191 protein-coding genes (2 of these 191 only partly in view) are annotated in these 230,686 nt (G+C 48.5%); 154 read left to right on the forward strand and 37 right to left on the reverse strand.

What is annotated here, in order from left to right; all coding sequences use genetic code 11:
- The 8 genes from AC0YNX_RS04725 to AC0YNX_RS04760 form a co-directional block, all read left to right on the forward strand.
- Positions 1–1,318, forward strand: the 3' portion of a protein-coding gene (locus AC0YNX_RS04725) for a DUF5060 domain-containing protein (protein WP_475814474.1). The gene continues 413 nt to the left of window position 1, outside the view; the window shows 1,318 of its 1,731 coding nt (coding positions 414–1,731); the start codon falls outside the window, past its left edge; the stop codon is at positions 1,316–1,318.
- Between the two features lie 40 nt (positions 1,319–1,358).
- Positions 1,359–2,342, forward strand: a complete 984-nt coding sequence (locus tag AC0YNX_RS04730; RefSeq protein ID WP_475814475.1) for a glycoside hydrolase family 113 — start codon at positions 1,359–1,361, stop codon at positions 2,340–2,342.
- Between the two features lie 30 nt (positions 2,343–2,372).
- Complete coding sequence (locus tag AC0YNX_RS04735; RefSeq protein WP_475814476.1) at positions 2,373–3,287, forward strand: phytanoyl-CoA dioxygenase family protein; 915 nt, start codon at positions 2,373–2,375, stop codon at positions 3,285–3,287.
- 52 nt (positions 3,288–3,339) lie between these two features.
- Positions 3,340–3,876: a GNAT family N-acetyltransferase gene (locus AC0YNX_RS04740; protein WP_475814477.1), complete on the forward strand. Its 537-nt coding sequence runs from the start codon at positions 3,340–3,342 to the stop codon at positions 3,874–3,876.
- A 24-nt stretch (positions 3,877–3,900) separates the two neighbouring features.
- On the forward strand, positions 3,901–5,199 hold the full coding sequence (locus AC0YNX_RS04745) for a glycoside hydrolase family 5 protein (protein ID WP_475814478.1): 1,299 nt from the start codon (positions 3,901–3,903) through the stop codon (positions 5,197–5,199).
- Between the two features lie 36 nt (positions 5,200–5,235).
- The gene (locus AC0YNX_RS04750) at positions 5,236–5,796 is read left to right on the forward strand and encodes a hypothetical protein (protein WP_475814479.1); all 561 of its coding nucleotides are present in this window, start codon (positions 5,236–5,238) and stop codon (positions 5,794–5,796) included.
- Positions 5,797–6,547: 751 nt separating this feature from the next.
- The gene (locus tag AC0YNX_RS04755) at positions 6,548–6,859 is read left to right on the forward strand and encodes a DUF1806 family protein (RefSeq protein WP_475814480.1); all 312 of its coding nucleotides are present in this window, start codon (positions 6,548–6,550) and stop codon (positions 6,857–6,859) included.
- Positions 6,856–7,566 carry a PIG-L family deacetylase gene (locus AC0YNX_RS04760; RefSeq protein WP_475814481.1) on the forward strand — a complete coding sequence of 237 codons (711 nt, stop codon included), beginning with the start codon at positions 6,856–6,858 and terminating at the stop codon, positions 7,564–7,566. Before AC0YNX_RS04755 ends, AC0YNX_RS04760 begins: the two co-directional genes overlap by 4 nt.
- Here AC0YNX_RS04760 and AC0YNX_RS04765 read toward each other — a convergent pair.
- Positions 7,563–8,729 carry an acyl-CoA dehydrogenase family protein gene (locus AC0YNX_RS04765; protein ID WP_475814482.1) on the reverse strand — a complete coding sequence of 389 codons (1,167 nt, stop codon included), beginning with the start codon at positions 8,727–8,729 and terminating at the stop codon, positions 7,563–7,565. The genes AC0YNX_RS04760 and AC0YNX_RS04765 overlap by 4 nt on opposite strands.
- 624 nt (positions 8,730–9,353) lie before the next feature.
- Positions 9,354–10,334 (reverse strand): aldo/keto reductase, encoded by a 981-nt coding sequence (locus tag AC0YNX_RS04770; RefSeq protein WP_475814483.1) that lies wholly within the window; start codon positions 10,332–10,334, stop codon positions 9,354–9,356.
- A 261-nt stretch (positions 10,335–10,595) separates the two neighbouring features.
- On the opposite strand from AC0YNX_RS04770, the gene AC0YNX_RS04775 reads away from it, so the two are divergent.
- The 7 genes from AC0YNX_RS04775 (at position 10,596) to AC0YNX_RS04805 (ending at position 18,550) form a co-directional block, all read left to right on the forward strand.
- On the forward strand, positions 10,596–11,294 hold the full coding sequence (locus AC0YNX_RS04775) for a response regulator transcription factor (RefSeq protein WP_475814484.1): 699 nt from the start codon (positions 10,596–10,598) through the stop codon (positions 11,292–11,294).
- Positions 11,295–11,298: 4 nt separating this feature from the next.
- On the forward strand, positions 11,299–12,762 hold the full coding sequence (locus AC0YNX_RS04780) for an ATP-binding protein (protein ID WP_475814485.1): 1,464 nt from the start codon (positions 11,299–11,301) through the stop codon (positions 12,760–12,762).
- Positions 12,759–13,916 (forward strand): hypothetical protein, encoded by a 1,158-nt coding sequence (locus AC0YNX_RS04785; protein ID WP_475814486.1) that lies wholly within the window; start codon positions 12,759–12,761, stop codon positions 13,914–13,916. Before AC0YNX_RS04780 ends, AC0YNX_RS04785 begins: the two co-directional genes overlap by 4 nt.
- 214 nt (positions 13,917–14,130) lie before the next feature.
- Entirely contained in the window at positions 14,131–15,624 is a 1,494-nt protein-coding gene (locus AC0YNX_RS04790; RefSeq protein WP_475814487.1) for an ABC transporter substrate-binding protein, read from the forward strand.
- Entirely contained in the window at positions 15,617–16,498 is an 882-nt protein-coding gene (locus AC0YNX_RS04795) for a carbohydrate ABC transporter permease (protein ID WP_475814488.1), read from the forward strand. The genes AC0YNX_RS04790 and AC0YNX_RS04795 overlap by 8 nt, the downstream gene beginning before the upstream one ends.
- Before the next feature lie 14 nt (positions 16,499–16,512).
- Positions 16,513–17,391, forward strand: a complete 879-nt coding sequence (locus AC0YNX_RS04800) for a carbohydrate ABC transporter permease (RefSeq protein ID WP_475814489.1) — start codon at positions 16,513–16,515, stop codon at positions 17,389–17,391.
- Between the two features lie 16 nt (positions 17,392–17,407).
- The gene (locus tag AC0YNX_RS04805; RefSeq protein ID WP_475814490.1) at positions 17,408–18,550 is read left to right on the forward strand and encodes an efflux RND transporter periplasmic adaptor subunit; all 1,143 of its coding nucleotides are present in this window, start codon (positions 17,408–17,410) and stop codon (positions 18,548–18,550) included.
- Positions 18,551–18,594: 44 nt separating this feature from the next.
- On the opposite strand, the gene AC0YNX_RS04810 is transcribed toward AC0YNX_RS04805, so the two are convergent.
- A complete protein-coding gene (locus tag AC0YNX_RS04810) occupies positions 18,595–20,040 on the reverse strand; it encodes an aminotransferase-like domain-containing protein (protein ID WP_475814491.1) in 1,446 nt (481 codons plus the stop codon).
- Positions 20,041–20,139: 99 nt separating this feature from the next.
- Here AC0YNX_RS04810 and AC0YNX_RS04815 point away from each other — a divergent pair, with 99 nt between their 5' ends.
- Positions 20,140–20,742 carry a LysE/ArgO family amino acid transporter gene (locus AC0YNX_RS04815; protein ID WP_475814492.1) on the forward strand — a complete coding sequence of 201 codons (603 nt, stop codon included), beginning with the start codon at positions 20,140–20,142 and terminating at the stop codon, positions 20,740–20,742.
- A 73-nt stretch (positions 20,743–20,815) separates the two neighbouring features.
- Entirely contained in the window at positions 20,816–21,259 is a 444-nt protein-coding gene (locus tag AC0YNX_RS04820; protein WP_475814493.1) for a cell wall hydrolase, read from the forward strand.
- A 64-nt stretch (positions 21,260–21,323) separates the two neighbouring features.
- Here the strand turns inward: AC0YNX_RS04820 and AC0YNX_RS04825 are convergent, their stop codons facing one another.
- The gene (locus AC0YNX_RS04825) at positions 21,324–22,187 is read right to left on the reverse strand and encodes an NADPH-dependent F420 reductase (RefSeq protein ID WP_475814494.1); all 864 of its coding nucleotides are present in this window, start codon (positions 22,185–22,187) and stop codon (positions 21,324–21,326) included.
- Between the two features lie 174 nt (positions 22,188–22,361).
- On the opposite strand from AC0YNX_RS04825, the gene AC0YNX_RS04830 reads away from it, so the two are divergent.
- The 6 genes from AC0YNX_RS04830 (at position 22,362) to hxlB (ending at position 29,594) form a co-directional block, all read left to right on the forward strand.
- Positions 22,362–22,970, forward strand: a complete 609-nt coding sequence (locus AC0YNX_RS04830) for a TetR/AcrR family transcriptional regulator (protein ID WP_475814495.1) — start codon at positions 22,362–22,364, stop codon at positions 22,968–22,970.
- Between the two features lie 428 nt (positions 22,971–23,398).
- Positions 23,399–25,045 carry an ATP-binding protein gene (locus AC0YNX_RS04835; RefSeq protein ID WP_475815183.1) on the forward strand — a complete coding sequence of 549 codons (1,647 nt, stop codon included), beginning with the start codon at positions 23,399–23,401 and terminating at the stop codon, positions 25,043–25,045.
- Between the two features lie 134 nt (positions 25,046–25,179).
- Entirely contained in the window at positions 25,180–27,777 is a 2,598-nt protein-coding gene (gene ppsA / locus AC0YNX_RS04840; RefSeq protein ID WP_475814496.1) for a phosphoenolpyruvate synthase, read from the forward strand.
- A 59-nt stretch (positions 27,778–27,836) separates the two neighbouring features.
- On the forward strand, positions 27,837–28,214 hold the full coding sequence (locus tag AC0YNX_RS04845) for a winged helix-turn-helix transcriptional regulator (RefSeq protein ID WP_475814497.1): 378 nt from the start codon (positions 27,837–27,839) through the stop codon (positions 28,212–28,214).
- Positions 28,215–28,398: 184 nt separating this feature from the next.
- Positions 28,399–29,031, forward strand: a complete 633-nt coding sequence (hxlA, locus tag AC0YNX_RS04850) for a 3-hexulose-6-phosphate synthase (RefSeq protein WP_475814498.1) — start codon at positions 28,399–28,401, stop codon at positions 29,029–29,031.
- Positions 29,032–29,036: 5 nt separating this feature from the next.
- On the forward strand, positions 29,037–29,594 hold the full coding sequence (gene hxlB, locus AC0YNX_RS04855; RefSeq protein WP_475814499.1) for a 6-phospho-3-hexuloisomerase: 558 nt from the start codon (positions 29,037–29,039) through the stop codon (positions 29,592–29,594).
- An 80-nt stretch (positions 29,595–29,674) separates the two neighbouring features.
- Here the strand turns inward: hxlB and AC0YNX_RS04860 are convergent, their stop codons facing one another.
- The 6 genes from AC0YNX_RS04860 to AC0YNX_RS04885 all read right to left on the reverse strand — a co-directional run bounded on the left by AC0YNX_RS04860 (position 29,675) and on the right by AC0YNX_RS04885 (position 37,069).
- Entirely contained in the window at positions 29,675–30,784 is a 1,110-nt protein-coding gene (locus tag AC0YNX_RS04860; RefSeq protein WP_475814500.1) for a Ger(x)C family spore germination protein, read from the reverse strand.
- A complete protein-coding gene (locus AC0YNX_RS04865; protein WP_475814501.1) occupies positions 30,781–32,166 on the reverse strand; it encodes a spore germination protein in 1,386 nt (461 codons plus the stop codon). Before AC0YNX_RS04865 ends, AC0YNX_RS04860 begins: the two co-directional genes overlap by 4 nt.
- A complete protein-coding gene (locus AC0YNX_RS04870; protein WP_475814502.1) occupies positions 32,159–33,241 on the reverse strand; it encodes an endospore germination permease in 1,083 nt (360 codons plus the stop codon). The genes AC0YNX_RS04865 and AC0YNX_RS04870 overlap by 8 nt, the downstream gene beginning before the upstream one ends.
- A gap of 119 nt (positions 33,242–33,360) precedes the next feature.
- On the reverse strand, positions 33,361–34,428 hold the full coding sequence (locus AC0YNX_RS04875) for a GerAB/ArcD/ProY family transporter (protein WP_475814503.1): 1,068 nt from the start codon (positions 34,426–34,428) through the stop codon (positions 33,361–33,363).
- Positions 34,429–34,445: 17 nt separating this feature from the next.
- Positions 34,446–35,624, reverse strand: coding sequence for a Ger(x)C family spore germination protein (locus AC0YNX_RS04880; protein WP_475814504.1), 1,179 nt, complete (start codon positions 35,622–35,624; stop codon positions 34,446–34,448).
- Positions 35,621–37,069: a spore germination protein gene (locus AC0YNX_RS04885; RefSeq protein WP_475814505.1), complete on the reverse strand. Its 1,449-nt coding sequence runs from the start codon at positions 37,067–37,069 to the stop codon at positions 35,621–35,623. Before AC0YNX_RS04885 ends, AC0YNX_RS04880 begins: the two co-directional genes overlap by 4 nt.
- 238 nt (positions 37,070–37,307) lie before the next feature.
- Between AC0YNX_RS04885 and AC0YNX_RS04890 the strand changes: the two genes are divergently transcribed.
- The 3 genes from AC0YNX_RS04890 to AC0YNX_RS04900 all read left to right on the forward strand — a co-directional run bounded on the left by AC0YNX_RS04890 (position 37,308) and on the right by AC0YNX_RS04900 (position 39,694).
- Entirely contained in the window at positions 37,308–37,940 is a 633-nt protein-coding gene (locus tag AC0YNX_RS04890; RefSeq protein WP_475814506.1) for a succinate dehydrogenase cytochrome b558 subunit, read from the forward strand.
- A 38-nt stretch (positions 37,941–37,978) separates the two neighbouring features.
- Entirely contained in the window at positions 37,979–39,157 is a 1,179-nt protein-coding gene (locus AC0YNX_RS04895) for an NAD(P)/FAD-dependent oxidoreductase (RefSeq protein ID WP_475814507.1), read from the forward strand.
- A 78-nt stretch (positions 39,158–39,235) separates the two neighbouring features.
- Positions 39,236–39,694, forward strand: a complete 459-nt coding sequence (locus AC0YNX_RS04900; RefSeq protein ID WP_475814508.1) for a carboxymuconolactone decarboxylase family protein — start codon at positions 39,236–39,238, stop codon at positions 39,692–39,694.
- Between the two features lie 83 nt (positions 39,695–39,777).
- On the opposite strand, the gene AC0YNX_RS04905 is transcribed toward AC0YNX_RS04900, so the two are convergent.
- A complete protein-coding gene (locus tag AC0YNX_RS04905) occupies positions 39,778–40,158 on the reverse strand; it encodes a hypothetical protein (protein ID WP_475814509.1) in 381 nt (126 codons plus the stop codon).
- Positions 40,159–40,316: 158 nt separating this feature from the next.
- On the opposite strand from AC0YNX_RS04905, the gene AC0YNX_RS04910 reads away from it, so the two are divergent.
- The 4 genes from AC0YNX_RS04910 (at position 40,317) to AC0YNX_RS04925 (ending at position 42,924) form a co-directional block, all read left to right on the forward strand.
- The gene (locus AC0YNX_RS04910) at positions 40,317–41,312 is read left to right on the forward strand and encodes a cation diffusion facilitator family transporter (RefSeq protein WP_475814510.1); all 996 of its coding nucleotides are present in this window, start codon (positions 40,317–40,319) and stop codon (positions 41,310–41,312) included.
- A 116-nt stretch (positions 41,313–41,428) separates the two neighbouring features.
- A complete protein-coding gene (locus AC0YNX_RS04915) occupies positions 41,429–42,190 on the forward strand; it encodes a phytanoyl-CoA dioxygenase family protein (RefSeq protein WP_475814511.1) in 762 nt (253 codons plus the stop codon).
- A 104-nt stretch (positions 42,191–42,294) separates the two neighbouring features.
- Entirely contained in the window at positions 42,295–42,573 is a 279-nt protein-coding gene (locus AC0YNX_RS04920; protein WP_475814512.1) for a hypothetical protein, read from the forward strand.
- A 192-nt stretch (positions 42,574–42,765) separates the two neighbouring features.
- On the forward strand, positions 42,766–42,924 hold the full coding sequence (locus AC0YNX_RS04925; protein ID WP_475814513.1) for a hypothetical protein: 159 nt from the start codon (positions 42,766–42,768) through the stop codon (positions 42,922–42,924).
- Between the two features lie 42 nt (positions 42,925–42,966).
- On the opposite strand, the gene AC0YNX_RS04930 is transcribed toward AC0YNX_RS04925, so the two are convergent.
- The 3 genes from AC0YNX_RS04930 to AC0YNX_RS04940 are packed head-to-tail and all read right to left on the reverse strand — an operon-like array spanning position 42,967 to position 45,439.
- Positions 42,967–43,155 carry a twin-arginine translocase TatA/TatE family subunit gene (locus AC0YNX_RS04930; RefSeq protein ID WP_475814514.1) on the reverse strand — a complete coding sequence of 63 codons (189 nt, stop codon included), beginning with the start codon at positions 43,153–43,155 and terminating at the stop codon, positions 42,967–42,969.
- A gap of 21 nt (positions 43,156–43,176) precedes the next feature.
- On the reverse strand, positions 43,177–44,373 hold the full coding sequence (locus AC0YNX_RS04935; RefSeq protein ID WP_475814515.1) for a ZIP family metal transporter: 1,197 nt from the start codon (positions 44,371–44,373) through the stop codon (positions 43,177–43,179).
- A gap of 19 nt (positions 44,374–44,392) precedes the next feature.
- On the reverse strand, positions 44,393–45,439 hold the full coding sequence (locus AC0YNX_RS04940; protein ID WP_475814516.1) for a multicopper oxidase domain-containing protein: 1,047 nt from the start codon (positions 45,437–45,439) through the stop codon (positions 44,393–44,395).
- A gap of 318 nt (positions 45,440–45,757) precedes the next feature.
- Here AC0YNX_RS04940 and AC0YNX_RS04945 point away from each other — a divergent pair, with 318 nt between their 5' ends.
- A complete protein-coding gene (locus AC0YNX_RS04945) occupies positions 45,758–46,498 on the forward strand; it encodes a hypothetical protein (RefSeq protein ID WP_475814517.1) in 741 nt (246 codons plus the stop codon).
- Positions 46,499–46,578: 80 nt separating this feature from the next.
- Positions 46,579–47,712 (forward strand): serine hydrolase domain-containing protein, encoded by a 1,134-nt coding sequence (locus tag AC0YNX_RS04950; RefSeq protein WP_475814518.1) that lies wholly within the window; start codon positions 46,579–46,581, stop codon positions 47,710–47,712.
- A gap of 70 nt (positions 47,713–47,782) precedes the next feature.
- Here the strand turns inward: AC0YNX_RS04950 and AC0YNX_RS04955 are convergent, their stop codons facing one another.
- Both AC0YNX_RS04955 and AC0YNX_RS04960 read right to left on the reverse strand, forming a co-directional pair.
- Entirely contained in the window at positions 47,783–50,017 is a 2,235-nt protein-coding gene (locus tag AC0YNX_RS04955) for an MMPL family transporter (protein ID WP_475814519.1), read from the reverse strand.
- 74 nt (positions 50,018–50,091) lie between these two features.
- Complete coding sequence (locus AC0YNX_RS04960) at positions 50,092–50,748, reverse strand: TetR/AcrR family transcriptional regulator (protein ID WP_475814520.1); 657 nt, start codon at positions 50,746–50,748, stop codon at positions 50,092–50,094.
- A gap of 262 nt (positions 50,749–51,010) precedes the next feature.
- On the opposite strand from AC0YNX_RS04960, the gene AC0YNX_RS04965 reads away from it, so the two are divergent.
- Together AC0YNX_RS04965 and AC0YNX_RS04970 are read left to right on the forward strand one after the other, a co-directional pair.
- Positions 51,011–51,658, forward strand: coding sequence for a DsbA family oxidoreductase (locus tag AC0YNX_RS04965; RefSeq protein WP_475814521.1), 648 nt, complete (start codon positions 51,011–51,013; stop codon positions 51,656–51,658).
- A 173-nt stretch (positions 51,659–51,831) separates the two neighbouring features.
- The gene (locus tag AC0YNX_RS04970) at positions 51,832–52,875 is read left to right on the forward strand and encodes an LLM class flavin-dependent oxidoreductase (protein ID WP_475815184.1); all 1,044 of its coding nucleotides are present in this window, start codon (positions 51,832–51,834) and stop codon (positions 52,873–52,875) included.
- Here the strand turns inward: AC0YNX_RS04970 and AC0YNX_RS04975 are convergent.
- Together AC0YNX_RS04975 and AC0YNX_RS04980 are read right to left on the reverse strand one after the other, a co-directional pair.
- On the reverse strand, positions 52,872–53,351 hold the full coding sequence (locus tag AC0YNX_RS04975; protein ID WP_475814522.1) for a MarR family winged helix-turn-helix transcriptional regulator: 480 nt from the start codon (positions 53,349–53,351) through the stop codon (positions 52,872–52,874). The two genes, AC0YNX_RS04970 and AC0YNX_RS04975, sit on opposite strands and share 4 nt — an antisense overlap.
- Before the next feature lie 159 nt (positions 53,352–53,510).
- Positions 53,511–55,202: a methyl-accepting chemotaxis protein gene (locus tag AC0YNX_RS04980; protein WP_475814523.1), complete on the reverse strand. Its 1,692-nt coding sequence runs from the start codon at positions 55,200–55,202 to the stop codon at positions 53,511–53,513.
- Positions 55,203–55,706: 504 nt separating this feature from the next.
- On the opposite strand from AC0YNX_RS04980, the gene AC0YNX_RS04985 reads away from it, so the two are divergent.
- Positions 55,707–58,016, forward strand: coding sequence for a putative bifunctional diguanylate cyclase/phosphodiesterase (locus AC0YNX_RS04985; RefSeq protein WP_475814524.1), 2,310 nt, complete (start codon positions 55,707–55,709; stop codon positions 58,014–58,016).
- A gap of 54 nt (positions 58,017–58,070) precedes the next feature.
- Positions 58,071–58,472 (forward strand): iron chaperone, encoded by a 402-nt coding sequence (locus AC0YNX_RS04990; RefSeq protein WP_475814525.1) that lies wholly within the window; start codon positions 58,071–58,073, stop codon positions 58,470–58,472.
- 229 nt (positions 58,473–58,701) lie between these two features.
- Here the strand turns inward: AC0YNX_RS04990 and AC0YNX_RS04995 are convergent, their stop codons facing one another.
- Positions 58,702–60,063: a hypothetical protein gene (locus AC0YNX_RS04995; RefSeq protein WP_475814526.1), complete on the reverse strand. Its 1,362-nt coding sequence runs from the start codon at positions 60,061–60,063 to the stop codon at positions 58,702–58,704.
- A gap of 358 nt (positions 60,064–60,421) precedes the next feature.
- On the opposite strand from AC0YNX_RS04995, the gene AC0YNX_RS05000 reads away from it, so the two are divergent.
- From AC0YNX_RS05000 to AC0YNX_RS05090, 19 genes are all read left to right on the forward strand, one after another.
- Positions 60,422–60,793 (forward strand): GNAT family N-acetyltransferase, encoded by a 372-nt coding sequence (locus tag AC0YNX_RS05000; RefSeq protein ID WP_475815185.1) that lies wholly within the window; start codon positions 60,422–60,424, stop codon positions 60,791–60,793.
- A 282-nt stretch (positions 60,794–61,075) separates the two neighbouring features.
- On the forward strand, positions 61,076–61,624 hold the full coding sequence (locus AC0YNX_RS05005; RefSeq protein WP_475814527.1) for an RNA polymerase sigma factor: 549 nt from the start codon (positions 61,076–61,078) through the stop codon (positions 61,622–61,624).
- Positions 61,611–62,555: a DUF4179 domain-containing protein gene (locus AC0YNX_RS05010; RefSeq protein ID WP_475814528.1), complete on the forward strand. Its 945-nt coding sequence runs from the start codon at positions 61,611–61,613 to the stop codon at positions 62,553–62,555. Before AC0YNX_RS05005 ends, AC0YNX_RS05010 begins: the two co-directional genes overlap by 14 nt.
- Positions 62,556–62,678: 123 nt before the next feature.
- The gene (locus tag AC0YNX_RS05015; protein WP_475814529.1) at positions 62,679–64,436 is read left to right on the forward strand and encodes a sensor histidine kinase; all 1,758 of its coding nucleotides are present in this window, start codon (positions 62,679–62,681) and stop codon (positions 64,434–64,436) included.
- Positions 64,437–66,113 (forward strand): response regulator, encoded by a 1,677-nt coding sequence (locus tag AC0YNX_RS05020; protein WP_475814530.1) that lies wholly within the window; start codon positions 64,437–64,439, stop codon positions 66,111–66,113.
- Between the two features lie 194 nt (positions 66,114–66,307).
- A complete protein-coding gene (locus AC0YNX_RS05025; protein WP_475814531.1) occupies positions 66,308–68,029 on the forward strand; it encodes an extracellular solute-binding protein in 1,722 nt (573 codons plus the stop codon).
- Positions 68,030–68,104: 75 nt separating this feature from the next.
- Positions 68,105–69,004 (forward strand): ABC transporter permease, encoded by a 900-nt coding sequence (locus AC0YNX_RS05030; protein ID WP_475814532.1) that lies wholly within the window; start codon positions 68,105–68,107, stop codon positions 69,002–69,004.
- 27 nt (positions 69,005–69,031) lie between these two features.
- Positions 69,032–69,916, forward strand: a complete 885-nt coding sequence (locus AC0YNX_RS05035) for a carbohydrate ABC transporter permease (protein ID WP_475814533.1) — start codon at positions 69,032–69,034, stop codon at positions 69,914–69,916.
- A 35-nt stretch (positions 69,917–69,951) separates the two neighbouring features.
- Entirely contained in the window at positions 69,952–70,671 is a 720-nt protein-coding gene (locus AC0YNX_RS05040) for an SDR family oxidoreductase (protein WP_475814534.1), read from the forward strand.
- A 19-nt stretch (positions 70,672–70,690) separates the two neighbouring features.
- Positions 70,691–72,256, forward strand: a complete 1,566-nt coding sequence (locus tag AC0YNX_RS05045; RefSeq protein ID WP_475814535.1) for a GH39 family glycosyl hydrolase — start codon at positions 70,691–70,693, stop codon at positions 72,254–72,256.
- Positions 72,257–72,447: 191 nt separating this feature from the next.
- Positions 72,448–72,825, forward strand: a complete 378-nt coding sequence (locus AC0YNX_RS05050) for a GntR family transcriptional regulator (RefSeq protein WP_475814536.1) — start codon at positions 72,448–72,450, stop codon at positions 72,823–72,825.
- Between the two features lie 3 nt (positions 72,826–72,828).
- Positions 72,829–73,545 (forward strand): ABC transporter ATP-binding protein, encoded by a 717-nt coding sequence (locus AC0YNX_RS05055; protein WP_475814537.1) that lies wholly within the window; start codon positions 72,829–72,831, stop codon positions 73,543–73,545.
- Complete coding sequence (locus AC0YNX_RS05060) at positions 73,546–74,289, forward strand: hypothetical protein (protein ID WP_475814538.1); 744 nt, start codon at positions 73,546–73,548, stop codon at positions 74,287–74,289.
- Between the two features lie 5 nt (positions 74,290–74,294).
- The gene (locus tag AC0YNX_RS05065; protein WP_475814539.1) at positions 74,295–75,362 is read left to right on the forward strand and encodes a DUF4097 family beta strand repeat-containing protein; all 1,068 of its coding nucleotides are present in this window, start codon (positions 74,295–74,297) and stop codon (positions 75,360–75,362) included.
- Positions 75,363–75,377: 15 nt separating this feature from the next.
- Positions 75,378–76,307 carry an ABC transporter ATP-binding protein gene (locus AC0YNX_RS05070; protein ID WP_475814540.1) on the forward strand — a complete coding sequence of 310 codons (930 nt, stop codon included), beginning with the start codon at positions 75,378–75,380 and terminating at the stop codon, positions 76,305–76,307.
- The gene (locus AC0YNX_RS05075; protein WP_475814541.1) at positions 76,300–77,247 is read left to right on the forward strand and encodes an ABC transporter permease; all 948 of its coding nucleotides are present in this window, start codon (positions 76,300–76,302) and stop codon (positions 77,245–77,247) included. The genes AC0YNX_RS05070 and AC0YNX_RS05075 overlap by 8 nt, the downstream gene beginning before the upstream one ends.
- Positions 77,248–77,441: 194 nt before the next feature.
- Positions 77,442–80,108, forward strand: a complete 2,667-nt coding sequence (locus tag AC0YNX_RS05080) for an IPT/TIG domain-containing protein (protein ID WP_475814542.1) — start codon at positions 77,442–77,444, stop codon at positions 80,106–80,108.
- Between the two features lie 188 nt (positions 80,109–80,296).
- Positions 80,297–81,073 (forward strand): hypothetical protein, encoded by a 777-nt coding sequence (locus AC0YNX_RS05085; RefSeq protein ID WP_475814543.1) that lies wholly within the window; start codon positions 80,297–80,299, stop codon positions 81,071–81,073.
- Positions 81,074–81,155: 82 nt separating this feature from the next.
- Positions 81,156–81,962 carry a DUF3221 domain-containing protein gene (locus AC0YNX_RS05090; RefSeq protein WP_475814544.1) on the forward strand — a complete coding sequence of 269 codons (807 nt, stop codon included), beginning with the start codon at positions 81,156–81,158 and terminating at the stop codon, positions 81,960–81,962.
- A 60-nt stretch (positions 81,963–82,022) separates the two neighbouring features.
- Here AC0YNX_RS05090 and AC0YNX_RS05095 read toward each other — a convergent pair whose 3' ends face one another.
- Entirely contained in the window at positions 82,023–82,205 is a 183-nt protein-coding gene (locus AC0YNX_RS05095; protein WP_475814545.1) for a hypothetical protein, read from the reverse strand.
- A gap of 156 nt (positions 82,206–82,361) precedes the next feature.
- Here AC0YNX_RS05095 and AC0YNX_RS05100 point away from each other — a divergent pair, with 156 nt between their 5' ends.
- The 4 genes from AC0YNX_RS05100 to AC0YNX_RS05115 all read left to right on the forward strand — a co-directional run bounded on the left by AC0YNX_RS05100 (position 82,362) and on the right by AC0YNX_RS05115 (position 85,062).
- A complete protein-coding gene (locus AC0YNX_RS05100; protein WP_475814546.1) occupies positions 82,362–83,216 on the forward strand; it encodes a serine/threonine protein kinase in 855 nt (284 codons plus the stop codon).
- 189 nt (positions 83,217–83,405) lie between these two features.
- Positions 83,406–83,831: a MarR family winged helix-turn-helix transcriptional regulator gene (locus tag AC0YNX_RS05105; protein ID WP_475814547.1), complete on the forward strand. Its 426-nt coding sequence runs from the start codon at positions 83,406–83,408 to the stop codon at positions 83,829–83,831.
- 85 nt (positions 83,832–83,916) lie between these two features.
- On the forward strand, positions 83,917–84,252 hold the full coding sequence (locus tag AC0YNX_RS05110) for a DoxX family protein (RefSeq protein ID WP_475814548.1): 336 nt from the start codon (positions 83,917–83,919) through the stop codon (positions 84,250–84,252).
- Positions 84,253–84,438: 186 nt separating this feature from the next.
- Positions 84,439–85,062, forward strand: coding sequence for a thioredoxin family protein (locus AC0YNX_RS05115; protein ID WP_475814549.1), 624 nt, complete (start codon positions 84,439–84,441; stop codon positions 85,060–85,062).
- A 116-nt stretch (positions 85,063–85,178) separates the two neighbouring features.
- On the opposite strand, the gene AC0YNX_RS05120 is transcribed toward AC0YNX_RS05115, so the two are convergent.
- Both AC0YNX_RS05120 and AC0YNX_RS05125 read right to left on the reverse strand, forming a co-directional pair.
- Complete coding sequence (locus AC0YNX_RS05120; protein WP_475814550.1) at positions 85,179–86,360, reverse strand: DUF7507 domain-containing protein; 1,182 nt, start codon at positions 86,358–86,360, stop codon at positions 85,179–85,181.
- Positions 86,361–86,390: 30 nt separating this feature from the next.
- A complete protein-coding gene (locus AC0YNX_RS05125) occupies positions 86,391–90,911 on the reverse strand; it encodes a DUF7507 domain-containing protein (RefSeq protein WP_475814551.1) in 4,521 nt (1,506 codons plus the stop codon).
- Between the two features lie 150 nt (positions 90,912–91,061).
- Here AC0YNX_RS05125 and AC0YNX_RS05130 point away from each other — a divergent pair, with 150 nt between their 5' ends.
- The 3 genes from AC0YNX_RS05130 to AC0YNX_RS05140 all read left to right on the forward strand — a co-directional run bounded on the left by AC0YNX_RS05130 (position 91,062) and on the right by AC0YNX_RS05140 (position 92,963).
- The gene (locus tag AC0YNX_RS05130; RefSeq protein WP_475814552.1) at positions 91,062–91,583 is read left to right on the forward strand and encodes a GNAT family N-acetyltransferase; all 522 of its coding nucleotides are present in this window, start codon (positions 91,062–91,064) and stop codon (positions 91,581–91,583) included.
- A 15-nt stretch (positions 91,584–91,598) separates the two neighbouring features.
- A complete protein-coding gene (locus AC0YNX_RS05135; protein WP_475815186.1) occupies positions 91,599–92,654 on the forward strand; it encodes a phosphotransferase enzyme family protein in 1,056 nt (351 codons plus the stop codon).
- A 96-nt stretch (positions 92,655–92,750) separates the two neighbouring features.
- The gene (locus AC0YNX_RS05140) at positions 92,751–92,963 is read left to right on the forward strand and encodes a small, acid-soluble spore protein, alpha/beta type (RefSeq protein WP_475814553.1); all 213 of its coding nucleotides are present in this window, start codon (positions 92,751–92,753) and stop codon (positions 92,961–92,963) included.
- 46 nt (positions 92,964–93,009) lie between these two features.
- Here AC0YNX_RS05140 and AC0YNX_RS05145 read toward each other — a convergent pair whose 3' ends face one another.
- Positions 93,010–93,864, reverse strand: a complete 855-nt coding sequence (locus AC0YNX_RS05145; RefSeq protein WP_475814554.1) for a manganese catalase family protein — start codon at positions 93,862–93,864, stop codon at positions 93,010–93,012.
- A 200-nt stretch (positions 93,865–94,064) separates the two neighbouring features.
- Here AC0YNX_RS05145 and AC0YNX_RS05150 point away from each other — a divergent pair, with 200 nt between their 5' ends.
- The 5 genes from AC0YNX_RS05150 (at position 94,065) to AC0YNX_RS05170 (ending at position 99,632) form a co-directional block, all read left to right on the forward strand.
- Positions 94,065–95,339 (forward strand): MFS transporter, encoded by a 1,275-nt coding sequence (locus AC0YNX_RS05150; RefSeq protein ID WP_475814555.1) that lies wholly within the window; start codon positions 94,065–94,067, stop codon positions 95,337–95,339.
- Between the two features lie 208 nt (positions 95,340–95,547).
- Positions 95,548–97,107: a spore germination protein gene (locus AC0YNX_RS05155; protein WP_475814556.1), complete on the forward strand. Its 1,560-nt coding sequence runs from the start codon at positions 95,548–95,550 to the stop codon at positions 97,105–97,107.
- 22 nt (positions 97,108–97,129) lie between these two features.
- A complete protein-coding gene (locus AC0YNX_RS05160) occupies positions 97,130–98,230 on the forward strand; it encodes a GerAB/ArcD/ProY family transporter (protein WP_475814557.1) in 1,101 nt (366 codons plus the stop codon).
- 2 nt (positions 98,231–98,232) lie between these two features.
- Entirely contained in the window at positions 98,233–99,408 is a 1,176-nt protein-coding gene (locus AC0YNX_RS05165) for a Ger(x)C family spore germination protein (RefSeq protein WP_475814558.1), read from the forward strand.
- On the forward strand, positions 99,408–99,632 hold the full coding sequence (locus AC0YNX_RS05170; RefSeq protein ID WP_475814559.1) for a hypothetical protein: 225 nt from the start codon (positions 99,408–99,410) through the stop codon (positions 99,630–99,632). The genes AC0YNX_RS05165 and AC0YNX_RS05170 overlap by 1 nt, the downstream gene beginning before the upstream one ends.
- Before the next feature lie 50 nt (positions 99,633–99,682).
- Here AC0YNX_RS05170 and AC0YNX_RS05175 read toward each other — a convergent pair whose 3' ends face one another.
- Positions 99,683–101,485 (reverse strand): sensor histidine kinase, encoded by a 1,803-nt coding sequence (locus tag AC0YNX_RS05175; protein ID WP_475814560.1) that lies wholly within the window; start codon positions 101,483–101,485, stop codon positions 99,683–99,685.
- On the reverse strand, positions 101,482–102,180 hold the full coding sequence (locus tag AC0YNX_RS05180) for a response regulator transcription factor (RefSeq protein WP_475814561.1): 699 nt from the start codon (positions 102,178–102,180) through the stop codon (positions 101,482–101,484). Before AC0YNX_RS05180 ends, AC0YNX_RS05175 begins: the two co-directional genes overlap by 4 nt.
- 106 nt (positions 102,181–102,286) lie before the next feature.
- Between AC0YNX_RS05180 and AC0YNX_RS05185 the strand changes: the two genes are divergently transcribed.
- The 12 genes from AC0YNX_RS05185 (at position 102,287) to AC0YNX_RS05240 (ending at position 111,373) form a co-directional block, all read left to right on the forward strand.
- A complete protein-coding gene (locus AC0YNX_RS05185) occupies positions 102,287–103,159 on the forward strand; it encodes a carbohydrate ABC transporter permease (RefSeq protein ID WP_475814562.1) in 873 nt (290 codons plus the stop codon).
- Entirely contained in the window at positions 103,159–104,046 is an 888-nt protein-coding gene (locus AC0YNX_RS05190) for a carbohydrate ABC transporter permease (protein ID WP_475815187.1), read from the forward strand. The genes AC0YNX_RS05185 and AC0YNX_RS05190 overlap by 1 nt, the downstream gene beginning before the upstream one ends.
- A gap of 30 nt (positions 104,047–104,076) precedes the next feature.
- Positions 104,077–105,261, forward strand: coding sequence for an efflux RND transporter periplasmic adaptor subunit (locus AC0YNX_RS05195; RefSeq protein WP_475814563.1), 1,185 nt, complete (start codon positions 104,077–104,079; stop codon positions 105,259–105,261).
- A gap of 27 nt (positions 105,262–105,288) precedes the next feature.
- Complete coding sequence (locus AC0YNX_RS05200; protein WP_475814564.1) at positions 105,289–106,743, forward strand: ABC transporter substrate-binding protein; 1,455 nt, start codon at positions 105,289–105,291, stop codon at positions 106,741–106,743.
- A gap of 156 nt (positions 106,744–106,899) precedes the next feature.
- Entirely contained in the window at positions 106,900–107,346 is a 447-nt protein-coding gene (locus tag AC0YNX_RS05205; RefSeq protein WP_475814565.1) for a MarR family winged helix-turn-helix transcriptional regulator, read from the forward strand.
- Positions 107,347–107,427: 81 nt separating this feature from the next.
- A complete protein-coding gene (locus tag AC0YNX_RS05210) occupies positions 107,428–107,826 on the forward strand; it encodes a DoxX family protein (RefSeq protein WP_475814566.1) in 399 nt (132 codons plus the stop codon).
- Positions 107,827–107,923: 97 nt separating this feature from the next.
- On the forward strand, positions 107,924–108,874 hold the full coding sequence (locus AC0YNX_RS05215; protein ID WP_475814567.1) for a ring-cleaving dioxygenase: 951 nt from the start codon (positions 107,924–107,926) through the stop codon (positions 108,872–108,874).
- Positions 108,871–109,473, forward strand: coding sequence for an alpha/beta hydrolase (locus tag AC0YNX_RS05220; RefSeq protein WP_475814568.1), 603 nt, complete (start codon positions 108,871–108,873; stop codon positions 109,471–109,473). Before AC0YNX_RS05215 ends, AC0YNX_RS05220 begins: the two co-directional genes overlap by 4 nt.
- A complete protein-coding gene (locus tag AC0YNX_RS05225) occupies positions 109,470–110,081 on the forward strand; it encodes a flavin reductase family protein (protein WP_475814569.1) in 612 nt (203 codons plus the stop codon). Before AC0YNX_RS05220 ends, AC0YNX_RS05225 begins: the two co-directional genes overlap by 4 nt.
- Before the next feature lie 14 nt (positions 110,082–110,095).
- Positions 110,096–110,323, forward strand: coding sequence for a DUF896 domain-containing protein (locus AC0YNX_RS05230; protein WP_475814570.1), 228 nt, complete (start codon positions 110,096–110,098; stop codon positions 110,321–110,323).
- Between the two features lie 309 nt (positions 110,324–110,632).
- A complete protein-coding gene (locus AC0YNX_RS05235; RefSeq protein WP_475814571.1) occupies positions 110,633–110,893 on the forward strand; it encodes a hypothetical protein in 261 nt (86 codons plus the stop codon).
- A 222-nt stretch (positions 110,894–111,115) separates the two neighbouring features.
- On the forward strand, positions 111,116–111,373 hold the full coding sequence (locus tag AC0YNX_RS05240; protein ID WP_475814572.1) for a DUF4177 domain-containing protein: 258 nt from the start codon (positions 111,116–111,118) through the stop codon (positions 111,371–111,373).
- On the opposite strand, the gene AC0YNX_RS05245 is transcribed toward AC0YNX_RS05240, so the two are convergent.
- Positions 111,342–111,563: a hypothetical protein gene (locus AC0YNX_RS05245; protein ID WP_475815209.1), complete on the reverse strand. Its 222-nt coding sequence runs from the start codon at positions 111,561–111,563 to the stop codon at positions 111,342–111,344. The genes AC0YNX_RS05240 and AC0YNX_RS05245 overlap by 32 nt on opposite strands.
- 301 nt (positions 111,564–111,864) lie before the next feature.
- Between AC0YNX_RS05245 and AC0YNX_RS05250 the strand changes: the two genes are divergently transcribed.
- The 18 genes from AC0YNX_RS05250 to AC0YNX_RS05335 all read left to right on the forward strand — a co-directional run bounded on the left by AC0YNX_RS05250 (position 111,865) and on the right by AC0YNX_RS05335 (position 143,613).
- Positions 111,865–112,401: a nucleoside-triphosphatase gene (locus AC0YNX_RS05250; RefSeq protein WP_475814573.1), complete on the forward strand. Its 537-nt coding sequence runs from the start codon at positions 111,865–111,867 to the stop codon at positions 112,399–112,401.
- Between the two features lie 50 nt (positions 112,402–112,451).
- Positions 112,452–112,964 (forward strand): P-loop nucleotide/nucleoside kinase family protein, encoded by a 513-nt coding sequence (locus AC0YNX_RS05255; RefSeq protein WP_475814574.1) that lies wholly within the window; start codon positions 112,452–112,454, stop codon positions 112,962–112,964.
- Between the two features lie 29 nt (positions 112,965–112,993).
- Positions 112,994–114,343 carry an FAD-dependent oxidoreductase gene (locus AC0YNX_RS05260; protein ID WP_475814575.1) on the forward strand — a complete coding sequence of 450 codons (1,350 nt, stop codon included), beginning with the start codon at positions 112,994–112,996 and terminating at the stop codon, positions 114,341–114,343.
- A gap of 251 nt (positions 114,344–114,594) precedes the next feature.
- Positions 114,595–117,942, forward strand: coding sequence for an Ig-like domain-containing protein (locus AC0YNX_RS05265; RefSeq protein ID WP_475814576.1), 3,348 nt, complete (start codon positions 114,595–114,597; stop codon positions 117,940–117,942).
- Between the two features lie 196 nt (positions 117,943–118,138).
- The gene (locus AC0YNX_RS05270) at positions 118,139–118,882 is read left to right on the forward strand and encodes an SDR family oxidoreductase (protein ID WP_475815188.1); all 744 of its coding nucleotides are present in this window, start codon (positions 118,139–118,141) and stop codon (positions 118,880–118,882) included.
- A gap of 484 nt (positions 118,883–119,366) precedes the next feature.
- The gene (locus AC0YNX_RS05275) at positions 119,367–119,939 is read left to right on the forward strand and encodes an RNA polymerase sigma factor (RefSeq protein ID WP_475814577.1); all 573 of its coding nucleotides are present in this window, start codon (positions 119,367–119,369) and stop codon (positions 119,937–119,939) included.
- A 186-nt stretch (positions 119,940–120,125) separates the two neighbouring features.
- On the forward strand, positions 120,126–121,475 hold the full coding sequence (locus tag AC0YNX_RS05280; RefSeq protein WP_475814578.1) for a hypothetical protein: 1,350 nt from the start codon (positions 120,126–120,128) through the stop codon (positions 121,473–121,475).
- A 15-nt stretch (positions 121,476–121,490) separates the two neighbouring features.
- Positions 121,491–122,480, forward strand: coding sequence for a phosphotransferase enzyme family protein (locus AC0YNX_RS05285; RefSeq protein WP_475814579.1), 990 nt, complete (start codon positions 121,491–121,493; stop codon positions 122,478–122,480).
- A gap of 20 nt (positions 122,481–122,500) precedes the next feature.
- On the forward strand, positions 122,501–123,013 hold the full coding sequence (locus tag AC0YNX_RS05290) for a hypothetical protein (RefSeq protein ID WP_475814580.1): 513 nt from the start codon (positions 122,501–122,503) through the stop codon (positions 123,011–123,013).
- A 790-nt stretch (positions 123,014–123,803) separates the two neighbouring features.
- The gene (locus tag AC0YNX_RS05295) at positions 123,804–125,549 is read left to right on the forward strand and encodes an ABC transporter ATP-binding protein (protein WP_475814581.1); all 1,746 of its coding nucleotides are present in this window, start codon (positions 123,804–123,806) and stop codon (positions 125,547–125,549) included.
- Positions 125,546–127,330, forward strand: a complete 1,785-nt coding sequence (locus tag AC0YNX_RS05300; protein ID WP_475814582.1) for an ABC transporter ATP-binding protein — start codon at positions 125,546–125,548, stop codon at positions 127,328–127,330. Before AC0YNX_RS05295 ends, AC0YNX_RS05300 begins: the two co-directional genes overlap by 4 nt.
- Before the next feature lie 249 nt (positions 127,331–127,579).
- Positions 127,580–128,518: a hypothetical protein gene (locus tag AC0YNX_RS05305; protein WP_475814583.1), complete on the forward strand. Its 939-nt coding sequence runs from the start codon at positions 127,580–127,582 to the stop codon at positions 128,516–128,518.
- A gap of 184 nt (positions 128,519–128,702) precedes the next feature.
- Entirely contained in the window at positions 128,703–131,957 is a 3,255-nt protein-coding gene (locus AC0YNX_RS05310; RefSeq protein WP_475814584.1) for a DUF6603 domain-containing protein, read from the forward strand.
- Positions 131,957–134,614 (forward strand): hypothetical protein, encoded by a 2,658-nt coding sequence (locus AC0YNX_RS05315; protein ID WP_475814585.1) that lies wholly within the window; start codon positions 131,957–131,959, stop codon positions 134,612–134,614. Before AC0YNX_RS05310 ends, AC0YNX_RS05315 begins: the two co-directional genes overlap by 1 nt.
- A complete protein-coding gene (locus AC0YNX_RS05320; protein ID WP_475814586.1) occupies positions 134,611–139,251 on the forward strand; it encodes a hypothetical protein in 4,641 nt (1,546 codons plus the stop codon). Before AC0YNX_RS05315 ends, AC0YNX_RS05320 begins: the two co-directional genes overlap by 4 nt.
- Positions 139,252–139,261: 10 nt before the next feature.
- On the forward strand, positions 139,262–140,800 hold the full coding sequence (locus AC0YNX_RS05325) for a hypothetical protein (protein ID WP_475814587.1): 1,539 nt from the start codon (positions 139,262–139,264) through the stop codon (positions 140,798–140,800).
- Between the two features lie 48 nt (positions 140,801–140,848).
- Positions 140,849–142,375 (forward strand): hemopexin repeat-containing protein, encoded by a 1,527-nt coding sequence (locus AC0YNX_RS05330; RefSeq protein ID WP_475814588.1) that lies wholly within the window; start codon positions 140,849–140,851, stop codon positions 142,373–142,375.
- Between the two features lie 41 nt (positions 142,376–142,416).
- A complete protein-coding gene (locus tag AC0YNX_RS05335) occupies positions 142,417–143,613 on the forward strand; it encodes a hemopexin repeat-containing protein (RefSeq protein WP_475814589.1) in 1,197 nt (398 codons plus the stop codon).
- Between the two features lie 172 nt (positions 143,614–143,785).
- Here AC0YNX_RS05335 and AC0YNX_RS05340 read toward each other — a convergent pair whose 3' ends face one another.
- Complete coding sequence (locus AC0YNX_RS05340; protein WP_475814590.1) at positions 143,786–145,324, reverse strand: sulfatase family protein; 1,539 nt, start codon at positions 145,322–145,324, stop codon at positions 143,786–143,788.
- 109 nt (positions 145,325–145,433) lie between these two features.
- Between AC0YNX_RS05340 and AC0YNX_RS05345 the strand changes: the two genes are divergently transcribed.
- From AC0YNX_RS05345 to AC0YNX_RS05415, 15 genes are all read left to right on the forward strand, one after another.
- Positions 145,434–146,318, forward strand: coding sequence for an AraC family transcriptional regulator (locus tag AC0YNX_RS05345; RefSeq protein ID WP_475814591.1), 885 nt, complete (start codon positions 145,434–145,436; stop codon positions 146,316–146,318).
- A gap of 74 nt (positions 146,319–146,392) precedes the next feature.
- Positions 146,393–147,400 carry a LacI family DNA-binding transcriptional regulator gene (locus AC0YNX_RS05350; RefSeq protein WP_475814592.1) on the forward strand — a complete coding sequence of 336 codons (1,008 nt, stop codon included), beginning with the start codon at positions 146,393–146,395 and terminating at the stop codon, positions 147,398–147,400.
- Between the two features lie 1,020 nt (positions 147,401–148,420).
- A complete protein-coding gene (locus tag AC0YNX_RS05355) occupies positions 148,421–150,154 on the forward strand; it encodes an alpha-1,3-galactosidase-related protein (RefSeq protein ID WP_475814593.1) in 1,734 nt (577 codons plus the stop codon).
- Positions 150,155–150,208: 54 nt separating this feature from the next.
- Positions 150,209–151,216: a LacI family DNA-binding transcriptional regulator gene (locus AC0YNX_RS05360; protein WP_475814594.1), complete on the forward strand. Its 1,008-nt coding sequence runs from the start codon at positions 150,209–150,211 to the stop codon at positions 151,214–151,216.
- A 125-nt stretch (positions 151,217–151,341) separates the two neighbouring features.
- Entirely contained in the window at positions 151,342–152,475 is a 1,134-nt protein-coding gene (locus AC0YNX_RS05365; protein WP_475814595.1) for an ABC transporter ATP-binding protein, read from the forward strand.
- Positions 152,472–155,405, forward strand: a complete 2,934-nt coding sequence (locus AC0YNX_RS05370) for an extracellular solute-binding protein (RefSeq protein ID WP_475814596.1) — start codon at positions 152,472–152,474, stop codon at positions 155,403–155,405. Before AC0YNX_RS05365 ends, AC0YNX_RS05370 begins: the two co-directional genes overlap by 4 nt.
- Before the next feature lie 77 nt (positions 155,406–155,482).
- Positions 155,483–156,400 carry a carbohydrate ABC transporter permease gene (locus AC0YNX_RS05375; RefSeq protein ID WP_475814597.1) on the forward strand — a complete coding sequence of 306 codons (918 nt, stop codon included), beginning with the start codon at positions 155,483–155,485 and terminating at the stop codon, positions 156,398–156,400.
- Positions 156,401–156,402: 2 nt separating this feature from the next.
- A complete protein-coding gene (locus AC0YNX_RS05380; RefSeq protein ID WP_475814598.1) occupies positions 156,403–157,269 on the forward strand; it encodes a carbohydrate ABC transporter permease in 867 nt (288 codons plus the stop codon).
- 22 nt (positions 157,270–157,291) lie between these two features.
- Positions 157,292–159,352: a YIP1 family protein gene (locus tag AC0YNX_RS05385; protein ID WP_475814599.1), complete on the forward strand. Its 2,061-nt coding sequence runs from the start codon at positions 157,292–157,294 to the stop codon at positions 159,350–159,352.
- Positions 159,345–161,546: a DUF5696 domain-containing protein gene (locus AC0YNX_RS05390; RefSeq protein ID WP_475814600.1), complete on the forward strand. Its 2,202-nt coding sequence runs from the start codon at positions 159,345–159,347 to the stop codon at positions 161,544–161,546. Before AC0YNX_RS05385 ends, AC0YNX_RS05390 begins: the two co-directional genes overlap by 8 nt.
- Entirely contained in the window at positions 161,543–162,430 is an 888-nt protein-coding gene (locus AC0YNX_RS05395) for a carbohydrate ABC transporter permease (protein ID WP_475814601.1), read from the forward strand. Before AC0YNX_RS05390 ends, AC0YNX_RS05395 begins: the two co-directional genes overlap by 4 nt.
- Before the next feature lie 2 nt (positions 162,431–162,432).
- Complete coding sequence (locus AC0YNX_RS05400; RefSeq protein ID WP_475814602.1) at positions 162,433–163,410, forward strand: carbohydrate ABC transporter permease; 978 nt, start codon at positions 162,433–162,435, stop codon at positions 163,408–163,410.
- Positions 163,411–163,558: 148 nt separating this feature from the next.
- On the forward strand, positions 163,559–164,953 hold the full coding sequence (locus tag AC0YNX_RS05405) for an ABC transporter substrate-binding protein (protein ID WP_475814603.1): 1,395 nt from the start codon (positions 163,559–163,561) through the stop codon (positions 164,951–164,953).
- A gap of 23 nt (positions 164,954–164,976) precedes the next feature.
- Positions 164,977–167,571 carry a glycoside hydrolase family 2 protein gene (locus AC0YNX_RS05410; protein ID WP_475814604.1) on the forward strand — a complete coding sequence of 865 codons (2,595 nt, stop codon included), beginning with the start codon at positions 164,977–164,979 and terminating at the stop codon, positions 167,569–167,571.
- 208 nt (positions 167,572–167,779) lie between these two features.
- Positions 167,780–169,051, forward strand: a complete 1,272-nt coding sequence (locus AC0YNX_RS05415; RefSeq protein WP_475814605.1) for a nucleotide sugar dehydrogenase — start codon at positions 167,780–167,782, stop codon at positions 169,049–169,051.
- 36 nt (positions 169,052–169,087) lie between these two features.
- Here AC0YNX_RS05415 and AC0YNX_RS05420 read toward each other — a convergent pair whose 3' ends face one another.
- Both AC0YNX_RS05420 and AC0YNX_RS05425 read right to left on the reverse strand, forming a co-directional pair.
- Complete coding sequence (locus AC0YNX_RS05420; RefSeq protein ID WP_475814606.1) at positions 169,088–169,828, reverse strand: glycosyltransferase; 741 nt, start codon at positions 169,826–169,828, stop codon at positions 169,088–169,090.
- 15 nt (positions 169,829–169,843) lie between these two features.
- Entirely contained in the window at positions 169,844–170,833 is a 990-nt protein-coding gene (locus tag AC0YNX_RS05425) for a hypothetical protein (protein ID WP_475814607.1), read from the reverse strand.
- A 45-nt stretch (positions 170,834–170,878) separates the two neighbouring features.
- On the opposite strand from AC0YNX_RS05425, the gene AC0YNX_RS05430 reads away from it, so the two are divergent.
- From AC0YNX_RS05430 to AC0YNX_RS05450, 5 genes are all read left to right on the forward strand, one after another.
- Positions 170,879–171,808, forward strand: coding sequence for a glycosyltransferase family protein (locus AC0YNX_RS05430; RefSeq protein WP_475814608.1), 930 nt, complete (start codon positions 170,879–170,881; stop codon positions 171,806–171,808).
- 128 nt (positions 171,809–171,936) lie between these two features.
- Positions 171,937–174,597, forward strand: a complete 2,661-nt coding sequence (locus tag AC0YNX_RS05435) for a glycosyltransferase (protein ID WP_475814609.1) — start codon at positions 171,937–171,939, stop codon at positions 174,595–174,597.
- 34 nt (positions 174,598–174,631) lie between these two features.
- Positions 174,632–176,590 (forward strand): glycosyltransferase family 2 protein, encoded by a 1,959-nt coding sequence (locus AC0YNX_RS05440; RefSeq protein WP_475814610.1) that lies wholly within the window; start codon positions 174,632–174,634, stop codon positions 176,588–176,590.
- Positions 176,591–176,829: 239 nt separating this feature from the next.
- The gene (locus AC0YNX_RS05445; protein WP_475814611.1) at positions 176,830–177,963 is read left to right on the forward strand and encodes a copper amine oxidase N-terminal domain-containing protein; all 1,134 of its coding nucleotides are present in this window, start codon (positions 176,830–176,832) and stop codon (positions 177,961–177,963) included.
- Positions 177,964–178,057: 94 nt separating this feature from the next.
- Positions 178,058–178,618: an NADPH-dependent FMN reductase gene (locus tag AC0YNX_RS05450; RefSeq protein ID WP_475814612.1), complete on the forward strand. Its 561-nt coding sequence runs from the start codon at positions 178,058–178,060 to the stop codon at positions 178,616–178,618.
- An 84-nt stretch (positions 178,619–178,702) separates the two neighbouring features.
- On the opposite strand, the gene AC0YNX_RS05455 is transcribed toward AC0YNX_RS05450, so the two are convergent.
- From AC0YNX_RS05455 to AC0YNX_RS05465, 3 genes are all read right to left on the reverse strand, one after another.
- On the reverse strand, positions 178,703–181,708 hold the full coding sequence (locus AC0YNX_RS05455; protein ID WP_475814613.1) for a carbohydrate-binding protein: 3,006 nt from the start codon (positions 181,706–181,708) through the stop codon (positions 178,703–178,705).
- Positions 181,709–182,004: 296 nt separating this feature from the next.
- On the reverse strand, positions 182,005–182,898 hold the full coding sequence (locus tag AC0YNX_RS05460) for a carbohydrate ABC transporter permease (RefSeq protein WP_475814614.1): 894 nt from the start codon (positions 182,896–182,898) through the stop codon (positions 182,005–182,007).
- Positions 182,899–182,913: 15 nt separating this feature from the next.
- Positions 182,914–183,888, reverse strand: a complete 975-nt coding sequence (locus AC0YNX_RS05465) for an ABC transporter permease (RefSeq protein ID WP_475814615.1) — start codon at positions 183,886–183,888, stop codon at positions 182,914–182,916.
- A gap of 174 nt (positions 183,889–184,062) precedes the next feature.
- Here AC0YNX_RS05465 and AC0YNX_RS05470 point away from each other — a divergent pair, with 174 nt between their 5' ends.
- From AC0YNX_RS05470 to AC0YNX_RS05520, 11 genes are all read left to right on the forward strand, one after another.
- Positions 184,063–185,607 (forward strand): response regulator, encoded by a 1,545-nt coding sequence (locus AC0YNX_RS05470; RefSeq protein WP_475814616.1) that lies wholly within the window; start codon positions 184,063–184,065, stop codon positions 185,605–185,607.
- Positions 185,582–187,360 (forward strand): sensor histidine kinase, encoded by a 1,779-nt coding sequence (locus AC0YNX_RS05475; protein WP_475814617.1) that lies wholly within the window; start codon positions 185,582–185,584, stop codon positions 187,358–187,360. Before AC0YNX_RS05470 ends, AC0YNX_RS05475 begins: the two co-directional genes overlap by 26 nt.
- A 154-nt stretch (positions 187,361–187,514) precedes the next feature.
- Entirely contained in the window at positions 187,515–189,200 is a 1,686-nt protein-coding gene (locus AC0YNX_RS05480) for an extracellular solute-binding protein (RefSeq protein ID WP_475814618.1), read from the forward strand.
- Positions 189,201–189,333: 133 nt separating this feature from the next.
- Positions 189,334–189,690, forward strand: a complete 357-nt coding sequence (locus AC0YNX_RS05485; RefSeq protein ID WP_475814619.1) for a DUF1304 domain-containing protein — start codon at positions 189,334–189,336, stop codon at positions 189,688–189,690.
- Positions 189,691–189,826: 136 nt separating this feature from the next.
- The gene (locus AC0YNX_RS05490) at positions 189,827–190,849 is read left to right on the forward strand and encodes a zinc-dependent alcohol dehydrogenase (RefSeq protein WP_475814620.1); all 1,023 of its coding nucleotides are present in this window, start codon (positions 189,827–189,829) and stop codon (positions 190,847–190,849) included.
- A 189-nt stretch (positions 190,850–191,038) separates the two neighbouring features.
- Positions 191,039–191,980 (forward strand): hypothetical protein, encoded by a 942-nt coding sequence (locus AC0YNX_RS05495; protein WP_475814621.1) that lies wholly within the window; start codon positions 191,039–191,041, stop codon positions 191,978–191,980.
- Positions 191,981–192,077: 97 nt separating this feature from the next.
- Positions 192,078–192,962, forward strand: coding sequence for a LysR family transcriptional regulator (locus AC0YNX_RS05500; RefSeq protein ID WP_475814622.1), 885 nt, complete (start codon positions 192,078–192,080; stop codon positions 192,960–192,962).
- A 153-nt stretch (positions 192,963–193,115) separates the two neighbouring features.
- The gene (locus tag AC0YNX_RS05505) at positions 193,116–193,406 is read left to right on the forward strand and encodes an ArsR/SmtB family transcription factor (RefSeq protein WP_475814623.1); all 291 of its coding nucleotides are present in this window, start codon (positions 193,116–193,118) and stop codon (positions 193,404–193,406) included.
- 75 nt (positions 193,407–193,481) lie between these two features.
- Positions 193,482–194,132 (forward strand): FMN-dependent NADH-azoreductase, encoded by a 651-nt coding sequence (locus tag AC0YNX_RS05510; RefSeq protein ID WP_475814624.1) that lies wholly within the window; start codon positions 193,482–193,484, stop codon positions 194,130–194,132.
- 86 nt (positions 194,133–194,218) lie between these two features.
- Positions 194,219–195,400, forward strand: a complete 1,182-nt coding sequence (locus tag AC0YNX_RS05515; protein WP_475814625.1) for an MFS transporter — start codon at positions 194,219–194,221, stop codon at positions 195,398–195,400.
- Between the two features lie 14 nt (positions 195,401–195,414).
- On the forward strand, positions 195,415–196,116 hold the full coding sequence (locus AC0YNX_RS05520) for an alpha/beta fold hydrolase (protein WP_475814626.1): 702 nt from the start codon (positions 195,415–195,417) through the stop codon (positions 196,114–196,116).
- Between the two features lie 46 nt (positions 196,117–196,162).
- On the opposite strand, the gene AC0YNX_RS05525 is transcribed toward AC0YNX_RS05520, so the two are convergent.
- The 4 genes from AC0YNX_RS05525 to AC0YNX_RS05540 form a co-directional block, all read right to left on the reverse strand.
- Complete coding sequence (locus tag AC0YNX_RS05525) at positions 196,163–197,227, reverse strand: Ger(x)C family spore germination protein (RefSeq protein WP_475814627.1); 1,065 nt, start codon at positions 197,225–197,227, stop codon at positions 196,163–196,165.
- Positions 197,224–198,312, reverse strand: coding sequence for a GerAB/ArcD/ProY family transporter (locus tag AC0YNX_RS05530; protein WP_475814628.1), 1,089 nt, complete (start codon positions 198,310–198,312; stop codon positions 197,224–197,226). Before AC0YNX_RS05530 ends, AC0YNX_RS05525 begins: the two co-directional genes overlap by 4 nt.
- Before the next feature lie 28 nt (positions 198,313–198,340).
- Complete coding sequence (locus tag AC0YNX_RS05535; protein ID WP_475814629.1) at positions 198,341–199,777, reverse strand: spore germination protein; 1,437 nt, start codon at positions 199,775–199,777, stop codon at positions 198,341–198,343.
- Positions 199,778–199,968: 191 nt separating this feature from the next.
- Complete coding sequence (locus AC0YNX_RS05540; RefSeq protein ID WP_475814630.1) at positions 199,969–200,607, reverse strand: HD domain-containing protein; 639 nt, start codon at positions 200,605–200,607, stop codon at positions 199,969–199,971.
- A 241-nt stretch (positions 200,608–200,848) separates the two neighbouring features.
- Between AC0YNX_RS05540 and AC0YNX_RS05545 the strand changes: the two genes are divergently transcribed.
- The 7 genes from AC0YNX_RS05545 (at position 200,849) to AC0YNX_RS05575 (ending at position 205,250) form a co-directional block, all read left to right on the forward strand.
- Complete coding sequence (locus tag AC0YNX_RS05545; RefSeq protein WP_475814631.1) at positions 200,849–201,184, forward strand: thioredoxin family protein; 336 nt, start codon at positions 200,849–200,851, stop codon at positions 201,182–201,184.
- Between the two features lie 67 nt (positions 201,185–201,251).
- A complete protein-coding gene (locus AC0YNX_RS05550) occupies positions 201,252–201,629 on the forward strand; it encodes a hypothetical protein (protein WP_475814632.1) in 378 nt (125 codons plus the stop codon).
- Positions 201,630–201,785: 156 nt separating this feature from the next.
- Complete coding sequence (locus AC0YNX_RS05555; protein ID WP_475814633.1) at positions 201,786–202,244, forward strand: hypothetical protein; 459 nt, start codon at positions 201,786–201,788, stop codon at positions 202,242–202,244.
- Between the two features lie 92 nt (positions 202,245–202,336).
- Positions 202,337–203,092: an alpha/beta hydrolase family protein gene (locus tag AC0YNX_RS05560; RefSeq protein WP_475814634.1), complete on the forward strand. Its 756-nt coding sequence runs from the start codon at positions 202,337–202,339 to the stop codon at positions 203,090–203,092.
- A gap of 90 nt (positions 203,093–203,182) precedes the next feature.
- Positions 203,183–204,199 (forward strand): Gfo/Idh/MocA family protein, encoded by a 1,017-nt coding sequence (locus AC0YNX_RS05565; RefSeq protein WP_475814635.1) that lies wholly within the window; start codon positions 203,183–203,185, stop codon positions 204,197–204,199.
- A 423-nt stretch (positions 204,200–204,622) separates the two neighbouring features.
- Positions 204,623–204,853, forward strand: a complete 231-nt coding sequence (locus AC0YNX_RS05570; protein ID WP_475814636.1) for a DUF6199 family natural product biosynthesis protein — start codon at positions 204,623–204,625, stop codon at positions 204,851–204,853.
- The gene (locus AC0YNX_RS05575) at positions 204,750–205,250 is read left to right on the forward strand and encodes a hypothetical protein (protein WP_475815210.1); all 501 of its coding nucleotides are present in this window, start codon (positions 204,750–204,752) and stop codon (positions 205,248–205,250) included. The genes AC0YNX_RS05570 and AC0YNX_RS05575 overlap by 104 nt, the downstream gene beginning before the upstream one ends.
- 128 nt (positions 205,251–205,378) lie before the next feature.
- On the opposite strand, the gene AC0YNX_RS05580 is transcribed toward AC0YNX_RS05575, so the two are convergent.
- Positions 205,379–206,503 (reverse strand): GntR family transcriptional regulator, encoded by a 1,125-nt coding sequence (locus tag AC0YNX_RS05580; RefSeq protein WP_475814637.1) that lies wholly within the window; start codon positions 206,501–206,503, stop codon positions 205,379–205,381.
- Positions 206,504–206,986: 483 nt separating this feature from the next.
- Between AC0YNX_RS05580 and AC0YNX_RS05585 the strand changes: the two genes are divergently transcribed.
- The 19 genes from AC0YNX_RS05585 to AC0YNX_RS05675 form a co-directional block, all read left to right on the forward strand.
- Positions 206,987–208,615, forward strand: a complete 1,629-nt coding sequence (locus tag AC0YNX_RS05585) for an extracellular solute-binding protein (RefSeq protein WP_475814638.1) — start codon at positions 206,987–206,989, stop codon at positions 208,613–208,615.
- A gap of 82 nt (positions 208,616–208,697) precedes the next feature.
- A complete protein-coding gene (locus AC0YNX_RS05590) occupies positions 208,698–209,600 on the forward strand; it encodes an ABC transporter permease (protein WP_475814639.1) in 903 nt (300 codons plus the stop codon).
- Positions 209,594–210,541: a carbohydrate ABC transporter permease gene (locus AC0YNX_RS05595; protein WP_475814640.1), complete on the forward strand. Its 948-nt coding sequence runs from the start codon at positions 209,594–209,596 to the stop codon at positions 210,539–210,541. The genes AC0YNX_RS05590 and AC0YNX_RS05595 overlap by 7 nt, the downstream gene beginning before the upstream one ends.
- Positions 210,542–210,574: 33 nt before the next feature.
- On the forward strand, positions 210,575–211,420 hold the full coding sequence (locus AC0YNX_RS05600; RefSeq protein WP_475814641.1) for a phytanoyl-CoA dioxygenase family protein: 846 nt from the start codon (positions 210,575–210,577) through the stop codon (positions 211,418–211,420).
- An 82-nt stretch (positions 211,421–211,502) separates the two neighbouring features.
- Positions 211,503–212,726 (forward strand): enolase C-terminal domain-like protein, encoded by a 1,224-nt coding sequence (locus AC0YNX_RS05605; protein WP_475814642.1) that lies wholly within the window; start codon positions 211,503–211,505, stop codon positions 212,724–212,726.
- Positions 212,727–212,970: 244 nt separating this feature from the next.
- A complete protein-coding gene (locus AC0YNX_RS05610) occupies positions 212,971–213,795 on the forward strand; it encodes a hypothetical protein (protein ID WP_475814643.1) in 825 nt (274 codons plus the stop codon).
- Between the two features lie 78 nt (positions 213,796–213,873).
- Entirely contained in the window at positions 213,874–214,320 is a 447-nt protein-coding gene (locus tag AC0YNX_RS05615) for a hypothetical protein (protein WP_475814644.1), read from the forward strand.
- 184 nt (positions 214,321–214,504) lie between these two features.
- Complete coding sequence (locus AC0YNX_RS05620) at positions 214,505–215,062, forward strand: DEAD/DEAH box helicase family protein (RefSeq protein WP_475814645.1); 558 nt, start codon at positions 214,505–214,507, stop codon at positions 215,060–215,062.
- Between the two features lie 96 nt (positions 215,063–215,158).
- The gene (locus AC0YNX_RS05625) at positions 215,159–215,461 is read left to right on the forward strand and encodes an SMI1/KNR4 family protein (protein ID WP_475815189.1); all 303 of its coding nucleotides are present in this window, start codon (positions 215,159–215,161) and stop codon (positions 215,459–215,461) included.
- Positions 215,462–215,633: 172 nt separating this feature from the next.
- A complete protein-coding gene (locus AC0YNX_RS05630) occupies positions 215,634–215,870 on the forward strand; it encodes a hypothetical protein (protein ID WP_475814646.1) in 237 nt (78 codons plus the stop codon).
- 617 nt (positions 215,871–216,487) lie between these two features.
- Complete coding sequence (locus AC0YNX_RS05635) at positions 216,488–216,976, forward strand: DinB family protein (RefSeq protein WP_475814647.1); 489 nt, start codon at positions 216,488–216,490, stop codon at positions 216,974–216,976.
- Between the two features lie 579 nt (positions 216,977–217,555).
- A complete protein-coding gene (locus tag AC0YNX_RS05640; RefSeq protein ID WP_475814648.1) occupies positions 217,556–217,798 on the forward strand; it encodes a hypothetical protein in 243 nt (80 codons plus the stop codon).
- Positions 217,779–218,003 (forward strand): hypothetical protein, encoded by a 225-nt coding sequence (locus AC0YNX_RS05645; protein WP_475814649.1) that lies wholly within the window; start codon positions 217,779–217,781, stop codon positions 218,001–218,003. Before AC0YNX_RS05640 ends, AC0YNX_RS05645 begins: the two co-directional genes overlap by 20 nt.
- A 620-nt stretch (positions 218,004–218,623) precedes the next feature.
- Positions 218,624–219,016 carry a DUF3221 domain-containing protein gene (locus AC0YNX_RS05650; RefSeq protein WP_475814650.1) on the forward strand — a complete coding sequence of 131 codons (393 nt, stop codon included), beginning with the start codon at positions 218,624–218,626 and terminating at the stop codon, positions 219,014–219,016.
- A gap of 272 nt (positions 219,017–219,288) precedes the next feature.
- On the forward strand, positions 219,289–219,576 hold the full coding sequence (locus AC0YNX_RS05655) for a hypothetical protein (protein ID WP_475814651.1): 288 nt from the start codon (positions 219,289–219,291) through the stop codon (positions 219,574–219,576).
- 33 nt (positions 219,577–219,609) lie between these two features.
- Positions 219,610–220,806, forward strand: coding sequence for an MFS transporter (locus AC0YNX_RS05660; RefSeq protein WP_475814652.1), 1,197 nt, complete (start codon positions 219,610–219,612; stop codon positions 220,804–220,806).
- A 224-nt stretch (positions 220,807–221,030) separates the two neighbouring features.
- Positions 221,031–222,350 (forward strand): response regulator transcription factor, encoded by a 1,320-nt coding sequence (locus AC0YNX_RS05665; protein WP_475814653.1) that lies wholly within the window; start codon positions 221,031–221,033, stop codon positions 222,348–222,350.
- 314 nt (positions 222,351–222,664) lie between these two features.
- A complete protein-coding gene (locus tag AC0YNX_RS05670; RefSeq protein ID WP_475814654.1) occupies positions 222,665–227,431 on the forward strand; it encodes a sugar-binding protein in 4,767 nt (1,588 codons plus the stop codon).
- A 304-nt stretch (positions 227,432–227,735) separates the two neighbouring features.
- Positions 227,736–230,686, forward strand: partial view of a sugar-binding protein gene (locus tag AC0YNX_RS05675; protein ID WP_475814655.1) — the beginning only. It continues 4,285 nt past the right edge of the window; the window shows 2,951 of its 7,236 coding nt (coding positions 1–2,951); the start codon lies at positions 227,736–227,738; the stop codon falls past the right edge of the window.

The following is a 230,686-nucleotide window of genomic DNA, read 5'->3' on the forward strand; positions in this document are numbered from 1 at the left end:
CTTCCACGCCGCAAGTCATGGCGGGGCCGACCAAAGTAGCGGGATCGAGGGTGAATTCGAAGCAGTCGCATCTGACAGCAGGGGCTGGATTCAGCTGTCGCAGACGAACAAGCGGTACATGGAATACCGCGACGGCTCGACCTTCTACGGTATCAGCCTTGCGTATCCGTGGAATATCACGGATGCGAACCTGGACAAAATCGCGGCAAACGGCGGTAATCTGATCACTTACTGGAATGGCAATTACGATGGTGAAGGTGGCGGCGGCGGGAGGAATCAACTGCAATCCTATGAAGCCGGCGTAGATAAGATCGATCCGCTGAAAGCCCAGCGGGTGGATGATCTGCTAGTGGCGTTCGAGCAGCGCGGATTGCATATGAGCTTCGTCATCTGGCCGCACGACTCCCTGACCGAGCTATTGGAGGGCTGGCCTAATACATGGTCGCAGAATGGCTATTCGGCGCTTGGACCCGCGAAGGATTTCTATGTGAGCGACAAGATGTGGCACTACCAAGAACAGCTGTATCGGTACATCATCGCGCGCTGGGGATATAGCCATGCGCTCGGCATCTGGGACTTGGTCGACGAAATCAACGGCACGGACGGATGGGCGCAAAATCCGACCGACGTGACGGACGCCTGGGTAAAGAAGGTGCACGATTACTTCAAGGCGCATGATCCGTACGGTCATCCGACGATGGGCTCGATGGCTGGCAGCAGGCAAGACTACTGGGATTACGCCTATCGCACGCTCGATATTGCCGACCGGGAAAACTATTATAATTTCGGCTACGAAGCTTACGCTCGTGATATACGCAAACGTTGGGACAGCTACGAGAAGCCGCTGATGATCGGCGAAACCGGCAATATTACCGATACGGACAAATACCATCAGGCGATCTGGGTATCATTGACGAATGGTCTTGCGTCGATTCCAACCTGGTGGGATTTCGATCATGTCAGTGACGATATGTTTCTGCAGATGAAGCATTTGGCAGCATTCGCAGCGAAGATTGACTTCCGTGAGCCGCGTATTCCCGTGGGCGGCAGCGTTGATCAAGAATCGAAGGCGCAAGCTTGGGTCATGCAAGGTGACCGAATGTCATTTGGTTGGCTTTTGGCTGAGAAGGACGGGGCAGGCGGCAGGTCAGTGAAACTGACTAACTTTGCAAACGGTTCCTACGTCGTCTCTTGGTACGATCCGTGGACAGGTACGACAATCGGTGAAGGGAACGTTGAGGCGACGGGCGGTTTGCTCGTCGTGGTGGCGCCAGCATCGAAGCAGCTGGATCTATCATTTACAATTACGCGGAGATAACGATGGCGATAAGAATAAGAGAGCAAAGGAGAATCCGACCATGATGTTCGTTAAAGGCATGACGTACGGCTGGAACAGCAAGCGCGGCGCTTATAGGCAGCCGTATGCAACGGATTCACTCCAAAAGCTTAAGGCGACGGGCAGCGAATGGATTGCGTTATCCTTCTACACGCATCAAGCAAACGTGTATGCGACGGATATCCCTTTCGATTACGGGTACACGATGACGGACAGAGACATCGAGCACGCGGTGAAGGAAGCAAAAGCGCTCGGGCTGAAGGTCTGCCTGAAGCCCGTCGTTAATTCCGCGGACGGCATCTGGCGGGCGCATATCGGGTTTCCGGAAGAAGCGGGAGCCGAGCCCTATTGGGACGCGTGGTTCCGCTCCTATACGAATTTCCTCACGCATTACGCGGAGCTCGCTGATGAGCTTGCCTGCGAGATGTTCTGCATTGGCTGCGAAATGGTGAAGACCGAATCCAAGGCCGATCATTGGTCCGCCTTGATCACTCGCGTTCGCGAGATCTACAGCGGTCCGATCGTCTATAACGCTAATCATGGCTCGGAGGATCGGATCAAATGGTTTGACAGCGTCGACTATATCGGCACGAGCGCCTATTATCCCGTTGCGAAGCAGCCCGGCGACAGCGAGGAAGCGATGATCGCGAAGTGGCTGCCGGTCCGGGAGAAGATGGCCGCGCTGCATGCCAAGTTCAACAAGCCGATCATCTTCATGGAAATCGGCTGCCGCAGCGCTCTCGGCTGCGCGACGATGCCGTGGGATTTCACGCATACGGAGCTGCCCGTAAGTGAGGAGGAGCAGGCGAACTTCTACAGCTCGGTCATTAAGGTGTTCTGGGATGAGCCTTGGTTTGCCGGCTTCTTCTGGTGGGATTGGAGTGTTAAACTCTACGACCTTGAAACGGCTGGCTCGAATGTCGGCTTCGACATCTACGGGAAGAAGGCTGAGCAGATTGTGAAGGAATGGTATGCGAAGCCGAAGAAGACTTTAAGGGCGAATTGAGTCAATTCTAGCATAGGAGCTGATAGAAACATGAGTTTGCGAGTGCTGACGGAAGTACAAGTCGAACAGTTCATCGACAAAGGTTATGTGCAAATTAAAGGCGCCTTCTCGCGGGAAGCAGCTCTGGAGGCGCAGTCGTTCCTGTGGGGCAAGCTGGAAGAGAAGGCAGGCGTCGTTCGCGAGGATCTCTCGACGTGGAAGGAGCCGATGATCAGCATCCGCGAAAATTACCGCAACGCTGCTTTCGATCTATGTAATACAGCGCAGTTTGCCGATGCCATTGAGGATTTGACAGGCAGGGATCGCACGATCCGCCGCTTCGTCGCCGGTGAGACGGAGGGCGAGAAGCTGCCAGGCTGGGGCTGGTGGCCGGTCAACTTCTTCGTCGGCAAGGGCGAGCCATGGTTCGTGCCGACGAACGGGTGGCATTGGGACGGCATTCATTTCCGGCATTATGTCGATGCGCCGGAGCAAGGGCTGCTCTGCCTGTGTCTCTTCTCCGATATCGGGCCGCATGGAGGCGGCACGTTGGTTGTCGAAGGCTCGCATAAGACGGTCGCGCGTCACTTGACCAAGTATCCGGAAGGCGTCGAGCTGGGTGAAGGCATTCATGCTTTGCATGCCGAGCACCCTTATTTTGCTAAGTTGACTGGGCGGGACGGTGAGCAGATGAGCCCGGAGGAGCGGAACGCTTATTTCATGGATCAGGCCTATATCGAAGAAGACGGCACTCGGCTGCAGGTCATAGAGACGACGGGAGAGGCAGGGGATGTCATTCTATGCCATCCTTTCCTCGTACATGCCGCGTCGCCGAACCATAGCGGTAATGTCCGATTCATGTGCAACCGGACGTCGCCGCTGAAGGAGAGACTATCGCTGCAGCGAGAAGAGGCCGATGGCTACTCGCCGCTCGAGCGGAGCATCCGTACTTCCGTCTATCGTTAATACACGCCGAGATCACGATCTAAATCGAGGTGTCGATAAGGAGGCTTGCCAAATGGAGAAAGAGATACGGTTAATCCAGGAAAGAGATTATGAACAAGCGCATGCCTTTCAGTGTGAGTATCTAGACAGAGAATCCTTTGAGGATTTTGTGCAGCGGGTGAAGAGTGATTCTGACTTGTATTTCGTAATGGTGGATGGCAGCGATGTGGTTGGCGTTTGTTATGGAAGCCCGTCTAAGAAGAATGAGTCAGTCTATAATTTGAATGGGATCGCGGTTAATCTGGATCAAACCAAGAATTATGCTAGAGTCGGACTGGGAACAAACATGCTGCGAATCTTTGAAACAGCGGTGAAGAAAAAAAGCTATTCTACGATTGGCGTAGGTTCGGCGGACGATCCGAAAGTCGAAGGCTTTTATTTGAAGAATGGATTCGTGCCAACCGAATTGGTGGCGTTTGGTCCGAATATGGAGCAGCTTGAGAGAGTCCGGGAAGACGACTATGAGAGCGGGCTTATGCGCAGGGAAGATCTTAGACGTAAACACAATCCTAGAGAAGTGATCTTCATTTTCGAAAAAAATCTAGCATGAGTTTTCTTCGAGGGGGCCGAGACATTGAAAAGATGGTGTAATGCGTTCGTTGTCTCCATGCTCGCGTTTGTTTTGGCAACGGGATGTACGGATAACACGCAAAATCCAGATAACGAGCAATTAAACAAGGCAGTGAATGTCCCTTCGGCGGCTAGCAATTCGGAGAAGAACACCGAGAAGAATACCGAGAAGGATGCGCCATCTCAAGGCACGAATTCCTCTGCTTTGCCTGCGACCGCGCCGGACCCGAAGCTGCCGAAGCGCGACTCGCAGTCAGCGCCACTTGACGACTTCAAGCAGGCGAAACAGCTAGGGAGAGGCGTCAATCTTGGCAACGCGTTAGAGGCCCCGTCAGAAGGGGAATGGGGCGTTATTTTACAGGAAAGCTACTTCAAGACGATCAAGGATGCTGGCTTCGAATCTGTCCGCGTTCCGATCAAGTGGTCGGGGCATGCGGACACGAATGCACCTTATGCGATTGAGGCCAATTTCCTCAAACGGATTGATTGGGTCATCGACCAAGCGCTGAAGCAGGGGCTGAACGTCGTTCTTGATATGCACAATTACGAAGAGATCTATCAGAATCCTAATGACCAAGAGGCTCGTTTTCTCGCGCTATGGAAGCAGATCTCGGCACGGTACAAGGAGCTGCCCGGCAATGTGTATTATGAGCTGCTCAATGAACCGAACAGTTCTCTGACTTGGTCCAAATGGAATAAACTGCTGAAGAAAGCGCTTGATACGATCAGGAGCGAGGATCAGTGGCATTCGGTCATAATCGGGTCCGTCAACTGGAGCAATTACGCTGAACTTGTGTCGCTCGACATTCCGGATAACGAACGCAATGTCATCGTTACGTTCCATTACTACGATCCTTTTCCATTCACCCACCAAGGGGCAGAGTGGACGGGTCCCGAGATCGGAACGACAGGCGTCACTTGGCCAGGTCCGCCAGCGCAGAAGGTGGAGCCGATCGCTGCTGCCGAGCAGGTGCAGTGGGTGGCCGATTGGTTCCGCGATTACAATACGAATCCGGCTGAAACGAATCCGGCAGGTCCCCATGCGATAGCGGAAGCTTTTGATAAAGTGGCCAGTTGGTCAAAAGAGAATAATCGTCCGGTCTATCTTGGCGAATTCGGTGCGTACAGCAAAGCCGATATGCCTTCACGTGAGCGCTGGACGACCGTTGTTCGAGAGGAAGCGGAGAAGCGCGGCTTCAGCTGGGCTTATTGGGAGTTCTGCTCGGGCTTTGGCGTATATGACCCGGTAACCAATCAGTATCGGCAGGAATTGCTAGAAGCGCTTATTCCTCATAAGAAGTAGTAAGGAATAGATAAGATTCAATCGGGAGTTGATGCTTTGAACACGCAAGTTCCTGTGCTTAATATCATTGGACCAGTTGGCATCGGAAAGTCCAGCACCGCAGATGCTATATCAGAAGTTCTGGAATATGATTATGCTCTTCCGCATGCGGTAGTCGATCTTGATCATGTGAGGCGCGGGTTTCCTCCGCCCGAAGATGATCCTTTCAACATGGAGCTAGGATTTAGCAATCTAGCAGCTGTCTGGAACAACTATCGCTCGTTTGGTGCCAGGTGTCTGATTATTCCAAGTGTCATGGAAAGCAATGAGGATCTGGACAGAATTCGAGGTTCCGTACCTGGAGCCGATATATTCATCGTTCGCCTCGTTGCATCGCTTGATGTCAACCATGCTCGGATACGTGGCAGGGAAAAGGCTATCGATTCACTGAACTGGCATCTGAAGCGCTCAGCTCAGCTTGCTGAGGAACTCGCCGTGAAGAAATTGGAGAATATAGTTGTAGACACGGAAAATAAATCGCCATCCGAAATTGCCAGAGAGATTGTCAGCAAATGGGGAATCGTTGAATGGCATGGTTCGAACGGTTCGAAGGGTTGAATAAGGATTCTTACCGTAGGTAGTAAAATCCGCGAATGCGCGGATTATCAGCGTGTTGAGAAACCCAGGCATCGGCAGCGTGGTGAAGTTGAGCGTACAAATTCGAACTAAAGGCAAGGGAACCGGCGATTGCTGCTTTGAGAGTGCAAACAGTTGCTGAGAGAGGGAAAAACCTCTGTTGCGAGGCGAAAACAAGCAAACTGGAGCCTGAATGCGGAAAAAACCTCTCTCAGCAGGAGAAACCCGCTCCGCGCTCTGATTTTCTGTGCTGAGAGAGGAAATACCCGCTCTCGGTGAGCGGAAATAGCGAAAACAGGTGCTGAGAGAGAAAAATACCTCTCTCAGCAGAGAGTGAGCGCGAGCAGTGGGTTTTAAAAGGTGCTGTGAGATTGAGTATGATCAGTTGGCACCAGCGGGGTGAACCGCTCCGCAACACCTTGCGAAGAGAAACTGAGAGAACCTATATGTGCTCTCATCGCTGAAGTTGAACAAACTAACCGATATTCTGTGCCTGAGGGAACACAATTCGAACTCTCAGCAAGGAAACCGGCAGATTGCTGCTCTGATCGTAGACATCAGATTCAGCACTCTTCTCAGACTGTTGAATTTTCTCGACAGTCTTAATATCCGCGAAATTCGCGGATTTTTTTTATTCATACATTTTGGGAGAGAAGAGGCAATCGAACGAGGCATGCTTCTCATGCTACAATAAGCTAGAAATCAAATCCCCTATAGAAAAGAGATTCGCGCTATGATCCCTATCAACAGAATGGAAGCGGAGGCTGAGCTCCGGAAGTTCGTCGGGGCAGAGGCTTATATCCATAGCGAAGCGACATCGTTCGTATTCGTTCGCAATTTCAAGGCACATATCACTCATGCTTTTATAGCAGGGGAAAGTTCATATCGCGCTGCGCTCCGTTTCGATGGCCATGGATGGCTTCGGATGGAAGCACTCACGCATTTCGAGGTGGACGAGTATGGCCGTCTGCTGCTCGCAGGCTATGATGACAGAGGGCGTATGAACGTAGCGCTTCATCTAGGAAGGGAGCCGTTTCCGGAATGAACAAAGAACAAGCGCCGAAACGCAAGCTGCTGGCGGTATTCGCCCATCCCGATGACGAGTCGTTTATTTGCGGAGGCACGCTGGCCAAATACGCATCCGAAGGCGTCGAGATCACGCTAGTAAGCGCGACGAAGGGCGATATGGGCCGCCGAATGGGTAACCCGCCGTACCTCAATCGTGAATCAATGGCCACTGCCCGCGAGAAGGAACTGCAGGAAGCTTGCGACTGCTTAGGCATCAGCAGGCTGATCTTCTTCGGCATCCGCGACAAAACCGTTGAATTCGAAGACGAAGAATCATTGATCGGGCGAATTGAAGCGCTTATCCGCGAAGTGGAGCCGGACGTCGTTCTGACATTCCATGAACGGTATGGTGGACATCCGGACCATTGCGCGATCGGCAAAGCTGCGACCGCCGCTTTCCAACGCTCGGCGGACAAAGGTTCGCTGTACTTTATTACGTTCGGAGATGCGCTCGAGCGTCCGGAGCGTTACGGATATACCAAGAAGGACGTCATCCGTGTCGACGTCCAGGCGCACAACGCAGCCAAGCTCGCCGCGTTCCGCGCTCACCGCTGTCAGACCGAAATCGACGAGTGGGTATGGCAATCCGATAAAGCAGCACTGTCGCGGCTTGGAAAGTACGAATATTTCATGAAAGGGAACGTGGGCGCGCCGCAGCGGACGAATGACAATTTGTTCTCCTAAGCAGAAGGTGATCCCTCTCCAAGCGCAGTCGCGGCCAGCGTCTGGATGACCGAACTGTCCATCGGCGGGTTATGCAAGCCGGCGCGGACGTCACGGTAATAGCGCTCCAGCGGATTCGCGCGCGATAGGCTGGTGCCACCGACGATTCGCATCGCCAGATCAACGATGCGAATAGCATTGTTCGTGACCGTATATTTCGCCAAACCAAGCTCAGGCTTCATCGAGGTCCTTAACGCTGGTTCCTTGTCCCATCTGTCCGCAGCCGCATACAACAGCGTGCGGGCGGTGCGAAGCTCGATCTCCATCTCACCAATCGTCTGTTGAACGGCAGGGAGGGTAGCAATCGGCTTATCCAAGGAATTGGGCTTATACGAGCGAGCGAATGCTAGCGCATAGTCTCGCGCAGCGAAAGCGATGCCCATATAGCAGGCAGGAATATGCAGCAGCCAGCCACCTCCGTCATCGGTGCCTTTGCCGATCAGCCGATTGCCAGCGCTAGTGAAAGCGCCGCCCAGCACTACGTCATGGCTGCCCGTCGCGCGCATCCCGATCGTGTCCCATGTCTCCACGATCGACACCTGCTCCGATCGCTGAACGAGAAAATCAGCCGTACAGTCTTCGTCCGGGATGTAGGCGGACACGACGAACCGCTCGAGAATCGGAGACAGCGTGCTGAACGTCTTACGTCCCGTGATTCGCCAGCCACCGTCCACGGCAACCGCAGTCGTCTCTGGACGCCCGCCGCGACTCGGGCTGCCGGAGGCTGCTTCGCTGGCGAATGTGTTGATCATCGTGCCGTCCTTCACGACGGAGCGGCACAATGCTTCGAACATCTCCGCTGGCCACTTTCCGGTCGTACGCAAATGCATGATCTGACCGATATGCCAGCCGACGGCAAGCGCGGTCGATCCGTCCCCGTAAGCGAGCCGTTCCTGCAGCAGGACGAGCTCGTACAGCGAGATTTCGTCGCCGCCGAAAGCCCGGGGAACGGTCAGTTTGAGATATCCGGCCTCCCGCAGGTCGGCAAAATTATCGAACGGAAACGAGCCATCGCGATCGTGCTGAGGCGCTCGCTCCGCGAATCGTGCTGCCAGCCGCTCGACAAGCGCGGCTCGGTCTCGTTCTTCATCGCCCCGAATGGGGCTGTCAATGAATCGGTTCATCGTAGCTCACTCCTTCTTCTCGTATTATAGCAATTGGAAGGAGAATAGGGCGAGTGATAGGCGAGAATGATAGCGCAGCGCAAGGAGTGAGGATGGTTTTCTGCGAGATTCGGCCATGAAAAATGCGACCCCCGAAATATCGGAGGTCGCCTCGGATGTCGAGAAAGCCTAGTTATTCTGAGAATTCGATTTTCGAACTCTCAGAGCAGCAATCGCCCGATTTCCTTGCTGAGAGTTCGATTTTCGCACTCTCAGCTTCACCACACTGCCAATATCGGCAGTTTCCCAGTCTAAGAGTTCGAATTTTGCACTCTCAGAGCAGCAATTGACCGATTTCTTTGCTGAGAGTTCGATTTTCGCACTCTCAGCCGCGCTATACTGCTAATATCGGCAGTTTCCCAGTCTAAGAGTTCGAATTTTGCACTCTCAGAGCAGCAATTGACCGATTTCTTTGCTGAGAGTTCAATTTTCGCACTCTCAGCTTCGCCACGCTGCCGAAATCTGGACAGCATCCTTTCAAAAAGAGAAACCCACCGTTTTGAATAAAGTGGGTTTCTCTACTCCAAAAGGCGACCCCCGGAAATTCGGAGGTCGCCTCTTGGTATTGAACTAAGTGCTCCTGTGTTACTGGAAGCCCAGTACGGGATGGGGCTGGTACAATTCTTCCAGCTCTTGAATTTCGCCCGAAGTTAACGCAAGTGACAGCGCCGCGGTCGCATCGTCCAAATGGCCTGCCTTCGTCGCGCCGATGATTGGCGACGTGACAGCGGACTTTCTCAGCAGCCAGGCAAGCGCGACTTGAGCTTGCGGTACGCCGCGCTCGGATGCGATGCTCCCTACGCGTTCGACGATTGCGCGGTCCGACTCAATTGCGGACGTATACAGCGTCTTGCCGAATACGTCGGTTTCCGATCGTTCGCTGCTTTCATCCCAGCCACGCGTCAAGCGGCCGCGAGCAAGCGGGCTCCACGGGATGACGCCTACGCCGAGATCCTGGCAGAGCGGCAGCATTTCCCGCTCTTCCTCGCGGTACAGCAGATTCAAGTGATTCTGCATACTGACGAATTTGGTCCAGCCGTGCTTCTCCGCTGTGAACTGCGCTTTAAGAAACTGCCAGGCGTGCATGGAAGAAGCTCCGATATAGCGAGCTTTGCCGGACTTGACGACGTCGTGCAGCGCTTCCATCGTTTCTTCAATCGGCGTGTTTGGGTCCCAGCGGTGAATTTGATAGAGATCGATGTAGTCCGTGCCGAGTCTTCGCAGGCTGTCGTCGACTTCGCTCATGATGGCTTTGCGAGACAGGCCGGCACCGTTCGGTCCAGGTCGCATGCGACCATGAACCTTGGTCGCGATGACGACGTCCTCGCGCCGGGCAAAATCCTTCAGCGCGCGACCGACGATCTCCTCGCTCGTGCCGTCAGAGTAAACGTTAGCGGTATCGAAGAAATTGATGCCCAGATCAAGCGCCTTCCGGATAAAGGGACGGCTCCGCTCCTCGTCTAGCGTCCACGTATGCGATCCTCTTGACGGTAAGCCATAGCTCATGCAGCCCAGACATAGTCTGGATACCTCTAGGCCGGTTTGGCCAAGGCGTGTGTAATCCATTCTCGAATCCTCCTCAGTGTTATTCGACTTTCTGCTAATCTTGCTGCTAACTCTATCGTAACGCTTTTTCAATAGGATCACAATTTTGGAGACATTTTGTTGACATTTCGTTGACGTCGTCGTTACATTCAATCGTTATGATGGTGTAGGGATGTTCCTCGAATATGGCGAGAGCCAGACAGTTTCAGGATGCCTATTGATTTTATTCAGCCGGATAGCTGTGCTACTATGAGCCTTACAAGAGATTAGATTGGAGCCAACATGGACAAAACGAAAATACTCATAATCGAAGACGAGGAAGCGATCGCAGACTTGCTGGCGTACGGCCTGGAGCGGGAAGGCTTTCTCACGCGCATCGCTTCGAACGGGGCGGAGGGCCTCCGGGAACTGGAACGGTTTCGTCCGAATCTGCTGCTGCTCGATTGGATGCTGCCGGATCAGAGTGGACTGGAGATATGCAAGAAGGTGACTGCTAACTATAATTTGCCGATCCTCATGATTACGGCACGCTCCGATATTACGGATAAAATCCTCGGCCTCGAATTCGGCGCGGACGACTATATTACGAAACCGTTTGACCTCCGCGAAGTCATCGCCCGCATTCGTACGATTATACGGCGGATCGCGCAAGCCGGTCAGAACGAGACGGACTCTGCCAGCGATAAGGTCATGCATATGCGCCAAGTCACCGTCTCGCCGGATGAGCGACTGGTCACGAAGGACGGCGAGCCCGTCGATCTGACACCGAAGGAATTCGACCTGCTCTTAACGCTGCTCGGGAACAGGGGCAAAATCTATTCGCGTACGGAACTGCTGGATCTCATCTGGGGCTACGATTTCCCCGGCGACACGCGGACCGTCGATACGCATATCCAGCGTCTTCGCAAGAAGCTTGATGCGGGAGATTGGATTACGACCGTGTTCGGGATCGGCTACAAATGCGAGAAAAGGGCGGATTGACTCTATGTTCCGGACGATTCGGGCCAAATTCGTCATTGGCTTTTTTTTAATCTTCGCGCTTTCCTTCCTCGTGCTGAACCTGACCTTGAAGGAGGTCATTCGGACAAGCAACCAGAAGATCATCACCTCTGATCTGACTGGACTGAAGAACAACGGCAATGTCTATGTCCGCCAGGCTTTTCTCATTAACCATTTTACGAACAATAATCTGTACTTCGGGCAGATGGCCGAGGAGATGGTGGGCGATCTGCATCGGGCCACTTCGAGCGAAGTAGCTGCGTACACCGTTGACGGCATCCTGCTGTATGCGTCAGACGACGGTAAGTTCACCGGCAGCGACTCCGACGATCTGTTGCAGGCATTAAACGGCAAAACCGCGTACACAATCACATACAAAGGCAACGCTGGCTCTGTCTATTTCTCCTACCCGGTCGTCATCGACGGCGTGAAGGTGGGCATTCTGCGTTATGCCGAAGACTTCTCCCCGCTGTACGAGCAGAGCGGTCGCATTCTGAATGTCGTCTTCGAGGTTGCGTTGGCGATATTCGCGGCGGCGTTCCTGTTCTCCTACTTGCTGTCTCGGCATATTACAATTCCGCTCGTCAAGCTGACGCGGACGTCCACGGAAGTCATCGGCGGGAATCTAGGCGTTCGTAGCAGCATACGTCGTAAGGACGAGATCGGCAGGTTGGCAGCCAACTTCAATGAGATGATCGGCCGAATCGGTAGCCAAATCGAAACGATCGAGCATGACCGCGACCGGTTGAAGGAGCTGAACCAACAGGAGAAACGGTTCTTCGACAACGTGACGCACGAGCTGAAGACGCCGCTCACGTCCATCCTCGGCTACGCCGAAATGATTCGGGAGAACGGAGCGAACGATCCCGTATTCTTCGATAAAGGGATGAACCATATCGTGGATGAGAGCAGGCGGCTGCACGGCATGGTGTTGAATCTACTAGAAGTCTCGCGGCGCAGAGCCAATCTGGAAACTTTCGAAGTCGTTGATTCGGGCGCGATACTGCGCGATGTGTGCGAAGCGATGGACATTCGGGCGAAGCGCTATAATAAACGCATTATCATTGACGTGGAGGACCGGCTGGCCTTGCTTGGTCAAGGAGACAGGCTCCGGCAGCTCTTCATTAATCTGCTCGACAATGCGATCAAGTACAGTTCGCCGCGTTCGGATATCACTGTATTGGCAAAAGCGGACAATGCAGAGGGGTTCGTACGTTTCGAGTTCTCCAATCCAAGCGAAACGCTGCGTCCCGACCAATTGGAAGCCGCATTCGAGCCCTTCTATTCGGGGGATCGCGCGTTCAAGGAAGAAGGCAGCGTAGGCTTAGGTCTCGGTATTGTGAAAGCGATCGTGGATGATCATGGCGGGACGATTCGCATCGACTCCGCAGCGCAGCGCACGACCGTGAGCGTGGAGCTGCCTGCCGCTGGAAGGGAGGTAGTGCTATGACGAAGAAGCAATGGAGCTTTCCGCTCACCGCTTTGGCAGCGATCATCCTGCTCCTGTCTTCCGGTTGCATGAGCACTCCGCGATCAGAGACGATCATCATTCCTGGTACCGTAGAGGATCAAATGAACGCCGGGAATACCGGTCAGTCATTCCGGGTCAATGCGATCTACCGTTTACCGGCGTCAGCCGCGACTGATATGCAGCTGCTGGGCTGGTCGAACAATGCGGACCTTGTCGCCTTGGATGCAGTAAGTCGAGAATCGATAAACACCGGGCTTCTTCCTCTACAGCAGATTGCCCCGCCGTACCAACAATTCAAGGCAATGGGGAACGTTGTGCCGGCCGACACTTGGGTCGCACTATCACCTGACGGCAAACAGATGGCATACATCACGAAGGGGAAGACGGGTTTCGATTTGACGCTGTTGGCGCTAGCAGACGGGAAGAAGGAATCTATGGATTCGTTCCTGAACGAGCAATCGCAACTCCGTTCCAGAACCTTGAGCTGGTCGGGCAATAGCCGATTCGTCTCGTATATCGTTTCGGGGGAGGATCGGACGCAGCTGCGCCTCGTCGTTTGGGATGCAGAAGACCGAACAGTCAAACAGTATCCACTGACGGGGCTTCAAACACTCAGCGAAATCGTGAAGGTTACGCTATCAGATGACGGCAGCGGCGTGCTAGTCGATGCCGGGAATACGATCATGTTCGCCAAGCGGACCGGCGATGGGTATGCCGTTCAATACGATCATCTTGCGGGCAGCGCCGAGAGCGTTTGGGTCAATGAGAGCCAATTCGCGTTCCTAGGCTCGGACGGCACCTTGTTTCAGTACGACAGCCGGAGTGGAGAGCTGTCCGTGCTGCTTGAGAAGGTCGATAGTTTCCGGCTATCAGCTGACCGTAAGCTGATCGCCTATGCGCTGAACGAGAAGGATGCGATCTTCGCCGGGAAGCTGCAGGGCAACAACATCTTGTACCGGGAAGCGATATATCAGGGCGTCTATCCGGCTCGGATGGAATGGAGCCCGGACGGCAACGCGCTGCTGGTTGATGGAAGCAAAGCAGATTCTCGTGCAGCTGCGCAAGTCGCGCCAGCGACCGCGCCGAATCCGGCTGCGGTGCTCTCGCCGTTCATTATTCAGTTTTCCAAGTAAAGCGGGTCCAGATCTGACGGACTCCTTCAAGTGTTTGCTGCGGCAGGTTGGACGAGATTATCGTCCGGCCTGCCGTTTTTGTTTGAAATTCGGAGACATTTTGTTTACAAGTGATCGACGTTTCGGTGACATCTCTCCGTTATTCTGTGGATGAGCCCGCTATGCCGGGCGAAATCGCGTCGAACATGAACGCGAAGGAAAAGGAGACTAGATTATGAACAAAATCATGGCGAGTCTGATAACAAGCTGTTTGCTTGCTGTTTCTTTAACGGCCTGCAGCAACGGAGCTGCAACGAACGGAAGCCCCACTGCCGACAATGCTCCGAGCGGGGATGCGAACATAAACAGCGGGAAAGGCGGAAAGGGAGTAGCGAACGATGCGAACGGGAGTGACGCCGCTGCCGGTAATCCAATCGGATCTACCGCTGGTCCCATTGGATCGGGATCGGGCGGCGGCAAGAAAACGATCGTCTTCTCGACTTTCTGGCAAGACGACAAGTTTGAGGACGCGAAGAAGAAGTATGAAGCGCTGCACCCTAATGTTGAAATCAAGCTGAAACGCGTCGACTACTCTGATGCTACGCTGGAAGCCGATATTGAGAAATACGTGACGGCGACGAACACAGCGATGCTTGCGGGCAAAGGACCAGACTTGCTTGAGTTGGATTTGCTGCCTGTGGACAATTTCATTAACCATCATCTGCTGGCGGATCTGAATCCACTGATGACGCAGGATTCGGGCTTTCGCAAGGAGGATTACTTCAGCAATATTCTCGACAACGTCAAGGTGGGAGACTCACTGTACGAGATGCCGCTTACCTTCTTCCTGATGGGCTTTGCGGGAGACGCGGACGCTATAGCCAAGACCGGCGCGAAATTCGACGATCTAGCATGGTCATGGAGTGATTTCGCGAAGACTGCGAAGGAGATGTCGGCGAAGGGACCGCTGCCTTCCGCGTTGTCGTATTTCAGCCCCGAATACTTGCTGGGCGAGATGGTGAGTGATAATTACGGTTTGTTTATGAACACCGCAGAGCATAAGGCGCAGTTTGACTCGGCATCATTCACCGGACTGATGAAGCAGGTCAAGACATTGTTCGACGACGGCGTAGTTTCCAAAATGGGCCGAGGCGTGAATGCGTATTTCCAAAGCGTACAAATCAATTCGCCGAAGGATTACCTGGAATCGATGCAAGGCATCGCGCTCGGCGTGAAGCTGACCCACAAGGAGCTGGGTAATCAGATGAAGCTGTATGCGAAGCCCCATGCGCAGGACACTGAGGCGGGTGGCTACTTCAAGACGTACCGGAATATTGCCATCGGAGCAAATTCCAAGGTAAAGCCGGAGGCGTGGGACTTCGTCAAATTCCTAACATCGGAAGAAGTGCAATCCCCTTCGAACGCGACCGGGTTTCCGATCAACAAAGCTGCCTATGCCAAACAGATTCAAGCACTGAAAGCGGAGGGATCATTCAAGTCGTACCCCGAAGGTCCGCTTCAGGGGAAGGCTGTGCAGGTGGATACCGCTATGCTTGATGGACTTAACGGTTACGTTAACGGAGCCGTCCATTCGGTCAAGGATTCCAGCTCCGACAAGGTATGGGAGATCGTCATCGCGGAGGCCAAAGCTTACTACGCAGGTCAGAAGTCCGCGGAGGATGTCGCGAATCTCATTCAGAACAAAGTGACGACATATCTCAATGAGTAGGAACGCCGTGCTTGCTCGGCTGCGCAAGGATGGATTCCAGGCGCTCTGGTTTCTGCTGCCGAGCGCGGCCGGCTTCGGGCTGTTCTATGTCATCCCATTCCTGCTTGGGTTCTATGAATCGTTCACCGATGGCGCGCTAGGCGGACAATTCGTGGGTTTCCGCAATTACGCCGAACTGCTGGGAAGCGCGTCCTTCCGCAAGGCTGCAGAGAACACGATGCTCTTCACGGGCATCGGCGTTCCTCTGCTTATCGCGTTATCGCTGACGCTCGCACTTCTGCTCAATCGGCCGCTCTATGCGCGCGGATGGCTTCGGTCGTCGATTATGCTGCCTCTCGTCGTACCGGTCGCATCGGTTGTTATGGTGTGGCAAATTTTCTCCGACTGGAACGGGACGTTGAACGAGTGGCTGCATCGCTTTGGAATGGAGAGGGTCGATTGGCTGCAATCGAATGGGTCGATGAGCATCATCGTCGCCATGTTCGTCTGGAAGAATCTCGGCTACAACATGGTCTTGTTTCTCGCAGGCTTGCAGTCCATCCCGAAGGATTATTATGAGACCGCGTCTATCGAAGGCGCGGGACGATTAAGACAATTTCGATCGATTACAATCGTATATTTGACGCCGACAATGTTCTTCGTTCTGCTCCTCTCGATTGTCAACTCCTTCAAAGTGTTCCGGGAAACGTACTTGCTGGCGGGCGACTACCCGTACGACCGGCTGTACATGATGCAGCATTACATGAACAACATGTTCTTCGCGCTCGACGTGCAGAAGCTGACGGCTGCGGCGGCATTAATGGTCGGCAGCACCATCTTGCTGGCGATGGGCTTGCTCCGCATCGAGCGCCGGTTCAGAGACAATACGGAGTAGAGGAGGCATCGATTATGAATAGAAAGCTATCATTGCCTCGTCTCATACTTTCGCTGCTGATCAGCGTGGTCGCGGCTGTCATGTTGATTCCCGTCTTGCTGACATTCACGGATTCGTTCATGACGGAAGCGGAAATCGGTCGGAATTACGACCTGCTCGGACAGATGGTCGATACTGCTCAAGGAGGCAGGGAGGCATTCGTCAATCTGAAGCTACTCCCTGATTGGCTGACGTTCGAGCAGTATGCGCAGGTGCTCATCCTCAGCCCGAAATATCTGAGCATGTTCTGGCATTCGGTCATGCTGGTCGTGCCGATCGTTGCCGGTCAGACGGTCGTTGCTTCACTTGCGGCCTATGCGTTCGCCAAATTGCGCTTCTTCGGCAGGGACAAGCTGTTCGCGGTCTATCTGATGACGATGCTGATGCCGTTTCAAGTTACGCTCGTGCCGAATTATCTGGTCATCGACAAGCTCGGCATGATGAATACCTCGGCTGCGATCATTCTGCCGGGCATCTTCGGCGCCTTCGGCGTCTTCATGATGCGGCAGTTCATGTCGCATATCCCCATCGCTTTCGTCGAAGCGGCCAAGATGGACGGCGCCAGTCATGGAACAATCTTCGTACGTATCGTGCTTCCGCTTGCCAAGCCGGGATTGGCCGCACTTGCGGTGCTGCTGTTCATTGACTATTGGAACATGATCGAGCAGCCGCTCATTTTCCTTCAGGACAAAGCGAAGCAGCCATTATCGCTATACTTGGCGCAGATCACCGCGTCGGCACGGGGCATCGGATTTGCCGCATCGGTGCTGTATATGGCCCCGACGGTGCTGCTGTTCCTGTACGCGGAGTCGTATTTCGTGGATGGCATTCAGCAATCGGGCATCAGAGGTTAACTTGGGAGTGATTATCATGGAAGAAGTGGCTCTAGGAGTCAGGAAAAGGAGGCTTCGCCTTGTTGCCGGCTTATTCGTCGTTCTGCTGATCGCATTTACGCTGGCTGGCAATACACTTCGGTCATTATCATTGCCGAAAGTTTATCTGGCTTCAGCGATAGAGGGGCAAGTGACCCATACTTACGAAGGCACTGCGACGGTCCAGCCCTGGGAGACGAAGGCACTCGCGAACCCGGCTGGATGGAAGGTGGATAACGTGCTTGTCAAGCAAGGCGAACACGTACACGACGGTCAGACATTGGTCGAGTACAGCGATGAAGATGCGTTGCTGCAGCTCGCTGATCTGAAGGCGGGCTTGAAGAAGCTCGAATTGACGATGAATCAGCTGCATGCCGATTACATTGCAGCGGCAAACGGAGGCGAGCAGAACACCGTGATCGGCGCGGGCAACGCGATCGAAACGGCCAAGCTGGATATGGCGAATCAGCAGCAGCATATCGTCAACTTGCAGAAGAGCATCACAGAGAACAGCCGACTGACGGCTCCGTTCGACGGCGTAGTCACGCAAGTCAATGCGGCGTCTGGCCTCCTCTCGGAAGGAAAGCCGGATATCGTATTGTCCAACTCGGCGAAGGGTTACGCGTTTCAACTGTTGGTTCCTGCCGACACAGCCAACCTTCTGGCAGTTGGCGAGACGCTGGATGACATCTCCCTTGACGAACCGAATGGGCAGTCGATTTCCGGAACGGTCGCGGAGATCGATCAGACAGCCGTCTCCGGCGGAGCTGATCTTCCCGCAGACGGCGCAACAGGCACGAATGCAGGCACAACAGCTTCGAGCTTGGTTACCATTACGCTCAAGGACGACTCGCTGCGAGGCGGAGAACGAGTCACCGTAAGGCTGTCCAAGACTACCGGAAAACCCGTGATCACGGTACCTAATAAAGCGATACATCAGGATGAACGAGGCGATTACGTCTACACGCTCAGGGAGGAGAGCGGACCGCTCGGGAACGCCTATTACGTGATGGAAACGCCGGTTCATATCGTCGATGCCAACGCGTATGTTACCGCCGTGGACGGGAATTTGTTCGCGGAGCAGGAGGTCGTCGTCGACAGCTCCGGTTACCTGATGGACGGGGTTCGTGTCCGAAGATGACGCTGTCTTGCGGCTTTTGTATGGGAACAAGTTCATGTCCAATCCTAAGGACATGAACTTGTTCCCATTTCAATCTGGATGACTTCGTGCAGAATATGCAATCCTCTGTCCAGTTCTTCTAATGAAGCGTAGCAATAGGAAAGCCTTATATGGTGTAGATCACCTGAATCATAAATATAGCCTGGATTGATCAGAACATTATGCTGGAGTAATTTTAGGAATAACGCTTTATTCACAATAGGTTCATTGAACCTGAGCCAAATATAGAAACCGCCTTCGGACTTTCTCCAGGTGGCGATGTACTTAAATTGCTGCTCCAGTATTTCTTCTACAAATCTTGCTCTATTCCTCAGCTGTTCCCGAAGATGAATCAGGTGCTTCTCGTATAAACCAGAAGATATCCAGTACGCGACTATTTCTTGCGAGAAGGCGCTTGAACCATAATCCGTTTGCATCTTAATATCAGCTAATCGCTCAATAACCGTTGTCGGAGCAACAACCCAACCGATCCGCAAGCCTGGACTTAGCGTCTTAGACACGCTGCCGATATAGAGTACCTGCCCTAACGTATCCAACGACTTTAATGGGGGAGAGGTGGATTCGAATAATAGTTCGTGATACACATCATCTTCAATAATCGGGATTTGCAGCTCTTTGCACACATGGTATAGTTCTTGCTTTTCTTTCAATGACCAATTCAGCCCAGTAGGATTGTGCAAGGTTGGTACGCTGTAGAAGATGGATTGCCTCTTCCTCTTGTAACTCCTTAGATTGTTTATTAATTCTGCGTCCCTTGATACGGAAATCATCTGCATACCTGCTGATTGAAAGGGAAGCACGGAATTCAGATACGAAGGTTGTTCTTGAAAAACGATAGAGCCCTGTTCTAACAATCCAACTGCAATTAACTGCAGTGCTTGAAGCGCACCTGAAACAATGAGAATGTTCTCTGGTGCTGTCTGAATGCCTCGTTGCTTCAAATAATGAACGAGAATGTTCCGAAGCTTCTCACTTCCCTGTGGTGACGAATAGCCAATCGCCTTAGAGTCTAGGGAAATAGCTCTTAAAGATTGTTCAAGCTCTTTCGTTGGGAGCAAATCAGGGGATAATTCCCCCGTTCCCAGACGGACGATATGATCCAATTGCTCATACTCATTGATGAGCTGGATCGTGTGAAAGTTAGGCTTATGAATGCTTGATTCAATGTGCTTTTGCCAATTGGGCTGATTTCTCTTCAATAGAATATTCCACGTATTATTCGCTACGAATACCCCTGATCCCATCCTTGATTCAAGCAGTCCATCCGCTTTCAACTCATCTAGCGCAAGCTGTACGGTGCTTCGATTCACATCAAACTGCGTTGCTAATTGGCGCTGAGTTGGAATCTTGGTGCCAACGGACCAATCCCCTCGTTCAATACGGGATTTCATCCAATCTACAATTTGCTCATGTATCGATAAGTGAGAATGAAGATTAGGTCTCCACTTCATAATACTCCTCCGAAATTGGGTGGATAAGATACCATCCAATTGGTTGTTTTCTAATAGTTGTATCATAAGTACGATAGTGAAAGAAAGGAAGTTGAACGTATGGAAGCCATTCTTCATGGAATTATACTGGCATTCGGTCTCATATTGCCGCTAGGGGTACAGAATGTATTTGTTTTCTCACAAGGAGCCACGCAGCCCAAACTCAGATGGGCACTGCCAGCAGCCGTAACAGCTGCAATAAGCGATACCGTATTGATTCTGTTGGCTGTCTTCGGACTATCGGTTATCGTTCTGGAATTCGAGTGGCTGCGGCTCACCCTAATGATTGCTGGAATATTGTTTTTGCTGTATATGGGTTATGTGATTTGGCGCACCGAACAGGCAGCGAATGAAACGAAGAAGGCATTGCCTGTCCGTCAACAGATTGTCTTTGCGTTGTCCGTTTCTTTATTAAATCCCCATGCCATCTTGGATATAGTCGGAGTCATTGGAACAAGCGCGTTAAAATACGAGGGGACAGATCAATGGTTCTTTACAATCGCCTGTATCTCGGTATCGTGGATTTGGTTCTTCGGGTTAATACTGGCGGGAAGAGTTATGAAGAAGCTGGATCGCTCAGGGAGATTTATGAACATGTTCAACAAAATTTCTTCTCTCTTCGTCTGGGGAACTGCTATTTATCTGTTACTGGGTCTCATGTAAAGCTGTTCTGCCGGAGTCACACATCCGCCTCTCTTACAATATGATGAGTCTAGAAATCTAAAGAGGTGAGCCAATGGCAGTCGTAAAAGCCAGGAGTCAGGATATCGATATGCTGGCAAGGTTACTTCGAGCTGAAGCGGAAACCGAAGGCGAGAAGGGCATGCTCCTTGTTGGAAATGTTGGCATAAACCGTATAAGAGGGAATTGCTCCGATTTTAAAAATATCCGGACCATTCCGCAGATGATCAACCAACCGCATGCGTTTGAAGCCTTGCAGCATGGATTGTACTATCAAGGTGCAAGAGATAGAGAACGCCGTCTGGCGCAGCGGGCTGTGAATGGGGAGCGGAGTTGGCCAGCCAAATTCTCCTTATGGTATTTCCGCCCGGGTTCCTTCGATAATCCAGGTCCATGTCCGCCAACCTGGTATAATCAGCCGTTCGCAGGACGATGGAAGAAGCACTGCTTCTATGAACCGACTGGGGCAGAATGTGAAAATGTATATAATACTTTCTAAGCTTGTATAAATGAACAAAGGGAGCCGTGCTGATGCACGGCTCCTTTTTTGGTTATAATCACGATTAGTCCAGACGTTTATTCTCGAATACGTTTGTGAAAATTTCCCCCGGAGATTGCTTACCCATCATAAACTGGACAACCAGACGCTTCGTTGCGACTGCTTTGCTCCATTGGTTCGATTCCATCAGTACTTCAATGGCTTTGTCGAAGCTTTGATAGAAGGCCACTTGCATCTCCTTCGCCTGAGTTAATTCTTCTTCATTAGAACGGATGCCCGATGATTCCGGTTTGCGCTCTCTCGTCGCTTGGGATAGCGCAATACGCAAGTCCTCCGCGCCGAGATCCGTGCAATAGGCAGGGGATCCGGGTTGCAGACGCCAGGATTCGTCCAATCCGCCGGCATCAACCGGATCGAATCCTGCCTCGGTAACCAATCGGGATACGATCGCTTTCGATTCAGGGTCATCTCCGGACACAGGCAATGCCAGCTTGTGTGGAAGAGCGGACTGAATCTCCTCAGTCAAGTTATACCAGTTCGTGGCACTGAACGCTTTGACGACCGAATGGTTAATTTGTTGCTCGACCCAGCGACTTTCAGGCATACCTTCTTCAATCGCTTTGATGGCGCCGTCACGGTGCAAAGGATAATAATTCCCGGTGTCAATGACAACAGCACCAGGAGCGATATTGCTCAGGAATTCAGTTGGCAGACCGAGAATTCCCTTTGTTGGAATGGAGATAATAACGACGTCGGCGCCTTGCGCGACATCCTGAACCGCTGCTGGCGTTGCACCGATCTCTTTGGCTAATTCGTGCAAGGCTTGGGAATTTCTCGAATTGGCGATAGATACAGTATGCCCTGTCCGAACAAAAATTCGTGCAAGGCTGCTTCCGACATTACCCGTACCGATAATTGCAATTTTCATCTTTAAAACCCTCTTCCTTAAGATAATTTATGTTCATCACAAAAGTGACCGTAGTCATGTGACTGAAGTCAGTATACTGCGGTCATATTTATTTTGTCAATTCCCTTTCTTGGACCGAGCTTTGACGAAACAAAAACACATACGTTATAGTTGTAGGTGTGGAGGGGTTACGGAATGACAGAAAAAGAAACAAGCCGCTACTTGAAGGGGAAAGCCACGAAGAAAAAGATATTCGCCGTATCGAAGGAGCTCATTCTGGCCAAGGGTTACAACAACGTTACGGTTGATGAAATTTGCGAGAAATGCAGCCTTTCTAAAGGGGCATTCTACATTCACTACAAATCCAAAGAAGATATCGTCAAAAAATTGTATCGGGACGATTACTCGGAATACATGAGTGAGAATTTCGGTAAATATATGGCTGAACATAAAGAAGCAAATCCAGTGGATAAACTCAAAGCTTTTATTATCGTTGCACTGAGCTTTCCATTAGTCGTCGGCGAGGAGCTTACTAAACTTACGTTTGTTGTAAGCCTGTCGCAGAAATCAACAGAGCCTTCGTTTTTCTCAGACTGCATCAAGCAGGAGGGCTTGTATGAGGCGATTGAAGTGGGAATCAAGCAGTCGTTATTCAGGGATGATTTATCGGTGGGAGAGATCGTGACTTATGTATACTCTTTTATCACTGGAACCATCATGACCTGGTGTCTTTCGGACTCGTCTTACGACATGGAGAAATTGAGCGAGAAGTTCGTCGATGCGCTAATTCGAGGTCTTCAATGAGAAGCTAAATAATAGATCTGATGAACAGAAGCTTGAGCAATCAAGCTTTTTTTGGTGCTCCTATATTCTGACAATATTTGCATCGTGCTTGTTATATGATGGGCTTACGAATAAGTTGGACATGGGGGAGAGTTTATGGAGAATTATTCGCGGTATCGTGTATGGTACAAGATCAACGGAAGTTTTAACAACAAAATTATCTATGGACCAACCATTAAGACGCCAAGCGATGCGCTATCCTACTTTAAAAAACTCCATGGTATTCAACCAAGTCATGCTGAATTGATGTAACTAAACAGGCAGATACGCGCGAATCTATTGCAAAGGAGCCGTGTTAGCGCACGGCTCCTTTTTCGTGACAGTAGCAAGTGATGTAGTTTATGATAAATAGGAATATTTACTAGTTCAGCGAAGTGCAGGTGAAAGCGATGTTTTTATTTGACTATATTGTTAATTTGTCGATTTTTTCACTCTTGATCAGCACTCCCTTGGTCATTCGTTCTTTCATGGATCGAAAGCCGATAAGTCAGAAGCAATTGAACCTATGGATAGGTCTATATGGCGGCCTTGTTTCCGTTATCCTGGTTATGCTTTCAGTGAAGCAGCAAGGTTACTCTTACGATATTCGATATGCACCTGTCATTCTAATGTTTGCTTATCTGGGACCTCTAGCCGGATTCATCACCGGTCTCTTTGCTTTATTAACGAGGCTTCTAGCAAATGGAAATTGGATGCCAGCTATTATTGGGTGGGCACTTATCATGATTGTGTTCACCGTCTTGCATGTATGGTTATCCAATCGCATGTCGTCTCTGAAGAGAAGCGCTGCTTTTTATGGGATCTATGCCGTTCTTTATGTTATCATTCTCTTCTCGTTTCATATTCTAGTCGATAAACCATTCTTTCATATTCAATACATGGTATTCATTCTGTTAGGCGTAATCATAGGGGCCTTACTCATTGAATCCAATGAGCGGCTCCGGAGGATCACTAGAGAACGCAAGCATATGGAGAAGACGATCGAAGCAAGTGAATCCAAATATCGACTTATCGCGAATCATACATCAGACCTCATTCTGGTTATGGACCAGGATTACACGGGCAGCTATTTTTCCCCTTCCCATGAGCCCGTATTAGGGTATCGTACCAGTGAATTGGAAGGTTATAAACTATGCCATATTATATGTCCAGACGATGAAATCAAATTTAAGAGCATGATCAAGAAGATGTTTGAGAATAAAGAAATGAGCGCCTCCATTGAAATTCGCTTCAAACATAAAGAAGGCCACTGGATAACGTTCGAATCTCTATGCAGACCGGTGAAGACGCCAAGCAAAGGGATCGAACATATCGTCATGATTAGCCGTGATATCTCTGAGCGCAAGAAGGCGGAAGAAATCTTGTTGCAATCGGAGAAGCTATCCATTATTGGAGAGCTAGCAGCAGGCGTGGCTCATGAAATCAGAAATCCTCTTACAACGATAAAAGGCTTCTTGCAGATTTACAACAAAGAGAATCATGCAGTCAAGTATGGCGATCTGCTCCTAGATGAGCTGGAACGGATCGAGACGATTACTAGCGAACTCCTCTCTATGGCGAAGCCTCAAGCCATTCAGCTTACCCGTACGGATGTCAAAGAATTGCTTGCATACACGGTTGAGTTTCTGACTCCTCAGACGAATATGAACAATATTGCATTAAAACTTAGGTATGAAGAAGATGCTTTCCCGATTCTGTGCGAGAAGAACCAAATCAAACAGGTATTTCTCAATATATTGAAGAACGCCATCGAAGCGATGCCGGGCGGCGGCGAGATCTACATCAGCCTGCGAAGAGAAGCCGAAGGTGAATGTTTAATTACCATTCAAGATCAAGGATGCGGGATTCCGAATGAACTGATTCACCGTTTAGGCCAGCCATTCTACAGTTTGAAGGAGAAGGGAACAGGCCTAGGGCTGATGATATGTCATAAAATTATTAAGCAGCATAACGGCAGTATTATGTACTCGAGTAAACTAAACGAGGGTACACTTATTGAGATTAGATTGCTGCTCGAGAGCGCGGTAGAGGGATAATGCAGAAGAACAGAATAACGGGTGAACAGAAAAGAACCTGGACAGCTGTCCAGGTTCTTCTATAAATATTGCACGAAAACAGGAATGACAGTCCATTTCGTTTATCTCAAGTAGAAGACAAGGAGAAATGTTGAATGAGCAATTTGGTTCTCGACTTTCAGGAAGTGCAAGAAACGCAGCTTGGGCTCGTTGGCGGAAAAGGATTGAATCTAGGAGAATTAGCTAGCATTCAAGGGATCTATGTTCCGGAAGGATTCTGTGTTACAACAGTAGGCTTCCGACAAGCCATCGAATCAAACGAACACTATCATGGTTTGCTAGATCGATTATGTATGCTCAAAGTAGAGGAGCGGGAGCAAATTGGTGAAATCAGCAGGAAGATTCGACAACTCATTACGGAAACAGAAATGCCTTCCGAAGTGGAGAAAGCAGTTGCTCACTATCACTCCCGATTCGGTGAGGAACATGCCTATGCCGTGCGATCTAGCGCGACTGCTGAAGATTTGCCGCATGCTTCCTTTGCCGGTCAACAAGATAGCTACTTAAATATTATCGGCAAAGAAGCGATTCTAGAGCATATCAGCAAATGCTGGGCTTCTCTGTTCACGGATCGCGCTGTCATCTATCGCATACAGAATGGATTCGATCATAAGCAAGTTTATCTATCCGTTATCGTTCAGAAGTTGGTCTTTCCGTTGGCTTCGGGGATATTATTCACCGCTGATCCCATAACATCTAACCGTAAATTACTATCCATCGATGCCAGCTTCGGACTTGGAGAAGCTCTGGTCTCCGGCTTGGTATCTGCCGACTGTTACAAAGTGCGGGATGAGGAAATCGTGGAGAAGAGGATCGCCGCCAAGAAACTGGCTATCTATGGAAGGATTGAAGGTGGTACAGAGACGAAGCAGATCAATCCTGATCAGCAACTGACTCAAACCCTCACTGAGCAACAAATTCTACAGCTGGCTCAGATCGGAAGACAGATCGAAGTTTACTTCGGCTGTCCGCAAGATATCGAATGGTGTTTGGCTGAGGATACCTTCTATATTGTCCAGAGTCGGCCGATCACGACTTTATACCCGATTCCTGAAGCGAATGATCAGGAGAATCACGTGTATCTATCTGTTGGTCATCAACAAATGATGACAGATCCCATCAAGCCATTGGGATTGTCTTTCTACTTGTTAATTACTCCTGCGCCTATGCGCAAAGCTGGCGGGAGGTTGTTCGTTGATGTTGCGGCTAGGCTGGCTACAGCTGCCGGCCGAGAAGCTTTATTGAATACCGTGGGATCCGATCCTCTCACCAAAGGCGCACTCATGACCATTATTGAGCGAGAGTATATAAAGTTGTTGCCAGCTGATCAGACAGCACCTACTCCGAGCAGAACTAATACAGATATGCAGGCACAATTCGAGAACGATCCGGCAATCGTTACCGAACTAATTAAGCGCCGTGAAACCTCGTTAGAAGAGTTGAAGCAAACTATCCAGACGAGATCAGGAGCGGAACTGTTTGATTTTATTCTGGAAGATATCCAGCAGCAATTAAAGAAGCTCTTATTCGATCCGCAAAGCACGGCTGTTTTTATGGCTGCAATTAATGCTACAACATGGATTAATGAGAACCTGAACGAGTGGTTAGGAGAGAAGAACGCAGCAGATACTCTCTCTCAATCCGTGCCGCACAATATTACTTCGGAGATGGGTCTGGCGCTTATGGAAGTCGCGGATGTCATTCGCCCTTATCCAGAAGTGATTGATTATTTGCAGCATACTGGGGAAGATGACTTTCTTGATAAACTGGTGGAGTTAGATGGGGGCAGGGAAGCTCGGGACGCAATCTCTGATTATCTCAGCAAATACGGAATGCGATGCGCAGGAGAAATCGATATTACGCGAACTCGGTGGAGCGAGAAACCAATCACGCTTGTTCCGATGATTCTTGGCAACATCAAGAACTTCGAGCCTAATGCCGGCAAGCGCAAATTCGAGCAAGGCCGTCAGGAAGCTCTGGATAAAGAACAAGAGATACTAGATCGTTTGAAGCAACTACCGGATGGTGATCACAAAGCCATGGAAACCAAACGAAGAATCAACCTCATCCGGAATTTCATCGGTTACCGGGAATATCCCAAATACGGTATGGTAAGTCGCTATTACGTTTATAAGCAGGCGTTATTGAAAGAAGCCGAACAACTCGTGCAAGCCGGCGTTATTCAAGGCAAGGAAGATATTTATTATCTGACTTTCGAAGAGCTGCACGAAGTCGTACGCACTAACAAACTTGATGAACAGCTCGTCGACCAACGAAGAGAGGATTATAAGTTTTTCAGTAGACTAACTCCTCCGCGTGTCATCACTTCTGATGGTGAAATTATGACTGGTCAGTATAAACGAGAACATTTGCCGGCTAATGCGATCGCAGGTCTGCCTGTTTCATCAGGGGTCATTGAAGGAAGAGCGCGAGTGATCTTAAACATGGATCTTGCCGATCTGGAAGAAGGAGACATCTTAGTCACCTCCTTTACGGACCCCGGCTGGACCCCATTATTCGTATCCATTAAAGGTCTGGTCACCGAAGTTGGCGGACTGATGACCCACGGCGCCGTTATCGCGCGTGAATATGGCTTGCCGGCCGTTGTCGGGGTGGACAATGCGACCAAACTGATCAAAGACGGGCAACGAATTCGCGTGAATGGAACAGATGGGTACATTGAAATCTTGTAATGGTTGTGCCAATCCGTTAATCTAGTGGGACATGACTGCAACCGAGGAGGCGCTTGGCAATGGCGAAAGATATCCGATCCCGCATCGAGATCGACCAGATTAACTGCGAGAAGGAGTTGACGCTCGCTCTGATCGGCGGCAAGTGGAAGCTCATCATTCTCTGGCATCTTGGCATCGAGGGAACGAAGCGGTTCAGCGAGCTCCAGAAGCTCATACCGACGATTACACAGAAGATATTGACCAACCAGCTCCGCGAGCTTGAAGAAGACAAGCTGGTTGAACGAACGGTCTATCCCGTTGTTCCGCCAAAGGTCGAATACAAGCTGACCGCTTATGGCGAGAGCTTAGTCCCGATCTTGAAGCTGATGTACGACTGGGGCAAAGATTACGGCGAGCAGGTGCTCGGAAGAGAGACGCTGGCAGCTGAGAATCTGTAATAATTGCTTCGTTAGATAGTGTACACAAGATAGCAGATCCCGCAGGGGGTCTGCTTTTTTGTGCGACATAGTTTCCTCCAGGATACCGACTTACTTGAAAGTGCGTACTTCCTTAAAGTCCGGTAACGACTTACTATGAATTCAATCGCCCGGCAACATGAGGGATCAAAGGAGAGAGTTAGGAATGGAACTGCAATTAGCGTTAGATTTGGTGAACATCGAGGAAGCAAAGGAATTGGTGAAGGAGGTTGCTCCTTACATAGATATCGTAGAGATCGGCACGCCTGTCGTCATCAATGAAGGACTTCATGCCGTTAAAGCGATCAAGGACGAGTTCCCATCGCTGAAAGTACTCGCTGACCTGAAAATCATGGACGCAGGTGGCTACGAAGTCATGAAAGCTTCCGAGGCAGGCGCGGATATCATTACAGTGCTTGGCGTGTCGGACGACTCGACGATCAAGGGCGCTGTTGAAGAAGCACGCAAGCGGAACAAGAAGATCATGGTCGACATGATCAACGTGAAGGATATCGCTAGCCGCGCGCAAGAGATTGACAGCCTCGGCGTCGACTACATCTGTGTCCACTCCGGCTACGATCACCAAGCTGCGGGCAGAAATTCGTTCGAGGACTTGGCGACGATCAAGCGCGTCGTGAAGCAGGCGAAGACGGCAATCGCCGGCGGCATCAAGCTCCAGACGCTGCCTGAAGTGATCAGCGCGCAACCGGATCTTGTCATCGTCGGCGGCGGCATTACCGGTTCCGCGGACAAGCAGGTCGTCGCAGCACAGATGCAGCAGCTGATCAAGCAAGGGTAACGCGGATGAGGGCGCATATTGCGGCATTGTCCATTCTGCAGGAGCTGGAGCAGACGCTACGAATTGTCCGTCAGGACGAAATCGAAGCGCTGGCGGAGCGGATCATGAACGCCGGGACCATATTCGTCGCCGGGGCAGGCCGCTCCGGGCTCATGATGCGCGCGTTCGCGATGCGCTTGATGCATATGGGCTTCCGCGCCTATGTGGTAGGGGAGACCGTGACGCCGGGCATTGCCGCTGGCGATCTGCTCGTGATCGGCTCCGGTTCCGGAGAGACGAAGTCGCTTGTCGCCATGGCTGCCAAAGCCAATAGCATTGGTGCGGAGGTCGCCGGCCTGACCGTCGTGCCGGATTCTGCCTTGGGCCAGTTGGCGGCTGCCCGCGTCGTCATTCCGGCCGCAACCAAGGATGGCGCGGCAGGCAAGGCTGCTTCTGTACAGCCCATGGGCAGCTTGTTCGAGCAAGCGCTGCTGATCCTGCTCGATACGATCGTCCTGCACCTGATGGGGAGGAAGTCGCTTGAGGGTGCAGCCATGTTCAACAATCACGCGAATCTGGAATAGCTTCGCAGGTAACAAGTGATAGAGGGATGAAAAGCCGCATAGCTGCGGCTTTTTTTCGATCTAATTAGAATCTACCAGAACTACTCCCTAAGCTCGAGCATACTGGTCGACATCAGCTTCACTTTGACATGCACTTCAATTCCGGGAATATCGTCGCCTACGGCAAGACCTTTGCGATACCAAACTTCATTCAAGGAATAAATATCAATGGATCGTTTTTTGGCCACCTCATAGGTTTTCATAATCTCGTCATACAAGCTCTTCTCGAGCAGCTTGTTGATTTCGTTCAGTCCGTGCGGCTCACGCTGCTCCCGGAGACCGGCGTTCATGCTGATATGAAGAACAACCGTTCGTTTGCCGTCCTTATAAGCCGCCGTTTTCTTCACTTTATTATTCTTCAGAGCCGCAGTCCCAACGAGATGTCCTTGTTCATCCTTTATGGGGAGAAGGCCGCGCTGCGTTTGCTCCTTTAACCATTTCACTCCGCTTACTTCTTCACGATTGAATTTGGCTTTGCTCTTGCCGTCCTTCAATGCGACTAGACCATCCACGATTGGCAGCGTGAACGGTTTATGCCCTTTTTTCCAGTTCTTCGTTAGTTTGACATGGTCAAGTAACGTTATCTCATACGGTTCTCTTGAAGATCGAATGAAATGCTGATATCGAATCGGCTCAAAGGAAGATTGCATCTGCTTATATAAGAGGTCAGGCTGGTAATACAGCGTGGATACATAAGAGCTTCCTGTGATCGGCATTGTGGTCAGAATCTTGGCAAGATCTTCATTCGTTGCGAACACCCATGGCGTATAGCGTTGATCGCGTGTTCGCATTAACTCGTCATGGATCTCGAAGATGCCCTTGGCTAGCAAGCGATCACTGAGTATGAACGCTTTATTCTGCGTCCAATCCATACGCATCTGGCTTTCCTTCTGCAGATCGAACACCGCCATCCCAATGCTTTCGCCTTCTCCCATGCCAATAACGACCGGTCTAGGACTTTGTGCAGCGCCTTCTTGTTTGGCCATCGTTGTCAGATCGTTGATTTGCGCATAAATTTTATATTTCCCATCGACGTAATCAATCCCAATCACGTTGACGAAGTTGAAGTATTGGATGTTCTTGACGTCCCAGCAGCCGCAAAGGGATAAGACGATACAGCAGACCAACGCGATCTTCCAGACCCGCGTCATGGCTGTTCGTCCTTCATCTTCGTATCATCCTGCAAATGGAGATTCTGCGGTCGCTTCTTCATGGCATTCGCTGGCTTCTTCAGAATAGCTCCGGCGAGATCCTTCCAGGAAGGCGGTGCGATCGGCGAGAGGTACGGAATTCCGAACGATTTCAGATCCGATAGATAGGCGACGACGAAGAAGATGGACATGAAGAAACCGAACATCCCTAGAATCGAAGAAATGATCATGATACCGATACGGACGATGGACACGATGCCGCTTAGCGTTGGGTTCACCAGCGTATAGCCGGCGATTACGGTGGTTGCTGCTACGACGGTTACAGCAGGTGACGTGATGCCTGCTCGTATGGCAGCGTCGCCTACGATAATGCCGCCGACAACGGTCACGGTTGGCCCGACCGACTTTGGCAGCCGCTGCCCGGCTTCCTTGAACAGCTCGAACAAGACGAGGACGGTAATCGTCTCGAATGGAAGGGAGAGCGGAAGTCCGATGCGGTTGGATGCGATTGTGGCTAACAATGGCAATGGCACCTGCTCGAAATTGAATCCAATCAGCGCGATGTAGAAGCCAGGCAGGAACAAGGCCAAATACCAGCCGCCAAATCGGATCAACCGTTGAAAAGAGCTGAGCACTGAGCGGAAATAGCCGTCCTCCGGCGATTTGATGAGCGATGTAAGCGTAATCGGAGCAATAATGGCGAGCGGAGAGCCGTCAAGCAAAATCACGAAACGACCGCTGATGAGACATTCTGCGGCAAAATCGGGCCGTCCGGTATTGTCGATCAGAGGCAGCAACGTATAAGACCTGTCTGAGATAGCTTCCTCTAGTTGCGAGCTAGTAACGAGAGCGTCTATATGTATCTTGCGTAATCTTGCTCTAGCCTCGTCTATGGTTGCTTTATTGGCGATATCCTGGATGTAGAGCAATTTAATCGCGGTCTGGCTCCGGACGCCGATTGTAAAGGATTCCACTTTGAGCGTAGGAGTTCCTAGCCGCTTGCGGATCAACGCCAAATTGGTCATGATGCTTTCGGTAAATCCGTCGCGCGCTCCTTTCACGGATGTTTCCGTTACGGACTCTTCCGGGTCTCTTTGGGGAGGATCCGCAACATAATGCGTGTAGAAGCAAGCCGATTCTAGATCGTACAGAATCAGGTTGCCTTTAAATACAAAAGAAGCAAGCTCGTTCTTCCATTGCGAGGATAAGGTTACAGACTGCTGACGCCAAATGTCTGCGTCGCAGATGCTGAATTCATTGATTTGCTCACGGTTCGCCATACCTTCGCAGAAGAGGAATAGGAAGCTGCTGTGCGTCTCGAAAACCACATCGTTGCAGTCTTCGAATAACAGCCGGAGATCGCTTTCGCTAATACTAGCCATTTTGCTGCACCGCCTTCTTGTTCTTTCCTGCCCAAATACAAATTAAGAGTACGATGGTACTTACACCGCAAATGATGCCGGAGCTCGTATAGTAGAATTTCACATATTTGTGGAACTGCACATCCGATAGCTTAAGCAGATTGATGACAAGGAGGAGAAGCGAGGTCAGAATCAACAATAGCTCGGGATGCTTCCATTTCTTCACCCATAGGGTCTGGATGATGTAGATGGCTAATGAAATTCGGATAAACGCGCCTGCCAACCATTGATAAATGGACAAAAAGTCGGTTTGACCGAACATGCTTCCGATTGCCGCCATCCGCCACTGCTCGTAGGCTGGGTATCGCAGCAGCGTAGCTTCGAAGGGACCGAACATGGCAATTATGCCGGTTAATGGGCCTAATGTCAGCTCGATCAACATGAATACGATCAGCGTGATGTTGATTCGAGAGATCTTCCCCTGGACATCGTCCTTCAGGAAGAGCACGAGGAGGATCTCCGTGATGCCCGATGCCGTATACCATGAGCCTGTTGCAATGGATTGCGCCGAATGTTTGAATATGGGAAACAAGTAACTGTAATCCTTATATTGAAAGTTCACCGTCATCACGTATAAGCCGGCCATAATGATCCAGGGCAGAAGGATGCCATTGGTGATGGCGATTGCGGCCAGTCCCTTTCTTGCCGTGAAATAACAAATGCCGATGAGACACAGGCCGACTACCCATTGCGGCGTATAGGTCAAGTAAGATGAATTGGACCACACGATCGTATCCCGTATGCTGATGCTCGCCTGCGCTAAGAAGTACAAGGAAAATAGAAGCGTGCAGATCAACCAGACGATCGTATTGGTTTTCTCTATCATCCATGTGGAGAGCGAAGCGGGTATATGCTTGTAGATGTATACAATCAGCAAGCCAAGTAGGATGGAAGGGATGATAGCTCCTAGGACAGATATCCAAGCGTCGCGATTCGCGGTATCTAGCAGGATGGGAATCAGAATGACATGGTTGGAGATTCCGATGAACGTAATCAGCAGCATAGACAACTGGAAAGGGGTGATTTTGTCATTCAAATCAATCAGATCCTCCTCTCAATCATTGTTAGATAAAGTTTCCAATTTCGAGCTGAATTATTAATGAAATCTGTATAACGCAAAAAAAGCCGACCAGAAATGATCGACTGTGATTGACATCAATGGGAACGATTACCGCGAATGCGTCCCAGGAACCAAAGTAACAATGGAACGCCAAGATAGATAAAGGGATAATAATAATCGTTCAGATACGGATTTCTAAGCGTATTCGACATGCGCAGATGGTGCGAACCGATGAGTACGTAAGCCAGAGTAGCACAAGTCGTCAGAATGGATAGCAATTTCCAGTTACGGAAACCGCTCCACTCGGACAAGCCGTAGCTCAAGATGAACAATCCTATTGAAAGCCTGATGAATGCGCCTAATAACCACAGTGGGATGAAAATAGCATCAATGTTCTGTACGAAATTGAGAATCGATACGAATTTGGTTAGCGAATAAATAGGGACGATCATATCGGCAGTGAAGTTTGGACCTGTCACGAACAGCAGAATCAACGTGGCAAGGATGCCCCAAGTCATTGCAACTGCCGTACCCCATAGAACTGCACGCTTGGCAGTCCGCTTATTCTCCGCGAAGAAGAACAGCATGAGCACGATCGAAGGATCCACCAAGTAGTTGACCGATCGCCAAGTCCCCTTCAGTATGACATACCAGCCCGAATCCGTGTAGACCGGCAGAATTTGACCTAGATCTATATCTTGCGGGTTCAGAAATAACTGAAAAAATAACATGAACACGAAGATAGGACCAATGATCTCCGCGCAACGGCTGACAATCGTGATCCCGCCTTCCCATACCGCATACGTCACTAGAATCAGTAGAAAAAGCAGGATAATGATCATCGGCGTGTTGTGAAGCATAACAAGATTCTGGAAATCAACCGTTCCTTTAGCGATTAGGGACAGCTGCATGAACCAATTTATGAAATAAAAGATCACAACGAGCTTGCCTAGCGCCGTTCCCATCAAAACCCGGACAAAGCCCACCAGCGTCTTGTCCTGATGCCGTATGCAGATCCGGAGGATTAGCCATGTGATCGCCATCATAATAGCGCTTCCGAGCAGGAGAGATATCCAACAGTCTTGGCGCGATACCTCCGCCGCAAGCTGGATGGGAAGATAAGAATATACGATCATAGAGGAAATGCAAATCAGCCAAAACATCTGATATCCGCTTATTTTCAATCTTCATCGCCACGCTTTTCATCGATATCCTTTATCGGTAATCCAGTCGTGCCTATCGACCTGAGTTGAATGTTTGTCACGACCGATATATGAACCTTCTTGAAGTTCTTATCCCAATCGGCACTTTGAGTTCGCCACCAGTTCGGATACTTGTGATGCAGATACTTGCCGATGCCAAACACATCGCTGCCCCTTTGCTGGACATTGTCAAATGTACCTTGCAGCTGTTTGCGGGCTTCCGCGTTCAAGTATTGTTGTACTGCAATCATGTTACCTACTTCGACCATATTTAGCGGGGCTGAATTCTCGAGCAGATACGCTTGCGCCTTGACCGTAAGGATGACGGATTTAGGTTCACGGGATCCGTTCGCATGCAATTTCCGCTTGATATGGGTCAGCCTGAATGAGAGCATTCCTTTACCGTCTTTCCACGGAATTGTAATTCCATCGTATGTGCCTTGCCCGCGCATCCACACTGCTCGTGTACCATCCGCTTCATCGAGGAAGCATTTGATTTTCCTATCCTTGCCGAGAACAGCGAACCCTCTCAAGGCGGTAATGGGGGTCTTTTTGTTCGTGCTGAGCTCGACTTTTTCGATCTGAAGGAATGGCATAAGAGGCCGGATGCCTTCCGCAACGCTCTCGATAACTAGCTTTCTAGCGTTGAAACCTCGAAGCCCGTTTATCTGAAGCTCCTTTTCGGCGGAGATGCTGGGGAGGGACTCCATCGGATGCTTTTGCATCAGGAAATCCTTGGCGCTGCCACCTCGAATAAGCAGAATCGTGTCTCGCATGCTGTAAGACGGATCGCGACCGATTTTATCGAATAGTACGCCTATATCGTTCTGCCTGACAAATGCCTCACCGAATGCGATCAATATGCGATGTCTTATCATTAAACGGCGAGACAACTTGAGCTGAATTTTTTGGGAAGCCTCAAACACGTTTTTACCTTTAGCCGACATGACGATATATTGATCCGCTTTGCCCGAACTTCCCTTGAGCTGTGAAGGAATAACGATTTGATGGCTGACCTCCATTAAACCGTCCTCAGCATAGTCAATTCCACTTCCCATTACGAAGGCTAATTGATTAGGTTCGACGAAATCGGTGCACCCTGTGGCCGAGAACGCAAACAGGAGCACAACGCCCGCCAGGAGCGCGGACCTGATCATCGCTTGAGTCCCTTCTTGACTCGGCCATTCTTAATCCAGAAAGGATAACGGATGATAATATCTCTGATCCGCTTGCCGTCAAACGGCGCAACGGGGCTGAAGAACGGCGTGCCAAACGATTCCAGTTTGACCAGGTGAATCAGCAAGTAAATAATGCCAAACGCAAAACCGACGAATCCAAGCCAACCTGAGATGAACAACATGAGATATCTGATCAGCCGAAAGGGGAGAGTGGCGCTGTACCTCGGGATTGTATAGGCAGCGATGCCTGTTAACGAGATTACGATGATAATCGGCGTTGAGATAATGCCTGCCTCGACAGCGGCTTGTCCGATGACAAGCGCTCCGATAATACTTACGACAGGTCCTAGTTGATTCGGAAGATGGACGCCAGCTTCCTGCAGGCCATCGAATATAAACATCATCAGGAACACTTCAATTACCGTTGGGAACGGAGAATTCTCTCTAGCAGTCGCGATACCGATCATGAGATTGCTCGGAATCATTTCCGGATGGAAGGTAGAGAGCGCGACATAGAGCGCTGGCAGCGCGAACGAGACGAACATCAGAATATAGCGAACCATCCGGGTCAAGATTACGAATACGAAACGTTCGAAATAATCGTCGGCTGATTGAAGACCAGACCAGAACGTAATGGGCATTATAAGTGCGAAAGGCGTACCATTCGTCAGCAGAGCGACTTTCCCGTCCAACAAGCTTGCTGCGACGATATCGGGGCGTTCGGTGTTCTGAATTTGCGGGAATATAGAGAAGGAATTGTCTTCGAGCCACTCCTCGAGATACGCGGAATCAATGATACCGTCAGTTTCGATTTTGCCAAGACGCTCTCTTACTTCCGCCAATAATGTTTCTGCTGCTTTGCCCTTAATGTACACCAAGACAACTTCAGTCTGAGTATAAGTGCCGATCGAGAATGATTCCATCTTCAATCCATCATGCACGATTCTCCGCCTTATTAGCGTTGTATTCGTCCTGAGATGTTCGACGAAGCCTTCCTTCGATCCGCGCAAGGTCGATTCCTTGAGAGGCTCTTGTATGGAGCGCTTCTCGTAACCCTGAACTTGAGCGACGAGCGCGATGGATTCACCTTCGATCAGCACTGCCAAACAGCCTAACAAGATGTGGCGAACGAGTTCTTCATCAGACTCGATAGTCAGTACTTGCGTCAAAGGCAGCCATTCACGCCTAATCATCTCCGAGAGGGAAGTAATTCGGTCCAAACCTTGTGGCAATCCGTCGAAGATCAGCGATCTAAGCAGAGATTCCTCTATCGGCTGCAGCTTTGTCATCCCGTCAAAGAAGACAAGCAGCATGAGCATGCCATCCTTGGAGCGGAAGGAACGGAAAACGATATCCGAAGATTGCTCGAACCGAGTTTTCAAATATGCCTCATTCGCTTCAATGCTGCTTTGAATGTTCCCCATGGACGTCTCCTCGGTTCATTTCAGATTTTATGGTGGATATTATTGACGTGAAGCCATTCGGATATGCAAAATTTACAAGTTGGCGGTACCCTTTCATTGATTTGCTAGTTGACGATTGTGAATGATAGAGTTATATTCTAGACAAAGTTAATCGTCGATACAAGTTATCTTCGATTAAAGAGCGATCAACAAGTACTTATTCTTGCGAAAAGTTTTTGAAGCTAAAGGAGAGACAACAATGAAAAGAAATTCATTTTACTGGCGCAAGCTTCACTCGCTGCTCGGCGTAATTCCACTCGGGGGATTCATTCTTGTGCACGTATCCATCAACTTTCAAGCGTTTGAACGCGGACCGGATGGATTTGCTACCTATGTGCATTTTATTAATAGCCTGCCGCTTAAGCCGTTGCTTGAGATCGTCGGGATCTACCTGCCGATACTGTTTCATGGCATTTATGGTCTTTACATGGCTTACCGCTCCAATATGAACGCCGGGCAATACTCGTACAGCCGAAATTGGGCGTTCATTCTGCAGCGGATCACCGGCGTTCTTACGTTTATCTTTGTTTTCTGGCATTTTTTCAATACGCGTCTTCAAATTTACTTGGGTCATATTACGCATGAGGAACTTGGTTCGACGATGCATCAAATTTCCGTGCATCCAACGTACTTTATCCTCTACGTCATCGGTGTATTGTCAGCGGTTTTCCATTTCAGCAATGGCATCTGGGCATTCCTGATCAGCTGGGGCGTTACGCTCACACCACGCTCGCAAAAAGTTTCTGCTTATATTTGTATGGGGGTATTCGTGCTTGTTTCCTTGCTGTTCATTCTTTCGCTCGTTGCATTTACTGGCAATGAATTCAAATAACGATAGATGCAGAAAAACGCGGGGAAGGGGATAGGAGAATGAGCAAACAAATAATAATTCTAGGTGCGGGCTACGGCGGTCTCCTCAGTGCACTTTCCGCTCGTGAGCATTTTACGTCGGAGGACGCAACGATTACTGTCATTAACCGGTATGCATCGCACCAAATCATTACGGAGCTTCATCGTCTGGCGGTGGGCAACATTGCCGAGAAGGCTGTCGCTTTGCCGCTTGCAAATCTATTTAAAGGGAAAGATATCGATCTGCAGATCGGCAACGTGTCCAAGATCAATCCAGCAAACCGTAAGGTTGTTCTGGATAATGGTATTTCATACGATTATGATGCGCTTGTGCTTGCACTCGGCAGCGAAACGAACTACTTCGGCATTCCGGGACTGCAGGAAAATAGCTTCGCGTTGAAATCCGTCCTTGACGCGAACCAGATTTTTGCTCACGTCAATGAAAAAATCGCCGCGTATGCGAAAACGAAAAACAAAGCGAACGCGACTTTCGTCATCGGCGGCGGCGGCTTGACCGGCGTCGAACTCGTTGGCGAGCTGGCTGACGAGCTCCCGAGCATCTGCCGCACACATGGCGTAGACTTCACAGATGTGTCCTTGTATCTTGTCGAAGCGAGAGCAACCGTTCTTCCGACCTTCTCCACGGACCTTATCGAGCGCACGGTAACGAGCCTTGAAGCTCGCGGTGTGCAATTTCTGACAGGACATACGATCACAGAAGTGAATGGATCGACGGTCAGCCTGAATGACGGAAGGGAAATCGAAACGAGCACCCTCCTTTGGACAGGCGGCATACAAGGAAGCACGATTGTAGCGAACTGCGGAATCGAGGTCAACCGTGGCCGCGCGACAGTCAACGAGTTCCTGCAATCCGTCTCACACCCGGATATATTCCTTGCCGGCGACTGCGCCGTCGTCATCGGGCCAGACGGCCTTCCGTACCCGCCGACCGCACAGCTGGCTTGGCAAATGGGCGAGCTTGTCGGCGACAATTTGTACGCTTACTTTAAAGGTATCAATTTGGCCTCGTTCAAGCCGATCAATTCCGGTTCGCTCGCTAGCCTTGGACGCAAGGACGGCATCGGTTGGATCGGCGAAAGCGGCATCGAACTGAAGGGCTTGCCGGCAACCTTGATGAAGAAAGCGAGCGACGTGCGCTATCTGGCGCATATCAACGGATTGTCCTCGCTAGCTTATTAAACCTCTCGAATTCTGGATAATACAATCCCGATTCGTTCATTTTAAGAAATAACTTCAGTAAAGAGAGGTACAACAGCTATGTCACAACGTGTAAATTTCGCTCAGCAATCACCCGAACTCTTCAAAAAGTTCTTGGCTTTCACCATAGCCTTAGGTGAAAGCACAATGGATGCGACATTGATCGATCTCGTTTCGATAAGGACTTCGCAAATAAACGGGTGCGAATTTTGCCTGGAATTGCACGTCAAGCATGCTGAAATCCATGGTGAGAGCGAGCTTCGCCTCAATCAAATTTCTACTTGGCGGGAATCGACGATGTTTACGCCACGGGAGCGGGCCGTTCTGACATGGACCGAAATACTGACCACTCTACCTGTTCAAGGAGTACCCGACGATGTATATGATCGTGTTCGAGGGCAATTGTCCGAACAAGAAATTTCGGACTTGAGCTTCTTAATCGTTTCGGTCAATGGATGGGATCGGATTAACGTTGGCTTTAAGACCGAAACGGGACGCCTCACACGGGTTTCGAAGTAGCAATCGTTGCTGCGGTTGCTGTTCTCACACCAAATAGCCCACTTGAACGTACAGACCGTTCAGGTGGGCATTTGTTTAGACATTTACATACTAGGACTCATTGCAGGAATAAAGCTTAGTTCCGGCTGAGCAAAACGTTGATCCATGACAAGATTTCCGAATTCGTCTATTCCGTAAACAGACATCACAACATTAGGCGATAGAAGAGCAGCAGTTGCATGAATCTGAACTTCGTAAGCAACATTTCCTTCTATAAAAAATTCTCTCAAGCTATAAGAATTCGCAGGTACCACATATGCGAGTAAGTCAAGCGTATAGAATACGCTGGAATCGACCGATGCAAATATCTGCACTTCGATTGTAGCAGCGCTTACCACATCTAAATTTCTTATGTTCACGACGATATAAGCGGCAGCTGTACCAAAGGCTCTTGTGTTCGTTACAACCCCTGTTGTATAAGGCATTGGGGTCATCTCCTTTTGTGTAAGACATCTTATAATCTATAAAAATATTTACATAAGTGATTAGGCTAATCTCTTAAGGAGAAGCAAAAAAACGGAAACCCCTTCGCTATGATTACGTATGAAGCTCATGTAATTAACTGAGGAGGGAACATTTCTTAATGGATTCGGACAGTAGTAGGAGCACAAGCGCATTTTTTGAATTATTGAAAAAAGGAAACACATCATCAGCAACTGCCGCAATTGGTAATACCGGTATTGCGATCGTAAAAGGCATAGCCGCAGCATTGACAGGAAGCGGAGCTATGTTTGCATCTACCATGCACTCGATAGCTGATGCGGTCAATCAGGGCTTCGTCTTTGCCGGAAGTGTCTTGGCGGAGAAAAAACCGACAAGGCGGTTTCCGACTGGCTTTGGCAGGGTTATCAATCTGTTCTGTATGATTGCTGTAATTGTCGTTACCGTGATGGCTTATGAAACCATTAGAGAAGGTTTACACCTCTTCGCGCATCCTTCAGAATCACACGGATTCTGGCTTAATCTAGTCGTTCTGCTGTTATCCATTGTCGTTGACGGATATGTTCTCGTCAAAGCGATGAAGGCAATTGTTCATGAATCAAGAGTGGAAGCAAGTGGTTTCGGAATCATTCCTCAAGCCTTCAAGAACGTTGGACGAGCTGCACCGCCGACGCGATTGGTCTTCTATGAAGACCTGGTGGCCACAACCGGCGCATTATTAGCATTGATCGCCGTCATTGTAACCTCGATGACAAGCTTTACCCTTCTTGATGGCGTGTCAACAATCGCAATCGGTTTATTAATGATCGGCGTAGCATTCAAGGTTGGTTATGATAATATGGTGGGACTCATCGGAGTATCGGCGCCTAGAGATGTTGAAGAGAAGGTTGCTGCCATCATTTTCTCAAATACCGACGTTACTGATATCTATCAAATGCGTGTTCTGCAGGAAGGCCGTTACTACCACGTAGAAGGGCTCATCGAATTAAGACCCGGGTTAACGCTGGCTGTTGCAGATGATATTAAATTCAAGATTAGAGATAGCTTGCTCCATGATGCAGACATCGCCGATGTTACAATCGGGATTATCGAGGACAATGGCGTGAGAAACTGGAATCCAGAGCCTATTCGCACGTAATCTCATATAGGAAGACCGAAGCCCGCATTGAATTGCGGGCTTTTTATTATGCGAAATTGGAGAGAAGGGATTGAAATGTTGTACTCGAATATTGTAGTTGAAGGAGGATGGTAGAGATGGAATTAACTTATTCTCAGAAGAAGCAATTGATTGAGCAAGGCTATGTGTTGGTGCCTGGCGTCGTTCCGAAGATCATGATTCAAGAAGCGATGAGGGCGATCAACCATTCCATTGGCAGAGGCATCCCGGAGAACCATAACGGCGCTAACTACAGTAGGGAGCTGGAGAGCAAGCCATTCATAACAGACTTATTTAACCGCACGCCGGCCAAAACGATCATTGATTCGCTGGTCGGGGAAGATGCCTACCATAAGATCGGTATGGGGCAGATCGCGTTGCGATTCCCGGATTATATGGATGATCCGCCTGATGATCTCGGGGCGCATCTGGATGGCGTACTCCATGTGAAGGAGAGCATTGCGCAGAACTTCACTTCGCTCGTCGGCGTCGTTCTGAGCGATCAGACGGAACCGGGACGAGGGAATTTCACGGTGTATCCTGGCACTCACAAGCAGTATGAGCAATACTTCCAGGAGCACGGCGCGGAAATATTGTTTCGAGACGAGGGATTTCGCACGAAGCATCGTTCGGAGCATGTTCCGCTGCCGAAGCCGGTGCAGATTACAGGCGAGCCGGGTGATCTGATCATTACGCATTATCAGTTGATTCATGCTGGTGGAATCAACCTGTCGGAGCGAATCCGATATTCGGTTTATTTTCGAGTTGACCATAAAGAACGGAAGAATGATTGGCAAGCGCCGCTCACCGATATGTGGCGCCATTGGCCAGGACTGCGAACTTCGCTTACTAATATATAGTCCGTTTATTGCCGCGTATAGGTTTAATTGGAATAATTTGAATTCAGAACGATATGATTGAAGTAGGACACGTGTCCTAAAATGGTGCAAAGGTGGAATTATAGATGGCAATTGCAGTCGTCATTGATAACCCCGGATTCACCCAAGAACAATATGAATACGTTTTACAACAGCTTGCTTTGCAGAACGGGATTCCGGACGGTTGTTCCATTCATTTTGCCGGACCTAACGATGGAGGATGGCAAGTGATTGAAGTTTGGGAATCCGCTGAAGCCCAACAAGAATTCTTTCAAAACACATTAGGACCCATCTTCGCTACAATGAACTTGACCCATTTTCCTACCATTCAAGTCATTCCTGTGCATAGAATGATTAAGAATTAACGGATTAAGCCCAAAGCCAGTCAAGGATAGAAATACATACATAAAACAGTGCAACTTAAAAAAGCAAGAGCCCACAGTATAGCTGTAGGGCTCTTGCTTTTTATAATGACTGTGACTTAGGATCCTGAATAAAAAGCAATTGACTGACGAATAATGGCTTGGTAATGAAATTCCAAATTAAGGTGGATTATAATGACTCCAAACAATGAATGGGATGAAGTCGAAGACCTCGTGAGCTTTGAAGCGATGACGGCTATGGCTGCTGCCTTGACGTCAGATGAAAGTGATAAAAACGACGATCAAGAATTAAATCCCGCTATTGATTCATCCAGCGAAACTGAAGCCACGTGATTTCACGTGGCTTCAGTGCATTCCAGTAATGCAACGGATAATCTACTTCTCTTCTTTTTCTTTCGTTGATCGATCATCTTTCTCTTCGAGCAATTCTTTGCTGCCGGTTCGAAATTCTCGAATCGTGGTGCCGATTGCTTTGCCAAGCTGCGGCAGCTTGGAAGGGCCGAAGAGCAGCAGGGCAAGAATGGCGAGCAAGATAAAACCGGTAATTCCAATATTCATAGGCATTGAATGATACCTCCTAATTGGTTAGCTAACTAAGATAGCCGTAGCATACATAATCGCTATGCCAAGCGTAAGACCCGTGAAATTAGACCAGGTGACAGCTGGTGTACCCAATTTGTTAGCTTCCCTTACAATCATTTTGCTAATGACGTAGACCACTTGAAGGATGGCTCCTGCGCCGATGCCGAAGAACAAGGCAGAGAGCGTGGGATTGAACAGAAAACCTCCAATCCATGTACCTAGTATTGCAGGTGCGCCGGCAAGTACAGCCAAGATGAGGAACGTCTTCAGACCCGGGCGATCCTTCAACATCGGAGCGGCGATGCCGACACCCTCCGTTATATTGTGCAGAGTGAAGCCGATAATCAGGAAAGTGCCGAGTGCGGCATTGCCTGCCGCGAATGCAGCCCCGATCGCCAATCCTTCTCCCAAATTATGAAGCCCAATGCCTCCTGCGATTCGGTAAGCCACTCTTTTGCCGGATGCATGACCTTTCTTGTCTTGCGATTGATCGACCGCGAGCAAGAACAGGAAGCTGAGCAATGCGGCGAGCCATACCAAGCCCGAACCTTGGAAGATACCCGGTGCTTCTGCAGCGAGCTCAAAGCCTTCTTGGAAGGTGTCGATCACGAGGAAAATTAACAATCCAACCGTAAGCGCCAATACCGCTTGAATGCCTCGGTCAGAGAAGCGTCGCATGAAAGGGAACCAAAGCAAGCCTAGTCCGACAGGGATGACGCCAACATAGAACCCGATTAGCGCGTATTGCAGAAACCGGTTCATATCAAGCTCGGGGGTCATAACCGCTACAGGTACTTCGCCGGTAAATAGCAGTCCGTTAGTCGTGATCAGTACGATCGTATACGGGTCCGCTTCAACCCAGCCGTAGGGGATATGGATTTCGGTCTCGCTGAACCTGCCGATGGTTGGACTTGGATTGAAATCGGCATTCCAAAAAGCATCGTTCACGACAACTTGCGCGATTGTCACGGCTTCTGGACCCGAATTCAATACTTTTAAAGTAAATCCATCTTCGGTCAAAATAATTCTCTTAATGTCCAACACCTCAATCGGCGCTGCGGACTTACTCTTAATGCCGGTTCCCAGGTTCGAGAGGGTAGAGATAATGATGATGAGCAGAAGGAGGGGGATGATCCCCCACAACCATACCTTCTTTGATTTCCAAGGCTTTTCTTGCTTGGATTCGATTTCCGCCTTCAATGTACGTCACCTCCAACCATTAAATTGTCGCCTCGAAGAATCCCATCCATCCAAGCTCGGCAAACTCACTCTGGTGTGCGTGGAACATGTACTTGCCCGGCTCCGGGAAGACCATCTCAAGGATGCCGCGCTGTCCTTGGCATTGCATAATCGTATCTGTAATGATCGGACGGGCTTCCGGGTCGGCACCAACCTCGTAATACCTGAAGATATTGGCATGCAGGTGAAAGGAATTAATGAGATCGAACTCCGTCAGATTGCTTAGATAAATACGAACCAATTCGCCGACTTTAACTTGGATTGGATACGCTTGGAAGGCAAACGCGTAGCCGTTCACCGTATAGACCTCATTCGCGCCGTCCAAGTCCAGATCATATCCGTTCATCACCATGTTCAATTCTCTGGCCGGCTTCCTAGGTGTCTTCGGATCAATGATCAGATTGCCGTAAAGTCCTTTGTGAATATGCTTGGCGAGCGGAGGGATGTGACAGTGATAAACGTGCATGCCAGCCGGCTTGGCTTCAAACTCGTAGATGAATTTGTCTCCGGACTGAACAGGCTCTAGACCATCCATCTTGGGAGAGTGGATGCCGTGGAAATGAATGGAATGCGGATGCATGGACCCGTTCCAGAACTCTACCCGAATAATATCGCCTTCCGTACAACGAATCGTCGGGCCGGGTATGGTACCGTTGTAGGCCCATCCTGGAAACTTAATGCCCTTGGCGATTTCGACTTCGACATCCCTTGCGACCAGTCGGTAATCTCTTACCGTTCTTCCGTCAGACCGAGTACTTACTTTGCCGTAATCGAAATCCGTGAGTGCCTTGATGGCTTGCTTTAAACCATCGGTCAGCTCGGTCCCAGGATCGTAACCGTGCGCCATGTGTTTGTGATCTTTCTTCTGATTGGACGAATGTCCCGAGTGATTATCCGCGGCACTGGCGGTCTTCGAGAACAAGGATACGGGGTTAAGTAAAGAACTGCCGATAACGCCTAGAACGCCTGCAGCGCCCCACTTCAATACCTGTCGTCTAGATACCGGACGCTTTGGGTCAAACGTCATTTTAGAACACCGCCTTCTTGTATTAGGGAAATAAAGTTGTCCTCGTGCAAAATAATTAGTAAAAAAAAGCATCTTTGTACAAGGGACAAAATGTTGCGCGAGAGCAAAACTTTTTAAGTTAAATATATGCTACCGCCTCCCAGTTGTAAACCATAATTTTTTTGGATCGGGTGGAGGGAGTGCAAGGGTGAGGGGAAAGATCATGTTGCATGGGGAAAGTATGCGGTTCATTATTTGGCGATATTGGTTCCTAAAATTTTCAAATACCGTTATACTTTAGTGTGCGAATAACGATTCTGTATTCCCGAAAGGAACAACATGATGAAGAAATGGCAAGCCATTGCGTGCGGAATTACGACCGCCGCGGTTATTACGGGCGTGGTTACATACGCGGGAATTTCATACTTGGAAGGCATCTTTAACCCGACAGTTACGGCGGCAGAACGAACGGCAACGGAGCCGACAGCGACCAAGGCCGTCCTTCCGAACAAGTACACGCTAAACAACTTCGAATTCGACTTCAAGCGTTACAATAGCATTAACGGCCAGAAGGTCGTGTATAACGGAGTAATGACGTCCGTTGCGCTGTTACCGCAAGATGACCGAATGAAGGCGATCAATAGTGCCCTCTCCACGCCTCAAGAAGTGGTGAAATCATTACGTTACATTCACGCCAAGTTTGACGAAACCCTAGCAAGCTACAACCAAGGGTCGCACGATACGACTACTTATATCCAAGAGGCGGACGGAACACTAACGGAAGCGCCTAACTCCTTATATGACGAACGACTTATGAATCAACCGGAAGTATACCTTCGCATGGCTGATGTGATCGGCGACGAGAAGGCGGCGAAATACCTGCGGAGCGTTGCGTCATTGATCGAAATCGGCGTGAAGAACGAAGACATTCAAGCGCTTCTATACGCGCACCGAATTATTCATAACGTTGATTCGTTCATCATTAATCGCCCGGAGGAAGGCGAAGTCCCGTACAGTGCGGCACAAATATCCGAGAGTATGGCATATATCGATAAACAAAGTATAATTCTGATAGAGTAGATTTTAAGAGATTGAAGCCTAAGCTGCGTTCGCCAAACAAGTTGTTGGCATGAATATTCTTGAGTAGAGGATGAGGAATAATGGACTTTAAGCCACTTTCCCAGTTTATCGATCGAATCACCGCTTGGCGTATTCCGTGGGCGGAAGTGCTTGTTATGCATCGCAATGAGACGGTGTTCCGCTACCGTGCCGGTTATGCCGATCTGGAAGCGAAGACACCAATTGCTGAGGACAGCATTATCTATCTTTATTCGCTTACGAAAATAATGACGTGCGTGGCTGCCCTTCAGCTTGTTGAGAAAGGAGCGCTTCTGCTCGGGGATCCGATCTCGACCTATCTGCCGGAGTTCGCCGAGATGGTGGTGCGAAAGAAGACCGAGGATGGTCATGCAACGGAGTTATCGAAGTGTCCGATTACGGTTCGCGACCTGTTCACGATGACGGCTGGTTTCACCTACGACCTCGCTTCGCCTTCCATCCTGGCAGCTGCGGAACGAACGAATGGCCGGCTGCCGACTCGCGAGTTTGCTAGAGCCATCGCGAAGGATCCGCTGCTGTTCGAGCCAGGGACAAGGTGGAACTACAGTCTGTGCCATGACGTTCTTGCAGCACTTGTCGAGGAGGTCAGCGGAAAGCAGTTCGGTACATACGTACGCGAAGAAATCACTGGGCCGCTAGGCATGCAAGACACCGACTTCTTCCTATCAGAAGCGCAGCGAAGCCGTCTTATACCGCTATATGAATACAAGGATGCGCTTGACAAGTCCGTTCTTATGGACGGGGACTGGTACCGGTTCGGCACGGAATTCGAGAGCGGCGGGGCAGGCCTGCTGTCAACTGTAAGCGATTATTCGCTTTTCCTGAACGCGTTGACGGGTCGCGGCACAAGCCCGGAGGGAGTGAGGATCTTGTCGCCTGCCAGCGTCGATCTGATGAGGACCGACCACCTAACTGCGCTCACTCGCGGCGATTACAACTGGGAACATCACGCCGGATACGGATACGGGCTCGGCGTAAGAACCCATATCTCCAAAGCAGGCAGCGGCTCCATGTCCCCGCTTGGCGAATTCGGCTGGAGCGGCGCGGCCGGCAGCTTCGCAATCATCGATCCCGAGTCGCAGTTGACTGTCATGTATGCGCAGCATCTGGTGAACAACCAGGAGCCATACGTACATCCAAGGTTGAAAAACATCGTGTACTCCTGCCTCTCATAAGGTAGATGGACAGAAAGAAAGACCGAGGCAAGCCATGCTGGCTGCCTCGGTCTTTTCTTGTTCGCTTGCTTTACTGGTTCGCTTTTGCGGTCACTACTTCTTCTTGATTGCGGGCTGGCCAGAAGGCGTGGCGACCGCAAAGCACCGTAATTGCGGGGACAAGGAATGGGCGTACAATGAATGTGTCCAGAAGCACGCCGATTGCAGTTATCGTTCCGAATTGGACCAGTACTTGAATCGGCAACGTGGCGAGAACAGCGAAGGTTCCTGCCAATATGAGCCCAGCGGATGTAATGACGGAGCTGGTCTGCGACACGCCTTCTTTAATCGCTTGTTGAAGCGGCATCTGACGCGCTTTCTTCCAGATGCTCGAAATCATGAAGATATTATAGTCCTCTCCAAGCGCTACGATGAAGACAAACGAATAGAGAGGGATAAGTCCTTGAATAGCATCTGCGCCAAATATGTAGTGTAGCACGATCCAACCTAGTCCAAGTGCGCTGAAATAGGAAAGGAGTACGGTAGCGATTAAATAAATCGTAGCCACGATAGAGCGCAGATACGCAAGCAGCAGCAGTGCGATAAGTGCAATAATCACGGGGATGATAACAGCTGCATCCCTGTCAGTCGTTTGTCTCGTGTCATATTGATCCGCGGTTTGCCCTCCGATCCAAACCTGATGAGATGAGTTTGGTTGACCAGTATCCGCTAGTGCCTGTTCAACTGCCGCTCGTATTTGGGGTATATGCTGCAGTGCCTCATTCGAGTATGGATTAACCGCAAGCTCAACCTCGTATTTGTACAAATGAGCATCTGTCTTACCAACTACAGGAGCAGTGACATGCTTGACGAATGACAATGAAGCAAGAGTTGATTCGAGTTCAGGCGCAGGCTCATCCATTCGTACGATCACTTGAACTGGCGCGAGCTCCCCGGCATTGAAATGATCGGCGATCAACGTAAAGCCTTCACGCGAAGGCATATCGTCCGGGAAGGAAGAAAGCGTGTCGAATGTATATTTGATTTGAGTGGCAAACAATACGAGAATAACAAGGATAACCGTTGTAATAATCGTGATCTGTTTAGGCTTCTTAATAACACTTTCGCCCAATCGATCGCCTAGTGTCGGTTTGGAGCGCGGAACCGGAGCCGGCTTCCCGTTCTTCGCGGCACGAGAGAGCTCCATTGAAGCTGTCCGAGGTATAAAAGGAAAGAACGAAGCTCTGCCCAATATTGCCAATAAAGCGGGAACAAGGGTCAAGCTAGCAATCATCATGACAAGAATAGCCAAGCTGAAGGGAACAGCGAAGCGCTGGATGCTTCCATAATTAGCAAGCAACAATGCGAATAAGGAGATGACAACAGTGAGACCGCTCATCGCAATCGCGCCGGAAGAACCGCTGAAGGCTTGTTTTAACGCAATAAACTTGTTCGATTCTGCTCGAAGCTCACTTCGGTACCGCGTAATTAGGAATAGACAATAATCCGTGCCTGCACCAAACAAGAGCACCGTCATGATGGATAAGCTTTGAGAGTCATAAGCAATCAATCCGATTTGGGCCATCCAGCCTAAGAGCGGCGTGATTGCACCATAGGCAAAGCCGACTGCAGCTAACGGAATGAGCGCGAGCACGGGTGAACGGTAGATGAATAGCAGGAATGCAAGCACGATCGCGACCGTTGCAAGAAGCAGAGAAACGTCGGCATTGCTGAACAATTCCGTCGCATCGACGGCTATGCCTGCCGGACCAGATGTTCGAACAACAAGCTCGGAGCTGGAATCTAGCGCATTTTGAAATGGTTTCGTGCCCGTAAATATGCGATTCGCCTGTTGTTCAAGCTCAACAAGTCCCTGTTTAAGTTTATCACTATCTGCTTTCTTATCGAAGAAGATAGCTTGAATGAATGTTGTTCCATCTGTGGAGATTTGCTGCTTTAACGCAGGAAGAGGGAGTTGATCATAAGGAACTAAGCCAACTTGATGCGGTAGCGGTTGCGAGGCAAGCTGCTTCGAGAGTTCTTGTATCCCTTGCAGATCCTCTTCGGTGATTCCCGTGTCTCGATGCCAAGTTAATAGCGCAGGAACGCCGGCTTCTGACGGGAATTGCTCGTCGATCAGACGCTGCGCTTGAACGGACGGTTTGTTAGCGGATAAATTACTGAGTGTATCATCCTTAAGCTCGCTTGCTTTAGGCAGCAGCATATTCAGCATGATGACAGATAACACCCACACGAGCAGAGTTATCCAACGTCCTCTGCGCCCTCCAAATGAATGTATTGCTTTCTCCAGCCAGGAAGTAGACATTTGCCGAAACTCATCTCCTTAATTTTCACTTATCACTTGATAAGTTTGATATATAAAAAAAGGACAGTCAGAGATTAATCCTGAGAGGGGTTATCCGTTGACAGTCCGTACAGCAGAACATTGACTAGCATCTTTGAAGTGCTTTCCCAGTCTCTTGAGCTCGGAGTGATCGCTGCCGCCGTGTTCCCAAATGCAGCGCCGGTTGATGCTGAAGCTAATGACTGACTAATCAGACCCATTAATAGACGCGCCGAGCTCTCCGGGTCCACGCCAAATTGCGATGAGCTTCTTAATTTGCCGCTGAGTTGGCCACGCTCGAAGACAGAGATGATTGGCGCAAGATAGGCAGCATGCCATTGTTCGTAGATGGTACGTTGATGTTCAGGGGCCAGTTCATGCCGAATATCGTGAAACATACGGCTTAAATCTTCTGGGTGGTTAACCATCATATAATAAGTGATCTGATACAAGCACTGCTTGATATCCGATTCTCTTCTGATGATGCGTTCAAGTACTGTTCTTGTTCCTTCGCAAATGGAAAGCATCACGGCCAAATAAATCGACTGCTTATCATTGAAGTGATGATACAAGGCAGGCTGAGTCAGACCGCAAGCATCTGAGATTTGCCTGGTTGTAATCGCCCGGTAACCTGATTTCATGAATAAATCCTTCGCCGTCGTAATAATTAAGGCGCGAGTTTCCTGTGACTGATTCGCTTTATTTCTGCTCATAAGGCGTGGCTTCTTTCGAATTTATTTTATCGCTTGATAAAACAATACACATATTTGGACATGAAATCAATGATTAGTCCCTCGACAGGAAGGAATGGTTGAAAATGTCTATTGACTGTTTATCTACTAATAGGTAGAATTTATTCATGCCCAATAACCATGCGCGTTGTGGTAAGTAGATCGCATGTTGGGGAGAGGACAACATTATCTCATTTAACTACCGATTAGTAGGTAGTTAATTTCAAAAAACGGAGGCTATAACATGAGCAATAACGTAACGATTGACGTCTATCTGGATACCGTATGTCCATGGTGCCGGATGGGGACTGCAAGCTTGCACACCGCGCTTGAGAATTTGCCTGCAGGTACGAGTGCCACCGTGCGCTACCATGCCTTTCAGCTGAACCCCGGCATTCGCCCTGAAGGCGAAGATTATCGGAAGGTTATGATCGGCCGACTAGGCGGGACGGCGCAATTCGAAGCGAGAATGAAACAATACAATCAGACCGGAGCCCATTTCGGCTTGAGCTTCAATATGGACCTGGTGAAATATACGCCAAATACGACGCTTTCGCACCAATTGATCGCATTAACACCGCCAGAGCAGCAATCGCAATTAATTGAGCGTTTGTTTACGGCTTATTTCGAGCAAGGCAAAAATCTCGGAGACGTGGAAGAACTCATGGAAATCGCTAACGCAATCGGCATCACAAGCGATACCGATGCGCTCAAGGCTAAACTGTTACAAGGTGAAGGGCTCGGACACGTAGAAGAAGGGCAACGCAATGCTCAGAAGCTTGGCATTCGAGGCGTGCCGTTCTATATCATCAACGAGAAGACGGCCTTATCGGGACTTCAGTCGCCGGCTGATCTTCTGAGCGCTTTCCTTAATAATGAAGCAAAGGGATGACACACACGGAGGAAGCCGATCAGAATTGATCGGCTTCCTTTTTTTATATTATTGATGGAACGATATGGATGTAATAGAAGTTAAGTACATTGACAGCCAAATTAGCTAGAAGTATATTATCTAATATTAGAATAAATAAATTTAAGATAAATTGAGGAGGATATCATATGAAAATAGAAATCGGTATCGATACGTTTGTCGAAACGACGCCGGATGTTCGCACGGGCAAGACAATAACGCATGCCGAGCGTTTGCGTGAAGTTGTGGAAGAGATCGTCTTGGCCGACAAGGTCGGGCTGGATATATTCGGGGTCGGCGAGCATCATCGCAAGGAGTTCGGGGATTCCGCTTCCACCATTGTGCTTGCGGCCGCAGCATCAATGACAACTAACATCCGCTTGACCAGCTCGGTTACTGTGCTCTCCGCTGCCGATCCCGTGCGTGTATTTCAAGAGTTTGCCACGCTAGACGGCATATCGAACGGACGCGCGGAAATTATCGTGGGACGAGGTTCCATGGTCGATGCGTTTCCTTTATTCGGATTTGATTTAAACGATTATGAAGCGTTGTTCGAAGAGAAGCTTGAACTGTTATTGAAAATTAGGGACTCGGAGAAGGTCACTTGGAGAGGCGGCCATCGGCCTGCGTTTACGAATCTGGGGATCTATCCGCGTCCGGTGCAGAACCCATTGCCCGTATGGATCGGCAGTGGGGGGAATCCGGAATCGGCGATACGCGCCGGAATGCTCGGTTTGCCGCTCGTGCTGGCGATCATCGGCGGCAGTCCTCTGCGGTTCGCTCCTATCGTGCAGCTGTATAAGAAGGCTGCGTCTGAGGCCGGACATGACGCAGCCAAGCTTCCCATAGCCGTGCACTCCCTTGGTTTCGTCGCGGAGACTACAGAGCTGGCAGTGGACAGATACTTTCCACCAACACAAGCATCGTTCAATTTATTTGGAAAAGAGCGGCGCTGGGGCGATTATAACCGTTCATACTTCGACGCCGAACGTAGATTGGAAGGCGGGCTTTACGTAGGTGATCCTGAACCCGTAGCGAACAAAATCATTTACATGTGCAAAAAATTAGGGTTCTCGCGATTTATTATGCATATGCCCGTGGGCACAATGCCGCACGAAGAAGTTATGCGCGCCATTGAACTGTTCGGAACTGAAGTCGCGCCTAGGGTACGGGAAGAAGTCGCAAGATGGAATGATTAAACACCATCTTGGTGATTGGAATTCATATCACGATTCTTGATTCCATATCCGATTTTCTTAAGGACCTCGATAAGTTCAAGCTTTTCTTCATCTGTCGCATAGGACAAATTGTCAGAAATAATTTGAACATGTTTTGGAAAGATATTATCAAAGTATTGAACGCCTTCCACCGTTAAGGCAACATTGGTTTTCCGTCGATCGCCTTCGCAGGGCAGCCGTTCGACGAATCCCTTTTTCTCAAGTTTATCGACCACATAAGTGATGCTGCCATTAGGAATGGAGAAGGTTTCGCTGATCTTCTGAATCGTTTGCGGACCTTTATTATAAAGAAACTCCATGATACGGAAGGTTTCCATACTAAGCCCGTAGCTCTCAATAGCGTGTCCTAAACTGGAATACAACGTATCCACCGCGTTAACGATTACGCGTATTAGTCTTAAATCAAGCGCCTTACCCTCATTATCGCGTTCATTCATTCATAGCACTCCTTAATCAGGATTGAAGAATTGTCTTAATTTTAGATAATATATGATTATCGAATTGTCTGTCAACTTTATATTCATGCTCACGCTTAACCGATTTACAATATAAGGCGGGCACCTCAAGATGAGGTGCCCGCTTTATGAATGAGATAATTAAACTTTGAACTTTATCAACATATCTTGCAGCTCCAATGCCATCTTGCTCATAGAGCTCGCAACCGCGTTAACCTCTTGCAGCATCGACAACTGTTCTTCCGTTGATGCATTGATGGTTTGAGCACCATTCGAAGTATCTTTGGACATATAGGCAATATTCTCAACGGATGCCGTAACTTGCTGAGCACTGGCCGACATCTGTTCGGTTGAGGCGGAAATCTCCTGCACGTGCTCTGTTACGGTTCGAATAGAGGAGTGGATCGCTTGGAAGGATGCTCCCACAAGGTCCATCGCCTTTACGCCGGACTGGACTTCCAGTGCGCCATTCTTCATAGCTGCCGCTGCACTAGTTGCATCATGCTGGATTGTCGCAATTAATCCAGCAATTTGACTCGCTGATTGTTGGGATTCCTCGGCTAGCTTCCGTACTTCACCGGCTACTACGGCAAATCCGCGACCATGCTCGCCTGCGCGTGCAGCTTCAATCGCAGCATTCAGAGCCAATAAATTCGTTTGCTTCGTAATGGCCATGATGGCATCGGTGATTTCGCTGATTTCTTCTGACTGCTTATTCAATTTCTCCGCAAGCTCAACCGACTGATCAACATTGTTCTTAATGGTAATCATCTGTGCAACAGCTGATTCTACAGATTTGTTGCCATCACTTGCTGCTGTTAATGCATCCTGGGATGTCTCGGATACCACCTGAACAGACTCCGCAATTCGCTGAATGCCAACGGCCGACTCATGCATTGCGCGAGACGATTCCATGCTTGACTCCGCTGTTTTTACCGCATTTTGCGTCATATTCTGAATACTCATCGTCACATCTTCGGCAGACGTATTAACTGCTTCCGTGCTGGCGCTCAGTTCCTCCGCTGAAGCTGCGACCTGGGTCGCACTGCTATTGATGCCAATAATTAATAGAAGCAAATTATTCTTCATGGAATTGAAAGAGAAGACCAGATCTTGAAATTCATCGCGATTCTTCACTTTCAGGTTCTCTTGGGTCAAATCGCCATCCGCAATAGATCGTGCAGCATTTGACAATAGTTGGACAGGACGAACGATCATGAGGCTGATATACCATGCAATAAGCAAACCAAGCACAATGGCAATCACGCTTATGATAACAACGGTTGTCATGATGGTCTTAGCTTGATGAGAGACGGTATCTGATTCTTTCTCCATGGCAGCTTCCTGTGAAGTAACACCTTCATCTACTTGGGCAACAAGCTGTTTGTATACAGGGAAGAGGGTATTTTGCATGGCATGAAGTGCTTCATCATGTCTGTCGTTCTTCTTCATATCGAGAATTTCGGTACGTATAGCGATATAGGTTTCATTCAACTTTACGATATTCTCTTCTGTAGTAAGCTCGTCGGGCGTTGTAAGCAACAGCTTCAGCTTGTCTATGTTTGCGTTATTGTTAGCGGTTAAAGTATTAATTGTCGTGATTGTTGCATCGTCTTTCCAAAGCAGATAATTGCGCAACTGGATTGCTTGTTGGGAGAAGTTAATTGCAATGTCTTTGAGCTTGATTATTTTGGGAGGACGATTGTTGATGATAGTCGAATTGCTATCATCAATTTTATTAATAAATACAAAGCCCAATGCGGAAACGATAATAAGCAAAACCAATACAGCGCCAAATCCACCAAATAATTTTCTCTTTACGGTTAATTTCATTACGGAAGCCCCCTTAGAACATTAGGCCCTTTGGCTTAGCGGCCTATCCTATCAAAAAATGATAGCATACGAGATTTAATCCTTTCTGTAATCGCTGTTTCATCGTTATGTATTTCTGTAACACCTATCTAACAGATCTCAATGGCTATAAAATGTTTTTTCCATATGAATGATATTAACAACATAAACATGTACAAATAAGTGATTTTTAATCGCACTATAGTATTCTTGTACCTATCACCAATCCCTCCCCCTCTAATCTTCAATTAGACCTCTAAACAAGGTTACCTAATACGGGCTTAGAGGGTATTTTTTGTCCAACAACTGAATGGGCCGCGCTCAGGAATTACTTAATGGGCCGCACAAACGATGCCAGGGAGTGAAGGGTTTTGAAGAACACAAGAATAATTATATTCGTTCAAGCGCTAATCATTGTTGAGCTGCTGGTTGTTATTCTTCTACTAAGCAGCCGGTGAATAGGAGTCAAGGAGTGGAGAAACGAAGTTGAGTATTAGAAACAAAATAAAAATTGTGATGGTTGTGTCGGCTGTGATGCTTGTGGTTGCACTGAACGTTGTTCCTTTTCATGATGTGAATGGGAAGGCATACATGGTTTGGTTACAGGTAATAGTGTCAGCAGTCATTGTCGCCATGACCCTATCATTGAAACGAGTCGTCCCGGCTGAGTATAAGCCAACGTTTTACTGTATGATTGGGATGTTTGCTCTGATGGGGTTTACCTGTATGAGCAGCGTGATTTTCCCCTATCAAATGACAGATAGCGATATGTTTGCCCTGACCAAACAAAACGTAGGCGCATACTGGAATCACAGCATTCTGTACTATATGGAGGCCTTTACAGTATTGGGTTTTCTGAGCCAGATGGTTTTTATTCGAGCCAGCAGACGTTGCAGAGTGGATGCCATTCTTGCAGTAAGCATAATATTAGGCCTGACATTTGCCTTAATTGTCCGCAGTATCAATATTTTCATGCATTTTGCATACGACATAGAAATCAGTTCTGTACAGCTTGCCTCCATCTTTCCCTTGGTGTACGCGACCTGCTTGCTACTACTATTGGACAAAAAGTTTTTTAACCGGGTGAATGTGCGTGGTAAGGCGTTTAGGCACTATGTGGTGGGAATGCTCATCATGTTGTTATGGTGTACTCTGATGATTTTAAACTTGGTGGTCCACGACATTTGGATTTCCAATAACATCATCGATAATCTTCGTTTGTTAGCAATGGCATTCTGGCTTTATGGATTTGTGGAGCAAATCTCGGACAAGCGCGAAGTGGAATACGCCGAGAACCCCATGCTGACACGAGGCTTCATTATGTACTTTTTCCTTCTGGTCGTCGGTGCACTGGGCTTGTTGCTGGTTCAATTCCCTTCCCACATTTACTATGTGGTGGGATTGTTGCTCTCGCTCACCTTTATGTGCATTCGGCTAGTATTTGTGAAGTACTCGGATGAATTAAAAGATATGATTATCCTGGTAAACCAGCGAGAGCTACAAATTGCTGCCGATGTAGATGCTCTTACGGGACTCTCCAACAGGCGCAAAATGTTCCTGGATATGAAGCAGCTGATCGAAGAGGATGCCCCGTTTGTGGTGTTGACCTTGGATATAGACAACTTTCGGCATATCAATGACTTGTTAAGTGCCAAGCAATGCGATGAAATTTTGGTGAAAATAGCCACACGTCTAAGCTATATGATGTATGAAGAGTATAGTAGTGCTGCTCATAGAGAGGTATATAGGCCGTACGGTGACGAGTTCTTTATTCTTTGTGAGATAAACAATAGAGAAGATCTGGAGACGCTATGCCAAAAAGTATTTCAATCGATGTATGAACCTTTCCATGTGGGTGATGAAAGCATAAGAATTCGAGGTTCTGTTGGTGCAACCAGGTATCCTCAAGATGCAAGTAACGCAGACGATATCATTAAAACGTTGAACATTGCGCTTACAAATGCCAAGAAGCGAAAAGGAATGCGCTATTGCATTTTCTCCCATGAGATCGAGGGCGCAACTCTGCAAAAGCTTGGGCTCGAGAAAGCCATGCGCGGCGGCCTCGATATGCAGCAGTATGAATTATTTTATCAGCCGCAGTATACGATTCAGAAGGAGCTAATCGGATTTGAGGCGCTGATCCGCTGGAATAACCCTGTTCTAGGGCGTGTGTCACCGGCAGAATTCATACCGCTTGCAGAGGAGACGGGCATGATTGTGCCAATCGGCAGATGGGTGTTTCACCAAGCTTGTTCACAGTTGAAAGAGTGGCAGGAGAAGTTTGGACTTGAGCTAACCATGTCTATCAATGTATCGACCAGGCAGCTGCAACAGGCAAACTTTTACGAGATGGTAACTAGCATTGTTACGAATCTTGGCATTAACCCTCAGAATATTATGATAGAGATTACCGAAACCTATCCATTCTACGAGGATGAAATCGTACTCGGACTTATCCAGCAACTGCATAGCTATGGGTTTAAGATATCCATTGATGATTTTGGGACAGGCTTCTGCTCGTTAACAAGCCTGGCGAAGGTCCCGATTACACAAATTAAAATGGCGAGAGAATACGTCATGCGCATTGGCCAGAAAAGCTTGGAAGAGGTACTGCTGTCTCATCTGGTGCGCATTTGCAAGGAATTGAAATTTGAAACGATTGCAGAAGGGGTAGAAACTCAACTACAATTAGACCATATGGCAAGTCTTGGATGCGATCAGATACAGGGGTATTATTTTTCGCCGCCATTACCTAAGTCCAAAGCCGAGGAAGCGATGGCATTGGCTATCGCATAATGAGCATGACAATGAATGTACGACCTAGATTGTGGGAGCAAGAGAGGAGCAGCCATGGAAGGAAACAAGCCTGTCCCTACGAATATCGACGAATATATTGCAGCATTCCCGCCCGATGTGCAGGCTGAGCTGCAAAGGTTAAGGCAAGTCATTCGCGAAGAAGCACCGGACGCGGAAGAGACTATCGCCTACCAGATGCCAACGTTCACGCTGCACGGGAATCTCGTTCACTTTGCAGCCTTTAAGAAGCATATTGGTTTCTATCCGACCCCGAGCGGCATCGATGAGTTCAAGGATGAGTTGTCGGCCTATAAGGGGGCGAAAGGATCCGTGCAATTCCCGAGCGGTAAGCCGTTGCCTTACGAGCTCATCCGCCGTATTGTGAAATACCGCGTTGAGGAGACTCTTGAGAAGAGCAAGCAGAAGGCGAGCCGTAAGCGAGAGAAGAAGGAATAAGTAATAGTGCTTCGCACGAAAGAAGGCTGAGGCGTGAACAATCGAGGATGGAAGTTACACGTCACCATTAATTGGTGAAATAACCATCTATGACTGTATACATATTCGAAGCAGGAACGGACAGGCACTCTAGATCAGCTTAGATCGAACTTATCATTGTAGATAGGTCAAAGTAGATAGTTCAAAGAAAGCCATGCGCACCTACGAGTGCACATGGCTTTCTCTACTTTTAACTTGAAGTCTCCGCAAGCTTCTTCGCATTCTCGCGAATCTCCTCGATCAGCTGCGGCCACCATTCCGTATGCTCCGACCACGCTGCTGTCTTTTTTGATGCCTCCGCCCAAACTTTCATGGCTTGATCCGCGATTTCCGTCGTTGCCGCTAAGCTGCCGTAATCCGGCACAAGCCACTTGCGCCCGATCTGGGCATGCAGCACCTCGTCCGCCCAATCGTAATCCTGTATCAGCATGGCGATCGGGTTCCCCGTATCCTTCGCGATTTCCCATTCCTTCTGTTTGCCGGTCTGTTTCGGCATCAGGCTTTGCTCGATTCGCCACAATATAAGATGTGCCTCTGTAGGACTTAAATCCGTGTTCAGAATCATGGAGGATCCCAGATGAATCGGATATTTATAGAATGGGACGCCGCCGTAATAGAGGCCGATTTCTCCGAGCATCGCATGCCGTGTTTCATCCCATAGCTGTCGACTCAGATCGGTGTAGTACTCCCATGGTTTACCTTCGATTTGGTACAAAATAGGCCCCATCCATTCCGGCACGTCCATCTCCCGGAGTCGCTTATACACGAGCGAATAAGCACGTTCTTCCGGAGAGCAGCTATCATCCCAGAAATACGAATCGATCTTCGCGGATGTATTATAAGGGTCAATAAATCGTTCATCTCTTCTCGGCACAGGGTCCATCTCGTACTTCTGCCCGTCGGATCGCAGCGTCAGCTCATCGGGTACTGGCGTATCATCGCCGAATATGCCCCCAGCCTCACGAAGAACAACTTGCAGATGCTGCTCCCACCGCTGTGCATGCTGCTCCTTCTCAGGCGAATCGGCCAGAGCGGTCAGCGCTTGCTCGCCCCATGCAAGCATTTCCTCTTGATCCTGCATCATACCGCGAAGCAGGCGGTAGGTAGGATGCTCGGTAATCCGGTTCATTTCATCAAGATAACGCTTAAGCGCTTTGATGACTTCCGCACGAATAACGCGATAAAATCCTGTAAGAAGTTCGAGCGTATCATCGCCGCGGATAGCTTCATCAAGCCAGATTCGAAGCTTCTCATCAGGCACTTGGTCAAGACCGAGGGGCGGTTCGCGCATCTCGGACACTCGTTTGCGGATGGCGGCGCTATGTTCGGCGTCGAGCCACAGATGATAGCCGAAGGCGCATTTGACTTCCCACTCAGGAACGCGGGCCAGATGTGCGGCCAGCATTTGATTGAGTCCTTTGGAAATATAGTTAAACCGTTTCAGTAGTTCGACGCTTCGGTCGACGGTAAATCCGGGCTTACATGCTTCTTCATACGTGCAAATGCCAGCAAGAGGAGGTATTCCTTTGTTGTCAATAATCGTTGTCTTCAAAGCATGCCACTCCCTTAATATGGATACGATAATAGCCTTATTATAGTAGTCTTTTGGGAGTTTTACTTGGTCTAAACGAGCTTATTCTTTTGTCAAAAACGGTTATTATGATCTGAAAGCTGATTAGGTTAATTTACACAATTCATCCCAGCTGGCGGCAAGAAAGTTTTATTATATTGATTCTTACACAACCAATTAGAGAGAGGTATGGTAGTATTATTTTGGAATATTACAAATGATGGAAGTCGGAGACCGCTTTGGTACTCGGCAGCGGTATCGGAAGAGTTGAGGGGGAAATCCACTGGTAATCATTAAAGAAGTCACAAGAGAGAACTGGTTTCAATGCACGCAACTTCAAATAACGGAAGTACAAAGAAAACTCTTTACTGCACCAGTGGTATATTGGCTTGCGGAGGCGAAGTTTGAAACTCATTTTAAACCAATTGCGATCTATCATGAGAATACTCTGGTTGGCTTTGGCATTTATTTCGTAGCTGAATCCGGAATTGGCGAAATTGAAGCCATCATGATTGATCAAGAGCATCAAGGTAAGGGATATGGAAGAAATGCGATGATTGAGCTCATAACTTTACTTAATAATAAGTACCAGTGTAATGAAATAAGGCTTAGTCATAGAAGACAGAATCTAATCGCGTCAAAACTATATGAGTCATTAGGCTTTGAAATAATTAGCTCAGATGAGGCTATCGTCCGTCGATTACTATTGTGATGCAATTAGCGAAGATTTTGCTGCCAATATAGCCAAATAGCCATTCTGACAACCGTTAGCGTTTCAAATGAGGCATTTGAGGCGAAATAGCGTTCGTGGGAACCGTTAGAGCGCTACCGCCGATGAGTTTGGACCCCAAATTAATTCCGATCAATTTCCCAACAGCCTAAATCCGCGACTATCGCGGATTTTTTATTTTCATACTACTGTTATAAACTTCCTTCTTTGCGAAATGAACCATTTGCGCTATTCAATGCTCTTAGAGAAAGGAGAGGTGAAGACATGTTAGTGGAAGACGAGGTACAATCTGCGCAGAATGGGGACAAGGAGGCTTTGCTGAGATTAATCCTAGCTGAGAAAGACGCGTATTATCGGCTTGCTTATTCCTATATGCGGAATGAAGCCGACGCGATGGATGTTCTGGAAGATATGATCGTGAAGCTCTACGAGCAGATAGGTCAGTTGAAGAAAAGAGAATCCTTCTACTCTTGGAGCAAGACCATACTGGTCAATCGATGCAAGCACGCACTGAAAAAGAACAAGAAGGTCATCCCGCTTGAAAATCCGCTTGAGGAGAGTAACGGTTATCATAGCCATGCCGGGCCATCTGTTTATCAGCAGGTGGAGGAGCAGATGGATCTTCAATCGTTAATGATTCAATTAAACGATGACCAAAGTGAAGCGATACGACTGAAATATTACCTTGATCTAGATTATGGGACGATCGCCACGCTCACTCGCGTATCGCCGGGAACAGTCAAATCAAGAATTTTCGAGGGATTGAAGAAGCTGAGAACGTTATCTGGGAGGAATAGAGATGAGCAACATTGAAGAGCGGTTATTGGATGAGAAAGCGCGTCTAGACGAGCTCGCCGCACCTGATGAACTGGAAGCGAGATTGAGAAGATCATTAAACGCCGTCGCAGCCCCTAGAAGAAGAGTGACACGGAACGTTAAGACCGGTTGGAGAATCGCGGTAGCCATCCTTGCAATCATGCTGTTCGCGGGAAACCAATATCATGCGTTAGCATATTACGGCAAGATGCTGATGGGCTTCGACGGAATCGTAAACGGCACCCTTGGCGAATTGAATAAGCAAGGGAAGGGTCAGCCTCTTAACGAGCAAGTTCGGCTCGCGAACGGATCATTGCTTACGCTGAACGGTCTCATGTCGGATGATAATCAGGTGATCGTGTTCTATACCTTAAGCAATCCGAATGGGTTGAGTAATGACGACAGCTTTGATCCGATCCGAATCAAAGGCTTTCGAACGGATTCTCGATTCTTATCAGGCGGTTCCGGACCAACCGAAGGGCAAACCGAATTGAAAGGATTCATGGCGTTTGACCCAGTCAGTCCTCTTGCCAAGAAATTAACGTTGTCTTACTACGATGAGCAAGCGGTGAATGATCACCGGCAGGCGAAACAAGTGACAATTCCCTACCATCCTGACGAAGCGATGACGACCAAGATCAAACAGGACATAATGGTTACCATTGATGGTCAGTTCACTCAGATTGGGACGATTACAGCAACTCCGACGATGACGTTGATCGAGGGTACAACTAAACCGGAATTAGGCATTGGTTTGAACGGGTTCAAGCTGATCGCAAATGGAAGAGCGGTACAACAGATGTCCGCCGAAGTGTCTTCCATCACGCATGCTTATTCCATGCGTTATGCCGCTCTCCCGGAAAATCTTCAATCCGTGCAGCTTATCATTACGAAAACCGGCGATACGGTGCAGATTCCTATAAAGTAATACAGAAGGTGAACCAGCCCTATCTTTCGTATTTGCGAGAAAGGAAACAATATCTTATACTCGAGCTACTCGAATTATTAGATTCTTTGCGCATGATAACCCAATGTTTTGGAGCGGCCACCTATGAACTTGCAACTGACAAAATCGTTGAAGAATTCCATTTTTATGAGACTTGTCCTCGTTTTCTTGCTTATTTTTATGCCTGTTTACGCGATCGGCTTCGGCATTTACAACTGGGGGTCGAAGACAGTTCGCGAGCAGACATCGAATTCGCTGTCCGAGCAGGTCGGATTCTATTCGTTTCATCTGGAAACCGAGATTGAACGCATCCGGCTCATGCAATATCAGTTGATGGATAACGAATACTTAAACAAGCTCTTCTCCCTTCAGGGAAAGATGTCCAGCTACGACAAGCTTACCAGCGTCAACAAATTGCAGGACGCGCTGAGTTTGTCACGTCAAAGCAGCCTCTATATTCAGAACACGACCGCATACATCCCCGATATCGACATGACCGTCTCTTCAATAAGCGGGATGAGTACACTGAATCGGGAAAAGCTGGATGTTCTAAGGAGAGCGAACGCGACATCCAAGTCCAAAGTATTGTTCTACAAAGGCAAGCTGTATCTCTACGCAGAGCTTCCCATTGTGCGCGACGTTTCGAAGAGCGATCCCAATTATGCAACAGAAATGGAGCTCTCCGGAGGGACGATTAATCAGGTGCTGAGGAAGCTCACTTCATCTGGCGTTGGGGGGATGGTGCTTGCGAATACGAATAGCGGTGCATTCTTCTCCAGCAATAATGATCCGATTGGCAAGACAGCCGTGGAGACCGTCGATCGCGACGCTCCGTCCGATCAGCAGGGCGTCATCTCCGCGAAGCTCCATGGCGACAAATATTTACTGATTTACAGCCGCTCGGAAGCGATTGGGATGACGCTTGTCCGGTATTTGCCGGAGAACGAAATTTTCAAACGCGTACAGACGTTCAGTCTGTTATTCCGCATATTCACCATAACGTCGATTGTTATTTTCCTGTTGTTCGCGGCATCTTCCTACGGCTTCATACATAAGCCGCTTACCCGGCTCGTGAAGGCGTTTCGTGAAGTGGAGCAGGGCAATCTAACCGTAAGAATCAATCATAAACGCCATGATGAATTCGAATATCTTTACCGCCGATTCAATGAAATGGTGCAGAATGTGTATGTGCTTATCAATCAGGTGTACAAACAGAAGATATTGACTCAGGATGCGGAGCTGAAGCATCTGCAAGCTCAGATCAATCCTCATTTTCTATACAACACGCATTTTGTGTTATATAACATGGCGAAGGCCGAGGATTACGACAACCTTCTCCCATTTGTTAAGCAATTGGGCCGTTACTATCAATACATTACGCGATCCTCCGCTTCCGAATTGACGCTTGAGAAGGAAGTGGATCTTGCGAAGACGTACGCGGACATTCAGGCGATGCGGTTCTCCAACCGGGTTACGGTCGAGTTCGACGAGCTGCCACCTTCATGGAAGGAAGTGCAGGTGCCGCGCCTTGTCATTCAGCCGATTATTGAGAATTCGTTCAAGTACGTGCTCGAGAATAAATTAAATAACGGGCTGCTGCGCATCAACATGTTTCCAAACGTTGACGATAGCGAGCTTGAGATCGTTCTGGAGGACAACGGCAGCGTTCTGAACCGAGAGAAGCTGCAGTCCCTGATTAACATTTTGCAAGACGATCATTATGAGGGGGAGACGACTGCCATCATCAACATTCACAGAAGGCTGAAAAGCTTGTACGGCGACAACGCGGGCATCGCGTTATCCATTGGCGAGCTTGGCGGACTTAAGGTGACGATGACGATCATTCGGATGGAGGGTAAGTAAATGTTCAGACTGTTGGTCGTTGACGATGAGCCGATCATCGCGGATGGTGTGTATGAAACACTGAAGGAAATCGAAGATTATGAATTAGAGCTATACAAAGCGTACTCGGGCTACGAGGCGCTTGCGCTGCTGAACGCCAAGAAAATTGATCTGGTCGTGACCGATATTTGTATGCAGGGCATGGACGGCATTGAGCTGGTTGAGAAAATTCGTGGGAACTGGCCGGCTTGCAAAGTCGTATTCCTGACCGGACACGATCAGTTCGAGTACGCCTATAAAGCGCTGCAATTCTATGGCGTCAGCTACCTGCTGAAAACCGAGGATTATGAAAAAATCGTCGAGACCGTTCGGATGCAGCTTAATGATTTGGATAAAAGCTTGCGGGATGAGCATCTGCTCCGGTCGGCTAAGGAGCAGATGGATAAAGCGCTTCCGCTATTGCGCAGAGAGCTGCTAGCGGACGTCATTGAGCGCGGCTCCGGCAGTGAGTTGGAAGAACAGATGAGCGAGCTTGAGATGGGCTTGACGGCATCGCGGCCGGTGCTGCTTATTATCGGCTATAGGCAAGAGGCGGAGAAAGCGGAGTCGCCGCTTACACGAAGAGCGAATGAGGAATATGCCGTATCGCTGCTGGCAGAGCGTTATCTCTCGCCGTACGTTCGGCTTTCCGAGACGATGTATCGGCAAAGCCAGACCTATTTTGTCTGGCTGGCGCAACCGCTAGTGGAAGACGGCGCCGAATCGGAATCCATCCATACCGCCATATTCGTGAAAGGCGCGCTAGAGCTCGTCCAGCAAGCTTGCCAGCAATCGCTTGGGTTTTCACTCTCATTCATCGTCGGAGCCGATCCCTATTCATGGGGACAATTGCCGGAAGCCTTCGGTTATATGCGTTCGGTTCTGAACGGCCGGCTTGGTCAGGGTACGGAGGTGCTTCTGCTCACAGAAGGCTTTGTCGCAAGTGACCAACGGCATTTGCCGCAATTCGGAAGGCAGCTCTCCCAGGAGCTGGCGCAATCATTGAATACGCTCGAGCTTCTGCTGGAGCAAGGGGAGAGAGAATCGTTCTTGGAAGCTTACGATAAGCTAGCGAGCTCGATTACCGAGAAGACGGCGGCGCATCGATCGGAGCAGGTCGAATCGAAGCAGCGCTTGTCGCTGTTTTTCGTTTCCATCTTGAACCGGTATGAGTTGACGGAGCAGCTGGACGGCGAAATCGACGTCGATGCATTGTTTTCGGGTTATCCGGCTCTTTCGCTGAGCGAAACGCTTGGACAGTGCCGGGACATCGCCCAGTCGATCTTCCGTGTACGCAGCGCGGAGAACGAGCGGCGATCCATACTCGCCATCCAGCAGGTTCAGCACTATATTCAAGACCATCTCGATGCTGATTTGTCACTCACAACGCTTGCAGACAGCGTCTATTTTAACCCGAAATATTTCTCAAGGTTATTCCGCCAAGTGAGCGGGATCTATTTGTCCGATTACATTCATGAACGCAAGCTTCAGAAAGCAAAGGAGATGCTGGAGCAGCCGCATATTAAAATTCATGTTGTCGCAGCGACGATCGGCTATCAATCGGCTTCTTACTTCACTCGCTTCTTCAAGAAAGCGATGCGCATGTCGCCTCAGGAATATCGGGATTCACGGCAGAGTACATCTGGAGTCATCAAATAAATAATGCCCTATTCGAACCTGAAGCTGCTGCTTCAGGTTGTTTTTTTTCTACTCGCGTCAGGGAAGCATAGCAAGTGGATAAAGGATAACAAAAGTGGACAGAGTACAATATTTATTATGAAAGCGCTGCACTATAATGATGAGCAGAGGCCTCTAACTTCTAGTTACAACAACATTGGGGGGAAATTCCAGATATGCGTAACAAGAGAATCATTTTACCGGCAGTCATACTCGCTTCGGCAATGGCATTAACCGCATGTGGATCAACTTCAGATGACAAAGGAAACGCAAACACATCTGCGTCGAATAACTCTGCTGCTGATAATAACGCTTCAAACAAGCCTGCGAATACGGACCCGCTCGGCAAATATGATCCGCCAATCGAGATTCACGTCGGACAAGCGACAGACAGCACGGCCAAATTCCTCCCGGGCGAATCGTATGAGAACAACGCTTGGTACAAGGAATACCAAGACGTACTCGGCATCAATCTGAAGTATGACTGGATTACGGATACTTCCAATGCCGCTCAATACGAATCGAAGTTGAACGTTACGATTGCGTCGGGTCAATTGCCAGACGTGATGTACGTGCCGAAGAAGCAATTCAAAATGCTCGTCGAAGGCGATCAAATCGAGGATTTGACGGACGCATTCAACACATACGCTTCTCCATTAACGAAGAAAATTCTGACATCCAATCCGCAGCTGGTTGATGCGTCGATGACGGATGGCAAAATGCTGGGTATCCCGAACATCGGCTCGCTGATGGACCAAGCGGACGTTGTCTGGGTTCGCGCGGATTGGCTTAAGAAGCTGAAGCTCCAGCCGCCAAAAACAATCGCCGATATCGTGAACATCGCTGAACAATTCGTGAAGAACGATCCGGACGGCAATGGCAAGCCGGATACGTATGGCCTCGCGGCTAATAAAGATTCGTTCAACTTCCCGACGAGCGGATTTGCTGACTTGACTTCATTCGCGAACGGATTCCATGCTTACCCGCGCGCTTGGGTGAACGTAAATGGCAAGCTCGAGTACGGCAGCCTTCAGCCAGCAATGAAGCAAGCGCTCGCAAAACTGCAAGAAATGTACAAGAGTGGCGCAATTGATTCCGAGTTCATCGTTAAAGACGGCTCTAAGGTTGCTCAATCTGTAGCAGCTGGCAAGCTCGGTTTGGCTTACGGCCGCTACTGGAACGCGATCTGGCCTTTCCAGGACAACAAGAACCAAGATCCGAACGCAGATTGGGAGCCTTACCCGATCGTCTCGGCTGACAGTGAAATCGCTAAACCGCAAGTCGATTTGCCGTTGTCCGGTTTCACCGTTGTTCGCAAAGGCTTCGAGCATCCGGAAGCTATCATCAAAGCCCTGAACTTGATGTTCGAGAACTACTTCGGCGATCGTTCCGCTCACTGGACGCCGATCGACCAAGACAAGAAATACATTGACCAAGGCGTTCTGCTCATGAAATATCCGTTGATTTACATGGAGCCGCCGACTATGAATATGGATACGCAGCTTAAAATTCTAGACGTGCTTAAGAACAAAGACGAGTCGGTCGTTAACGACTTGAACACGAAACGTGCATACGATGCGATCAAGAAGTATCAATCCGGTGATAACACGGGATGGGCGTTCGACAAAATGTTCGGTCTGAATAGCGGACAAGCTGTCTATCAGGAATACGAGAAGAACAATCAACTGCTCGTCAACAGCTTCTATGGCGTTCCAGGTACAGCTATGACAAACAAAATGTCCACGCTGCAGCAGCTTGAAGACGAAACGTTCACCAAGATCATCATGGGAAGCGCGTCCATCGACGAGTTCGACAATTTCGTCACGAAGTGGAAGAGCCTCGGCGGCGACGATGTTACCAAAGAAGTCAACGACTGGTACGCGACAAAACAAAAGTAAGATCGCTGTTGGTTTGTGTAAGCATGGCCGGGGAGCTGTGGAAGCTCCCCGGACTTTTAGTACCGAGGTGGCATCATGAATAAATCGTTAAAGCGCGGCAATCTGCCGCTACATTTGATGTTAATTCCCGCAGTAGTGCTTGTGTTTATTTTCAACTATATACCGCTCTTTGGTATCGTGATTTCGTTCGAGAGATATATGCCTGTCAGAGGCGTGTTTCATTCGCAATGGGTTGGACTTGATAATTTCCGGTATTTAATGCAACTGCCTGACATCTTCCAAACACTATTTAATACGGTTTACATTTCACTTTTGAAAATAATCGTGTTCATCGTCGTGCCAGTTATATTCGCATTATTGCTAAATGAAGTTCGCCATAAGTTCTTTAAGCGTTCGGTGCAAACGCTCGTTTATTTGCCACATTTCATGTCCTGGATCATTCTATCCGGCATCATGATCGATATTCTGTCACCATCCGACGGCATCGTGAACATTTTCTTGAAATCGCTCGGGTTAAAGCCGATTTTCTTCCTCGGCGATGTACATTGGTTCCCTTACGTTATCGTTTTGTCCGATTTGTGGAAAGAATTTGGCTTCAACACCATTCTTTACTTGGCTGCGCTGACAGCAATCAATCCGACTTTGTATGAAGCAGCTGAAATCGATGGCGCAGGAAGATGGAGACAGACTTTCCATGTCACGCTTCCAGGCATTTTGCCGGTAATCGTCTTGCTGGGAACGCTTAGCATGGGCAACGTGCTGAACGCCGGCTTCGATCAAGTTTTCAACTTATACAGCCCGGCGGTTTACCAGAGCGGCGACATTCTCGACACCTTTATCTACCGACTAGGCATGCTTGATGCGCAGTATGGTGTGGCAACCGCAGTCGGCTTATTCAAAACGTTTGTTTCGTTCGTCTTTATTGCCGGTTCTTATGCACTGGCTAAGAAGTTCGCAGACTACAAAGTATTTTAATTATCTGTAGTGCTAGGAGGAACTCACATGACAAAGCACGATTCTCCGAGCCGCAAGTTATTCCTAGCGTTCAACTATGCGTTGCTTACGATTATCTCGCTGCTCTGTTTATTTCCACTCGTTCACGTTCTTGCGATTTCATTCAGCAGCAGTTCTGCTGCAGCGGCCAACCTCGTTAAATTTTGGCCGGTTAACTTTACGACCAAAGCGTATTCATACGTACTCAACAAGCCTGAATTTACTACGGCGCTCGTCGTATCACTCAAACGTGTAGTTCTTGGCGTCGCTATTAATATGGTGCTCACGATCTTGACTGCCTACCCGCTTTCTCGCGAGTCGGACAGATTCAAACAGCGTAACCTGTACGCTTGGTACTTCTTCATCACTATACTTTTCAATACAGGCCTTATTCCATGGTATATGACGATCAAAACGTTAGGCTTAACGGATAGCATCTGGGCGCTTGTTCTATACGGTGCGGTGCCCGTGTTCAACGTGATTCTGCTTATGAACTTCTTCCGTCAGTTACCCAAAGAAATTGAAGAATCCGCGTTTCTGGACGGTGCCGGCCATATGATTAACATGTGGCGTATCTATGTGCCGTTGTCCGCGCCTTCAATCGCGACGTTGACGCTGTTCTGCTTGGTCACTCACTGGAACGCCTGGTTCGACGGGTTGATTCTGATGAACTTCCCTGAGCATTACCCGCTGCAAAGCTATCTGCAAACCGTTGTCGTGAACATCGACACGTCGCTCAAGAGCACGCGAGATATCGAATTGCTGAATGTCGTCAACGACCGTACGTCGCGCGCAGCGCAAATTTTCTTGGCGACGTTCCCGATTCTCGTAGCCTATCCGTTCCTTCAACGTTACTTCATGCAAGGGATGACGCTTGGCAGTGTTAAAGGCTAATCCAAATTCGTGTGCATTCAGCTGGAGGATTATGCATGAACTTACAAGGTAAAACAGCTATTGTCACAGGCGGGGGAAGAGGCATAGGTCGACAGATCGCCTTGGACCTCGCAGCCGCGGGCTGCAAGGTCGTCGTCGCTTCGCGAAGCCAAGCGGAATTAAACGAAGTCGCGGTAGAGACTAAGAAAGTCGGCGCGGAAGCGTTGACGGTATTGGCGGATCTTAGCGATAAGTCGGCGATCGACCGCCTGGTGGATGAGACGATAAGCGTGTTCGGCGCAATTGATATTCTGATTAACAACGCCGGCATTATTATTCCAAAACCGCTGCTCGACACGACGGACGAGGAGTGGGCGCAGACATTTGCGATCAATGTGGACGGGTTGTTCCGATTGAGCAAGCTCGCGTTAGCGGACATGAAGACAAGAAGCTACGGTTATATTGTCAACCTGTCGTCCACAGTGGCTCTTCAAGTTCCCGCGCACTTGGCGTCTTACGGGGCATCCAAGTGCGCAGTGGCGGGCTTGTCAGAGGCGCTCTACGAAACAGGGAAAGAATTCGGCGTCAAAGTTAGCACGGTATATCCAGGAATTACCGACACCAAGATGGTGCGCGACATCGGTGTAACGAGCAAGCCGTCCGACTGGATGCTTCCTGAGGATATATCGAATTGTGTCCTGTTCTTGCTGCGTACTAGCGACAGATGCGTTATACGCGATTTGGTTCCATGGTCAACCGGCTACGATAAGATATAATGGGGAGGAAACTACGTTCATGAGATTGCTGAATATTGATCTTTCGAATGTTACGGGCAAGCACGACGCCTTCTATAATACATGCGTAAGCTCAGGTCGGGCGAACCTCTTAATGAGAAGAGACCACCAAGCGCACCTCGCACGCGGTGCCAAAGAGTGCGGGTTCCAATATCTTCGTTTCCACGGCATGTTCGATGACGACATGGGTGTGTACAGAGAAGATAAGAATGGAAACCCAATCTATAGCTGGATGTACCTGGATGAGGTGTACGACGCTATTCTCGATGCAGGCATGCGCCCGTTCGTCGAATTTGGCTTCATGCCTCAGGCATTGGCAAGCGGAGATCAAACGGTCTTCTGGGAAGAAAGCAATATCACGCCGCCGAATGACTATGTCAAATGGTTTGGGCTGATTCGCGAAACTGTGCTTCACTTCACGGAGCGTTATGGTGAAGAGGAAGTAAAGCACTGGTTCTTCGAAGTATGGAATGAGCCAGACCAGCACAACATGTTCTTCACAGCTGGACTTGACGAATATATTAAGATGTACGAGACGTCCGCACGGGCGGTTCGCAGCGTATCCAAGAATTATCGCGTTGGCGGCCCTGCAACGGCGGGAGGTCCGGATTGGATTAGCGGGCTCATCGAGCATTGCCACACGAACAAGGTGCCGCTCGATTTCATCACGACGCACTGCTATGCTTGCGAGCCGGGCGAAGGCGGCGGTATCAATGTATCTCCGTTTACAGGACCAGATGACGGCGTCCAGACGCCAGTATGGAAGCCGGGAACCGGCTGGTTCCAAGACAATATGTTCTACAAGCCGGAAGGTGCTCTCGCCGAAGTGCTTCGCGCTAAGGAAGTGGTCAAAGCTTCTTCGATGCCTGAGCTGGAGGTTTATTTTACAGAGTTCGGCTTGACCTACCATTATTGGGATCCGCTTCGTGATTCCTATCATGCGGCTTCATTCCTGTTGTCGCGGCTTAAAGCCGTGCAAGGACATGTGAGAGCGATGTCCTATTGCGAAATTTCCGACGTCTTCGAAGAAGACGGCCCGCCAACGGGTCATTTCCATGGCGGATTTGGTCTCATGAATATGCAAGGCGTTCGTAAGCCGGCGTATTTCGCCTATAAATTCCTGAATCAGCTTGGCGATCAGGCACTGGCTTGCGATGATCCGAATGCGTTCGCTGCCCGCAATGAGCAAGGAGCGCAAGTGTTGTTCTGGGATTGCACGGTCCGTCAGGATGTAGAGAACAAGCTGTATTATGGCAAGGATGTTCCTTCTCTTCCAGCGGGACCGGCTAAAGTCGAAATCACGGGACTCGCACCTGGCGACTATGAACTTAGCGTCTACCGTACAGGCTACCGCAACAATGATGCTTTAACGGATTACTTGGATCTGAATCCGAAGAGCACGCTTAGCCGCGAGCAAATCCGCACGCTCGACGAACGGAACGCTGGCTTGCCGGAGATTAGCCGTAAGGTGACGATCTCTGGTGAGGCGGAGGTATTTAAATTCGCGACGGATATGCGTGAGAATGACGTTTGTCTTATAACGTTGACGAGAATGGAATCGATTTAATTCGATATAAGACGATAATGAATAAGGGAAGTGCCGCGGCTATCGTATGATGGCTATCGGCATTTCCCTTTTTTTCGTGGACGAATGATGGTTGCAGTAATAAAAGCATTGACAAAGGTGGCAAATAATTATAATCTCTTAGTGCACTAGTTCAATAGTGCACTGGTTCGCGGTTGGAAGGAGGGTCGGACGTGCAACTGAATTTTAACAGTCCTAAACCGATATATTTGCAAATGGTGGATGAAGTTAAGAAAGCGCTGGCAAGGGGAGAGCTATCGCCGGGAGATAAAATCCCTTCGCTCAAGGAAAGAGCGCAAATATCGCAAGTGAATCCCAATACGGTGCAACGGGCATATCAGGAGATGGAGAGGGAAGGCTTGACGGAAACGCTTCGCGGTCAGGGTACGTTCATCAAGAACGACCCCGCAATGCTGCAGACGATCAGATCGGAAATGGCGCAAGCGGCGGTTCGGCATTTTATCGAGGAGATGCAAGAGCTTGGCATCGAGCCTGGAGAGATGGAGCGAATACTGCTTATGGAATTACATAAGGGGAGCAAGGAGGGATAGCTAATGGCCGAGACAGAACAGCATTCGACGATCATCGAGCTCAAGGATATTCATAAACGATATCTATTAAAGCAGGCTTTGAGCGGGATCGACCTGCAGATAAAGACAGGCAGCATCGTCGGTCTGCTAGGCCCTAACGGAAGCGGCAAATCAACGTTGCTCAAAATGATAGCAGGGCTGATCTACCCGACTTCGGGCAGTATCCTCGTGAACGGGAGGAAGCCTGATGTGCGGGGCAAGCAGCACGTCGCCTATCTGCCTGAGATTGATTATTTATATGGCTGGATGACGGTCAAGGAAACGCTCCAGTTCATCTCCGGATTCTGTACCGATTGGCAGGCGGATAAAGCAGCCGATATGGTGCGGGCGATGGAGCTCGACGAGAAGCAGAAGGTTCGGCATCTCTCGAAGGGGATGAGAGCCCGGCTGAAGCTGGTTGCAGCGCTTTGCCGCAATGTCCCGCTGGTGCTGCTGGATGAGCCGTTCTCCGGTATTGATCCGCCTTCGCGCGCCAAAATCATTCAGTCCATCATTAGCGAGTTTCAAGCGGGCGAGCAGACGATTCTGTTATCCACCCATTCCGTCAAAGAATCCGAGCCGATGTTCGATGATGTCATCTTCCTTCAGAATGGGCGAATTACCATTCATGACTCCGCGGAAAATTTGCGTTCCGCGTATGGATGCTCGCTTGAGAATTTATGGGAGAAGGTGTACGTGTAGATGGCATTTCGCAAATTGTTCGTGAAGGAATGGAGAAGCGCGCTGCCACTGTACGGCGTGTTCTCTGCACTTGTAATCGCGCTGCAGCTTCTCGTTTTGTACAAGAGCGGCGGGTGGGATGATTCAGATATTTGGCTGCTATCGTTTGTGCTGCCTATTATCGGCGCAGGTATAATCACGGTCGGCACAAGCTACTATCAGCTTCATACGGAGTGGAGAACGAATTCCGTCTACCTTCTCTTGTCGCTGCCGGTTCGTGGGTGGAAGGTGTTGACAGCGAAGGCTGCAGCGGTGCTAGTACTGCAGTTACTGACCTGCTTATCGATTGTAGTCAGCTTTACTTTAATCATTGGGCTGGCCAAATGGGATGAATGGCAGCTCGGCTCAGAGATTTGGGCGAATTTCGCATGGATGATCAATATTGTCGTGAATAGCTGCTGGATGTATTTTCTGATTACCGCTTTGCTGCTGGTTGTTGTTCAGTTTGCTTACCTATGCGGGCAATTGGTCACTAAGTTCAAATGGCTGGTTATATGCTGCGCGTCTCTTGCGGCAATATGGTTGGTGCTTCGAATCAGCCCGCTCGTATCGGATCTGCTGCGCTGGCTGCCTGAAATTGTCCTTCGAGGCGGAACAAACGATACGGTGTATTTGCATTCGGGTGCTTTCATCGGCTTGCTGCTTCTAGGGGCAGGCATGATGTGGCTGAACGGTTATATTTTTGAGAAAGAAGTGGAGGTGTGAAGGGGATGTTTCGTAAGAAAAAGACGCTTCTTCTCGCCTTGATTGCGGTGCTCATCGTGCTTATGATTGCAGACATCTGGATGAAGAAGGAGGAGGTCATCGAACGGTTCGGCGAGCAATTCGTCAATGAGCAGAAGACCATGGATTATTCGAAGGAACATCCGGATGCTACAGCCGTCTCCAAGCATGAGCTTACAGTAGACCGACAATCGATAGAGCACGTGCTGCTTGCTGGTGTAAGAGGGGAAATCTCCGTACGAAGAACAACGGATTCGGTCATCCGTTTGCAGTACACAGTTACTGCTGAAGCGGACGATCAGAATGCGGCGAACGAGAAACGAGATGCCGTTCAAGTCGATAAGAAGATTGTGAATGGTCAATTAACGTTCGAAGCTTTGGTGGACGGGAAACCGATCGACAGCGATTCCATAACGACCGATTATGTGCTTCTCATACCAGATCAGCTGGCGCTCTCCGTGGAGAGTGAAGAAGGCAATGTGTTAATCGATGGGGTACATGGGGACGTGAAAGTGAAGTCCGTTCGTGGCTTATTGGATATCGCCAATACGGTTGGAACGCTCTCTGTAGACACTTCATTCCAGAACGTCTTCATCGACGGCATTACTGGGAATGTTGACCTTATCAGCCAATCAAGTGAAATTAATCTGGATCGCGTTAAAGGCAACGTTACAACAGAAGCTCACCAAGGCAGCCTTGTTCTCACTCAGATCGAGGGGGACATAGCAGGGAAAGTCGAGAGCAGTTTATCGTATTTACGAGAAGTTACAGGCACTGTCAAAGTTGAAGGTCAGGATTCCGATATTCAGATGGATCAAATTCGCGGCGCCGCCCAAATTGTGAATCATGGCGGGACTACCCGCTTGATGTTGCCAATAGACGTTGGCTATACTTTGCACGCATCGGTCGATGGTGGATCCATTCAAACGAACCTTCCAGTAGAACAAGAAGCTAGAACAGACAGTAAGGTTCAGCTAACCCATACGATTGGCAGCGGTACTTGGCCGGTCAATGTAGAGGCGGAATCGGGCACCATTATCATTCATTCGAATTAAGTGGAGGCGTAGAACATGAGCAATGAAGCAGTCGTTAGCTTGCGGAATGTGACCAAGCGCGTCGGTCGCAAAACGCTTATCAACAATCTTACTTTTGATGTTCCGCAAGGGGAAATTTTCGGATTCTTGGGGCCTAATGGAGCAGGGAAGACGACAACGATTCGTATGATGGTCGGTCTTATGTCGATCACAAGCGGTGAGATATTCATCAAAGGGAAGAATATCAAGAGCGAGTTCGAGCAGGCCATTCGTCATGTAGGAGCTATTGTAGAAAACCCGGAAATGTACAAGTTTCTTAGCGGCTACCGCAATCTGGTTCACTATGCACGCATGGTTCCGGGAGTGACCAAAGAACGAATCGATGAAGTCGTGAAGCTGGTCAAACTGGAGAATCGCATTCACGATAAAGTGAAGAGATATTCGCTAGGCATGCGCCAGCGGCTAGGCGTCGCGCAAGCGCTGCTGCACCGGCCATCGCTGCTGATTCTGGATGAGCCGACCAATGGACTTGATCCGGCAGGCATTCGCGAGCTGCGCGACTACCTGCATTATTTGACCCGGACAGAGGGGATAACGGTCATTGTCTCCAGTCATTTGCTATCCGAAATGGAGCTGATGTGCGATCGGGTCGCGATTCTGAACCTAGGCAAACTCATTGATGTCAAGCCGATTGGTGATTTCATCGGCTCGAATGATCAGGCGCAGACTTATCTCATAGAGGCTTCCATAGATGAAGCTATGATTGCTAGCATAAGGGAAATGGCGGGCATTCAGGAGGCGCAAGCTGTTGATGAAGGGCTTGAAATCCTGACCGAGCGCAATCGGATTCCAGACATTCTGTTCTATCTGACGGAGAAGGGCATTCGCATCTATGGTGTTCGTGCTGTTCGCCAGTCGCTGGAAGACCGATTCCTGGAAATCACCGGAGGTGGGCAAATTGGTTAATTTGGTTCTGAATGAAAATATGAAGATCTATCGTCGCACGCGGACATGGGTCATGGTCGGTATTATGATTGTTATCGTTCTTTTCGGGAGTTTCATGGATTGGTACTATGACGACAAGGGGACTGACCAGCACGGTACCTGGCAGCAACAGTTGACGGAGCAGAATCAGCAGTATACGAAGGCGCTGAGCGATGAGAAGCTGGACCCGGATGATAAGAAAGAGATCCAGGAGAACATCGATGTGAATCAATATCGGCTTGATCATGACATCCGTCCTATAGGTTCGACCATGTGGAGCGGGATTAACGGCTCTGCGCAGCTTGTATTACTCATTACCTTGTTTACCGTTATTATTGCGGGGGATAGCTTGGCCGGGGAATTTGCAAGCGGAACAATCAAGCTGCTGCTCATTCGACCAGCGAGCAGGCTCAAAATTCTGATTTCCAAATATATCGCCATGATTATGTTCGGGTTATTGCTGCTTGTCATTCTGTTCATTGTATCAGTGCTGTATAACGGGCTGCTTTATAAGTTCGGGGATATGAATTTGTCGCTGGTACACCTGGATACCGCTGGACATATTGTCGAGAAGAACATGCTCGCCAACCTATGGCAAACTTACTTGCTTAACGGAGTATCGACGATCATCTTCGTTACGATGGCCTTTATGATTTCCTCTGCATTCCGCAGCAGTACGATGGCAATAGGCTTCTCCCTCTTCTCGCTATTCGCAGGCGCGATCTTGCTGGGGTTGTTGCATCAATACGATTGGAGCAAATATATCCTGTTCGCGAATATCGATCTATCGGGATATCTTACCGGCAAGCCATATCAGGATGGCATGACGCTCGCATTCTCGATCAAGGTGCTGGCAGTTTACTATCTAGTATTCAGTCTGGTTGCGTGGCTGGTGTTTACGAAGAGAGACGTCGCTGCGTAGATGTAGGTCATAACGATAGTAGGACAAGGAAGCTCGCGTATAACGCGGGCTTTTTGTTGTACCTTGTATGGATTGTCTGGAGAACGTTGGTGGTTGCAGGTATGCCACTACTATTATCCATATATTTGAATAGAATATTATTGTAATTAATGGCTTCCGTTCGAGTGCAAATTGAAACCGAAAGAAGGGAATATATGCCGCTTGGGTACAACCTTAACCTTGCCAGCCTTCAGCTAAGTTCTTTCAAGATTAATCCCGCCACCAATCTCATGCTAGCACCTAATGTCATTCAGACGAGACTTCTTCAACACAAAGCCGTACTGGAATCGTTCGGCATTCAGCAGGTGTCAGCACTCGGCAAGATTACCATCTCCGGGAACGTCGTACCGAAAGCAGGACTGCTGAAGCCAAGTGCTAATATTCTAGGCGCATTGACGACCTTTCAAGCGGCATACCGGGTGAAAGCTGCTGCATTGCCGAACGCGCCGGAGCTTGAGCTGTGGGGCGGATCCGCCAACTATCTTAACGCGAGCCCTTTTACCCGTACTCCCGAAGCCGCAAGTTCCATCTATATTAATGATGCGTATTGGGCGGCAAGCGAGATCGAACTGAAGGACAACACGACTGTTATTCTGAAAAATCCTCAGAAGCATTTGTTCATCATCACGGAGAAACTAATCGTTGGGAAGAACGTGACGTTCACGTGGGAGCGTCAGACGCTGCTTGTACCTCAAGTATTAGGCAAGCCGGCGACCCCGTCTCAGGTGCCTACTCCGAATTCGCTTGGCGGCGTAACCGGAACGGACGGTACGAACGGGGCCAAAGGGAATCGTGGAGGCGATGGGGCGGACGCACCCGAAATCGAAGTGTGGATGCTATCTCTTCAAGGCAGCCCGATCTTCGAAGCGCGCGGACAAGACGGCGTCCAAGGCGGTAAAGGGCAAGATGGCGGTGATGGCGGTCAAGGCTCCAAAGGCGTAAAGGCGCAGCTGGATGCCGTCGGATTCTGTAAAGCAGGCTCCGGCGCGGGCGGCAACGGTGGGCGTGGAGGATCTGCGGGCAATGGGGGCGATGGAGGCAACGGCGGGCACGGGGGCAAAATTACGCTATATGCGCCGCAAGCAATCATTAATCAATATGCGGCCGGTTTCTTCATTTCGGTAGATGGGGGATCGAGCGGAGCGGGGGGAATTCCAGGTACGCCTGGAGCAGGTGGTCCCGGGGGGCAGGTCGGCGATTCCGTCAACGCGAACTTTGGTATCGTATGCGGAAGCAATGGCAGAACGGCCGGCGCACCTGGCGCGCAAGGAGCAGCCAGTGCTCAAGGGGCATATGGGCGAGCAGGAGATAAGTATTCGAACGGGATCTCGATGAACGCGATCCTGGAGGATGAGTTCAGACGAGCCTTACTTGAACCGGTCATTATGACTGCATCGCCATCATCCGTTAACATCAACGACGTCGTTACACTGGAAGGGCTAAGGTTTACCCGAACGGATATCGTACTTGTTGATAATACCGCGGTTAAGCCGAATTATCTTGGCGATACGAGACTGCAGTTCAACGTACCGTCCGTATCCGGTGGACCTCACGTCATCTATGTCAAGCAGACGGACGGTACGTTGTCCAACAAAGGGACGGTCGTCGTTCAACCGAGATTGCAATACGTTGGGCAGAACAACACAGTCGTAACGAGGGTGACACCGGGAACGACAGTCGTGCTGAACGGAAGTGGCTTCACTTCTGGTGCTATCGTGAGCATCAACCAGCAGGATATGCCTGGAGTGCGTTATATTAGCCCAACCCAACTCGAGTTCGTGCTCATTCGACCTGCTGTAATTAATCCGAATCCTTCCGGGGAAGCCGTGAAGGTCAAAGTTTCTATCGGAGGCGGACTGACGTCGAATGAAATCGACCTCGTGTTCGACACGTACAACATCCTTGTTCTTGGAGATTCGATTCAATGGGGGCAGGGGCTTGCGGATAATGAGAAAATTCATTCGTTGGTCGGCGCAACGGTGGCGCTCCGGCAAGGGAATATGGGCATCTACAAAGAGGTCATCGCGCATTCTGGCGCAATTATCGGCTTTAATGATCAGCATGTAGAGGCGTCGAAGCCAGGCGAGGTGCCGTCGCATTATCCGACTATTCTGCAGCAGTGCGATTTGTTTGGCGGGTATAAACCATCTGTGGATCTGATCTTGCTGGATGGCGGCATTAACGATATCAACGTGGAAGATTTGCTTAATCCGTTTCATCCAATTGATGTCCCCGCGTTGTCTCAACAATATTGCCATGATTATATGAAGGTGATGCTGCTCAAGATCGCTAAGGATTATCCGAACGCCAAAACAATCGTAACCGGCTACTATGCACCGTTGTCCAAGGAGAGCGATCTTGAAGGGGTCAAGGCAGTGCTCGTCGCTCTGGGCATCTTAGTAGGAAGTGCAGTCGCAGGTCCTATTCTAGGCGGCGTGGTAGGCGGAGTCGCGATGGAGCGGTTCGGCAACGTTGAGCTTAATCTCGTGCTGGATCGCTGCGCGGAGTTCGCCAAATTCAGCCGAATCCATCTGGAAGAAGCGATCGACGAAGTGAACGCGACGCTTCCTGCGAAACGGATCTTCTACGCCGACCCCGGGTTTGTTCCTGCGAATTCGATGTTCGCGCCAGACCCGCTGCTGTTCGCTCTGCACGCTGACTTATCGCCGGAAGATGCCAATATTGCGCCTTCTCGTGCTATCTCTTGCGAAGTATCCGGCTGCACGGGCATGGAACTCGAAATTTGCAAACGCGCTTCGATTGGGCATCCGAACACGAAAGGCGCGCGAGCGTACGCCAAGGCCATTATCCCATTGTTATAGAGCATATGATCTGTTAAACGGCAGCCGAAACATGGCTGCTGTTTTTTCAATTATTGGCATGATAAACTGGAAATATAGGTAAAAAGAAAAGGTTTACAAATAAGAACGCATGTTCTATTATTATGATGTATCCTGTAATTTGATCGGAATCTCCAGAGGCGAGGCCAAAGAATGGGAGGGTTATATGAATGGACAGAATTCAAGAACTTGCATTTGTATTTCCACAGAACACAGAAGCAGAGCGAGAGTGGGGCACTCACTTTAACAATATCTTGGAGGAAATCCCTTCGAATAAGCTAGGTCGCATGGCTTTGCCTAGAATCGCATTTCGGTGGGAGAACACAGCATTGCCCACTGTACGTTGGAGTACGATATCGGACTCGGTGAACGCAATCCCTCTTGGCTATAATGCCAATCAATTGGCATCGGTGCATGAGGAAGCAATTTCAATCGAACAGCTCTACAAGCGACTTGAAGGTAAGCTTATGGGTATGGATCACGCAGGCATAAACATTCCAACAGCGTCTATAACACCTTCACAGTGGAAGGACTTGCTCTCGGAACTAGCAACAAGAGCAGCGCTATATCGCTACCCGGGCGAAGAGTGGCCATTCATCTTGCCTGCGGATGAAGAGGAATTCGCGACTGATATTACTAAGTTCTCAATTAAACGCACACCAAAGTTTGAGCTTGTTTACGATAAGTATACGAATATTCCAATGTTCCAATTTGCGTTAGAAACAGATCTAACAAGAGACGAGTTAGAGACGCTTTTTCCTGAACCGATTGGATTCGCGATTCCTGGGCTGGACGAGATTTTTCGCTCACTCTTTATTCGTCATCCCTGGGAACGGGAGATGGCCATCCGGTTTGATCTCTACTATCAGTCGACTAGCCAAGAGCTGAATGATTGGGAGACCGGGGAATGGTTAGTCGTGAGCGGCGGACGAATGTTAGCTGAATAGCAAGAAGATGGATTGCTGCAGAGCAACTAAAGTACGGTTTCGTGCGTTAGAGATATAAAGACCACGAAGGGAAGAAAGTCCCATGAAGCGACTGATCCTAACCGTACTGGCTGTTATACTGTTAACCGGCTGCGGACGCCAGATAGCGACGAGTGACAATGTGCAAGGCGGCGATGCGAACAATTCCATCCAAGTCACCGACAATGAAGTAAAAGGTTCAGGGACGATCAATCCGCTCAGCGAGCCTAGTGAAGTCCGCAGCTTTCTCCAAGACAATCTGATTCCGAACGGTGACGTCTATTTGAAAGACGATCTCCTCTATATTAATCTTGTCAATCCGACGGAAAGAGGCGAGCAACTGCTTGCGGACCGCTATATAACCGGTACGTACAAGACAGTGCGTGTTGCTCACTCGTTCGAGGAGCTGCAGGCTGCACAGGATAAGCTCGGCAATTCGGAACTGTTCAGTAAGCTGAATCTCTACTCAACAAGCATTGATGTGATTAAGAATAAACTCATCATTACGATGCCGGATTCGAGCGAAGCAGAAGGGAAAGTCGAGATCGAGAAACTGATCGATCCTAGACTGATCGAATACGACATTCAGGAGCTAAGCGAGAAGCCTGACGTCGTCGGCACAATCTCAACAATCGACAACGAGTCGCATCGTATTCTTGTTCTGGAAGAGGGGAAGACCGAGCCAAGCTACTGGTTTAGCTTCAACAGTCATTCGGAGATGGTAGATAGCGCGGGGCAATCCATTACCTTCGACGATCTGAAGGTAGAGGTCAAAGTGCGAGTATGGATCAGCGGCGGAGTTGCTGAGTCCTTCCCGGCACAGGCCGGAACCCGTAGACTCGAGCTTGTTGCCTCGAATGGATTACAATAGCAGAGTCAGACTTGAACCAATAAACCCGACCATAAGTGGTCGGGTTTATTTGTGATAAAATTAGCTGCTGCTGCCATACTTCTTCTTGTATTGTCCATGCCCGTATTTCGAATGCTGTGGAGGGTAGTAATTCCCTTTCTTGCTATTGCTGCTGCTGTATTGGTGACCGTACTTTCCGTGCGAGCCATAGTGCTTCTTGCCTTGTATGGAGCCTAAGAGTCGTTGAAGAAGGTGTTTTATCATAACGAGTCCTCCTAAGTTAGGGTGAAAGCGCTTGAGACTTACTTACCCGGTAATACGTAATGACTCCTATCATGTTTCATTTTGTGTGCCTAATTAATTCTTAAATTGAAACCGAGCTGCTGCGGCAGCTGTATATGTTTGCGAGGAGGGATTCGGATGTGGAGTTCGTGGTGGCGGCAATGGAAGCTCAATTGGTTGGATTTCCCGCTGCGTCAAGGCTCGGTCTGGGCGGGAAGGTACCAGATTGAGCAGTTCCTTGGCATGGGCAGCTATGGTCAAGCGTATCGCTGTACGGATCTGACCACCGGAATTGCCGTTCTTATGAAGCGCGCAAAGCCAAGCAAGCAGAGATTCGCTCGTATGATGCTTAAGCAGGAGAGCGATATTCTCCGGCGCCTCGATCATCCGCAAATTCCTAAATGGTTGAATTATACAGTGAATCGCAAAGAAGAAGTGCTCATCATGAAGCTTGTGGAAGGAGGTAGCATTGCACATGCGATTATGGAGCAAGGACGGGCATATAGCGAGACGGAGGCTCTGCTTCTCATCCGGCAATTGCTGCGTCCGCTTAGTCACATGCATGAAGCCGGTTATGTTCACCGGGATGTTCGTATTCCTAACGTGCTGGTCGATAAGGAATGTATTTATTTGATTGACTTTGGCTTAGCCTGCCGAATCGGGGAAGAACCAATAAGCGAAGCAAGTGATGACGTAGGCGGATGCAGCGGACTAAGTGGTTTCGCGGACAGCTGGGGACCCGTGAAGCAGAGGATGAGGGTTCCTGATCCGACCAGCGATTTGTATGGCCTCGGCCACCTCTTCTTGTTTTTGATATATTCTGGCTATGTACCGAAAGAAGACCAACAGGAGCTTGGCTGGGAAGAGGAGTTGGAGCTTAACCCTGTGGTAGTCGCTTTCGTGCAAGGGCTGCTTGAAGGCAAGCATCGTACGGCTGCAGAATGTGAGCAGGAGCTTGAAGAGGTGTTGGCGACGCTTGGCATTACCGTGTAACTATGAGAGGACAAGAACATAAGGTCAATTAATCCGCGATTTTAGCGGATTTTTTTATGCAGCTTCTTTGTCTTTTTCAAAAAGAGAGTTGAGTGCTCCAATTAATTTGACAATCCGTTAGTGGTGAATTAATATATGCTATAGCATATAGATGCGATGAATACCATTTAGATAGACGAGAGGTCTGCTATGAATTTATTTGATCTTACTGGATTCCTTATCCATAAAACCGATATGAAACTCACTAATTACTTCATCAGAATATTGAAACCCTATGAAGTCACTCCAGAACAATGGGGAATCATCAGCGTACTTGATTGCGATCGAGCGATGACGCAGAAAGAAATTGCCGAAGCGATTGACAGGGATCAAAGCACGGTCGTCAGAATGATTACTTCGCTCGAAAAAAAAGGCATGGTGAAGCGACTGCAGAACGACCATGACAAACGCTCCCATGACTTGTTTCTGAGCACCAAAGGCATGCAGCTTAAGACGCGCCTTCTTCCTGTGGTAAAGGAAGCACACGATTATTTGACCCGTAATCTCAGTCAAGATGAACTTGCGTTGCTTCATGGAACGCTTCATAAACTTTATCTTAACGTAGAGGGGGATTAAAGTTTTCTGGTTTTCTGTATTATATATGCTATGGCATATAGTTCGGCACACTATCTAATTATTCGAGAAAGAGAGTGATTTCGTCATGTTGATTACAATTGTTCAAGCTGTGTTGGGGATCTTCTTTATTTTCACAGGAACCACGATCATATCTGGAAAAATGGCAAATGAATTCAAAAAGCTTGGCCTCCCGTCCATATTTAATTTTCTAACCGGTTCTATCGAAATTGTGGGGGCGCTCGGGATGATTGCGGGATTTTGGTTCCCAATCTTAGCTATATGTTCAGGGTTCCTGCTGGGTTCGACGATGCTGGTTGCCGCATTTATGTTGATTGTCATTGCAAGAGATCCGTTTAAGAAAGCAATTCCGGCAATCGTATTGTGTATAGTGTCATTTGTTACCGCTATTTACATGCTATAGCATGTAAATGGAATGCTCCCGAGATTCTAGCCAAAGGTTCGGGAGCAGCTTAATTAAGCCAATAGGCAAGTTAGTTTCTAAATGTTCTATTGCCCAATAGAAAAAGTCGATTAGCCAGCGCAGATAAGCAAGCTCATAATATATACCAAACCAATGAAAATAATCGGATAAATAGGAGGCACTCCAATGACCCTATCGAAGACGTCCAACTTATCTCGCGAAAGAAGAGAACGCGCATTTCAAGAAGCAGTTTCTTTCAGAACCTTCACCGAGCAGGCGCAAGTGAACCAACAAGCTCTAGCGGCTAACTTCGAAGCTTATGCACCAGACGATCAGCAGTTGGATTTCCTGAACAACCGTGAGGAACCAGTGGATGTTCTCGTCCTTGCACACGATTGGTGCGGGGACGTCGTCGCAAATCTTCCACTGTTCGGTAAAATCGCGGAACAGACGGATAAGCTGCGCTTGCATATCCTGAACCGCGATCCGGGTAATCAAGATATCGCTGAGTTGTATAAGCATGCTGATGGACGTAGTCATATTCCCACGTATGTATTCTTCGATGGATCAGGCCAAGAACTCGGCGTCTTCATTGAACGCCCCGCGGAGATCAGCGCGCTTCTTGGCGGATGGATCGAAGCGTTCTGGACCGAGCATCCAGAGCTGGATGGCCGCGGAAAACCGATCAGCGCGCTCGAAGAGACGGAGAGAAGAGAGTTGCTTCGCTTCCTGAAGCTTCGGAGAACGGAAGTCATCGGCCAAGAACAGGATGCCATTCTTAAGGAAATTCAGTCTATTGTTAGCAGATAAACAATCATATGAGTAATGAATCACATAAGTTTGGTAATGGTTTGTAAATATGCTGGATTCACCGCAGAAAGTCCCGAGGATCAACTCCTCGGGACTTTCTTTACATCATTCTCGGCTTACTCGCCTTCTTCAGAGATACCAGTTACAACTCGATTGGACACAGCCGGTTGCGGTTGGAACGAAATACCTGCGACAGTAGGCGTGAAGCTAGCTCGTGCTTGGTTCACGATGCTTGATCCGTCATCGATGACACGGACTCGGAAGGTAAGGCTCACACGCTGACCCGGCGATAGGTTACCGGCAAGGACGCCTTGAGTTAGATTGGCAGCGGGCTGCGGGATATCATCGATCACAATGGTCCCGGCAACGAACTGAGTGCCGGCCGGAGGCGGGTCTGTTATTGTAATGTTTGTGAGTTCTGTATTGCCGGAATTGACGGCTGCGAGCGTATAGGTAAGCTCCTCTCCGAGTGGAATTTCAGGGAGATTGGCTTGCTTAACTAGCTCTAGTTTCGGCAGAAACACAGGTATAATGACCACGTTCGATGAACTTCTTAACGCAAGCTGCGTACGATTCGGGAGATCCGGAGTAAAGAGAACGGTGGCTTGGTTCGTAATCGGTTGTCCTGTTGAACCAACGGTAGCCTGATAGGTGACCGTTGCGGTTTGGCCGGCCGCTAAGCTCCCTGCAAGGATGCCGGCTGCTGGATTTGCTTCTGGACGGGATATCCCGTTTACGACGACGCTGCCAGGGACGAATTGGGTGCCTGTCGGTATCGGATCAAGGACGAGAACGCGAGCTAGATTCATCGTGCCGGTATTCGTTATGAGAAGCGAGAAGGTAACGATATCTCCAGGAATCGTCGCCGTTCGGTTCGAACTTAAGGCAGCATCCAGGCTCAAGTCTAGAACAGGTATGACATTCGGCGGGATGGATACAGGCGGCTGTGTCAAAGGCGGATCAGGTGGAGGCTGTTCAATGGCATAGAAGATCGTCGCTTGATTGGTAACCAGAGGCGGCACAGGCATGAAATCAATATGCACCTCTAACGTGACAGTAACTATACCGCCTGGCGGGATCGTTCCAAGCGCAATCACTTCCGGGTCGAATCCAGGCTGAGGGACTAAGTCGATAAAGAGGCTGCCGGGTATGATGGACGTGCCTGGAGAGAGCTGTTCACTTAAGACGACATCAACCGCGGGGGTATCGTTGGTATTGAAGACTTGTATGGTATAAGTAACTGTATCTCCAACGAATGTAGCGGCAACGTCCGACGTTATGACACCTGACAATGGCATGTTTCTCCCTCCTTTTCAGTGAACTTCAGCTTATTCTTCATCGACGATAACCCGAACGGAAGCGGTGGCTTCAAGCGTTGGACCGTTATCCCAACTCACGGTTACGGGGCTAACGATGACGGTATCTTCACGGACATTTGGCAAAAGGAACGGGATGCGAAGCGAATAATCCGCCCCGATCTTAAACGCATTACCGCGAATTTGCAGGCGGAACAGAGGCGCTGTAAGCAGTCCATTCAATAGCGTGACATTGCCCGTATTTCGGACACGGATTGTGAAGAACACGATCTCGCCAGGGTGTCCCTCTGGCCGATCCACCGTTTCGGTAAGCACGGCATTCGGGCGTATCGATGTCGTTACGGATGCAGGCACTTGTTGAAGCGGCGTCTGATCGGAGAAGGCGAAGGCATGGCTCGTGAATACCGTACCGCCAATCGCATTCGGCGGGATCGTGAACGGCAGGTTGAACGAGCGGCTCTCTCCCGGAACGAGCAAGTCGATTACCGTACTGAAGCCCGTTAGCGGCTCAATGACGCGGACATTCGTAAGCGCCTGCTCGCTCAAGTTGCGGACTGTTACGGTGAAAATCACTGTTGTGCCAGGATCCGCAAATGCGGGATTCACAACATTGGTCAAGTTCAGCAGGAAGCGCCGTAATGCGACAATGACAGACGCATCGCTGAGTGGAGGAGCTAGACCGGCTGGCTGCTCTGTCCATGTCGCTGTTACGCGGTTGGCAAAGATATCACCCTGTACGGCAGTAGCCGGAACCGTAAATGGGAAGAGCACATTGGCCGTTTCGCCTGGACCAAGAACGGGAACATTCATTTGAGCGCCTGTCGGTGCATCCGTGACTACAATGTTGGTGGCCGCATTGCTTCCTGTATTCGTAACTTCTACCGTGAAGATGACTGTTTCATTCGGGGATACGACATTGCTCTCGGATCGCTTCCGCAGTGCGATTGTTGTCTCTGGAACAGGAGGGATCTGAACAGCAACCGATGCTGAAGTCCGCTGGAGCGGCGTTTGATCGGAAGCTGCCTCGAATGTGTTGGTGATCACGCTGCCATTGGCGGAGGCGGCTGGAACGATAAATGCAGGAGTCCGGACAATTGTCCCACCAATAGGCAACACCGCAACCGTCTCGCTAATTCCGAGTAGAGGATCGTTTAATGTGACATTCGTCTGCGTCGTGGCAAGTAGATTCTCGACGGTCAACGTGTAGGTGACCACATCGCCGGGCGCTGCTGTAATCGTATCAGCCGACTTGGTTATGCGGAGTCCAAAATCCACCACGGTAACGTTGGACAGCACTTCAGTCGGTCTTGTTTCATTCGAGGTGACGGAGAGTAGATTGGAAATATCAGTCCCAATCGGCATCCCCGCGGGCACGGTGAAAGGCAGTGTAAGCTCATGGACATCGCCAACAGCGAGATCAGGAATGGCAGTGTCGATACCAAGCAGCGCATCGACGACCCGTACACCGGTTAGCCTTACGTTGCCCGGGTTGGCAATGGTGACCTGGTATTGAATCAATTGTCCAGGGGAAGCAGCAGCTGTGTTCGGTACCTTGCTCACGCCGATAAGCGGTACGGCCAACACTTCTATGGTGGCAGAAGCGGTCACGCGCGATGTTTGATCGGAGATTGCTTCAACCGTGTTCGTATATATCCCTGGTGGTGATTCTAAAGGCATTAGGAAAGGGACCGAGAAGGTCTCGGTCTGGCCGACAGCTAAGCTTGGCAGTGTCTGGCTCTGTCCGGTCAGGTGATCAGTCAGCACGACATTCGTCAGAGCGATATTGCCCGTATTGCTCACTGCAATCGTAAAGTTGACCGTGTCACCTGGAATCACGGAGGCGCGATCGGCTGATTTGGTCAGCTCCATGCGAGGCTGATCAAGGACGGTTACAGCAGCAGTGGCTTGCTGGCGCGGCACATTCTCGCCCTCAATGTCGGCAATATTCACAATGATGGAGGCGGCGAGAGCATCGGATGGAACGGTAAAAGGCACATTGAACGTGAGCTGGGCACCAACCTCGATACGTTCGATCGCTTCGTTCAGATTGAGCAGCTGATCCGTGAGCACGATGCCGATTAAGTCTACATTTCCGACATTCGTCGCAGTGATTGTGAAGACAACCGTATCGCCGGGATTGGCGAACACGGTAGATACGGATTTGGTGAAGGAGAGCGCAGGGGAAGCGGCTACATGAATGGCAGCTGTTGCTATTTGGGGCTCTATCAATTGATCGGCTCTGACAGTAACTGTATTGGTGATTGTACCTGGAGCGGTAATAAGGGGTACGGTAAAAGTTGGCGTTATCGTGTGCGCGATGCCGGGCTCGAGCGAAGGAATCACGCTCAGTATATTGAGGGTTGCGTCATCGACGACAATGTTGGTCAGCACGGTTTCGCCTGTATTCGTTATCGTAATGAAATACGTTACCGTTTCGCCGGGACGAACTTCGGTGCGGTCTACGGATTTCGAAATTGTCATGCTTGGCACGAGGCCGAATTTCGTCACGAATACTTCGTTCAGACCGTTCGGCACCGTTTGAAAAGCGCCTGGCGTTACAGGAAAGTCAGTGGAGAAGGTATAGCCCGTCACGTACATATTGCCGAGAATATCTCCGGCGATGGCAGAGCCGCTGTCGATTCCGGAACCTCCGAGGTATGATGAGAAGATTAGGGAGTTGCCTAACGCATTGATTTTCGTGGCATAAGCATCCCTTGTACCGCTTAGCGTCGTCTGAATGGCTTCCGGCGTAGTCGGATAATCCGTCGCTAACGTGTAGCCTGTAATGAACACATTGCCGCCGGTATCCAGCCCGCTGCCGTAAGCTAATTGGAAATTCGATTTCCCTACGTAAGTCGAATAGACAAGCGGATTCCCGGATGGACTGAGTTTGGATACGAATATATCCGCGGTACCGAGAAACGATGTTTGATAAGCGCCGGGAGTGACCGGGAAGTCGGTGGAACGGGTGTATCCGGCCGCATAAGCATTGCCTGCAGCGTCAACCGATATGCCATAAGAGTAGTCGACACTGGAACCGCCTAGATAAGTGGAATAGACAAGGGAGCTGCCTGCGGCATTCAGCTTGGTAACGAAGGCGTCGCCTGTTCCTCGCCGCGAAGTCTGCAGAGCTCCTGGCGTAGTGGGGAAATTCGTCGAGCTCGTATTTCCGGTCACATAGGCATTGCTGTTGCTATCGACAGCAATTGCGGTTCCGTTATCCCCGCTTGATCCCCCGAGGAAGGTCGAATAGATCAGCGCGCCGCTCGCGCTAAGCTTCGCAACGAACCCGTCATTATTGCCCCCATAGGTCGTTTGAAATGCCCCTGCCGTTACGAGCAAATTGGGAGACGCCGTAAATCCCGTCACATAAGCATTATCAGTACTATCGATCGCAATGCCAAGACCGTAGTCGTGTCCAACTCCGCCAAAATAGGTCGAGTAGAGCAGCGAGCTTCCATCTGGACTTATCTTCACGATGAACGCATCGCTTAATCCGCCGAAAGTCGTTTGAATCGCACCTGGCGTAACCGGGAAGTTATCGGAGTAGGTTCTGCCCGTCACATAGGCATTGCCGCTCGCATCTACCGAGATGTTTTGGCCAACATCATACGCGGATCCGCCCAGATATGTGGAATAGACCAATGCACTGAGTGTCGGGTTCAGCTTCGTTATGAATGCTTCTCGGTCTCCAGCCGGTACCGTTTGCACCGCGCCTGGGGTTACCGGAAAGTTCGTCGACGTCGTAACTCCCGTTACGTAGACGCTGCCGGAGCTATCCGCCGCAATGCCGAAGGGCTCGTCATTCCCTGATCCGCCTAAATAAGTAGAGTAGACCAAGCCGGGATCAATCACAAGCGGCGTATACTCGTCATAGGTCTGGTCAATTAAGAAGCTGATGATTGTAGCTTCCTGCTCGGTGGAGTCGAGAACGAATGAGCCGAGAACGTCGACTCGCTGGCCATCGATTTCCTGATAACAGATGGGAGCAGGATCGATGATATCGCCGAACGGTGTCTGAATGATCAGGTTCCCGTCTGCATCAAGCGTGACCTTCTCCGCTCCACTATACTCGAAGCGAATCGCAGCCGCGTCCCCACCGGGATGAACGACAAAATCATATTTGATGCTGCGTCCTTCACTTCGGAAGATGAGATCGATCTCCGGCCAAAGTCCAAGGTAGCGAATGTGGTGAAATGTTGGTATGTCCGTCCGCCACCCAGCGGGATCTGCTGCTTTAAAGCAATGAATTTTGCCTCCTGCTGGTTTCATGCCATCGGGCTTTATGCCGGGGTTGATATCCAGGAATCGAAGATCCAGACGACTGCTTCGCAATTCTGCGCCTGACCTATCGAACAGAGTGAAAATAGCTGCATCCGTTGTGAATGAAGCTTCAAACGCCGCTCCTCTTGATACAAAGCAAATCTGATCATGTTTAAACTGTCCTTGGTTCGGAATAAAGCAGCATGGCACCTGCGTCGCTAGCGTCGCTAGTTCCGCGGGTTGAAGTTGGTGTTCTGACGGTACTGACATCGTTCGAAAACAACTCCGATACTGTTTTTTTGTGGTCATTTGCCTCTAGAACCGAATATTTTACAGGTTATGCTTAGGAGGAAAGTTTGGTTATAAGCATACTTAGCCTTATACCACATGGTAAAATAAACCTGGAATAGGAGGGTTTATATGAATATTGAAGTTTTATTAGTTCCGTATGAAGAAAAAACAGTGCTCAACAATCTCATTCAATTATATCGTTACGATAGCAGTGAGTTTGACGGACATGTATTAAACGATCATGGGTTGTACTTGTACAAATATTTCGATCATCAGTGGACAGAAGAGTACCGTCGTCCGTTTCTAGTGAAAGTTGATGGGGAAATTGCGGGTTTCGTTCTAATAAGCTTGGATGTTCCCAAGGATTATATGAAATTGAGCTCAGCTGAGGCAACAAACGTCATTAGTGAATTTTTTATTATGAGAAAGTTCCGCCGTAAAGGAGTGGGCAAGAATGTTGCACATTCCCTCTTTAATCGGTTTATTGGTACATGGGAAGTAAGGCAGACAGTTAGTAACCAGCCTGCTTATACGTTCTGGAAAAAAGTCATTTCTGAATATAAACCAAACAACAACTATCAAGAGAGATTCATAGATGATGAAAAATGGAATGGTCCTGTATTTGTTTTTGAGTCGCTGAGAGAACTTTGACTGGAGGAGATATTTATAAAATATAATGAGGTTGTTGAAATCAGTGAAGTGTATTTACTTCCACTTATATGTGAGTTATACGGATTAGAAGGCTATGAAATCAAGCGCGTGAATGAACATGACGGAGGCCGTAATCTCGTTTATACTTGCGACAAAGAAGATACAGATGCGAAGATCCTTAGAATCGCCTTCTTAAAGGATAGAGTCCGAGAAGACTTCCTCGGTGAACTTGAGTATGTCAGGTATTTATCCGATCATGGCGGAAGTGTTGCGGATGTGGTCAGCTCCTTGAAGGGGAATCTGCTGGAAGAGATAACTCAGCATAATCATACCTACTATGTCTGCCTGTTTAAGAAGGCTGAAGGAAAATTGCTTGTAGACAATCATTATCGGTACCGGGAAGGCGTTCCCATTACCGAATATTACTTTAATTGCGGTAAAGTTCTGGGGAAGATGCACCACATATCGAAAGGATATACGCCTACTCATCGCCGGTACAGTTTTTTTGATAAATACAATGCTGACTACATCGAAGAACTAATCCCCGGCTCATTACCTGTGCTCAAGGAGAAGCTGTTACTTCTTCTTGAAACTTTACTATCAATGGACAGGAACAGTGACTCTTTCGGTATGGTCCATTTTGATTACAACGATGGGAATTATTCGATAAATTATGATAACGGACAACTAACCGTATATGATTTCGATAACTCCTGTTATTGTTGGTACTTGTTTGACATAGCAAGCCTTTGGACACAAGGCATGGGCTGGATACAATTTGAACCAGACGCAGGTAAACGCAAGACGTTCATGGATGCGTATTTCGATACGGCCCTCTCGGGGTACAGATCAGAAACCGGAATCGATAATTCGATGTTGGATATGTTACCTTTATTTATCCAAGTCAACCTCATGGAAAGTATTGTAGACGCATTCGAGGTCATGCGAAACAATGGTGAAGAGCCGAAGTGTGACGCGGAGTTGTCGTACCGGATTAAATGCCTGGAAGATGATATTCCTTATATGGGATTTTTCCATAACATTTACTCGTGTGAAGACCCCTTTGAATAGGAGGAACGAGATCATTAGTAATCCTTCTTTATGCGCATACAATTGTGTAAATTGGAGAAAGTAAAATCATCCCATATACGAAGGAGGATTTTACAAATGGCAAAGAACACATTAGTGGTACCGCAAGCATCTCAAGCATTAGACATGCTTAAGTATGAAGTCGCACAGGAACTTGGCATTCAGTTATCCCCGGACGGGTATAATGGAAATTTGTCGACATACCATGCGGGCAAGATCGGTGGCTCCATTACTCGGAGATTGGTTCAAATCGCTGAGCAAAGTCTTGGTGGATCGCAAAACTTCCGTTAGAAACGAAGAAAGGCTCCCCCGCTTGAGCGGTGGAGCCTTTTTCAATTTAGTGGCTCATATCATAAAGCCCAGGGCTATGTTCATTCGGCATATCCGGCAGCTGAGGAACTGGAAAGCCTTTAGGAGGTTCTGTCACCGACAGTTCGCCTCCATTACGGCTTGGAGTTGTACCTGAGAAGATTTCGCCGATTCGGGTTGGATCGAGTCTAAAGTTAAACTGGGCATTATGATAGCCGAGGTCAACATATTTGCGGCATTCCGGATATTTATTAATGTCGTAATTCGGGACAGGGAATAATTTGCCCCATTCAACGCCTAGCTTCTCCAGCGCCTTCGCAAATGCATTCTGATGGGCATTATCACGTACGATTAAGAACCCGATTGTCTCACGGAACGTTTTGTTGGAGCTCATCTCATAAATTCTGCTCTTCTGGAGCACGCCAGTTGATTCAAGTACGACGTTATTGAGCAGATCCGCAACTAAGTTACCATGGCTATATACATACGAGCCGCTCCAAGGGTTGCCGCCGGCATCAACAGGTAATGAAGCTTTAGCACCCATAATGAAATGATGAGGATTCCCGTGCTTAACCGCCTCATCAATCGGGGCAGCATCCGCTCCAGCGTTCCCAGGAGTCGAGAGCCCGGCTTCGTTCAACAATTGATTGATTGTATTCTGCACCAGCTCAACGTGAGCGATTTCTTCCAAGAAGACACCGCGGATCAAATCCCGGAATTGTTGATCTTTCCCTCTGAAGTTCGAGCTCTGGAAGAAATACTGCATCATCGTTCTCATCTCGCCGAACTGTCCGCCCAGTGCCTCTTGAAGGACCTTTGCCGCTGCTGGATCTGGTTGATCCGGCTCAATAATGTTAATGAGCTCTTCCTTGTAATAATACATGCGTTTGAAAACCTCCTTCTTATTTCATACTCCTTGATACAATCTCCTCTAGCGCTTCTTAATATCCAATTCGTTCTTTGGCTTTTTCCCATGCAATACATACTCCATTTCTCAGACGATCAAGGATAAACCGCACTAAACCGAGTGATATTATTTATGGTTACCGTAGTTAACAGCTCAATGGCAGAAAGGAACTCAAAGTGAAAGAGAAAAAGAAGCTTGATCTAGCAGCACTTTCTTCCATTCCGCTCATTATGACACTTGCAAATTCCATGCTCATCCCCATACTTCCGCTCATGCAGCGAAAGCTTAAATTAAATGGTTTGCAAACCAGCTTAATCATTACGGTATATGCAGCGATTTCCATCATTTGTATTCCGATTGCCGGTTACTTGTCGGATCGATTCGGACGTAAGCGAATTATCATTATTGGTTTATCCATTGTCGCTATTGGGGGAATCATATCGGGACTGGCAGCCTGGAAGATGACTCAGAATGGCGGCTACACTATTATTTTGGTGGGGAGAATCATTCAGGGCATTGGAGCTGCTGGCGCATTTCCGATCGTCATCCCGCTGGTCGGCGATATGTTTGATACCAAGGAAGAGGTAAGCAGTGGGCTTGGCATCATCGAAACCTCCAATACGTTTGGAAAAGTTCTAAGTCCTGTATTAGGCTCTGCTCTTGCGCTAGTCGTCTGGTTCCTGCCACTTGCTATAATCCCTGTCATTTCCCTGATATCCATTGTATCTGTCATATTTCTGGTCAAGACGCCAAGCCCAAACAATTCGGCGGCAGACAAAACTTCAGACAAAACTTCACATAAAGCTTCAGCCAAAGCTTCTGACAAGGATAATCGGTTCAGTACGTTCATCCGTACGACTTCATCGTTATTAGTGAAGAAAGGCCATTGGTTATATGCCATATTCGCAATCGGCGGCTTGGTCATGTTCATCATGTTTGGTTTCTTGTATGATTTATCTTCGGTATTGGAAGATAGTTACCATATTCATGGCATCAAGAAAGGATTATTGCTTGCAATCCCTTTAAGTGCAATATGCGGGTTATCGTATTTGACGGGCAAAGTAGTCGGTGAGAACAAGCAACGGATGAAGGTTTTCAGCGTTATCGGCAATATTGTTCTAATGGCTGCTATGCTGATCTGTGCGCTGATCCATACGAATAGCCTGTGGTTCCTCATCTCGATGATGTTCATAAGCGGAGGCGGCATCGGCCTCGTGCTTCCAAGTCTGGATGCACTCATTACGGAAGGAATAGAGGAGGAGCAACGCGGAACCATTACATCCTTGTATAGTAGTGCACGCTTCATCGGCGTTGCTCTCGGTCCATTAATTGCTTCCGTCATGATGGAGAAAGAGAATTGGCTCTTCTATATATTCGCTGCTTGCGCATTCATCTGTTCCGGAATGGATCTATTCATGCTAAAGCCTCAACATGCAGGAGTAAACAAATGACGGCATAGAAACGCACGCGGAAGAGGACAAGAACAAATATCCATTAGAATCCGCATCCATGCGGATTTTTTTATTGCTTTCAGCTGCGACTTCTTGTCGCTGTCAGAAGCCCCTTTTGCATAAGTCAACTCAATTGGGAAATAGTACATATGAGTTTTCAACAAGTCAGAAGGTGAAATCTGTGCCGTTACATCGAAAATTGAGATCCATGGTTCAATCCAAAACGCTCACCGGCAGCAAAGCGAAGGATGAAGCCGATTCCTCGTTAAACCAAGAGAATAGGGTGCTCGAATCCGATCTTGAGCTCAACATCGAAATACTCGAATCGCTTTATTCCACTAGCTCGGATGTCGTCTTTCGACGATTTGAAACGATGGGGACTTCCGCGCTCTTGATCTATATTGAGGGTCTATCGAACGAAGAACTCATGGATTTGTCCATAATGAAGCCATTGTTGCGAGTGGAAGCTCAAGGGTCTGAGTCTGATGAGCCGATCATGGCGCTGGTGAGACAGTCGATCTCCATTACCAAAATAGATGAAGTCTACACGATTAACGATATTGTGGAGTCGATATCGTTTGGCAATCCTGTTCTGCTGTTGAATCAGTCAACCACCGGCTTCGCCTGCGGGTTAAGTAAAGCGAGTAAAAGAGCGATTGAAGAGCCTCAATCCGAGACGGTGGTACGTGGACCTCGCGAGGGATTCATAGAAAGCATTACAGATAATGTGACCTTATTGAGGCGAAAGATCAGATCGCCGATGTTGAAATTCCAGAAAATCGAGCTAGGCGAGGTTACGCGAACAAAAGTCAATGTGGTCTATATTGAGGGTATTGCGGACCCCAAGCTTGTCGAAGAAGTAGAGAACCGATTAAATAAAATAAATATCGACGGTATTCTGGAATCGGGCTATATCGAAGAATTAATTGAAGATAATCCGTTCTCGCCCTTTCCTCAGATTCAAAGCACGGAAAGGGTTGATGTCGTAGCCGCCGGATTGCTCGAAGGCCGAGTTGCTATTCTCACGGATGGAACGCCGTTTACGTTGATCGTTCCGACTTCGCTCTTCGCCTTGCTTGTCAGTGCGGAGGATTACTATCAACGATGGATGATGGGAACAGTCATTATCTGGCTGAGGTATGCATTAGCTATTCTGGCATTAGGGTTTCCTTCTGTTTATATTGCGCTAATCACGTATCATCAGGAGATGATTCCAAGCTCGCTTCTATTGACGATCGCGTCTTCAAGAGAAATGGTACCGTTTCCGGCTGTCATTGAATCCATATTAATGGAAGTCACATTCGAAGCTCTGCGGGAAGCGGGAATACGTCTTCCCAAGCAGGTGGGTTCCGCTGTTAGTATTGTAGGCGCATTAGTCATCGGAGAAGCTGCCGTCACAGCAGGTATTGTATCTGCCCCGATGGTCATTATCGTGGCGTTAACGGGTATTGCCAGCTTCGCTATCCCTAATTATCCGGTAGGCATCTCGATTCGGATGCTTCGCTTTCCGTTCATGATTCTGGCCTCTATTCTCGGATTGGTCGGGGTCATGCTTGGCGTATGTGCCGTAGCTCTGCATCTATGTAATCTGAAATCGTTCGGAATCCCGTATCTGTCCGGAGTCGCTCCGTTAAAAACAGATGAAATCAAGGATACAATTATTCGGGCTCCATGGTGGATGATGAATAAACGTCCGGCATTCAACAGAATGATCAATGAGTTCCGGCAGGGACCAGGGCAGAAACCTAGCCCTCCAGACGATAAGTAATCCACGAAGAAGGGGGTGCCACATGGAATCGGGAAGAATATCTTCTTTGCAAATGGGAGTGCTTATGTACCCGGCGGTTATTGCCACCTTGTTGCTTACGGTGCCTGCTACGATGGGCAAGCTGGCAGGCAATGACATGTGGTTATCGCCAATCTGGGCATCCATTGTTGGCATTATCACGCTCTGGATTGCTGTTATGTTGAATAAACGGTTTCCAAGCTATACGTTGATTCAGATCGGAGAACAGCTGCTAGGTTCGTTTGCTGGTAAAATACTGGGTTGCGTAATTGTTCTATTCTATATGCACAATCTGGGTATCATCATCCGGCAATATGGGGAGTTTGTTCTAGGATCTTTCTTAACCGAGACGCCGATATGGGTCATTATGGGTACGATGGTATTCCTTTGCGGACTTGCCGTTCGTTGTGGATTGGAAGTAATCGCCCGTGTAGGGCAGCTATTCCTGCCGGTGTTTGTCATTCTTCTTGTGCTGCTTCTGCTCCTGCTGATACCGGATTTGGATCCGAAGCTGCTGCTGCCTGTTTTCGATGACGGGCCATGGCCATCCGTGAAAGGTGCGTTGGTCGCTCAGGGATGGTTCTCGGATTTCATCATTACTTCATTCATGCTGCCTTATGTCAAAGATCGGAACAAGGGGATGAAGTGGGGCTTGATCGCGATCGTCGCCATTATGGCAACGATGTCAACCGTTAATGTGGTCTGTCTTTTCTTATTCGGGAACACGGTAATGGAACTGATCGACCCGCTGCTCGCGGCTTCCGGCTACATCAGTGTGTCTGATTTTTTTCAGCACTTGGAATCGGCTACAATGGCGATTTGGATCAGTACTACGTTTATCAAGATTTCCGTGTTTTATTATGTGCTAGCGCTAAGTACAGCGCAATTATTCGGTTTATCAAGTTATCGTCCAATCGTATTTCCAATCGGCTTTATAGCCATTGTAACCTCCATTTGGGCGGCCAGAAGCAGACAAGAATTAATAGATTTTATAAGCATGAGCTTCCCGTTTTATTTGACGACGGTTCAAACGGTGATTCCGTTGCTGCTGCTGATCCTTCTATTGCTAAGTAAACGGAGAAGGCTGAAGCGAGAGGACGTGTAAAGGTGAATGCACGAATCTTCCTGTGTATGCTTCTGCTCTGTAGTGTATTGTTTCTAAGCGGTTGCTGGAACCGAGTGGAAATTAACGATCTGGCTCTCGTCACGGCGATTGGTCTGGATAAAGCACCGAAAGGCAATGGCATACGTCTGGCTGTTCAGATTATCGTTCCGAATCCGAGCTCTCAGTTTAAGAAGCCGGATCAAAGGCTAACGGTCGTCAACTGGGTGGATGGTACGAATTTTGCCAATGCATTATCCAAGCTGCAGCTGAAATTCTCACGCAAATTATTTTTTGGACATACGACGGTGTGCATCATTCAGGAGGCTCTGGCGAGGGAAGGAATCCGTGAACATATCGACTTCATCGCGCGTTTCCCTGAAAGCCGGCTTCGCATCAATCTGTTCGTTAGCCAGAGACCGTCAATTGACTTTTTGACCGCTGAGCCTAACATTGAGCTGAGCTCATCCGAATTGCTGCGAGAGATGGCCAAATCGAGAAATATGGTTCATACAACCGTTAAAGATGTCATGCAAATGATTAACGGTGAAGCACAGACGGCTACCGTTCCCTGGATTGATATGGAACCAGTGCTTCCACAAATGAAAACTCAAAATGAAGTTCCCTATATCATCGGTACAGCGATATTTAAAGGAGACAAGATGGTCGGTCGCTTGGATGCGATCAAGACCCGCGGCATGTTATGGTTCAGGAACGAGCTTGAGACGGCTACGATTGATCTCATGCCACCTGGACAGCAAAGGGAGATGTCGTTCAAAATACTCCATGCTCACTCGGAACTGATTCCGAAAATTACGAATGGCAATTGGCAAATAAAGGTGAGGGTCGTGTCTGAAGACGATGCCATTCAGAACGGTACGCAATTGAACATTGCTGATCCGGAGGTTGCGGAAGCTATAGAGAAACAGCTTAGTAAAGACCTGGAGAACCGAATGAAGCTGGTTCTCCATACGGTTCAGAAGAAGCATAATACTGATGTGCTCGGTTTTGCCGATGCCTTTCATCGCAAATATCCTAAAGCCTGGAAAGCAAATAAGAATCGTTGGTCTGAGCTATTCCCGGAGGTTGAAGTGAAGTATGACATCAAGATTTATGTCCGAAGACCAGGTGAGACGGAACGAAGCTTAAGCGTTCCGCTTAGAGGAGTGAATGGTTCCTAATGAAATGGTTTGAAGGTATGGGCATCTCACTGATCGTCATCCTTATTGCGATGTATGAATGGAAACAACTGGGGAATAAATCGAAGAGAGAGCGACGAACCGTATTATGGTTATGCCTATTCGGCCTCTCATTAGCGCTCGTGCTGTTAGTTCAACCAGAACTCTACGGACCGACCGATCTGATTACTTACATCTACAGTCCAATGAAGCGGCTGCTCAAATAATAACCAGCTCAGTCGGAGCTTGGCGCAAGAGAAGAAGCCCGGAACACCACTTAATCAGTGGTGTCCAGGCTTCTTTCTTGTTCTGCTTTCGCCACGGTGAAGTAGAACTCCACGCCGCCGTCTTGGTTGCGAACGCCGTACGTGCTGCCGTGCAGCAGTAAAATATGCTTCACGATGGCGAGACCGATGCCGGTGCCGCCTAATTCCCGGCTGCGGGAAATATCAGCCCGATAGAACTGCTCCCATATCCGCTTCAGTTCGGAAGGAGGTATCGCATCGCCTTCATTCCAGAGCGAGACCAGCCACTTGCTGGGTTCTTCGGTAATCTGCAGCTTGATGGCGCCTGAATCAGGCGTGTGTCGAATCGCGTTGCTCATTAGATTCACCAGCACCTGCTCAAGTCTGAATCGGTCCCCGTATGCAGGCAGATCAACAGGTTGTTCGGGGAGCTTTGCAGACAGCTTGATTGCTTTGCGTTCCAACGGCTCCGCATGCCGCTCCAAGAAGGCAATCGTGCATGCGCGAAGATCGAATACATCGCTGACAAGCCGGTACTTGCCGGATTCCAGCTGAGCCAGATCCAGCATATCGTTGACAAGTCCGGACATCCGCTTCGTCTCGTTCATAATGACGCCGAGGTATTGATCACGCTTCTCGGCGCCGCCAATTCCATCTCGCAGGCCTTCTGCATAGCCGCTGATGAGACTGATCGGCGTCTTGAGCTCATGGGAGACGCCCGCAATGAAATCGCGCCGCATCGATTCCAGCTGCTTTTCTTTCTCGAACTCTTCCTTGAGCTGAATGTTCGCCGATTGCAGATCGCCGAGCGCATGCTGCAAATTATCGGAGAGAAATTCGAATGTTTGCGACAGGGTGCCGATCTCGTCATTGCGCTTCATGTCGCTCTTCACCGAGAAGTCCAGCTTGGAGAGCCGGAGGGCCACTTGATTCAGCTTGCGCAGCGGCTTCGTAATCATGCCGGAGTAAATAAAGGACAGAAGCAAGATGAGTACGATAGCAAGTCCGTAGAAATACAGATAGAAATCCTGGATGACAGCTCCCGCATCGCTGACCGGACGCAACGAAGAGACGGCAAAGAGAACTTGGCGTTTGCCTTCGGCAGAGGGGAGCGCGGCTGCCACAATGAGCTGATTATTGCCGAGCTTGTCCGGCCCCAATCCTTGGGCACGGTATACGACGGTTTCCTTGCTGTCAAACACCTGGCTTACTTTCACTTTGTCCTGCAACCACTGGGCAACGCCTGTCATCAAATTGTTCATTTGATCCGGGGAGAAGGGGCTCTGAATCGTTCTCAGCTCTTCGCCAGTCAACTGATTTTTGCTGATCATGATGCTTTTTTGCTTCCTGCCGGCACCGATTGCAATCGCTTTAATACCATCCTGCTCGATCTGAAACCTCGCAGTCAAAGCATAGTAGTTGCTCTCGAAAGGCGAGAAATAGAGCGGTAAACCTGCGGAGTTCGCATCGTCGCTCCCTGATTTTCCAACTGGCGTGTAATCCCCGTACTCCGGTGCCGTAGTCGTCTCCGATGTTCTCGAATTGGTTGTATCTGATGGCGAAACGGGCTTACTCTGCGTGTCCGCGTCTGGAGAATTATCGGGGCTATTCGGAGCAACGGGCGCATCCGTTCCAGGAGCAGAAGCATCGTCGCCTACAACGACATATTTATCCCGCAGTCCCGTGAACTCCTGCTTTATGTCCGTAATCTTCTGCCGTTCGTAATAGCTCTCGAAGAAAGACAGCTGCAGCACCATGATGAGGGTAATGAACGCTACGAATGATATCGCCGTGACGATAAACAGCTTAAATGCAATGCTGCGTCTCTGTTTCATCGCTTCACCTTGAACTGATAGCCATTGCCGCGCATCGTGCAGATAAGCTCCGCTTTGTTGCCAAGCTTCTGCCTCAGACGCTTAATATGGGTGTCGACTGTACGCTCATCCCCGAAATAATCGAAGCCCCATACCTGATTGAGCATCATCTCCCGCGTCAGCACAATATTCCGATTGTGATACATATAGAGCAGAAGATCATATTCCTTCGGAGCCAGCGTAAGCTCCTCGCCATCGACCATAACCTCGTGAGACGCTTTATTAATTGTCAGCCCGTCCAGCGAAATAAGACCTTCTTGATCCATCGCAGCGGGCGAAGCTGCGGCCATGAGTTCCGCCCGCTTGAGAAGCGCTTTGACCTTCGCGGTCAACTCCTTAGGGCTGAACGGCTTGGTCATATAATCGTCCGCGCCGAGCTCGTAACCATGCAGCTTGTCATCCTCATTGGATCTCGCTGTCAGCATTATAATCATCACATCTGACCGTTCCCGTATCGAGTGACAGACGCTGTAACCATCTAGCTTCGGCATCATAATGTCCAGAATTACGAGGGCAACCGACTCCGAATCGAATAAGCGCAGTGCCTCCTTGCCGTTTGACGCCTCGATTACCTCAATGTTCTCGGCTTGCAGATAGTCGGCAATGAGCTGCCTAATGAGGGGCTCATCTTCTACAATCAACACTTTCCCGTACAAAATATCGTTTCCTCCTTCATTGTCACACAGCTGTCACATCGCTCTTTTATAGTTACAACTGTCGGAAACACAATCATCATTACTCACTATCGTATAGGAGGTTGTTATGAAATTCAAACGCTTGTTGCGACGCGATGGCAGTGTGGCGATCTTGTTCCTGGCGCCAAGCTTGGCAGGCTTTAGTCTGTTCTATCTGCTCCCGTTTGCTGCAGGCTGTTACTACTCACTGGTAGACAGTCCGGTGAACGGCAACTTTGTCGGTCTTGCCAACTACAAGGAGCTATTCCAGAGCAGTTCGTTTCACAAGGCTGCGTCGAATACGGCTCTATTCACGGCGGTGAGCGTACCGCTATTGATGACGCTATCGCTGATATTGGCGCTGTTGCTCATGCGAGAAGTGTACGCTCGGAACTGGATGAGAACGTTCTATGTGATGCCGCTTGTCGTTCCGGTAGCTTCGATCGTCATGCTGTGGCAAATTCTGTTCGACAACAATGGATATCTGAATGCTTTCCTGCATGACCACGGGCTGGCGACGAAGGATTGGATGGGTTCAAACACTGCACGAGCCGTCGTTATCTTGGTTTATCTGTGGAAGAACATGGGCTACAACATGGTGCTTTATCTAGCAGGACTTCAAAATATCCCTGAGGATTATTACGAAGCAGCTTCCGTTGAAGGCGCAGGTTGGTGGTGGAAACTGCGTCATGTCACACTCGTCTATTTAACGCCAACGATGTTCTTCGTCTTCATTATGTCGGTCATCGGTTCGTTCAAGGTTTTCCGCGAGACCTATTTGATTGCCGGAGAATACCCCAATGACAGTATTTATATGCTGCAGCACTATATGAACAATATGTTCGCATCACTCGATTACCAGAAGCTCACCTCTGCAGCTTATGTCATGGCTATTGCGATTGCTTTGTTTGTGTCCATCTTGTTCCGGCTGGAGCGGCGCGCAAGGAGGTGGATGCAATGATACAGAAGACTCGGGTTCTGAAGAAAACGTTGCTCACCATCATGCTTGCGTTCTTCGTTGTAATCATGCTGTTTCCGCTTCTGTTTACAGTGAGTAATTCCTTCATGTCGGAGGGTGAGATCGGCAGTGCATATGGGATCTTGTCGCCAAGCGGGGACAACGATTCAAGCTCTGCGAAGCATCCGAATGAGTATGCGATCCTCAAGCTTGTGCCTGACAAAGTAACGTTTGAGCAGTACGGAGAAGCACTGTTTCGGAAGCCGCAATTCCTATTCATGTTCTGGAATGCGGTAGTCATGACCGTGCCGATCATTATAGGGCAAGTCATTGTCGCTTCGCTGGCGGCTTATGCGCTTGGCAAGCTGAGGTTTCCCGGGAGGGACAAGTTGTTCTTCCTGTATCTCATTACGATGCTGATGCCGTTTCAGGTGACGCTTGTGCCCAATTACATTATTGCTGACCGGCTCGGACTTCTAAATAGTTTCGGCGCGATTATATGGCCAGGCATCTTCTCCGCATTCGGGGTATTCCTGCTGAGACAGTTTATCGAGCAAATTCCTTACGCTTATGTCGAAGCAGGCAAAATGGACGGTGCAGGCCACATGCAGCTCTTCTTTCGAGTGGTGCTGCCAATGTGCCGACCGGGTCTCGCAGCACTCGTTATTCTGCTCTTTATCGATAACTGGAACATGGTTGAGCAGCCGCTTATTATGCTCACTGATGCGTATAAACAACCGCTTTCCGTCTATTTGTCCACGGTACGAGAAGGGGAGCTTGGCATCGCATTTGCTGCTTCCGTGCTTTACATGGCGCCGATGCTGTTCATTTTTCTCTATGGCGAGAACGATCTGATTGCTGGTATTCAGCTATCAGGGCTTAAGGGTTAACAAACATCAAGTTAGGAAGGAGTGAGGAGGATGTCCACAGTGCTGGACGACAATCGTCTAAAGCGGCGTAGACGTCTGATGGGAGCGATTCTGCTCATCTTCATAGGGGGCTTGGCTTTGCTCACCTTCTTCTCGAATACCATCGCTGGTCTGGTACTGCCTAAAGTGACGGTCATGAATCCGACAGTCGGTACGCTTAGTTATACCATTACCGGCGACGGAGAGTTGGAAGCAGGTAATACCGAGGAGGTGTATCCAACCGGAGCCGGCAATGTAACCAAGATTCATGTGAAGGTTGGAGACAGCGTCAAGAAGGGGCAACTGCTGATTGCTTACGACACGACGGATTTGAAGCGGAATCTGATGGATGAAGAGGCGCGTTATGCTCAGATGAAGCTGCGGATGGAGTCACAGAAGGAGCAGATCATGGCTGCGTATCAACAAGACGATCAAGTCTCTGTTCGCAATCTGAAGCGCGACCTGAAGATTGCCCAGTACGATCTGGGCATCGAAATTCGCAAACTGGAGTCCATGCGCGAAGGAATTGAGAAAGCAGGCAGCGTGAAGGCGCCGTTCAGCGGGATCGTCACGCAATTACAGGCGACAGAGGGAATGGCTTCCTCGCCAGGACAGTCTGTCCTGATCCTTGCGGATGTAAGCAAGGGATTTATCTTTAGCTCGGTCAATGATGCAGACAGTGCAGACCAGCTGCGCATTGGAGAAACGGTGCAGCTGGCGGCTTCTCGAAACGATAAGCAGTGGTTGGTGAAAGGAACCGTTCAAGCGATCGAAGATGCGAACGGTGATGGTGACGGCGGTTCAGGCGGTAAACCTGGCGGTTCCGGTTCTGGCGACGGATCCGGCGGTGATGGCAACCCCAATAAGAAGAGCAAGAAAATTACGATTCAGTTAACCGGACAGCAATTGAAGCTTGGAGATCATATGAAGCTGTCCGTGAAGAAGTCCGGTAAAATCGGCAAGATCATGCTTGCAAGTCACGTCATTCAACAAAGTGATAACGGTCCTTATGTGTGGATTGTCAAGGAGAGCAAGGGCCCGCTTGGCAGTGTATATACGGTCAGCAAAGTTACGGTCACCATTGGTGATGCGGATGCAGTAAACACGGAGATTACGAGCGGCCTTATGCCGAGTGATCGTGTCATTGAACAGATGAGCGAGCCGCTGGACGATGGCCAGCGGGTTAGATTGAAATAATAATTCGATTATAGGGAGTGTATCATAATGAATACGAAGACGAAAAAAATGATTCAAACGGTTTGTGTCAGCCTTGCGGTAATATCGGCGGTAACGGCATGTTCGAACGGTAGTAATGGAGGTAACGGCGTAGGAAATGCAGATGGGCAACAGTCTCCTGCTAATTCGGGCAGCGGCAAGAAAGTAGTCAAAATTGCCGTTCCGCAAAGCGATCGTTTCTTGGAACAAGCTGAAGCAAACTTCGAGAAGTCACACCCGGATATTGATATTCAGATCGATGCGCTAGTCGCTGCCTCTTCAGGAGGAGCTTCATCTGCAGCTTCATCTACGTCTTCACCTTCTGGCGACGATGCGGCCAACAATGAGAAATTCGTGAATACGATCAATACGGCACTGATGTCAGGCAACGGCGATGATCTTATTGCTATTCAGGGCTTGCCCTTCGATAAATATGTGAATAAGGGGCTTGTTGAGGATCTTCGTCCATTGATGCAGAACGATAGCTCCTTCAAACTTCAAGATTACTACGAAGGCGTTATGAATGCAGTGACGAAAGGCGGTAAACAGTTTGGCTTGCCGGTCTGTTTCGGGGTGAATGTCATGTTAGGCGATTCAGCGCAACTGAAGCAAGCAGGCATCAATCTCGATGATTCCAAATGGACATGGTCAGACTTCATTGATATTGTTCATAAGCTTAGCAAAGATGGCGATGGCGACGGTGACGGCAAGCCTGACCGTTATGCGCTGACAGGGATGAAGAAGGACGATTTGATTAAACTAATGGTAGCATCAAGTTACGAGCATTATGTAGATTCGGCAGCCAAGAAGCCAACCTTTGACTCCGGAGATTTTGCAACGCTGCTGAAGAACTGGAAAGGCTTATATGACGATGGTTTAGTTAATGAAGTAGCTGGTGAAGCAAACGCACAATCATTCGCTTATATGCCAGTGCACGGGCCTTCTTTCTTAATTTCGTTACCCAAACTCTTCTTCCCTCAAGGAGATGGACACTCATTCCAGACTCCATCCGGCGGTGAAGCTCAGGGGATGACATACTCGAGTGATCTCATGCTTGCCATGAACGCGAAGTCTGGTGTGAAGGAAGAAGCGTGGGAATTCATGGAATATCTGCTTAGTCCCGAGATGCAAGGTGCTCTAGAATTACCGGGTCTCTCGGTACGCAAAGATACAACGATCAATAAGATCAAACAAATGAATGAGCAGATTAAGAATAGTGCAAATAACGGTGGTGGCAAAACGGCAGTAGGGGGAATTGACGCCTCGAATATGCCTACATTGACGGATGCAGATATGAAGAAGGTAGAGGATATCCTCTCACGGGTCAAACGCTACGACGGGGCGGATGATGCTGTTATGAACATGGTGCTGGAAGAGGCGAATGCATTCTTCGATGGCAGCGAGTCGGCTGAAGATGCGGCGAAGAAATTGCAGAACCGGGTTGGCATTTACTTGAATGAGTAAGTTTCTTAGAAAGTAGTTGAAGCAGAGGGCCGGATCGACATATCGTCGACTCGGCTCTTCTGTCGGGTTCAAGAAAGGTGTTGACATTGCCGCAGAAATGATTTATCTTTAATTCAAGATAATTAAATCCAAGACAAACGAGAGGGGGTGTTGGCCATGTCATTCCAAATCGATGACGAACAGGCGGTTTCACTTAAAGCATTCGTTGTTCTTTCCAAAGCTTATCGAACGGTTATGGATCGAGCAGTTAAAGATATGAAGAAATACGAGCTGTCTTCTTCTGAATTTACGATTCTTGAAGTGCTGTATACGAAGGGGCGAATTCCCTTACAGCAAATTGGCGAGAAGATCCTAGTTACCAGCGGAAGCATCACATATAACATTGATAAGCTGGAGAAGAAAGGGCTGCTCAAGCGGGTCCCATGTGAAGAAGATCGGCGAGTCATCTTTGCAGAGCTTACACAAGCTGGGAACGACTTGTTTGATGACATTTTCCCGAAGCATGCTGCTTCTATACATGTGATGACACAAAGCTTATCCCATGAAGAAAAGCTGACCCTCATTGAGCTACTGAAGAAATTAGGAAAAGGCGTGGATAGTTAGCAGCTTGAATCAACGCTTTTTTTTGACTTATATCTTAAATTAAAGATTATTAAACCCAAATTAAATGGAGGTAGATGAAATATGTTGGCTTTAGGATTGTTGATGATTCGTGTCGTGATTGGATTGTTGTTTATTGGGCATGGTGCACAGAAGTTATTTGGTTGGTTCGGCGGTTATGGACCCAAAGGTACAGGCGGTTGGATGGAATCGATCGGCATGAGACCCGGCGTTCTGATGGCTGTTGCGGCAGGGCTTATGGAATTAGTCGGAGGCGCATTATTCGCAGCAGGATTGTTCACACCACTGGCAGCCGCACTTATTGCATTAACCATGCTGGGAGCCATCGTTAAAGTGCATGTCAAGAACGGACTGTGGGTAACGGCTAACGGATATGAATATCCGCTTGTCATACTCGTAGTGGTAATCGGTGTAGCTTTTGCCGGTGCCGGTGCTTACTCGTTGGATGCACTGATGAACTAACGCGAAACTTCTTTTATTTCATGAGAATAGCGGAATACTAAAGGAAATAGCTCGGAAATGTGCTCCATAAAAATGAATCCTATAGGAGTGATTACTCATGTCATTACAAACTGCTGGTATCCACCATATTACGGCCTTTGCAAGAGATCCTCAGGCTAATGTCGATTTCTACGCAGGTGTACTTGGTCTTCGCCTTGTGAAGAAGACGATTAACTTCGATGCTCCTGATGTATATCATCTGTATTTCGGTGATAAAGCCGGTACGCCGGGCACGATCATTACGTTCTTCCCATGGCCGAATTCCCGCAAGGGAAAGGTTGGCGGCGGGCAAGTGGGAATCACCACTTATGTCGTTCCTGTTGGAGCACTCAACTTCTGGGAAGATCGGTTGAAAGGCTTCGGGATTGCAATCAAGAAAGTGACTCGTTTCTCTGAGGAATATATCCAGTTCTCAGATAACGAAGGGCTGTTGCTTGAAATCGTGGAGCGTGATGCAGGATCGAACAGTGAATGGTCCTTCAGCGGAGTTCCTACCGATAAAGCGATTAAGGGATTTGGCGGCGCCGTGCTGTTTAGCACCAAATCGGCACAAACGAGACACGCTCTAGAACATATTCTGGGCATGAAACAAGTCGGTGAGGATCAAGGATATGCACGTTATCAAACCTCTGCAAATATCGGGAACATCATCGACGTACCGGTAGCTGATATGGAGTGGGGAGCAGGCGGCGCTGGTACGGTGCATCATATTGCTTGGAGAGCGAAGGACTTCGAAGAGCATGCTCAGTGGCAAACGGAGGTATTGACTTCTGGTTATCAGCCGACTCAGATTATTGACCGACAATACTTCAACGCGATCTATTTCCGGGAAGCAGGCGGCATTCTGTTCGAGATCGCTACGGATCCACCGGGATTTGCTAATGATGAGACTGCTGAAGCGCTAGGCGAGAAATTGATGCTGCCATCTTGGTTTGAACCGAAACGCGAGCAGATCGAAGCGAATCTACATCCGATTCAAGTTCGTGAACTGGAGGTTGGCAAGTTATGAAACATATCTTTGAACAGGGTTCGTCGCCAGACGCTGCAACGTTAGTGTTGCTGCACGGTACGGGCGGAACGGAGAGAGACTTGATCCCACTTGGGAAGAGGATCTCTCCAGGATCCTCCTTGCTAAGCATTCGCGGTAACATCTTGGAGAATGGGATGCCACGGTTCTTCCGGCGTTTGGCGGAAGGCATCTTCGATGAAGAGGATCTTGTAATCCGCACGAAAGAGCTTTACGATTTCCTGGATGAAGCAGCTGCTCAGTATGGTATAGACCGCAGCAGCTTCGTGGCTGTCGGGTACTCGAATGGCGCGAACATCGCGGGTAGTCTTCTGTTCCATTACCCGGATGCGTTCAAAGCTGCCATCTTGCATCATCCCATGGTGCCGTTGCGCGGAAAGGAGCTGCCTGATTTGTCAGGTACTCCGATATTCATCGGCGCTGGTACGAACGATCCGATCTGCTCGCCAAGCGAAACCGAGGAATTGCAACAGCTGCTTGGAGATGCTGGAGCCGATGTTTCCGTTCATTGGGAGAATTATGGTCACCAGCTCACTGCTTCTGAGGTCGATGCGGCGACAAAATGGTTTCACACGATATGATCTCAATAGATCCGGCAGCTCAAGGTGATCGAGATAATTATAAGCTCCTTATCGGTAGTGTCGTTCCGCGTCCCATTGCGTTCGTAACTACGCTTTCGGAGCAGGGCGTATTAAACGGAGCGCCGTTCAGTTATTTCTCAATCGTCTCCAGCAACCCGCCGCTGTTATCGGTTGCTGTTCAGCGTAAGAATGGCGAGAAGAAGGACACCGCACGAAATGCGAAAGCGATGGGTGAGCTCGTTATTCATATCGTGGATGAGTCGAATGTGGAGGCCATTAATCAAACTGCAGCGAGTTTGCCTCCTGATGAAAGCGAAGTGATTCTAGCAGGGCTCACGCCTATTGCCAGTGAAACAGTGAGTGTTCCGGGAATTCTGGAGTCCAAGATCAGAATGGAATGTGTTCTGGAACAGTCGTTAGAGCTTGGCGGTGCAGCTGGAACACCGGGGTGCGACCTGTTAATCGCGCGCGTGGTTCGTTTTCAGATCTCGGAAGAGCTTCTAGAGGAAGGGCGAATCGATGCGAAGAAGCTGGAACCTGTCAGCCGGATGGCGGGCAATTTCTATTCAACCTTGGGCAACGTATTCTCGATTGAACGTCCGCAATGAAGGAGTAGGCCATTATGCTGAATATACTTAATCGAATTAATGAGCTTTCTAGAATAGAGAAGGATAGAAGCTTAACGGCTTCTGAGAAATCAGAACAAGCCGAGTTGCGTAAAGAATATCTTCAGATATTCCGTGGTTCTGTTGGCAGCCTGCTCCTGAATTCAACCATCATCGATCCGAATGGAATTGATGTTACCCCTGACAAATTAAAGCAGGAACAGGCTCGAAGGGCAGCGCACTAATTCAGTTATCAAAGAAGCAGCGAATGCGAATCGCTGCTTCTTTTTTTTTATTTGGAACACATGCTTAACATGCAGTTTCGAGAGGGGACTTGATTAGATAAATGATTAAATAACAGTTAATTGTTTTAACACCAAGAAAATGACGATATAAGTCTATTTTAAAACATGTATAGTATGCTTATTCTTACACCCAATCCCCTTCCACCCTCTAAGCTGCAATTAGACCTTTCACAAGGCAATCTAATGTGAGTTCAGAGGGTATTTTTTTGAGTGGAGGCTAGTTTTTTATGCGTACAAGGGGGAATATTCATGCACAAGAATCCTAACGTTGCAGCCGTACTGAGTGTGGCCGTGGCGGGGCTGGGGCAAGTATACAACGGCAACATAAAGAAGGGGATTCTACTGTTCGTTGTGGATGCTTTTATAGTAGCTGGACTCATAATTCCAGAAGGCATATCGGGATTCGGCATTGCTGCTGGAGTATCTGCATGGGTGTTTGCGATCTATGATGCTCACAACAGCGCTGTCAAAAATAACATCAAGCTTGAAGTGATATGGGAGGAACAATAATGAATATCTCTAGTAACATGTCTTTATTCTCGATGTATGCCCAGGTCATGATTGTTGTATATGGTTTGTTTATCTTGCTTGGCCTATATTGCCTTTACTTATTAATTCATTTTTTGACTCGTGGTATTAAAGCCTTTGAAATCTATATCGAGAAGAACAAACGTGAGTGATACTATACGCTTGCCGTGAGACAGAGAGGATGTTCAGCGTGGATAGACATGCATGGAAAGGGTTTATGCAAATGGCTATTTCGATCAATGTAACGGGATTTTATTTTATAAAAGGAGGTATACAGGATTGTTTGAATATATTTTTGTTGAAACCTCTCTAGGTGGCCTTTGGTCCGATCCTACTCATTGGGAAACGATTCAGAGTTATGCAAAAGAAGGCTGGCGCCTTTATCTCAGCGAGTATTCAAATCGTTTGGTATCCATCTGGACTCCTCAACTCAGTCGGAATTCTTTTTTAGTAATCCAATGAGACTTATAACCATACCGAGTAAAATAGTAATAAAGGACAAGCTTGGATAACGAACTTTAAAATCAACAATTGTTGAAAAGACAAATCCTAAAAAAATGAATTGGAAACCAATAAACATAATTTTCTTATCAGATAAGTTCTTCCTCCTCACAATAGCCAAGACCAACCCTACAACCAATACAATCAGCATTAGAATGAAAATAAAATCAAACCCATTTTGGGACAAATAAAAAACTCTTTCAAAAAAATCTCTATTAGGTTGACCCTCCATCTATAATCCACGCCTCTCGCGAGTTTTTACCATTATAATCCAGATTGTGTAATTGCGCTATAATAGATTCAACCTACTCGAATACTTCCAACCTTTCAAGAAAGGGTAGTCCCGGATGGTGTGATACTTCAATTAAAGACAGGAATCCAATATAAATTTAAAGTTACTGATAGGGAAAAGCTTAATAACCTTTATAATGAAGTTTATAAATAATGGGAGAGTGAAGAAGCTGAAAACATGTTTTCTGTTAACCGGGAAAGCACGAGTGGGGAAATCAACAGCGATAAAACGAATTATTCAACACATTGGCCCCAATTATTTTGGTGGCTTTTACACTGAAGAAATACGAGATACTACAAACCGTACTGGATTTAACTGCATTACAATTAATGGTGAAACAGTGTGCATTGCAAGTGTTGAAAGTGAAAGTTCAACTCGCGTAGGGAGATACGGAGTAGACATAGATGCTTTTGAAAGTATTGCTTTGAAGGCAATAAATCAATCCATAGATACGAAGAAGATTACCGTTATGGATGAGATCGGTTTTATGCAAATGTTATCGGCTCCTTTTGAAACATTGATCCACGAAGTAATTTCGAATTCTAACCATATCATCCTAGGCACAATTTGTGTGGACAGCCATCCGAGAGTTGACAAGATTAAAGAACTTACTGGGATAGAAATTTATCATATGACTGAGGAGAACCGTGAGGAAATCATAGAACGAGTAACAAACGATATACATAAGTTTCTGTGAGAGGCCGGAGTGGGAAGAGGCAATCGCTCTAAATGAGATGGGGGTGTACTTTGGGAGAGGTCATTTTATTAAGGGGTAGACCTGGGGTCGGTAAAACAACGATTTCAAATCTGTTAATGTCGAAGTTAAACGCTCCTGTTATTCGCAAAGACGATTGTTATGATGTTATAGCTGAATATGATGAGAATCATGAACAAAGAAATAAAGTTTCGTATGGCATCTTGTTTCGAATGCTGCAAACCAATGCTGGTCATAATGTGCGGTTTATTCTTGATTTTCCGTTCAATCGAGAAGAGGAAATGAAGAGTTTTGAACAGTGGCTCATTCATCACAACTACGTGTTGAAATCGATTCTGTGTATTTGCAGTGATGAAGTGCTGTGGGCTAATCGATTCAATGTCAGAAAACTTAATCCACTACCCAATCAATTGATTACGGATTTTAATGAACTCAAGGATTATTATAATGACCTAAGCATTAAGCCGATTGATGGTGAACTACTAATTGATACCATTGATCCATTAGACGCGATCGTAAGTAGGATTTTAGCATATGTGCAGTAATTCTCAAGGCAAGGCGGGAGAACGTGAAAATGACTCAACGCTTAGGAGCACATGCACTTGTAATTGGTTCAGGCATAGCCGGATTATGTGCGGCGCAAGTGTTATGCCGTTACTTTGAGGAAGTAACCATACTCGAACGAGGTGCAGAGCCTCTCGATAAACAACCGAGAAAGGAAGTTCCTCAAAGTTATCATCTCCATGCGTTGCTCAAGGGAGGGGAACTAGCGTTGGAACAGCTATTCCCCGGTATCGTCGAGGCTATGCTGCAGGATGGTTCAACCCGTATTAATGGGGCGAGGGATCTCAAGTGGTTCCATCACGGGGTATGGAAGAAGCGATTTGTTGGGGATATATTCGTTCATCTTCAAAGTCGCCCCTTCTTAGAAAGCCATATTCGACTTCTAGCGGGACAAAATCCCAACTTGCGAATCCGATATAACACGATGGCCTTGCAGCCCTTGTTTGATGAGAAGCAGAATATGATTTATGGAGTCCAGGCCTTAGAAACAGGCTCATCTCAGCCAACAGATATCCTTGCTGATCTGGTCATCGATGCAAGCGGATATGGATCACGATTTCATCAATGGTTTCATTCGCAGCAATATCGGGTTCCCGAAGAGAAAGTGAGAATTGACCTTTGCTATGTGAGTCAAATTTATGATTTAAGTGCTACGCCAAGGGATTGGACCACTCTATTGGTGTACCCTTCAGCGCCAATCGAAAAAATCGGAGGAGCCGTATGCCGTATTGAGGGCAATCGTCATATTTTCACATTGTTTGGCTACGATAGTGAACTTGCATCTTCCGTTCTTGACGACTCTGAAAGCTTCATCGCATTTACTCGAAAGTTACCCCATCCGATGATTTACGATGAACTGCAAGGTGCAAAGCCTGTCTCGGACATCAAAGTCCATAAGGTTCCGTATATTGCACGTCATCATTATGAGAGGATCAATAATCTCCCGCAGGGATTCTTATTTATTGGTGATGCGTTCTGTCGATTTGATCCGGTCTTTGGGCAAGGCATGTCAGTAGCTGCTCTGGAGGCATTGGCGTTAAAAGATTGTCTCGAGCAAGAGCGGCAAGGAAGGAAGAACATTGCGCCCCAATTGACCAAGCGCTACTATAACAGGATAGCAAAGCTTATTGATCCTGTATGGAGAATCATTCTTGTCGAGGATTTTCGTTATCAGCATGTGACGGGCAAGAAACCAGTCGGACTCTCAGTACTTCAATGGTATACCGGAAGGATCTTTCATCGTTCTTCGGAAAATACGGATATCTATCTGGCGTTTATGCATGTGATGAATTTATTACGCCCAGTAAGCACGTTGTTCTCGCCATCGATCCTATTGAAGATATTGTTTAGAAAAAAATAAAAAAAATCTTCCTCTCTAAATCTCAACAAATTGATACATAATGTTACCTAAATTCAATAGAGTATAGATTTAAAACCCCTGCACAAAAGGGGTTTTTTTGTTGATTATTCTAGTAATTACGCGGTATTTCGCAAGTTTCGACAGATGGCCTAATAGATTTTGTCAGCGCAACATAATGTAACCTGCCAGCGTCTAATTGAACAGATTCATCGCAGCGGGTCTTCATGGCTCGCGGAAGAGGAGGTTAGGACATGACATTTGTAAGGAAATTGCTGATCGCTTTGCTGCTCCTGGCGCTGGCGATTCCGGCTTTTCCTGTAGGTGCGGAGTCGCTTTCCACGCAAGAGAAGTTCGAGGTGCTGAAGGACCAAGGAATTTTTACTGGACTTGGGGATGGCAGTGCGGGACTTAACCAATCGATGACGCGTGAACAATTCGCCGCCGTGCTGTACCGGCTTTGGGGTCTAGCGGACACCAACCCGGCGAGGGCGAGCTTTGACGACGTGTTGAAGTCAAGATGGTCCTATCATGAAGTGGAGGCTGTGAACAATGCGGGACTCATGACGGGAACTGCTGCGCGTAAGTTCTCTCCCTCCGCTAACGTAACGGTGGAGCAGCTGGCTGCCGTTCTGGTTCGGGCTTATGGCTACGGAAACGGCAGTTCGCCGGTGAGTGGAATCGTATCCGCTTGGGCAAGGAGCTCGGTAAGCAGCGCGCTCGATCACGGATTTATCTCTTATCAGACGAATTACAGATTTGCTGCTACACGCGGTCAGCTCGTCGATGCCGCTTATGCCGTTTATCAGCAGCATAACCTGCAAAAGCTTCAAGTGAGCAGCGTTCAACCACTGGGGAACAGTATCCTGCTAGTCACTCTGAATAAAGTCGCCGCCTCGGTTGATCTGTCCAGCTTCTCGCTTAAGGACGATCAGGGCACGGTGATCGCGATCAGAACAGCGACTCTGTCCTCGAATGGCAATACCGTTATTGTCACGACGGGGCCGCAGCAAGCGAACCTCATGTACACGCTTACGGTGGACGGAACGAGCTGGCGTTATACCGCGATCTGGGATAACAACGGAGGCTCTGGCGGTACGGGGGACAGCACTCGTCCTACAATCACCAAGGTTGAGAGCCTGGGAGATCGGACAATTCGTCTGACGTTCTCCGAGCAGGTTAACCGCACCACAGCAGAAGATTCAGACAATTACGATATCATTACCGGCGACCTCAATCTCTATAGCTTTACCTTATCCGACGATCGCCGCACGGTCACGATAACGACGAGCACGCAAGAGGACGATTATCGTTACCGGCTGTCCGTATCCGGCGTGAAGGATCTATCGGGCAATACGATGACTTCCCGGAGCGACTTGTACTTCTACGGCATCTACGACCTCGACGGCTCGAAGCCGACCGTCGTGTCCGTCGCTGGACAGAACGATTCGACGATCAAGGTTGTCTTCAGCGAGAAGGTCGACGCAAGCGATGCTCGCAACGTGAATAACTACAGCATCAATAACGATTTGTACGTCACTCGAGCAACTCTCGCCAGCGATGGCAAAACAGTGACGCTCTACACGAACGAACAAGTGAACGGCAAGGAATATAAGCTGACGATTCGTGGCATCGCAGATTTGGCCGGTAACGTTATGAACACGCGGAGCAATATTGAATTCAAAGGCACGAACGACCACAATAAGCCTTTTGTTGATTCTGTATCCGTGCTTGGCAACTCTACCGTCGAAGTGCAGTTCAACGAACAGGTCAATGCGGATCAAGCGAAGAAAGCATCCAACTACTCAATCAACAATAATCTCAAGGTAACCAACGTCATACTTGACCCTGACGGCCGTACGGTTATTCTCACGACGACGAAGCAGACGGATGCCGTCCTGTATACCTTGACGATTCAAGGAATCTCCGATCTGGCAGGCAATTTGATGGATAAGGAAACGAACCTGTATTTTGGCGGCTACATCGACCGCAGTGCTCCGACTGTTGTCGGCATTCAAGCGGCAGAACGCCAAGTGGTCTTAACCTTCAGCGAGCGGCTGGATGCGAGCACGGCGAGCCGCGCGGGCAATTACAAGCTTGACGGCAATCTCGGCACGGTCAAGAGCGCGGTGTACGACGACGCGAAGAAGACAGTCACGCTCACGACTAACGACCAGACGCCTGGCGGAGTCTATTCCGTCACCATCAATCAAGTGAAGGACTTGAGCGGTAACGCGATCGCCACGGATACGCGCATTCAATTTGTTGGCAGCGATCGTGGGACGACAGAGTCGATCGAGCTTCAGAAGCTCGAGGTTGTCAATCAGAACACGGTTCAAGCGACATTCAGCCGGGCGCTGTCCGACTCCGACGTTGCCTCACTTGATTTGACAGTTCTTAAGGACAACAACCGATCTGTCGACGTGAGCGGATGGAGCGAATATGTAGTCCGTAAGTCCGGCGCGAATAACGTTGTTGTGATCCAGCTAAGGACGAAGCAATCGGGTAATCCTTCCCTGTTCGTCGCGGGTCATGCCTATGTCGGGCGCATCTCTGATTTGCCTGGTTTGGTCACGAAAGACGGGGCGGATCAGAAGGTATTCCCAGGCACGGAGAAAAACAACGACGAACCTTATGCTACGCAAGTGTCGGCTTTGAACAGCAAGGCGATCAAGGTAACCTTCAGCGAGCCTGTTCGTGGCGTTAGCGCGTCTGGTTTCAATATTCTGCGCGACGACGGTTCGACGATAGGTATCGACAGTGTTAGTGTGAACGACACAAACAGCATCGTGTCCGAAATCACTCTCTACCTGGATGACGAAGTGAAGTCCGGCAAAACGTACCGTCTGCGCTTCAAGGACAGCATCAAGGATGCGGCGGGATGGAACGCCATCCGCACGCAGGAAGACTCGAATCCTTATCAAGTTGTATTCGCGGGAACGGCGACGTCCAATCCAGCGCCTACTGTCACGAAGATTGTATCGACGGACCGCTACACGTTCGAGATACAATTCAGTGAGCCAGTACGGCTTGATGACGAAGGTGGATTCTACCTGTACGCCGTATCCGGCGGAAACGAAGTCGACATTCATTCCAGCGGCAACGCGAGCTACGTCCTGTCCCAAGACCGCAAGGCGATTACGGTGTACTTGAACGCGGATCGGCTGGATCCTCTGAAGTCGAATCAGCGTTATCGATTGGAGTACGATTCGAACCACGGGCGGATCGTGGACGATCAAGGCGCCTCGCTGAAGGACTCTGATAACAGCAGCGCGTACCTCTTTACCGCTTCAAGTGCGAATAATGCCATTCCTTCTATCGCGAAAGTTGACGCGCAAGGAACAGCGATCAAGATCACGTTCAGCGAGCCCATCAAGGGTTACAAGGATGAGACGAATTTCTTCAACATCGTCATAGATGGCAAATCAATTACGCCTACGGAAGGTCATCTTGACGGGCAAACGATCGTGTTGAAAGTACCATCACTTGCTTCGGGGAAGATCGGAACGATCGCTTACACGAACAATGGCGCCGACTCGATCCGAGATAAGAACAGCTTGTCGCCAAACCCAGATGCGGTATTTACCTTCGGCGTACAGTAACACCCTGCTCAGAACCCGTTAAGAGTAAGGAGGAACCTCGCGTTCCTCCTTTTTTTTGATGTGCCGCTCTCATTGTTGCACGTTCTTCCGTCATAACGATTTGAAGCGGCTTGATCGTTCCTGAACTCGAATAATCCTTATGCACGGTGAGAAAAATATGGGAAGTTTCAATATTAATAAAGAGGCGGGATCACAAATCAAGCATCAATTAGAAGGTAAAGTAGCACTGGTTACAGGCGCTTCCAGAGGAATTGGTCAGAGGATCGCCGAGGATCTGGCCCTTCACGGGGCGAAGGTTGTCGTGAATTATTCTAGCAATTCGTCTAAAGCAGACGAGGTCGTTGCTGCTATTAAGCGAGCGTCGGGGGAAGCCATCGCGATTAAGGCGGATATCAGTCAAGTTGCGGAAATCGAAAAGTTGTTTCAACTGACCATAGAGACGTATGGTCAAATCGACATCTTAGTCAATAATGCGGGGATCATGATTACGAAGCCAATCCTGCAAACGACGGAAGAGGATTTCGATAAACAGTTCAATATTAATGTCAAAGGGACTTTCTTTGCCATACAGCAGGCAGCGCTGCATATGAAGGAAAATGGTCGTATAATCAATTTCTCAACATCGGTGACAGGTCAGATGTTTCCAACATATAGTTCGTATGCGGGAAGCAAGGGCGCTGTTGAACAATTCACTCGTCAATTAGCCAAGGAATTAGGACCTAAAGGCATTACCATCAACGCAATCGCACCTGGACCGGTGAACACGGAATTGTTTACGGTAGGCAAGACAGACGAACAGATTAAAGCGGTTGGAAATATGAATTCCTTCGGGCGCTTAGGCGAACCAGAGGATATTTCAAGAGTTGTTCTGTTTCTAGCTAGCCCGGATTCACAGTGGGTGACAGGTCAAACGATTCGTGCCAACGGCGGGTTTGTTTAGAGCATCCTGATCAACAGGATGCTCTTCTTCATTTCTACAGCAGGTTGTCCATCATAATAGCTATCGCTTTGTTCAGATCAAGCGGATGCCCTAAGATCAAACTCCCCCACATGACGAAGCCGAGAGAAGTAATGATGATGAACAGCAGCATCTCTTTCGCCGGACTCCTCCTGCGCTTAGCTATGAGTAAGCCGCCAATCAAGAACATCGCGAATAGAAGGATCAGGCGTCACTGGTTAAGGACAAGTCAAGGGAAATTGATGTTTACTAATAACAGGCATATTCCAAGGCAATTAATTAACCTGATTAAATGAATCGAAATTTAATTAACCTAATTAAATACCATGAGAAGAACCCGCCCATTGGATATGGAGCGGGTTCTTGTTATTTATTAGCCGTTTAAGCCAGATTCTATGGAATCTTAAAGATAATTTAAGGAATAACACATTAATTATTAAAAAAGATAGTGTAACCTTTTTGTATAGTGAAGAGAAAGTTTTACGCTGGCTATTCCAACTTAAATACGATTCGAGATGATGAGAATATGAACATACCATTTGAAAAAGTTTATCTCAAGCATATGAGCGAAATTTATCGGTATATATACAAATTAACAAGAGACGCTGGAAATGCAGAAGATTTGATGCAAGAAACATTCGTACGCGCTTGTAAATTTCTAGAGAATTGTGAAGATGAGAATAGTATTAGGTTCTGGCTCTTCACAGTCGCGCACAATATCTATGTTGATTGGTATCGTAAACGCAAGAGAGAGACGATCTTACCTTTGTATGAAGAAAAACAAACCATAGATTCGAACCATTGGAATGACCCTGAGATTCAATTCCATCGCAAAGAGTTTTGGAGGAGTTTCGAAATGGTGACCGAGACGCTTCCTTTCAAACAAAAGCAGGCCTTACGTTTATTCTATATGTACCAATTACGATATGAAGAAATATCAAATGTATTGGATATTTCCATCACGAATGTGAAGAGCGCCATTCATCGGGGGAAACTAAAACTACGCGAGAGATGGGGGAGTTACGAACAATTCATATAGAACGGCTTTTGAATCCGCGATTTGAGCGGATTTTTTTATTTTGTCGACAAGTAGAGAAGAGAGTGAAACAACTTAACATCGTTTAATAGTTGACTTATCGTGTAGAATAGTGGAACAATTTGTATGTGAAATCGCACTGGGTTTATGATAAGTTCGAATATAATGTCAAAACAGGGAGTGCTTCAATTGGAATTAAAACTTGAAAATGGAAATTATGATTTACCGATTGAACAGCGTTCCCGAATGAAGTGGTCTATGCACCTGCTGTTCATATTCATGATAGGATTGTTCGGAGCAATGTTGTTTCTCCCTATCGAAGGTGTTTATTTCAATATTGCATTTAAGTTACTTATGATTTTCCCGCTAGCTTTTTTCTTATATGGGTGGTTGTTTGCAGGCTTAGTACGACTACAATCACTAAAGGTAACCCTGGATGAAATCGAGGTTAGGACCTTATTTGGGACTAAGAGAGCGAAATGGAATGAGATCTATGACATAGAGGTCTTTTCCGTACAACGGCATACTTTTATCGGCTTGGTACTTAAAGAAAAAATGAAGAAAAGGAATCAATCCTTCTTGTCTGAAATCAATAATATGTACGGTGGGATGTTCTCAATCAAAATTCCAATCTCTCAATATCCTTCCCTCAATATTGAAACGTTGTATTCCACGCTTAGGACACAGATGAAATTGCAGCCATGTGATCTAGATTTATCCGAAGAGAAAGAGAATCCATTGGGAGCAGAGAAACAGGGAGAAACCAACCGACTTGTCGCGTTTCTTAAAATCCTTCTGTTCGTTCTTGTTTGGGGATTTGTTTATGGGATCACCATCTATTTGCTTAAAACGAATATAATCTTTATTCCAATTCTCGGGTTGATGGGCGTGCTTTTTTACTACCAGAAGAATTTCCAGGAGGAAGTTATCGTCTGGCCTATGAGATTAGTTGTTGGGCTATTATGCTCGCTGCCAATTTTCATTGCAATGATTACAGATATATTTCTAACGTCATCAATCCGGTTCAGTTTAAAGAATCTTTATGAGATTTCTACAGCGTATATTAGTTATATAAAGGCACAACCCTCGAATAATTTGTTGGTGATTGGAATGGCTGTTGCGCTCTTTGCTTACGGTACTTTTCATGGAAGAACGTTTCGCTTGTTCAGGGTAATCCGTAAAATCTTCATGACGAGACATGGGAATTATGTATTTAAGAGAGAAGGCAGAATAGTCGAAATCTATGTGATAGACCCGGCAGACTTCCGTGAAGATGAAAGCAAGTTTGTGGTCTATCTTAATGAAGGGTGCTTAATGGAGAGGGAAGGTAAAAGAGTGCGCGCTTTATTACTACCTCAAAAAGCGATTAATGAATTATTCATTACCATCATGGGGAGTCCTATCATCCAGCATCGGGACGAACAATATACAAGTATCGACCTCGGGGGCTCTGGTTCTTACGTTCCGTATGTTTTTCCTTGTGTGCTTATCTGCAGCAACAATAAGGAAGTAGAACTAATTCGTATTGAACTTTCGTAGTTAAAAGGAGAACTCATGGACCCAAAAGTAAAAATAATGTTTCTGGACGAACATGTCACTGAAGGTGCTGCCCGGTTTGGGATCAAGCCGATGGAACTGACATTCATTGGAGGATTTCAAAACTTTATTTACTCCTATCATCGCGATGAGTTGAAGTACATACTCCGATTCACGCCAAGCACTCGTCGCACAACAGAAGGCGTTAAAGCAGAGCTAGATTGGATTCACTATCTTTCGCAGAATGGACTATTGGTTGCAGAACCTGTGTCGTCACTCGAAGGAAAGGACGTTGAACGTGTTCAAGGAAATACGATCGATTTCTACGTAACCTCGTTCAAGTTTGCTCCCGGCAATAAAATCGGATATCCAGAATGCCTGGGGAATGCAACTCTTTATGAAGAATGTGGACGTGTAACGGGTCGGCTCCATCAGCTCTCCAAACTGTACCAACCAATAGCTGTTAGACATACCTGGGAATGGAATGAATATCTCATTAGTGCAAAAGATTATTTGCCGAGTGATCTTGGGCCAGTCCTATTAGCCTTGGAGGAGCTAAAAACGCAATTAACTAGCTTACCGGTAAATACTGAGAATTTCAGTTTAATTCACGGTGATATTAATGTTGGTAATTTCACTGTCGATGAACTAGGGCAAATTACGCTTTATGATTTCGATGAATGTCAGTACAGTTGGTATGTCGAGGACATCGCGATTCAACTCTATTATTTGCTGTACGTATTCGGGGAAGATTCTAAGGTTGAACGTAGAGAACAGTATGAGCTTTTTATGCAACATTTTGAGCTTGGATACACCGAGGATAATCGTAAAATGCCAGACAACTGGAAGGAGCAACTGAAGCTCTTCCTCAGATTACGTGAAATCATTGTAGTCGTGGGCATGCACCGAAGCTGGGATTTAAGTCAACCAGATCAGTGGACCCGCGATTTCTTGAAAGATAGCAAGATGCGTGTTTTGAAGGGGATTTCGTTGATTGATGAGCTGTAGAACGTTGCTGGAGGTCAAATATGATTCATAAGTGGAAAATGAAGATAACATTAGGATGCATAATCATAGTGCTTGTTTTGTTTTCTAGTCTTCAATTCATGAAGATTAAACAATTAGAATCAAGAATTGACATGGTCAACCCAACAGTATCCTCAAGAGCGATACAATATGCCTTAGTTCAAGTAGAGAGTGAAATAAACTATCAGAAGACTAACAATTGGGAATCACCGGAGCTGATTGTGGTAAGAATACAGAATCTTTTAGATGGAATAAGTATCACAGTCGATGCTGGTCAATATGTAGGAACAATGACAGCACAGGAACGAAGTACATTATCGGCTTTATATTTCGAACTATATAGGTACACGGAATACCAAAACACACATCATATAACTTTGAACGATGAAGATAAAAAAGAATTTGAACAACTAGAGGATAGGCTTAGGAAGAATGGTTGGGGAACTAACATTGGATTCTCCTCAGATAGATCGGAGCTAATAAAGAGAATACACAACTTTTTGAGAAGATCATAGTTGAAGTTGGTATTCGAAACAAACTGTCTTTGGAAAAAATGACTGCCGAAATCGGCAGCTCGGCGAAGCTGAGAGTACAAATTTCGAACTCTCAGCAAGAAAATCGGCTGATTGCTGCGCTGAGAGTGCAGTTTTTGCACTCTCAGATAAGAAAACTGCCGATATCGGCAGCTCGGTGAAGCTGAGAGTAAAAAATTCGAACTCTCAGCAAGAAAATCGGCCGAATGCTGCGCTGAGAGTGCAGATTTTGCACTCTCAGATAAGAAAACTGCCGATATCGGCAGTTCGGCGAAGCTGAGAGTTAAAAATTCGAACTCTCAGCAAGAAAATGGGCCGAATGCTGCGCTGAGAGTAAAAAATTCGAACTCTCAGCAAGAAAATCGGCCGAATGCTGCGCTGAGAGTGCAAATTCAGCACTCTCAGATAAGAAAGCCTAACCGCCTCCTCCAAAGGGGCGGTTTTTTGCTGAGTAATAAACGGTTTCTATTTGTTTTGTATATATTTTCAAGTAACTCAAGATGGTATCATTTCATTTAGGCGAAATGTTCCGAAGGGTGACGGGGAGGTTGCATTGCGACAGAAGGAGCACGAATATCAAAAAAAACGCCACCTCGTAGGTGGCGATCTCGATTTTAGGCACTATTTAAGCAGGGGATCTGTTTCCAATCCCTTACAATATTAGTATATCCCAGAGAAAAACATAAGTCTATATTTTAACTAAAAAATCCTTTATGTTAGATATCTCGACGAATCGCAAGGCGAGGCAATAACCTCAGAAGGAGTGTATGTAGTGAAACCTGAACGAAGTTTATCCATCTTTTGGCTGTTTCGTTATCTAGTCCCCGTCAAGGGGCGAATCGTTATTCTCTTAGTGATGCTACTGACCTCCACTGCGCTTCAACTAATCAATCCGCAAATCATACAGCGTTTCATCGACACGGCGTCCGCCAAAGGAACGATTGTCGGTCTGCTCAGTCTCGCCGGCCTGTTTCTGGTCGTAGCCGTTACTAACCAGCTGCTCACGGTAGCCGTAAGTTATATGGGTAACGACGTAGCCTGGCGAGCCACCAATCGGCTGCGGGCTGATCTGCTTAAACACTGTCTGCGGCTCGATATGCGGTTTCACAATCTGAAGACACCTGGTGAAATGATTGAACGCGTTGACGGCGACGTGACCAATATGTCGAACTTCTTCGCTTTGTTTATCGTCCAGATCATCGGCAGCTTTGTTCTCCTTGCAGGCATTCTCGGGTATATGTTTGTTACGAATTGGCCGATTGCAATCACGATGACCATCTTCACTTGTATTTCCATAGGGGTTATGGTGTATATCCGCGACCTCGGAGTGACCGCAACGCAAGCTGAACGTCAAGCTAGAGCATCGCTGCTCGGTCTTATCGAAGAACGGATTGCCGGAATTGAAGACGTGCAGGCGAACGGAGGCGTACCGTATGTTATGAGCCGCTTCCACATTGCCATGCGCAGCGTATTCCTAACAGGGCGCAAAGCTTGGATGCTTCGCGTAGTCCCTTGGAATGCTACAGTCGTCTTATTCGCACTCGCCGTCACGGTCGTGCTGATCATTGGCGTTAATATGTATCTCAAAGGTCGACTCACCTTAGGAGAGCTATATCTTGTCTATCAATATACGCAAATGCTGAACGATCCGATTGAACAACTCGGTAACCAAGTGCAAGAATTTCAGAAAGCCAAATCGGGCATGCGCCGATCCCGTGAAATCCTTTCTTTGCGAAGCGAGATTCGTGAAGGAACGGAGGAAATGCTTCCTGACGGAGCTCTTGCTGTTGCCTTTAACCAGGTGAACTTCAGCTATAACAAGGACAATCGCGTCCTTCAAGATATCAACTTCTCCTTGAGACCGGGGGAACGGCTCGGCATCGTAGGACGTACAGGCAGCGGGAAGACCAGCATTAGCCGTCTACTGCTTCGTTTATATAACACGGATAGCGGAGTTATTACTATAGGAGGCACGGATATTCAATCTTTGCGGTTGGAAGCGCTCTATAAACGGGTTGGTATGGTCACGCAGGATGTGCAATTGTTTGACGGGACGCTCAGGGACAATTTGACGTTATTCGATAGCAAAGTGTCGGATCAAGAGATTATGGAAACCACCGAAAGACTCGAATTGCGAAAGTGGATCGATAAGCTGCCCCACGGATTGGATACGCATCTGTCGGCTGGCGGAACTTCGTTATCTGCGGGTGAAGCTCAGTTGTTCGCTCTAACGAGGGTTTTCTTGACGAAGCCTAGTCTTGTCATTCTCGATGAACCTTCATCCAAGCTCGACGCTGCGACGGAAGCTGCATTGCAAGCCGCAGTTGATCAGTTAATGGAACATTGCACAGGCATCGTTATTGCACATCGTTTGTCCACGTTGAAGAAAGTAGATAAGATCATGGTGCTTGGTAATGGACGAATTCTCGAGTTTGGTGAGCGAGAAGTGCTCGCGCAAGACCCGTCCTCCCACTTCGCTATGCTATTACAAACGGATCGTCAGGAGGAATTGGCATGAAGGTAGGTCAATTTACAGGGCAGCTGCTGCGATTTCGATTATCGTTGTATGTAGTAAACGCACTGCTTTGGATGTTATTTCACTCCATACCATTGCTATTCGGCATAGGCATGCAATGGTTCTTCGACAGTGTCACGGGCGAGTCTCATCATTTTGCTTGGATCGCGGCACCGCTTCTAATTGTTGCACTTATTCGATTTACGAGGGTCGGCGTGTTTTTCGTCGCATTTTATAAATGGATCACTTATTCGTATCATTTGCAAGCTATCTTACGTACGAACATGTTGACTGGCATCATGCAGTGGCCTGGTCGTAATCTTCCCGCCTCTTCGGGGGAAGCGATGACCCGGTTCCGCGATGATATTGATGAAGCCGTCGAATATGTGGAATCCTGGGTTGATTTCTGGGGGAAGTTAGCATACGCAATCATTTCCATCGTCATTATGGCCCGAATTAATTGGACGATCACCGTCGTTGCTATTGTTCCATTATTAATCGTCACGCTTCTGAACAACTTATCCAGGGGCCGGGCAAGAAAATACAGTCAGCTAAACCGCGAAGCGACCGGGCGAATTACCAGTTTTATAGCCGAAACGTTCGGCAGCGTTCAAGCCGTGAAGCTGGGGCGGGCAGAAGAGAATGTCTTAGATCGATTCTTAACGCTCAACGAATCGCGTAGACGAGCGGCACTCAGGGATAACTTATTCATGCAATGGATGCGGTCGCTGAATCAGCATGTGTTAAACATCAGTGTCGGCATCATTCTATTGATGTGTGCGGCGCAGATGCAGGCTGGCCGATTTACCGTCGGAGACTTTGCTCTCTTTACGATGTATGTGGGTTCCTTTGCTTCCAGTATTTCCTTATTTGGTTATATGGTATTTCAGCATATGCGCTTGAAAGTGGCGGTTGACCGGATGCGGAAGCTGTTCCGTCCAGGGGCGCAAGATGACATTGTGGCGCATAATGACATTCACTTGTACGATTCACCGCCTGATGTTCCCGTATTTCATAAGAGCGCGGAGGAGCGGCTGAAAAGCCTGGATGTGCAGAATCTCTCCTATACTTATTCGAACTCCAATAACGGGATTAATGATGTCAGCTTCCGCTTGGAACGCGGTACTTTCCTCGTCATTACCGGGAGAGTCGGTTCGGGCAAATCAACGTTAGTCCGGACGCTTCTAGGCCTTCTCCCCAAACAGGACGGGACGATCGCGTGGAACGGCAAGACGGTTGAGCATCCGGCTTCCTTCCTGATTCCGCCGAGAGCAGCATACACGCCGCAGGTGCCGCGCCTATTCAGCGATCCGCTTCGCGAGAATATTACCCAAGGCAGCGGAGCATCCTCGGATTCAATTAATAATGCGGTACACATGGCGGTCATGGAACAGGATGTTCAAGACCTCGAGAAGGGTCTAGAGACGATGGTTGGACCGCGTGGTGTCATGTTATCCGGTGGACAAATTCAACGTGCTGCGACCGCCAGAATGATGCTGACGGAATCGGACTTGTTCATCTTTGACGATCTATCTAGTGCACTGGATGTAGAAACGGAGAAGCTGTTGTGGGAGCGTCTGTTTAACAAACAGGACGTTACCTGTATCGCTGTATCTCACCGCAGAGAGGCGCTGGCCCGGGCTGATCATATTATCGTGATGAAGAACGGACGCATCGAAGCGGAAGGATCGCTGCACGAGCTGCTGACCTTCAGCAGTGAGATGCAGCTGTTATGGGAGGGGGAAGAAAGGGCAGCTGAGGAAGACGTGGAGCAGTTGGCGTAAAGGGAAATTCTGGATTTTCTAGTTTCGTCACCAAGAACATTACAAACCGTAGCAAAACTACAACAGGCTGCCATTCGGCAGCCTGTTTAGTTTAATGGGAGATTCGTTCAAACTCACAAGAAATATCGCTATAAGCTGCGATAGAAAGAGAGAACTAATTGAGCGGAGCGAAAAAATAATAATATCTGATTGTCAGCCTAACATAGTATAGGGGAATTCCATAATCTCTAATTTGAGGGAGGTGTAACTATGATTAAGAAGCAGCTCAAGCGTTTCGTTGATTATGCACACCGCTTTTTTATGCTGCTATATAAGATGCGACAAGGGGGAAAGCGTCTTCTCTATACAGGTATTATTCTAGCGGTCGTGTGGTACGGATTCATCTATTTAACCGATTCACCACCTACAAACTCCTCTTCAGCACTCATTATGGTTTGGGCGTCTGGGCTCATGATGGCATTCGCTTTCTTCCCAAATTTTATAACGATCATTAAGAGATTCAAATTCAAAGATGTTGAGATCGAGTTTGATGATTCAGTCAACAGGTCCTATTATGAGAAATTACTTCAATTCGATAAGGCGAATCAAATCAGTGGAACGAAAGAGGGATTCGATACGTTGACAAGGCTTGTTGCTCAATATAAAAGTGGTCATCACAAATCCATGCTGCTTATAGTGGAAGTGATTAACGATTATCATATTTCGATAACGTTCCTGTTCATTTACATGTATTATCTAACGAAAAAAGGACCCGTTACCGTGGTTTTTGTTAGTGGTGCAGCCCGTATATCAGAGGATGCCATTCTTGCCGTAATTTCTGGTGAGAAGCTCTACTCCAGGATCAGAGACATATGGAATCATCTCCATATTAAAGATATCAAAGACCAGTATATCAACTCTACAGATACCTATGGGAATCAATATTACGAACTTCTTCAAGGGGTAGGAGATTTTAACCTTACGATAAAGATGCTGCAAGGCGAGTTTGCCGACATGAACTCTTATTCCGTTGTCAAAGAGATAGATGGCAATCTAGATAATAATCAATTATACGATTCCTTTCTAAGTAATGAGGAATTTATCGTCGTGACAAAGCATGGAACCCTGGTCGGCGTTATGGCCGCTAGCGATCTGGCAGTCAACATTACCAAGAATATGCTTATAGAATGGAGAAGAAACCGGACCTAGTGTCCGGTTTCTTCTTCGACATGGCCCTATGACAACTGCAAATACTACTTTCGGATAATATCTTTTGTTTCGGGTTCATGTTATTCTCTACTCGCACAAAATTGGTTGATACTGGAAAAAAATTCACTCCCGTATTGCCGCTGCTTTGGTAACGACTGGCCGTTAATCCGAGGGAGGTGAGACGATGGCGGACGTATTCCAATTGATCGCGAAAATGTTCGGGAACGTACTGACAGAAGAAAAATACCCATTGCCTGTCAAACTTCACGGAATGGAACACACCATAAGCGATCTGGGCAAGCTGTCCGTGGATTGGACGGGCGGCGGCATCGAAGAATGGCTGGACCGATTAAAACAGCTGATCAGCGATACTCAGCTGCGTGAAACGTTGTTCATCCGTGCTCTTCACATTTATTTGCCGCGTGTAGCTGAGGCGCTGACAATGGTTGGCGTTGTGAGCATTGATTATGCAGACAATGGTGCAGTAAATGGATTCGGGTTGGATTGGGATAAGCTGACTCAGCTGTTGAAACATCCTGATGCTGTACTCGCGAATCCAACCTGGTGGTTTACCAAAATCGAAAAGCTTGATGACTTGAAGTTTCTGCAATCGTTATTATCCTTGCTGTTGTTCGCCCCAGAACAATTGGTCCAGAAGGAATACGCGAACGAAGGGTTCCTCGCCTTGCCATTGCCAGGCGAGCCAGGCGCGTCACTGCAAGATCTGATCCGTCTGATCAACTCGCCACTGAGCATCGGACTGCCAGCGGAAATCCCACTGACTCTTGAGGAGTTCATTCAGTTGGCGAATAAGCCTGGCGAGATCGGAGCTATCAGCCTGATCGGTCCCGATCTGCTTGGCCAAACGACCGGACGATTAGAAGGCCTTGGCATTGAACTGTTCTTGAAGAATGCTCAAGAGATAACTAACAAAAGGGTTGAACTTAGTAACGGCTGGCGTCTTCAGCTTGGAACGCCAGACGATGGTCCGAAGACATACCGCATCACGCTAAAGGGCAATAACGAAATCGATGCATCGCGGAACTCGGAGGGCTTATTCGAGGTCACGCTTATAAAAGAACCGCCCGCAGGAAGCGAGTCCATCATCTTCGGACCGGAGGACGGCGCGCATCTCGAGCTGAAGTCTGCCGAAATTGGCTTGCGGCTTCGCGATGAATCGCCATTGTTTGAAGTGTACTTACGCTTGAAACGAATCGGACTCGTATTGACGGTTGAATTTCTGAAGCAGCTAGGTGGCGCCATCGGTCTGCCTGATGCCATCCGTCTCGAAGGGGACATGGAGCTTTCTTATATTCAAGGGAAAGGCATACAGCTCGAGCAATCCTCCGAAGGCGCGCTCGGAGTTCAGTTCATCGTTCCAGCGCATTTGCAGTTCGTCGGAGGTCCTATCCAGATCAAGGTGGATCAAGTAAGGGCGAGAGTGGAGCTACTGCCGAAAGATGGTAGTTTCTTCTTACGAGTGCAATTGCAATATGCGGCGAATGCGCAATTCGGTCCGGTCGCGATAGACATGGACGGTGCGGGGATGGCATTCGGACGTCCCGAGGTGGGCAACGCGTATGTCCCTTTGCCACCTGAAGGCCTTGGCGTTCGTATCGATGCCGGACCGATCACAGGCGGCGGATTCTTGAAGCGATTGGGCGATAACGAATATGGCGGCGCGATGCAAGTGTCCTTAATGGGTACTGGGGTGTCTGCCTTCGGCATCTACAAGTCGTCGGAAGGCGGCGATCCCGAATTCGTCGGGCTGCTTGGCATTCGATTCCCATTCCCTGGCATTCAGCTCAGCTGGGGCTTTGCGCTTGGTGGGGTTGGCGGATTGGTTGCCTTCAATCGCCGAGCCGACACAGATTTGCTGCGTGACCGGCTCAGCAGCGGAGCAAGCGGAAACGTGCTGTTCTGCGAGGATCCGGTGAAGCAAGCTCCAGGTTTGCTGAACGATTTGCAATCTTTTTTTCCTGAGAAGCAAGGTGCGTTCGTTATCGGTCCGACGTTCCAAATCAATTGGTTGCAGCAATTGCTGCGACTCGATCTCGGCCTGTTCATCGAGTTGCCTGGACCTTCGAACGTCATTATCGTCGGCAGCGCGAAGATGACGGTCGGAGCTGATGAGAACTTGGCGCTGCTCTATATTCGCCTCGACTTTATAGGTGGCATCGACGTGGCCAAGCAGCTCGTGTATTTCCGCGCGGGACTTGTCAATTCGCATCTGATGCACATCGTCAACATCGTCGGTGAGGCAGCGTTTATGCTCAATTATGGGCCTGGCGGATATTTTCTGCTTAGTGCAGGTGGATTTCATCCTTCGTTTAACCCTGGGGCGATGGAGCTGCCGAAGCTGGCAAGGGTAGGAGCATCGCTATCGATTGATGCAGTGGCCAGCGCTTGGTTCAAGCTTGCGATGTATGTCGCCATTACGCCTGGGACGCTGCAGCTCGGCGCTCGTGTTGAAGCCGCACTCGAGCTGGGACCGATCAGTGCGCATGGCTGGTTTGCCTTTGACAGCCTCATAAGGTTCAGCCCATTCCATTTCGATGCGCGTATCGACGCTGGATTCGACGTCGAGGTAGAAGGCTGTTCGCTCTTCGGCGTAAGAATAGAAGGCGCAATGAGCGGTCCGGGTCCCATCGTCGTACAGGCGAGCGCGACGGTTTCGCTGCTATTCTTCGACATATCTGGGGACGTAACGCTACGGTTTGGATCAGATGCGGACAATCAAGTCAAAGCAATATCAAGCGTTATCGCGCACATTGGTCCAGAGCTGAATATCGCGGCTAATCTCCGCGCGGAGAACGAGGACCGAAGTGTCATACTGAATTCGATTCCGAATGCTTCAGGACGATTGCGAATTTCGCCTGCAGGATCACTAATATGGGAGCAGAAGCGCGTTCCGATCGGGATCCCGATTGAACGGCTGGAAGGCGTAGATCTTGATAAGCCGCACTTGCTTGAGCTCACTTGCCAATTCACGAACATGCCTGAGGAGAAAGACTGGTTCAGCGTCGGAACGTATGCGAAGCTGAACGACTCGGAGGCGCTTAATAACGCCCGTTTCAGCGAGCAGAAGTCTGGATTACGAGTCAATGGAAAATTGAAAGACGTAGTAAGTACCCCCTACGACGTCATAATCGATCTTTGGAAGCTGCCGAAGCGCTTACCTCTAACAGGAGAGTTCATGAGAGCCTATATGAATGAAGGCTTAATGGCGGTCCAGCAAGGGAGAAGCCGTTACGTGGCTGCAACGCCGGGGAAGCCGATGGTTTCAACGGCTGGAGAAGTATGGGCGGCTCATGGACCGCAAGGGGAAGTCTCGAAGGATCGCAATGCTGTGCAAGCGTTCTTATCTGCCCGAGCCATTGGTGGCGTCGCCGTATGCGCAACCGATTCGCTGGTCGATTTGAAGGAGGTATTTGAATAATGGCGGTCGGCGGTCAATTGCAGTTTGCCAATAATAGACGCTCCGAATTGTTCGATGACGCGCAAATCAAGGACGGAAGGCTTGTTAACACGCTTAAGTTGAAACTCACTGACACAACAACGAGTGAGACGGCGGATGGCGAGGTGCCTTTTGAGTTCTATTCCGCGGCAGATGTTGCCGGACTGAAACCGGAGGCGATCGTACACCTGGCGCCGCCTCCGTGGTCCGGTAATGCCGAGACGACGAAGCTCGTACATGTCGACTTCGCCGAACAGGATTTGCCTTGGCGATACACGCCTCATTTGAACAGTAATCAGCTGTGCCCGTGGTTAGCTTTACTGGTCGGCGAATCCGAGAAATTGGTCATTGATGGCGGCTTGGTGACGAAATTCGAGCACGAAGTCCTTAAGGCGCATGACCTTAACCACTCCTACCGATGGGCGCATGTGCAGGACGGCTTCTCTCGCTTGCTATCACCCAACCTACCGAGTCTGCCGCTCACCGAATATACGGCGGTTCTCGTGCCGACCTTTCAAGCTGATGGTTCTAAGATGTGGTCTGATGACGGGATCGTAGCGAGTGGAACGTTGCGCGCGTACCACAGCTGGCGTTTCCGCACTGGCGAAGCCGGTGATTTCGAGACGCTAGCCGCTGCGCTTCACATGAAGGCGGCGGGCAATGTCGGCAAAGCCGAGCTTCGCTACGCGAGAGAGGCAACAGGCTTCGATGATACGTTCGACATTCGCGGCGCGATTGCTTCCCTGCAAGAGATCGAGGATCAGACGGAGAGAGTACAGTCGGCACGCAATGATCTTAGTTTATTGAGCAGTACAGAGCTGTTGGATGTTAGCGAGCCGAGGCGCCAAATTATGGGGCTTCCGTTCTACGCACAGCCTTGGCTGCCTAATCCAGATCATGCGCTTTGGGGCACAACGCTAAAGGACGATCCACGCTATCGCGGCATCGCGGGTTTGGGGGCTAAGCTTGGCAAAGACGCGCAAAATGAATTGTTGGATGCAGCAGTCAAGCAATCCGGTGCGCTTAACGACGCAGCACAGCGAATTCGATATTTGGCATTCGGCTTGTCAGCAGCGCAAAGCTTGTGGCGGCGCAGGCTGCCGGACGACGGCCGGCAACGGCTTGCCATCTTCGGACCGGCGATGGGCCGCATGCTTGCGAAAGACGGCGGAACGGTGCTGAACCGCGTTACATCCGGCAGCCTGCTATCGCCGGCGTTGTTCTCCAGCGCGGCGGCAAGGAAACTGCGTGGCGGAACTGCAAGAACCCGCCATGCTGCTTCGGAGATGAACAGAGCCGATGCGCTCGACGCGGCGAATCGTGCGCCGCAGGCATCGGACAAATCGCCAGCAGGACTGCCGCACATCGATTGGGTCGCACAAGCGATTGGAATTGCACCACCGGAGAAGAAGCTCGGCGTTAAAGACATGTCGCCAGATGTGCTAGCATCCGTGCGCGAGGTGGCACACAAATTCGCGATGTTGCGCAATACGCCCAGTATGCGCAAAGACCTGCTTACCGCCTTGAACGAACGCGGAATCGGCTGCGACAACCGAATTGAAGGCAAGCTGGAAGAACTGGCAAGCAGAGGCATGACCGTTCTGGAGGCGGAAGCGATCATTGAAGCGGTTCGTATTAGCTGTTTCGCGAAGGGAGGGTTCGTTGGCGAGATTCGAAGCGATTTTCTCGTTGAAAGCACACCTTCTGCTGCGCCAGAACGATTGAAGCCAATTGATCTCGGTAAGCTGGCAGCAGCTGTCAGCGGCGCAATCGAACCAACGGCGGAGCGTCCGCCGGCCTGGCGGCGGGTTGCTGCAACAATCGAGGGCTTGGACTTGTCAAGCCTTGCACCGCCAGAGCTGCCACTCGGCTTGGACTTTCCGGTATGGCAGCTGCTGAACCGTTATGAACAATCGTGGCTGCTGCCTGGCTTAGCCCAAATGGAGCACGATTCCATCGTCGCCCTCCAGACGAATCCTGCGTTTATCGACGCGTTCATGGTGGGTATCAATTCGCAATTGTTAAGCGAATTACGATGGCGCGGCTTGCCGGTTACACGCAGCTTCACGCCGCTGCGCATGTTCTGGGGCTATGTGAATTATGAGAGCCGTAAGCGTGAAGCCGATATTGAACCCATAGCCGAATGGGCGAAGAATACCTCTTCCGATATCGGAGATTTGTCTCATCAAACCATCAAGCCAGGCGATACCGAGGGCAAGCAGGATTTGATTATCGCCTTTCGGACGGACTTGTTCCGCAGGTATCCATCGACGCTAGTTTATCTCGTGAAAAAACCACAAAATGGCGATGTTGATGCATTGCTGTTACAGCCACCTGAACTTAATCATAGTGCGGATGACCGCAATGATCGAAATTTTCTCGGACCGATCTTCATGGCGGAGCTCGCTCCTGATCTACATTGCTTCATGTTTGACCTTAAACCGACCAAGCTTGATGAATATTGGCTCGTACTCGACGAACCTCCTTCTGAGCTACGTTTCCTCGCCGAGACGAATGGCTCAGTGGGCTGCAACGGGAATGAAGCGGACGCTGCTGAATTCGCTCGATGCCATATCGACAAACCGACCCGTGTCGCCATCGACGGCGCATACCTTGAGAAGATGGGGGAATCTGAGTGATTACATTTGGCATGCGTGACGCTCGCGTCGAGCGGGTCGCACTGGCGATCGGCGCTTTGGAAGCACGACCTGTGCCGCTGGAAGAAGAGCCAACGCTTTGGCTCGCTCGATTGAAGGAGGAACGGGATCGGCTTTCTGTTTCCGATTGGCGCGTAAGTGATCGTACTTACACACTTGTGGCGGAAATCTGGTTATGGCAGAATGCGCACAATATTCGAAGAACGATTGAACAAGATCCAGTTCACCTGGCGCTCGGCGACTTACCTTGGCTCACAGCTGACGTAGCTGCCCGTATCGAAGACTTGGCGCACGGTACCGGTACGACTCCAGCGGATTTCATCAATCGCGTGCGCACAGCAGTGAGCAGCGACGAAGAAATCCTCGCGGAGTTGACGACAATCGGACACCGGCAGTGGCTTGAAAGAGCAGAGCAGGGAGATGCTGCCTATCCGTATGACGAAGTAGCCGTGCTAATGCCGCTTCGTCTCGAGACATTGTTCGAGCCTCAAGAATTTGATTCTACGGAAGACGCAGTGGATACACTGCGGTTGCGTGTCATCCCCGATGAAGCTTCCATTTGCCGTGATCGTCCGAAGCCGACGGAAACGGAGCTAGCGTTTTTACGTGATTTTTGGAACGAAGCATACAAGGCCCAGCCCGATAGAGCAGCTCCAGTTGACGAATGGCTATCATCTGACAATGGCGAGCTGCGCGTAGCGTGGGAGCGGTTCTGCACCAGGGTGGGGGTTCGGCGAGCCGCTTGGCTGGCTTCCGCTTTACCGTTCCAAGTTTCTGATGGGAATATCGTCGTCCAAGCAGAAACCGAGCCGGAAGATAAGGGCATCCGCAATCGGATCGGAGGCATTCCCCGTAAACTGGACGTCTGGGCGATCAAAGCGGCAGATTCTAATGACTTCGTGGGAACCGTGCGCCATCACATCGGTACATTGCAGCCTGAGAATGAAGAAGCAGAGCGTAAACGCGAGGAAGCATTGAACGATGTTACTTTGCCTGAGAACGACACCGACATGCGAAGCGCGTGGTGGGCGAATTGGGACAAAGCAAAGCGATTCGGACTTGCTGGAGAATGGCCATTGCCCGCTGGCTTGAACCGCAATTCTATCAAGGCGCTCTATGTGGTCGGCGTTATGGATGAATCGGAAGCGTCGGATCCCGGAGCGCATTTCCGAGCGCAAGCTGACGCGGGCGAGATGGGGCTAATGCGTCTCGGCGCGCCAACAAACAGCGTGCAAGACGCACCTGCCGCTGATCTTGCGGAAGATGCATGGACTTGGCTCGATATCGCGAGCAAGCGTCTAAAGCAAGCAAGCGGTCAGAGTTCGTCCGATGACGCGATGGCTAATGTTAGCCGGGCGTTGACAGGCGATGCGAACACGGTTCCTGCCGTGCCTGGCGGAAACGACGATATTGAGGAGAGCCAGCGGCTCGTAACCGCGTTATGGCCGGCGCTCTGGGGTCACCATTCGCGTGATCTATGGGGACTCGGCGCTGAAGCGTACACACTTGGACAATGGTCGGTAGATTACTTGTATCCTGAAGGGCCACTGCATCCGATTCGTATCGCATCTCAGCCATACGGACTGCTGCCCGTAACGGCACTTTCGAAATGGGAGAACGAGACGGGCGATACATTCGCGAAGCTGGAATCTGCGATGGCGGTTCAATTAACGGCATTGCGACGCAAGATGGCTCGTTTAGCAAAGATACAGGGCAATACCGTCGTTGGCGGCGATACGAAGAAGCTGATGGAACTGATGGGTCATGACGCATTATCCGCCAATTACGGTTACCGTTATTTTTTATCGGCGGACTTGCTCGCTTACGCTTACGGTAAGAACGTTGACGATTTCAACAAACAAGTAAAACCTGTTTATAAGCCCGCGGCTGAACGTATGGGACGCGATCCGCTGAGGTACTACATCGCGTTTGGACAGCCGGTGCCGTTGGAGTTGTCGCTGATCTCGTTCACCCGTGCTCCTCTGCCTATTCAAGAGCTAATTGAAAAACTGGTTAACTGGGCAAACGAAGACTTGGACGTCTACCATGAAGTAATGGAAGACATCGTACCCGATAGCCTGCTCGTGCGGCTAATGGTCCATGCCTTGATGCTGTCGCAGGCTTGGTACAGCCAATTGGCAAGCGGTGATAGTAGACCGCTGCTGGAGCAGAAAACTTGGACCGACGCCAACCGGTATCGCTCGCTCGCCCACGAAGCGAGGAAGTTGTTTAAAGCGCAATACGCACAGGGAAGAGGCTCTGTCGATGCGACGAAGCTCGTCAAGCGACAATTCGATGAGCTGACCAAGCTCGCCAAAGCTTTGGACGAGAACGGCCTCGAAACCGACGATCCTTACGGAAATAAGGGGCGGATATGGAAATCAAACCTCTTGGAGCCAAGAGTCGATCAACTAGATCGAGCTCTTCGTGCCACGATTGACACAGCAACGTTCCGAATCGATCCATGGATGACCGGTATCGCATGGCGCAGACTTAAGCGGCATAGCGATAGCCCGCACAAGCTGTTCCGCATCGGCGCTTACGGTTGGCTCGACGGGCCGTTCGCCGGAAAACGCGGGCCGACGGATGCAGGCCGTTTGCACGCGCCGTCTCAACCGCTCGCGATGACCAGCATCGTGCTCAGAGACAAATATTTGTCTTCCAAACGGGAGGGAGCTGTCTCCGGTGAACGCAACGTATGGGAGATGAACCTCGATTCTCAACTCGTGCGCACCGCGATAGAACTGGCAGATGAGGTCCGTTTAGGCTGTCATCTATATGAAGCGATTGGCAGAAGAGTTGAAGCGATCTTCTCATTCGAAGACGTGCGGGAATTGCGAGAATGGTTTCCGATGCGGGGCGATCAGACCCATCCGAATGAAGTGTGCAACGGAATGGTCGCGCTGGATCGACTGCTCGCGCTTGACGATCCGTTTAATTTGCAGGATAAGCGCGGGCCGCTCGAACTGCTCTCACGGTCGATCGACGCCTACGGTGATTTGCTCGTGACTGATGCCGTTCATCAAGTGGTTTCCGGCCGACCGGAAGGCGCGGCAGATGCAATGGACGCAGCTGCGGGACTTGGTCGCCCGCCGACATTCGACTCGGTGCGCACACCGCCTTCAGGGTATCAAATACAGACGAGCGTCTTCTCTGCGCTAAGATGGATTGAACCACCGCCCGAAGGAGCAGCTGCACACCCATGCCGGATCGCAGAGCCATCGTTACTTGGCTATCTCGACAGCGCGTTTATGGTGCGTGATGGCTTTGTCTGGCGTGTTACCGGTATTGGAGCAATATTGGAAGACGGCGTACTCAAAGAACGGGAAATTACCGGAAGCTTGTCTCTATCCGATATCGGGATGCCGATCGGAGAAGCGGCGTTGCTAGGAGAAGAGACACTGGCTAGTATCTTCGCCGCCAAGCTTGGCATCGAACGATTGAGCGCCGCCGAAGCGCCAGCAAGCTACAGGGCCGCGAGGCAAATGCTTGGCGCGCTTGGTACGCAGCTGGCACGTGCGCGTGCAGCCGCTGCCAATGAGACGTTCGCTGCTTCCGAGTCGAAACGAATTGACGACGGTCTGCGCGACGATTTAGGTATACGGCTTGGACGATTGAGACTTGCATGCACGCAAATGATCGATGCACTGAGCGCAACCGCAGATGAGGTGTCGAGGAAAGCCGCGTTAATTCTGGTGCTGCAATGGGGCGTCATTCCGACGAGTGAGACTGGTGAGCGCCGCGCGCTCTTCGAAGCGCTGTTCGCCGATAAGCAGCCAGCGGACGAAGGCTTGCTCGCAAGACTCGTCTCGGCGGCGCGTGTTGTCCTGCAAAATCGTCTGGACTCTGCGCCGACAGACACAGCCGAAATACCCGATCTTAATGACCTTGCTCATTCAATCTCTGCACTAGCGACACCGGATGCGAAGCTGCCGCTATTGGCTCGTTGGATAACGGCAGATTTTCATGCGATATCCGGATTAAAAGGAGAATCGGAAGCCACACTCGATACCACTTGGCTCTCCACCGTTGCGGCTGTTCGCGCGCCGCTCGCACGGTTGGAAGCGATGCAGCTGCAAGCTGGACTGAAGGGCACGCATCCGCCTATGAGCGCCCGAAGCAACGCCACAAGCGACGATCCTTGGCAAACGATCGTGATTCAACAAACCGCAAGCAATCGGGAATCCGCTAAGCCGACGAGACTGGCAATGCCTCGTTTCATCGCGGCGTACGCTTCGGAAGGGGCATGGGCCGGCGAGCATATGGCTGTAGGGCTTATCGACCTGTTCAGCGAGAACGTGCCGATGCCGCAGCGAGCAACGAACGTCGCGTTCGGGTTTAATGCGCCCGCCGCCCGCCCGCCGCAGGCGATTCTGCTTGCAGTACCGCCGAAGCCGCGGATGCGTCTCGAAGGCGAAATGCTGCTTGATATCGTCGCCGAGACGCGTGAGCAGGCGCACGCTCGAGCGGCGCGGCCAGACATCCCCCTGACGCTCGAGCAGGAGGAGGCGTTTCCTGAGGAAGCGTTCGATGACCTCAATCTACTGTCCACACTCTGGTTTCAGTCATCGGGACCGGACAGGATGAGATTCGACAAGAGCAGCCAATATTGGAGGTGAGCCTAAGCGGATGACAACTTATTACGATCGATATGCCAGATTGGAGCCTTATGCCGGCAACCGAGATTTGCAGAGTGGTTTCGAAGCGGCTGTGCATGATCCGACGTGGTTTCTGGCCCGCCAATGGCAAATGGGCGAGCATCAGGGTGAGAACGCGTCGACACCTATCCTGCTTGAATATGAAGCTGAAGCCAGACAGATTCGTACGCAGGCGGGCGAGCCGGAAGTTGATCTGACCGTCGTTCCCGCTGAGACGGTGGTCGAGTCAGAGCTTGACGACTGGTGGACGATGGGGCGGCGTATTCGTGCAGGCGGGCTCGTCGCTGCGAAGCTTGGCGCCGGCAACGAATCATTGCGATTCTTCCGCCCGCCACCGCCTTATGATGCATTTCATGGCGATTATGACGGCTTGGCCGTGTGGAGAAAACGGCAAACGCTCGGACTGGAAGACACCGACTTCGGCGATGTGCTGCCACCAGCAGATAGCCCGCTCAGTTGGGACGCTTCGACGCTCTGCTATGAGAGAACGTTCTCCTCAGCCTCGCGCCAGCTGGAGGTGAAACGTCACTTTGGCGGTCCGATGGATTGGTTTTCCGTCGATGGTCCAGATCCGAACGAGTCCCCAGGCGAAATGCCCTTGCCAGACAGTGGATGGCATAAGACTGTCTATCCGGCTCCGCTTGCTTACCCGGGAGCGCCAAATAACAGGTGGTGGCAAATTGAGAATGCCCGAACGGATATCGGTGGTTATCCACCAGACCCTGCTCATTTTCCAACCATGCTGCTAGTCGACCTCATCTATTCGCATAGTGACGATTGGTTCTTGTTTCCTCTAACTGCAAAAGCGGGCAATACGGTTTCATTGAAGAGTATCAACGTTTACGATGCGTTCGACAACCACTACAGCAGTGACGACCCGCAGCATATTGGATTAAGACCGCCAAGGGATTGGAGCTTGTTCAAATGTAATGGCTTGGACAACGAATTGGTTCTCTGGCATGTCGCCGAGCTTCCACTCGAGAGCGATCCGATCGAGCGGGTGCAATTCGGCATCGACGAGCAATTAAACCTGCTCTGGGCGGTCGAGCGTATTATCGACGGACGCTCGGTTGAGATGAGGGAGCGCGAAGAGCCTGCAGCTCCGCCGTTCTTAGCTCAAGGGAACAAACCGTCCGGCGACAGCCGAGAAGCCGATCATTATCAATATGTGCCAGGCGAGGGCATCTCGCGGAACTGGCATCCCTATTCGCTGCCAGAAGCAGGCGAACGCCGATTCATACAGCGTGGTCTGGCGGATCTGTCGCGCCGAAGCCCCGAACCAATGCCGCGCCCAGAAGCTGAACTATTGCTCGCTGGCGTTCCGGGCGCGCGCGAATTACACGAAATTGAAGCTTCTGCGATACCTGTGAACGGCATTGAAATCGAGCGCAGATGGCAGTTGGCACGGGACATGAACGGGAATCCGGTCTTATGGATACAGCGCCGCCGCATGCCGCTAAGCAATCCGCCAGCTCGCTCACTGATCTATGACAAACTTGTAAAGTCGTAAAGTCTCATATTCAACATTTGTGTGCAATTCATTTGAGGAGGATCAGGGATGGGTGCAAAAGTTTATTTTTTCAGAGAGTCGCAATATGTCCGTTATGATTTAGATGAAGACAGGGTTGATGATGGCTACCCCCTTGCAATAGCAGATTTCTGGTCGGGCATGCAAGCGGCGGGGTTTGGCGCAAACATAGACGCAGCGGTAAGCTTAGAGAATGGAAAGGTTTATTTCTTCAGGGGAAGTCAGTATGTTCGTTATGATATAGCTGAGGATCGAGTAGATGATGATTACCCGCTTACAATCGCCTCACAATGGCCGGGCATGCAAGCAGCTGGTTTCGATAGAGATTTAGATGCTGCAGTGAATGGCGGGAACGGAATGATCTACTTTTTTAAAGGGGATCAATATGTTCGCTTTAACTTTAACGAGAATCGAGTAGACGACGGTTACCCGTTGTCAATCGCTTCACAATGGCCAGGCATGCAAGAGCATGGGTTCGATCGAAACTTGGATGCAGCATTCAATGTGAAAAACGGGATAATCTACTTCTTCAAAGTCGATCAGTATGTTCGCTTCGATCTCAATGCTAATCATGTAGATGAAGGTTATCCACTCTCGATCTCCGCGCAATGGCATAGAATGCAAGAGCTTGGATTTGCATCTGGTTTGAATGCGGCTTTTGCTCCTAGTCCCCAGAAACTCACATTCGGACCGTTCAGCGAATTTGTCGCATCCAACAAGCTTGATCCCGAAATCGCTGATCTTCTTCGTGCTTTAGGCGAATATCCAGCAGATAGCTGGGCCAAGCAAATTGCTGACTTTACACATCATGAATTGTTCCAGGGCAATCTGCTCGGTATCTTTAGTGCCGTGAACGCGGATAAGGCGAAAGCAGTCTCACCGCCGAATTATCATGATGCGATTGATAATGAAGTTACTACTTTGAATAATGGCACACATAATGCGGCTACATTTTGCGGTATCGGAGGTCCTGGAGCATATAAAGGCGTCACGCTCGTCGCGGATAAATTCGTGCAGGGCGGCATTCATCCAGGCGCGGGACGTCAATTCTTCGCGCAGTTGATTACGCACGAGCTCACACATTTCCGCAATCGCGATTTTTTCAATGCCCTCGATTCTAGCGGCGTCGGCGCCAATCCGTCATTCTATACCGATATTGCAAAAGCTAACGCTCATGCGGACACACAGAGTATTCTGTCGGTTATCATGGGTGAGCTTAACTGCAACCATGTCGCTTGGCGCGTTCAGCAGGATCTGCTGCACAAGAGCACAGGAGCTCCAATTCCTGCGAACCCCAATCTGAAGAGCTTCTTCCGCTACGCGCTTGCACTCGACGGCAGCGGATGGGGTGATAACGGCTACTTAGCCGACCTCAAAGCCGCGAATCTCTATAACAAGCAAATTGCCGAGTGGTTGTTGATCATCGGCGGCGATAAGTCTCTATACCATGATGACCCTGGAAAGAATCAATCTGTTCGGCAATTCTTCAAGGATGTGCATGCGGCGGTCCAGCCTACCTATGATAAGCCGATTGAACTCGCTGACGGCGGAGTATAAGTGTGGTGTTTTTAATAAACTTAAATGATGGAGGGTTCTAAATGGGAACAAAGGTATTCTTTTTCCGTGAGGGTAATTACGTTCGGTATGATCGTGGCGAAGACCTGGTAGATGAAGGCTATCCTCTTAGAATTGCCGATCAGTGGCCAGGGATGCATGAGGCTGGTTTTGACATGGATCTGGACACCGCGGTTAACTATGAGAATGGAAAAGTATTCTTCTTTAAAGGAGATCAATATGTTCGATACGATGTCGCTGCAGACAAAGTAGATGATGGTTATCCCCTTGCAATTGCAGATCAGTGGCAGGGCTTGCAAGCCGCAGGTTTCGAGAGAGACTTGGATGCGGCCGTCAATCGGGGAGACGGTAAAGTGTTTTTTTTCAAAGGGGAGCAGTATGTTCGTTATGATATCACCGCAGACAAAGTGGACGACGGTTATCCCTTGTCGATCGTGGATCAGTGGCCAGGGATGCAAGCTGCGGGATTTGACAGGGACTTGGATGCGGCAATGAATTGGGGAGACGGCAAGATTTATTTCTTCAAAGGTAATCAATATGTTCGGTACGATATCGCTGCGGATAAAGTGGACGATGGCTATCCCCTTGCGATCGCGGATCATTGGCCGGGGATGCAGGCCGCAGGGTTCGATAATGGGTTAAGCTTCGCTATTGACCTCATTGATCTGAGCCAAGAGATATGGCTCGAAAATGCAGAAGTACACCGGAAAACGAACGGACCGAAGTATCGAGCATTGCCATGGAGAGGCGTGTTACATACGACCGAAGGGGTAAGTATTACCGAGGATGAGAAAACATTGGACGCAAACCGAGATTGGTCCCATCTTCTCATTGATCCAAAGACGTTTAAAGTTATTCAGTTCATACCGCTAAATGTCGGGTCGAGGGCATTGAAAGATGCAAATGGGACTCTCACGACGAACTCAGCACATACTATTCAAATCGAAATCGTGGGTATGGCAAAAGATTCTCCCAATATTGCTCCTGAGCATTTAGCATTCATTCGCGATGTCATGCGACAGATAGAGAATTTGGTCCCTATACCGAGAAAGTCCGATCGCGTTTTTATGAATGATAAAGATGTGAATCGGAATCCGAGCAATCGGATGTCGGTTCAAGAATGGAATGTGTTCACCGGTTGGTGCGGGCACCAACACGTACCGGGGCAAAACCATTGGGATCCTGGGGCAATCGATATTCTTACATTGCTTAATTCATAATTCATAGAGGAATGACTTGGTGGGCTTAATAAAGACTTGGGGTAAATATAAAATATAAAAGATACAACTTCTTGTCATTTGTATTAGACAAGAAGTTGTATCTTTTTCATTTCCCTCGAAATAATTCAGTTTCCTCACTCAGAATCCCATGCCGCCTACATGACCCAGCCTTTTAAGCTCCCGATATACGAGGCATCGGCATAACCTCTTTGCCAAGCTCCGCCCATATATACTTCAGCATCAGATTGGATTTCAACGTTGCATATTCGGGATCGTCCCACAAGTTATTCAGCTCACGGGGATCTTCTTGCAGATCGAAGATTTCACCGTAGGTTTGATTGTAATAAACGGTGATCTTGTAGCGTTCATCAACGTATGTTTTCTGATGAATCGTCGTCGGTTCATGACGGAATTCGCAGATCGCGTGATCTCTCGCGTAAGAAGCAGTGCCTTTCCATACGAGGCTTTGGTCTACGCCCGTCATCGCAGGAGGAATAGGAATACCGCTCAGCGACAGGAACGTTGGTGCTAGATCAACAAGCGATTGAATGGCACTCGAAGTGACTCCTGCGGGAACATGCCCCGGGTAACTTACGATAAACGGCAGGCGGATCAAGTCCTCGTAATGGAAGCCGCCCTTGGCTTGCAAACCGTGCTGGCCGAAGAAATGGCCGTGATCCGTTGTAAACACGACGATCGTGTTATCTGCGATACCAAGCTTGTCGAGTTTGTCCAGAATGGTACCGATATATTTGTCCATCAGGCTGATCATGCCGTAATAGACGGAGACAAGCTTCTTCTTGTCGTAATCGGTCAGCTTCTTCCTCTCTCCGTATTCGTAATAATGATGCGAACGGTACCCGTGTATGCCTTTACCGGTTTCAGACCAGGCCGAGAAGTCTGGATGATCCTCTTGGGTTAGGCCGAAGTGAGGCGGGTTGCTGTCATGCTCGCCCGGCACCATAGAAGGGATGGTGAGTGTTTCCGGATCGTACATGGTATCCCATGGTTCAGGCGCCAAATACTCCGGATGCGGATCGAAGAAGCTGGACCAGAGGAAGAACGGCTTGTCTTCTTCCGTGTACTGTTCCATAAGCGCATTCGTGCGCTCTGCGATCCAAGTGTTGTAATGGTATTCTTCAGGAATGGGCCATTTGTACGTAATGGCAGGATCCATAGTACCCGTTGGCGGAAGGAAATAATCCCTCCAATTCTCGCAGCCTTTCTCCTCTAGCCATAAGGCATAGTGCTGACCGACATGCGCTTCGTTCGTATGGTTGCGCGTCAGTTCGACATGGTCGAAGCCGTAGAAGGGTCCATGGAAGTTTCTCCATTTCTCTAAATCTTGCAGAATCGGATAGGCCTCTACTGAAGGGTATTGCTCCGTTGATCCGAGCGGCTGAAAATGAGCTTTGCCGACAAGAGCTGTTCGATAACCGGCAGCGCTGAAGTCCTCACCAACGCAATGACGGTCTTCCAATAGCTTGGTACCAAGCGTCCATGCACCGTGCTGGCTAGGGTATTGTCCCGTAATGATGGATGCGCGGCTTGGTGTGCAAGTTGGATTCGGGCAATAAGCTCTCGTAAACGTAGTGCCCGAGCGCATGAGTCGATCCAAATTAGGCGTTCTTAATTCGGTATTGAAAAGTCCAAGCGTGTCCCAATGTTGCTGATCACTTGTAATTAACAAAATGTTTGGTTTCTTCATCATAAAAACACCTCCAATAATAAATTGTATTGCAAAGCAAGAAGTTGTAAAATAGCATCGTGTATGCTTTGTTTATCAATTTGTCTGGTCGATGGGCGGAGGGCGGAGCGGTATGGGCGATGATGGGATGGACTCTCTAGTAACAGGCGGCTATGAATCGGCTGAGTTTTTATATTACGCTTTGCACGAACTGGACAAACAATCTTCCATTTGGCCGGTGCGCGGAGGAACAACAGACACGAAGCCAGGTTACTATGTTGGACCCAAGCGGATCGATAGCTATAGCTTGCACATCGTGAAGGAAAGCAAGGTTCGTGTAGAGTGGGATGCTGGCAACGTGACGTTATCGGAGGGAGATATTTTCTGCTTATTTCCTAAACGGACCTATACTTACTTTGCGATTGAAGGTGAAGCGCCGCCGAGGATGAGTTGGATCGTAATTGACGGTCCACGAGCAGAAGAAATGGTGGCACTTGCCGGCATAAGTAGCGAGAATCCTTTCCTGCAGGGCAAATGGTCAAAGGAAGCGGAGAGGGCTCTTCATGGTCTGCTTCATATGATGCGTGAAGCGGAGAAGGGAAACGCCACTGTGCTCTCGCTGGATATGCAAAGTTTGCTCTATCGTCTCTTTGCAGCGCTATGCCGGACAACTCCGACTATCCAACTCATAGATTCCGCGGATTGGGTTGAGCAGAGTATGTCCTATATCAGGCAGCACGCCTCGGAAGGCATTACCGTCCAACAGGCTGCAAGGGTAGCGGGATTGAACAGGACGTATTACTCGTTCGCTTTCGCGAAGAAAGCGGGAATGTCGCCGAGCGATTACATCACGAAGGTACGTCTGGATGCAGCCAAGCGACTCCTGGCAGAGACGGACGCCTCCATTACTGAAATCGCTTTTACGACCGGATATTCCTCTTTATATGTGTTTACGAGAACATTTAAGAATCGTCTCTCACTGACGCCGACGGCCTATCGGGAATCGATAAGAAACTGAATGAACAATTGAGAGAAATGCATAATACGCTAATACTTAAAAAAATAGATTAAAATATAATTCGGAGGTTTGCTGTGGTTACACTGAGCGAGATCGCAAAGAAAGCAAATGTATCCGTAACAACCGTTTCTAGAGTCGTCAATTATAACGATACGAATGTATGCAGCGAAGAGATGCAGAAGCTGATCTGGTCGCTCGTTGATTCGATGGGTTATAAAGTCAAGAAGCGGGCTGTCACTAAGGAGCAGAGATCAGAACGTACATTTACAATTGCTTACATCGTTGAATCGGTTTCCTTTATGATGCAGCAATCCTATAGCTATGAAATTGTAAAAGGCATCGAAGCAGAGGCGATTCGCAGAGGGGTGGATATTACCTTTACTTGCTTGAATCTGGATCTGTACACGCCTGACACGTTGGTTGAGAAGTTGGAAGCTGCCAATGTGGAGGCCGTTATTTGGGTAGCCGGTACAAGCGAAGCGTATTTTAAAGGTATAGAGAGGCTTGGCATTCATATTGCGATTGCTGGAATCGAGCCAGGTTATTATCCGGACAATGTGGATTACGTGGGCATTGATTTCTATTCCGAGACGCTTCATTGGCTTAAGTCGAATTTCGTGAGCGACTTTGATCGGGTAGGGTATATTGGACCTACCAGACAATCGCGTTACGATGCGTTTATTGATGCGCACAGAGTACTGGGCAAGCCGCTTCTCGAAGAACATATTATCGAGCTTGAAGGATGGAGTATTGACGAAGCAAAGACAGCTATTCAGGACTACTTGAACCGGGTTGATACATTGCCCGAAGCGATATTCGCAGCTTGTGATTCCATTGCCATTGGCGCTATGACCGTTCTCAAAGGCCAAGGCATACGGATCCCTGATCAAATTCGAGTGCTTGGATTTGATAATATTGAGATGGCTGGATATTTCGTTCCAGAGCTAACGACAATAGAAGTGCCGACATATAAGATTGGAGTCATGGCTGTACAAGCTGTGTTATCCCGATTGCGCGGCGAGCGTGATTTTGCGGTCCGTTTAATGTTTCCAACGAAGTATATTAAGCGCCAATCGCTTTAATAAGATTGAGAATAGGGGCTGTCCCACAAGTCATCATGACTTATGGGGCAGCCTCTTTACTTTGCCTCATGTAGAGGATTCTCCTCGATGTGGTCAACTAGACCAGACTCGATCTACCACATTACCGATTACCCCCAAAAAAAGTGTATCCCTCCGAGTCACACACGTAATCTAGCTCCATTCTTCGCCAAAGTGTAGCGCAACCCATGTTTATTCCAAACGGTGGGTTATCAGATAAGGGAAGTAGATATCGGCTACGCGCGAAGCCGAGAGTGCAAAAATCGAACTCTCAGACTGGTAATCAGCCGATATCGGCCTCATGGCGAAGCTGAGAGTACAAAAATTGAACTCTCAGCAAGGAAACCGGCCGAGTGCTGCTCTGAGAGTGCAAAAATCGAACTCTCAGCGAAGAAATCGGCGGATTGCTGCTCTGAGAGTTCGAAAATCGAACTCTCGGACAGTCGAGACTTACTTGACACCGCCAAAGTATATCCCTCCGTGACACACATCCGACAATCCGCTTCAGTTTCCTCCAAAGTGTATCCCTATATGACACACATGCGACAATCCGCTCTACTTTCTGCCAAAGTATATCCCTACTGGACACACATATGAAAATCCGCACCAGTTTCCGCCAAAGTGTGTCCCTCCAGGACACACATCCGACAATCCGCTCCAGTTTCCACCAAAGTGTATCCCTCCAGGACACACATCCGTCAAACCGCTTCAGTTTCCGCCAAAGTGTATCCCTCCATGACACACACGCGACAATCCGCACCACTTTCCGCCACAGTGTATCCCTCCGTACACATATCCGACAATCCGCTCCGCTCTCCGCCTTGCTGAGACTCCACCCTCCGGATAAAGTGATCTATTCCGGGGTGTTTTTACTTTAATCTATTTTATAAACTAAAATTTTAGATTAAATTATTGAATAATTAAAGTTTAAATGATAGTATAAATTTGGGGTGATTTACTGGAATAATTAGACCTTAAAGAAACGGGGAGATGGATTTGTTAGTGTCTGTGGAATCGTTTGGTTTGCAGGCTGACTGGGAGCAGGATGCAACGCTCGCTGTATTACGCGCAATTGAGTATTGCAAGGACATACCCGGCGCCACGTTAGTTTTTCCGGAAGGGACTTATCATTTCTGGCCGGAGAAGGCGTTGGAACGCCAGTACTATATTTCCAATCATGATCAAGAGAAAACGAGAAGGATCGCTTTTCCGCTGCTACAGATGAATGACTTTACGCTTGACGGTCAAGGCTCAACTTTTATTATGCACGGACTTACGACGCCTTTTGCAATTGACGATTGTTCGGACATTAGGCTTAAGCGATTCAGCATTGATTATGTGCGCTCTACCATAACGCAAGGTACGGTCGTTCAAACAGATGCCGAAGGCATTGACGTCCATATTCCTAATGAGTACCCTTGCGAAGTTATGGACGGGAAGCTGATTGCAATCGGTGAAGGCTGGAGAGAGCCGGTGACAGGGATTATCGTGATGGATCCGAAGACAAGATCTCCGCGGCAGGGCTCGGGGGACAATCTCATGTGGGGACATTACGAGCATTGCCGAGTTGAGAAGAGAGGCACATCTAGGGTCCGTTATAGCGGGTTCACCGGTTATCGACCCGAGAGCGGGGATGTCCTGCTGCTTCAGTCCGGTCATCGTGATTGCCCTGGTATATTTGTGAATGCCAGTCGGAACATTCATGTCGAGGATGTCAATCTACATGCCTCGATCGGGATGGGCTTCATCGCGCAAAACTCGGAAAATCTGCATCTTCGTGCCTTTAATGTTACGCCTCGTCCTCATACCAACCGCTTATTCAGCGCGTCTGCAGATGCAACGCATTTCGTTAATTGCAAGGGGAAGATCGAGCTTGAGCATTGCCTGTTCGAGAATCAGATGGATGATCCGTGCAATGTTCACGGGATTTATGCGCAGGTTGCAGATCGTCGCGGCGATGTGCTGATGTTAAGGCTCGTGCATCCGCAGCAGAGAGGGATTGAAGTGTTTGGTCAAGGTGATCATGTACGCCTTGTTCGCAATGATTCGTTGCTGCCCTACTTTGAATCGCGCGTGAAGGCCGTTCGGACCGTTGATTCCGAATATATGTTTGTTCACTTGGAGACCGCGCTTCCAGATGAAATATCCTGCGGAGATGGGCTGGAGAATCTGACGCGAACACCAGATCTTCATGTACACGGCTGTGTGGCCAGGGCTAACCGTGCCAGAGGGTTCCTGATTACGACTCCGGGCGAAGTGCTGTTTGAAGGCAATGCCATAAGCACGCCTGGCGCAGCAATCAAAATATCCGGCGATGCGAATTATTGGTTCGAATCGGGAGCTGTCCGCAGCGTCACCATCAGGAACAATGTGTTTGAAGATTGCAATTATTGCTTCCCGTTCTGGGGTAGAGGAATGATTGATATCGATCCGGAAATCGAGGCGCCACAATCGTTCGATGGCCGATACCATGAGAGCATTATCATTGAGGGCAACCTGTTCCGCACATTTCATCCGATATTGGTCTCTGGTCACTCCATCTCCACTTTAAGGTTCGCAGACAACGACGTGGAGCTCAGCAGCCGTTTCCCGCTCGCTGATGAACTCCCCTATATCCTGGATTTGAAGGCTTGCAGCAATGTCGAAGTCATTGGCAATCGCTGCCAGAACAGCAGGCTGATCTGCCTGATTGACGGCATAGAAGCAGAGCAGCGGTCTGTTCATTCGAAGTGGTGAGTGTATGGCAAGTATCAATCGTTTGATTGAAGGAAATATGAGGTGGAACGAACGATGGTAAGGCTCAAAGACATTGCCAAGAAAGCGAATGTATCTGTCACGACAATTTCGAAAGTGGTCAATTATAACGATACGAGCGTATGCAGTGAGGAAACCCAGGCGCTCATATGGTCGCTGGTGGAGGAAATGGGCTATAAGGTAAGGCGAGTGGAGAAGGAGAATGCACCAGGGCCGCTTACTGTCCAGAAGTTGGCCTATGTCATTGGCATGCCTAGCTACGCTTTATCCGGGACGTATACGAATCAGATTATCCAGGGAATTGAGAAGGAAGCGTTCAATCTTGGCGTGACGATGGCTTTCTCATGCCTTAACCTCAGTCTCTATACGCCAAAATCACTGTGCAACAAGCTGCTGGAGATGGAGGTCTCCGCTGTGATCTGGGTCGCAGGCTCGAGCGAGGAGTATTTCACGCTGTTTAGACAGAACAACATCCATGTTGTCGTTGCCGGCATTGAGCAGGACATGTTACCGGATGATATTGATTATGTCGGCGTCAATTTCTATGCGGATACGATGCATTGGTTAAGGACCTCGGTATTTAGCCGGTTTGATCGAATCGGCTTCATCGGCCCTTGCTCGCAGGCGCGATTCGAAGCGTATAGAGATCTTCATCTGCTTCTTGGGAGGTCTTGTGATCAGAGTTTCGTTATTGAGATGGATGAATACGACATGGAGAAGGCGAGAGCTGCAGTTATGAATTGGATGAATGCCGGCAATGCGCTTCCGGAAGTCTTCTTCGCTGCAAGCGATGCCATAGCAATAGGGGCATTAAGCGCCTTGCAGATCCTGGGCGTTTCCGTGCCTGATCGCGTGAAGATTGTAGGATTCGATAATATTGAATTGGCCAGCTATGTATCGCCTAGCCTGACTACGATCGGTGTACCTGCTTTCCAGATTGGCGTTCATTCGGTGAAGGCTGCGCTTTGGAGAGTCAGAGGCGAGAATGACTATGCGATCCATCACATCTTTCAGACGGACTTTGTGACACGGGAATCTTTGTAGTTTAATGATATAAAACGATTTTAAACTATAAAATTTAATTTAATTTAACTAAAACTTATTGACATATTTAGCTAATGATTATAGTATAAATTTTGTAAATAGTATGGGGTCGAGGGTGGGATCTTATGGCAAGCGTATCATTCCGTCATGTGTTTAAAACCTATCGTTCTGAGAAGAAACCTTCAGTAAATGACTTTAACCTGGATATAGAAGATGGAGAATTCCTCGTCTTGGTCGGACCGTCAGGCTGCGGCAAAACAACGACGCTGCGAATGCTATCCGGGCTTGAAGATATATCGGACGGCGAGATCTATATTGGAGACAAATTCATCAATTATGTCTCGCCCAAGGATCGGGATATCGCGATGGTATTTCAGAACTATGCGCTTTATCCGAACCTCACAATCTATGAGAATATGGCTCTTGGGCTGAAGCTCCGGAAGACGGCCAAACATGAGATCGATATGCGGGTGAAGAAAGCAGCCCGGATACTCGAAATTACGAATTACCTGGATAAGAAGCCAAACCAGCTATCAGGCGGTCAGAAGCAGAGGGTAGCACTCGGCAGGGCAATCGTACGGGAGCCCAAAGTGTTTCTGATGGATGAACCGCTCTCCAATCTGGATGCCAAGCTGCGTGCCCAAACTCGGGCGGAGCTAATCCGGCTGCACCAAGAGCTGAAGACAACGACGGTGTATGTCACGCATGATCAGACGGAAGCGATGACAATGGGAACGCGAATTGTCGTGATGAAGGACGGAGTTATCCAACAAGCTGACACGCCTCAGCGAATCTATCAGCATCCGGCCAATAAATTCGTCGCAGGCTTCATCGGGTCGCCAGCAATGAACTTTATCGAAGGCAGCATTAAAGAAAGCGAAGGACGCCTGTATTTTGATAATAGGCGGGTGAGGCTGAGTATTCCTGAGAGCTTCTACGAGGAGCTTCGCGAAGCGCCTTCTATGCGCAACGTCATACTCGGTATTCGTCCCGAGCATCTGGTAAACGATCCGGCATGGCTAAACGCTAATGAGAATAAAGTAAGCGCTTTTATCGATATTAAAGAGCACATGGGTGCAGATACGTATTTTTACTTGATGGTCGGAGAAACAGGCGTAGTCGCCAGAATCGACGATTCGGAAGACAAACTCGAATTGCACACTAACATCGAGATTGGCTTCCAGATGGAGAAGGCTCATTTCTTTGATGCAGAGACCGGTGTTAATCTCCGAACCGATCGTCGGTGGGGGCAGCTATGAAAGTCCGGAAGCTATATGTTTATTTAAGTCTGATTATTCTGATTATTATTCTCTATTCGTATCGGTCGCTTGATGAAGGAAAGGAAGTATTTCCGGTCCTTGCCGCAGATAGCATCAAGCTGGAGAGTTTCAATGACGGTGAAGGCAGCCCTTATTATTATGAAGCACTGAGAAGTTACGCGTCAGAAGGAGTTCTTAATTACGAAGGTCAACCGATTCAGGTTCAACCTACGAAATACTCGAACGGCGGCGCAGGCGCTAAACACACAATTGCAAGCGGTTCCACTTCAGGATCGGAATCCTTATCGTGGAATAACGGAGAAGGCTGGATCGAATGGAAGGTCGATGTGCCGGCAGATAAGCTCTATGAGATCGAACTGGAATATTCGCCGCTGCAGGAGAACAGCACTACCTCAATCTTCTATGGCTTGCAGATTGACGGTGAATATCCCTATGCCGAGGCGAAGTCCTTGGAGCTGGTCAAGTATTGGAAGGATCAGACTCGTCCCTTTATGAAGGATGGGCTTGGGAATCAGATTCGCTCGGCTCAGACAATGATCGAAGGCTGGGAGACCGAGAGACTGAGCAACTATTCAATTTCTTCCGAGCCGCTGCGTTTCAATCTGAGCAAAGGACAGCATACTCTGCGCTTCCATGCACTGAACGAACCGATGAAATGGGGAGCGATCAGGCTTGTTGCACCTGAGAAGCTGCTTCCATACAGCAATAAAGGCGCTGGTGCACAATCTTCTGCCTCATCATGGTATACGGTTATCGAGGCTGAGAGCTATGCAAGCAAATCCCATCCATCGCTGCAGGTCGGCAGTGTGAATGAGCCGCATGTATCCCCGGATCCGAAGGGGCATGTCATCTACAACGCGATCGACGGCAATCGGTGGCAGAAGGCAGGACAGTGGGCGGAATGGACAGTAAACGTTCCGGAGTCAGGATGGTATGAGCTGGATGTGAAATACACGCAGCGCTTCCAAGGCAAATCGAATATTTATCGCACGATTCAAATCGATGGAGAGACGCCTTTCAAGGAGATGCTCCATTATCCGTTTCCTTACAACGGGAAACTGACGGTGTACCCGATTCAAGATAAGGAAGGCCAACCCTATCAGTACTATCTGGAGAAAGGCGAGCACAACATCCGTTTCATTGCGGATTCTTCGCTGCTAGATCCAGCCGTCCTGTCGATGCGCAGTGCGATAGACGAAATGTTCGAGCTCGAACAGAAGATTCGTAAAGTAACAGGAAATTACGGAGGCGACGGGGATGCGAACCGTACATGGGACCTTGCCTCGTATATTCCGGATCTCGAAGCACGTTTGATAGGCGTGAGAGAACAGCTCCAGACGGTGGAGTCCTATCTCAATGGCCTTAATCAGAATACGACGGATGCGACCAGTTCGATTAATGTCGGTATTGAGGTACTGAGCGATCTGGTAGCCAACATCGACAAAATTCCTGAGAAAATGAATAAACTGAGCGATTTGCAAACCCGGATTGGCACATGGCTGGATACGTTCACGAAACAAGGCATGACGCTTGACTATCTCGTCGTAAAAGCGCCAGGCGCACACCCGAATCTCAAAGAGTCGAACTGGGCTTCCAAGATTCCGTACACCGCCATTAACTTTATGCGGACGTTCACGCTCAAATATAGTACACGGGATGATAAAGACGGGGAGACCTTGCAAGTGTGGGTATCTCGAGGACGTGATTACGTGAATCTTCTGCAGGAAATGGTGAACCAATCCTTTACGCCGCAGACCGGCATTCATGTAAACATCAATCTGATGCCAGATCCGAATGCATTGCTCCTCAGCAATGCAGGGAACGACCAACCGGATGTAGCGCTAGGCGTACCGATGGATATGCCAATGGATTACGCGATACGCAATGCTTCAGCTGATCTCAGCAAGTTCCCGGATTTCGGAGAAATCAGTTCTAGATTTATTCCCGGAGCGATGCTGTCATTCACCTACAATCAAGGCGTATACGCGGTACCGGAGACACAAGCCTATTATTTCATGTACTACCGGAAGAGCGTATTGAACCGCCTTGGCGTTGAAGTGCCGCAGACATGGGAAGACGTCCGCAAGCTGCTGCCATCCCTTCAAGAGAACGCGATGTCGTTCTATTATCCGCAGAAGGATTACGCTCCTTTCTTCCTGCAGAACGGCGTCGATCTTTATTCGAAGGACGGACTGAAGCCAGGCTTCAATACGGAAGCAGCGTACAAAGCTTTTACCATGTGGACGGATTTGTTCACCAAATATGATTTGCCGCGGGATGTGCCATCTTTCTTCAATCATTTCAAGCGCGGCGATATGCCAATTGGCGTAGCGGATTTCAACACGTACGTCCAACTGCTGGTCTCCGCTCCAGAAATCAGAGGAGATTGGGGAGTCGCATCGATTCCAGGTATTCAGCAGCAAGATGGCGAGGTTGCGCGCTGGGCCCCGAATAATATGGCGGCAGATATGATTCTTAGCAAGAGCAGCAATAAAGATGAGGCATGGAAATTCCTCAAATGGTGGACGTCAGCAGAAGTCCAATCGGAATATGGCAGGAACATCGAATCCTTTAATGGCATTGAATACCGCTGGAACACCGCCAATATGCAAGCGCTGGCCGCAATGCCTTGGCCGTCGGCTGATATTTCAGCTATTGAGGAACAGAACCGGTGGACGCATAATATTCCGGCACTCCCAGGGGGCTATTATCTGGGCAGGGAAATGGATTTTGCCTGGAACCGGACAGTCATAGACAAGGTACCGCCGAAGGAATCATTGGACAAATCGTTCACCAACCTGGAGCGCGAGATGATCCGCAAGCAGCAAGATTTGAACATAGATGGGAAGTATGACCTCACTCTTCCTGTCATCAATAAGCCATACGATTGGAGGACAGTGCAACCATGAGAGATGTGACAGTCGTTGGAACTGGTCCTGGCACTGTGCCTAAGAAACAGAGGCAATCAAGGATGAGGCGAGTTTTAATGCCGGATATCAGGAGTATACTCGCCAGGCTGTGGAAGGAAAGACTAGCTTACTTATTTCTTGCGCCATTCCTGATCAGCTTCATCGCATTCATTCTTGTGCCCGTAGTGCTGGCGCTGCTCATGAGCCTTACTTCCTACGACGCCTTTAATCGTCCCAAATTTATTGGCTTCGACAATTTCATCGCTCTCTTTACGCAGGATACGATTTTTATGAAATATGCGCTGCCGAATACGCTCAAATTCGCCTTTTTTGTAGGTCCTTGCGGTTATGCGCTCAGCTTCTTCATTGCTTGGCTCATCTATCAGCTTCCGAAGTCGATTCGGGATATCGTGACGCTGGCTGTCTATGCGCCCTCCCTGGCGGGAGGGGTAGCGCTTACGGTTGTCTGGCAGGCAGCCTTTAGCGGCGACTATGTCGGTTATATCAATAACTTCATGATTAAGTACGGTATGATCTCCAAGCCGATTCTGTGGCTGCAGGATCCCAAATACCTGCTGATCATCATGATCATCGTGACGATCTGGATGAGCTTTGGCGTAGGATTCCTTTCCTTGCTTGCCGGGCTAGATACCGTTAACAAGGAACTGTACGAGGCAGGCAAAATCGATGGGATATCCAGCAGACTTCAAGAAGTGTATTACATAACGATTCCGTCCATGAAGCCGCAAATGCTATTTAGTGCTGTCATGGCCATCGTCGGAACCTTGAAGGCAGGCTCGATCTCGGTTCAATTGACCGGATTGCCGATCACACCGCAATATTCCGGCCATCTCATTCTTAACCATATCGACGACTACGCGTTTATTCGCTTTGAACTCGGATACGCGTCCATGGTGTCGGTAGTGCTGCTCTTGATGTCCTATGCGGCTTTGAAGATTAGCTACAAGCTATTTAACCCGAAGGATGGTGAATAGTCATGCAGGCGCTGATCAACCAAGGCCGACGCTTGAAGCTGTTCGAAGTAGTGCTGCTCGTCAGCCTGTTGCTGCTGGCAGCGTTCCTCGCGCTGCCGATCGTGTTCATCATCAACCATGCTTTTAAGCCTTATAACGAGCTGTTCCAGTTTCCTCCAACCTTCCTGGTCAAAGAGCCAACATTGTCTAACTTCTATGATCTCTTCCTTCGCTCCTCAGCCAGTATTGTACCTTTCTCACGCTATTTGTTTAACAGCATCATCGTGACGACGATCTCATTAGTTGCGGTTATTGTTTCTTGTTCCATGGCCGCATACGTGTTGTCCAAATATCAATTCAGCCTTAAGAAGGCCGTAATGGCCATGATTATGCTGTCTCTCATGTTCGCGCCGGAGACCGTGGCAATCCCCCGGTATTTGATCATCAGCTGGCTGCAAATTAACAACACGTACTTCGGGCATATCTTGCCGTTTATTGCCTCTCCCGTTGCCGTGTTTCTCATGAAGCAGTTCGTTGACCAAATTCCGAATGAGATTGTGGAGGCGGCCAAGGTGGACGGGGCTTCGGAAGGGCGCATCTTTCTGCAACTTGTGATGCCGCTTGCAATGCCCGCACTGGCCACAATTGCCATTATTACGTTTCAGAGTGTCTGGAGCGATGGGCAGGCGTCAACCCTCTTCATGCAAGATGAAACGATGAAGACGCTGCCTTACTATATTACGACACTCACGAGCGGAGCTAACAATACGGTTGCAGGCCAAGGCATGGCGGCTGCGGCTGGACTGCTCATGTTTCTGCCGAATCTCATTATCTTCCTGTTCGCACAGAAGCGGATCATGGAGACGATGGTGCATTCCGGCGTGAAATAATGCCAGAGGAAGAGGTTTTCATATGCGTAAATACATGCCGTTAATAGGGCTGATACTCCTGCTGGCGATATTGTTTCCGAGTAGCGCATCTGCAAGGGAGCCTTACTATACGTTCTATCTTAATCATGGTACCGGCGGTGCAGACAGCAAATTGTACTATATGCAGGACATCTACGCCACGGGAATGACCATTGCAGGTAATGGCAAGCTCGCTCTAAGCGGTCCTAGCGACTTGTTTATAACTGCGAATGACCAGCTGTTCGTGGCGGATACAGGCCATAATCGCATTGCTGTATTTGACAGCAACGGTCAATATCTTCGTGAAATCGGCGGACAGGAAGGCAAGAGCGCGCTTCGTGCGCCGGAAGGCGTGTTCGTTACTTCGGAAGGCGAAATTTATGTCGCCGATACGGGCAACCGCCGGATTGCGGTATTTGACGCAGAGGGGAAGTTCGTAAAGGAGTTCCAGAAGCCGGACAATTCGCTGGTGCCCAAATCATTTTATTTCGTTCCGGTGAAAATCACGGTTGATGCTCGCGGCATGATGTATGTGGTTTCGAAGGGCTCTTACCAAGGCCTTGTCCGCGTCAACAAGAACGGGGAATTTACAGGCTTCCTAGGTGGAAACAAGGCAAGCGTGACGATGCTGGACCGAATTAAGAAGTCAATATTCACTGAGGAGCAGATGGCGCAAGAGAGCAAGAAGCTGCCTCAGGAAATAAGCAATATTACGCTCGATCAGTCAGGTTTCCTATTTACTTCGACGCTTGGCGTCGCTGATGACCAGGTTAAGAAGCTGACGGCGGGAGGGCAGAACCGCCTAAGTGATTCGGGCATTATTACAGGCTCCGATCAGATTGTTGATGTTGCTGCAGGCACAAGGGATTTCTATTATGTCCTGGATCGCAGAGTGACAGGGGATGACGACATTGACAGCATGATCTCCGTATTCAGCCCGCAGGGCTCGGAATTATTCACATTCGGAAGTGTTCGCAAGCAATCGGAGCGGCGTGGCGTGCTATCTTATCCCGCCAGTATCGGAATTGATTCGAAGGACCGGATCTGGGTGCTCGATTCGGATATGAATATGCTGCAGGCTTACGATCGTACCTCATTTGGCAAAGCCATTCTAGATGCAACGGCCGACTATTACATTGGCGATTACGAGAAAGGCGCGGATAACTGGCGTCATGTGAGCAAGCTCAACGAAATGATCAACCTGACCTATCTTGGGCTAGGTGAAGCTGCCGAGAAGGAAGGGCGTACTTCGGACGCGATGCAATATTTCAAAAGGTCATATGACGTCGATGGCTATTCCGAAGCGTTCTGGTCATACAGGCTGGATTGGATCGAACGGTATTTTGGTTACTTGGTTGCAGCGCTAGCAAGTGCTTGGCTCATCTACCGCTTTGGAATAAAGAAATTATTGATTTATGTTCACGATCGGATTCCTGAGTCCCTCAAGGGAATTACACAGGATTTACGAGATTGCGGCTACACGATGATACACCCTTATGAAGGGTTTTATCGAATCAAGGGGAGAAACGTTTCCTACTGGAGTCTGCTGATCATAATCCTGCTGGTCTCGGCGGTGAAGCTGGCGTCCATGTATTGGAGCGGGTATATCTTCCATCCGGTTGATCTCCGGCGGATTCAGCCCTGGACGGAGCTTCTCTTGTTCTTCGCTCCGGTATTCACATGGGTAATCGCCAATTATTTGGTCAGCACGGTTAAAGATGGTGAAGGTCGTTTCCGGGAAGTATTGCAAGCCAGCGTGTTCGCCTTGCTGCCCTATGCACTGCTCTCGATCCCGCTTATCTTGTTGACCAATATCCTTGTTCTGGAGGAAGGCATCCTAGTCTCCTCATTAACGAGCATCATGTGGCTGTGGGTCATTCTTCTCTACTTCGTCAGCTCGCAGGTCATTCATAACTTTGACTTTTTTGAGAATTTCAGAAACTCAGCGATTACGGTCTGCACAATCGGAATTATCTGGCTCTTTATCGTGATTTGTACAGGTTTGACATTTAACCTGTCGGATTTCATTTATCAGCTGTATAAGGAGGTCTCTTTCCTTGGGTAGCTTATTGAACATCAGACCACGACGGAAAGTCCTTCTATCGGCGGTATTCATCATTGCGGTTGCAGGTATCGTACTTTTTGCAAGAAGTCAGCTCAGCAGTTCCTTGTCGGATCCGCTCGGAATCGAATTGCGAAAGGCGGAAGCAGCACCTTTACCTGCAGGAGAAAGTTGGACGACAGGTGCCGTAGATAACGAGGGCTTCGCCGAAGCGGCAAGCAATGCAGGCTATGTTCTCGAATTTCAACAGTCGAGCGGACACATAAGGGTTAAGAATCTTCAGAGCGGCGAGACGTGGAGCAGCAACCCGAGTAAGTCCGCACTTGCCAAGGAAACTGTAGCCGGCAATCTCCGCACGAACCTGGAATCGCCGTTCATCATGGAATATTACGAACAGGCTTCCATCCAGCGGAAGGTCGCGAATGCTCTTGGCACCGGCATGAAACTTACGGTCACCAAACAGAAGGATGGCTTAGCTGTTCACTATGATCTGACGTCGCTCCAAATCAAGTTCATCATGAGTTATACGTTAACTGACAAAGGATTGAAAGTTGTCATTCCAGACAGCGGTATGGAAGAGAACGGTAATAACCGTATCGTGTCCATTGAAGCGCTGCCGTTCTTCGGAGCGGCAGCAGCAGATGAAGAAGGGTATCTTCTTGTGCCGGACGGACCAGGCGCGCTTATCCATTTTCCGAGCAACCGTCAGCTTATCGGCAAAGGCTATAACCAGCCTGTATACGGCCCTGAGATCACCACCAAGTCATCGGATTATGACCCGACGGCAGTGTACCCGACCCTTCCGGTGTTCGGCATGAAGAAGGGAGACGATGCTTTTCTAGCCGTTATCAATGGCGGCGCATCGAAGGCAGCGATACGAGCACTTCCTTCAGGAGTTGTCAGTTCGTTCAACTCCATTAACGCCAAATTCGTTTATCGCGAAGAGTATGACCGCCGTCTGAGTCTGGGCGGCAAAGCGACAAGGGTCTTCGAGGAGAATCGTACACAACTGGATGGGGAAATTGAATATTCCTTCCTGACAGGGAAAGAAGCGGATTACGTGGGAATGGCGAAGCGATATCGCGACGAATTGACAGCGGAAGGGAAGCTGCAGCCGACTCAGACTGCACACGGCGATGTGCCGTTAGACCTGATGATCCTATGCGGGAATTCGAACAAATACGATAACAATTACGAAGTGGCGACTACCTTCAGTCAAGCGGAGAAGATCATGATTGACCTGAAGCAGTCTGGCGTAAAACATGCACGCGTCACATTGGATGGCTGGCAAAGTCATGGCAGACTTCATAATTCGGATCCCTTTGACGTCGAGAAGAAGCTTGGAGGCAAGGCTGGTTTGAAGTCGCTCGTTGCGAAGGCACATGAGCTCGGCTATGAGATCGTGCTGAATGTGGACTTTGTCGAAGCGGATTCGGAGACTGATGACCTGTCTCCTAAGAACTTTGGCATTCGTTCAGCCGAAGGCGATGTCATGCTCTTCGGTAGCGATTTCTTTCTTACTCCTAATGTGACCTATCATCTGGCGGAGAAGCTGGTTCGTGAAGCGAAAGCTGTCGAGGTGGACGGAGTCGTCTACGAGGAACTGGGGAACTTTGTTTCTCGTGATTACAATCCTGCTTATCAATACACCCGTGACGATACGGCTCTAATTTATAACTCGATCCTGGATATGACTCGCAAGGAGCTCGGATTTAGCGCTGTTTATACTGGTTATTCTTATTCCTTGGGCCATATCGACCACATCACCGGGATACCGAGAGATACCAACCATTTCTATATGGTTGACGAGATGGTCCCATTCATGCCTATCGCCCTGCACGGCAGCGTGACCTATACGATGGCACCAGGCAACTTGCGCAACGATATGGAGATGGAAAGGCTGAAGGGGATTGAATATGGCGCTGTGCCGTATTTCATGTTGACGGCAGAGTCAAGCAGGACGCTAATGGACACCACGACGTATGGGATCTTCAGCAGCCGATACGAACAGTGGAAGAAGCAATTGCTTCAGGAATATGCAGACATGCAGAAGATGGCTACGGCTGATAATCAGCCGATTACCGATCATTATGAGCTGAAAACCGGCGTTTATGTGACCGAATACGGCAACGGCGTCCGCGTGAAGGTTGATTATAACAATGGACGATTCGATGTGGAAGCAGGGGTGAGCCGATGAACGCCAAGGCGAAAGGAATGGCCAAGTTTGCCTATAAGTGGCGAAGCTATGGAGCAGGCTATCTGTTTATGCTGCCCTGGATGATCGGATTCGCCATATTCATGGCCTTCCCCATCGGCTGGTCGCTGTATCTGACATTCCAGAAGGTCAGCTTGTCCGGTACGGGATTCAAGTATTCCTACATTGGCTTGCAGAACTTCAAGGATGCGTTATTCAAGGATAATGAATTTACCATTCAGCTTCTTGTATTCCTGCAGCAGATGATTTTTATGATACCCGTCATCATTATTTTCTCGTTGTGTGTTTCTATCCTGCTTAATCAGCAGTTTCCCGGACGCTTCCTGTTCCGAGCAATCTTCTTCTTGCCGGTTATCTTCTCTACTGGTCAAGTATTAACGGAGCTGTTCCAGCAGGGAGCAGGAGACGTACCGTTCATCGCCCAGTATGGAATAGACACGTACGTTACGGAGAATTTCAGCAAATCCATCGCGGATCCGCTGCTCAACATTCTCGGCATGATGATCCTGATCCTCTGGTCGTCAGGGGTGCAGATCCTTATCTTCATTGCTGGTTTTCAGACCATCTCCAGATCGATCTACGAAGCGGTTCGCATCGATGGAGCTTCTCCGTGGACCAGCTTCTGGAAAATCACGCTGCCTGGTATCAAGCCGTTTATTGCGCTAAACCTGCTGTACACGATGGTGGATCTGTTCACATTCCCGTTCAATCCCATTATGGAACAGATCAAATTAAACATGTTCGATATCTCAACCGGATACGGGTACGCCAGCGCAATTGCATGGATCTACTTTATCGTCATTATGATTCTGATTGCCTTAATCATGCTGTTCCTGAACAATTCCAATAAAGCGAGGAGGGCCTAAAGATGAAGACCGAAGCTGTCGTTCGGCGGTACACACGCCAGGTCCGTTCCTATGTCAACGGTCGCAAGGCACAACGGGTTAAGCTGGCCGTGCTAGGACAGCACATGAACGACGGGCTGCTCGCTAAGCTGTTCATTTATTTCTTGTTATCGATTACTGCTTATCTGTACCTGCAGCCATTCTTCTACATGATCAGCACGATGCTGAAAGGGTTATCCGATCTGCTGGACCCGACAGTGAAATGGATTCCGAGAACGATCGATTGGAATAATCTCGCCCAGGCGATCAAAGGGCTAAGCTATCCGCATTCATTCATGAATTCGCTGCTGCTGGCGGTAGGCGGGTCGCTGTTGCAAGTGTTTGTATGCGCCTTAACTGGTTATGCGCTTGCGCGGCTGCAATTTCCCGGGAAGAATTTCTTCTTTGCGCTCGTCTTCCTGACGTTCCTAATCCCGCCGCAAGTCATCATGATTCCGCTGTTTGTTATCTTCAGCAAGCTGGGCTGGCTCGGTACCCCGTTCGTATTTCTGGTTCCGGCGCTGCTGGGGCAGGGACTCAAGAGCGCGCTCTTTATCATTATCTTCCGGCAGTTCTTCCTGTCTCTTCCCAAGGCGCTCGAAGAAGCAGCTATGATCGACGGAGCTTCGATGTTCAGGCTGTTCTTCCGGATAATTATGCCGCTTGCTTCATCGGCTTGCCTGGTTGTCTTCTTGTTCTCTTTCATCTGGTACTGGAATGAAGGCTATCTGACCTCGATGTTCCTATCGGGTGATTTCATCCCGCTGTCGAATAAGTTGTCCGGTCTGGAGGCGGCGATCTTCGGTGACAATCCGAGCATGGCAGCAAAGACACAGAATCCGGTGACCGAAGGGACCAAGATGGCAGGCGCGTTCCTCATTGTGTTCCCGCCGCTTGTTCTCTATATGATTGCACAGCGGTGGTTTGTTGAAGGAATCGAGCGGACCGGTCTTGTGGATTAATATGCCAAGGATGCAGGTTTGACTAATGGTAGGGGGGATGCCATAGAGCAAGCGGGGAAGATCAGTATCAGAGAATGGGTACGATTCCAGGGGACCAATAGGAAATTCGCAATCTTAATAATCGAAAGATAAATAGGAGGATTAGTCCATGATTAAGAAAAGAATTCCGATGATGCTATTGTCCGTAGTAATGATGTTCACGCTTATTCTGAGTGCATGCTCGAGCAACAATAACAAGCCAGCAAACACGACAGCAGATACGACAGCAAACAAGAACACGGCAACTGAATCAACAGATGCCAAGTCAGACACAAAAGAACAACCGGCGACTGATGAGCCGATTACGCTGAACTACATTCGTGGGTCCGCAGTTTCGGAGAATGAACAGAAGGTTCTGGATATGTTCCATGAGAAGAACCCGAACATTACGGTTAATATCGTTCAAGCTGATGGCGGTGGTCTGAACGATATGCTGGAGAAAGCGACTGCGCTTCAGGCAGCAGGTACTCCAGCGGACATTATATGGGTTCAAGATACGATCCCTTTCGCGAAGGATAATCTTCTGGTAGATTTGGCGCCTTACATGAAGTCGGATGCAGTACTTAGCACAGCCAAAATCCCGGCAAGCTCGCTCGAAGCGCTGCAGTTCAAAGGCCAGCAGCTCGCGCTGCCTCGCGCGGAGAATCCAATTATCATGTTTGTGAACAAGGACCTGTTGGCTAAACACGGCATCGACATGCCTAAGAACAACTGGACGTGGGACGAATATCGTGAAATTGCTAAGAAAGTAACAGATCCAAGCGTTGGCGAGTATGGCATTGCGTACGGTCAATTCAACTCTATCATTACAGCAGGCGTACTAGGCGTAGCGAATGGCACATCTCCTAACTTGTATTTCATGGATCAAGATTGGAAGCAAAGCTTGATGACAACGCCTGAAGCTAGAAACGACATTGAATGGATTAAGAACCTGCAAGACGTCGACCATTCCATCGGTGTGTGGGCAGATCTGGAGAAATCCGGTACAGATTGGATGAAAGGTAACGTTGCGTTCGAAATTCACGGGGTTTGGGAAGGCAAGAACAAACGGGAAAATGCTAAATTCAACTGGGATGTATTGCCGCTTCCAGCAGGCAAATCGAAGCAAGTAGGTTATACGGTAGGTACTGGTATTGGCGTACTTAGCTCTTCCAAGCATCAGGATGCAGCAGTCAAGTACCTCTCGTTCATGAATACAGTTGAAGCACAGAAGATCATGCTGCAGAACGGTGACTTCCCTCTTACGGAAGACAAGGAGCTGAAGGATGCGCTGCTCGAGACGCCAATCTGGAAGAATACGAATATCCTTGCCACAATCGGCGTGGAGATGAGAGCTGAGCCAGTTGGTAAAATCGTAGGCGCTTCGGAATATGTGCAATGGTGGAGCGACGAAGTACAGCATGCGTTCAAAGAAGGCGAAGATTTAAGCAAACCGATCTTTGAAAAAGCACAGCATTTCAACGAATTTACATTGGGTCTGCGTAAAGAGCTGGGCTTGGAATAAGTCAGAGAGGGTGAGATGCAGCAGTGAGACAGGACAATAGAGTACCGCAATATTCCACGGCAGGCTTCTACGGCATTGAAGGAAGTCCGAGACAAGTATTTAATTTCAATCCAGGCTGGCGTTTCCTTAAAGGAGACGCGCCTGGCGCTCATGAAGTCCAGTTCGATGACAGAGTCTGGGAGGCAGCCATGCTGCCTCACGGCCTTGAAATTCTTGGCGAGAATGCGAGTGGGATGCGCAATTATCAAGGTACTGCCTGGTACCGCAAGAAGTTCAATCTTCCTGAAGAACTGAAGGGCAAACGGACCGTTATTCATTTCGAAGCGGTCATGGGCATTGCGGATGTTTGGGTGAATGGCCAGCTAGTCGTGCAGCATCTAGGCGGTTATCTTCCATTCGCGGCTGATATCAGCCACCTTGTCTATCCAGATGGACGGGATAACATCATTGCAGTAAGGGCAGATAACTCCAATGATCCAAGCTATCCGCCGGGCAAACCGCAGGATTATCTGGATTTCAGCTACCTTGGCGGGATTTATCGTGACGTGTACATGATCGCAACGGAACAGCTTCATGTCACGCATAATCTTCTTAGCTCAACAGTTGCGGGCGGCGGCGTATTCGTAGGGATACGGGATGTCACTGGAAACGATGCAGACATTGAAATACGCACGGAAGTGATGAATGAAGACGGAGTACGCCGGTATTTCACGCTGCGTACCGTGCTTGAGAACGAGGATGGCCAGGAATTGCTCGTCTTCGAAGAGATTGCGGAGCTGCAGCCTGGCGAGAAGGAAACATTCATCCAGCGAATGAATCCGCAAGGCGTTAAACTATGGCATCCTGATGCTCCTTACCTCCACTTCATCCGTACGGAAGTGTCGGTAGAGGGCAGGATGATCGACAGCTTCAGAACCCGCTTCGGCATCCGGCTGTTCGAGATGCGTGGTGACGATGGTTTCTACGTCAACAAAACGTTTATCGGACAGAAGCTGAGCGGCGTCAATCGCCATCAGGATTATGTCTATGTCGGCAATGCGCTGCCGAATTCCGGACAATGGCGCGATGCGGTGCTGCTCCGGGAAGGCGGTTCCAACGTCGTGCGCGCAGCCCATTACCCGCTGTCTTCTGCATTTATGGATGCATGTGATGAGCTCGGGCTGCTTGTCACGGTTGCTAACCCGGGCTGGCAATTCTATAACGGCGAAGATCCTTTGTTCGAACAGCGTGTATTCGAAGATACGCGTGCCATGGTAAGACGTGACCGGAACCGTCCGGCTGTACTTCTGTGGGAGACGGCGCTTAATGAAACCGATGATCAGCCAGTGTCCATGCTGAAGGAAATGCACCGGATCGTCCATGAAGAATTCCCGTATCCTGGGGCGTTCACATGTGCAGACGTGGACAGTGCCAAAGAAGCGGGATTCGACTTCTATTACCATGGCAGCATGCAAGATGAGAAATGCTCGCTGACTAGAGAGTATGGCGATGGCGGCGAAGTCGACAACTTTGGTTCCCAGAACGCGATGACCCGCGTGAAGCGGGAATGGGGCGAGCAGGCTATGCTCAACCAAGCGATGATTCGCGCGAAAGATCTGGACGATATCTACTCAACGCCGCCGAAGCGGATTGGCGCAACGGTATGGTGCGGGATCGATCATCAACGAGGCTACCATCCCGATCCGTTCCTCGGCGGGGTGCTCGATCTCTATCGAATCCCTCGTTATTCCTATCATTTGTTCAAGAGTCAATATTCGCCTGACTTTAAGTTGAAGGGCATCGAAACAGGTCCGATGGTTTATATCACTCACGAGCTGACACAGGTATCTGGCAGTGACGTGATCTTGTTCACGAACTGCGAGGAAGTGCGTCTGACTTGGCTTGGCGAGCTTATCGGCACGCGCAAGCCGGAGCCGAATTACACGGCAATGCCGAATCCGCCGGTTGTGTTCAAGGATGTGTTCGACTTCCATGAGATCTCGACGAACTGGAGGCATCGCACGGGCGAAATCAAGATGATCGCTGAAGGCCTCATTAACGGTGAAGTGGTCTGCCGCGAAGAGAAAGTGTACTCCGAATGGCTGGCGGGCGTGAAGCTGGAGGTTGACGATGTCAACATCGGCCTTACCGCTGACGGCTCAGATTTTGTACCGGTTCGAGCGGTACTGGTCGATCATAAAGGCGTTCCGAAGGTACTGGGCAACGAGTACATTCAATTTGTTGTGGAAGGACCTGGAGAAATCATTGAAGGCCCATTGCCAGGTGCCAATCCGGCGCGCACCTTGTTCGGCACGGCAACGGTATTCGTTCGTGCAACAACGGAAGCGGGTGATATTACGGTTAAGGCATTCTGCCAGGGTCTCGCTTCCGACCAAATCGTGCTTCGCTCGGAGCAGCCTGCATTGCCAATGCTTTATGATACATCGTATGTTCAAGAGAGTCGCGCAGCCGAAACAAGAGCAACAGCTCCGCTAGCTGCTGCAAATAATCAAGCGATTACGTCGTCCAGCGGAGAAGCTGAAGTAATTCAGAAGCTGGAGTCAACGATCAAGCGCCTGCAGCTCGAGTTGACCAGCAAGGAGCAGGACATTATGGAGTTGCGAGGAAGCCGCGCGTAACGAATAGAACTCTAATCCGCGCATCGCGAGCACATTGGAAAAGGTACAGCTTCTCTCTAAGAAGAGAATGCTGTACCTTTTTTGTTTGTTACTCTTCGTCGTCATGCTTCAGCCCCGAATCTGGATAAAGACAGGCATTTATCTATACAGAAGAGGAGCGAGATGCGTACCATGGTACAGATGCAGTGAAACAGGGAGAAGGTCTGTTATGAGCAATCGATCCTCATTCCGTATAGGAATTGTCGGTCTAGGTTACGTGGGTTTACCACTTGCAAAATTATTCCTGGATAAAGGGCACATTGTTCATGGAATAGATATTGATGAGCATCGGGTGAGCTCTTTATTCAATAGGAAAACCTACTTATCGGATTTCACTCACAGCGATGTGTTTGATATGTTTGCGAGCAACAATTTCTTCGTCAGCAGCTCCTTCGAATCTGTCAAGGAGCTCGATACGATTCTTATCTGTGTACCGACGCCGCTTACTGAACACCATCAACCGGACTTAAAGCATGTCATTGGTGCGGTCAGAAGTATTTTGCCTTATATGAAGCCAGGTCAGCTCATTGTTCTCGAAAGCTCCACCTTTCCAGGTACGGTAGAGGATATACTGCTGCCTCTAATAGAGTCGGAAGGATTCATTGTCGGAGATGATATATCCTTAGCCTATTCTCCGGAAAGGATTGACCCCAGCAGCCACTGGAAGCTGGAGGACATACCGAAGATCGTCGGAGGCGTTACCCGGAAATGTACGGATAAGGCCAGGGAAATCTATGAAACTGCATTCTCGAATGTCGTCGTCGTCTCATCTCCCCGTGTAGCAGAAATGGCCAAATTACTGGAGAACAGCCAGCGATTTGTGAATATTTCTTTTATGAACAGTCTCGTTGAGGTGTGTGAAGCCATGAGCATTAATCTGTGGGAGGTTATCGATGCAGCGGGCACGAAGCCTTTTGGTTATATACCGTACTATCCGGGGCCGGGGGTAGGGGGGCATTGCATACCGATAGATCCGATTTATTTGCTCTGGGCTGCCAGAGGTTACGGAATGGATCTGCCGTTTATTGAACTGAGTCAGCAAGTGAATGACAAGATGCCGGAATATGTCGCGGCAAAGATTAATCGTTATGTAAGCCAATCCCAAGGCGGAACCCATATCCTTATTATTGGCGTCGCATATAAGAAGAACGTAAATGATATACGCGAATCTGGAGCACTGCGAATTATGGAGAGGTTAATAGAGTGGGGTTACAACGTAGACTATCACGATCCCTATGTGGAGGAGCTCCAGCTTGGGGAATGCGAGCTGAAGAGTACGCCATTGTCGGCTGAAAGCGTGGAAGCTTACGCTTGTACCGTGATATTGACCGATCATGCCCAAGTTCCTTATGAATTGCTTGTTAAGCATTCACGGCTTGTCATTGATTGTCGGAATGCAACCAAGCATTTGCAAGACCGAAACAACGTGATATTACTCTAAGGCATAAGAAGAGTAGCTTCTATTGCAAGGTGACGATTACAGCCCAAACCAATTTCGAACTACCGTGGGATGTCTGCCTTCAAACTTCGCCGTGAGAATCTCGTATTCATCATGTGAATGCTTAAAATTAGGGTCGCCGATATGACCATTCACGCCTAGATCCATTCGACGGTTATCCCCGAATTTGATTCGCCTCCCAATTGCATAGTGGTAATGATACAAGGGTACGGGAACACTTCTGCGAGGTTCCTTCCAGATGGAAGCTCCGCCAGCGGCTTGCAGCGTGCAATGATGTTTCTCGTCCCGGTACCTGATTCCGATTCCGTTGCGCCACATACGCAATATATCATTCGACCAGCGAGCGTCGCCGGTGGCGTTGACGCGAATAGTATCCAAGTCGCACCACAAGTTAACGAAAGGAAACTGATACACATTCGTTTCGCTGTCTTCCATGAGCTTCGGCAACTCTTCCGCGAATCGATCGTCGAAGATTTCATCAACGTCCAGATTGGCGATCCAGTCGGAGGTCGCTTGCTCCACCATGAAATTGCGTACTTCGGATTCATTCCAATCATCGGTGTAAGGTAGCCCGGCTTGCTTCATGGTAAAGAGCCGAATATTGGCTTTATGGCGATAGCTCTCGATCCATTCCAAAGTTCGATCTTCGCTGCCTCCATCAACGATAATGATCTCGTCTGCAAAGGTCATCACGCTTTCCAGGAATAAAGGCATGAATGTCTCTTCATTCAATACCGGCGTTATGACGGTTAATGACATAACAGTCGCCTCACTTTACAATTGATTCGCTTTCTCCTTCTCCGCTTCAATAATACCCGGCAGAGCTTCAAGAAAGCGGACTTGTTCGATTGGACACGGAGCCGCTTCGGCCCGTTCCGCTACGGTAACAAACCAATGGGGAAAACGGCAGACGGCGCGATATATAGCTTCATGCGAACGTGCATCGGGATTCAAACGAAAATATTCCTCTAATACGTTGCCAATATGCCTTGAGGGGAATGACAGTTTATCTTGCAGATCTGACATGACCTGATGCATGTCGCATACTTGAAGCGAAATACGAGCACTATCGAAGTCAACGAGGAGTGATCCTTCTCTCCGATATAAGATATTGCCCCTATGCAGATCGAAATGCGTAACGGTCTTTAGGCGGATTGCTTCTTCTAGGTACATGTCCGTATCAAGACTTGTCATTTCCTCGAGAGCTTGACTGGCAAGCATCAGAGCACTCTGATATGTGCTGCTAAGTTCAGGTGATGGCGGCGAATTCGCCCATCGCTTTAATTTCACGAGCTTCCGCTCAAGAACAGCAAACCACTGCTTTCGTGTCAGCGGACCATAGCTATCAGGCGATGGATTGCCCAGTCCTCTGGCTTCTCGATGAAAGCTAGCGACAGAACGTATATAGGAATATGGATTTCGAATAAGCTTGCCCTTTGCCCATCTTGCCAGATAACCGTATTGATTTGTGCCCATGGCCTGGAATAGCAATTCTCCCGATGAAGTTAGCATCACTTCCGGTGCGAGCTTCTTTAAACCGAGACTGTGGTGCAAGGTGACGGGGTAAGTTGAACTCCCATCCATGACTTTAAGTGCGTACGCATCTTGACCGTCGTGGAGCTTCCATACGCCCCGATTGCTCCTGGCTCCAATACAGGTTGCAGACCATTGCCCCGAATGATAATGCGTCTTCGCCCATTCGATGACCTGTTCAATATCCGTTGCGTACACCTCCAGAATGATTGCGTACTTCATCTTATTCATGAATGCTGTTCTCTACAACGCTTCATCAGAAAAGGGGGCGAAACGATGAACGGATTAAACGTTTTGTTTATTACTGCGGATTTTGGACGGTATGTTCAGCGTAGCTTCGCGTATTTCAACAGCGCGCTAGCCGAAATGGTCAACTTAACGGTATGGCATGAGGCAGGACCTATTAACGAGATTCTCCGGCTGCTTCCTGTACGCCCCGATTATATTCTGTTAAACGATCTGAGGGATACTCACACGCCAACCATTGAGGGATTAGAGAAGCTTGATATTCCCCTTGGAACGATCCTACATGATGCACACTATATGATTGATAAGCGGAAAGCGTTTTACACTCGCAGCAATGTGACGCATATCTTTACGATTTATCGCGATTCGTTTCTAAGATGGTATCCGGAGTTTGCAGATCAGATGCAGTGGCTTCCTCATTTTGCCAATACGGATGTATTCCGAGACTATCAGCTGGACAAAGACATCGACATCATGCTGCTCGGATGCACGGCGCGTAAGTATTACCCTCTAAGGAGTAAGATGCTGGATCGCCTGAAGAATCGGGAAGGATTCTTTTATCGGGATCATCCTGGATATCGCAATTTCTCGCCCGAAGAAGAACAAGATGCTCTCGTAGACCAATCATTCGCAATCGCCATTAATCGTGCGAAGCTCTTTCTAACCTGCGACTCCACCTACCATTATCCGCTGCGAAAATATTACGAGGTACTCGCTTGCCGGACCTTGCTGCTTGCATCCGCGTCGCAAGAGCTTCTCGATCTCGGATTTGTTCCGGGTATCCATTATGTGGAGGTCAATGAACATGATTATGAAGAGAAGATCGAGTATTACTTGAATAACGAAGTCGAGCGCAATCGAATTGCAGGCGCAGGGTTAGAGCTTATCCAAACGCATCATACCGCTCGGCATCGTGCACAGCAATTCGTAGATTTCATCAAGCAATTCTTGAGAGGATAGGACCTAAATAGAGGAAATGAGCAGGGCCACTTTTTTGGTATACGCCCGGGGGTATTCAACCACACGCATAAGACATGGAGGCATATAGTAGTAAGCAAATGCGGAAGTGTGAGCAGAAAAGGAGTTACATGATGATCACAAAAAAGAGAGTGGCGGAACGGAAAAAAGGTAAATCGGAAACACTCTTAAGCTATCGCAAGCCAAAGAAGACGATCGGGATGAAGCCAAGAACGCGGACGAAAGGCAATAAGCTGAAATCGCTCGTTCCAAAGGCAAGTCCACTGCTCACGCCTTCGCTAACCAAACCCGCTGCTCCCATTCTGGATTTAGTTCCTGCTATCAACAAGGGTCCTGCTAAGGACTTGCTTCATATAGAACCCGCCGGTAAATACTCGCTAGACGTTTTCCGCTTCCCTATAATCGATTGGCATTACCGTTGGCAGCGCCCGCAGCAATTCAGCATGCAGTTTGCGAATGACGGCTATCGCGTATTCTACTTCCATGTGGATACCACTGCAATCGCGGACCCAGAAGCAACGTTTGACGATATAAGTAGGCAACTAGAAGTTAATAAGATTCAGGAGCAGATATGGACGGTGCGGCTCTGCTCTCATAAACCGCTTAATGCTTATCGGGACATCATTCGGAACGAACTTGATGTTCAATATTTGCTATGGTCGTTGGAAGCGATCAAGCAGCGGTTTGGGATTACGAACATACTATCCATCGTGGATCTTCCATTCTGGTCTACGCTCGTATACCGTTTGCACAATAACACGATTATTTATGATTGCATGGACGAACACCATGGCTTCGATAATGTGTCTACTGATAATCTCGCGTTGGAAGAACCTTTGCTGAGGCGAGCCGATCTCGTCATTTCCTCTTCGGAACGGTTATTATCCAAATCGAGCGAAATGACTTCTAACGTGATTTTATTGCGGAACGCAGCTGATTTTGATTATTTCAGCACTGCTCCAGAACATCTCGCCGACAAACTCCGTGATATGCGGAAGCCAGTGATTGGTTATCATGGGGCGATTGCCCACTGGTTTGACAATGAGCTCATCACCTACCTGTCCACTCGCAATCCGGATTGGAATTTCGTCCTGATCGGACATAACTACTCCGTTGATCGTCACCAGTGCGGGGACAATGTCCATTTCATCGGCGAGCTTCCTTATCATGAATTATCCAGTTATATGCACGGTTTCGACGTATGCATCATTCCGTTCCGGCTCAATCCGCTCACGCTGGCTACCAATCCCGTCAAGGTGTATGAATATTTGTCAGCTGGTAAGCCCGTTGTAGCGACAAGGTTACCCGAGCTTGAAGCAATGGATGGTTTGGTTGCCGTCGCCGATACGTACATGCAGTTTGAAGAAGCGATTCAACTAGCGCTATCAGATAAGGAGAAGAAGGATCAGACAGGGCTGCGCTCGGAATATGCGAACAAACATACCTGGGCAGTTCGCTACCAGGAACTCAAGAATACGCTAACAACAAAATTGTTTCCGAAGGTCAGTATTGTAATCGCCGCATATAACAACGTCGAGTTTACGCAGCGCTGCTTGGCAAGCATCTTTGCGCATAACCGGAATCCCAACCTTGAAGTCATCGTGATCGATAATGGTTCGAACGATGAAACGAATAATCTAAGGTGCATCAATAAACAAATGAAACTGATCCGCCTTGCACAGAACTTGGGTTACGCAGCAGCGAACAATCTTGGCTGCCGAATCGCGGCAGGGGATTATATCATTCTGCTCAATAATGATACCCTCGTATCGGAAGGTTGGATGGAAGGACTGATCGAACCGCTTCGCAATAACGCTGAGCTTGGGATCGTCGGTCCGGTGTCCAACAGTGTCGGAAACGACCAGATGCTTGAATTTGCGGTAAGTAACGATGAGCAGGGGGGAGACCCTGGTTTTCTGCGCGCATTGAAGCAATTGTATAATGGGCGGATACGATTGACCGATAACTTGGGCTTTTTTTGCGTGGCGATGAAGCGGGATGTCTTCGTGAAGGTTGGCAGCTTGGATGAAGAGTTCGGAATCGGCATGTTTGAAGACGACGATTATTGTCTGCGAATAAGACAATCCGGCTATCAGTTGGCCATTGTGGAAGATGTGTTTGTTCACCACTATGGCAGCGCCACATTGAAGCAACTGCCGAGCCCGCAGTATCAATGCTTGTTTGATCTGAATAAACGCCGATTTGAGACCAAGTGGAATCTTCCATGGCAGCCTCACTCCAGGCCTTTATCCGCTTTCGCAGGGCTCCATGCCAGCGAAGATATTGCGAATGCGTTTGGCAAGCTTGAAGCTTACAAGATATTGATCCTTGGCGACTCTGCGGTTACTACAGATGAATCTACTTCGAAGTTGATGGCTCAATACTCGTCACAAGAGAATACCATCGTGATTATGCATGTACACCGTTACTTCAATAAGCCTATCGAAGGAATCCGTAAAGTCGGACCATCTCTTTATTTAACCAACCAACTCGAACTCATAGAGTCTGCAGTCTTTGATCTTATTCTATATAGCGGAACTATGGAGATCTACCCCGTACGAACAACAAAACTGGCGATAGATGCTGCATCTTACACCAGCGGGGAGATGAAACGTTTGACTAAACAGCTTTCTATTTGGTTAAAGAAAGCGAAGCGGGAAGTGCAGTTAGAGTGCTTCCTCATACCTGGTCAAAAGAAAGTCTCTGCTGCAGAATGGGTCTCCGGCGAGAATCTTCATATGTTCAAATTGAACTTACTCAAGCCCGGATGAAGAGTTTAGCTGACCTCAATTAGGAGGGATACCCATGAATAGTCCCGCGAAGGGAAAAGTAACCGTCGTCATCCCGGTGTATAACCGTGCCCATTATTTACCATATGCCATTCAAAGCGTAGTGACACAAAGTTTCACGGATTGGAAGCTCATCATCTTGGACGATGGCTCCACGGATGAAACTCATGAAGCGGCTAAGCTTTACCTCTTGGATGAGAGAATCCAGTATATTCGGTTTGCTGACAATCGCGGAACAGGCGCAGTGCTGGCCGATGCGCTAACATTCATCCAGACGCCGTATTTCGTCATATTGGATTCCGACGATTGGTTGGACGTACGAGCAGTAGAAACATTGCTGGGCGATATGGAAAACCAAGACGAGAATACAGGCATGGTGTTTGGCAACAGTGTCATCTGGACCGAGAAGGAAGGTGCCATCCAGCTTAAGCGTATAGAGAAGCATAGGTCCTTCGATGACAAATATGACTTTATGCTGTACCCTCCGATGGTTAGGCCGCGTTTCTTCCGTACAGAAGCCGTACGCGAAGTAGGTGGCTTCGAGCTGGATGATCCTTATCAAGGACGCTATATGGAGGATCGTTATTTGTTGCTTAAATTAATAAGCAAGTATCGGTTCCACTACATTGACGCGAACCTCTATCATTTGCGGCTTCATGAATCCAATGTTTCCGGAAAACCAAACCATATTCGATTTCAAGAAACCAGGGTTTACGTATATCCCAAGCTATTGAGACAGTGGGGCGACGAATTTCTGCCGATATTTGAAGAATCTGCCGGATGGTTGCACCTGAGGAATTTAATACCGAAGACGAAGGACAGTCCAAAGCTGGAATACCGCAAGAGCAAGGAAGTAACCGAGCAATCCAAGTTCAATGACCTGAAAGTGACGGTCGTCATGCCGACTTACAATCGCGCCACCTATATAAGGGACGCGATTCAAAGCGTGCTGGATCAGACTTTGCCGAATTGGCAATTGCTTATTATTGACGATGCTTCCACCGATCAGACCGAAGAGATTATGAAGGATTATTGGCATGACAAGCGGATCTCCTATGTGAAGCGTCCGATTAACGGAGGGATCGGCACAGTTCTCAACGATGCGTTAAAGCTGGTGTCGACCCCATATTTCATGCAGCTGGATGCAGACGATTGGATCGAGAAGGATACGCTAAGCGTTCTGCTGCAAGGCATGGAAGAGGCCGGCGAGGGTACCGCTTTAGCATACGGGAACACAGTCCACCATAGGAAAAAGAATGATTTGGGGATATTCGATATCCTTCAACATCGCGAATTTACGGATAAATACGATGTACTGCTGTACCGCTGGATGGTCATTCCCCGTTTCTATCGCACAAGGTCCGTACGCGCCGTTGGAGGATGGGACTTGAATGTTCCTTTCCTTGGGCGATACATGGAAGACCGGCAGATGTTCTATAAGCTGGCCGAACATTTCAAGTTCCTGCATGTCGATCGGGAGTTGTATCATTATCGTCTCCATGGCGCCAATCTTTCGCTCTCGAATATAGAGAAATATGCGGAATTAAGAATCTATTTAGTGCACTATTTCTTTCATAAATGGAAGGGCTCAGAGGAAACGAATCGTGTTATAGAATGGCATCTGAATGAGCAAGGTTGGCCTCAATTCCGTCTTGTACCCGTTGACCAGCGAATAAAATATAGGTATGTTCTCGGGGCTGCAGTTAGAGAGGAACTGTCTGAACAGGGCAAAAGCTTCATCGCAGGACTCTACAATTCATATCCGGATTCCGATGAAAGGGTCATCGTGTTCACCTTGGATCGTGTGAATGCGAAAGGAAGATATCTGAAAGGCAGTGCGCTGAAGGATTTGCATAACGAGCCTATAAAGGAACAATTGTACCCTTTGCCTGAGAGAATATATGTGCACGACGCGAAGCTGTATGAGAAAGCGAAGGCATATGGTGATGCAGCCGGTTTCAGCGTTGTATTATAGAGTCGCTAGGGATGCTGTGTGACTTCTAGCTAAACCGCGAAAATCGCGGTTTTTTTTATTTATGGGATTAATTATTTTGGACTACTTTCATTAATGGCATTAATTTAATCTCAATGACTGCGCATAAATCATGTGCTAGTTTGGAAAGATTTGATTTATTCGGTTTCTCTGTCATAACTGTAACCTTTTCATTCTTCATCCCGTCTACAGAAATATCAAACTAGAAAGGAAGTACAAGAATGATGAATAGAAAGAAGTTTATGTTTGCCAGTCTCTTCGTTGCAACTGTTATTTCGGCAGGCAGCGCGCCATTAGCACACGGAGCAGAGAATTCAGCTGCTACAGGAGCCACTTCCGCTGTTACTTTCAAAATTAATGACGTTAATTATAGCAATAACACAGGTAATCATAGCCTGCAGGCAGCCCCTTACATGGCAAACGGAAATACGATGGTTCCCGTCAGAGCCGCTGCTGATTCACTAGGTGCATCGATAAGCTGGAATGACAAGAGCCAACTGATTACATTGTCTGGAAAAGGCTTCGGCAATGTGAAATACACGCTTAATTCATCCTTTGCGGTGAATGCCAAGGGAGAGAAAATAAAGCTGCCCGCGCAGGTTCGCCAGATAAAAGGCACGGTGTTCGTTCCCGCCCGCTCGTTAGCTTCTCTGATGGATATCCGTCTGCAATGGGAGCCATCAACTCTGAAGCTTACTCTATCCCAGCAATCAGAAACGCCCCAGAGTCTAGACTTCAACTATCAATTTACGAAAGATGTGGAAGGGTGGAAGGGCGGCTTCGCCGATATGCCGGTCGATTATGATAAAGACATTTATGAGCTCGACTTTGCCCATAAATTACTTCCCATCGACAAGAACACGACAGATTACGGCTTGAAGCTCTCGGGACATAATCGAAGCGATGATTTGTTTATGTTCCTCTCCAAAGGCATTACCGGCTTTAAACCGAACGCTTCTTATAACGTTAATTTGAAGTTTAAGATGTACACCGATGCAGAAGGAGGATCGATCGGTATTGGCGGCTCTCCTGCAGAATCTGTATACTTGAAGGCTGGCATTCTGTCGAGCGAACCGCTTTCAGTTCGAACCTCTACTCCAGGATCTGAGTATTACCGAATGAACGTGGATATCGGCAGTCAAGGAACCGGTGGCAAGGATGTCAAGGTCATCGGCAATGCCGCAAAACCTAATGCGGAGCAAAGCGGTTATCAGAGTGTTGAATTCAACTACAGCGCCAAGGTGACGGCAAATGCGAAAGGCGAGATCTATATTCTTATCGGCGCCGATTCGGGATTCGAAGGATTGACTACTCTTTACTTTGATGATGTTAGAGTAACTGCTCAAACCTCTTAGGGTGCAGGGAAGTAATATTGTGCTTTGAGAATAATTGGGAAGAACGTCGCGCATCTTATTTTAGTAATGACTATAAAATGGAGGAGCGATTAGTATGATTAGAATTGGAATTATTATTGGAAGCACGCGTCCCGGTCGCAACGGAGAGGCTGTAGCTCGCTGGACTTACGATATTGCTCAGAAGAGAAGTGATGCTGAGTATGAGCTGGTGGATATCGCTGATTTCAACTTGCCTATATACGATGAGCCGATCCCACCTGCTATGGGACAACCCTATTCCAAAACACATACTCAAGCCTGGTCCGAGAAGATAGCTTCTTTTGATGGCTACGTATTTGTAACTCCTGAATACAATCATGCGACTTCGGGAGCTCTTAAGAATGCAATCGACTTCTTATTTCGAGAGTGGAACAACAAAGCTGCGGGCTTCGTCGGGTACGGCAGTCTGGGGGGATCTCGGGCAGTAGAAAATTTGCGGCTCATTGTGGGAGAGCTGCAAATCGCAGATGTGCGTGCGCAGGTTGCTCTTTCACTTCGAGATGATTTTGAGAATTACAGCGTGTTTAAACCGGCGTCGTATCAAGAAGCAACCGTTAACACCATGTTGGATCAGGTCGTCGCTTGGTCCGGAGCATTACAGCCACTGAGAAAATAAATAAAATGTAATCGAACAAAATGAAAAGCCGCGAAATTCGCGGCTTTTTTTGTGTTAGGGGAAGATGTGGACGGAATCATTCGATTAAGGCTTCACTGTAATCTTGTAAAGCATCGATTGGGCGGCACCAAGGCTGACGGCGAATGGTGCATGACCATTAATCTGCTGAGACGTATTCGTCCAGAGATCGGTAACTGTCAGTTTCGAGCTGCTTGGAATACCGGCGCGCGCGAGGTCAATTGTTTTGACGACGTTGTCCTGCGTGTAATTGAACACGGCCAAGTAGTAATCCTTCTTGTCCTTCAGCACGAATTGGTCCGCGGCAGACATTCCGGTATTGCCTTCTACAGGCGTGAAGGCTTTGCCCATAAGAGCGACCTTATTGACGCGCGGGTTAGTCAACAATGTTCTCATGTATGCTTGTGCAGTCGGATTGCTTACGTCATCGGAGTTCAGATAGACGGTTCCTGAAATCGCAGCGGCATTTACTCGTGTTTGTGCTGCTGGAAGTGAGCCGCCTTTGACGAGAGCCATGTAATCCGGATCCGTATAGCGATAGATCGTTCCATTCTGCCACCAGCCGTAAGTGAGATTGTTCAGCTGATATTCGGTTTGGCCCAGCGTTCCGTCGACATCGCACGAAATCCGTCTCGCATGCGCATATTGGCTAGGGAAGAGCGGGGCAATCGAGGCGCTGATGAACATTTTTCCATGGAGTGCTTTGTTAACATAGGCCATTCCTTGGTTATAGGCTTGAATGCCTGTCTGTATGGAGCTGTCGTAATGCTTGCCCTCAAACGATCCGTGGCTGAGGAAGTCGATCTTGATATATTCAAAGCCATACGCCTTAAATTGGTTGAAATAATAGTCGATCCGCTGTTTCGCGGCCGGATGTGTCGGGTCAATCGCATAAGCGCCGTCCACGGTAGGCAAAATGTTGCCATTGTCGTCCTTCAGCACAAGATCGCCATACGTATAAGCACCGTTCGTGCCTTCGACCGGCTGGCTCATATTGTTGCCCCAGTAGACAAACGGACTATAGTAGATGCCCGGCTTCTGCCCGTTCTTCTTAATAAGCGCGGCGATGTCCTTCAGCTGCTGCGACGACAGGTTGTCCCAGTAGGAGTCCAAGTTGATATAAACGTTCCCTTTGTTGTTGAAAGAAGCGTTCTGAAGATTCTCTTTGAAGAAGTTGGAGACTTCGGCAACCTTGTCGTAGCTCAGATGACTGTCGTATGCGCCCCAGCTGTTCCAGCCGACAGGCACGCCGCTTGGAACACCGTGTTCAAATGCGAGCGGAGGAGCGACATCCGCGTTCGCCTGCCCGAAGCCCTCTAGACCTTCGCGGTAATCTGCGTAGAATCCAACGAAAATTTGCGGTGACGTTATCGTTGTTCCAGTGATTTTGCCATGCGGCAGAGTGTCGTGTGTTGAAGTAGGGGACGTGAAGCCGCCGTAGACCTTCAGCTTGTCAAGCCGGTCATTAGATCCGCTCCAAGAGAGGCCTGTCTTCCACGTGTCATGCGTAACAGAACCGATGACGAGCCCGTTGCGGCTGTCGTTATCGTATATCGCAGTCAGCTCAGAACTGATGAAGTTGCTCGTGTTAAGGAAGGTGTTGATCGTCCGTGCCTGATAGCGAGACCAGCTGTCATTATCGTATGGCGTGATCAGTACGCGGTTATCCGCATACTTCCCGATATCCACGCCGCCCTTCGATTGGATGACGATTGGCGCCATGTCGTTTGTGCTAAGCTCCGTATTGCTCGAAAGCTTCTGGCTGACTAGAAAATAAGGCTTGTCGTCATAGACACGATAGATTTGCTGCATTGTAGGTAAACCGGTTTGTTTGTTCTCGATGGTAATTGCAATCCCTTTTCCGTGGGCATCGTGAATCTTCTTGACGCTGTTCATCGTGAATAGATGCTGCGCATATTGCTTGCTAGTCAACGTCTGATCCAGTTGAACGCTGCTGTAGACGCCAGTGGCGATCGTTTTGCCGTTCCAAGCATAGGCAGCAAGCCCAGTTTCCGTGTTATAAGTGATCGTATAGTCGCCGTTCGAAGCGGTTACGCCTTTCTGATGCTCCGAGACGATTGTGTGGCCGAACTTGGACGACTTCACTTTGGCGCCGATATCGCCGATAGCTCCGTCATTGTCCGGATCTGAACCGGATGGGTCAGTGGCGATGATCTCGATCTTATCGATGTCCGGGGACCAGCCACCGTTATCGTCGAACTTGATCGTATTAGAGCCTTGCTGCAGAAGGACATCAAATTCGAAGGTACCGAGCGTGTCCCAGTTCGCCGTCTTCGGCGGCGAGTAGGTTTCTGCCGCTCCATTGTTCACGGCAACCGTGATCGGGCGGGGGTCGCCGGAAATATAGAACATTCTCAACGTGTATGTCCCTGCGGAAGGCACTTCGACGTTATTGAACTGCATGGATGAACCTCCCCATAGATCGCCAGCCTTCTTGCCGCCGGAACAGCCGATTACGGGGTTGCAATCCCGTACGCCCGCGTTTCCAGTGAACGAGTTGGCAGGCGACTCCGCTTCGATTGAAGCGACGATTTCACCGCCATCTCCGGGTTCTCCGGCGGTGAGGATCTCGATCTTATCGATATCAGGCGACCAGCCGCCATTATCGTCGAACTTGATCGTATTAGAGCCTTGCTGCAGAAGAACTTCAAATTCGAAGGTACCTAGTGTGTCCCAGTTCGCCGTCTTCGGCGGCGAGTAGGTTTCTGTCTCTCCATCGTTCACGGTAACCGTGATTGGGCGAGGGTCTCCGGAGATATATGTCATTCTCAAGGTGTAAACGCCAGCTGCAGGCACTTCGATGTTATTGAACTGCATGGACGAACCTCCCCATAGATCGCCAGCCTTCTTGCCGCCGGAGCAGCCGATTACGGGGTTGCAATCTCGAACGCCCGCGTTGCCGGTGAACGTGTTGGCAGGCGATTCCGCTTCGATTGAAGCGACGATTTCGCCTGAAGATGCCGACTGCTCATCGCCTACGGCGTTCACGACCGTCGCTGATAAGCCTGTCAGCATTAGCAGAATGGCGGCCAAGAGGGATAATGCTTTCATACTTTTGGATAGTGGAATCAAATTTATTTTCCTCCTCTGCAAAGTGGATGAAGCGCTTGCATATTTAGTGTAAGGGGTGCCAGGAAGTCGCTCTATGCTAAAATGTTATGATTCATATGGAAAAGCATCTTAGTTAACCGGTAAATCTGCTAACGAACCTCAGAAGTCTTATTTCCCCGTATTTCTAGGCGGAAAACGAGCGAATAAGCACGATGAGATTCGTTAGAATTACCCGCCCCCAAATAAAAGGGAATCACCCGGTACTTAGAGTGATTCCCATCCCCAGAAGCTTCTTTCTAGCTCTTGATAGCTCCCATCATTAACCCTTTCACGAAAAAGCGCTGGATGAACGGATAGACCATAATGATAGGCAAAGTCGCAACCATCGTAACTGCCATGCGGATGCTTTCGCCGGAAACCGGCGTGCGCTTCGAGCTGTTCGCCAGCTGATCCGCTTCGGAGACCATGGCGCCGGTCTGAAATTGGTTCAGGATTTTCACGAGCACGGCTTGCAGCGTCTTGAGCTCCGGCTTGTAGGTGTAAATATACGAATCGTACCAGGAATTCCAATGACCGATTCCGATAAATAGAGCAATCGTAGCCAAGACCGGAACGCAGAGAGGGAGGATGAGTCGAACGAAAATTTGCAGCTCGTGGGCGCCGTCGATCTTCGCGGATTCCTCCAGCTCCGGAGGCAGCTGTTCGATAAAGGTCCGCACGAGGATCATGAGGAACACGCCGATGAGCCCCGGGAAGATGTACACCCAGAAGGAATCGATCAAACCGAGCGATTTGATAATCATGTAAGTGGGAATCAACCCGCCGCCGAAGTACATGGTGAAAATAAAGAACAAGGTGAAGAACCTCCACGCAATCAGCTCGCGCTTGCTGAGCGAGTAGGCCATCATGCAGATGGCCAGCACGGATAGTGGCGTGCCGATTACCGTTCTTAGAACAGTTACGTTAATGGAGCCGATCAGCTCCTGATTGCGGAAGATGGATTGGTAGCTTGCGAGCGTAAACTCCCTTGGCCATAAGTAGAGTCCGCCACGAACGGCATCGGTTGCATCGTTCAAGGAAACGACGAGAATATTCCAGAACGGGTAGAAGGTCACTACGAAGATGATGCCTAGAAATGTATAGTTAATGAGATCGAACAGCTTACCTTGAAGATTGTCTTTTCCAAACATGGTGACCCTCCTGCCTTAGAATAGCGATTGGTTATTCAGTTTCTTGGACGAGAAGTTTACGATGATAATGATGATGAACGCGACGACAGAGTTGAACAATCCGACCGCGGACGCGTAGGAGAACATCGAATTCTGCAACCCGTAACGGAAAGAATACGTCGATAATACGTCGGAGTATTCCTGGGTCAAGCCGTTGCCGAGCAAGAAATGCTGATCGAAGCCCGCATTGAGAACGCCGCCTAGCGATAGAATCAACAAGATGACGATCGTCGGCTTCAGATGCGGCAGCGTGACATAGACAATCTGCTTGAATCGGCCTGCGCCGTCTACTTTAGCTGCTTCGTAAAGCTCTAGATTAATAGAAGAAATTGCGGCGAGATAGATAATCGAGCTGTAGCCCATTTCCTTCCACGTATTGCCGATCGCGACGATCCACCAGAAGTACTTGCCTTCTTGGAGGAATAGAATGCTTTGATCGGTAACATGAAGCCATTGCAGCAATTTATTGACGATCCCGTCTGAGGAAAGCACCGTCACGATGATATTCGCGGCGATAACCCAGGAGATGAAGTGGGGGAGATACGATACGGTCTGTACCGTCCGCTTGAATAAACCGTTCTTTACTTCATTGAGTGCGATTGCAATAATGATCGGCGCCGGAAAAGAGACAAGCAGCGTAAGGAGCGTGGAGGCAAGCGTGTTTCGCATGATGATGTAGAAATCGCCATTATTGAAGAAATAATTAAACCAATACATCCCGACATATTCGCTATGGAACAGCTGGTTCCAGAAATTACCTAGCGACGGTTGATAGTTGACGAAGGCCATATACAGGCCTACCATCGGCAAATAAGCGAAGAGGAGTGCCCAGACTGCCGCTGGGAGCATCATGAGAAGAAGATATCTTTGTTCAATCAGCCGGCGTCTGATCGTTCTCTTCTTGGCAGGGGTAACGCTATTCAGGCTAGCAGGTTGTATGACTGTTTCCATCTGTGCACCTCGATCCCATGTAATAATTGAAATTATACGGGCTCAAATTTATGGCCTTCAATATAACAATGTAATGAAACGTGCGGCAAAACGTCTTTAATGCCAGAACGCGCAACATAGCGCAGGGAGCCGGTAGTATAATGAGATCATCAATTGACCGCGGGGGGACGCTGGATGCTTAGCATTTTTTTGGTCGATGACGAATCGATAGAAATGGATTTAATGCAACATTTCATAGATTGGAAGAGTATGGGGATCGACGTCGTCGGCACAGCCAAGAACGGCAAGAAAGCGTGGGAGCAGATTGAGGTTCTGCAGCCGGACATTGTGCTGACCGACGTCAGAATGCCGATAATGGACGGACTCCAACTAGCCTCGCTCATTCAAGCCCATTACGATTGGATGAAGATCGTCTTCCTAAGCGGGCATGATGAATTCCGATTCGTGAAGTCCGCTCTCGAAGCAGGAGCCGTCGGGTACTTGCTCAAGCCAATTGATCGGCGCGAGCTGACAGCCGTCATGGAGAAGGTGAAGGGGGAAATCGAGAAAGTACGAATGCTGCGCCTCTCCAAGCAGGTGCTTGTCTCGAAATACGTGGAAGAGCTTGTGACTGACCCGAACCGTACAATCCGTGAACAAGCATTGGCGGAGCTAGCGAAGGTATCACCAGAGGTTGTTGAACAATATTATGTAACCGCTTTAATTAGCGGTCCGGCTCAATCAGCCTTAGATCATAACCAAGGTTCAGCGGTCATCCAATCGGTGCTCCAATCTCACTCTCTCTTGGAGGGGGCTGTGCTGTTGCACCATGAACTAGGCTTAGTTGTGATCCTCCCATTTGCAGCCGGCCAAGCAGATAACAGTCTTTGGCAGAACCTTTCGACCTCGTTGCTTGAGAAGTTAGGGGAAACGGTAACGATAGGGATCGGCGGTGTCAGCCGAGTCCGGCAGCTTCAAGAAGGGCACGACATGTTCATGGAAGCCGTGAATGCAGTGGAGGAGCGATTCTATCTCGGGCATGGTCACGTCATTCAAGCTGCGGAGGTTCAGCATTCTCAAGATATGAATGTCACCATTGTGAGCGATACGCTGCTGCGTAAGCTGAGTCTGACTGATGCTGACGGCCAGCTGTTTCTGGATGAGTTGAACGGCTGCTATGAGCAATGGAAGAGTCAGCGTGTTCCTAGAGATCAGGTCGACCAGATCTCCAAACGGCTCTTGCAGGCCATCCATGCGGAGTTGCTGAAGTACGAAGACCGCGCCAATATGAAGGTTGGCGATTTGAATATGTGGATACAGTCAATAGCAAAGCTGTATACGCTCGATGAAATCAGAGGTTACATCGCAGTGCTCCTAGAGACGATCAGACAATATCTTGCGACCAAGCAGCAGGACCCGCATGCAGCGCTAGTCCAAGAAGTCGCAGGCATTATCGAGAATCAGTATGGCGAATCGCTGACGATTGAATATTTGGCGGGGAAGGTGTATCTGTCTCCGAACTACTTAAGAGTCTTGTTTAAAGAGAAGAAGGGCTGCACGGTTCATGAATATTTGACCAAGGTACGCCTTGCTCGGGCTGTCGTGTTGCTTCGCGACCGGACGCTGAAGATTCACGATGTGGCGAAGCAGGTCGGCTATGACAATACGTCGTACTTCTGTTCGTTCTTCTACAAAACGCAAGGAGTCACACCGAATGAATATCGCAAAAAGTTCCTATAAATCCCTGCGGAAACTGCATGCCCATATCACGAATCAGCGACTGAGAAGCAAGCTGTTTCTCGTTTACTTGATTGTCACGATTCTCCCGATCTCTTTCTTGGTCCTCTACTCGAACCAAACGACGAAGAAACAGATCGTGGGTCAGGCGGTGGCGAATGTAGGGAGCACCATCGATCAGATCAATAACAATATCGAGAGCAAATTGGAAATGTACAAGCAAATTTCCACCTTGATTTATTTGGATACGGAGCTGCGCAATTATCTGCTTAACAACTATGAGAAGAACTATGTGGCTTATTTGGATGCCTACGATTACATCAACAAGACATTCTACAAAATGCTAGCGATGAACCCGAACCTGAAGTTCATTACCCTCTATACGGACAATCGGACGTTACCATCGGATGGATATTTTATTAAGCATATGAATGAGCTGCCTGAGAGGTTGGTCACGCAAACATTCGAGGCAGAAGGGAACATTACGAATTTCTACCTCGAAGACACGGATGAGAATAGCAGAGGCATTACGCTCGCTCGCTCTCTCAATTACTTGAGTTTGAACTATCCTTATGGCATCTTGACGATGGAAGTGACGGAACGCGAAATTTATTCGCTGATCGAGAAAGAGGCGAAGAACAAGACGATTATCGTCGCCGATGAGGACGGAGGCATCATTACATCCGGAGCGAAGGACCTCAGCATCCGCAATATTGCGGATATTCGTGCGCTTCAAGGCGATCCTGCACCTTACAAAGACAGTTATTTGTACAGCGAGAGCGGACAAGAGAAGATGCTTGTCATTCAGAAAATGCTCAAGAACGGATGGCGAACCGTCGTCATGCTGCCGTACGACGAGCTGCTCGGACAAGCCGGGAAGGCGACGAGAAAAATGCTCCTCATCTCGCTCGGTTGCATCGCTGCGGCCATGATTATGATCTACGCTACAAGCCAGTTCATGACGAAACGGTTCGAGTGGCTGCTTCAGCAAATCCGCAAAGTGGAGCGCGGTTCGTTCGACTTATCGAACAAACCGATGGGAACCGATGAGGTCGGACAGCTGTCCTTCGCGCTCTATAAGATGGCCGCGACCATCCAGGGTCTGATTAATGACGTATACAAGAAGGAAGTGGCGAAGAAGGATGCGGAGATGAACAGTTTGCAGGCGCAAATCTCGCCACACTTTCTCTATAATACGCTCGCCTCAATCTCGGCTTTGGCGATCAAGAGCAACAATATGCAAGTCCATGAGATGGCTGACGAACTGGCGAGATTCTACCGGATCTCGTTGAACAAAGGAAAGAAGAGCATTTCGATCGCCCAGGAGATCAAGCTGACCCAGCACTACCTTTCCATTCAGAAGACCAGATTCGATGGCTTGTTCACCGTTCATTACAGGCTGGACGAGTCTCTCCTGAACTACACCACCTTGAAATTAATCGTGCAGCCGTTCATCGAGAACTGCATCAATCATGCGATTTGGGATGACGAAAGCGGCATTACGATTATCATTAAGCTCTACGCGGACGGCGAAGATATCGTGTTCTGCGTCATTGACGACGGTATAGGGATCCCCCGTCCTATACTAGAGAGCATGAAGGAGCAGGCCGGACAGCCTGCGGGATACGGCATTTATAACGTGAATCAGCGGATTAAATTGGTGTACGGCGAGAAGTACGGCGTGGACGTGTACAGCAAAGTCGGCATAGGAACGACTGTTCAAATCCGCATTCCGAAGACGATCAAGTTTCTATAAAAGATGTTTTCCGTTACATTTCATAACAAAGTTGTATAGAACGCGGCAGGGGCGTTTGTCTACAATAAGAGCTAAGCAAGCACTTCTTACGCCGCAAGGGACCCCGGTTGTATGAAACCGCTGCCAAAATTGCTAGAGGGGGAAATGATCTGCAATGAGGAAATACGGTCAAGTAAAGTTATTCGCGTCTATTGGTTTAGTGCTGTCACTGCTTGTAGGATGCGGAAGCAACAATACACCGTCTACGAACGGAAATACGACTTCTAATACGAATACGAATACGAATACGAGTTCGAACGAATCTGGCGCAGCGGAAGAAGGCAATAATTCGCCGACAGCCTTAGATAATTCCCCAGTCACCTTCACGTTCTTCGATAAGAACACCGGCGATGCGTTCGATAATCCGGTCGCCAAGAAAATCACGGAGAAGACAGGAGTTACCATCGAAATTCAACAGCCGACGGGCAATCCTTCGGAGAAGTTGAATCTCATGCTGGCGAGCAATGATCTGCCAGATATGCTGGCGATCGGACGCGGCGATTTGCTAGACAAATATATTGCGGCAGGCGCACTGATGCCATTGAATGATTTGATCGATAAATACGGGCCGCACATTAAGGAAATGTATGGGGATACGCTCAATAAGACGCGCTCGGCGGACGGGAAGAACTATTACTTGGCCAACTGGTACGGTCTGGAGCAATATCCCGTGTTCGGCTTCCTGATGCGCATGGATGTGATGAAGGAGCTCGGCGCAGGCGACAAAGCCGCGAACGGCGAGCCGTTCACGACGGATGAATTCGTTGGACTCTTGAAGGCATTCAAAGACAAATACCCGGAAGTGAATGGCAAGAAGACGACGGCAATGACGTTCAATGGCGACAATATGGGCGCGATTATGGATACGTTCAAAGGGATGTACGGCATTATGCCCTATTATGAAGCGAATGGCGAGCTTAAGATTGATATGAAAGATCCGAAATACTTGGATATGCTCAAATTCATGAACTCGTTATACAACCAAGGTTTAATCGACAAGGAATGGGCGACGAACAAGACGCAGCAGTACGAACAGAAACTCTCCAGCGGCGCGTATTTCTCCACGGCGGATGCGTTCTGGAACGTCGGCAAACCGAACGCGATCCTGAAAGAAGCGGCGGCGGACCCGACGAAGAAGGAAGAAAGCCAGTTCTATCCGTATAAAGTCGTCGCTCCTGGCGTTGATGCTTCCAAAGCGACTTTCGGTCCGAAGAACTCCCTCGGATGGGATGGCATCGGCATTTCGAAGAGCAACAAGGATGCCGTTCGCGCCATTCAATTCCTGGATTACTTGGCAAGCGAAGAAGGACAGTACCTGCTCATGTGGGGCGTCGAAGGCGTGCATTGGGATATGAAAGACGGCAAGCATACGCCGCGGCCGGAAGTTCTGGAAGGGTTCAAGAAAGACTGGGGCGGGTATTCGACGGAAAGCGGTATTCGCAAATGGACTTGGGCAATCAAGAACGGTCCGGGTGCCGATGGCACGCCATACGACTTGATCGGACGTTACGAAACCGACGAGGTTTCCAAGCTCGCGATTAAAAACCTTGCGGATACTTCTTTCGATACGGCGATTTACGATAACCTAGGTCCAAGCGGCGGTACGCCGGAGGCGATCATGCAGCAGAAGGTGTCGGAAACGAAGTCCAAATATTTCCCTCGCCTTGTGATGGCTGCGAATGAAACGGCTGTTACGGAGCTGTACAACACGATGTTGAAGGAAATGGAAGCTGCCGGCCTTGATAAGCTGGAAGTTATCTATACGGACAACTATAACAAGCGCAAAGAATTGTGGAAATAAACGGTGATACCACGTATGTAATAACAGACTCTCGTCCCTGTTGGGATGGGAGTCTGTTTATTCGTCATTGCGAATAGCTCGCTTCGGTTAGATTTGCTAGAATAGGATTAGTAATTTGGAGGAGGAATGATTCATGCTTGCAACCATATTCGTTGGACTCGTAGCGTTGGAACATATTTACATCCTAATCTTAGAGATGTTTCTGTGGACGACACCCCGTGCTAGGAAGTCATTCGGAATGACGAAGGAAGAGGCTGTAGCCACCAGAACGCTTGCAGCGAACCAAGGCTTATACAACGGCTTTCTAGCTGCCGGCCTGGTGTGGGGAATGGTGCATCCGAATGGTCAAATAGGAGAATCGATCGAAATCTTCTTCTTGATTTGCGTCCTTGTTGCAGCCCTTTATGGCGGAGCGACGGCGAAGCGATCCATCTGGTTCGTTCAAGGATTGCCAGCCCTCCTTGCACTCGTGCTCGTCTTGGCGCTGTAAGTTAGGCAGTCGAAGTTGTTCTGATCGGTTCGTTAGAAGAGCTTGACGCAATATGAGACTACCGAATTCAATGCAAGGGTTTATAATGGACTTGTCATAAGGTAACGTATACGGATTACCCAGGGAGGATAAGAGATTGAGAGCTAAAGCTTGGTATGCCAGAGCGCCATTTCAATTTGAACTTCGCGAAGGCGAGCTGGGGGAGATCGGCGAAGACGAAGTGTTGATTCGTATCAAAGCATGCGGCATATGTGGGACGGACATGACCAGCGTGAAATCTGCCGCAGCCGATTGGGAAGCAATCGGGCATGAAATCGCAGGCGTAGTCGTGCAAAAAGGCGCGCGTGTCAACCATGTCGTGGAAGGCGCCTCGGTTACGCTGGAGACAAGCACATTCTGCAGGACGTGCGAATGGTGCCGGGACGGTCGCTATGATCTGTGCAATAAGGGACCGAGTTTCTGGGGCAGGAATTTCTCCATGGGTTTCGCCGATTATATCGTCGCTCCGAAGGAAGTCGTTGTTCCGTACGAAGGGTTGTCCTTCGCTGTTGCGTCGCTCGTGGAGCCGCTTGGCGTAGCGATGGACCTTACAGAGGTCGTCGATATCCAAATGGGCGATGATGTGTTGGTACTGGGGCTTGGACCAATCGGCTTGATGGCACTTCGCCTTGCTAAGCTGCGTGGGGCGCGTAAAATCTACGCGGCAGCACGGTCCCACTCTGTTAAGCGAATCGAGACTGCGCTCGCATTCGGCGCGGATGAAATCATTTATACGGACAAGACGCCACTCGAGTCGTATGCATTCGACCGTGGGGGAGTTGACCGTGTGCTCGTTTCAGCGCCTCCGTCGACAATTCCGTCCGCGTTGAAGGCGGCAAGGGTTGGCGGCGTGATCGGATATATCGGCATCGAGTATGGCACCGGCGCGAGTATCACGTTCGATGCGAATGAATTCCATTTCAAGAAGCTGCAGTTGAGAGCTTCGCACGCGACCCCTGCGTTATTCTTTCCCAAATGCATTGAACTGCTGAAGTCGGGCGCTGTCGATGGCGATGCATTAATCTCCCACACGTTCGCTTTGGAGGAGTTCCCGAACGCGGTGCAGGCGCTGCGTGACGATCGCGGTTCAGCGATCAAGATGGTCATGGTCAATGAATAGGTAGGTAGAAATGTTAAAAGCCGCGGCAATCGCGGCTTTTTTTGTTGACTTGATAGCTTTCGATTAATGAATCATTGGTTTTATCTATCATCTTCATTGAAACAACGACATTGATCAATCATTTAAGTTTTCTTAGAATAAGGCAACGGCAAATTTCTGAAATGAGTTAATAAGGGGGGGGAATGCTACATGTTAGGGAATCTTCTAAAGTACAAAAATGTTGTTGCAGCATTACTAATCATTATCTTAATGCTTGCATGCTCGATCGTTCTCGGGCAAAAGGATATTTTATTCCCGGAAATCGCCGGGATGGCGATGGGCGTGATGGTATTCTCAGTAGCAGATTGGATAAAGAAGCCCATTCACTTGTGGCTATCGCCGAGCTTGGCCGCATTCTTAGGCACGGCATTGAACGACCTGTCCGTTTCGCCGCTGTTGAAGCTATGGCTATGTTTTCTGATTATCGTTATTCTCATGCATGTATTTCGAGTTCGTTTTGGACCTACAATTCCTGCTGGCTTGCTGCCTTTCTTCTTGGGGCTGCATGATTATGTGTTTGCAATCACAACGGCGATATTCACGTTCTTGATTATGTTTGGTGCTCTTCTCGTGAAGAAACAAGGAAAGTTGACTATACCTAATGGTCCTCAGACTTTCCGGAAAAAGACAGATACACTGGTCGTAAGCGTGATTCTATGTCTTTGGATCGGGTTAGCTTTCGCTACGAAGATTCAGGTCATTCTGGTTCCACCTGTATTTGCGCTCATATTCGAAGTTTTTCATGCTCCGAAATTTGCATGGCGCAGGATCCCGTCTCTTTTAGCGGTAGTGACATCAACGGCTATCCTCTCGGTATTGGCGTATCACTTGTTCGAAGGTTCCGTCCTCGTTGTCGGTATCGTAAATGTGTTGATTACATTCCTTCTTTGCAAGCTGTTTAAGGCTCCGATGCCCGTTGCATTCGGCGTTTCATTAATGCCATTAATATTCCCGGCATGGGGGACCTGGTGGTTCCCGATTGGGGTCTTTATCACGACAGGAGTATTAATGAGTTTAGCTGCAGCATATCGACAGATCAGAACCAAACCAACCGTTATCCTACAAACTGAAGTGTCAAACGCTGCGCACTAAACGAAAACAAAAACGAAAACCATCGTCTGTTAATAAGACGGTGGTTTTTGATGTATCATAATGTTGAGCGTGCATTGAGTTAAGGGAGAGAACAAAGATGGAGTTCAGACAATTGGAATGTTTCAGGGCCGTTTGCGAGCATCTGCATTTTACTCGAGCAGCGGAGCAGCTAGGCATTTCCCAACCAACGTTGAGTTATCAAATTAAGTTGTTGGAAGATGAGGTCGGAGTCCCGTTATTCAATCGTATAGGCAAAAAAATCACGATGACCGCAAGTGGAGATATTTTATTCAAATATTGTTTGCAAATTTTCGGTGCATTATCAGGCTTTCGTAATGAAATGAACGAATTGCGTCAGATGGAACGCGGAGAAATTTCCGTTGCTGTACTTATCGGTGAAATTAATGAGTTCGTGTCAGGGTTGCTAGGCGAGTTCTCTCAGCGTCATCCGAATTTGAAAATCAGACTTATCGGGTCCGAAGATGTCGTAGAACCGATATTAAGCGAAGATGCGGATATTGGAGTCACCATCTTATTGAAGGATGATGACCGCTTCGGCAGAATTCCGATCTATGAAGAGGACTTCTATTTCGTGATGAGAGACGACCATCCCTTGTCTGCAAATACCGATGTTGATTTCGAACAGATTCGCAACGAGAATATTATTATGTTTCCGATGACTTATCGGTGTCGGCAAATGCTTGATGCGGTTAGTATTGGCCTGGGATTCAAGCTTGAACCTAAGATCGAGACAACAACCATTAATTCGTTGTTGAAGCTTATCCAATCCGGAGCCGGGGTAACGATATTATCTAGGACTTTGCTTCATTTGTATGAACGTCAAGGACTTGCAGCTGTTCCGGTTGTGAATCCTTCGTTAACGAGGGAAATTGGCATCGTTTATCTGAAGGAAAAGTATTTGGAGAATTCAATCCGGGAGTTAATTGAGCTGATCAAACAACGTGCGGTCTCAATGATTTAATTCATCTATCATTTCTATAGAAATGTTGAGATTGATCAATCATGCCTTAAAATTATAGAATGAAGTTGGCCGATCGGAGAAAGGAGGACGGGGTCAAGATGACTTGTAGTAAGGAGGACTTGAATTGTAAAGTTTTCTTAGTACAATGGTTCTATGACTACTGACAAACAATTGAATGATGAGAACAGAGCAAGAATATTTAAGGCACTGGCTGACGAGACAAGATTGGAAATGATACGGAATTTATACGCCAGCAAGAAAGAGATGAATTGCGGAGAAGTGGGGGACGTGCAAGGGACTTCAAAGTCGAATACTTCGTATCATTTGCGTACATTAAGGGAGGCCAAGTTGATCAAAGTACGTAAAGAAGCTCAAACGAGGTATATGAGCATCAATATGGAAACCTTTCAAACGTACTTACCCGGATTTCTGGATACGTTGTAGAACGTACCCGTTTGTCCGACCTATAGTTCAATACTTCTTGAATTACTAAACTAACTGTAAATGGAGTGAAATATCATGGCAAACATGCTGATCATTAATGCGCATCCCAAAGTAGATTCCAAGGATTCATTCAGTCTGCGAGTGTTGGACCATTTCTTGAAGGTGTATAAGGAATTGAACCAGGCAGACACCATCGAACAGATCAACCTCTATGAAGAATACATTCCTTTGACTGACCGCAGTTTGTTAGAAGCACGGGAGAAGATGGCGAAAGGAATAGCGCTCGATGATTTAGAGCTCAACATTGTGGCCCGCACCAATGAGATACTCAAACAATTCAAAGAAGCGACGAAATACGTAATCGTGATGCCGCTGCATAATTTCAATATACCGTCTAAACTCAAAGACTATATGGACCATGTAATCGCTCCTCGAGAAACGTACAAATTTACGGAGAAGGGATCGGTCGGCTTATTGGATGATGGGCGGAGCCTGCTCGTTATACAAGGGAGCGGATCGATATATACCCGTAACGACTGGTACGCAGAGGTTGAATTCTCGCATAAATATCTGAAAGCCATGTTCAATTTCCTAGGCGTGAAAGATTATCAGATCGTAAGAGCACAGGGAACGTCGATCTTAAATCCTGATGAGGTTCTGCAACATGCGTATCGCAAGGTAGAGGATGCTGCGCAACAGCTGTCTGTTGTGAAGGTGACTCATTGATCATCCCTAATGCGTAGAGAGAAAATTTTTTTATTCAGTAGTTCAATATCTATTGAACTACTGAATAAAGTAAAGGGTGAGCCATAATGGGGAAGTTAACAGCTTTATTATTCACAATCATGTTTTTTATCGGGACGGATACGTTCTTGATTTCGCCGTTAATTCCTACCCTTCAGGAATTGTTTGATATCCCGACCCAATATTCCGGTTGGATGGTGGGAGCGTATGCTCTAGGTTATGCCATATTTGCACTGATTGCCGGACCGCTCTCTGATGGGTGGGATCGCAAAAAGGTTATGTTCTTCGGGATGATTGCTTTCTCAATCTCCACCATTCTGTGTGGACTAGCCACAGGTTTCTGGTCGATGTTCTTATTCCGTCTCTTGGCTGGAATTAGCGCAGCATTCACATCGCCGCAAGTGTGGGCATCCATTCCGGTACTGTTTCCAGCGTCCAAGAACGCCAAAGTGTTCGGTATCGTAATGGCGGGCTTAGCCGCTGCCCAAGCATTCGGAATCCCAATCGGAGGCCTGCTCGCTTCAACCCATTGGTCGTATCCATTCTATGTCATCGGCGCATGTTCCTTGGTGGTTTCCTTGTTTATCTACAAAGCATTGCCTTCGATGAAACCAAGCCAAGATCAAAAATCCAGAATGCCGATTTTCTCAAGATATATCCCACTGCTCACCAGTAGAATCGCGAGAAGAGCTTTCCTGGGACACTTCTTGTTTAATTGCGGATTCATGGCTGCCTTCGCTTTCATTGGCAAATGGATGACGGATCGCTTTGATCTCTCGGTTGAACAGGTGGGGTACGTCATGTTCTTTCTAGGTATCGGCAATCTTGTGGGGAGTTTTGGCGGCGCTTATGCGGTTCAGAAGTTCAATCGGTTCAACACACTGGTTGGGGGATTTCTACTCGCCACCGCATGTTTTATCGCCTTGCCTTTCTTGCCCTCGGTTGCTGCTTTCGATGGTGTATACTTCTTCGTATTCTTGAACATGGGAATCGCATTTCCATTAATCATGGGACTTCTGACTTCGTTAAATCCGACTATCCGCGGCACGATCTCAAGCTTGGGCAATTCAATCATGTATGGCGCGACAACAATCGGATCTTGGATTGCAGGCTTGATCTATGCGACTTTTAACGGCTTTGTCGGCGTCGCCATCTTCGCGGCTCTCTGTTTTGTCGGTGCAATAATCTATTTTGTATCAAGTGGCATCCTGACGAAGCAATCGGAAGTTCAAAACAAACTTGCATCATAAGGCTGGTGATTTAATTGTCAACTTATCTGCTCATTCATGGCGCTTGGCATGGGGCTTGGTGCTGGGAGAAAGTCGTTCCTTTATTAGAAAGCGCGGGTCATCGAGTCATAGCGATCGATTTGCCTGGTCATGGAGATGACCAAACTCCAATCTCAGATGTAACGCTAGACGTATATGTTAACCGGGTGGTAGCTGCTATTGATGAACTCGATCAGGAGGTTATCCTAGTTGGGCACAGTATGGGCGGGATTGTTGTATCACAAGCCGCAGAGCACCGCTCGAACCGAGTGAAATCGCTTATCTATGTGACTGCATTTCTATTACAGGATGGTCAAAGAATGACTGTCATTCCACCAAATCCAAACATGCGAGTTTCCGAAGATGGTCGCACCATTACCGTTCCAGAAGAAACAGCGCAGGAGACGTTTTACAATAATTGCGCTCACGAGGATGTAACCCTGGCAGTATCTCGGTTACAGGTGCAAGCATTGAGACCATTCGTGACACCGCTCCGTCTAACGCAGCAAAATTATGGTCAGGTTCCTCGTTACTACATTGAAGGTCTTCGAGATCAAGCGATCCCAATCGAGTGGCAGAGGCAGATGCAAGCAGCATTACCATGCAAGGAAGTATTCACGTTAGATACCGATCATTCGCCGTTCTACTCCACACCAGAACAATTAAGCGACATTTTGCTCAATATGGATGGAAGATGAACCTCGGGAGTTGCTTGCAGCAACTCCTTTTTTTATTCTGCTCCTCTTACAGTGTGATTCCGCTTTCCATGATATTGACTTGAACATCTACATCCACGTGCATCTTCGGATACTGGCGCATCCAGTCTTCTTCATTCCAGTGTCGATTTCGGCTTCTTGCGAAGTCGCCCAAGCCAAGAGGGTCGATTGCATTTTTTTGAAATGTTTTTATGAGTTCGGTCTCTTCTTGAACGAGCTGTTGTTTGAATCGTTTCTTCAGATAACGGAGATGATCATCTGAAGTAGGATAACCCTCGGCTTCTCTTATTTTGCAATTCATGGACAGGCTAATCCGGATCCCTTCATTCTTCATCTGATACTTCACAGTGGAACCGACATTCTCAACAGCCAGGAACGTTCCGTTGTCCAGTTTTACTTCATAGAGACCTTGCTTCATATCTTGCAACATCAGCTTCATAAGCCTGGATTGATTGACGTCCAGAGCTGCGACGTACTTGTCTTTTCTGAATAATGCGGTGCCGGAAACAACGATGCGATCCGTTTGAAATTGTAGAATCGGCAAGAAGGGGTCCAATCCTTTTCCTACAAGGGCATATTCGAATTCATGCAGGTTTTGACTGGGAAGAGTGCCTTTCCTGGTATTGGCATCGAGAAGATGGTAGAGGAACATCCCTTTCTCATCTTTTTTGCTGAAATCTTCACTCAATAGGTCTTTAGCTTTCCCATCCACCACGGCCAAGTACATCCTGCGCGAAAAAAAAGCGTTGCGCAACAGGACATCGAGCTCCTTTACTACTCCGCTCGAAGCTTTGTCGCGGCCAAATAACACAACGGAAAGTTTCCCCGGTTGCAATGGTTTGTCCATCTGCATCCCCATGGATTCGCGAATTACGGTGCTTGTGCGGCCTATCTTTGAGTATATTTCATCTGACACGACCTCGGGCTTTCCCGCTTGAAACCGAGGAACAGCTAAAGAGACTTCAAGTTGATCTTTCGAGATTTCGTCGAAGGAGGCGACAATAAACAGATTGATTCTGTCCAGAATTTGTTGTTTCACGCAAGCTGTCATGAGCAGGCAGAGCATCAACACCACGCATAAGGTCCGTTTCACTTCGTTTTCTTCACCTTACTTCTGAGGAGATCGAATAGAAAGAGCAAGGGGATGTAACCAAATATAACGCTAATCCCCGACAGCTTGATCCAGGATTGAACGACATCAACTCCGATACGGTTCGGAATCAGGCAGGTTGCGATAAACACTAAACCTAACAAATACGGAAGAGCCTTAATTTGTCTAACGGAAAACGTTACCTTCATGATGCGGCTCGCGACCCATATACATAAACAAATGACGGGGAACAGTCGCAGTACTGTGGCTGAAGATCCGATAAATTCAAATCGTTCGACAAAAGGAAATTGGATGAATTTGTATTTCGTCAATCCCGGCCATAATTCATTCGACAACTGCTCCGGTTTGAAGGTGATTACCGCGAAGACGACTTCGACAACGTAGATAAGCGTCATGGATAAAACTCCCCAATGTGCCCACTTTTGCGACTTTTCCGGCGTCTTGATAAACGGGTAACAGAATAGGAGGATTTCGATTCCCATATAGGAAGTGGTCAATTCCTTCGTTGCTCCGACAATCTCATGTGGGGAATGACTCATAGCAGGCAACAAGTTGTTGAAATGAAAATAAGGAATCATAAAAAATAGCGTTATAAACAGAATGGTGTTAATCAGACTGAACAAGCAAATGCCGACGATAACACGAAATCCGCATGAAATAATGTAGTAAGCGATGAGGAGCAGCACGAGCGCCAGTGACCATGTTTGCAATTCAGGAAACACCCATACTTGGATGACCTCAATAAATAACCGTAATTGATAGACGCTTACGAACAGAAAATAAACGGCAAATAGGATATTAAGCATCATGCCAATCCATTGACCGAACAGAAGGATGTGAATGTTCATTAGATCCGTCTGATGGCGGTTAAGGATGCTGTACATCATAACAACGACAATATGGATGCCTGCAGAGCAGAGCAAGACGGCAGTCCAGGTATCTTGGCCGGCCAATTGGATCGGTTTAACGGTAAGGAGCAGGAAGTCGATACCGAATAGCATGGCGTGAATGATAACGAAAGTAAGAAATGGAGAGACGGTATTGCGTTCCTGAATATGTGAAGTCAAGATGAATACCCTCCCTGCCCCAATACCGTCATTCCTCGTCAATGTCTTTCTTTACGTTAGCCTTTCGCTTATCAAACCTGACCGATTCCTTAGTCCTGTAGAACGCTGGTCGTTGATGAAGCTTGGAGTAGGGTGGACGGATAATCGTATCCGCCGTTAAACCCTTCAATCGTAATGGGTAAAACGGAACCAGATACGGCATTCCAAGAGAAGTAAGACGCAGAAGATGCGTGACAACGATGACGCTGCATATGAAAATACCGAGCAATCCCCACAATTGAGCAAAGAGTATAAACGGAAAACGAAGAATCCTGATCGTATTGCTCATTCGGAATACAGGCGTTGTAAAAGAAGCCATCGCAGACAAAGCGACAATGATCAACAAGAAGTTGCTTGTCAGCGAAGCCTGAACGGCTGCGGTTCCGAGTACGATGCCTCCAACAATGCCTATGGTTTGCCCGATCTTGGACGGTAATCTCGCTCCTGCTTCTCTCAGAAGCTCAATGGCCAACTCCATAATGAGAACCTCAACAACGGGAGGGAAGGGAACATTAATTCGGGAAGCAATTATCGTAGGGAGAAATGCATTCGATATGCCATGACCATGATAAGTCAGGACAGCGACATACACGGCTGAGGCTAAGATGGAGAACATGACGGATGTAATTCGGATCATGCGAATAATGGACCCTATCATCCAGGGCAGAAAATAATCTTCATACGAAGTGAAGAAATGCTCAAACGTAACGGGACCTAAAATCGCATTCGGTGACCCGTCAACTAATATGCATACCTGGCCCAAAGTCAGACCCCAAACAATTCGATCCGTACGCTCTGTCCCAAGCATCTGCGGAAAGATCGAGTTTGAATTGTCTTCGATAATTTGCTGAATGATGGTGATATCCGTAACCGTATCGAACTCTATGTCCCCAATCCGCTGCAGACAGGTTTGTACATATTGTTCATTCGTGATGTCTTCCATGTAACAAATGACCACTCTCGACTTGGAGAGATCCCCGACATGAAGTTCTTTGATTCGTAACGTTGCAACGGGCAACCGCTTGCGAATTAAGTTCAGATTGATATCCAGGGATTCGACAAGAGCCTCTTTAGAACCCTCGACATTGAATTCGATTTCGGGTTTCGATACCGTACGTCCTTTCGATAAAGACGCATTAAGCAGGATGGTTTGAGCACTTGAAGCTTGTTGAATGGCTATGTATCCAAGAAGTAATTTGTCTCGTATATCATCCGAGTCGGAGGAGAGCTCTTTCTCCGCAATCGGCAGCTCTTCGAATAATTCATCGAAGAGAAGGCCTGGGTTCGTGCTAATAAATTCAAGAATTTGTTCATTTAATACATTTGTATCGGTAATGGACTTGAGAAAGCAGATCAAATATTGATCGACATGATTCGATTGGCGTAGATAAACAAAATCAGAGGACTCCCTAAATTCCTCCCACATTTTAGGGATTGCAACCATGTCAAATCCAGCCTTTTCCTGTAACTTTTTGTATCATTATGTCCTGTGAGATGTTAGTTATACGTTGGTGTATCGCCTTAGACTGTGGCGAATATCCAGCCACTCTAAGGAGAAATATAGATAGGGAGTACACAACAAAAAGAGCCGCAAAGAGCGGCTCGATTGTAAATAATCTATTCGTTCCAGTGATTATGAAGGACACAGTCGCAGAAACTAGGGCGCTTGTATCCTGGCAACAGAAGTTCACAGACATCACTCTTAATGTTGCCGAATGTCGTTTCCGGTTTATGCTTGAATCCTTCCAGAAACGCATGCAGAATCTTTTGTTTGAAGTTGTTACGAGGGAATGCGGCAATGACCTGTTCCCGAACCTCAGCCGTAAGTGATTCGAAGTTCTCGCCCATAACGTCATACCCAACACCGGAATAGATGAGTGCCACCTCTGGCTCCTTGTACTGAGCAACCCCAATCGTCGTGTGAAGCGCGATCGCGTCCCAGACAAGCCGAATGGATTCCTGCGGTACGCCATGCGACCGTAGAAAATCACGGGCTGCGTTCGCTCCATCAACCTCGAAGCGCTTGTCGGGGCTGCTAAACGTCTTGGTTAAACCTAAATCGTGGAACAATGCACTAATGTACAGCAGTTCAGCATCGAAGTTGAGGCCAGCCTGTTGTCCTTGCAGAGCGCCAAAGAGGAACACGCGATTGGAATGGTTCCACAGTAAATCGTCTCCATGATCACGCAGTAATTCCGCTGCCTGAGTCGCCAATTGACTATCTGGTATAACAATATTTGCAATGGTGTTTGGCATAATGTTTAACCTCCCGAATTAGATGATGTCTTGCATAATCACATTGTAGATCTCGAAGATTCATAGATCAATTCCATTGTTTCTATAAAAACGATAGATATAAACAATCATTTATTTGATTTATTTCATCTATCATTTCTATAGAAATATTGAGATTGATCAATCAAGCTGAATTTCATAGAATGAAGGTGCTTGATCCGAGAAAGAGCAAATCACATTCGGATATCCATGAGGAGGGTTTATGATGGAAGTCATATCCATGACCAAGGAAAATTTTCGCGGACAAATCGATTATGGAATTACGCTCGTTGACTTTTATGAGCCTGCATGCGATTCCTGTCGAGAACAGCTTCCTATTATAGAAGAGTTAGCTCAAGAACTGAGATACAAAGCTTCCGTTGTTAAAGTGAATATCCAAGAAGAACAAGAAATCTCAAATGAATATGGCGTAATAAGCGCACCAACATTAATGCTTTTCAAGGATGGTTATCAGGTGGAAACCTTGGTTGGCCTGCAAAGCAAAGAAGAATTGCGCCAGATCATCCTTCGTTATGCAGCTATTGGTGATACTTGCTGACTTGAGTCACCAAATCTATCATTTTCTCATAGGATGAGGCATGTCTTACAAAAAGGAGATTGTAAACATGTACTCAACTGGTATAGTAACGAATACGAGAGATACTGGCACAGCGGCTTCTAATGTTGTTTTGAATGTCCACAATACAAACGAGCTTTCTTTACTAACAATCGTGCGAATCGTCGCATCTATTGATTCTGACACCTTTTACGTGGCGTATCTCACTGGGTTTATCACGCCAACTGGCGGTTATGAAGTAATCATGTTTAACATTGCAGGTAACGTTGCTTATGAAGTACAGCTGTTATTCGATTTATCAACGAATGATGGATCTTTGCCGGCATTAGCGTCCGTGTATGGGATTGATGAATTTGGCAACCCGGTTGTCAATCAAGGTTTTGGTCCAGGAGATCTGTATCAGAGCGCTGAAGATTTCAGCTTATAATAGACAATAGAAGAAGATATTTAAGTTTATGCCGCGTAAATCGCGGCATTTTTTTGTTATAGGAGGAGTAACGGTAGTAATGGGCGGGAGTTTTACGCAACAAAATTTGGTAATTGCTCGTATAGATTAGGAAAGCCAGTGAGAGGGAGTGGCGGATTGAAACGAATATGGGGTATCTTCATCATATGTGTCATTCTACTTAGCGGTTGTGTAGGAAAAAACAATTACTCGGGAATCGAGGAACAAGACATTTCTGATCTCAATGACACACGAAATGTAGAGTTTGTTTACAAGTACAAAGGTCATACCGATAACTGGGCCGTATTTTATTACGTGTATAAGCTCAAAGACAATGACAACCATACATCGAGAATGTTATTAAAGTATATTGGAGAGAAACCACTGCCTGCAGGAGAGTTAAGTTATACATTTGATTCAGTAGGCGGAGGCGATGGAGCTGGAACTTTGTCCGCAGCAGATTCAAAAGATGGAATTTATAATTTAGGTTATTCAGAGAGTAATGGTTCATTAGCGTCCCAGGACTCAATCGTTAAGATGCAGGTCAATTGGAATGGACTCATAGAATCGATTGATTTGGGACCTGAATTGGATTAAGTAATGAGGAACAGATACCCGAAAGATGCAGGAATCACAATCTTTATGAAGAAATTGGTAATACAACTCGGTACGACAGAAAGGACGGTCATATGGCTACAGAGGTTCAAACATCCAAATGGGAAGGCCTGACCCGGCTGGATTTCACATTTAAAGGCCGCGAGTGTATCCTAATACAGCCTAAACAGGGTTCAGACAAGACCGATGGTGGCAAAATGGTCATGTACATGGAGTATTTCGGTGCATTCCCCAACACCGCGATTTCGCTTCTCGAGCACGGATACCACCTCTCATACATAAAAAACAGCAATCGGTGGGGGACCGATGATGATCAGCACATGCGCCGGGATTTTGTGGATTTCTTGGCTGAAGAATACGGCCTGTCCCGCCGGTTCGTGACAATATGGATGAGCGCAGGCGGCGTGACTTCGGTGAATTTCGCCCATCTGTACCCTGACTACGTGTCGGTTCTTTATCTCGACGCGCCTGCTATGAATCTGATGAGCGCCCCGCTCGGCTACAACAAACCCACTAGGAGCGAGGAGATAATAAAGGAAGTTCTGGACGCTCTTGGGCTGACCGCGTCGGAGATGCTGAGCTTCCGCGGCCATCCCATGGACAAGATGGGCACGCTTGCTGAGAACAACATTCCGGTGGTGCTGGTATACGGCGACAGCGACAGCATCGTCCCATATGAGGAAAACGGGAAACTCCTGGCTGACTTTTACGAAAAACACGATAAGAGCGACTTAATCACCGTGATTAGCAAAGATGGGGGCGAACACCACCCGCACGGACTTCCGGATCCCAAGCCGATCGTGGATTTTATAATAAAGCATGACAAGTGATGCGGAGACAATACAGACACATGACGTTATCATTAAATTGTATTGAGCTAATAGGTGAAATAGCAGGTTGATCCTGAAGGAGGAGCGTTGATGAGGAAGCTGCGCTGGGGGATTATGGGGTGTGCCCAAATTGCGACAAAAGCGTTTATTCCATCTGTCCGAGGTTCGGACATACATGAGATAATCGCCGTCGCAAGTCGTGATGAAACAAGAGCCCGAGAGTTTGCAGACACTTATGGCATACAAGTCGCTTACGGCAGCTACGTGGAGTTGCTTGCTGATCCAAACATCGATGCGGTCTATATTCCACTGCCTAATCATATGCACCAAGAATGGACGATTCATGCCGCTCGAGCAGGCAAACACGTGCTAGTCGAGAAACCGATGTCAGTCAATAAGCACGAAGCGGTACAGATGGTTGAGGCTTGCGAGCAATTCGGCGTTCACTTCCAGGAGAACAGCATGTACCGCTACCACCCGCGCTATGATCGAATTAGAGAAATTATCCGTTCTGGCGAGATTGGTACGGTTAGAGCCATTCATGGTGTCTTTACGTCGAACCGCTCCAAAATGGAGGGCGATATCCGATTCCATCAGGAAATGGGTGGCGGCGGTATGTACGACATCGGCTGTTATTTGCTCAGCGCAGCTCGCTATTTGCTAGACATGGAACCTGTGGCCACAACAGTTCAAGCTTTATTCTCGGCGGAACATGGTGGCGTTGATATGATGGCCTCCGGTTTGGTCGAATTTCCGCGTAATGTGGCATTTACGTTCCAGTGCGGACTATGGGCGGACTTCTCTAATACTTTAGAAATCCGGGGGACACACGGTACGATCCGGCTGCCGTCGGCATTTTCGCTTCGCGCTGATCTGAGTCCCGACATTCAGGTTACTGTGCTCGGCGAGAGCCGGACGGAGCCATTCGAGCGTGGCAACCAGCAGTTATTGCTCCTGAACCGTTTCGCGCGGGCGGTGCTTCATGGAGAGCCAGAGGCAGTCAGCCCTTGGGATGGCGTGCGAACGATCCAAGTCATCGAGGCATGTCTTGCTTCTGCTCGTGAGAAGAGACGAGTATCAATCGAGCCTCTTGTAAAAGGGGTCTGAGCAACAAAAGCATTAGGAAGCAGCCGATCAAAAAAGATCGGCTGTTTTTTGTTAGTTACTTTATAAATTCTTGGTGGTATTTACATCTATTTAAAAGAAATAAATTCAAGTAAACTTATTGAGTTATTGAATCAAGAATAATAATTGGGAGATAGAGATGATCTCATCTATAAATTTCATGTATAAGATTTTTGGCTTAACGGGTACTTTTAAAAGTGCATTTCAAAAAATAATCGTTTGGCTGCAAATGTTAGTTTGGCTCCTCTGGAATGTAATGTTCATCATTGTTATTTTTGTTTTCAGAGATTTTGAACTCATAATTGCAGGTCCGATTGGTTCGTTACTTTATGTATGTGTTGCGCGAGTATTATACAAAATTAAAGGTATTCGATAGAGTAAGTGAGCTGGGGGAGAGATAATTAGTTGAATACATACATTGCTTCAATACTGATTATTATCGGTTTGTATTTCTTCTTATTTCCTGGCCATCTTTGGAAGATAGGAAGCTTTGAGATGTGGGAAGGAATGAAGGATTCGTTCGAAAAACAAGGTGACGGTAGAAAACCAAGTCCTAAGGTGCTTATTTATTACAGATGGATATGTGGAGGGCTGGTTGTTTTTGGTATCTCATTTTTCATTGAACATTCTTTTTAGTTCGTTCTCCTATCAAGAAGATCTGTATTTTACTTTTGGGTGCGGAGGTTTATTGATCCTTTTTGCAATTCTACTTATTAAGTTCAATAAATTATTCGCATTAAGCGTTTTTATTGGAAGTCTATCATCAATTGGATTTGGAATGACTACATTTCTTGCGCATCATGGCTACATAGAACCGGATGGGCTAGTCGGCATATCTCCAGCGATTGGATTCTTTATCATGCTGCCATTATTCTATATTTCAGTGATTAATATGACCAAGGATAAAATGGATGGGAATGAAGAGATAAGAAGATTAGTTAAAACAATGAGAAGAAGTTTCATTGTTTTAATGTGCTTTTTGACCGCTTTTATTGCGATTTTAGTTTATGCGTTTTGTGGGATTGGCCAATAGCATTTGAGCTTTGCAATATACTTGCAACTTAAGCTGACTGGCACAATAGCAAAACGTAGAACAGGCCACCGAGCGATCGGTGGCCTGTTCTTATTTTTATCGGTAGCTTTCATCCATCTGGTTTTGGGTCAGCTGCGGCTGCCCGGCTTTGCGGTTGATTCCCGGATGATTAATTTCGGCGGGAAGAATAGCTTCTTCGTGTCTTGTTCCGGATTTTCTATGACCGAAATGAGCAAATTAGCCGCTTCCTTGCCAAGTATGATGTCCTCCTGACTGATGAATGTCGGCCTTACACTATAGAATTCCGAGAGCTCGAAATCACCGAAGAAAATAAGGGACAGGTCCTCCGGCACGCGAATACCCATTTCCGAAGCTACTTTTATGACTTGCAGTCCAATTCCGGGATTAATGGCGAAGATCGCCGTCAACTCGGAGTGCTTTGTAAGAAAATCTCTGATTTTCTCCTTTATGGGCTTCGGATCGCCGAGCTCGATATCGACGTATCGGTAACGGCGATCGATTGGAATTTGATGCTCCGCAAGCGCTTTTTCATAACCGGTTAAACGGTCTTCAATACTAGTGGTGCCACTAATGGCGGTGGATAAAAACCCGATATTACGATGACCAAGCGAAATCAAGTAATTGACGCCTTCCTGAGCGCCTCGCAAGTTATCCGGACATACGCAGTTCGTGTCGATTCCGCGCAAATAACGATCCATTACGACAAGGGGGAACGAGCCCAGAGTAAGATGAAGGATTTGGCGATTGTACGACTCGCCATCGACAGGGTAGATGATCATGCCCGCTACTTTACGCTCGACCATCTCCCTGATGACACGTTCTTCCTTCTGGATGGAGTTCTCCGTATTGCAAATGAGCAGCGAATAGCCGGCTTCCGAGAGGACGCTTTCGACACCGTTGATGAGAAGAGCGTTGTGCTGGTTATTGATGAAAGGTAGTAATAGAGCAACCGCCGGCGCGGATTTCGGCCCGATCGGCAACTCGGCAGCCGTTATTCCTTTGTCGGGGACGGCTACATAGGTGCCTTTCCCTTGTATGCGATACACGATACCCATCTTAACCAGATCGGACATTGCCTTCTTGACTGTAATTCGGCTTACAGAAAATTGCTGAGTTAATTCGTTTTCGGATGGAAGCTTGTCATGAGGCAATAAATGCTCAAGCTCGATCTCAGAAATGATGTGATGTTTGATTTGCTCGTAGAGAGATAACTGCAGCGAGGTTTTTCTCATTTTTTGCAACTCCATGTCCAATTTTGCTGTCCAAATCCGCTTGTTATATACCATCTTATAGGTTGGTATGTAAATTGTAAAGATTATCTAAAATTTTTGACGAATAAAGGCGATCGTCTTAGTAAAATGGAGTATGTTTATGTAAATTCAACTAAACATACCTTTTATTCGTGAAAATGGATCAATATGAAGAAATACGTCCGTTTACAACTTTTTCCTGCAATGCTATTATTCATACCGAGTGCATGATGAGTTGATACAATAACAATACAAGTTAATACCAAGTATGGAGAGAGTTGAGTAATTACATCCTCGATAGATGATTTGCACGATTTCGTCCAAGCTCTATTGTAAGCGCATTCTTCGGCATGTTGAAAGGTTCCATATCTGGAATATTTCATAAATGGATGATTAGTAAGGGGGCGAGCTGCTTTACTATTGCTCAGTTCGAGAGTTTGTTGAACATATCTAAGGAGGATGAACATGGAACAACAGAAAACGTATAAGAAACAATTGATGAAAGCCGGATTGTTATCTATCGTAGTCGTCTTGTTGCTCGGTCTATTCGCCGCTTGCAGTAAAAACAACAATTCAGGCTCCTCAGCAGAAGGCAGCACCAATGAGGGACAAACGGAAGAGAACAATGGAAAAAGCAGCAGCGATTCGGAGCCTCTTAAATTCAGTTATTCAAGGCCGACATGGGGACCGGCCACGTATACCAAAGGCGGTGCATACGAGAAGGAATTGTTTAAACAAGGCAATGTCAATATCGATGTCCGCATTATTCCCGTCGTTGACTATGATGCCACTATTAAGACAACGGCAGCAGGCGGCAATATGCCTGACGTCATCTGGGGTTGGGGCCCAGTAGATCCGTTCTGGAAGGATCTGCAGGATCAAGGTGCTTTCCTTAAGATCAATGATTATCTGGATCAATATCCGGCGATCAAGGACGCTGTTCCGGCCGGGATTTGGGATAAGATGGCGGATGATAAAGGCGATATCTATTTCATACCAAACTTGATTTATCCGGTTGTACCTTTCTTTATCAATTATCGTGCCGATGTTTTCGAGGAGCTTGGCATCCCTGAACCGACGTCCATTGCAGAGCTTCAAGCAGCGCTTGAAAAAATCAAAACCGGCGGCAAAGGCATCGTGCCGCTGACTATGGGAAACACGGTTCCTTTCTGGGCAGGGAAGGATTTGGCTACGTCGTTCGGTTCCGGCTCGGGCTGGGCGCCTTCCAAAGACGATCCGAACAAGATTATTCCTGCTGAAATGCAAGAGGAGCATTTGAATTATAAGTTTTGGCTGCAGGATATGAAGAAGAAAGGCTTATTCGATGAAGAAGCTGGCGTCAATCCGGATGCTTCCTTCGGAGAGACGAAATTCAAAGCCGGCCGCGCGGCCGTCATTCTTGGCGGAAATCTTCAATCTCTCTACCCTGAATTGAAGAAGAATGTGCCTACCGCAGACATTAAGATCTTATCACCGCTAACTGGCTTAAACGGCGAGAAGGGCGGAACGCGCGTTGTATTTCCTCAGGACCGAGGCTTCTACGTAAATGTGAAGTTTAAAGATAAAGCGGATCAATTCTTCAAGTTCCTTAACTGGTCGTTAACGGAGGGAACCGATTTAAGAAGATACGGCATAGAAGGAAAGACGTATACCGTCAATCCGGAAGGGAAGAAGGTGCCGATTCCTGATGAGAGCCGGGAAGCTGATTTCAAGGGCTCCCAGATCGAACCGCTTAAGTTCATTGATCCTATGAGCGAGAAGCTGGATTGGGAAGCGCAGGAGCTGAACTTTACCGGCGCAGGAATCCAAGGTAAATTCCAATACTACAAGGACATGTTTGAGAAATATGCCGCAACCCCTTATAACGACTATAAGGATCCGACGGTGACTTCTCCGACTGGGGCGGAGATCGGGCCGCAGATTTGGGAGGATTACATGGCGAAGGTTGACGGAAGTATCCTAACCGACATGAAACTGACGAAAGAAGCCTATAAGGCAGCCTACCAGAAGTATCTGGACGCTGGCGGTCAGAAAATTATCGACGAAATCAATGAGCTGCAGAAGGATAAGTCCGAACCGAACTATGTAGATTAATAGAGTCGGCCCGCGGAATAGGGAGTTTGTTTGCCCTATTCCGTTGTTTTGCCGGCACGACCAAGGTGAAAGGAGAGATCAGGTGAGCGCGCTGGGCACACGGATTTGGAAGTCGCGATTTATCTATCTACTGATTCTGCCGACCATTGTTTATTTTGCTATTTTTACGTATGCGCCTTTCTACGGCATTACAATCGCATTTAAGGACTACAAAATCATAGCGGGCATCATGGACAGCCCATGGGTCGGCTTTAAACATTTCGAATCGATGTTCACCTCGGAAAAATTTCCAACGCTGCTCAAAAACACGGTCATCATCAGCATGTATCGGCTGGCATTCGGTTTCCCGGTGCCGATTCTGTTTGCCCTCATGCTGAATGAAGTGAGGCATATGCTGTTCAAACGGTTCATCCAGACCATTACGTACTTTCCCCACTTTCTTTCGTGGGTCGTATTCGCAGGAATCATCTACAACTTTATCGGCCCGAGCGGCATTATTAATTTGGTGCTGGTCAACCTCGGAATGGATAAATTCAATTTCACCACCAACCCGGACGTGTTCCGTACATTGGTTGTCATAACGGCGATCTTGAAGGAATTCGGCTGGGGCGCAATTATCTATTTGGCTGCCTTGGCAGGTATCGACTCGCAGCTGTATGAAGCGGCAAAGATAGACGGAGCCGGGAAGATGAGGCAAATCTGGCATATTACGCTGCCGGGCATCAGGCCGATTATTGCACTGCTGTTCTGCTTGCAGCTCGCAGGCATACTCGATGCCGGCTTCGACCAGATCTTCATGTTTCTGAATCCTGCCCTATATGATGTCGGAGATATCATTGATACGTACGTATACCGCTTGGGGATTTTGCAATCGCAGTTTGAGCTGTCAACTGCCGTAGGTTTGTTCAAAGGCGTCATTGGGATGATCCTCATCATCACAGCGAATTCGATTATTCGCAGGATGGGGGAGAAATCGTTATGGTAGAGCAAACAGCCGCGGTAGCGCAGCCCGCCTCACAGCTGAAGGTTTCCAAGTCGCGGAGTCTGGACGCGAATCCATGGTGGGCCCAAAGCCTGATCTACCTCATCCTCATCGGAGCCGGTTTAATTACCTTGCTGCCAATGATCAATGTTTGGGCGATTTCGTTCAGTGAAGCGCATGAGATTTACAAGAATCCGATGATGCTTTGGCCCAAATCGTTCACGCTGGAATCCTACAAATATATTTTCAATACGCAGGTCCTGTTGAAAGCGTTTGGGATAACGGTATTCGTTACCGTTGTAGGCACCTTTCTAAATTTGGTTTTCACGGCAACCGGTGCATATGGCTTATCGAAGACGCATATCCCAGGCCATCGTTTCTTGTTATGGCTCGTGATCATCCCGATGCTGTTTGGCGCAGGGCTTATCCCGATGTATATTTTGCTCAAAAATATCGGTCTCCTGGATAGCATTTGGGTGTTGATTATCCCGCAGTTGGTGGCTCCCTTTAACCTGATCCTGATGCGAAACTTCTTCTGGAGCATCCCGGAGAGTCTGGAGGAGTCCGCCAAGATTGATGGGGCTTCGGATATGCGCGTGCTTTGGAGTATTATCCTGCCGCTGTCCAAGCCCGTGATCGCGACGGTCGGTTTGTTCTACGCTGTCGGTCATTGGAATGATTTCTTCTCCGGGCTATTCTTCATCAGCGATAACAGCAAGTGGCCGCTCCAGATGGTGCTGCGCTCGATCATTATTGACTTTAACATGCTGAATATGGGGACGCAGAACACGAATACATTAAATGATTCGAGCCACTTGGTCGTCCAGCCTGAGAATATAAAGGCGGCAACAATCATATTCGCGATCGTGCCGATTCTCGTTGTTTACCCTTTCTTGCAGAAGTATTTCGTCAAAGGCATCATGCTTGGCTCCGTTAAAGGTTAACCAAACCCGTAAGGTGAAAGAGAGGCTGATCCTATGAGTACGAACGCTGTCCAAACAACGAAAGAGGAGATCCTGGCGCATTACAAGGAGAATGGTTTCGCCGTCATTCCGAACGCATTGTCGCAGGAGGAGTTGGATTATCTGAACGGGCTCGTAGAAACATCATTGAAAGAATCTCCGGATCAATGGCATAATCCGATCGAGGGCGCCGTCGGTACAGGCAGTTTCCTCGCGAAATATCCGGTAGAGATGGATAAATTCATTCGCCATCCCAAGATTTTTCCGTTCATTCAGGAAGTGCTTCTCGGCGAGGCTCGGTTTGCCCAATTTGATTTCCGGGATGTTTCCGTTGAACGGGCGAGTACCAGTGAAATGAATTTCCATCGCGATATCAGCTACTATGGTACGATCGGCGGGAAAATCTATGATCCGGAGAATCCCTATATAAGCACCTATACTTGTGTCATCTATTACTTGTCAGACGTACACGAATGCTGCCCTGCTTTCTGCTTGGTACCGAACAGCCACATGTATAGTTCACTCGATGAGGCGAAGGAGAAGCAAGGGGAAGCTTACCGGGAAATCCCGATTCGGGGTAAGGCAGGTACCGCAGTGCTGTACAATATTACGACCTATCATACGCGCAAGGGTGGTAGCGTGGATTGTACACATGGTCGTCGGACGATGCATAACTACCATTCCCGCGCGACGAGCTACCCGTTGACCAACTGGGCGACGGTTCCTGAGGTGCTCGCGGTCAGCGATGATCATGACACCTGCTTGTTCTACTCGCAATGGACCCCTAACCAAATCAAGTACGCACGGGAGAACTACACGAAGCCGATCCCTTCTTACTACCCGGTTCATATGATCAAGTAGTTTACGATCAATTCAATTAGGGCCGCTCTAGGTAGCGGCCTTTCTTTCATAGAAAGGTTAACAGGGAGGTTCGGTTCAGTCCATGTCCAAAATTAAGAGGATTAGACTTATACGCACGCGCCAAGATGCAAGCTGGACAATCGTGAAGGTGGAGACGGATCAGGATGGTCTCTATGGGATTGGATCGGCAAACGATTATTTCAATCCAAGCGCAGTCTCTGCCGTTATTGAGGAGCTGCTTGCTCCGACGCTGATCGGACGGGATGCCGGAGCCATCGAAGACATCTGGCAATCCATGTACCAAAGCGGATACTGGCGAAACGGTTCCGCTTTGATGACGGCAATAGGCGCGATCGATATGGCGCTCTGGGACATTAAAGGAAAGGAAGCCGGCATGCCCGTGTATCGGCTGCTCGGCGGCCCATGCCGCGCGGCAGTACCCTGCTATGCCCATGCAAGCGGAAGGGATATCAATGAGTTGTCAGAGGATATCGCACGCTACATGGAAGAAGGCTATCCGGTCATTCGGTGCCAGCTGGGCAATTATGGCGGTGGCGGATTCATCCCTGCAGAACAGGCAAAGCGTCCTGCAAATGCTTGGCCGGCGAAGGCTGTGTTTGACGAAGAGGCTTATTTGGAAACAATTCCGAACATGTTCGAGGAGCTCCGCGCACGGTTCGGCGCAGCTGCCAAATTCACGCATGACGTACACGAGCACCTCAGCCCGCAGGGCGCTGTGATTCTGTCCAAGCGGCTGGAACCTTATCGCTTGTTCTTCCTTGAAGATGTACTGCCGCCTGAGCAGATCGCATGGTTCCGATCGATTCGACAGCAGAGCACAACGCCTCAAGCGATGGGGGAGCTGTTCACAAGCCCTCATGAATGGATGCCGCTCATTCAAGAGCGACTGATCGATTATATCCGCGTCCGCGTGTCCAAGGGAGGTGGGATATCTGCCTGCCGAAAAATCGCCGCCTTCGCGGAAGCATACGGCGTCCGAACAGCATGGCAGGAAGGGGGGGACAATGATCCGGTCAACCAGGCTGCAGCCATGCATCTGGATATGGCCATCTGGAACTTCGGCATTCAGGAAGAGAATACATTCCGGGCTGAAGAGTTAGAAGCATTCCCGGGCCATGCGGTTCTAAAGGACGGACATCTCTATGCAAATGAACGGCCGGGGCTGGGCATAGACATCGACGAGGAGAAGGCTGCGAAGCTCGTGAATCCGGAGATGAAGACACGGATCTATCATCGCCCGTATCCGATTGACAGGAAGGCGGACGGCACGATCGTACGCCCTTAATAACAGCTATCCTGATTCGCCGGTTCAGCTGTAACCCTAAGTTAGGTAATAGAATTGAACAATGATAAGGGCTGCTCCTACCGTCAAAATGATGGAGGGCAGCCCTTTCAAATTATGCCTAGTAATCGCACTCAAGAAAATGTACTATTTTGATTGATAAACCAAATGAACAGAAACGTATTTAACGAAATAAGACTGTTGAAGGAGAAGAAGCACAATGATACATTCCTACGAAATACCGCCCTTGTTGAAAGAAATCATGGAATGGGAGAAGGATATCAGTCAGAGAGTTCCTTACTTGGAGACACCGACAGGATACTTTCTGCAATTCAATCTCAATGACAACGGCGGGTACAGAAGCTCTCCAGCTGACGCGATCATGTTCGCGGGTACAGGTATGGATGGCATTCATTTTTCCTTCCTGACGGATTTCGGTTCAATCACTGATTTAAGTTTAGCGCCTATTATTCGTGTTGATCCGATGGATTTTGGGGATTGCGCGAAGATAGTCGCCTACAATATCAGAGACTTTTTCACCCTTCATTTCTCTGATCATGAAGGGCTGCTGCTGAACGATTTTGAATCGGAGAAACACTACTTGGCCTATGTGAAAGAGCAAGAAGAAACCGAGAATGATAGCGAGTATTTTGACAGGAAGAAGTGGCAACGGCAGAAGAATGAAGTGCGAGACTTGGCCATGCAGAGATTCGGATTTCGGCCTCTCCCTGACGGATATGCCTACATCCAAGAGGTTCGGAGAGCGCGATGGAACGAACTGATTATGACAACTTCCGATGGTTTGGGGGTCTCAACGCGTGGCCTAGCTGTGGATGGCCTTAAGAGACCGGTTCCTCACCCGTGGCATATGAAGGAAATTCCAGAACGGAAAGTAGAACAGTTAATTTCCTATATTGCTAGCGCAGAGCAAGCAGGGCTCTATGGCTTTATCCGTGACTGTCAAGCTCAAGGAGTGGATAATCACGAAGTTATCCGGGCGATCTGCGATCAACTTATTGCGCTCCAAATGCCTCTGGAAGCCAAAAGGCTGGCATATTGTATGGATATGTAAACGTTGAGGTGACGGGTACAATAGTGTAATAAGGATATGAATGAGCCCAAACCGATAAAACAATAAAGGAGAAGATTAATGACATTTCGCGGAACACAAACTATTATGATTTGGTCAATTATTAATGTTGCTGCCATCATAATTAGTATTGTTTATTCGAATCTGTCTCTCGCAATAATTTTCACAATTTTACTTCTATGTTCAGCAATACTTACACTTTCGACTTCTTTTGAAATTCTTGAATCTAAGTTAATAAAAAGAACTTTCTTTATCAAAAATGAAGAAATCGAAATTAAAGAAATTAGGTTCATTGAAGCTGTGACAGTCAAGAAGGCCGGTTATATTCATATTAGATTTGGAAAGTCCAATACAGAGGACTACTATATATTACATTTAAAAAATAACTCAAAAATCAAAGTTGAAGCTTTCTTAAAACATAAAGGAATAAGTTTGGGACGATATTTAAAGAGTCAATTTAAAGTTCAATTTAAGGAAATTGATAAGATAAAATATATATACGGATAAGTTCGGAAACTCAAGGTGCTACAGTTTATCAGCTTTCGGAACAGTATCATATTTCCTACGAACAGGCTGCCGGTTTATATCGGCAGCTTATTCTACTTACGGGCAGTTTTTTACAAATTAACCCTTCTGACTCTGCTTCAATCTGTGATAGTATTATTGAAATATCTTCCAAGGGGATGGTTTAATGAAATTTGTTATGATATTTGGTCCGCAGGCGGTAGGTAAAATGACAGTAGGACATGAACTGGAAAAGGTAACTGAGCTAAAGTTGTTTCACAATCACGTAACAATTGAAATGCTAGCCCCCCTATTTGGTTTTAATCGTGAAATGTGGAGATTAGTAAATAAATTTCGTCAGGACATATTCGAAACCGCAGCAGAAAGTGATATGTATGGAATGATTTTTACTTATGTATGGGGATTCGATTTGCAAGGTGATTGGGACTATGTTGATAAAGTTTGTAAAACATTCGAAGATAAAGGTGGCGAAGTTTTTTTTGTCGAGCTAGAAGCCGATCTTGAGAAAAGAATCGAGCGTAATAAAACATCTCACAGACTTGAACATAAACCAACCAAAAGGGATGTTACTCGTTCTGAACAGGATCTAGTAAAGACAATGGAGCAACATCGATTAAACTCCTTCGAGGGAGAAATTAAAAGAGAAAATTACATCAAAATTAACAACACGAATTTAACTGCTTGCGAGGTTGCTGAAATCATAAAGAATAGATTCTATTTATAGTGATGTATTGTTGCATTAACGGGCACTATAGAGGCGACGCAGTTGTAAAAACTGAGGACTCTATTAGAGATTTAGGAGGAAAAAGCATGTGGATAGATTTTATTAGAGAGTGATGGCGTTGAAGATGAATATAGTGTTGTAGTTTGGCCAGTTGAACGAATTTTGCAAGAGAACATAGAAATTCGAGAAGAATATTCAGAAGAACTCGATTCATTTAATGATTTTCTACTTTTTGCGGACGCCGGTAATGGAGATCTCTTTGCATTCTCAATTAAGGATGGGAATATCAATAACGAAGAAATCTATGTTTGGAATCATGAAGATGAAGGAATAGAAATATTAAGCTCATCATTAGATAAATTCCTTAAAGGCTGGTTAGAAGGAACAATTTCCATCTAATTTATTTGGACATTTATGAGATTGGTCGAAGAAGGGGCAGCGGGTAACACCGTATTCACGTATCGGGAGATTGGCTCTAGGCTCGTTCCGTTTTTCATTACGAACGGGCACGATAGCTCAATTAAGTGACAAAGAAATCTTACCCAGAATTTTTGAAATAGGCGGTTGCGTTATGAATCAAAAATGGAAGCTGCATAACGGTTTCTACAGCACGCTTATAGAAGTTGATGGTGATAAAGTGCTGGATGAAATAATAAAACACTTTGATGAAAACAATCCGAATAGTACTGAAAAAACATTGATTTTGGATATGTACTCTTTAGAACGTGACGCAAGTGAACTATTAAAGTTTCAAAGAAGAGTTAACTATTATGGTGAATTAGGATATACGATATTACTCACTTCTTAACCTGTGTTCGCTCCCTAACGTGGAACGATAACTGAATAATGAACAAGTAGAGGCTGCCGCAATGAACGGCAGTCTATCGTTTAACTGATTTTTTTATTACCCTAGCATTCCTGATCAAAGATTTTGTACCAATATAGAATCGTACCGATGTTTAGATTTCCTGACTGCTTAAGGGTGTCCACGCCGCGAGATTGTCATGATAAAGGAGGGACTTATATTACAACTGTCATTTTATTCTTATTATTGGTTATTATTATTCAGCTTTTCATAATTAACTCTAAACTGCCTAAAAGGGATTATTCGAAAGAAGCCGTTGAAGCAGCAATGCAAAGAGATCAACTCGCCAGGGAAGAGGCTCTTCGGAAGCTTTGAAGGTAACCAGTTAAACGGTAGAGCTTGGACAGTACCAGTTAGAATTACTAGTCTGATTGATGGCACTTGGGATACCTATGCAGATGTACGATTCTTAGTCGATGATGCGCCTTGGGAAGAGCTAGTCAGTGGAAACACCTTTAGATTATGGGCCGGTAACGGGCACATGAGGAAATTCATATAATTATTATTTTTTGAAATATTTTTGGTTAAGAATGGAATTGATCATAGAAAGGAAATACAAGATGGAGCTATTGTTGAAGCAATACGACTATATAAGACGTACACGAGAAATACTTTTCAACTATTGTGAGCAAATAACAAATGTTGAATATATAACAGAAGTGAAGCATTTCGGTCGAGGGGTGATTCGGGGAACACATTTTCATGTCGCAGAATGCTATGCTTATTGGCTCGGTGAGTTCGGTATGGGGAGACCTTGCGGTTGGCGAGAAGAGCTGATCGTAGATGTGGCTGCTATGCGTCGTTTATTCGCGGAGGTAGATATTATAGTTATTGAATTTCTTGAACGCTATGCTCTAAACATCGATACTCCGGTTGAAGGTCAGTTCAAAGGACATAAGTATGCGGCGACACCGCTGTGGCTTTTTACACATACTGTAACGCACGAGTTTCATCATAAAGGGCAAATCGCCACGATGGGACGTATGATAGGCTATACTCCCCCGGATCTGGATTTAATAATGACGGATGGAGTAGTTGATAACTACTAACAAAAGATGAGTAAGATAGCTTAATGATGTCGTCTCGAGGCGGCCTGTCCGCTAACGGGACAGGATACTCTGATGCTGCCACGAATAGATACGGAAAGCGATTTACTACAATGTAGAAGGTTACGGACGAATTAATCTCAATATAGTTTCAGAAGATAAAAAGGTTATTGTTTCATATCATGTAGCCCAAACAGATCATGATAAGATACTGCAGATTGTATTAAAGGGAATGGAGTTTGTAGGATTAGAAAATCACCTTCGTAAAGGTTGGGTAAGAGTACAAACTCCAACCTGAGATGATCGAATAGTTACACCAAGTCTTGTTAAGACAATAATTGAATGGTGCCTGATTCCCAAAGATGATCAACTTGTATTTGTTGATTGGGAAGGTAACATTTTGTAGGTTTTGCGTCTTAAAAGCTCTAATTGGTGAAGATTTAAAGGTCCAGTCGAAGTTAATTAGGCTGATGTTTAATGCATTCGATAGAACCCTAAATACGCATATCTAGCCCGTCGTTCCTTGATTTTCTGGGGCGATCAATAGCAAGATGATAGGAGTAAGATAAATGGAGGATATTTATGCTATTTAGGAAATCAACTAAATCAGATGAGCTCGCAATCCCCATAGATTGGGAGCCAATATGGGATGCAGGAGCGCCTATACCACATGTTATTTCTTCAGGAAATGAAACTTATTTAGTTTATTATATAGAAGAAGATCACGTGGATGGGGACGATTCAACGGTTAAAGTAATAAATCCGAATAGCATTGAGCATCTGCCAATAGCTGTTGTGAAATTTAATGGCTGCTATTATATATAAATTTGGTGGCGCGAATGATGAGGTTATGTATGGTCATCCGCTATACAATAAAGGTATAAAGTTCTACAGCGCTCATAAGGTCATCAACTCTAATTGGATTGAAGCAGAAGAGAAAATCAATAGTATACACGATAACTACAAACCTGAACAATGGAAAGATAGAAAGCATTACCTTCTCTTGTTTCATGATGAGCTATTTGAATAGAGCACCATATAAATCAGTATTATTGAGAATTATCAATGAACTGAACTAACATGAGGCAACCGAACCTAAAAGATCGGTTGCCTTTATTCAACTAACGGGGCAGTCTTGAAGAGGAAAACTGGTACTAGAGTAAGATGGTACTTATCAGAGTATCTATTGTATTAGATAATGTATGCATAGGACATCATGTGGAGGGCGTCGGAAGATATTGAGGTGTATTTATGAAGAAGGTTAAGATAATCCTTTGTATTTCGTTGTTAGTCATGGAAGGTATTCCGTTATTGATATATCCACTTGTACTCATCGCAGACATTATGACTTTGGCTGGAGAAGGGTCGTGGAAGGAGAATATACTCTTAAGTAGTATTGTTATATCTTTTCTTGTTGTGACTAGCTCATATCCATTAACGTACTTTTTAAGCGTTATTTATTACTTTAAAAAACATAAGCGAAATTATGGCAAGATGTGGGTACCTGTAGTTCCATTAGTACATCTCGTTTTTGTGTTCTTACTGTATTATTTTTGGAGCACTTCTTAATAGACTACGTTAATATCGCATTACTGAACTAACGGGCACGATAGCTGACTGGGATTTCAAATACAAAGGAAAATGTATAGTATGAAAAAGAAGTTTGTTATTGTTGTATTAGCATTTGTGTTAACTCTAATTGTAGGCTGTAAAGCGAAAGAACCTTGGGATTATAAAACAGGATTTGTTGTTGCTAAAGAGAATCGGAGAGTTTTGGTGGTACGAGAAAAACCTGCTGTTTTTAGAAAACCGATTAACGAAAAACCCTTCACGCCATCCAAGCGCATCTATGGAGTTATGAACATAGAAGAAATATTGAAAGAAGCCGGACACGATGCAATCTGGCTCTCTGTGGACAAAAAAGAATACGACAGTACCACTGTAGGTGATCAAGTAACTATTAATATTGCCAATGGGAAAATAGACCAGTCCAAACCAGCACAGGCAACTGCACACACCAAGACAATGTCTGATTTATTTTAGTTAAACTATCGGGAGACTATCGCTCAATACAACACGACGGCAGCTGGCATGATGTTCAGCTGTCGTTTTTCATTGAAGTAGCGGGGCAGAATTTCATAATGTGAACGGATGGTAAGAAAAGTAATTGTTTGTTACGCTAACGGGCAGATGATAGCTCCATCACAAAGGCAGTGGCCACTAGAACCGCTGCCTTTATTCCGCTAACGCGGCAGAGTAACGTAATAGAAAAATGTTATAATAAGTACAATATTTTGAACTGAGGTGAGATTGTAATGGAAGATAATAAGTATTCAGAGAATTACTTCGAGCACTACATTGCTAGTTTTTCTAGCACACGTCAAACGCCAGATAAAACTGGATTCGAGAAGTTAGCAAGATTGTATATAGATATTGAAGGTGCAGACACGTTTTCAAAATTAATAAAAGAAATTCAGTTAATTAAGGAAAATGATGATTGGTCTTACTTTGAAGAGAGAGCTAGAGATTTTGAAATTAAAGTCTTATCTACTGATAAACTAAAGGAAATGGCTGAAGTAGCAATAAAAATATCCATGTATTAATAGTCTAGTAAAACAGAGATAGCGAGGGTATACATGCAAATTACTCGTGACATTCGCAAGTTTGTTTCGGTTCCCGGTGCAAAAACACTCCTCACCATGCTGTTTCTCTATGGCATAGGAACCGGCATCTTAGCACCGATGAATGCGGTCTATCTGAACGAGAGCCTCGGGCTTACAAAAGTGCAGATCACCATCGTCTTCGCGGTAGCCCTGTTCTGCAACATGGTAATCACGATCACAGTCGGCTGGGTCAGCGATCGTCTGAAAAGCAAGAAGATGCTCCCGGTATTGGCGGGCTTCCTTTGTATGATAGGCTTATTCATCTACATGAATGCAGCTGGATTTCGGACTGCGCTCATCGGTATGACAATTGCAGTCGCACCGTCGGGTTTGATTATGGGGCAACTGTTTGCCATGGCAAGAAATCATTTCTCCCGTCGTGCTGGTGATATTGTCGAGATGGCTCAGCTATGGCTTCGGGCATCATTTAGCGTTGGATTTTTTGCCGGACTTTTACTTGGAGCGAACATCTTCCTGATTGCATCGTTTCGAGGTGTGTTACTGGGCAATATGGCGGGATATGCATGTCTGGTAGTCCTGCTATTGTTGTATAACGAAACGACAGGAGCAAGGGAAGTGAAGCAAGAAGGAAAAGGCGAGCCGTTCTCTCTGATCATGCTCGTTGCGATCCTAATGCTTTCTTGTGCCGATGCGATACGGGGATTATATTTGCAACTTGTCGTTTTGCAGTTGTTTGGGAAGCCGGAGACCATGTCCTACATATGGAGCGCACAGGCGGTATTTGAGCTGCTGTTTATGACAATGGGGGGATACTGGGCAGCGCGATACGGGAGTAAAAGGATCATTTTAGTAGGCGGTTGTTTTGCTCTCGCTACTTATTTGACTTATATAAGCAGTTCCTCGCTTGTTTTATTCTTTGCCATACAGCCGTTGTATTCGTTTTTTGTGTCGGTTCTATATGGAGTCGCTATGGGATATGTACAGCGGATGTTCTTAAGCCGGACAGGCTTTGGGGCTAGTTTATACGTGTTCATATCGCAGACTGCTGCTTTAATCGGATACTTCCTGCCGCTGTTTATTCGAGGAATCACACCAAAGGTATTTTTCATACCCAGTGTACTTGCGGCCGTATCGTTATTGATAATCGGAATGGTGTTGTATCGGGAGAGAAAATCAGATTTGAAGAATTCAACTTGTCGAGGGATTTAGAGATTTAGCTAACGGGACACATTAGCTCAATAATCAATAGAGAAGGCAGCCACCATAATGGCTGCCTTTTTCGCGTTATCAAGTTATCGACAAACACTTTAGCAAACCTTTAACTAAATACGCAGGAGTTTGCAGTTGATTACGTGAATTGATTCTCTTGAATACGCTTACATACGCACCAGGTGCTGCTGTCAATGATGGACAACTTGGGAGGACGATGGGTCATGTACCAATTATTGATTGTAGAAGATGAGAAAGGAATCCGCGAAGTGTTGTCCTCGTGGGACTGGGAAAGGCATGGGATACAGGTAGCTGGCAGCTGCGGACACGGTTTGGAAGCACTGGCCTTCATTGCGAATCATCCGGTTGATATCGTCATGACCGATATCCGAATGCCGTTCATGGACGGCGTCGCGCTGATGGAATCGATCAATCGCCTGTATCCTTTCATTAAGCTCATCGTTTTGTCCGGGTACAGTGATTTCAGCTATGCGAAGAAAGCGACCCAATACGGAGCTGTCGATTATTTGCTGAAACCAGTCTCATTCGCGGAGCTTGCTAAGGTTGCAGGCCAATCGAAGCATCTATTGGACGAGCGGCAGCAGCATAAGCATCGGGTTGACGTGCTGGCTCGCAAGGCGCAGCAGCTGACGAAAGTGCTGCGTGAGGAGTTTCTCGCCAGACTATTCACGAAGCCATTGTCCGCCGAAGAGCTGGAGCAAGGGAGCGCAGAGGGGGAGATGTCCCTGGATGCAAGACTGTATACAGCGGCGTTACTGCGCATGGATCGAGTGGGCATTCATGGGCAGCGGCTGACGGAGAAGGAGCGGAGCTTGTTCTCTTTTTCGCTGGATAATATTCTTAACGACATCTGGGATGCGCAATCGTTAGGCTACCATTTGGTCAATCGCGATAATCTGGAAGTTTATATGCTAGCCAAAGACTACGATGAGGCTCGCTTTGAGGAAGTCATCGACCAACTCCATACCTACGTCGGCCTGTTCAGGTCAACCTTCTCTCTCGGTATCGGTGAAGCGGTCCCCGAATTGAACATGACCTTCCTATCGATGGGTGCTGCTAAGTCAGCGCTCGAAGAATGTAGTGAGGGTGGGGCCGTGCGACGCGGCGCGATACAGATTGAATATGCCCGAGAGGCAGTCAGCAGCGAACCTGATGTTCAACCAACAGAGCTGGAATCTCATACGGCTCGGGACAGCATTATTCTGGTAGAAGCAATGCGCTATATGAAGGAGAATTACGGACGCAGCGTGACGCTGAAGGAAGTGGCTGATCATGTCTTCGTATCGACCAGCCATCTCTCGAACCTGTTCAAGAATGCAGGCGACCGGTTCTTGCGCTGCTTAACGACCATCCGCATGAATAAAGCGAAGGAACTAATGATGGACAACAGCTACAAAATCTATGAGATCGTCGAACTGGTCGGCTATTCCGATGCCGCATATTTTGCGGAAATCTTCAAGAAATACACAGGAAGAACGCCGAACGAATATCGCGGAAAATGGAAACAGACACGAGGCGGCTAGAAGCAGGTTTTGTCGATTTCAACCAAGAAGAAATCCCGTATAAATCGGAGTTTTGACCACTGTTCGCTCCGATTTGTCAAATGATACAATTTGGATTGGACAAAAGTCGAGAGCGATGCAAGGAGGGAGATGACAGTTTTTGACCGCCGCCCCCAGCAAGGATGCAGCTCGAGCATATGCAGGAGCAGGAGCATAGGCACGAAGACCCGCTTCCAACCACTCACCCGGCGGAAGATGCGAAGGAGCGCTAGAAGCGTGCCTTTGCAGAGCACTTCACATGATTCTCTATTCTGATGAGCGCGAGGGAGGATTTCATGAAGAAGAAGATGTTCAAATGGACGGCGCTGCTGCTTGCCGCGGTGCTCACGTTCTCCGGGCTAATTCCCGGTACCGCCCGCATTACGAATGCGGATCCGCTGCCTGGGGAAATTCTGACAACGGTTGATGCGTCAACGGTTCCGTACACCGGTCAATGGACCGGAAACACGACGCAGACTGCTTTTACATTCACAGGCTCGATGTGGTGGAGCGACGCTTGGTCGTGGATGTACAACAACGTTACGAATGCGAACGAAGCGGTCACTTTTCAATTTACTGGCGACTATGTCGCGCTGAACATGACGAAGCATGACCATGGCGGTAAAGTTAATATCTACGTGGACGGCGTGCTTAAGACCACGGTTGATACGGTTAATTCGACGTGGGTCGAATCGTCCCGCGTGTTCGAGCAATCCGGCTTATCGATGGGCGCTCACACGCTCAAAGTCGAAGTAGCGGGCAAATCAATTACGACGGATGCCTATGTATTGATTAAGTCATTCGTATATAGCACACCGCCATCTGCTAACTTGACGCCTCCTCCTGCGCCAGCTGCGAATCATACGCTGATCGACTCTGCGGCTGTTCCGAACACCGGCCAATGGACCGGCAACACGACGCAATCCGCATTCACTTTCACTGGCACCGGCTGGTGGAGTGACGCCTGGTCTTGGATGTACGACAATGTTGCGAACACCGGTGATGCGGTCAAGTTCAACTTCACAGGCAACTCGGTCAAACTTTACTTAACGAAGCATAACTTGGGAGGCAAAGCGAACATCTATGTCGACGACGTGCTCCAAACGACGGTCGATACCGCGTCAGCGGGCTGGGTCGAATCGGCGATGATGTTCGAGAAGACAGGGCTTACGCAAGGCGCCCACTCCATCAAGGTCGAAGTGGCGGGCAAGTCCATTTCCACCGATGCCTATGTCCTCATCAAAGCTTTCGATTACGGCACACAGCCGCCAGATAATTTCGATCCTCCCCCGGCACCGGCAGCGAATCATACCCTCGTAGATAAGACAGCGATTCCGAACACCGGCCAATGGACGGCCAACATGGCGCAAACAGCATTCACATTCACCGGCACGAGCTGGTGGAGCGACAGCTGGTCCTGGATGTATGACAATGTTGCGAATGCGAACGATGCGGTTCAATTCAATTTCACAGGTAACTCCATCAAGCTCTACATGACGAAGCATACGCAAGGCGGCAAAGCGAATATCTACGTGGACGGCGTGCTGAAGACAACGGTCGATACAGCTAACCCGTATTGGTTCGAGTCGGCGAACGTCTATGAGCTGACAGGGCTTACGCAAGGCGCCCACTCCATCAAGGTTGAAACGGCAGGGAAGTCCATCACAGGCGACGCTTTCATCCTCATTAGAGCGTTCGACTACGGTTCGCAGCCAACCGATAATTATGATCCGCCGCCTGCTCCGGCAGCCGGACATACTCTCGTTGACAAGAACGCGGTTCCGAATTCCGGCCAGTGGACTGCGAACACATCACAAACGGCATTCACATTCACCGGCACAGGCTGGTGGAGCGATGGCTGGTCGTGGATGTACGACAATGTGCAGAACGCCAGCGATGCGGTTCAATTCAACTTCACAGGCAATTCCATCAAGCTCTACATGACCAAGCACACAGAAGGCGGCAAAGCGAATATCTATGTCGACGGCGTCCTGAAAACAACGGTCGATACGGTCAATACGACATGGGTAGAATCGGCGAACGTCTATGAGCTGACGAGCCTTACGCAAGGCGCTCACTCGATCAAAGTCGAAGTGGCGGGCAAATCGATCACGGGAAATGCCTATATCTTGGTGAAAGCGTTCGATTACGGCACGGAGCAATCGAACCCTGATCCAGACCCAGATCCGTCCAAAGTCAAAGTCGACGTGAGCAGCAACCCTCACTCCGGGCAATGGACGACTAACGTAGCTGAGCCGGAATTTACTTTCACCGGCGCTGGATGGTGGAGCGACGGCTGGTCGTGGATGTACAACAACGTGGACAACGCGAATGAAGCGGTGGATTTCCACTTCACGGGCACAACCGTTGCCTTGTACATGACGAAGCAGCAGCAGGGTGGCATCGTCAAAGTGTATCTCGACGGCCTTCTCGAGAATACGATTGATACCTACAGTTCAGCCTGGCAGGATTCCGTAAAAGTCTACGAAGCAACTTCAATCCCTGCTGGTGACCATACGCTAACCGTCAAAGTAAACGGCAAATCGATCTCCGGCACAGCCTATGCGCTGATCAAGGCGTTCGAATATACGCCTAGCGGCGGTGGCGGCACGAGTCCTTACAAATTCAAGCTTATTAACGTGACGAGTCCTACTTACTACTCGACAATTAGCAGCAGCTCCGTGAATGTAGCGTTCTATGCGCCGGGCTTCACGCAAGCGAGCGCGACGTCACTGCATGCACCGGACAGTTCGCACACGAACACTTACGGCTACATGAAGTCGCTTACGTCTTCGAATATTACGCTTGATCAGAACGACAGCGGCAAAGGAACGTTCACGTTTAATGCATCGGACTTCCCGAAAGGACCTGTCACGATCCACATCCGCGCATGGAATTCAGCGGGCGAATCCGATGACAGTTACCTCCAGGTGGTGAACAATGCTGGATCGACGGCATGGAACGGTGGTCCTAGCAATACGCGCAGCACGGTCCCAGCGGCGATTGCTGCTCATGGACTGACCATGCAGCAAGTCTTCCTGGACGACTTCACGACGCTGCCGACCATTTCCTACACTGGCGCAGGCGCGGATAAATATGCCGCTGCGAAGCCGGATCCGTACGGCTGGCCGGAATATGCCGATGCCAAATTCACGCCGCCGAACTATTCGTACGGCACGGCAGTCAGCAATTATAGTCCGTTCTCCATCGTTAACTCGGATTACTTGAAGATCGAGACGAAGAACTGGGGCACGCAGATTGAACCGAACTGGGGACAGAAAATGACGACGGGATTCCTTGCTTCAATGGGCACCGACGGTTCAGGTTTCGTAACTCAGCCGGGCTCTGCGCAATATTTCGAGACGCGCTTGTTCCTGCCGAATAACCCAGGCTTATGGCCGGCATTCTGGACCTTGACGCCGAATGATCCGAATGGACGTCCGGGCAACGACGAGCTTGACGTGCTCGAAGCGTACATGGGCGGCAATCCGACGACCACTACGTACAATCACCATACGTGGGGCGATGGCTATGGCGGCATTCACACCGGCGGCACGGCAAGCACGAACAGCTTCGGGAACAGCGTCAATCTCTCCGAAGGCTGGCACACGTACGGCATGCTCATTACCCAAGACACGACTTATTACTATTTCGATGACCAGTACATTCCGAATTCTTCGCATCCGACGCTGGATCGCAGCTGGACGGTCGGCAACTACTTCATGATCAACAACGCTTTTAGACAAAGCGATGCGGATTCGTACCGCGGAGGCTTTGACCGTTACGGCAACACCGCTGAGATGTATGTCGACTGGGTGCGCGTATTCCAAGTCCAGAACGCTGGCTTCACGCCAATGTTCGACAAGACGGAAGCGCAAGTGGGCAGCACGGTATCCATAGACATCCTGCGCGACTCTTCCGTGCAATCGCTAGCCGGCACATATAACCTCAGCTTGCCGACAGGATGGACGGTAGCGTCTGGCGGTACCTTCGCATCCGGCCGCACCAAAGACACAATCGTGCTGAACGTACCTTCGAGCTTCTCTCAATTCCAAGGCACGATCGGCATTACGCCTGTATCCGGAGGGACGTCTTATCCGACCAGGAGCGTCGCATTCACGACGAAGGGGCTTTATAGCACGGCCATTTTCCCTACAATTAATACTTCTGGCGGTTACAATTTGAACTTCAAGTACAACAATCTGACCTCCGGATCGCTCTCGAACATTGTCGTTACGGCAACGGGTCCGAACAATTGGACGCAAACGCAAACCATCTCTTCGGTTAGCGGCAACAATTCGGCGACAGCAGTATTCACTATACCATCGCTTGACGCTTACACGACAGCTTCGTACACGTTCCATGTGGCTCTCCCGGGCGGATTCTCGTTCGATGTGACGCGTCCGATTAGCGGTCTAACGGCACCAAAAGCGTCTTCCGCGATCACGATCGACGGCACGATCCATTCGTCCGAATGGACGGGAGCAACAGATATCGTTCTGAATCAATCGTCGCAAGCTTCCGGTACTTGGGGCGGCGTCAATGACCAGAGCGCGACCGCGAAGGTGAAGTGGGACGACAACTATCTCTACGTGGCCGTTCAAGTGAAGGATGATGTGCATTCCATGACAGCATCAAACATCGTCGACGCATGGGGAGGAGACAGCTTGCAAATCTCCATCGATCCTGCCCGTGCTTCCGGCGTCGTCTCTGGCGGTCCGCACCTCAGCTTCACCTCAGCGCTGAACTCGTCAACGGGAGCATACGGCATTGCGGTTGACCGGACGGACTATTCAGGACTTGGATTATCATACGGCCAGCTGCTTACGAGGAGCCTAAGCAATGTGAAGCGAGATGAAGTCAACAAGACGACAACGTATACACTTGCTTTCGCGTGGGCTGATATCCTGCCTTCGGCTTATACGAGTACGAAGGATCTCGGAATCTCGTTCGTCATTAACGACAGCGACGGCTCCGGCCGCAAAGGCTGGCTCTCTTACATGGGCGGTATTGCGAATGGCAAGGACCCTGCGCAATTCGGCGATCTGATCTTGAAAAATTAACTCATAGCAAAGGGGGTTCTCGGAGCGATCCGGGAGCCTTCTTTTCATCACGCGCATTCTATTGACGGACATCATGCGTTTACCATAGAAACTAGAGTTTTGCCATATTCAAGTGCCTATCTCTTTTCTTTATACTTATGGGGGACAAGGAAATACGGTCACCATGTGGCCCGAGAAGGGGGATAAATTTACATCTGTACCCGTCAAGGCAAGGGGTATAAGGAGCGCAAAGGAAACGCAGATATCTCAGACATCAAGCGGAGTTAATCGTAATAAAGACAACGATAACCTGGGAGGTACCCAAATGAGGATTACGCGCGAATGGAAGCGTTTTCGGCGGTCCATGGCGTTCATGCTTACGTTCTCCATGCTTGTATCTACCTTCGTCGGTCTCGGACTGACGACGACGGCGCAAGCTGCGGCAGGGGACGGCATCACGTCTATCATTTCACCTGCATATCGTTCAGACATTACGAGCAACACCATCACCATAGAATTCCACAACAATCTCGGCACGACAGCGAAGGTATATTCGCAGAAGCAGCCGGCCGATCTGAACAATGCGAGCAACGGCACGAAGGATCTTGTAGGCGAAGTGTCGCTCGTTAATGAGAATGGAAGCATCGCTTTCCCGGCTTCCGAGTATCCATACGGACCGATTTCCGTACGCATTCAAGTGTTCCAGAACGGCAACGAACTCGATAACGCTTACCTGCAGCTGAACAACAAGGTCGGCGTGCAGTGGCGCAGCGGACTTGAGAACGCTCCTGCCAATCCGGTAACAAGCGGTATGAATACGGTGTTCTCGGATGATTTCAAGACGATGCCGTCGATTAACAAAACAGGCATCGGCGCTACATACGCCTCAGCTAAGGTCGATGAAACGCGCGGCGGCATGTTCGGCTGGGCGGCGTTCGAGGATTACGCCGGGGCGAACAACCCATTCTCGATTGCCGACAACGAGTTCATGCAATTGACGACGACTTATCACCCAACTGGCTATGTCCGCGACGATTATTGGAAACAGAAGGTCAGCACCGGTTATCTGTCCTCCATGAACCAAGCGGGCGGCGGGTTCCATACGGAAGGCGGACGCAACCAGTATTTCGAAGCACGGATGTTCTTCGGTCCGAACCCGGGAATGTGGCCGGCGTTCTGGACGTTGACAGCGAACGGCTATGTGCAAAATCCAGACTTGGCGAACCAGCCGAGCGATGAGCTCGATATTCTCGAAGGCTACATGGGTACGCCAAACGGCTATCAGATCGCATGGCATCCTTGGGGCTACGACAAGCCTGCGGCAGCGAGCTACGATGCCAGCAAGCTTGGCGGCGGATATCAAGTGAATCTGGATACGCCGGCTTTCAACAACATCAACCTGGCGATGGGCTTCCATACGCTTGGCGTCTATATCACGAAGGATTGGACGTATTACTACTGCGACAATGTGCTCGTGAACCGTCACCAGACGCTGCCGTTCAGCTGGCAGTACGGCAACTATTTCATCCTGAACGCGGCATTGTCCGACCACTACGGCATTAACGGCAACAACAGCGATCCTTTCGCGAATTTCGAAATGCCTGGCGGCTTCACGCGTTACGGCAACGAAAGCGACACGTACATCGACTGGGTTCGCGTCTATCAGGATGCTCCTGGCGCTGTTCGCTTCGAGAGCGATTCATCGATCAAAGCGCTCTCCGGCGATGTCGTTCATGTGAGCGTTAGCCGCAACGGTGCAGCGGCAGCGTTGTCAGGCGCTTATCATGTTGATGCGCCTGCGGGCTGGAAGATCATGAGCGGCGTTCAATTCGTTGACATGACGGGCACGTTTAATTCACCGTTCACGGCGGGATCGAGCAGCGACAAGCTTACGTTCCTCGTGCCGAACGATTATGATGCGACGGCGGATATTACGATTACGCCAGTAGCGAGCAACAATACGTCATACGAGCCGCTTGTCATCTCCGCGACGGCGACCGGAGCGGAAGGCGAGTTGATTCGCGTCGACGCCACTACGTACCCTTATCGCAATATGGACGGCGGCAGTCAAGGTCCATGGACAGGTTACGATCCGAGCACGAACCTCGAGACCTATTTCAATTTCATTGACGGCGGCTGGTGGCGTGACGGCTGGAGCTGGATGTACGTTCGCGAATCCGCAACGACGGCGATGGAGTTCAAATTTAACGGTACGACCATTGGACTCGATATGACAAAATGCAGTGAATGCGGCGAAGGCGATATTTACTTGGATGGCGTTCTACAGCAGCATATCGATACGAGTGCGACTTCCGATCAGACGGTACGCATCTTCGAGAAGAGCGGTCTTACGGACGGCGACCATACGTTGAAGATTATGGGCGCGAACAGTGAAGCGGCGCGTTATCTGCGCATCGCCGGGTTCGAATTCCGCCACTTCGAGAATCCGAACGTGCCGAAGTTCTGGACAGAGAACACCTTCTTCAAAGCAGGACCGGGCGATGAGATCGCCGTGAATATCAATCGAAACGGAGCCGCGGGTACACGCTTCGGCACGTACGCGCTGACGTTCCCGACGAGCGGTTGGCAGGTAAAGGTGGGAGATAATTGGCAGGCTGCAGCAAGCCAATCATTCTCGACCAACCATTACACGGATACGATTCAGTTGAAAGTACCGGCGAATTATACGAGCAAGGATGGCAAAATCACGATCACACCAACGAGCAGCGACGGGAGTTACGCGCCGATTAATGTGACGGTGCAAGCGCCGGACGCTCCGGAAGCACCGGCAATAACAGGCATTGGCGAGAAGCGCATGGTCGATTCGACCACATACCCGTACGTGACTTCCTCTGGTGGAACAGATGGCGCCTGGACGTCGTTCAATCACAGCTCGCAGCCGAACGATTACTTTTCGTTCAACGGCAACTGGTGGAAAGATAACTGGGCATGGATGTATATCACTGCTGGGACGAATCAAGATTTGACGTTTAACTTCGAAGGCGACGCAGTCGGGCTGTATGCCCGTTATATCGATGGCGGCAGCTCATTCGACGTATATATCGACGGCGTCAAGCAAGGCTCGGTCGACACGAATGGCAGCAGCGGCAAAAAACGCGTGTTCAGCAAGAGCGGTCTCCCGGTAGGGAATCACACGCTTAAGCTGGTCGTTACGAAGCCTAGCGGCTCGATTGTACTGGAAGGCTTCGAATACGATTACGTGGAGTCGGATGAAGTACAGACCTTCCGCGTTGATTCTTCGACTTACCCGTATAA

It is taken from the genome of Paenibacillus sp. J31R98, from assembly GCF_056269245.1.

Excerpts from the sequence above, each read along its gene's own strand:
- AC0YNX_RS05140 (WP_475814553.1), top strand. The coding sequence starts at position 92,751 with ATGGCAAAGAACACATTAGTGGTACCGCAAGCATCTCAAGCATTAGAC.
- AC0YNX_RS05660 (WP_475814652.1), top strand. The coding sequence starts at position 219,610 with ATGCAAATTACTCGTGACATTCGCAAGTTTGTTTCGGTTCCCGGTGCA.
- AC0YNX_RS05105 (WP_475814547.1), top strand. The coding sequence starts at position 83,406 with ATGAATTTATTTGATCTTACTGGATTCCTTATCCATAAAACCGATATG.
- AC0YNX_RS05450 (WP_475814612.1), top strand. The coding sequence starts at position 178,058 with ATGATTAGAATTGGAATTATTATTGGAAGCACGCGTCCCGGTCGCAAC.
- AC0YNX_RS05540 (WP_475814630.1), bottom strand. The coding sequence starts at position 200,607 with ATGCCAAACACCATTGCAAATATTGTTATACCAGATAGTCAATTGGCG.
- AC0YNX_RS05090 (WP_475814544.1), top strand. The coding sequence starts at position 81,156 with ATGAAGCGACTGATCCTAACCGTACTGGCTGTTATACTGTTAACCGGC.
- AC0YNX_RS05325 (WP_475814587.1), top strand. The coding sequence starts at position 139,262 with ATGACAACTTATTACGATCGATATGCCAGATTGGAGCCTTATGCCGGC.
- AC0YNX_RS04950 (WP_475814518.1), top strand. The coding sequence starts at position 46,579 with ATGGACTTTAAGCCACTTTCCCAGTTTATCGATCGAATCACCGCTTGG.
- AC0YNX_RS05055 (WP_475814537.1), top strand. The coding sequence starts at position 72,829 with ATGGCCGAGACAGAACAGCATTCGACGATCATCGAGCTCAAGGATATT.
- AC0YNX_RS05120 (WP_475814550.1), bottom strand. The coding sequence starts at position 86,360 with ATGCCATTGTCAGGTGTCATAACGTCGGACGTTGCCGCTACATTCGTT.
- AC0YNX_RS04930 (WP_475814514.1), bottom strand. The coding sequence starts at position 43,155 with ATGCCTATGAATATTGGAATTACCGGTTTTATCTTGCTCGCCATTCTT.
- AC0YNX_RS04785 (WP_475814486.1), top strand. The coding sequence starts at position 12,759 with ATGACGAAGAAGCAATGGAGCTTTCCGCTCACCGCTTTGGCAGCGATC.
- AC0YNX_RS04960 (WP_475814520.1), bottom strand. The coding sequence starts at position 50,748 with ATGAGCAGAAATAAAGCGAATCAGTCACAGGAAACTCGCGCCTTAATT.
- AC0YNX_RS04965 (WP_475814521.1), top strand. The coding sequence starts at position 51,011 with ATGAGCAATAACGTAACGATTGACGTCTATCTGGATACCGTATGTCCA.
- AC0YNX_RS05360 (WP_475814594.1), top strand. The coding sequence starts at position 150,209 with ATGGTAAGGCTCAAAGACATTGCCAAGAAAGCGAATGTATCTGTCACG.
- AC0YNX_RS05095 (WP_475814545.1), bottom strand. The coding sequence starts at position 82,205 with ATGATAAAACACCTTCTTCAACGACTCTTAGGCTCCATACAAGGCAAG.
- AC0YNX_RS05195 (WP_475814563.1), top strand. The coding sequence starts at position 104,077 with ATGTCCACAGTGCTGGACGACAATCGTCTAAAGCGGCGTAGACGTCTG.
- AC0YNX_RS04845 (WP_475814497.1), top strand. The coding sequence starts at position 27,837 with ATGGCGAAAGATATCCGATCCCGCATCGAGATCGACCAGATTAACTGC.
- AC0YNX_RS04925 (WP_475814513.1), top strand. The coding sequence starts at position 42,766 with ATGACTCCAAACAATGAATGGGATGAAGTCGAAGACCTCGTGAGCTTT.
- AC0YNX_RS04980 (WP_475814523.1), bottom strand. The coding sequence starts at position 55,202 with ATGAAATTAACCGTAAAGAGAAAATTATTTGGTGGATTTGGCGCTGTA.
- hxlA (WP_475814498.1), top strand. The coding sequence starts at position 28,399 with ATGGAACTGCAATTAGCGTTAGATTTGGTGAACATCGAGGAAGCAAAG.
- AC0YNX_RS05205 (WP_475814565.1), top strand. The coding sequence starts at position 106,900 with ATGTCATTCCAAATCGATGACGAACAGGCGGTTTCACTTAAAGCATTC.
- AC0YNX_RS05475 (WP_475814617.1), top strand. The coding sequence starts at position 185,582 with ATGAATATCGCAAAAAGTTCCTATAAATCCCTGCGGAAACTGCATGCC.
- AC0YNX_RS05175 (WP_475814560.1), bottom strand. The coding sequence starts at position 101,485 with ATGAAACAGAGACGCAGCATTGCATTTAAGCTGTTTATCGTCACGGCG.
- AC0YNX_RS05020 (WP_475814530.1), top strand. The coding sequence starts at position 64,437 with ATGTTCAGACTGTTGGTCGTTGACGATGAGCCGATCATCGCGGATGGT.
- AC0YNX_RS05215 (WP_475814567.1), top strand. The coding sequence starts at position 107,924 with ATGTCATTACAAACTGCTGGTATCCACCATATTACGGCCTTTGCAAGA.
- AC0YNX_RS04775 (WP_475814484.1), top strand. The coding sequence starts at position 10,596 with ATGGACAAAACGAAAATACTCATAATCGAAGACGAGGAAGCGATCGCA.
- AC0YNX_RS04740 (WP_475814477.1), top strand. The coding sequence starts at position 3,340 with ATGGAGAAAGAGATACGGTTAATCCAGGAAAGAGATTATGAACAAGCG.
- AC0YNX_RS05260 (WP_475814575.1), top strand. The coding sequence starts at position 112,994 with ATGACTCAACGCTTAGGAGCACATGCACTTGTAATTGGTTCAGGCATA.
- AC0YNX_RS04815 (WP_475814492.1), top strand. The coding sequence starts at position 20,140 with ATGGAAGCCATTCTTCATGGAATTATACTGGCATTCGGTCTCATATTG.
- AC0YNX_RS05480 (WP_475814618.1), top strand. The coding sequence starts at position 187,515 with ATGAGGAAATACGGTCAAGTAAAGTTATTCGCGTCTATTGGTTTAGTG.
- AC0YNX_RS05650 (WP_475814650.1), top strand. The coding sequence starts at position 218,624 with ATGAAAAAGAAGTTTGTTATTGTTGTATTAGCATTTGTGTTAACTCTA.
- AC0YNX_RS05415 (WP_475814605.1), top strand. The coding sequence starts at position 167,780 with ATGAGCAATCGATCCTCATTCCGTATAGGAATTGTCGGTCTAGGTTAC.
- AC0YNX_RS05670 (WP_475814654.1), top strand. The coding sequence starts at position 222,665 with ATGAAGAAGAAGATGTTCAAATGGACGGCGCTGCTGCTTGCCGCGGTG.
- AC0YNX_RS05155 (WP_475814556.1), top strand. The coding sequence starts at position 95,548 with ATGGTTCAATCCAAAACGCTCACCGGCAGCAAAGCGAAGGATGAAGCC.
- AC0YNX_RS05335 (WP_475814589.1), top strand. The coding sequence starts at position 142,417 with ATGGGAACAAAGGTATTCTTTTTCCGTGAGGGTAATTACGTTCGGTAT.
- AC0YNX_RS05515 (WP_475814625.1), top strand. The coding sequence starts at position 194,219 with ATGGGGAAGTTAACAGCTTTATTATTCACAATCATGTTTTTTATCGGG.
- AC0YNX_RS05455 (WP_475814613.1), bottom strand. The coding sequence starts at position 181,708 with ATGAAAGCATTATCCCTCTTGGCCGCCATTCTGCTAATGCTGACAGGC.
- AC0YNX_RS04755 (WP_475814480.1), top strand. The coding sequence starts at position 6,548 with ATGATCCCTATCAACAGAATGGAAGCGGAGGCTGAGCTCCGGAAGTTC.
- AC0YNX_RS05245 (WP_475815209.1), bottom strand. The coding sequence starts at position 111,563 with ATGCTGATTGTATTGGTTGTAGGGTTGGTCTTGGCTATTGTGAGGAGG.
- AC0YNX_RS05185 (WP_475814562.1), top strand. The coding sequence starts at position 102,287 with ATGAAATTCAAACGCTTGTTGCGACGCGATGGCAGTGTGGCGATCTTG.
- AC0YNX_RS05460 (WP_475814614.1), bottom strand. The coding sequence starts at position 182,898 with ATGTTTGGAAAAGACAATCTTCAAGGTAAGCTGTTCGATCTCATTAAC.
- AC0YNX_RS05170 (WP_475814559.1), top strand. The coding sequence starts at position 99,408 with ATGAAATGGTTTGAAGGTATGGGCATCTCACTGATCGTCATCCTTATT.
- AC0YNX_RS05465 (WP_475814615.1), bottom strand. The coding sequence starts at position 183,888 with ATGGAAACAGTCATACAACCTGCTAGCCTGAATAGCGTTACCCCTGCC.
- AC0YNX_RS04900 (WP_475814508.1), top strand. The coding sequence starts at position 39,236 with ATGTCACAACGTGTAAATTTCGCTCAGCAATCACCCGAACTCTTCAAA.
- hxlB (WP_475814499.1), top strand. The coding sequence starts at position 29,037 with ATGAGGGCGCATATTGCGGCATTGTCCATTCTGCAGGAGCTGGAGCAG.
- AC0YNX_RS05110 (WP_475814548.1), top strand. The coding sequence starts at position 83,917 with ATGTTGATTACAATTGTTCAAGCTGTGTTGGGGATCTTCTTTATTTTC.
- AC0YNX_RS05425 (WP_475814607.1), bottom strand. The coding sequence starts at position 170,833 with ATGAATAAGATGAAGTACGCAATCATTCTGGAGGTGTACGCAACGGAT.
- AC0YNX_RS04975 (WP_475814522.1), bottom strand. The coding sequence starts at position 53,351 with ATGAATGAACGCGATAATGAGGGTAAGGCGCTTGATTTAAGACTAATA.
- AC0YNX_RS05310 (WP_475814584.1), top strand. The coding sequence starts at position 128,703 with ATGGCGGACGTATTCCAATTGATCGCGAAAATGTTCGGGAACGTACTG.
- AC0YNX_RS05405 (WP_475814603.1), top strand. The coding sequence starts at position 163,559 with ATGATTAAGAAAAGAATTCCGATGATGCTATTGTCCGTAGTAATGATG.
- AC0YNX_RS05045 (WP_475814535.1), top strand. The coding sequence starts at position 70,691 with ATGAGATTGCTGAATATTGATCTTTCGAATGTTACGGGCAAGCACGAC.
- AC0YNX_RS04865 (WP_475814501.1), bottom strand. The coding sequence starts at position 32,166 with ATGGCTAGTATTAGCGAAAGCGATCTCCGGCTGTTATTCGAAGACTGC.
- AC0YNX_RS05060 (WP_475814538.1), top strand. The coding sequence starts at position 73,546 with ATGGCATTTCGCAAATTGTTCGTGAAGGAATGGAGAAGCGCGCTGCCA.
- AC0YNX_RS05290 (WP_475814580.1), top strand. The coding sequence starts at position 122,501 with ATGATTCATAAGTGGAAAATGAAGATAACATTAGGATGCATAATCATA.
- AC0YNX_RS05365 (WP_475814595.1), top strand. The coding sequence starts at position 151,342 with ATGGCAAGCGTATCATTCCGTCATGTGTTTAAAACCTATCGTTCTGAG.
- AC0YNX_RS05385 (WP_475814599.1), top strand. The coding sequence starts at position 157,292 with ATGCGTAAATACATGCCGTTAATAGGGCTGATACTCCTGCTGGCGATA.
- AC0YNX_RS05040 (WP_475814534.1), top strand. The coding sequence starts at position 69,952 with ATGAACTTACAAGGTAAAACAGCTATTGTCACAGGCGGGGGAAGAGGC.
- AC0YNX_RS04800 (WP_475814489.1), top strand. The coding sequence starts at position 16,513 with ATGAATAGAAAGCTATCATTGCCTCGTCTCATACTTTCGCTGCTGATC.
- AC0YNX_RS05125 (WP_475814551.1), bottom strand. The coding sequence starts at position 90,911 with ATGTCAGTACCGTCAGAACACCAACTTCAACCCGCGGAACTAGCGACG.
- AC0YNX_RS05210 (WP_475814566.1), top strand. The coding sequence starts at position 107,428 with ATGTTGGCTTTAGGATTGTTGATGATTCGTGTCGTGATTGGATTGTTG.
- AC0YNX_RS04765 (WP_475814482.1), bottom strand. The coding sequence starts at position 8,729 with ATGAACCGATTCATTGACAGCCCCATTCGGGGCGATGAAGAACGAGAC.
- AC0YNX_RS05470 (WP_475814616.1), top strand. The coding sequence starts at position 184,063 with ATGCTTAGCATTTTTTTGGTCGATGACGAATCGATAGAAATGGATTTA.
- AC0YNX_RS05535 (WP_475814629.1), bottom strand. The coding sequence starts at position 199,777 with ATGTGGGAGGAATTTAGGGAGTCCTCTGATTTTGTTTATCTACGCCAA.
- AC0YNX_RS05115 (WP_475814549.1), top strand. The coding sequence starts at position 84,439 with ATGACCCTATCGAAGACGTCCAACTTATCTCGCGAAAGAAGAGAACGC.
- AC0YNX_RS05035 (WP_475814533.1), top strand. The coding sequence starts at position 69,032 with ATGACAAAGCACGATTCTCCGAGCCGCAAGTTATTCCTAGCGTTCAAC.
- AC0YNX_RS05645 (WP_475814649.1), top strand. The coding sequence starts at position 217,779 with ATGGCTGCTATTATATATAAATTTGGTGGCGCGAATGATGAGGTTATG.
- AC0YNX_RS04835 (WP_475815183.1), top strand. The coding sequence starts at position 23,399 with ATGTTTTTATTTGACTATATTGTTAATTTGTCGATTTTTTCACTCTTG.
- AC0YNX_RS05545 (WP_475814631.1), top strand. The coding sequence starts at position 200,849 with ATGATGGAAGTCATATCCATGACCAAGGAAAATTTTCGCGGACAAATC.
- AC0YNX_RS04790 (WP_475814487.1), top strand. The coding sequence starts at position 14,131 with ATGAACAAAATCATGGCGAGTCTGATAACAAGCTGTTTGCTTGCTGTT.
- AC0YNX_RS04760 (WP_475814481.1), top strand. The coding sequence starts at position 6,856 with ATGAACAAAGAACAAGCGCCGAAACGCAAGCTGCTGGCGGTATTCGCC.
- AC0YNX_RS04910 (WP_475814510.1), top strand. The coding sequence starts at position 40,317 with ATGGATTCGGACAGTAGTAGGAGCACAAGCGCATTTTTTGAATTATTG.
- AC0YNX_RS05300 (WP_475814582.1), top strand. The coding sequence starts at position 125,546 with ATGAAGGTAGGTCAATTTACAGGGCAGCTGCTGCGATTTCGATTATCG.
- AC0YNX_RS05600 (WP_475814641.1), top strand. The coding sequence starts at position 210,575 with ATGAGTACGAACGCTGTCCAAACAACGAAAGAGGAGATCCTGGCGCAT.
- AC0YNX_RS04810 (WP_475814491.1), bottom strand. The coding sequence starts at position 20,040 with ATGAAGTGGAGACCTAATCTTCATTCTCACTTATCGATACATGAGCAA.
- AC0YNX_RS04940 (WP_475814516.1), bottom strand. The coding sequence starts at position 45,439 with ATGACGTTTGACCCAAAGCGTCCGGTATCTAGACGACAGGTATTGAAG.
- AC0YNX_RS05595 (WP_475814640.1), top strand. The coding sequence starts at position 209,594 with ATGGTAGAGCAAACAGCCGCGGTAGCGCAGCCCGCCTCACAGCTGAAG.
- AC0YNX_RS04820 (WP_475814493.1), top strand. The coding sequence starts at position 20,816 with ATGGCAGTCGTAAAAGCCAGGAGTCAGGATATCGATATGCTGGCAAGG.
- AC0YNX_RS05200 (WP_475814564.1), top strand. The coding sequence starts at position 105,289 with ATGAATACGAAGACGAAAAAAATGATTCAAACGGTTTGTGTCAGCCTT.
- AC0YNX_RS04860 (WP_475814500.1), bottom strand. The coding sequence starts at position 30,784 with ATGACGCGGGTCTGGAAGATCGCGTTGGTCTGCTGTATCGTCTTATCC.
- AC0YNX_RS05550 (WP_475814632.1), top strand. The coding sequence starts at position 201,252 with ATGTACTCAACTGGTATAGTAACGAATACGAGAGATACTGGCACAGCG.
- AC0YNX_RS05620 (WP_475814645.1), top strand. The coding sequence starts at position 214,505 with ATGAAATTTGTTATGATATTTGGTCCGCAGGCGGTAGGTAAAATGACA.
- AC0YNX_RS05615 (WP_475814644.1), top strand. The coding sequence starts at position 213,874 with ATGACATTTCGCGGAACACAAACTATTATGATTTGGTCAATTATTAAT.
- AC0YNX_RS05265 (WP_475814576.1), top strand. The coding sequence starts at position 114,595 with ATGACATTTGTAAGGAAATTGCTGATCGCTTTGCTGCTCCTGGCGCTG.
- AC0YNX_RS04890 (WP_475814506.1), top strand. The coding sequence starts at position 37,308 with ATGAAAAGAAATTCATTTTACTGGCGCAAGCTTCACTCGCTGCTCGGC.
- AC0YNX_RS05240 (WP_475814572.1), top strand. The coding sequence starts at position 111,116 with ATGGAAAGGGTTTATGCAAATGGCTATTTCGATCAATGTAACGGGATT.
- AC0YNX_RS05230 (WP_475814570.1), top strand. The coding sequence starts at position 110,096 with ATGCTGAATATACTTAATCGAATTAATGAGCTTTCTAGAATAGAGAAG.
- AC0YNX_RS05345 (WP_475814591.1), top strand. The coding sequence starts at position 145,434 with ATGGGCGATGATGGGATGGACTCTCTAGTAACAGGCGGCTATGAATCG.
- AC0YNX_RS04880 (WP_475814504.1), bottom strand. The coding sequence starts at position 35,624 with ATGATCAGGTCCGCGCTCCTGGCGGGCGTTGTGCTCCTGTTTGCGTTC.
- AC0YNX_RS05580 (WP_475814637.1), bottom strand. The coding sequence starts at position 206,503 with ATGAGAAAAACCTCGCTGCAGTTATCTCTCTACGAGCAAATCAAACAT.
- AC0YNX_RS05025 (WP_475814531.1), top strand. The coding sequence starts at position 66,308 with ATGCGTAACAAGAGAATCATTTTACCGGCAGTCATACTCGCTTCGGCA.
- AC0YNX_RS05440 (WP_475814610.1), top strand. The coding sequence starts at position 174,632 with ATGAATAGTCCCGCGAAGGGAAAAGTAACCGTCGTCATCCCGGTGTAT.
- AC0YNX_RS05305 (WP_475814583.1), top strand. The coding sequence starts at position 127,580 with ATGATTAAGAAGCAGCTCAAGCGTTTCGTTGATTATGCACACCGCTTT.
- AC0YNX_RS05430 (WP_475814608.1), top strand. The coding sequence starts at position 170,879 with ATGAACGGATTAAACGTTTTGTTTATTACTGCGGATTTTGGACGGTAT.
- AC0YNX_RS05010 (WP_475814528.1), top strand. The coding sequence starts at position 61,611 with ATGAGCAACATTGAAGAGCGGTTATTGGATGAGAAAGCGCGTCTAGAC.
- AC0YNX_RS05340 (WP_475814590.1), bottom strand. The coding sequence starts at position 145,324 with ATGATGAAGAAACCAAACATTTTGTTAATTACAAGTGATCAGCAACAT.
- AC0YNX_RS05435 (WP_475814609.1), top strand. The coding sequence starts at position 171,937 with ATGATGATCACAAAAAAGAGAGTGGCGGAACGGAAAAAAGGTAAATCG.
- AC0YNX_RS04885 (WP_475814505.1), bottom strand. The coding sequence starts at position 37,069 with ATGGGGAACATTCAAAGCAGCATTGAAGCGAATGAGGCATATTTGAAA.
- AC0YNX_RS04825 (WP_475814494.1), bottom strand. The coding sequence starts at position 22,187 with ATGAAAATTGCAATTATCGGTACGGGTAATGTCGGAAGCAGCCTTGCA.
- AC0YNX_RS04735 (WP_475814476.1), top strand. The coding sequence starts at position 2,373 with ATGAGTTTGCGAGTGCTGACGGAAGTACAAGTCGAACAGTTCATCGAC.
- AC0YNX_RS04875 (WP_475814503.1), bottom strand. The coding sequence starts at position 34,428 with ATGTTTTGGCTGATTTGCATTTCCTCTATGATCGTATATTCTTATCTT.
- AC0YNX_RS05145 (WP_475814554.1), bottom strand. The coding sequence starts at position 93,864 with ATGTATTATTACAAGGAAGAGCTCATTAACATTATTGAGCCGGATCAA.
- AC0YNX_RS05585 (WP_475814638.1), top strand. The coding sequence starts at position 206,987 with ATGGAACAACAGAAAACGTATAAGAAACAATTGATGAAAGCCGGATTG.
- AC0YNX_RS05070 (WP_475814540.1), top strand. The coding sequence starts at position 75,378 with ATGAGCAATGAAGCAGTCGTTAGCTTGCGGAATGTGACCAAGCGCGTC.
- AC0YNX_RS05030 (WP_475814532.1), top strand. The coding sequence starts at position 68,105 with ATGAATAAATCGTTAAAGCGCGGCAATCTGCCGCTACATTTGATGTTA.
- AC0YNX_RS05655 (WP_475814651.1), top strand. The coding sequence starts at position 219,289 with ATGGAAGATAATAAGTATTCAGAGAATTACTTCGAGCACTACATTGCT.
- AC0YNX_RS05500 (WP_475814622.1), top strand. The coding sequence starts at position 192,078 with ATGGAGTTCAGACAATTGGAATGTTTCAGGGCCGTTTGCGAGCATCTG.
- AC0YNX_RS05395 (WP_475814601.1), top strand. The coding sequence starts at position 161,543 with ATGAACGCCAAGGCGAAAGGAATGGCCAAGTTTGCCTATAAGTGGCGA.
- AC0YNX_RS05630 (WP_475814646.1), top strand. The coding sequence starts at position 215,634 with ATGAATCAAAAATGGAAGCTGCATAACGGTTTCTACAGCACGCTTATA.
- AC0YNX_RS04805 (WP_475814490.1), top strand. The coding sequence starts at position 17,408 with ATGGAAGAAGTGGCTCTAGGAGTCAGGAAAAGGAGGCTTCGCCTTGTT.
- AC0YNX_RS05005 (WP_475814527.1), top strand. The coding sequence starts at position 61,076 with ATGTTAGTGGAAGACGAGGTACAATCTGCGCAGAATGGGGACAAGGAG.
- AC0YNX_RS05330 (WP_475814588.1), top strand. The coding sequence starts at position 140,849 with ATGGGTGCAAAAGTTTATTTTTTCAGAGAGTCGCAATATGTCCGTTAT.
- AC0YNX_RS05065 (WP_475814539.1), top strand. The coding sequence starts at position 74,295 with ATGTTTCGTAAGAAAAAGACGCTTCTTCTCGCCTTGATTGCGGTGCTC.
- AC0YNX_RS05505 (WP_475814623.1), top strand. The coding sequence starts at position 193,116 with ATGACTACTGACAAACAATTGAATGATGAGAACAGAGCAAGAATATTT.
- AC0YNX_RS05420 (WP_475814606.1), bottom strand. The coding sequence starts at position 169,828 with ATGTCATTAACCGTCATAACGCCGGTATTGAATGAAGAGACATTCATG.
- AC0YNX_RS04955 (WP_475814519.1), bottom strand. The coding sequence starts at position 50,017 with ATGTCTACTTCCTGGCTGGAGAAAGCAATACATTCATTTGGAGGGCGC.
- AC0YNX_RS05665 (WP_475814653.1), top strand. The coding sequence starts at position 221,031 with ATGTACCAATTATTGATTGTAGAAGATGAGAAAGGAATCCGCGAAGTG.
- AC0YNX_RS05375 (WP_475814597.1), top strand. The coding sequence starts at position 155,483 with ATGCCGGATATCAGGAGTATACTCGCCAGGCTGTGGAAGGAAAGACTA.
- ppsA (WP_475814496.1), top strand. The coding sequence starts at position 25,180 with ATGAGCAATTTGGTTCTCGACTTTCAGGAAGTGCAAGAAACGCAGCTT.
- AC0YNX_RS05315 (WP_475814585.1), top strand. The coding sequence starts at position 131,957 with ATGGCGGTCGGCGGTCAATTGCAGTTTGCCAATAATAGACGCTCCGAA.
- AC0YNX_RS05370 (WP_475814596.1), top strand. The coding sequence starts at position 152,472 with ATGAAAGTCCGGAAGCTATATGTTTATTTAAGTCTGATTATTCTGATT.
- AC0YNX_RS05235 (WP_475814571.1), top strand. The coding sequence starts at position 110,633 with ATGCACAAGAATCCTAACGTTGCAGCCGTACTGAGTGTGGCCGTGGCG.
- AC0YNX_RS04920 (WP_475814512.1), top strand. The coding sequence starts at position 42,295 with ATGGCAATTGCAGTCGTCATTGATAACCCCGGATTCACCCAAGAACAA.
- AC0YNX_RS05640 (WP_475814648.1), top strand. The coding sequence starts at position 217,556 with ATGCTATTTAGGAAATCAACTAAATCAGATGAGCTCGCAATCCCCATA.
- AC0YNX_RS05495 (WP_475814621.1), top strand. The coding sequence starts at position 191,039 with ATGTTAGGGAATCTTCTAAAGTACAAAAATGTTGTTGCAGCATTACTA.
- AC0YNX_RS04780 (WP_475814485.1), top strand. The coding sequence starts at position 11,299 with ATGTTCCGGACGATTCGGGCCAAATTCGTCATTGGCTTTTTTTTAATC.
- AC0YNX_RS04730 (WP_475814475.1), top strand. The coding sequence starts at position 1,359 with ATGATGTTCGTTAAAGGCATGACGTACGGCTGGAACAGCAAGCGCGGC.
- AC0YNX_RS05560 (WP_475814634.1), top strand. The coding sequence starts at position 202,337 with ATGGCTACAGAGGTTCAAACATCCAAATGGGAAGGCCTGACCCGGCTG.
- AC0YNX_RS05085 (WP_475814543.1), top strand. The coding sequence starts at position 80,297 with ATGGACAGAATTCAAGAACTTGCATTTGTATTTCCACAGAACACAGAA.
- AC0YNX_RS05160 (WP_475814557.1), top strand. The coding sequence starts at position 97,130 with ATGGAATCGGGAAGAATATCTTCTTTGCAAATGGGAGTGCTTATGTAC.
- AC0YNX_RS05100 (WP_475814546.1), top strand. The coding sequence starts at position 82,362 with ATGTGGAGTTCGTGGTGGCGGCAATGGAAGCTCAATTGGTTGGATTTC.
- AC0YNX_RS04830 (WP_475814495.1), top strand. The coding sequence starts at position 22,362 with ATGACAGAAAAAGAAACAAGCCGCTACTTGAAGGGGAAAGCCACGAAG.
- AC0YNX_RS04905 (WP_475814509.1), bottom strand. The coding sequence starts at position 40,158 with ATGCCTTATACAACAGGGGTTGTAACGAACACAAGAGCCTTTGGTACA.
- AC0YNX_RS05015 (WP_475814529.1), top strand. The coding sequence starts at position 62,679 with ATGAACTTGCAACTGACAAAATCGTTGAAGAATTCCATTTTTATGAGA.
- AC0YNX_RS05635 (WP_475814647.1), top strand. The coding sequence starts at position 216,488 with ATGGAGCTATTGTTGAAGCAATACGACTATATAAGACGTACACGAGAA.
- AC0YNX_RS05285 (WP_475814579.1), top strand. The coding sequence starts at position 121,491 with ATGGACCCAAAAGTAAAAATAATGTTTCTGGACGAACATGTCACTGAA.
- AC0YNX_RS05445 (WP_475814611.1), top strand. The coding sequence starts at position 176,830 with ATGATGAATAGAAAGAAGTTTATGTTTGCCAGTCTCTTCGTTGCAACT.
- AC0YNX_RS05605 (WP_475814642.1), top strand. The coding sequence starts at position 211,503 with ATGTCCAAAATTAAGAGGATTAGACTTATACGCACGCGCCAAGATGCA.
- AC0YNX_RS04795 (WP_475814488.1), top strand. The coding sequence starts at position 15,617 with ATGAGTAGGAACGCCGTGCTTGCTCGGCTGCGCAAGGATGGATTCCAG.
- AC0YNX_RS04990 (WP_475814525.1), top strand. The coding sequence starts at position 58,071 with ATGGAAGGAAACAAGCCTGTCCCTACGAATATCGACGAATATATTGCA.
- AC0YNX_RS05400 (WP_475814602.1), top strand. The coding sequence starts at position 162,433 with ATGAAGACCGAAGCTGTCGTTCGGCGGTACACACGCCAGGTCCGTTCC.
- AC0YNX_RS04915 (WP_475814511.1), top strand. The coding sequence starts at position 41,429 with ATGGAATTAACTTATTCTCAGAAGAAGCAATTGATTGAGCAAGGCTAT.
- AC0YNX_RS05080 (WP_475814542.1), top strand. The coding sequence starts at position 77,442 with ATGCCGCTTGGGTACAACCTTAACCTTGCCAGCCTTCAGCTAAGTTCT.
- AC0YNX_RS05565 (WP_475814635.1), top strand. The coding sequence starts at position 203,183 with ATGAGGAAGCTGCGCTGGGGGATTATGGGGTGTGCCCAAATTGCGACA.
- AC0YNX_RS05510 (WP_475814624.1), top strand. The coding sequence starts at position 193,482 with ATGGCAAACATGCTGATCATTAATGCGCATCCCAAAGTAGATTCCAAG.
- AC0YNX_RS05485 (WP_475814619.1), top strand. The coding sequence starts at position 189,334 with ATGCTTGCAACCATATTCGTTGGACTCGTAGCGTTGGAACATATTTAC.
- AC0YNX_RS04770 (WP_475814483.1), bottom strand. The coding sequence starts at position 10,334 with ATGGATTACACACGCCTTGGCCAAACCGGCCTAGAGGTATCCAGACTA.
- AC0YNX_RS05130 (WP_475814552.1), top strand. The coding sequence starts at position 91,062 with ATGAATATTGAAGTTTTATTAGTTCCGTATGAAGAAAAAACAGTGCTC.
- AC0YNX_RS05220 (WP_475814568.1), top strand. The coding sequence starts at position 108,871 with ATGAAACATATCTTTGAACAGGGTTCGTCGCCAGACGCTGCAACGTTA.
- AC0YNX_RS04945 (WP_475814517.1), top strand. The coding sequence starts at position 45,758 with ATGATGAAGAAATGGCAAGCCATTGCGTGCGGAATTACGACCGCCGCG.
- AC0YNX_RS05380 (WP_475814598.1), top strand. The coding sequence starts at position 156,403 with ATGCAGGCGCTGATCAACCAAGGCCGACGCTTGAAGCTGTTCGAAGTA.
- AC0YNX_RS05225 (WP_475814569.1), top strand. The coding sequence starts at position 109,470 with ATGATCTCAATAGATCCGGCAGCTCAAGGTGATCGAGATAATTATAAG.
- AC0YNX_RS04895 (WP_475814507.1), top strand. The coding sequence starts at position 37,979 with ATGAGCAAACAAATAATAATTCTAGGTGCGGGCTACGGCGGTCTCCTC.